The following is a 196,676-nucleotide window of genomic DNA, read 5'->3' as shown; positions in this document are numbered from 1 at the left end:
GGTGCCTGGGGTTGCTTCTCGATCCTGACCAGGGGGACAGAGCTTGGGTTCGCCGCACGGAAGTCAGCAGGCAGCATGAACTCTCCTGCCCAGATGCCAACGCCTCGCGACTTAGCCTGCGCCTCGGCAAAAACGTATTGGTCGCTGAACTGAGGAAGGGCCACCGCTAAGCCCGCTCTTACAAGCGCTTCTGCGACGTCAGTTCTTCCCGCTTTGCAGGAGGCAACAACTCGGTTGTATTTGTCGGAACCACGCTGGTGGCAGGAGAGCACTTTTCCGTCGACCAACGCAGACAGCAGAGCCTTTGCCTCTTGGCCGCAGGCCCAATTTTCTTCCCCGCGCTCGCAAGTTTGAAGAGCTTCCGGAGCATCGATACCAGCCAAGCGAACGTCGAAGCCCGTCATGGCGATGGAGTCCCCATCGATAGCTTTCCCCTGACCAGTGATAACCTGCGCGTGCGACACAGCAGGCAAGAACAGGAGCAGGGAAAGGAGCCATTTCATTTAGGGATTCTCGCTGACACTAAGTGCAAATTGGGGCGGAGATACTGCACCACCGCCCCTTAAGATTTAGAAACGGAAACCGACGCCGGGCACTCCCAATTGCAACCGCAGCGCGTCGCATTGGCGGACGGCTCAAACCATGGGGGAACATTATTGCGGCTCTGGTGGAGAGGGAAATACCATTCTGGATGGCTGGGGGCCCGAACTACGCGCGCAAAATTCGAATCCTTCGAGATGATCTTGCGAAATACGATGATACCATTTTCGAGGAGACTGACTATCCGGACTTCCCGTTCTCAAACGATGTCACGCAGAAAGGCGCCGAAGATATTCTCAATATCGACGCACCGCAGATGCGAAGTGTGCGAGCGGAAAACCTGATTGAGTTCAAGAACTCTGGCGTCAGTTTCCGCGCCGACCGGAACTCTGTTTTACGTGTCGCACAACGTCTCATTGCAACATCTGAGATTGCTGAGTTGCACCGGATTGATCCGCGTAGGGTGCGGTCCATAATGAAAAATTACAACATCCAGCGAATTGCATTTGGGTGGGAGCGGGACGAAGTTTTGAGAATGAAACTCGCGGCTTGAGCCTTATCATTTCAAGGGAAATTTGAAGATCGGCGGGCTTACACAAGCCAGCCGATTTTTTTGGGATGGTCCACGGTCACTGCTTTTTGTTTACGCAACCAAGGTCAAATTGTGCTTTTATTGAGCTTGTAAAGTTTGAGCCCGGATCGCGGATTTCTGTTCCAACTAGGGTCACGATTTACTTGTCCGAGGGGTTTTCCTAGAGAATGCGTGAAATTGGACGATCTGCAGCGCCAGGAGAATGAGTACCTCTATCCGATCTTGATGGGATAGCGGCTTTTTCAAGCCGCAGTCCCGAAAGTCTTCGCGCATTCATTCCGGTGCCCCGCCCAGGGCCTGATATAGGCCGACCAGCGTCGTGAGTTCATCGGTCCTTACCTGCACCAGCGACAGCTCGACGCCCAGCAAGGCACGCTGTGCATCGACCTGCTCGATGTAGGGTGTGTAGCCGGCACGATAGCGGTTGCGCGCATGGCGCAATGCATCGGCCACGGCCACCTGCTGGGCCTCGAGTGCAACCTCCTGCTCTTTCAGATTTGCCAGCACCGCCATGCGATCCTCTACTTCGCGAAAAGCGTTGAGGACGGCCGAGCGGTAGGCCCAGGCCGCCTGGTCCCGTTGCGCTGTCGCCCCGTCGAGCTGTGCCTGGAGCTTCCCGCCCTGGAAGATCGGAGCAAGGATGCTGCCACCCAGCGACCAGACACTTACGGGATCGGCAAGCAGGTCGGATAGCACTACACCCGCCGCCGCCCCGAGATCGATGGAAGGCATGAAATCGGCGCGGGCCACGCGCATTTGCGCATCTGCCGCCGCAACACGGTACTCCGCTGCAGCGACATCCGGACGGCGGCGCAGCAGCTCGGACGGAAGGGTCGCAGGTGCCGGTGGCTGGCGCAGATCCACCAGCGTCCCGCCCCGCTCGATGGCGCCCGGCAATTCGCCGGTCAGTACCGAGAGGGCGTTTTCCTGCCGCGCGATCTGCGCCTTCAATTGTGGAACGAGCTGCGCGGTGGCCTGATATTCAGCTTCGGCCTGTCTGAGGGGTAACTGTGACGTGTAGCCGACCTCGGCCCGGTCGCGGGCAAATTTCACCGCCTCCTGCCGTGCAACCAAAGTTTCCTCGAGCACGGAAAGGCGTTTGTCGAGCGCAAGAAGGGTGATGTAGCCACTCGCGGTTGCCGCGCTCACCGATAGGCGCGCCGCTTCCGCGCCTGCGGCGCTTGCGGCAGCACCAGCTTCGGCGGCATCGATGCGTGCGGCATTCGTGCCGAAGAGATCGAGTTCGTAGGAAGCACGGAATGCAGGCTGTGCGGCAACGCTGGTCTGCGCCTGGCCGAAAGGCGAAACCTCGCGCCGGACGCCGCCCTCTGCTCCCGCACCGACAGAAGGCAGGAGAAAGCCGCGCGAGCCCCGTTCGGTCGCGCGCGCCTCTTCGACACGGGCGGCGGCGACCTGCACGTCTGCATTGTTGGCTCGTGCCTGTTCGACAAGGCGCGAAAGCTGCGGGTCGCCGAAAGCGTTCCACCAGTCGTCTTCGATGGGAGCGGTCACTTCGAGACTGGTCCGCCATTCTGTTGGCGGGGTCACGGCGGTGCCGGGAGGCGCTTCCTGCAGCGTGGGCGCGCAGGCGGACACGGCGAGGGCACAAGTGGCCATGAGTGCGATAGGACGACGCATCACGATCAGTCCTCCGTATGGACAGTGGCGACGACCGACATGCCCGGGCCGAGCCGCTGTGCGGCTTCCTGCCCCTTGTCGAGCACGATGCGCACGGCGATGCGCTGCGGCACCTTCACGAAATTGCCCGCGCCGGTGTCAGGCTTCACCAGGCTGAATTCGCTGCTCGCCGCCGGCGCAATGCTCTGCACCCGGCCAGTGAGCTCCACGCCGCCAAGCGCGTCGATTTCGAGTGTGGCGCGCTGGCCAACGGCCATGTTCGCGGTTTGCGTTTCCTTGAAATTCGCCACCACCCATAGGTCGTCGGGGACGATGTACATGAGCTGGGTCCCGGCAGTGACCAGCTGGCCGACGCGCGCGCTGACTTCGCTCAGGCGGCCCGCACGCGGGGCGCGGATTTCGGTGCGCGACAATTCGAATTCGGCAAGGCCCTTCGAAGCCTCGGCTCCCGCGACCTGTGCCTCGAGCGCGCCCCTGCCGACGGTAACCGAGCGAACGTTCTCCGCCGCGATGGCGCGCTGCGCCTGCGCCTGTCTCACTCCAGCCTGCGCCTGCTGCAGAGCCGCGCGCGCCTGATCGCGTTCGCGCAGCGAAACCGAACCCTCGTCAACCAGCTCGGCGATGCGGTTCATGTCGGCCTGCGCTTTCTGCAGCCCTGCGCGGGCAGCCGCGACGGCGGCGTCCTGCAGCTCGAGTTGCGCCTGTGCCGAGCGCAGGCTTTGCGCGCTGTTGGCCAGCGTGGCCTGCTGGGCTGCCGTGTTGGCCGCACCCTGCTGGAGCTTTTGCTGGTAGGGCGCATCATCGATCCGGGCGAGCAATTCGCCCTTCTCCACGCGCTGGAAGTCTGCCACCGGCACTTCGACGAGGTAGCCTGCAACCTGCGGGCTCACGACCGTGGTGCGCCCGCGGACATAGGCGTTGTTGGTCGTCTCGTCGCCTCCGCCGAAGGGCGGGAGGTCCCATGCGAACAGCGCTACGAGCACGCCGAGGAGGATCGCCCCGACCGCCACCACGATCCGGCGGCGCGAGGGATTGGGCGACCAGCCTGTCTCCTGCTCGGGCGCGGGCACGTCTTCGGTCATGGTTTCGGTTTTGGAAGGGTTTGGATCGGTCATTGTCTGGTCCTTGCGAGCATGGCCTCCATGAAGGCCAGTTCCTTGGCGAGCGGGTTGCGCCCGCGGATCTTGTTGATGAGCCACGGCGCGAAAACGACGGTGAAGGTCACCGCCGACAGCGTGCCGATGAGGAAGAAAACATCGTTGAAGGCGAGCACGGCGGCCTCTCGGCCGACTTCCTGCGAGATGCTCGCGGCGGCTGCCTGCTGCTGGAGGGCGGGATCGCCCTGGAGCGGAGCGGCGCGCTGTGCGGCATTGCCGAGAGCCTGGCCCAGTTGCTGGTTGGCGAGGGTGAGCGTACTTCCGGCGTCAATGAGATGCGTTTTCAGGCGCACGGTGTGGAAGGCAGACAGCAGCGAGATCCCCGCCAGGCCGCCGATCGATTGCGAAAGCGAGAATATCGCGATGAAGCTGATGACATAGCTCTGGCCCGCCGCAAGCGCGCGCAGCATGCCCTCCATCATGATCGGCCCCATCGCGAAGACCGCCGCGAAGGCGATCGCGGCCTGCGTGAGGTAGAGGTCCTGCGGCCGTGTCATCACCCCGGTGCGCGTATCAGCGAAAGCGGCGATGCAGATGACGAGGATTGCGAAGAGTACGGGCCGGGTGAGGTCCTTGGGGTCGAGCCGCACCACCGACAGCGCCATGCCGCCGAAGGTCGCCCCGGCCAGCACCCAGAAATAACCGGTCAGTTGCTCGTTGCCGTAGCCCAGCGCGGCGAACATCCCGCTCGCGCCGAAGCCCTGTTCGGCAACGAGGATGCGCACGGTTGCCCCGATCAGCGCGAGCGCGAGGATCGAGCGGCTCGAAAGCCAGCTGAGGTCGAGCATGGGGCTCTTGCGGTTGGCCTCGATCAGGAAGCACCCGCCCAGCGCAAGGATGCTGGCGGCCAGCGCGTAACCGAGCCATGGCGTGTCCCACCACTGGATGCGGCCCTGGATGAGGAAGGCGCACAGCGCGGCGACCCCGACAACGAACAGGGCGATGCTCGGGATGTCGAGCTTCTCGAAGGTCTGCTTGCGGATACCCGGCGGCAGGCGCAGCCAGTAGACCATCCCCAGGCCCAGCAGCGAAAGCGCGAACTGGAACTGGAAGATATGGCTGATGTCGCCGTCGACCAGCAGGGCCGGCGATAGTGCGCGAGTGAGCGGGACGGCGACCTGCGTGAGGCCGAGCGAGATTACGAGTCCGCCAACACGCATGGCCGCGGGCAGCCCCTGCATGAGGTAATAGATCGCAAGCGCGGAGAGGCCGCTGGCGGTAATGCCCGCAACTGCGCGCGCGGCGAGTTCGGGATAGTAGCCGGGACCGATCATCTGCACGAAATTAGCCGCGACCAGTCCCGCCATGGCCCAGCGCACGAAGAGCTGGATGCCGAATTCCTGCCGCACGCGGAACAATAGCATGCTCATGGTGGCGTATGTCGAATAGAAGGCCACCGTCAGCCAACCCGCCTCGACCGGGGTCAGCGCGAATTCGGCCTGTAGCGCTGGGGCATTCGCGAGCAAGAAGCCGTTCTGCGCGCCACCCACCAGAGCCATGAAGATGCCGATGGCGAGATAGGCCGCGCGGCGCGCCGGAGGGTGGTCGGGATTGGCCGGAGAGCCGGGGAGGATCGGCATCTCGTGCTGCTTGAACCGATAGCCATCCACAGTGTCGATGAGGGTACCGCGTTGGGTCACGGTATCAGCGCTCCCGCGACGAGCACCTCTTCGAGCGCGGCTGCAAACTGCGCATCGTCTTCCATGCCGCCGACAAGCTTGCCGAGGCGTTCGCGCCGGGCGACGGTGCTGGCGGCGGAATAGATGAAATTCGCTACCCGGAACTCGAGGTGCGCCGGGGTCTTGTCACGCTCCTCCGCTGCGGCTTGCGCCAATTCGATGAAATGGCGGTGCAGCGGCAGCGAGAGCGTCTCGAGCAGCCATTTCGAGCGATCGCTATCGATCGTTATGTCACGCAGCAGCAGGCGCGGGACCTCTGGTCGATCGAGAAGGTAAGCGAGGAAGGCATGGGCCGAATGCTCGAGCCGTTTGTGTGCGCCGGTTGTCTCGCTATCGTCCAGAGCGCGTTCGAGCGCTTCGCGCAGGTCTGTACCGGCCTGCGAGACGATATCCTTCCACAAGCCCTGCTTCCCGCCAAAGCGATAGGAAATCAGCGCGACGTCGACCCCGGCATCGCCGGCGATCTCGCGCAGCGAGGTGGCGTCGAAACCCTGCGCGGCAAAGCGCTGCAACGCGGCGCGCGAAATTGCCGCACTGGTGTCGCTATCGTTTTCTCTGGGGCGTCCACGCCCGCGTCGTTCGGTCATGCCTCGTTCCTTGTGCAGCGCAACATAAGGTACGGACAATCAATATTCAATGGTTGTTGAATATTTGCGCAAGGGTGCTGGCTCCTCCATGCGGAGAGACCCATCTGTCTTCGATATTTTCACGCGGCGATTGGTTCCGGGCGTAGGAGAGGCGGTAGCGCGAAACCGAAACTCTGCCCGCGTGTTCCAAGTGCGAAGGGTAGACCAAAGCCGATCGAGCCCTCCCGCAAGATGAAAGGACTACGCGCATGAAAATCCTCATGGTTCTCACCAGCCACGACGAACTTGGCGACACCGGCAAGAAGACCGGTTTCTGGCTCGAGGAGTTTGCAGCGCCCTATTACGTGCTCAAGGATGCCGGCCACGACATCACGCTGGTGAGCCCGGCCGGGGGGCAGCCGCCGCTCGATCCCAAGTCCGACGAACCCGATGCGCAGACCGACGCGACCAAGAGGTTCAAGGACGACGAGGAAGCGCAGGCGCATCTCGCTTCGACACTGAAGCTGGCCGAAGTCGACGTCTCCCATTTCGATGGGGTGTTTTACCCCGGCGGTCACGGCCCCTTGTGGGATCTGGCCGAGAGCGCGGATTCCAAGGCAACTATCGAGGGTGCGCTCTCGGCGGGCAAGCCGGTGGCGCTCGTCTGCCATGCGCCCGCAGTGCTCAAGAACGTGACCTCGCCGACAGGCGATCCGATCGTGAAGGGTCGCAAGGTTACCGGCTTCACCAATGAGGAAGAAGAAGCGGTCGGCCTGACCGACGTCGTACCCTTCTTGCTCGAAGACGTGCTGAAGCAGCAGGGCGGCGACTTCTCCAAGGACGGCGTGTTCGAACCCCACGTGGTACAGGACGGGCTGCTGATTACCGGCCAGAACCCGCCGTCCAGCGAGCCGGCTGCAGAAAAACTCCTCGAAGCGCTCGCCAGCATGCAGTAGTTTCTTGCTATCAGCGGCCAATAAGATGGGGTCGTCAGGCGCACGTTCGTTCTGACAGTTCATATGTCAGAAGCGGATGGTTCGCTAACGGCCCCAAAATTGCCTTTCCAGCCGACTATTGCAGAATGACCGAAATGGGGCCGAAAACCGACCGGCAGCTTTCAGTGGGGAAACTCGAAAAGCTGCCTATCAATTGGTCGAAGGTTTTCAGATTTTACCAGTCAGCAGCTTGCTTCCATTGGCACGCGTCCGGGTTAGCAAGCTCAATCACACGGCTCTGCTAGTCCCACGAGATCACGCCATCCGCCGAACGCCAGCGCGCTGGCCGGATCATCTTTTCGTGTGCGATACGGACTGACCTGATCTCCGCCTCGATCTCTCGCCGCCAATGTGCGAGGAAATCGAACAGCACCGGGAAATCCGGTGCTGCATCGTATTCCTGCCAAGCATAGATCTGCAGGAGCGAAGGGTGATCCGGCATGAAATAGCAGATCTCAGCCGTCGTCAGCCCGTATCCTTCCAGCTGAACCAGCAAAGCGCGGTCGGTCATTGCAACGTAGGCTGGCTGTCCGGGCCAACGAGCGAGCGCAGCGCGGCGAATACATTATCTACCGAAACCGGACCTTTGAGTTCGGGGGGCTGGCGCATCGCCGGCTGGTTTTCGACGGTATGCCGATCGGAGGCCCAGGAAGCCAGGATGGCTCGCTTCACTTCGGGCTCAAGCGAGGGATGATGCGCTACATCGAATGGATGCAAATATCGTGCGAAGGGTTGCGACATAGGAAAATCCTCCTTTCTGCCTTGCCGCTGGTCACTCACTGCGGATTGCTCCGCTCGGCGTATTTTGTGAGTCGATTTCAGACCGTCAAGTCCCTGATAAGGCCTCCGGAAAGCGCCCAGTGGCGGTCGCAATCGGCGAGTGCCAAAAAATTTGATTTGGACCTCTTGAAGCCGTTTCCAGCAAAACTAGATCGCGAAATGCCTCCTGCCGATCATCCGGGGGAGGCGCTGTAAGTCATTTCGCTTTGTAATGGAGGTTATGCATGCATTTTCGACCTTTGCACGATCGCGTGCTGGTTCGCCGTATCGAGGCTGAAGAAAAGACGGCCGGCGGCATTATCATCCCTGACACCGCCAAGGAAAAGCCGATGGAAGGCGAAGTCGTCGCCGTTGGCCCGGGTGCGCGTGACGATGCCGGGAAGCTGGTGGAACTCGCCGTCAAGGCGGGCGACCGCATCCTGTTCGGCAAGTGGTCCGGCACCGAAGTGCGGATCGACGGCGAGGACCTGCTCATCATGAAAGAGAGCGACATCCTCGGCATCATCGAAACTGCCGCCGAGCTCAAAAAGGTGGCGTAAGCAACCAACCCGATCTTCGGTTCAATCGAAAGAAGAGAAAGGAGCAGGCCAGATGGCTGCGAAAGAAGTAAAGTTTGCGTCGGATGCGCGTGATCGCATGCTCCGCGGCGTGGATACGCTTGCAAATGCGGTCAAGGTAACTCTCGGCCCCAAGGGCCGCAACGTGGTGATCGAGAAGAGCTTCGGTGCCCCTCGTATCACCAAGGATGGCGTCACTGTCGCCAAGGAAATCGAACTCAAGGACAAGTTCGAAAACATGGGCGCACAGATGCTGCGCGAAGTCGCCAGCAAGCAGAACGACAAGGCAGGTGACGGCACCACCACCGCCACCGTTCTTGCCCAAGCCATTGTGCGCGAAGGTGCCAAGGCGGTTGCTGCCGGCATGAACCCGATGGACCTGAAGCGCGGTATCGACCTCGCCGTCGGCACCGTGGTCAAGGACCTCGAGAGCCATGCCAAGAAGGTGTCTGCCAACAGCGAAATCGCACAGGTCGCGACCATTTCCGCCAATGGCGACGAAACCGTCGGTCGCATCCTTGCCGAAGCCATGGACAAAGTCGGCAACGAAGGCGTGATCACGGTCGAGGAAGCCAAGAGCCTCGAAACCGAGCTCGAAACGGTCGAGGGCATGCAGTTCGATCGCGGCTATCTCTCGCCCTACTTCGTGACCAACGCCGAAAAGCTGAAGGTGGAACTCGAGGATCCCTACATCCTCATCCATGAGAAGAAGCTGTCGAACCTGCAGGCGCTGATCCCGCTGCTCGAACAGGTCGTGCAGTCGGGCAAGCCGTTGCTGATCATCGCGGAGGATGTCGAAGGCGAAGCCCTGGCAACCCTGGTGGTCAACAAGCTGCGCGGCGGCCTGAAGGTCGCGGCGGTCAAGGCACCCGGCTTCGGCGATCGCCGCAAGGCCATGCTGCAGGATATTGCCATCCTCACCGCCGGCAATGTGGTCAGCGAGGAACTCGGCACCAAGCTGGAAAATGTCACGATCGGCATGCTCGGCCGGGCCAAGAAGGTCATCATCGACAAGGACAACACCACCATTGTCGATGGTGCCGGTAACAAGGCCGACATCGACGCCCGGGTAAGTCAGATCCGCGCCCAGATCGAGACCACGACCAGCGACTACGATCGTGAGAAGCTGCAGGAACGCGTGGCCAAGCTGGCTGGCGGCGTTGCCGTCATCCGCGTCGGCGGTGCCACCGAAGTCGAGGTCAAGGAGCGCAAGGATCGTGTCGACGACGCCCTGCACGCAACCCGTGCGGCCGTCGAGGAAGGCATCCTGCCGGGTGGCGGTATAGCCTTGCTCCGCGCGCTCAAGTCGCTCGAAGGCCTTAAGGCCGCCAACGACGACCAGCAGTCGGGTATCGACATTGTGCGCCGTGCGCTGCGCGCCCCGGCTCGCCAGATTGCCGAGAACGCGGGTGAGGACGGTGCCTATATCGTCGGCAAGCTGCTCGAAGGCGACGACTATAACCACGGCTTCAACGCCGCGACCGGCGAATATGAAGACCTGGTGAAGTCGGGTGTCATCGATCCGGCGAAGGTGGTGCGCACTGCGCTGCAGGACGCTGCTTCGGTTGCCTCGCTGCTGATCACCACCGAGGCGCTGGTGGCCGAACTGCCCAAGGAAGACACGCCCGCACCGATGCCGGCGATGGACTTCTAACAGGGTGAGGAGAGCGCGGCATCAAGCTGCGCTCTCCCAACCTCCACGCACGGCTGGCGGCAGTGTTGCCTAGCGTCTCCACACGCCCTCTTGAGAGGGGCAGTCTCCGAAAATGGCGTTGTCAGAAAATCGGTCGAATGAGAGAGGAGGAGATAATGACCGACAGGTATCTGGACTATCTTTCATGCGAACATGCTCGGCTCGAGAACGAAATCCGGCTGGAAAGCAAACGACCCAAGCCTGACGAAGTTCTGATTGCCCGCCTGAAGAAGCTCAAACTGGCGCTCAAGGACCAGATGCGAAGCTGGGCTTCCGATCACGCGAGCAGCGATCGGCTGACCGCGTAAACGGACTAGAACCAAACAAATTGTCTCCTGGAAGAAAGCCAGGCGGACCTGTATCGGTGTGCCTGGTTTTTTCTTGCAAGATACTGAAAACACGAGGATAAAAAATTCTATCCTGTCTTGAAATCAACTGCGTATTTCCTAATTTCGTTAATACCGGATGCCATAACGGGTCCGGTTGGACATTAGGGCGTCAGCTCTTTCGTTCGCTGACGCTTCTCGTGCCCAGATTGCTCAACAAGGAGGATTTGGAAATGAGAACTGCATTTGATTTGACCCCCTATCGCCGCTCGACGGTCGGCTTTGATCGGCTCTTCGATGCGCTCGAAAACAGCTTCCGTGCTGAGACGCAGGACAGCTACCCACCCTTCGACATCGTCCGAACCAGCGAGGACAGCTACCGGATCACTCTGGCGGTGGCCGGCTTCCGTCCGGACGAAATAGACATCACCGCACAGCAGAACCAGCTCGTCATCTCCGGTCAGAAAGACGAGAAAGACGAAGACGGTGTGAATTTCTTGCATCGCGGTATCGCTGCGCGCGCGTTCGAGCGCCGGTTCCAGCTGGCCGACTATGTCGAAGTGCGCGATGCGGACTATGAGCACGGCATGTTGACGATTTCGCTCCAGCGGATCGTCCCGGAATCGCTCAAGCCGCGCAAGATCGCCATCGGAAGCAACAAGCATGGCAATGACGACACGCCGCAGCTGACTGAAGACAAGGCGGCCTGAGCCTCATGGCAGCTGAGAGGGCCGGTCTCACCAATGGGACCGGCCCATCTTGGTAAATTAGATTCCCGGTTCGAGTTTAAGCCTGACCATGCGCTCTTCGCCGCCGCGCATCAGCGTGAGTTCGACGATTTGTCCGACGCGAAAGTCGTCAAGTCGGGCGAGCAGATCGCCCACTCTGGACACAGGTTTGCCATTCAGAGCGGTAACGATGTCCCCAGGAGCTACGCCGCCCCTAGTGCGCTGCGCTGCAATCAGACCGGCGCGATCCGCTGAGGACCCGGGATCGACCCGCAGTACGAAAACACCTTCGATCCCCGAAGCGCGTTTGAGCCGGTCGCTGATATCGTCATCGCTTTCAAGGCCAAGGCTGGGTCGCGTATAGCGACCCTCAGAAATCAGTTGCGGCACAACCCGCATGACCGTGTCGACCGGTACGGCAAAACCGATGCCTGCCGATGCCCCCGAGGGACTGTAGATTGCGGTATTGATCCCGATCAGTCTGCCCGCTGAATCGAGCAGCGGACCGCCCGAATTGCCTGGGTTGATGGCCGCATCGGTCTGGATCAGGTTGCGAATGTCGGGGCCGTTCTCATTAGGCAGCGAGCGATCCAGTGCCGAGACGATCCCTTTAGTCAGGGTCCAGTCTAGGCCGAACGGGTTTCCAATCGCGAAGACATTCTGCCCGACTTGCAGATCATTGCTCGTTCCTATGGGGACCCGAGCGGGCGCTGTGAAACCTGCACCGCCGATCTTCAAAACAGCAAGGTCGTGCTGTGGGCTCGTACCCACCAGTGTGGCGGAAAACTGGCGACCGTCAGCAAGCTGTATTTGCGCTTCTGATGCACCCTCGATGACATGATAATTGGTAAGGATATGACCTGCCTCATCCCACACGAGTCCCGAACCCGACCCGCGCGGGACGCTATAGACATTACGTGTCCAGAAATCGGCAACTCGCTGCCGTGTCGATATGAAGACGACGGACTCTCGGGCATTGCGGAACAGGTCGATATTGGCGCGTTCATCTGCAGCTAGATCTCCACGCGGAGTGACCATCCGTGGCTCGGCCACCGGAGCCGACTGGTTGAAGAGTAACGACACTGTTGCAGCTAAGAGGAGCCCATTCATTATGATCAAAACCACTATCCATGGACGCGAATTTGGCGTTGCCTTCGTCAACGATCTTCTCATCACAGATAAATAGCGCCGGTTATACCAGGATCAATGGAACGCCGCTTCATTCTTCGATCGACAGCGGTATCTACAAATTTCAATCCATGATCGGACATTAGGGAAGCCCATAACCAACGCTAGGCTGCCAGTCCGCTTTCAGGTTCCTCTAAGAGAACTCGAACGTCCGAATTGGGGCGCGTTCCGGACGGAAACGAAACGTGACGGTCACGTTTCGCTTGCCTGACGGTCATGGTCAGCTTGTCCGAGGGTGACCGAAATGGGGGCGCAGTGCCGTCATTTGATCTTTCGCGATCGAAGATCCGCTCCTACTACCCACGCAAATCTGCGAAAAGGTCACACCAAGGTTGTGACTGGGTCACGGTAAGGTTGTCCCAACAGGAACTGTCCGGAGATGGCGCGCCCGGCAGGACTCGAACCTGCTGCCTCAAGATTAGAAGTCTCGCGCTCTATCCAGATGAGCTACGGGCGCGCGCGGTTCAGCCCATAACGTGCCTTTGCGCGTGCGCCAATCGGGGATAGGCAGCGCTCTATGGATAAGCCCGATACACTCGCCCCCAGCGCGCCCCGCCGCTTTCGCTATTTCGACATGGTCATGGCGAGCTTCGTTGCAGTGCTGCTGCTGTCGAACGTCATCGGCGCGGCGAAGCTTTCGACAGTCGCCGGTTTCACCTTTGGGGCAGGCATCCTGTTCTTCCCGATCAGCTACGTGATCGGGGACGTGCTGACCGAAGTATACGGCTATGCCAAGGCGCGCAGGGTCATCTGGGTCGGCTTCGCAGCCTTGATCTTCATGGCTTTCATGAGCTGGGCCGTCGTCGCCATGCCGCCGGCTGCAAGCTGGGACGGCCAGGAGGCCTATGAGAGCGTGTTCGGGCAGGTTCCGCGCATCGTCCTGGCATCGATCATGGCCTTCTGGGCGGGCGAATTCGTCAATTCTTACGTCCTTGCGCGAATGAAGATCTGGACCAAGGGCAAGGCGCTGTGGAGCCGGACTATCGGTTCGACCGTGTTCGGGCAGGCGGTGGACAGCGCGATTTTCTATCCCGTGGCCTTTTTTGGCGTTTGGGACACGCGCGACGTGCTGATTGTGATGGTCACGAACTGGCTGCTGAAAGTTGTCTGGGAAGCCGTGCTAACTCCCTTCACCTACCTGGTAGTTGGTAAGCTGAAGGCGGCGGAAGGCGTCGAGGTTTTTGACACGGATACGGACTTTTCGCCTTTCGCGACCACCGGCAAGGACGCCTGATACGAAAGGGGCGGCCCGATGGACCGCCCCTCCCTCTCCCCCTTTTGAAAGGGTACCTTAGAACTTCGCACCGACAGCAACGCCGTAACGGCGCGGGTCAAGAGTGAAGATATTGGTGAAGTTACCCGACGACGCGTCGGTCAGGTAGAGACCCGTGACCGAGTTGGAGTCGAAGATGTTCTGGACGAATGCCCGGACATACCAGCGCTCGTCGGCAGAGTTCAGCTGCACCTGCGCATTGGCCTGCACGAACGGGGCGATGCGATTGACCGATCCGTTGAACACATTGCCGTACTGCTCGCCCGTCATCGCGATGTCGAGGCGGGGCACCAGCGTCATGCCGCTACCGAATTCGGCTGTGTACTGAACGCCGATCGAGGCCTTGTATTCGGGTGCCTGGGGCAGCTTGTTACCCTTCAGGTTCACCTCGACACCGGGGCTCAGGACCGAAATAGCCCCGAAGCTGTCGATGAACGGTTGCAGCGGGGCAAGGTCGGGATTGACCAGTCCGATCGCACCGGCAGCGGCAGCCTCGTAGATGCTGCAAATACCGAATGCGCCCGAGGAAGCGATTCCGCCGTCCGCCGGGAATTCGCTCGTGCCCTGAAGCCCGAAATACGGGTTCAGGAAGTTGATGAAGCCATCCGCTCCCGCTCCGGTCACCGCACAGAGCGAGCCATTGCCGAGATCCTTGATGATCACGGCGTCGGGATCGCCGCCACCCGGGTCACGCGGGTTGGAGAAGAACTGGTCGCCTGAAACCTCGGCATTGAGCCAACTGAGGTTCATGTTGATCAGCCAGTTGTAACTCGGCGAAATGATCGTTTCGAGTTCGAGACCCCAGATCTTGGCGTCGATCGTATCGTTGACCGAAGTACGCGCGACGATGCGGCTGAGCTGGAGGCCCTTGTAGTCGTAGTAGAAGCCGGTGAGGTTCACCTGCGCAGCGCCATCGAGGAAGGTGTTCTTCGAACCGATTTCGAAGGCGTCGATCTGCTCGGGCCCGAAGCTCTCCTCAACCGCGAAGATCGGCGACAGCGGCGGGTTGATACCACCCGACTTGTAACCGCGCGAATAGGAGAAATAGACGTTGTTGTCCGGGCTGATTTCGTAGTCCAGCACGGCGCGGCCGGTGATCTCGTTGAAGGAAACTTCGCGGGTCTGCAGCAGCTGGTTGCCATCGGTGCCCGGATCCGCATCGAAACCGGCCACGAAGGGCGAAGTGAACGGATCTGCCGTGTTGGCAAACGGGTTCAGGAAACTCGCCAGGGTCGTGCGCGCTTCGACGGTTTTCTTATCGTCGTTGTAGCGCAGGCCACCGGTGAACTTCAGCCGGTCCGTGATGTCGAAATAGACTTCACCGAAAATCCCGAAGCTTTCGAGCGAGAAGTCAGTCGTATTGTTGTGGTACATCGACGTCGCGAGATAGGACGGCGGCAACGGTGCTGGCGCATCGGTCACCGGATCGGTATTCGCGAAAGCCGCAAAGGTGCCGAGCAGGCCGGTCGCATAGTCGAGGCCGAAGGCGTTCACGTAATAGCTGTTTTCGCTAACTTCGGACTCGGCGTAGATGCCGCCGATGAGGAAGTTGAACGGCCCGTCGAAATCGCTCGACAGGATCGCTTCCGCCGACCACGAAGTCTGGTACTGGACGGACCTGTCGAAACTGAGCGGCGCGTCCGAACAGATCGAATTGCCCTCATAGGCACCGAAGTTTTCGTCATCATTGTCGGACGTGCACAGCTGTCCATTGGGGCCGTTGGGTATCAACGCATCTGCAATGGGTGAGAAATAGGCGCTCGATCCCGGGATGAAGCCGAGGATTGCACCCGTTCCCGGATCGGTGATCGGCAAGCCGTTATCCGCGAAGAACTGCAGCGTGTTGAGACCGGTTGCATATCCGCTGCGGTCCAGAACGCCGAGGTTGTAGTCCTGGCGGCTGTCGACAGTGGTTTCCTGGTAGATACCCGTCAGCGACAGGTTCATCGCTCCGATGTCCTGGTCGAGATGTGCCTGCAACTGCAGTTCGTCGGCGAAGTAATCGGGCGTGAACGGCGTATTCACGACACGCACGTCATCGGGTTCGTCGAAATTGGCGAAGCCGTCGGGGCCATAGACGCTGCCAAGAGCAAGCGAAGCCGGCAGACCCTGGATGGTGAAAAGCTCCGCCGAGGTCAGGACTGATGCGAGGGTAGCGTTCGCATTGGTGCTGTCGAAGTCGCGCCGCGAGTTGAGGCAGCCGAGCACGCCGGTTGGGTCGCGCTGACAGGTCTGCTTCTGGATACGCAGGCGATCATCTTCCTCGTGGAAATAGAAACCCATGAGGTCGATGGTGGTGGACGCGGTCGGCTCGAAGCGGAGCGAACCGCGAATGGCGTACATGTCGCGCCCGTCGATGTTCGATCCGTCGTACAGATTCTCGGTATAGCCGTCGCGATTGAGGTAATAACCGGCAACGCGAACGCCGATGCTGTCGCCGATGGGCACATTGACCATGCCCTTGGCGCGAATGCTGTCGAAATTGCCGTACTCGAACTCGGCTGCAGCGCCGAAGCCCGACAGGTCGGGCTTGGCGGTGACGACGTTGACCACGCCCGAGGTTGCGTTGCGGCCGAACAGGGTGCCTTGCGGGCCACGCAGGACCTCGACGCGTTCGAGATCAAAATATTCCGCTTCGAACAGGCGGGTACCGAACAACGGAGAACCGTTCACATGGATTGCGGTTGCCGCATCGCAGGTGACGCCGACGCAAAGGTCGCCGATCCCGCGGATCGTGAAGCTGGCGCTGGTGAAGTTTGACTTGGTGAACGAAACGTTGGGCAAGGTGAGCTGGAGATCGCTGGCGTTCTCGATCTGCTGCGCTTCGAGTGCTTCGGCATCGAAGGCGCTGACCGCGATCGGGACTTCCTGCAGGCTCTGTGCCTGGCGCTGCGCGGTCACGATAATGACGCGCGAAGGGTCGATATTTTCCGCGATGCCGGATTCGCTGTCGTCCCCGGTGACATCCTGTGCATAGGCTGGAACGGCGAGCGCACCCGCACAGATACCGGCCAGAAGGCCTGCTCTGATCTTCATAATCCCTCTCCTCATCCCTGGCCGCTCTGGAGGCGGCCTAGGTGAGAAAAGCTATCATGAAATCCTATGCAAGCAAGGTTCAGCGCACGATTGTTGCGCTGCAACAGCATTTTGCGATGGATATGTTGCGACTGCGAAAAGTCGCAATTCACCGGGTGACGTTACGGCATTGGGGCCTCACGGCACCTCAGCGCTAAAATGTCACGCTTCGAGCAAATCCTCGCTTCTGGCGATTTGCGCGATGCCTCGCCGCCCATCCGGGCTCCGTTCGAGCTGCACAACCACGTCGATGACGCTCGCCGCATAGGCGATCGTGTCCTGCCGTGTGAGGCCGATTCCCGTCTGCATGACCATCAGCGACAATTGCTCGAGAGCGCCGCGCAGGCTGTTTGCATGGATGGTCGAGAAGCTGCCCGGATGGCCCGTGTTGATGGCCCGCAGGAAGCTGACGCTCTCCGCACCGCGCAATTCGCCCAGCACGATCCGGTCGGGCCTCAGCCGCAAGGCGGCCTGCAATAGCTCGTTGGCGGTAACCTTGGCCTCGCCCAGCTCTCCTTTGACTGCGACCAGGCCGACGCCGTTCGCGCCCGGCAGCTTGAGTTCCGGCGTATCCTCGACGAGGACGACGCGCTCCTGCTTTGGAATTTCGCCAAGCATGGCATTGAGGAAGGTAGTCTTACCCGTGCTGGTGCCACCCGAAACGAGGATTGTGCGGCGCTGGCGCACGGCTTCGCGCAGGAATGCGATCGGCTCCGCCTGCGCATCGGGAAGCAGGCCTTCTTCCCGCGGTGCAAGCGGCCCTGCATCATACGCATCGAGCGGAAGATCGAGCCGGCGATGGCGCCGTATGGCCATTGCCCAGTGCTTGCGCGCAGCAGGCGGACCGCAGAACTGGATACGCGCGCCGTCGGGCAGTGTTGCGCCAAGCAAAGGGTGCTCGCGGTTGATACCCTGGTGGCTGACCCGCGCCACCTGTTCCGCCAGTCGCTGGATCAGGCGGTCGTCGATGTCGGGACGCTCTACCTTGTGCATCCCGCCTGCAGCGGCATCTTCGACCCACACCTCGCCCGGGCGATTGACCAGGATCTCGGTTACCGTGTCGCGCTCAAGCCACTCCGCGAAAGGCTTGAGATAGGCGTCGAGGTAGACGCTGCGCTCGCCTGCGGTGTCGATTGCAGGTGCTTCGTCCGTATCGGGATCGGCAAGGATAGGATGAATATCGGCGGCCATGATCGATCAGGGCCCTCAGCTGACCTTCGAGAAGTCGAGATCGCGGGCAGTGAAGATGCGGATAGGTTCTCCCATTTTCACGCGCACCGTGGGGCCGCGCTGGCCGTCCTGCTGTGCGGCGGTGGAAGCTGCCGACTGGCTCGCCCCGCCAAGGACGATGCCGCCTGCACCTCCGGTGGCAAGCGTGCCGAGGCCGCCGACCACCGAAAGCAGCATGGCAGATCCGAAGCGCTGGAAGAAACCGGCGCCCGAGACCTTGCCTTCGAGCCCGGTCGTGCCGTCGAAACCGATCGCTGGCGAGGCGAGGTTCACCGATGCGCCGTCGGGCCGGATGAGGCGCGTCCAGATGACATAGGCGCGTTTCTGGCCGTTCTGCATTCCGGACTGGTATTGCCCGATCAGGCGGCTGGAACGCGGGACGAGCACCTTGCTGCCATCGAAGCTGCGCACGTCCTGGCTGACCACAGCGCGCACGAAACCGGGGACATTGGTGTCGATGGCGGTTTCCAGGATAGCGGGGATCAGCGTGCCTTGCGTGACGGTGGTCGAGGGATTGGTCATCGCCTTGGCTTGCGCAGGCGCACCGCCGACGCCGCCTACGCGGCTGGCAAAATCGGTCGCTGAATTGCCGCTGGCCGTTGCTCCACCGCTGGCCGCCTCTGCGGCGATTGCGGCAGCCGGTCCGGTGACTGCAGGACTGCCAGCATCGAAGACGATGGTCGGATTGCTGTAGGGATTGGGCCCGGGCATGGGCTGCGGCGCTGCGGCAAGCACGGGCGCGGGTGCAGGGTCAGCCATCGCGGCCTGCTGGTTGGCGGTTGGAGGCGCCACTACGACAGCGGGAGCCTGGGCGGGTTGCGCAGGCATTGCGGCAGGCTCGGCCACCTGTTGCCCGCCGATCCCTTGGGGTTCGGGCATCCGGGCCGCGCTCATGCTCCACAATGTGACGGCACCCAGGCCTGCCACGATCGCGATGCCTGCAACCATGCCGAGCGCATCGGACTTTCCGCCCGGTCGGGCGACGGCGGGAAAGGCATTGCGCTGGGCGAGGTCGATAACTTCCGCATCGGCTTCATCGCGCGGATCGAAATCGTTAGCGACGCCCCTGTCGCCGGGCTTCTTTTCGGGCAGGCGCATGGCAAGACGCATCACTTCGTCTCCCTTTGGGCGAGCACGGCATCGCCGCGCTGCTGGGTGGTAGAGGCACGTTCGGGACCGCTATTGACGAGGGTCGCCGTGCGTTCGCCGGTGCGCAGGATGATCGCGCGAGGCACGCCGTCGATGGCGATTGTGTTGCCATTGACGGTGTAATTCACCGGCCCCTCCTCGCCCTTGCTATTGGTGACGAGGATAGCGGGCACGTCGCGCCCGGCAGGCCATTTCAAATAGGTGGTCTGCCCGTCGTCGAAAGCGCTGTCGGGCAAGAGCGATGCTTCGCCCTCGCCGCTCCAGGCGAGATTGATGTCGGCCGGATCGAATGTCTGGGTAACAACTTCACCCTCACTCGTAGCAGCATCCGCATCGGCCAGCTGCGTGTCGGCGACTTCGTCTTCCGGCTCGACCGGGTAGTCGAAGCGCAGTATGTAGAGAGGCTTGGCCGTCGGAGATGCCACGAGGTCGAACAGGTAGGTCCGCTTGCTGGTGACGACCGTCAGATTGGTCGCGGCGCGCGGCTCCAGCGGTTTGACGAACAGGATGTTCGCACGCTTGTTCGGCGTTACCTGCCAGGTTGCCGAATTGCCGATCGCGACATTCTCGATAGTCTCGTCGTCACCGAACACGATGCTCGCCTGGACGTTGACGCGTCCGGGCACGGTGACGACGGAGTATTCGTCGTACATGACCTGCTTCAGCCGCGCATCGGCCAGCGCCGGGGTTGCGGTCAGGGCAAGGACAAGCGCGGTCAGGGCTGCGCGTTTCATGACGATTTCTCCGTTGAAGGGGCTGGACCGCGGGTCGGCGCGGGCTTGAACCTGCTGCCTATTCCCATGGTCCGGCTGGGTCCCGTCGTGGCGGACCCTGCCTGAGTATTTGCTGAAGCGGTCGCGTAGACCTTGGTGTTGCGCACGCTGCCGGCTGCGGCCGACGCGTCGTTGGCGGCAGGCGCGGTCGCTGTTGCCGAGATATCGATCCGGCGCGCCTGTTCGCTCGCCTGCGTGGCGGCCTGCGCAGCAACGAGATGCGGCTGCGCGACCGCAGCGGGAGCGGCTGCAGGTTGCTCGTCGCGTTCGGACTTGCCCGACGCAAGGCCAAACACGGTCCAGCCGGATACCATGGCTCCTGCGACATTCAGGACGAGCACCATCAGCGCGACGTGTACCGCGCCGATCATGAAGAAGGCCATGCCCGCCTGCGCCGGAACGGTGCCGGGCGTTGCGGTGATCGAAGAGAGGATCGGAACCGAAAGTTCGAGCATGATGGACCCGCCCAGCACCGCGAACAGCGGTGCTAGGGCGCACATCACCAGGCCCTTGAGCCAGCCGACGAACAGCCCGCGCGTGCCGTTGAATAGCGCCAGCACCACGAATAGCGGACCGATTGCGACAAGGATGCCAAGTGCGATCTTGGTCGTGACCAGAAGGCCGACCGTGCCGAGCATGAACAGCATCGCGCCCAGCCACATCAACCCTTGCGGCGAGAATGCGGAGAAATCGGTGTTGCTGCCGCTCGCTTCCTGAATGGCGATGAAGACCACGTCGATTTTCTGGGCGAAGGTATCGGTGGCCGATCCTTGCGTGCCGGTGAGGACGCCTGCGAGGTAATCGGGCGTTCCCACCGCCAGGTTCCAGACCACGCTCTGATAGGCAACCCAGCTGGTCGCGAAGGTGAGTACCAGGCCGAGCGTCATCATGCGCGGGACAAGCGAGCGCACGCCGATATTGGCCCTGCCCGTCAGGAGGAGGAAGCCGAAGATCGCAATGTACAGCGTCAGCAGGATCGTCAGCGTGGTGCCAAGGGCCCCACCCGGCGCAAACAGGCGGCCGAACGCCATAGCCGACGCTTCGCCTGCCATGCAGTCGACACCGCGCAAGGCGGCGGCGACACCGTTGCCGACCTGATCCGTCGCTTGCTGGCAGGCTGCGCTTGTCATTCTGCGGCAAGCCCCAGCTGAATGTCGTCATTATGGGCGCTGTCCTGAGCACCGCCCGGCCATGCGGAGCCGGTCAAAGCGGGGAACCAGTCGGCGGGCGCATCGCCCATTGCCTCGCGCAGCAGGTCGAGGCGGCGAACCGAACTTTCGCGGCCCGACAACAGCGTCAGCACTTCAGGGGCGCCCGACAGGTCGAGGCGGACTACCACGCTTGCGTCGGGCTGGCGCACGAGGAAGCAGCGGCTGTGGGCCGGCAGGCTGCGGATCAGGGCGAGTTCGTGACTGGTGAGGCCGAAGCCATCACAATAATCTTCGGCCCGCGCACGGCTGTTTGGCATGAAAACCATGGTCGCCGTCTGCTCGACCAGCGCCGTGGATATTCGGCTTTCCAGCGCATCCCGAGCAGATTGCGTGGCGAACCCGACCAGTGCATTGCGTTTGCGCAGCGTCTTGAGCCAGTCGCGGATGCGGGCAGCGAAGACCTCGTCGTCCAGCGCCTTCCAGCCCTCGTCGATCAGGATCATCGTGGGGCTTCCGTCCAGCCGCTCCTCCATCCGGTGGAAGAGATACATCATTGTCGGCGTACGCAGCGCAGGGTTTTCCAGCAGCGCCGTCATGTCGAAACCGAGTACTCGGGCGGACAGGTCCAGTCGATCTTCCGCATTGTCGAACAGCCAGGCCTTCTCGCCCTCGCCGATCCAGGCCGACAGGCGGTCTGCCAGATCGCCCGGCTGGGGTCGCTTGCTGCCGGAGAGCAGCTCCTTGAAATGTCGCAGGCGGCGAAGCGAAGCATCGTTGGCATAGGCCGCATCGACCGCGTGGGCGATCGTCGCTTCTTCTTCCGGACCGTTCGCGCCGAGCAAAACGCCCAGCCAGTCGCGCAGGAACGCCTTGTTGGTCGGAGTATCGGGCAGGCCCAGCGGATTGAACCCGGTCGGCTCTCCAGCGCGGATACTGTCGTAGCGTCCGCCGATGCCGCGCACGAACAGTTCTGCGCCGCGGTCCTTGTCGAACAAGACGGTGCGCGGTTTGAACTTCTGAGCCTGCGCGGCGAGGAAATTCATGACCACGGTCTTGCCCGACCCGCTCGGCCCGATGACCGAGAAATTGCCTAGGTCGCCGTGGTGGAAGTTGAAGAAGAACGGCGTGGCGCTGGTGGTTTCCAGCAGGGTGACCGCATCGCCCCAGTGATTGCCCTGCGCCTGGCCGAGCGCAAAGCCATGCAGCGAACCAAAGCTCGCCATATTCGCGCTGGAGATCAGGGCGCGGCGCACGAGATAGCTCTCATTGCCCGGGAATTGGCCCCAGAACGCAGGTTCGAGGTTGGTATCCTCGCGAACCGCAATCGCTCCGGTATCGGCAAGCGCTGCGCTGCAGGCGGCCGTTGCATCATCGAGACGGGCGAGATCGCGCTCTTTCACCATCACGGTGAGGTGGTGATCGCCGAAGCCGACAGCCCCGTTGCCCAGCGCATCGCGTGCCGCCATCATGTCTGCCCGTTCGGCCATCGCCTCTTCATCGGCCGATTTCAGGCGCCGGATCGAAAGGTCCATCCGTTCGCGCGCGGTCTGTCGCTCGGCCGGAGCATAGCTTTCGCACACGACCATTTCGAACGGCAGGCGCAGCAGGCCGTCGAGCAGTCCCGGGCTGGTTGCTTCCGGATAATCCTTGAGGCCCAGGATGGCTGCGAAATCAGGCGAGCCGGATCCGCGCAGTTCCATCGCGTCGAGACCGAAGCTGACGCGGCGATAGGGGAGCATGTGGCCGATATCGACGTCGTCCGCAGGCTTGCGCACCGGGCGCATCTCGCCGTTGTAGAGCGCGGAAAGCAGCTCCAGCATTTCGGAATTGGTATTGCCCTGTGCGCCGACATAATCGCCTAGCGGCACTGCGCCGTAAGCCTGCAGCGAAGCGATGAGCCCCTGTGCGGCAGCACGCAGGCTGCGCAGGTCCTTGGGATCGGCTTCCAGCCGGTCCTTGCGGCCTTTGAGGCGCTTGGATACCTTTTCGGCCCAGCCAGCCTTTCCGCGCGCAGGGCGGCGGATCAGGGTGATAAACTGGTCGTTGACGAACAGCTGGCCCGACCCGAGCCGCTCCTTCCAGCGCGTATCGATATGGCGGCTGATGGGATCGGGAAACTCCGCTTCGAGGTCGATCGAAACGCGGCGGCGGATGACGTGGTGATAAAGCACGAAGCGCGCGTCGAGTGTGGAGCGCAGCACCACCTCTCGCGTCGCGGCATGCGCGTTCAGTGCCTCGCTATCTTCGGTCTCGAACAGCAGCCCAGGGACCTGGATTGCGGTCATCACGCTGCCGTCGCGCAGCAGGACGGTATTTTCGTCCACCATGCGCGAATACGGCAGGCGGTCGCCCGCCCTTGCTTCCCGCGCACTCCACGAGGCGGGACCGATCCATTTGCGGTCACGCGGCATAGCTGTTGCACCCCCAGCGCTTGTAATTCTTCACGCGCGGGCATTTACTGACCTTGGTCATCCAGAGGTCGAAAATCCGCGGTTCGCGCAGGCAGGCGAAATAGCCCACGCCATGCATCACGAGCGCGGCGAACAGCGCCCAGAAGCTGCCCGTGATGAGAAAAATCTCGGTCGTCACCACCCCGTTGATGATGAAGTAATTGAACGTCACGCCGGCAAACATCTGCGGCCGGGTGAGCGCCTTATGGACGGGGTGGCGGACGAGCGCGGTCATGTCAGCCTGCCGCCACGCCCTGGATACCGGCAACGATCGAAGCCGCGCCGAACAGGATAAACACGCCGATGATCACGGTTGCGCCAAAGCGCCAGTTCAGGCGACCGGTCAGCATCATGAAGCCGACGGCAGCCACGGCCATGACGGCGACGGCGGTTGCGACATTGCCGAGCAAGGTGCCCTGCAGCCATGACAGCGCATTGACGATCGGGCCCGAGCCTGCAGGGTCTGCGCCCTGCGCGAAAGCGGCGCTCGACCAAAGCAACATGGCCAGTGCGGCCGAGCGGGTAACAAGCGATTTCAAGTCGGATTACTCCCGTGAATGATCTGCAAGGCGGCCCATGATCGAGGCCACGTAAAGTTGTGTTTCGCGAATGCGCGGTACGCCGCCTGCGCGCTCCACGCGTCCCGGACCGGCGTTGTAGGCAGCGAGCGCTTTTTCCAAATCGCCGTCGAAGCGATCCAGCTGCGCTCTCAGGTAACGCGCCCCGCCTTCGAGATTGGCGAAAGGATCGCGCGGATCCACGCCCAGTTCGCGGGCAGTCGCGGGCATAAGCTGTGCGAGGCCCTGGGCACCGGCAGGCGAAACGGCGTCGTGCCGCCAGCGGCTTTCCTGCCAGACCATTGCTTCGAGGAGCGATTGCGACAGGTCAAAGCGCTGCGAAAGCTCGGCGATCTTGGCGCGGTAGATTTCCGGCACGCCTGCCGAATGCGCCGCGGGGTCGGCGATGACATGGTCGGGGATGGCAAGCCCTTCGGGAACCGGCTCATTGCCATCGGCCGGGATGATAAACTCGTCGGGCGCAGCTTCGGTGGCGGCGCGGTCGCCGGCTATCCAGCGCGCTCCGTCAGCATCGATCTCCATGACATCCGCCTTCACCGGGAAAGCGGCGAATGCTCCGCCTACGCAAATCGCGTGGAGCACCCATCGTGTACGAATCATCGTCGAACACCCTCCGTGCGGCCCCTCTGAAGACCTTACATGACACGAGGGTGACAAGAAGCTGAATGCCTGGGGAAAACTCTTTCCCCAAAGAAAAAGCCCGCTCTCCGTAGAGGAAAGCGGGCGTCTCGGTGGTGTTCTGTGGGCCTAGCGGCTGGCCAGCGATGCGAAGCCTGCTGTGCGTCCTTCATCGATCATCGCGAGGCCGCGACGAGCGAGCACACGCGAGTCGACCCATGATCCATCAGCGGTCTCCAGGCGGTAACGGTCATCCAGCCGGACGGCCTGCTGGAAGCGTTCACGGGCCCCCTCGTGCTGACCGAGCCGCGCGAGGGCGACCCCGTGATTGATGAGCCGCGCCGGATCCTGCGCATCGGCGCCCGACTGCGCTTCGAGCACTTCGAGAGCACCGGCGGGATCCCCGGCCACCAGCTCTTCATAACCGATATTGTAGCTCGGCTCGGCGTTGGAAACGACTTCGATCGGGCCGTTACCCATGACCAGAAGCGTTGCTGCGACGGCGAAGGACATCTTTTCTCTCCCACTCTTTCTTGAGTGGCTTTTTGAGCGAAGATTTCAGCGACTGCAACAAAACCGTAACATTGTCACAAATCTGCAATGACCGGCGAAATCCGCAGCGATTGCACTGACCGGCGGTGAAAGCTGTTGAAAGTGCAACATAACGGTCACGAAGCGTCACAAACTGTCACACGCCGCTCCTAGCTGGCGAGTCGCGATCACGAATTCGCAATTCGAAATTCATCCGACTCATCCGGTTTTTGAGGGGACCGTACCCGTGACCAATATCCATCGCTCGCTCGTCCTGGGCTGCTCTGCCATCGCTCTGTCCGCATGCGGCGCCGACGAAATCGTTTCGCCCGGCACCGGCGGCAACATCACGATCAACAATCCGCCGGCAACGCCTGCTCCCACCCCGACCCCGACTCCGCCGCCGTCGACCGTGACGCCGGCAAACGGCTGCCCGACGATCAGCGACCCGCAGGGACTGACCGATGACGGCACGATCACGGGCCCGACCGGCGAATACCGCGTCTGCACACTGCCCTCGCGCATCAACGCCAGCATCACCCTGCCTTATATCGAAGGCCTGCTCTATCGCATGAACGGCCGTGTCGACGTCGGCACCGACGGTGGCCCCGCTCCCGACGCGAGCGACGGTCTTTCGGACACCGACGTCGAACTGACCATCGAGCCGGGCGTGATCATCTATGCCTCGGGTTCGAGCTTCCTGAACGTCAACCGCGGCAACACCATCCAGGCGAACGGCACGGCCACTCGTCCGATCATCTTCACCAGCCGCGACAACGTCATCGGCATCAATGGGGCTAACTCGTCGGGCCAGTGGGGCGGCGTCGTCCTTTCGGGCCGCGCTCCGGTCACCGATTGCATCGCTTCGGGCGCTACGCCGGGCAGCGTCAACTGCGAACGCCAGGTCGAAGGTGCAGCCGATCCGGCCATCTTCGGCGGTGCGACCCCGGGCGACAGCTCGGGCAGCATGAAGTTCGTCCAGATCCGTTATTCGGGCTTCGTCCTTTCGGGCGACAACGAACTTCAGTCGCTTACCACTGGCGGCATCGGTTCGGGCACGACGCTGGAAAACATCATGAGCTACAACAGCTCGGATGACGGCGTCGAATTCTTCGGCGGCCGCGTCAATGTGAAGCGCATTATCGTGGTTGGTGCGGAAGACGACAGCATCGACACCGACACTGGCGTGAAGGCCAACATGCAATACGTCATCGCCATCCAGCGCCCCGGCGCAGGCGACACGATCATCGAAGCCGATTCCGACAACGCCTTCAACGATTCGTCCCCGCGTCAGGACACCCGCATCTCGAATGCGACCTTCGTCCACCAGAACGCCATCGACCAGGTCATCCGCATCCGCGGCTTTGCGGATTACCGCATCGCCAACTCGGTCGTGGTTTCGGCCAACGACACGCCTTGCCTGCGCATTGATGGCCAGGAAGAGCTGACCCGCACCACCGGCCCTGACGAAGCTGGTCCGGTCGCTTTCGACTCGCTGGTCCTCGACTGCTCGGACCCGTTCCGTGACAGCTCGGGCGCGACCGACGCCGAAATCGCCGCCGTGTTCGACGCTGGCACGAACAACAACTCGGCCTTCATCAACACGCTTTCGATGCTGTTCGTGAACGGTTCGAACGAAAACGCCGTGCCGGTCTTCGATGTGACCGCATGGTCGAGCTTCTTCGAACTGCCGAGCAACATCGGCGCGGCCTTCCCGGGCAACGATACCTGGGTGAACGGCTGGACCTGCAACTCGGCGACGGTGACGTTCGATAACGCCGTGTCAGGCTGCGACAGCCTGCCGGTCTACAACTGATCGCACAAACCGGGCGGGGGCAGCGCATTCACGCGCTGTCCCCGCCCTCACTTCTTTCGAGGCCGATGCCTCAACCTGTTTCGACCTAGTCTTCAAGGGGGTCATCAAATGTCCACTGGCAAGCAGCTGGCAGGGCTGCTCCTGCTTTCAACCGCCCTCACCTTCCCGGCAGCCGCTCTGGCGCAGAGTACCGGCGCCGAAGGTCCGCCACCGACAGAAGCGGAGGTGCCGGACGAGGAGCTGACCGACGATATCGACGACGCGAACGATACCGTACCCGGCGACATTGCCGACGTCGAAGAACAGGCCCAGCCCGACATTTCGGTCCCCGGCGGTTCGATCATCGTCACCGGTCGCCGCCAGCGCGACGTGACCCGCTCTTCCAGCCAGGTCATCACCGTACTCGACACCGAGAGCATCGCCCGTACCGGCGAAGGTGATATCGCGGGTGCGCTCGGCCGCGTAACCGGCCTTTCGACCCAAGGCAACGGTCTCGTCTATGTCCGCGGCCTTGGCGATCGCTATTCGCTTGCCCTGCTAAACGGCCTCCCCCTGCCGTCCCCGCAGCCGCTCAGCCGCGTGGTGCCGCTCGACATCTTCCCGACCAGCGTTGTCGCATCGAGCCTGGTCCAGAAGACCTATTCCGCGAACTTCCCCGGCGAATTCGGCGGCGGCGTGATCAATCTGACCACCCGCGCCATCCCGACCGAAAGCTTCGTCACCGTGTCCGCTTCGATCAGCGGCGATAGCGAGACGACCTTCGGTCCGGGATACACTTACTACGGCGGCGACTACGATTGGACCGGGTTCGATAACGGTCGCCGCAAGGTTTCCAATTACGACGCGCTCCAGGGCTTCTTCGACAGCGGTGCGCGTATCGGCGACGACAATGTCGACCTCCAGGGCATCCTTGGCGAACTCAACGACCCCAATCTGATCCTGCTCCAGAAGGGCGAACTACCGGTCAATTTCTCCGGCGGCATCACGGCCGGCACGGCGTTCGATGTGTTCGAGGACGGCCAGTTCGGGGTGATCGCCACCGCATCGCTCAGCAACAAATGGCGCAACCGCTTCATCACGCGCCAGACGGCGGTCAACGAGGCGCTCGATCTCGATACCGATTTCGACCAGTTCGTGACCGACAACCGCATGCTCGCAAACGCCATGCTCGGCTTTGGGCTGGAAGTGGGACAGCACAAGTTCCGCCTCACCAATTTGTTCATCCACGATACGCTGAAGCGCGCCTCGCTCGCCCGTGGCATCGATTTCCAGGACGATGACGAAGAAATCGTCCAGGACACTTCGTGGTTCGAACGCCAGCTGTTCAATACGCAGGGTGTTGCAGAACTCGAGTTCGGCGATCTCTCGATCGACCTTCGCGGCGGCTATGCCCAGACCAAGCGCGAGGCCCCGTTCGAGTACGAATTCACCTATGTCCGCACCAATAACGAAAACGATCCGCTCGGCGGCATATTCCTCAACACGCTGGACCCGCAGCGCGGGGGTGCGATCGTCGCCTTTTCGGACCTCAAGGAAGACCTTTACTACGGCGGCGCCGATGTCAGCTACTTCTTCGCCGACTGGCTGAGTGCGACCGTGGGCTATGCCAATACCGACACCAGCCGGTTCTCGACGCGGCGGGAGTTCGATATCCGCGCCTCAAGTGCCTATCCCGAAGCATTTGGCGCATTCCGCCCAGACAATCTCCTGGGCGATGCACTCATCGCTCTCGGCTTCGATCGCGATGCGCAGGAAGCCGCAGGTATCGGTCCGTTCGAATACAACATTTTCGAAACCACCCAGACCGATCCCGCCTTCGCAGCCGATCTGGAAATCCACGCCGGCTATGCAAAGCTGGCGATCACGCCCTTCGACGTGGTCTCGCTGGATATCGGCGTTCGCTACGAAGATGCGGAGCAATCCGTGCAGGCTGTCGAAGTGTTCGCGGAACCGCTCGGCTCCACCAGCGGCACCTCGCTGTCGAACGATTACTGGCTGCCTGGCGGTACGCTGACCTGGGAAATCAGCGATGACCTGCAGTTCCGCGCCAGCGCATCGAAGACGATCGCACGGCCCCAATTCCGCGAGCTGATCTTCCAGACCTATTTCGATCCGGAAACGAACCGCCAGTTCAACGGCAACCCGCGCCTGGTCGACAGCGAACTGATCAATGCCGAAGCGCGCCTCGAATATTATTTCGGCGCAGGCAGCCGCATCAGCGCGGCAGGCTTCTACAAGGATATCGAGAACCCGATCGAGGTCTTCACCAGCTTCTCGGACAACGATATCATTTCAGGCTTCGCCAACGCCCCCAAGGCGCAGCTTTACGGTGGTGAGGTCGAGTTCCAGTGGAATTACGATCTCTACGATCTGGGCGAATGGTTCGACAGCAAGCGCTTCGTCGCGATTGCCAACTACACCTACACGCAGTCGGAAATCTCCGTTGCCGATGATGACATCGCTTCCGTCTTCCCGTTCGCAGACCAGCCGGCGACGAATTTCTTCGACGACGGCGTGCCGCTGACCGGGCAGTCGGATCATATCGTCAACCTGCAATTGGGCCTCGAAGACCTCGACCGTCTCAGCCAGTTCACCGTGCTGGTGAAATACGCCAGCGAACGTGTGACGAGCCGTGGTGCTGGCCCCCTGCCCGACATCATCGAGGAGCCCGGACTGCAGCTCGATTTCGTGGCCCGCCAAGGCGTCGAATTCCTCGGCAGCGAGCTGGAACTCAAGTTCGAAGCGCGCAACCTCACGGGCACCGATCACGAAGAGTTCCAGACCAATGGCGAGACACGCATCGACGTGAACAGCTATCAGGTCGGCCGCAGCATCAGCCTCGGCGCCTCGCTCAAATTCTAGGACTGCCAGCTCCCAACGGAAAAGGGCCGCTTCTCGATGTGAGAGGCGGGTCTTTTCTCTTATCCGGTCGCCGATCAGTGGCTGTCGTAAACGTAGCCAAGCGACCTGACTGTACGGATGGGTTCGCCCGCACCTGCTGCGCGCAGGGCGCGGCGCAAGCGACCGATCCACACGTCCACCGTTCTTTCGTCGATCGGCGGTTCCTGCTTTCCGAGCCCCTCGATCAGGTCGTCGCGCGAAAGGACGCGGTCCGCGTTCTCGGCGAAATAGCGCAGCAAGCGGAATTCGTTCGGGCGAAGCGATATGGGCTTGTCCGCCCAGCGGGCCTGAAGCGCATCCATGTCGATTTCCAGCTCGCCGAGAGTAAACGTCTTGAGCGCTGCAGTTCCCGAGCGCCCTGTTCCCAGGGCCAGTACCCGATCGAGCACCGCGGTGCGGTCAACCGGGCCAACGATGTAATCGTCCGCACCGGCGGCCAGCGCGCGCCGCTTGTCTTCCGCATCGCAGCTTTCGAGGATCATCGTGATGTGGGCCGAAGACGTGCGAGGATCGGCCCGCAAGCGGCGGCACATTTCGAGACCGGACATGTCCGTCAGGACCCAGTCGATGAATGCGCAGATCGGTCCCTCGATCAGGCGTCCGGGCCCGGCAGGCGTCAGCCGCCCGAAAACATATTGCACATCGCCATGGTCGAAATCGCCGAAGACGTCCCCGTCATCGCCGGTCATCAAGATAGTGGTTACGCTCACCCGCGAAGTCCTTAAGCCCCAATATTTCAGGAGTGATGGCGGCGGGATGTGACTGCCATATGACCGGTTTTCGCAGGCTGTAACAAAACGGCGCCCGCTTCGGTCTGGAAGCGGGCGCGGTCATGTTTCTCGAGATGGGAGAGAGGCTTAGGCTGCCTCTTCCTTCTTCTTTTTCCCGCCGTGAACCTGGATCGGGTCCTTCTTGCCTTCGACGACATCGGCATCGATCACGATCTCGGTGACGCCGTCCATGTCGGGCAGGTCGAACATCGTGTCGAGCAGGATGCCTTCCACGATCGAACGAAGGCCACGGGCACCCGTCTTGCGCTTGATCGCCTTCTCGGCAACGGTCTTCAGCGCGTCTTCCTGGAATGTCAGTTCGACATCTTCCAGCTCGAACAGCTTCTGGTACTGTTTGACCAGCGCGTTCTTCGGTTCGGTCAGGATGGTAACCAGAGCATCGACATCGAGGTCGCGCAGCGTCGCAATAACCGGCAGACGGCCGACGAATTCGGGGATGAGACCGAACTTCAGGAGATCTTCCGGCTCGCCCTTTTCCAGCAGTTCGCCAACGCGGCGCTTGTCCGGATCGGCGACATGCGCGCCGAAGCCGATCGAACGCTTCTGCAAGCGGTCGGCGATGATCTTCTCCAGGCCTGCGAAAGCACCGCCACAGATGAACAGGATGTTCGTCGTGTCGACCTGCAGGAATTCCTGCTGCGGATGCTTGCGACCGCCCTGCGGCGGAACGCTGGCAGTGGTGCCTTCCATCAGCTTGAGCAGCGCCTGCTGCACGCCCTCACCCGAAACGTCGCGGGTGATGGAGGGATTTTCCGCCTTGCGGGTGATCTTGTCGATCTCGTCGATGTAGACGATGCCGTGCTGTGCCTTTTCGACATTGTAGTCGGAAGACTGGAGCAGCTTGAGGATGATGTTCTCGACATCTTCGCCCACGTAACCGGCTTCGGTCAGCGTGGTCGCATCGGCCATCGTGAAGGGCACGTCGAAGGTGCGCGCCAGCGTCTGAGCCAGCAGCGTCTTGCCCGAACCGGTAGGACCGACGAGCAGGATGTTCGATTTTGCCAGTTCGACATCGCCGGCCTTACCGGCATGCTTCAGGCGCTTGTAGTGATTGTGCACGGCAACCGAGAGGACGCGCTTCGCACGGTCCTGGCCGATCACGTAATCGTTCAACGTGGCGAAGATTTCCGACGGGGTCGGGACGTCGCCGTCCTTCTTTCCCGAAATGCCGGCCTTGGTTTCTTCGCGGATGATGTCGTTGCACAATTCCACGCATTCATCGCAGATGAACACGGTCGGGCCCGCGATCAGCTTGCGAACTTCGTGCTGCGATTTTCCGCAAAAGCTGCAGTACAGCGTGGATTTGCTATCGGTTCCGCTCAACTTGGTCATTTCCTGCTCTGCCCCGCTGATCCGCCCACAGACTGGGATTCGCCGACTCTAGGCCGGTGCGGGATTGGGTCAATATCCTAGGTAATTCCATCCCCTTGCCACAAGCTGAAGCGGCAAGGTTGCTCAATTCCTACGACAATTTCGCAACAGTCCGGCGGCGGGACGGAAATCCCGCGCCGATTAACACTGTTTATTCAGGCGCGCCGCCCGAACCCTTGTCTTCGTCCTTGGTGGGCTCGTCGTCGCCTTCGTTTTCCGGACGCGCCTCGAAGACCTTGTCGACAATGCCGAATTTCATGGCTTCGTCGGCTTCGAGGAAGGTGTCGCGATCCATCGCCTTTTCGATGTCGGTCAGGCTCTGGCCGGTATATTTCACGTAGAGATCGTTCATCCGCTTGCGGATGCGCAGGATCTCGCGTGCCTGGATCTCGATGTCCGATGCCATGCCGCGTGCGCCGCCCGAAGGCTGGTGTACCATGACGCGGGCATTGGGCAGCGCGATACGCATGCCCGGCTCGCCCGCGGCCAGCAGGAAGCTGCCCATGGAGGCGGCCTGCCCGATGCAGACCGTCGACACGCGCGGCTTGATGTACTGCATGGTGTCATGGATCGCCATGCCGGCCGTCACCACGCCGCCCGGCGAGTTGATGTACATGCTGATCGGCTTGGAAGGGTTTTCGCTTTCGAGGAACAGCAGCTGCGCCACGATCAGCGAAGCCATCGTATCTTCGACCTGGCCGGTCACGAACACGATGCGTTCGCGCAGCAGGCGGCTGAAAATGTCGAAGGCGCGCTCGCCGCGGCTCGATTGTTCGACAACGGTCGGCACCAGCGCCCCCGTCACGGGATCGCGGGTAAACTGGCCTTGGGTGCCGTGTGCATCGTCGCCGAACAGGTTGATCATGAAATTCCTCGTATCGATTGGTTCGCGTCTATGTCGCGATAGCTGTCGCGATGTTCAAGGGTTTTAACCACGGCCCGTACCACTACCGCGCACGGCAAGCCGTTCGTCGGACGAAAACGCCGTTCGTCGGGTGTAGCGAGTCCTTTGTCGATGCCGGATTCCGCCCATCGCCTACGTTTGTAAACGAATGGCATGGAGAGGAAAACAAAACCCTTGTCGAACAGATATTTAGCGCTGTGCAGTTGCGCGGCAATCGCCATGTTGGGCTCGCCTGCCATCGCCCAGGAGGCGGATGACGATGTTGCCGCGCCGCCGAGCGAACCCGCGCCGCAAAACAGCGGGTCGCGCGTTTTCGAACCCGCCTTTTTCACACAGTTCGCCCCGCGCAACGCGCTCGACATGGTCAGCCGCATTCCCGGCTTCAGCATATCCGGCGGTAATGACAACGGGCAACGCGGCCTGGGCCAGGCGAACCAGAACGTCATCGTGAATGGAGAGCGTTTTTCCAGCAAGTCGGACAGTTTGCGCGACCAGCTGGCCCGTATCCCTGCCGATGACGTGATCCGGATCGAATTGGTGGACGGCAACACGACCGACATCCCCGGCCTTACCGGCCTGGTTGCCAATGTCATTTACGAAAGCACGGGACCGTCGGGCCAGTTTCGCTGGAACACGGGCTTTCGCGCCTACAATACCGAAGCGCAACTGTTCGGAGGCGAAGTCTCGCTGTCGGGAAGCAGCGGTCGACTGGATTACACCGTCTCCCTTTCCAACGACAACAATCGCTTCGGCGCGGACGGTCCCACGCTGGTATTCGGTCCGGATGGCTCCCTGATCGAAGAACAATATTCCAAGTTTTCTGGTGGGTTCGATAACCCGAAACTTTCGACGAATTTCACGTACCGGTTTGGCGAGGACGTTACCGCGAATCTCAACCTGAGTTACGGCGAGGATTTTCAATTCAATAACGTGCCCGAAACCGGCAAGCCGATCATCGGTCCGATGCGGTTTCGCGATGTTCGCGTCCGCGAAAATGGTCCTGAATATGAAATAGGCGGCGATATCGAATTCCCGCTCGGGCCAGGCAAGCTCAAGCTGATCGCTCTCGAACGCTTCGAGCGCGACAATTTCACCAATGATCTGATCGATAGCTTCGACGATGACACGCCGCCTGATGGTTCGCGTTATCACCAGACGAATGGTGAAGGCGAACGGATCGGTCGCTTCGAATATGGCTGGTCGATGTGGGATGCGGACTGGCAACTGTCCGGCGAAGCGGCATTCAACCGCCTCGACCGGGTCTCTGCGCTGTTCACGCTCGGCCCGGGCGGCGAATTCGAACCCATTCCCTTCCCCGGCGGCAATGGCGGTGTAAGCGAGGATCGCTACGAGGGGGCGCTAAGCTATTCGAAGAGCCTGTCCCCGACGCTTTCCCTGCAAGCGATCGCATCGGCCGAATTCTCGACCATCGAGCAGACCGGCGCAGCTGCGAACTCACGCAGCTTCAAGCGCCCCAAAGGTTCGCTTGCCCTGACATGGAAACCCGAGGACGATCTCGACATCTCGATCACCGCGGCTCGCCGCGTCAGCCAGCTGTCGTTCGGAGATTTCCTCGCCAGCGTCTCGCTCAACGACGAGAACGAGAATGGCGGGAATAACGAGCTGGTGCCATACCAGAGCTGGGATCTCGAGCTCGAGGTCAACAAGGGTCTCGGGAAATGGGGCTCGGTCATATTCGAAGCGCGCCAAGGCTGGTTCGAGGATTTCATCGACTGGTTCCCGCTCGAGGATGGCGGGGAGGCGCGCGGAAACATCGGCAGCGCCGACCGCTTGCACCTCGAATTGTCGGGGACGCTCAATCTCGACCCGCTCGGCATACCCGGTGCCCGCATCGATTTCGACGCGGTGAAACGCTGGATGAGCGTGACGGACCCCTTCACGGGTGAGGATCGCCCCTTTTCCTACGACCTGATCGATATGATCGACGTGGATTTCCGGCACGACGTACCCCGCACGGACTGGGCTTATGGGGTGAGCCTGTTCTCGAACAATCCTGCGGGCTATTCGCGCAGGTTCGAGATCGGACGCGGCTGGGAAGGACCCACCTTTGCCAACTTCTTCATCGAGAACAAGGATGTGTTCGGCCTCACCGTCCGGGCAAACTACGGCAACGCATTCGGCGCGCGAAACTACTTCTCGCGCACCGTATTCGATGGTCCGCGGCCCGATGGCGAGGTGCTCTTCAGCGAGGAAGTCGACCGCCGGATCGGCCCGATCTTCCGTTTCTCGGTCAGCGGGGACTTCTAGCCCGATTTGCAAAGATTGATGGCTGTGGCAGGAAGGCGTCATGACGCCTCGCCTCCTTAGCGCCGCTGCGCTGTTCGCATTTGCCACCCCGCTCGCAGCACAGGGGGTCGCGACGCCTCCTGCCAATGAGCAGATGGATGTGTCGGAGCGTGTTCCCGACGCGGCAGAGACGGCGCGGCTTTATGCGCAGAGGATTGCCGCGCTCGACGATGCCGGGCCGACGCTCAACGCCGTCATCGCCTATGACCCCGATCCGGGCGACGAAGCACAGGCCATCAATGCGGCCAGCCTGCTTGCGGCGCGAACCGTGCTGGTGAAAGACAATATCGAAACCCGCGAATGGCCCACGACAGCGGGCAGTCTTGCCCTGATCGACAACATGACCGGACGCGACGCACCGCTTATCGCGAACTTGCGGCGCGCAGGCGGGCTGGTGCTCGGCAAGACGAACCTTTCCGAATGGGCCAATATCCGGGACGATTCTTCGACCAGTGGGTGGAGCGCGGTCGGCGGCCTGACCCGCAACCCCCACGCCATCGACCGCAATAGCTGCGGATCATCCTCCGGAAGCGGATCGGCGGTGGCGGCCGGGCTTGCCTGGGCGGCGATCGGGACGGAGACGAACGGCTCCATCACCTGCCCGGCCAGCATAAACGGTATCGTCGGCTTCAAGCCGAGCGTCGGCCTCGTCAGCCGCACGCATGTGGTGCCGATTTCCAGCACGCAGGACACTGCTGGGCCGATGACCCGCACGGTTGCCGATGCCGCGCTCTTGCTTAGCGCTATCGCGGGCGAAGACGACGCCGATGCGGCCACTGTCGGCGTCCCGCGCAGGGCAGACTATTTCAACGGGCTGACGGACTTCTCGCTTGCCGGGAAGCGGATCGGTGTGATGCGCAAGCAGATCGGAAATCGCGCCGATGTTGCCGAAGTCTTCGAACAGGCCCTGTCCGACCTGGAAAATGCTGGTGCGGTGCTGGTCGACATCGAATTCGATGTGAACGGGCAGATGTACGAAGACAGCTTCACCGTGCTGATGTTCGAATTGCGCGAAGAGATGGGCAAATACCTCGCCAGCCTGCCGGGCGAGAACCTGCCGCGCACGCTCTCCGAAGTGATCGCCTTCAACAAGTTCAATGCGGGCGAGGAGATGCGCTGGTTCGGCCAAGGACTCTTCGAGTTGGCGGAGACGACGTCCGACCGGGAAGCCTATGAAAAAGCGCGCGAGGATGCCGTCAGGATTGCAGGGGAGGAGACGCTGGACGCGCTGCTGGCGCAGCACGACGTCGAATTCCTCGTCGCGCCCACGCGCGGTCCTTCCTGGACGAGCGATCTCGTCAACGGCGACAATTTCAACGGCAGCATCGGCTTCGGGTCACCCGCTGCGATTGCAGGATACCCTCACCTGACCGTACCCATGGGAGCGATCGAACGCCTTCCGGTCGGCATCAGCTTCTACGGCGCAAAGTGGCGGGATTTTGAAGTGTTGCAGGCTGGTGCAGCGTACGAAGCTGTCCGAAGCGCCACTATTCCTGAGCCATCCTTCCAGAGGTGGGAACCCGACAGCGGCGCCGAACAGTAATACCGCATGGAATTCGATCCGCGCATCTTCATGTTCGTCATCTTCGGGCTCGGCCTCATCCTGGCCGTATCGCTCGAGAAATGGCTGGCGCGGTTCTGGCTCTCGCTGCCCATCGTTTATGTCGCAGCGGGATATCTCCTATTCTCGCTGCCCTTGGGCTTGCCGCACATCAATCCGACCGTCGACGGCTTCGATGCCGTTGCGCTCGAATATGTGACCGAATTCATCGTCATCGCATCGCTGATGGCGGCAGGCATTGCGATCGACCGGCCTGCCAACTGGAAGAACTGGCGTCAGATCTGGCCGCTCCTGCTTATCGCCATGCCGCTGACGATCCTCGCGGTCTCGCTACTCGGCTGGTGGGCGCTGGGCCTTGCGCCTGCATCGGCATTGCTGCTCGGCGCAGCGATGGCGCCTACCGACCCCGTACTCGCCCGCAGCGTCCAGGTCGGGCCGCCGGGCGAGAACGAGCGGCACGACGTGCGCTTTTCGCTGACGGTTGAGGCAGGCCTCAATGACGGGCTGGCCTTTCCCTTCACTTACCTTGCGATTGCTGCCGTGGGCATGACGTCGCTTGGCGCGTGGACGCTCGAATGGGTCGCACTCGACCTGGTCTGGCGGATCGTGGCGGGTGTCGCAATGGGATGGATCGTTGGGCGCGCAGGTGCCTGGTACGTGTTCGAACGCGAAGCCGACGCCAAGATGGAAGACGTGGAAGAAGACGGGGACCTAGCCAAGCACCCGAAGTATTCGACCAGTGAAGGGCTGATAGTGCTCGGCACGCTCCTGCTGGGCTATGGTCTTGCCGAAATGGTAGAAGGTTACGGTTTCATCGCGGTCTTCGTGGGTGCGGTGACCGCCCGCCAGCGCGAGAATCGCAGCCGGTATCACAAGCTCAGTCACCACTTTATCGACCAGATCGAGCAGATCGTCCTCGTCGCCGTGCTTTTCAGCTTCGGAGCCATGCTGGCCAGCGGTGTGCTGGATGCGCTGACATGGCCGGCAGCCTTGGTCGGCCTGGCACTGATCTTCGTGATCCGTCCCCTTGCTGGCCTTTTGGCAGAGGCTAATTGCGACCTGCCGCTAGTAGGGAAGTTCGCCGTCGCGTTCCTGGGCGTGCGCGGCATGGGATCGATTTATTACCTCGCCTACGGGCAGAACCATGCCGATTTCGAAGGTCTAGATCTTTTGTGGGCGACGGCCAGCTTCATCATCCTCGTCTCGGTCGTCGTACACGGCGTGCTGGCCGGACCGCTGATCCGCCACGTGGAGAACAAGCGGGCCCATATTCATGCAGGGAAGGACGAAAGCATCGATTGTCTCAGCCCCGACAAGACCCCGCTTTCGGTAGAGAAGGCCAAGAAGCCTCTCTGACAGGGCGCAAACAGAAGGGGCGGCAGGATCGCTCCCGCCGCCCCTTAAATCAGCTCAAACTATCGAGCTTATTTCTTTGCAGCGGCTTTCTTGGCGGGGGCCTTCTTTTCACCCTCGTCCTTCTTTGCAGCAGCTTTCTTGGCAGGTGCCTTCTTGGCTGCAGCCTTCTTTGCAGGAGCCTTTTTAGCCGCAGGCTTTTCGTCAGCCTTCTTGTCGTCCTTCTTCGCGGCAGCCTTCTTGGCCGGAGTCTTTTTCGCCGCAGGCTTTTCGTCAGCCTTCTTGTCGTCCTTCTTCGCGGCAGCCTTCTTGGCCGGAGCCTTCTTCTTCGCCGCAGCCTTCTTCTTCGGCTTGGCCGCTTCTTCGCTCTCGTCCGCTTCGATCGCGGCTTCGAGTTCTTCGCGCGTCACTTCGCGTTCGGTGATCTCGGCCTTGTCGAAGAGGAAGTCGACGACCTTGTCTTCATAAAGCGGCGCACGAAGCTGGGCGGCAGCCATCGGTTCGGACTGAACGTACTGGATGAACCGCTCGCGATCTTCAGCGCGATACTGCTGGGCAGCCTGCTGGATGAGCATGCTCATTTCGTTCGGCGTGACCTGTACGTTGTTCTGCTGGCCGATTTCCGACAGCAGCAGGCCGAGGCGCACGCGGCGTTCGGCGATCGAGCGGTAGTCGTCCTTCTCGGCTTCGATTTCCTTCAGCATCGCTTCCGGATCTTCCGAACGGGCGGCTTCCTGCTGGAGCTGGGTCCAGATCTGTTCGAACTCGGCATCGACCATGCCCTGCGGCACGGCGAAGTCATGGCCCGAAGCAAGCTGGTCGAGCAGCGAACGCTTCATCTGGGTGCGGGTGAGGCCGGCAGTTTCCTGCTCGAGCTGGCCGCGCATCAGTTCCTTGAGCTTGTCGAGGCCGTCGAGACCGAAGTTCTTCGCGAACTCGTCGTCGATCTTGGTTTCGCCTTCGACCTTCACCTGCTGGACGGTGACGTCGAATTCGGCCTTCTTACCGGCGAGGTGCTGCGCCTGGTAATCTTCCGGGAAGGTGACTTCGATGGTCTTCTTGTCGCCGGTCTTGGTGCCGGTGAGCTGTTCTTCGAAGCCCGGGATGAACATGCCCGAACCCAGGACGAGCGGGGTGTTCTCCGCCTTGCCGCCTTCGAATTCCTCGCCGTCGACGCGGCCGACGAAATCGATGATCAGCTGGTCGCCGTCGGCGGCCTTCTTGGACTTGGCAGCGTCCTTGTAGCTCTTGTTGTTGTCGGCGAGCGTCTTGATGGCATCCATCACCTGCTCGTCGGAAACCGGAACGGTCAGGCGTTCGATTTCGAGACCGTCGGTCGACGGCGCTTCGACTTCGGGCAGGATTTCGAGTTCGACCGAAATCTCGGCGTCCTTACCTTCTTCATAGCCTTCGTTCAGTTCGACCTTGGGCTGCATGGCGGGACGCAGTTCGTTGTCGGCCATCACCTTGTCGACCGATTCGCGGATCATGTCGTTGAGCGACTGCGCATGGAGCTGTTCGCCGTGCATCTTGCGCACGAGATTCGCGGGAACCTTGCCAGGGCGGAAGCCGGGCATTTTCACCTGCGGGGCGATCTTGGCGACCTCCGCATCGACGCGGCCGTCGATTTCCTTGGCGGTCAGGGTGATCGTGTAGGCGCGCTTCAGGCCGTCGTTGGCGGTTTCTTTGATCTGCATGGGTTTGAGAACTCGTGACTTTCCAAGTGTCTAATAAGGCGCGAAGGCTGAACGTGTCCGCGACGGATTGGTGCGGGCGAAGGGACTCGAACCCCCACATCTTGCGATACTGGTACCTAAAACCAGCGCGTCTACCAATTCCGCCACGCCCGCTAACCCGAACGAAGCTGCGCGTTAGCGGCGCACGCTACGCGTATAGGCGCGTGCCTCTAGTCGTGTCGGGCGAAAAGGGCAAGCGCGGCGATGGACGCAGGAACAGCCTGTGCACCGCCTTCGTTCTCGAGGAGAAAGGAAATTCGCATGAGTGATTACGACAAACCGGCCATTCCCCCTGCAAACCCGCCCGCGATCGACCCCGACGCCGATCCCAAGACCGCTCGCGAAATGGCGGCAGAGGGGGAACGCGAAGGCGATGTGCTCCAGGATCGCGGCGCTCCCGATGAACAGGACAAGAAAGCAGAGAAGCGCATGGGCGCGGCGATGGAAGGCGGGAAGGACGGCGCGGGCGAGATCGCCATGGACGCGGCGGTCATGCCGCCCGACTGAGCTTCGAGCCGATTGAACTTGCAGCACGACCAAAGCCGGATTAGGGGCGCGCTCCATGAGCGAAGACACCAAAACCGACCTCCCGCCCGACCAGCTTTCGGTCAATCCGAAGAGCGACAAGTTCGACGTCGAAGTGCTCAAGCGCGGCGTCGGCATCCGCTTCAAGGGGCGTCAGCGCACCGATATCGAGGAATATTCGATTTCGGGTGGCTGGGTCCGTGTGCAGGCCGGAAAGACGCTGGACCGCCAGGGCAATCCCCTGACGCTCAAGCTGAATGGTCCGGTTGAGGCCTGGTACGAAGATCTCGGCGACGACGCGCCGGTTCGCAAGGCAGACTGATCAGTCCGCGTAGTCGGCAAAAGCCGACAGGAATTTCCTGGAAGGTTCTGGACGTGCCGTCGCTAAGCGCGGACGAGGTGCGATCTCGCGTGCCCTTCGCTTGTCGGCGTAGATGAAGCCTTCGATCGGCCAAGGCGTTTTACCGAGATCGGCGATGGGTGCGTACCAGACACGCACTTCGCTCCAGTCGTTGTTCGGCGAAACGTCGATGGCGAGAACGTCTTTCTCTACCCGACCCCGCTTGCCGTCGATCGGCGACCAGTTGGCGTGATCGAGCAGGACCCTTCGCGAATCGAGCACCCTACTCACCGTGGCGACATGGCCAAGCTGCATCGAGCGGTGCGGGCGGAATGTCATGACCGCGCCTTCTCGCGGCAGGTTTCCCGTCTCGTAGCGAGCCTGCGCCTGGGTCCACCAGGTCCGCGCATCGCCATAAATTTCAATACCTGAGATTTCGCGGGCGTAGGGAGCGCACTGGATATAGGCGCTCAACTCGTCGGTTTCGCTGTTCGCAAGCGCCGGTGCCTCCTGAGCGAGGCAGGCGACAAAGAGCGTTGCGGCGATCCTTTTCGTACCCATGACGTAAGGGATAGTGCGTCGTGGTTAATACCTTACTAAGCGCCTTTTCCTTGCCAATCCTGCCGCGAAACGCCACTTGCCGCGCAGAATGAACGCCATCAAACCCACCGTAATCATCATCGGCCGTCCCAATGTCGGCAAGTCGACGCTGTTCAACCGGCTGATCGGCAAGAAACTCGCGCTGGTCGACGACCAGCCCGGCGTGACGCGCGATCGCCGCATGGGCGATGCCGAAATCGCCGGCCTGCAGTTCACGGTCGTCGATACCGCCGGCTGGGAAGACGAGGACGACGCCACGCTACCCGGCCGGATGCGCAAGCAGACCGAAGTCAGCCTCGAAGGCGCAGACGCTGCGTTGTTCGTCATCGACGCGCGCGCCGGGATCACGCCGCTCGACGAGGAAATCGCCCGCTGGCTGCGCGAGCAGGAAGTGCCGGTCGTGCTGGTGGCTAACAAAGCGGAAGGCAAGGCAGCCGAAGCAGGCATATTCGAAAGCTATTCGCTCGGGCTGGGCGAGCCGCTGGGCGTTTCGGCAGAGCACGGCGAAGGTATCGCCGACCTGTTCGGCGGTCTGTGGCCGATCATCGGCGCCAAGTCCGAAGAAGCTGAAGCGGCGGTAGAGGCTGCATCCTTTGAAGACGACGATGAGGATGCCCCCGCCGGCCCTCTCAAGCTCGCCATCGTCGGCAGGCCGAATGCGGGTAAATCGACCCTCATCAACCGGCTGCTCGGAGAGGATCGGCTGCTGACGGGCCCGGAAGCTGGCATTACCCGCGATTCGATCGCGGTCGATTGGGAATGGTTCGACCCCAAGGCGAACGAGACCCGCGAGATCAGGCTCATCGATACCGCCGGTATGCGCAAGCGTGCCCGCGTGACGGACAAGATCGAGAAGATGTCCGTCGCAGATGCGAAGCGCGCCATCGACTTTGCCGAAGTCGTCGTTCTCCTGCTCGATGCGACGCAGGGGTTGGAGCACCAGGACCTCAAGATCGCCAGCCAGGCGCTGGAAGAAGGCCGCGCGCTGATGGTCGCGATCAACAAGTGGGACATCGCGGAAAACGCCAGCTCGCTGTTCAACGGCATTCGCGAGGCACTGAACGAGGGCCTGTCGCAGGTCCGCGGCGTGCCGCTCTTCGCCGTGTCGGCCAAGACCGGCAAGGGCCTCGACACAATGCTGTCGGCAGCCTTCGAAATCCGCGAGGCGTGGAGCCGCCGCGTGCCCACAGCGGCGCTGAACCGCTGGTTCGACGATGCGCTGGAAGCCAATCCGCCGCCCGCACCCGGAGGCCGCCGGATCAAGCTGCGCTACATCACGCAGGCCAGCACCCGCCCGCCCCGCTTCGTGGTGTTCGGCACGCGCCTCGACGATCTTCCCAAGAGTTACGAGCGCTACCTAGTCAATGGCATCCGCGCCAAGCTCGGCTTCGACGCCGTGCCGGTGCGCGTGGTCCTCAAGAGCCCGAAGAACCCTTACAACGCCAACAAGGGCGGCGGCGGCAATTACAGCGGAGGTCGCTGATGCTGATCGACCTGCTGGTCAGCCTGCCCGGAATCGACCTGATCGAACGGACGAGTTCGAGCCTTCGCGTTCAGAACGTGGTGCAGCTGAGCCTGGCGCCCGCCTTCCTTCTTGCAGGTATCGGGGCGGTCATGAATGTGATGACCAATCGCCTGATCTGGGTGGCGAACAAGATCGAGCGCATCCTCGCCGCAGACGAGAATGATACTGCAGGCGACCTCGTCGAGGAATTGCCCGCGCTCGAACAAAGACGTGTCTACGCCCAGCGCGCCGTTATGCTGAGTACCGCCTCGGCATTCACGATTAGCGTCGTCATCATGCTGCTCTTCATCAGCGCCTTCGTGCGCACACCGCTCGGCACGCTGGTCGCCGTGTCATGGCTGGTCACGATGGCGCTGCTGATGGCTGGCCTAGCGTCTTTTCTACTCGAAACCCGCACAGCCGCGCGGCGCAATCACGAACGCATGATGCAGCGCAAAAGGCGCGGCTGATCAGCCGGTGTTGACCTGGGTGTCGCCCGCAGGTTCGGAATTGAGCTGCACGTAATTCTGCAGCCCCATCCGTTCGATCATGTCGAACTGCGTTTCGAGGAAGTCGACGTGCTCTTCCTCGCTTTCGAGGATACGGGCGAAGATCTCACGGCTGACGAAATCTCGGACGCTCTCGCAGTGTTCGATCGCATCGCGCAGCAGCGGAATGGCTTCGTTTTCCATCGCGAGGTCGGCCTTCAGGATTTCCTCGACCGTTTCGCCGACTTTCAGCTTGTGGATAGCCTGGAAGTTCGGAAGCCCGTTCAGGAACAGGGTGCGCTCGGCGAGGATGTCGGCATGCTTCATCTCGTCGATGGATTCGTGCCGCTCGTACTCGGCCAGCTTGGACACGCCCCAATCCGCAAGGACGCGGTAGTGCAGCCAGTACTGGTTGATCGCCGTCAGCTCGTTGGTCAGTGCCTTGTTGAGAAACTCGATCGTCTTGGCATCGCCCTTCATGGCACTGTTCCCTCGTGTTGTTGAGCGAGAGGATTATGCGCAAGGAGCTGACGGGGGGCAAGCCCGCCGAGTGCAAAAAACGGCAGAAAACCTACAGTTGCAAGCGATTTTCAGTAGCGGTCAGGAACGTCCGGCCGGCTCGAATGCCATCTCGCGTTCTTCGAAGATGATCGCATCGGCCTCGTCGAGGCAGGCACCGCAATTGGGCCGCTTGCCCAGCGCTGCATAGCAAGCTTCGGCGTCACCGGACACGCGGCGCGCGGCGGCGCGAAGGTCCGTTTCCCTGATGGCATTGCAAATGCAGGTGTACACCGCCGAACTCCTTGCGATTGATTCGCAAGAGCAGATATATTGCGACTTACTCGCAATAGCAAGTCCTCAGCGGCGGATCGGAAACACCCTGCCGTATGTAAGGCAGCGCCAGGCCCATTCGAACGGACCGAAGCGAAATCGGTCGAGCCACGGTTTCGACCAAAGCAACATCACGAACCAGCTTGCCAGGACCACCAGGTAAAGCTCCGTCCTGCCGAAGCGGCCGAAAAGATCGAGGCCCCAATTTCCGAAGACGAACAGCATCACGATCGAGGTGCCGAGGTAATTCGTGAAAGCGGCCCGACCGGCGGCGGTAATCCGGTCGGAAAGCCAGCCGCCCGCTGTTGGCGCATGGATGGCCAGCAGGATCACGAGACCGAGCACCATGAACAGGCGCGGGATATGCGTCCAGCCGACGAAAGCGGCGAGCGAGCCGTAATATGTGATCCCGCCCGCCTTGGTCGCGAGTGCGATCCATAAAGTCAGCGCGCCGCCGACCAGAAGGCTCACCCATGCCCAGGCGCCGAGGGATCGCGGCCTCCAGCGTCCGTCGAAGAGGCCCTTGCGATAGAGAACCATCCCGAAGAGCATCAGCGGCAGGGTCTCGAACGCGAAGAACATTACGAAGGCAAGGTCCCCGGTGTGGGCCGAGAAATTATGTGCCACGTAATCCCCATAGGTGCCGTCCTGCCGGATCTGGGTTTCGAGCCTGCCGTCCTGCAAGTCCTCTTCGGCGCTTTGTAGCAGCTCTTCCTGCATTTGCCCGTAGACCGCGCTGTCGACCTCGGTATCCGCGACGAACTGCATCGCGATGAGGCTGCCATATAGGAGTGTCCCGACGATATAGGCGAGGATACCGAAGGCGAGCTGCTTACGCACGCTCATCCCGATGAAGATGGCGACGGCGATCAGACCGCAAAGGGCGTAAAGGAACAGGATGTCCCCACGCCAGATGAAGAAGAAGTGGATCGCACCGAACAGTCCGAGCCACAGGAGGCGCTTGATCTGGAGCCACACGGTCCCGCCCTTCGCCCAGGTCTTTTCCATGAAGAGGTAAAGGCCCGCCCCGAAGAGCAGGCTGAAAAGGCCGCGCATCTTTCCGTCGATAAGGACGAACTGCGCCACCCACATCCAGCCCTCTGCCGCCGAGTGCGGCACGGTGAACGCCGTGGGGTACATATAGGCCGTGAACGGCTGCCCCATGGCGAAGATATTGGCTGCGAGGATGCCCATCACGGCGATGCCGCGAATGAAGTCCAGGCTGGTGATCCGGCTGCCTGAAACGGCTACCGGCTGCGGCCGGTCGGGCGTGGCGATGTCTTGGTCCATGATTCCCCCCTCGCCCCCTCATAGGGCGATAGGCGCGGTCTGGAAGCCCTTCAGTGGATTGGTCCCGCCTAGCGGGTGACAAGGCACTCCTGTCCCGACCGCTTCAACGAAGCGCAGGCAGCGGAGGCTTCTTGCTTGCTAGCATAGCCACCGGCGAGGAGGATCGTCAGATTGCCGGCCTTGCGCTCTATCCGTTCGCGCCCAGCGATTTCGCCGCGCGAGGAAATCCTCGACCACAGGCGCTCGGAATTGCCCGGCACGCCGAATGCGCCAAGCTGGACCTTCCACGGGCCTTTTGTCGCGGTCTCGACCTTGGGCGGCGCGGCTCGCGGCGGCGGCGAGGTTCGGACGACAGGTACGGGAGCGGCAGGCGTTTCCGCTTTCGCGACCGTTACCGGTTTCGGCTTCTCGATGGGTGGCTGCGCGGCGACCGGCGCGGGTATCCCTAGAGCGAGATCGACCGCGGCAAGCTTACGTGCACGGGTGGCGTCGGCCTCCGCCTTGAGCGATGCGGCAAGCGGCTGTGCCTGCTGGCGTTGCTCGAGCGGAATGTGTTCATCCATCTGGGCCAGTGCGCCCGCAGCCTGCGGCATGCCCGCAGCATTCGCCAGCGTCAGCAAGGCGTAGGCTCGCGGCCAGTCCTTTGCGGCAAGGTCGCCGTTGAAGTGCGCGATACCTAGGAGGTATTGGGCCCGCGGCTCACCCCGCCCCGCGGCCACTTCTATGTAGGGCATGGCTTTATCGCGCTGACCGGTCTGGAACAGCAAGAGGCCGTATTGGTCGGCAGCGCGAATATGCCCGCTTGCCGCTGCCTGCGCATACAAGGCCTCCGCCCGACCGAGATCGGCTTCAACTCCCCGGCCAAGGCGATAGGCCTGCGCGAGATTGAACTGCGCGTCCGGATCGCCCTGCGCAGCAGGTCCGGTCCATTCTTGAACCGCAGCGGCGAAATCCCCGGCGGTCCATGCGTCGACACCGGCCTTCACGTCGGCCTGCGCCGGAGCGGCGATGACCGTGCAAAGCAGGGCGACTGCCGCTGTGCGTTCCCGTAATCTCATGGCTGCCCCTCGACCTGTCCGCTGCGTATCCCGGTTTGCGCGATCCTATACGAAAGCCAAACTTAACAAAGTCCAATCCTCGCCCGGCCCGGCCCTCGCAAATGAATGTGCTGCAAAATTAACCCTAAATTAGGGGTAGTCTGCGATTTCCTTCGATCGAGAGGGTCACAACCTTGTGGCTCGACTGGTTAGAAGCGCAATCAGGGGGACCAGCCTTGCGTGTATTGGCATTGGCATCGCAGAAGGGCGGATCGGGCAAGACCACGCTCTCCGGACATTTGGCCGTTCAGGCGCAACGAGCGGGCGCAGGCCCGGTCGTCCTGATCGACATCGACCCGCAAGGCTCGCTTGCCGACTGGTGGAACGAGCGTGAAGCGGAACTTCCCGCTTTCGCCCAGACCACCGTCGCACGGCTCGCCAACGACCTGGCAGTTCTTCGCCAGCAGGGTTTCAAGCTTGCAGTTCTCGATACGCCCCCGGCGATCACCATGGCTATCCAGTCGGTGATTTCGGTGGCCGAACTGATTGTCGTTCCGACCCGCCCCAGCCCGCACGACCTGCGCGCTGTCGGCGCCACGGTCGATCTTTGCGAACGCGCCGGAAAGCCACTGATCTTCGTGGTCAACGCGGCAACGCCGAAAGCCAAGATCACTTCGGAAGCCGCCGTCGCGCTCTCGCAGCACGGCACCGTCGCTCCGATCACGCTTCACCACCGCACGGATTTCGCCGCCTCGATGATCGATGGCCGCACCGTGATGGAAGTCGATCCCGAAAGCCGTTCGGCTGCCGAGGTCACCGCCCTGTGGAAATACATTGCCGATCGACTCGAAAAGAATTTCCGCCGCACCGTCTTCGCCGCGCCCAATACTCAGGCGGCACAGCCCGGTGTCTATCGTCCCGCCGGTGGCTTCGGCCGTCGGGTCGCCCAGTAAGAGCAAACAAGGAAAGGCGGGGCTAGCCGGATGTCTGACGCCAATTTCGCATCGCTCTCTTCCACCCTGCTCGCACGCAAGGGCGGCGCCAAGCCTGCCATGCGCCCGCAGTCGACGGCCATCGGCCCGGTCGACGGCGCTGCAGCGGCAGCAAACCTGGAAGATTTGGGCTGGAACGACATGGGTGACGAAGCGCAAAGCGCCGCACCCGAGGCCGGGCTGGTGAAAATGCCTGCCGATGTGGTCTCGATTGCGCCGAAAGCCGCCAACGAGAGCGGCGAGCCCAATCAGGTTCGCGCTTCGCTCGATCGCATTGCATCGCAGCTCGAGAAGAAGCCGGAAGAAAAACAGCCCGTCCAGCGCAAGTCTGCGCTGCGCCAGGGCAAGCGTGCAGCCTTCACGCTGCGCCTCGACCAGGAACGCCACCTCATGCTGCGTCTCGCCTGCACCGTCCGCGGGTCAAGCGCACAGCAACTGGTGACGGACGCACTCGACGGCCTTTTGGCCGAAATGCCGGAAATCGCCGCTCTTGCTGCCCAGGTGCAGCATGACGGCAAGTAAGCAAACCAAGGACGTGGGATCGCCTTTAGGGGGTAAGCACTAATGCAGACCAAGAACCAACTCTTCGTCCGTCTGGCCGTTACCACGGCCCTGGCAACCACGGGCCTCGCCGGCTGCTCCGGCAAGGTCGCGCCCACCGCTTCGCACTCGGCCGCCAAGGCCGAAGTCGCGCTGCAGAAGGGCAAGGCCGACAAGGCCGTGAAGCACGCAGAAGCTGCCGTGCTGGCATCGCCCCGCGATGCGCACAGCCGGACGCTGCTGGCCAATGCTTATCTCGAAGCAGGACGGTTCCAGTCTGCATCGCAGACCTTCTCCGATGCCGTCGCCCTCGGCGACACGGGTCCGCGCACCGTCGTGAGCCTTGCCCTTGCGCAGATCGGCGCAGGCGACCAGCTCGGTGCGATCGAAACGCTCGAGCGCTGGGAAGCCTCGCTCGACCCGGCTGATTTCGGTCTCGCAATCGCGCTTGCAGGCCAGCCTGAACGCGGTGTCCATGTGCTGAGCAACGCCATCCGCGGCGGCCAGAACACCACCAAGACTCGCCAGAACCTAGCCTATGTCTATGCCCTTTCCGGCCAGTGGCGTGCAGCGCGCCTGATGGCGATGGAAGACGTGCCGGCCAACGAGGTTGGCGATCGAATGGCCGAATGGGGAGCCCTGGCCAGCCCGCAAATGACCCGCGTTCGTGTGGCGCGCCTGATGGGCGTCGATTTCGCCGCCGACTCCGGCCAGCCTGCAATGCTCGCCCTGTCGAACAATCCCAGCGTTCCGATGCTGGCTGCCGAAACGGTCGAAGAAGAGGTCGTGGTCGAAGAACCCGCACCCAGCTTCGCCTTTGCCGGCGAACTGCCTGCCGTCGACGCGGCACCGCAGGCACAGGACTTCGGTGATGCGCAGCTTGCCGATGCCGGCCTTCAGGCCGCTCCGCGCAAGAAGTTTGTCGCCGAAGAAATGGTTCAGCCCACTCCGGTTGCTGTAGCTGCGGCTCCGAAGGCCGAAGCACAGCCTGCCGCCCCGGCATCCCGCCAGGCTGCAAAGCCTGCACCCAAGGCCGCCCCGAGCATCGCGCTCGCCAAGGGCGACTACAATATCCAGCTCGGCTCGTATTTCTCGATGTCGGATGCTCAGGACGGCTGGCGCAAGTTCCAGGAAAAGTATCCCGAGCTTGCCGATGCGAAGAAAGTCATCACCAAGGCCCGCGTGAACGGCAAGATCTACTACCGCGTCGCGGCAGCAGGCTTCGCCAAGAATTCGGCACAGAGCATGTGCTCCACCGTCAAGGGCAAAGGCGGCGGTTGCATCGCCTATGCCTCCGCAAATCCGCTCCCGGGTCACCTGGGCGATGCGGCAATAAGGGTCGCAGCGCGCTAAGACGCGCAGCCATAAGCCAAGAAATGACCCCCGCCTGAGCGATCCGGCGGGGGTTTCTTTTTGTTAGAGCTCGATCTCCACGCCGCCCTTCCACAGGCGAAGCACGCGGCCTTGCGTAGGCTGCCCGTCGAAAGGCGTATTGCCCGCGGTCGCCGCCATGCGCGCGCTCTGGACGATCCAGGGCTTGTCCGCATCGATCAACGCCATGTCCCCTTCCAGGCCGACTTCCAGCGATCCTGCCGCCACACCGAGGATCGACGCCGGATTGCCCGCCACCAAGTCGAAGACACGCGCCACATTGACAATTCCATCGGTCGCGAGGGAGAGCGCCATCGCGAGCAGGGTTTCCGCCCCGGCCATTCCGGGTTCGGCATCGGCGAAAGGCTGGCGTTTGTCTTCCGGACCGCGGGGATCGTGGCCGCTGGAAATCACGTCGATCGTCCCGTCCGCGATCGCTTCGCGGACCGCCTGGCGGTCGTCTTCGCTGCGCAAGGGAGGAGACAGGCGTGCAAACGTGCGGAAATCGACCGTCGCCAGATCGGACAGCATGAAATGTGCGGGCGTCACGCCTGCCGTGACCCGCGGGCCGCCTGCCTTCGCCCGGCGCACCAGTTCAAGTCCGGCCCGTGTCGTCACTTGCCTGAAATGAATACGCGCACCGGCCATTTCCGCGAGGGCCAAGTCGCGCGCGATGGCGATGGCTTCGGCTTCGGCCGGCGCGCTGGGCAGTCCGCGCCGCGTCGCATATTCGCCAGCCGTGGCGACTGCCGGACCCACCAGCGCCGCGTCTTCTGCATGGGCGATCACCGGCATGTCGAGCATGGCTGCATATTGGAGCAGACGGAGCATCACACCGGAATCGGCGATCCAGCCGCGTCCGGTCGCAACGCCGAGTGCCCCTGCCTCGCGCATCAGGGCGATTTCGGCAATTTCACTTCCCGCAAGGCCGCGGGTCGCAGCCGCCAGCGGGTGAACCCAAAGGTCGGGCTTCCCGCTCTTCGCGATATAGGAAACACGGCTCGGCAGATCGAGCGCCGGAGACTGGTCAGGCATCAGCGCTGCACGCGTGATACCGCCAAAGTGGAATGCAGGCTTGTCCACGGCGAATACGCCAAGGTCGACCAGCCCCGGCGCGACCAGCTTGCCACCAGCGTCGACGATCTCGTCCCCGTCCTGCGGCTGGGCATCGCCGCATGCAGCGATACGGCCTTCCGCGATGCGCAAGTTGCCATCCCGAATTCCACCGGGAGCAACCAGCTTGCCGCCGGTAATTGTCAGGGCGCGCGTCTGCTTCATGCGACCTCTCCCCATCCTTCGACCCCGCGGGCGCGGCGCGTCAGGACGTCGAGGCAGGCCATGCGAATGGCCACGCCCATCTCGACCTGCCGGGTTATGATCGAACGGTCGATCATGTCGGCAACGTCGCTGTCGATTTCGACGCCGCGGTTCATCGGCCCGGGATGCATGACCAGCGCATCTTCCCCGGCCCTGGCAAGGCGGGCGGCAGTCAGGCCGTAAAGGTAGTGGTACTCCCGCGCAGAGGGAATGAACTGTCCGCTCATGCGCTCTGTCTGGAGACGCAGCATCATGACCACGTCGGACCCGTCGAGCGCCGCGTCGAAATCGTGGAAGACCTGCGCGCCCATCGCCTCGATACCGGAAGGCATCAGCGCAGGCGGCGCGCACAGACGTACGGTTGCGCCCAGTGCCTGCAGGCACAGGAGGTTCGATCGCGCGACCCGGCTGTGCAGGATATCGCCGCAGATAGTAATGGTGAGGCCGGTGAAATCGTCGGCGGACTGCCCTCTCTCCCGCAGCGCATGGCGCAGGGCCAGCGCGTCCAGCAGGGCCTGGGTCGGGTGTTCGTGCTGGCCATCACCCGCATTGAGGACCGGGCAGTCGACCTTGTCCGCGATAAGGCCCGTCGCCCCGCTCGATCCGTGCCGGATGACGATGGCATCGGCGCGCATGGCGTTGAGGGTGATCGCGGTATCGATCAGCGTCTCGCCCTTCTTCACGCTGGACTGCGCGGCGTGCATGTTGACGACGTCGGCGCCCAGCCGCTTCCCGGCGATCTCGAAACTCAGGAGCGTCCGCGTCGAGTTCTCGAAGAAAGCATTGATGATCGTCAGTCCGGACAGGCTGTCGCTGTGCTTCTGGCGCTGCCGGTTGAGATCGACCCACTGTTCCGCCTCGTCGAGCAGGAACAGGATTTCGTGGCGCTCCAGCTGGCCGATGCCGAGCAGGTCGCGATGCGGGAAGGCCTGCGCTCCCGCCGGATAGCGGGATGCGTGGGACTGTGTTTGCGAAGCTGTCATTAAAGCCACGCCCTTAGTCGAGAGCCATCGCACCCTCAAGCACATTCGGCTGGCATGGGCGGCCAAGCTTCCCTAGATCGGGTGCCGAAGAGTATTCCGGGGTAAGTTAAAATGCGATTTGCGGGCAAGGTTTGGCGGCTTCTGGTTGGCGTGAAGGACGGCCTTGTCCTGCTGTTCATGTTGCTGTTCTTCGGCATGCTGTTCGTGATCCTCACCACCCGGCCCAGCCCCGCCCAGGTGCGCGAAGGTGCGCTGCTGCTGGAAATCGACGGGGTCGTGGTGGAAGAGCGCAGCCGGATCGACCCGCTGCAGGCCCTGCTGTCATCGCAGGCACCGGTCGGCGAATACCAGGCGCGCGATATCGTACGCGCCCTTGATGCAGCTGCCGGTGACGAGCGTATCGATGCGGTCGTGCTCGACCTCGAAAGGTTTCTCGGTGCCGGCCAGGTGCATCTTCAGGACATTGGCGAGGCCATGGACCGCGTGCGGGCGGCTAACAAACCCGTGCTGACCTATGCCACCGCCTATGCAGACGACGGCGTCTTCCTGGCCGCGCACGCAAGCGAGGTCTGGATGAACCCGCTGGGCGGCGCAGTGGTGGCCGGGCCGGGCGGGCACCGGCTCTATTACAAGGGCCTGATCGATCGCCTCAACGTCAATGCGCGCGTCTACCGCGTCGGCACATACAAGAGCGCGGTCGAACCTTACACGCAAACCGGCATGTCCGAGCCTGCGCGTGAGAACGCCCGCGCGCTTTACGGAGCGCTGTGGGAGGAATGGCAGGCGAACGTGAAAAAGGCGCGGCCGGCTGTCGACCTCGATCTGATTACGCAATCGCCCGCCGAATGGGTCGAGGCCGCCCAAGGCGATCTGGCACAGGCTTCGCTCGACGCGGGTCTGGTCGACAAGCTCGGTAATCGCGATGCCTTCAACGCGCGCGTGGTCGAACTGGTCGGTACAGACAAGTGGAGCAAGCTGCCCAACGCCTTCCCCGCAACCGAATACGACGCCTGGTTGAAGGACAATCCGCTGCCGAGTGACGGCAAGCCGATCGGCATCGTGACCATCGCCGGCGAAATCGTCGACGGCGAGGCGGGGCCCGGTACTGCGGGCGGCACGCGTATCGCCGATCTCCTCGACGCGGCGCTCGATCGCGACTTCGCCGGCCTCGTCGTACGTGTCGATTCTCCGGGCGGTTCGGTTCTCGCCAGCGAGGCTATCCGCGATGCCATCCTGCGGCACAAGGCGCGCGGCGTACCTGTCGCCGTTTCCATGGCAAACGTCGCTGCAAGTGGCGGTTATTGGGTTTCCACGCCGGCAGACCGGATTTTTGCAGAGCCCGATACCATCACCGGATCGATCGGTATCTTCGCGGTCCTGCCCACATTCGAACAGGCGGCCGCGAGCATCGGCGTGACGAGCGACGGTGTGCGCACCGGCCCGCTGTCGGGCCAGCCGGACCTCGTCGGGGGCCTCACCCCGGAAGTGGATCGCATCCTCCAGGCGTCGATCGAGGACGGCTATCGCGACTTCCTGACGCGTGTTTCGCAAGCCCGCAACATGACGCTGGACCAGGCCGACGAGGTCGGTCAGGGCCGCGTGTGGGACGGCGGCACCGCACGCCAGCTCCAGCTGGTCGATGAATATGGCGGTCTGGAAGAAGCGCTCGCCTGGGTCGCCGGACAAGCCGAATTGGCGGGCGGGGAATGGCACGCGGCCTATCTGGGCACCCCGCCCAGCACGACCGATACCCTGCTGCGGCAATGGCTGGTCGGCGAAGAGGACGCGCAAGGACGCGATGTCTTTGCATTGTTCGCGCGCAAGGAAACAGAGGCCCTGAACCGCGTGATCTCGGATGCCGGACGGCTCTTGGGCACGCGCGGAGCGCAGGCCTATTGCCTTGCCTGCCCTGCTACCGACCGCGGTCAGCGAGCGGAGGGCGACGCCAAAGGCTTCTTCGAAAGGCTGGCGGCTCTCTTCGCAAAGTAGCGCCCGGCGCCCTTGCATTGGCCCGATTCGCTGCGTAAAGGCGCGTCCCTGTCCAGCGTCCGGCACGCGCCGCGACCGCCTGCGACGGGCGCGTAGCTCAGTGGTAGAGCACACCCTTCACACGGGTGGGGTCGCAAGTTCAATCCTTGCCGCGCCCACCATTTCCCCATCCTGCGATCTTGCCGTCTCACCTCTCCCCTGAGGCGAGCAGCTTGCAATTCCGTAGCGTCATCCTACGATGCCGCCCGTGGTCGCATGAGACAGAGGCGGTAACGCCCACTTGTGCGGAGGGAATAATATGGGGGCGATTACCAGCAGGCTGGGCCGGATTCCGGCCGCCGTTTGGTTGATCCTGACACTTCTGACGATCGTGCTGTTCTATGTCGGCATCAGGACCGGCGGGTTCAACATGTCGCTGGAACGCATACCGTGGGGCATTCTTGTCCCGGCCGCTGCGGCGATCTGCCTCGGGCATTCCTTCATGCTGCTCGGCTGGAAGCGCGCGCTCACCCTGTTCCTGATGGCCGTCTTCATATCGTTCGCCTTCGAGTTCGTCGGCGAGAGCACGGGAATGATTTTCGGCCCCTATTTCTACACCCACGTCCTGGGCTGGAAACTCTTCGACCGCATACCGCTGCTGATCCCACTTGCCTGGTACATGATGTTCTACCCCAGCTACATCATCACCAACCTGATTGCAGAGGGAGGGCCGGTCTCGCGCCGCACTGCGATCGTCCCGATCATCTGGCTGAGCCTGCTCAGCGCAATGGTCATGACCGCATGGGACCTGACCATGGACCCGGTCATGAGTTACCACCCCTGCCCCGACCACAGCCTGGATTGCCTGACCAAGAAACTGCAGCCCGGAGAGGTGGGCCACCCGGCTTGGGTTTGGGTGGATCCGGGTCCGCATTTCGGCGTGCCGCTTGAGAACTTTCGCGGCTGGCTCCTCGCGAGCTTCACGGTCTTCTTCCTCTATCGACTGGTGGAGCGGCGCCTGCCGCTCGATCCGGCACCCGGTATGAATTCGCGCTTCATGATCGCCATTCCCGTCGGCCTTTATGCCGGCATGGCTCTCATCGACACGTGGCTCGGCTATCCGGAAATCGAGGACGTCCACCTGATTTCGCCATTCGTGATGGGGATTCCGGCCTTCTTTGCAGCTTTCCACCTCTTCGCGAACCGTACGGACCTGCCGCTCTACCCGCAGCAGGGCGAGGTCGTAGCCGCAACGCTCCAGGACCGTGCGGAGGTAAAGCCATGACCAAAACGCGCATCGCCATCCTCGGCGGAGGCCTGTCGGGCATCGTCACGGCCTTCTACCTCAGCGCGCCCGAGCAGCGCAGGAAGTACGACATCACGATCTACCAGCTGGGCTGGCGGCTGGGCGGCAAGTGCGCCACCGGGCGCAATCCCGATCATGGCGAGCGGGTGCAGGAGCACGGTCTCCACGTATTCATGGGTGCCTACCAGAACGCGTTCCGCATGGTGCAGGAGGCCTATGGCGAAGCGCAGAACCTGCCGTTCGAGACATGGGACAAGGCCTTCACCCAGCAGACGACGCTGACGCTGATGGATCGCCGCAATGGCGAATACGAACCCTGGCCTTTCGGCGTGCCCGTAATGCCCGGGACCCCGGGGATCACCAAGGCGCCCGATATATGGGGCCGGATCGCCGAAGTTCTCGAGTGGATCGAGAGCGAGATGCTCGGCACTCACGGGATCACCTTCTCCGACCATCCAGACCTGTCGTCCCTGCCGTGGTGGCGCCGGATGATCGTGCGGTTGTTCCTCGGCATCGAACATCTGGTCGCCGAGGCCGCAAGCGTGCTCATCCGCGATGCGCTGGGACTGGTGCAGACGCTCGTCGAGGACCCGGCAAAGCACGGCGCGCATCACCACAATCTGCTCGCCGATGCCGCCGCGGGATTGCGCAGCTGGATCCAGCGCCGCGCGCGTCCTCTCCTAGAGAAAGATGCGGACCTGCGGCACTTCTGGATCTTCGTCGATCTCGGTCTTTCCAGCCTTATCGGCTCCCTTCGAGACGGCCTCCTGTTCGATCCCGAAGCCAATCTCGAGCGCGTCAATCACTTCGACTATCGCGACTGGCTGAGGTCGCACGGCGCCGACGAGATCACTCTGGATTCGTCGCTCATCCGCAGTCTCTACGACCTGATCTTCGCATATCCCCAAGGCGACTGGACGAAGCCGGGCGAGGTCGAGGCGGGGACCATGGTGGTCTCTTTGATGAACACGGCGACCTATCAGGGTGCGATCATCTGGAAGTTCAACAGCGCCACCGGCGATGCGATCGTCCAGCCGATCTACGAGGTCCTGAAGCAGCGCGGCGTGAAGGTCGAATTCTTCCATCGCGTCGATCGGCTGGTGCCATCCGCCGACGGGAAGCAGATCGAGAGCGTCGAACTTGGCCGTCAGGTCGAACTTCTCGGCGGCGACTACGACCCGCTGCGCCAGCTCAAAAGCGGGCAATATGTCTGGCCGGACCGTCCACGCTTCGAGCAGATCAAGGATGGCGACAAGTTGAAGGCGTCCGGGGCCGATCTCGAATCCCACTGGACCGAGTGGGAAGATGCCCTGCCCCCGCTCACCCTGACGGCCGGGGACGATTACGATGCACTCGTGCTGGCCATTCCGCCAGCCGCCCACCCAGTCATCTGCCGCGACCTGATTGCGCAAAAGCAGGAATGGGCGCGCTTCAACCACACCATCCGCAGCACTGCGACCCAGAACCTGCAAACCTGGATGGACCAGGACGAGGTCGGTCTGGGCTGGACACTGCCCACCCTCGTCGGCGCGTTCGACAAGGTCAATCTGAACACCTGGTGCGACATCTCCGAAGTGCTCGGCACCGAGGAATGGCCCAAGGATTCCGGAATTTGCACGGAGCAGATCATGTGCGGGCCGCTGCCTTGCAAGGACACGCTTCCGCCCTCGTCAGACCACGATTTTCCCGTGCGCGAGCAAAGGAAGGTCGATCAGTTCGCCGAGCAATTCCTGGAGAAGCAGGGCGAGCGCTTCTGGCCAGGCGGCTTCGGCCCCGGTGCGCCAAAAGGCGGTGTCATCCGCAGCACCTATGTGCGCGCCAATATCGATCCGAGCGAACGCTACACGCTCACCGTGCGCAATTCGACGCGCCACCGCATGACCGCGAGCGGGTCGACCTATTCGAACCTCTACCTCACGGGCGACTGGATCCAGAACGGGCAGAACCTCGGCTCGTTCGAAGCGAGCACGATCTCCGGGATGCTGGCCAGCCACGCGATCTCGAAATTCCCGACGGACGTTCGCGGCGTCGATGCCGAAGCGCTGACACAGGCGGAATATCCGGCAAAACCTTCGCAAGCGCGCGGCGCCTTTGTGAAGCATTCCGGCATGGCCACCTTCCCGGGGCGCATCACGCTCGACGACACGACGATGTGGGCGTTCCTGCTCGATGCAGACTACGATCTCATGGCCGGATATTGCCGCAGGATGTTCGACGAACCCAGCGGGGGCGAAGTCCGCGTGCGCCCGATGACATCGAAAATGATGATGACCATCGTCGACATCGGAACCGGCCGTTTCGTCGACGAGCCGGAAATGGGCTGGTCGCCCGAACGTGAGCTCACCTTCTGGATTCCCGCAGTTCGGGTCGAGGAACGCGGTGGCAAGGAGGTTGCCACCCATTTCGACATGGTCATGCCATACCTTGTGCTCGACAATCCTGTGGCCATCGCCTCGGGCCGGGAGATTTTCGGCTATGCCAAGCAGAAGGGCTGGATCACCCTGCCGGACGATAAAGGGAATTCGGCGCGCGACCTCAACGTGGATCTCTTCGCTACCAAGTCTTTCGGAAAGACCTCCGAACAGGCGCGGCATCGTCTCCTGACGCTTGGCCACAAGGGCGAGAAGGAAAGCGCAGCCCTATCCGGCATCTCCGGCTTTGGTGATGCGGTAAAGTCTCTCTACCACCACGTCGGCAAGAGCGGGGACGGCTGGCATAACAGCCTGAAGCTGGACTTCGAGATATTCGGCGATGCGCTGCACCGGCGCGTGCCGCAGCTCTTCCTCAAGCAATTCCGCGATGTGCATGACGGAGATAGAGCCTGCTACCAGGCAATCACGGAAGCAATCGGGGAGGTCACCCGGTTCGATGCCTTCCCCAGATTGACCACTTTCGACATGACGCTCGAGCATCTCGACAGCTCTCCGGTCGCCAAGGATTTCGGCATAGCTCCGCAACAGCGCGTGCACGGAGTTCGACTGGAATACGACATGACAATTCTACCGGGCAAGGTGCTCTGGCAGGCATGAACAGGCCCGCCATGGCCAACGGGCACAAATCGGATTAATGGGAACGCTCACTACCGCAATTCTGCGGCAGTCGAACGGGGGAAGCGTTGCACGACCTGTTCATATCCTATGGCCGCGCGGACGAAGATATCGCCCGCCTCTTCGCCTCGACCCTGCAGGCCGAAGGTTTTGCGGTATGGTGGGATGAAACGCTGCGGTCGGGCGATACCTACGACGAGGTTATCGAGAAGGCCCTGAGACAGGCGCCCGCCGTCGTGGTTCTCTGGTCGTCGACCTCGGTCCAGTCGCGTTGGGTCCGTTCCGAAGCCACGATCGGCGACCGGCACGGCGCTTTGGTCCCCGCGATGATCTCGCCATGCGAGCGGCCGATCATGTTCGAACTGACCCAGACGGCCGACCTCACCGGTTGGAACGGCGACCGGTCCGATCCACGCTGGCAGGCATTCGTTTCCGACATCCGGGAAGTGGTCGAACGGCGCAAGTCCAAGGATGCGGCAGATACCGAGGTCATCAGGCCGCAGGCCACGGCGCATGCCCCTCCTCCGCTTCCGCCACGCGAAGGCGTTGAAGGCGAATTGCCCTCGTTGGCAGTGCTCCCGTTTAAGAACCGCTCCGGCCTCGAGGACGACGACGTCTTCGCTATCGGCCTGGTCGAGGATGTCATCGACGCCATGTCGCAGGCGGCGGAATTACGGGTCATTTCCAGCAGCGCCGTCGCGCGATACCGTAATGGCGAAATCGCCGATATCGAGGCAATGGCGCGCAGTCTGGGGGTGCGATACATCCTCGAGGGCAATGTGCGGCGCAGGATGAAATCCCTGCGTGTCACTGCCCAATTGCTCGACGCGCGAACGGGCACGATCCTCTGGACGCAAAAGTTCGAACGCCCGCTCGACGAACTCGCCGAGCTGGAAGAGGAACTGGTCCTCGAAGTCGCCGCCCATCTCAATTCGCAGGTCAACCGGCTCGAGATGGAACGCGCGCTCAAGAAACCGGAAAACCTGACCGCCTGGGAACTGGTTACACGGGCAGTCGCCAATTATCGCCAGATTACCGGAGAGACGCTCCTCCTCGCCTTGCAGGATGCGCAGAAGGCAGTCGAAATCGCGCCGTCCTATGGCTTGGCCCACGCCATGCTCGCCGACGCGAATGCGACGATTTACATGCACGCCTCGCCCGACGATCCGGATGCCATCGAGAAGATCAATGCTGAGATCGGCCGCGCCCTGTCGCTCGACCCGGACAATCCGATGGTCCTCGCTCACGTCGCCGAGGCTTACAACTACATCGGCCAGCCCGAAGACGCGCTGATCTACGCGCAGCGCGCACTCGAAAAGAGCCCGAATTTCGGTCTCGCGCATTACAACGCAGGGATCGCCCACGCGCTGCTGCATAATGCGGACGAAGCTCTGGAGCAGTTCGATCTCGAAATCTTCCAGGCACCCGGCGCGCACACCCAATTCGCCACCTATGTCTGGAAAGGGAGCGTGCATCTGCGCGACGGGAAGCTTGCCGAAGCGCGGCGGCAATACGACCGTGCCCTGCGGCTGAACCACACCAGTGCCGCCGCTTACCTCGGCCTCTTTCTCGTCGACAAGCACGAGGGCAATCACCAGCAGGCGGCCGGAAACCTCGCGAAGATGCGGGAGCATGATCCGCAGGTGACGCTCGAGCTGCTCCAATTGAGACTGCAGCGCTGGTTCGGGAAATTGGAGCATTGCAGTCAGATGTGCGACTGGGCGCAGGAACATTGGGAAGAGGCAGCAGGCTGAATGTCGGAAAAGCTCGACCTGAAACCGCGCCTGACCCTGCGGATCGGTATTACCGGCCACCGACCGCCGAGGTTGCCGCGCGAACGCAACGAGGCCGTGCGGCATGGCTGCGAGGACATCTTCGCGCGCGCGAAAAACGCTCTGGAAGACATCTACGAGCGCAATCGCGAAGTATTCTCCGACGAGGCACCCGTGGTGCGCCTGGTCTCCGCCATGGCAACCGGTGCCGACACCGTCGCGGCCGAGGCGGCGCTGGCCCAAGGCCTGCCGCTGTCCGCCTGCCTGCCGTTCCGCAAGGAAGATTATGCGCGCGATTTCGAGCCTTCCGAATGGGCACAGACGCAGGCCCTGATCGAGGCCGCGGAAAGCACAGTCGAACTCGTCGATCACCGGCCGGGCGATCCGGGGGCCTACGAGGCCGTCGGTCGCCTGGTGCTGGCCCAGTCCGACATACTTATCGCAGTTTGGGACGGCGATGCGGCCCGTGGCCGCGGCGGCACGACGGAAGTCGTCGCCCAGGCCGTGGCGAGCCATATGCCCGTCATCCACGTCTGGCCCGACGAGATCCACCCACCGCAATTGCTGTGGAGCGGTCTGCATGACGAGATACCGGACCGCCCGTCCATCGACGGGGTGGAACGCGTCGAGCTGTCGAAAGCCCTGCCCCAACTGCTCGAGGCCCTTTGCGCACCGCCCGAAGGCGAGGATGCGCAGTGTCTGCAAACCTTTTACGCCCCTGCTCCCAAGCGCAAGCAGTTCAGCATGGCCTGGCCGTTGCTGCTGCTGGCATGCGGGACGAAAAGCCTAGCCAAGACGCGCTTCAAGATGCCCACCGTCGCCGAAGCGCGCACATATTTCATGCCGATGGTCGAACCTTTCGCAGGGCTCGGTGCCCTCGGGCGCCGGCTGAACGACGAAGTTGTCGACCGCTTCGCAAGAGCAGACATGGCGGCGAGCTATTTCGCGCTGCGGTTCAGAAGCAGTTTCGTGACCAATTTCACGCTGGCCGCCCTCGCCGTCCTGCTCGCCCTGTCGGGCCTGTTCTGGCCCGCGGGCAAGTCTTTCCTGATCGCCGCCGAACTGCTGGTCATTGCCCTCATCATCCTGAACACGCGAAGTGCGCGCAGGTCGGATTTCCATACGATGTGGATCGACAGGCGCCATCTGGCAGAGCGCCTCAGGTTGCTGGCAATGTCCTCGACGCTAGGCAGGCTGGAACTGCGCGACGTGGAAGATGGGACCACGCACCCGGGCTGGGTCACCTGGTACGCCCGTGCCACGGCCCGAGAACTGGATATGCCACCCGGGCAGTTGGACCGCGATTACCTGGCGCGAGTGCGGGAGACGGCCATCCGCTTGATCCGCGACCAGATCGCCTATCATGATGGCAATGCCCATTTGATGGAGCATACCAACCACAGATTGCACCAGGCAGGCGACTGGCTGTTCGTCGGCACGATCATGTTCTGCGCCCTTTACCTGTCGACCCCGATCTTCTCGGACAAGATGGGCTATATCTCCGGTGTCAGCTTGGCAGCGGTCACGACTTTCGCGACCGCCTTCTTCCCGGCTCTCGCCGCAGCCCTCTACGGCATCCGCATGCAGGGCGATTTCGCCGCGACGGCAGAACGATCGACCGCCCTCGCCCGCCGCCTGCGCAAACTCGAAGCGTCATTCCAGCGCGACGATCTTGGCTACACGCGTCTCGTCGACAGGATCAGAAGGCTTAGCGACATCATGCTGTCGGATGTCCACCAGTGGCAGCAGCAGTATGAGACGCGGCCCATTACCTTGCCGGGCTGACACCAACGAAAAACGCCGCCCCGATCGGGACGGCGTTTCCGCGTATCGATTTCAAGCCGTTCAGGCTGCCTTAGCAGGCTTGGTAGTCTGCGGTTCGGCATCGCCGGTCCCGGTGTTCTTTTCCGACAGCTTCTTGGCGAGGTAACCACCTGCGCCCAGAGCGATCATTGCCGGCAGGCTCAACCTGCGCAGCGCTGCCGCTGCGATCACACCGAGCGCCGCGCCGCCTGCACCGCCGATTCCGGTAGAAGTGTTCTTTGCGAGCCTGTCGCCCATGTAGGCGCCGATTACCTTGCCAATCATATTCGCGTCTCCTTTGCCCTTACAACGTATAGGAGCCACACGCGTTCCGGGAGATTACGCCTCTATTCCCTTTGCAAGCAAGGTGTTGGCAGCCTTGGCAACATCTTCGGGAGTGGGATCGCCGCTCCTGTTCCAGATGGCGTAACGCAGGCCGAGGAAGACGTTCATGCCCATCAGGGCCCAGGCCTCGACCTCGCCCAGATCCGGCCGCATGACGCCCGCCTGCGCACCGTCCCTGAGACGCTGGGCGATACGCTCTCCGATCGTCTCATAATGGGCGCGGTAACTGTCCGGATCGACGAATTCCGCCTCGTCGATGATGCGGTAGATTTCCTTATGCTCGCTGGCGAAGCGCAGGAACCCGCCGAGCGCTGCGCGTTCGATTGCAAGCGGGTCGGTCTCGTCCGCAATGGCATCGCGAGCGGCCGATTTCACCGCATCGCTCATATCGAGCACGAGTGCGCGGAAGATCGCATCCTTGCTGTCGAAGTAGGTGTAGAACGATCCGAGTGCGACGCCCGCCCGGCGCGTGATCGAGCTGATCGAGGCCTCGTGAAAGCCCCGTTCGCCGAATTCGATAGCCGCCGCATCCAGCAGCTTGCGTTGGGTTTTCCGCCCCCTCTCCGTGCGCGGAACCTTGGGGTTCTCGATCGTGTCGCTGGCCATCCAGACTTCCTCCCGCCGACACCGCTACCCCCTTGAATGCGGACAGCGCAAGATAAAACTTGAAAGGTGGTTCAGTTTTCAATATCCCGACGCCTGAGAGATTTTGAGGGAGGTTTCATTATGCATTTTCACCCCGTGCGCCTGACGGCTGCATTGATGACCGGCGTCGCTTGCGCGGCCTTGGCCACACCCGCTTCGGCCCAGTCGGAAACCGACGCCGTGGCCGAGATCGACGAAAGCGAAGACGTTATCGTTGTCACCGCCCGTCGCCGCGAAGAACGCCTGATCGACGTGCCGGTCGCCGTGTCGGCCTTTTCCGGCGAAGCGCTTGAAGAGCGCGGCGCACTGGACATCACCGACATCGCGCAGGCGGTACCCAACGTGACGCTGGAAGCCAGCCGTGCGACCAACTCCACCCTGTCCGCATTCATTCGCGGCATCGGCCAGCAGGACCCCGTCTCCGGCTTCGAACAGGGCGTCGGCATCTATCTCGACGATGTCTATCTGAACCGTCCGCAGACTGCAGTGCTCGATATCTACGACGTCGAGCGGATCGAGGTCCTGCGCGGACCGCAGGGAACGCTTTATGGACGCAACACCATCGGCGGCGCGGTCAAATACGTAACCAAGCGCCTGCCGCTTGAACCCTCGTTCAAGGCGCGCGCCACTTATGGCACGTATGACCAGGCCGAAGGTGTCGTGACCGCGTCCGTTCCGATGGGCGACATGGTCCGTGTCGGCGGTTCGCTCGCACGGCTTTCGCGCGGCGGGTTCGGCGATAACCTCACTACGGGGCTCGAGAACTACAACAAGGACATCTGGGCAGGACGGCTCAGCCTGGAAGTCGGCGGCTATGACGAACCCGGCTTCATCCGCCTGCAGGGCGACTACACCAAGGACAAGTCCGATCCGCGCGGTGGTACGCGCCTCATTCCCGGCCTCGCTTCGGGCGCGCCAATCCTCGATAACGTGTTCGACACGCGCGGCGCCCTCAACGAACCCGAACAGGAAGTCGAAAGCTACGGCATCTCGCTGCACGCGGAAATGGAACTATCCGATGCGCTGACGCTGCGGTCCATCTCCGCATGGCGCAAGGACGACAGCTTGACGCCCATTGACTTCGATGCGCTTCCGGCGGTCGACCTGGATGTGCCCGGGGGTTATTTCAACGAACAAATTAGCCAGGAATTTCAGCTGGTGTGGGACGACGGCGACGCTTTGTCGGGTCTCCTCGGCTTCTATTACCTGGATGCCAAGGCCGACACGCTGTTCGACGTGCGTATCTTCACGACACTGCCGGGCCTTGACCTGACTGCATTCACCAGTGCGGCAGTAGATACCGAAACTTATGCAGTGTTTGGTGATTTCACCTTCGACCTGACCGAACAGCTAAGTCTGTCGGTAGGCGGACGCTACACATGGGATGAGCGCAGCGCGGAAATCTTACGTCAGCAATATTTGTTCGGGGGTTCGCCGGTGTACGGCGGTTCCGGCGTTCCTGCCGGTGCTCCGCAAACCGATTTCGACGGTAGCAGAGAGTTCAAGAAGTTCACTCCGCGCGCTTCGATCAGCTTCATGCCGACACCCGATCACAACATTTATGCCAGCTATTCTAAAGGCTTCAAGGGCGGCGGATTCGATCCACGCGGGGTCGGGGCAAATGCACCTGCAGCCGATCCAGGCAATCCGACCGACGCGGAGGTGGCAGATTTTCTCAGCTTCGCCCCCGAAGAAGTCGACAGTTACGAAGTGGGCTACAAGGGCAACCTAGGACTGCTGAACATTGCAGCGGCAGCCTTCTATGCCGACTATACCGATGTCCAGATCCCTGGTTCTGTCGCCTGTGAAGTTCAGGGGACGCCCACCTTCTGCGGTGTCGTGTCGAACGCAGGTAAAGCCACTTTCAAGGGCCTCGAGCTGGAAGCCAATACACGCTTCGGCGGCGGCTTCGGCCTTTCGGGCTCGCTCGGCTATATCGACGCGGAATACGACGAATATATCACCGATATCGGCGGCACTCCCACCGATGTCGCCGACTTCCGCGTCGTCCAGAACACGCCCGAGTTCACCGGCAGCCTGACCGCGAGCTACGATGCGGATCTCGGCAGCGGCGATCTCTACCTCGGCGCAACGGTCTCCTACCGCAGCAAGGTGAGCCAGTTCGAAATCCCGAACCCCTATCTCGACCAGGACGGCTACGCCCTCGTCGATGCGAGCGTGAAATGGACCGCGCCGGGCGGCAACTGGAGTATCGGACTCTACGGCAAGAACCTGCTCGACAAGGAATACAAGACGAGTGGCTACACCTTCGTGCTGACCGATCCCGTGACCGGCGAAATCCAGAACGGGACCAACGGTTTCCCGATCCCGACGCTCGGCCCCGACGGAACGCTGACGGCCTTCTACGGCAATCCGCGGCAGGTCTTCGCAACGCTCACGTTCGAATACTGAGCCTAAGCAAACAGCTCTCCAAGGAAGGCGGCGACCGGGACACCTGATCGCCGCCTTTCTTTATCCAGCAGCGATGGCCGATCCGGTCGTCGCCCGGGGATTATCGACGGCAATCCCGTAGGTGCGGACATAGTCGCCCAGCCGCTCGTAAACCTCGCCGGGTTCGAGGCCGAACTCGGCGAGCGAATATTGGTGCGGCGTTTTCTTTTGCGCAGCAGAACGGGCGAGGAAGGCTTCCATGCCCGGCACCGCGGGCGTCATGTCGAGGTCGAGGAAATCATAGACCCGCTCCATCGTGCCGCGCCAGTCGCGGTCCATGGCATCGAACTGGACGTCGATCATGCGCTCTCGCGGTATCGAATCTCTGGCATCGCGCATGCGGGAAATCATCAACTCCGTCTTGCGCAGCCACTCCCGCCCGATTTCATTGGCCGAAACATCGCCCGAGTAGATAATCGTCTGGTTCCACGCGAGCGACGCCGCGCTGCCGACGATCGATTGCGGGTCGCGGTGCGTGAAAATCAGTCTCGCGTCCGGGAAGACTTCCAGCAAGGCCGGCAGGTCCAGCATGTGCTGCGGCGTCTTGAGGATCCACGGCCGGAGCGAGCTTTCCTGCTGCGACCATCCGATGAGGCGCAGCAGGTTCGCCATGTGCCGGTAGGCAGGGACCGCCGATTCCGCTTCGCTCCACTTCGCAAAAGTCGGGATGCGCCACTGCGCTTCGAACTTCATGCCGTACATGCTTGCGGCGATCAGGCCGAGCTCCTCTTCCGGCTCGAACGGCCCGGTGGGATGGATCGACAGCGTGCGCGGATTGGCAAGCCGGGCGACCTTCATGATCCGCGCGGCAAGCTTGGGGCGGAAATCCTCCGCATTGCCTGCCATGACTTCCCCGAAACCCGGTCGCGGGACGGGACTGATCGTCTCGAAACTGCGCAAGTGCGCAAACCTCTGGTCGCTTGCCAGCAGGCGGTGCATGCGCGTGGTACCCGATCGCATCGGGCCGACGATAACGACCGGGTTCCTGATCGGCCGCGCCAGTATTTCCGGGTGCCGGTCGAACCATTGCTGCGCATAGAGCCGATCGCGCAGCAGGTGGTGAATCGTCTTCATGGCAGAGAAATCGCCGGCCGCATTCAGCCTCGCTTCGGCTTTCGTCGAATCGAGCAGCACCTCCAGCGCGCCTTCGAACCAGCGATCGCCGAAATCGTCCGATCCATAGGCGTCGCTTACCTGTTCGATCAGGAAATCGGCTTCCAGCCGCGCGGGATCGACGAGGCCGACCTTGCGCCCTGCCCTGATGGCCGCGTCGGCTACATCGATGAAAAATGTGCGGCGGGGCGGCGTAAGCGGCTGGTTTTGCAAGTGTCTCGGCCTCTCTTTCGGTTCAGGCGCATCGGGAGCGGCCATAGATGCATCAATGAACGAGATCGGGATGGGTGCCCGCCCTTTTCCCTACTGGCCAAGGCGGCGCGCAGGCGGCATAGCGCGCACCATGCACGACATCGCCTTTATCAGAGCCAATCCGTCCGACTTCGATGCCGCCATGACGAGGCGCGGCGGGGAAGCCGTATCCGACCGCATCCTCGCGCTCGACGCCCGCAAGCGCGAGGCGCAGACCCGCGTCCAGGAGGCCCAGAGCCGCCGTAACGAGGCATCCAAGGCGATCGGACAGGCAATGGGCCAGGGCGACAAGGACAAGGCCGAGGCGTTGAAGGCCGAAGTGGCCGAGATCAAGGCCTCCATGCCCGAATGGGAGGAGGCCGAACGCGAAACCGGCGCCGAGCTCGACGACCTCTTGGCACGCCTTCCCAACCTGCCCGCCGACGATGTGCCGGAAGGGCAGAGCGAGGACGACAACGTCGAAGTCTCGCGCTGGGGCGACAAGCGCGACTTCGCTTTCGAGCCCAAGGAACACGCCGATATCGGCCCGGCGCTCGGCATGGATTTCGAAACCGGCGCGAAGCTGTCGGGTGCGCGTTTCACCTTCCTGCGCGGAGACATGGCCCGCCTCCACCGCGCGCTCGCCCAGTTCATGCTCGACAAGCAGACCCGCGAAAACGGCTATACCGAATGCAATCCGCCGGTGCTGGTGAACGACGATGCCATGTACGGCACCGACAAGCTGCCCAAGTTTGCGGAGGATAGTTTCCAGACCACCGACGGCCGCTGGCTCATCCCGACCTCCGAAGTGCCCCTGACCGCCTCGGTCGCGGACCAGATCATTCCCGAACCGGTCGAACCCATCCGCCTTACCGCACACACGCTGTGTTTCCGCAGCGAAGCGGGCTCTGCCGGCAAGGATACACGCGGGTTCATCCGCCAGCACCAGTTCGAAAAGGTCGAGATGGTCAGCATCTGCCGCCCCGAAGACAGCGAGGCAGAGCACGAGCGCATGACCCACTGCGCAGAGGGCATCCTGAAGGCGCTGGAGCTTCCCTATCGCAAGATGCTGCTGTGTGTCGGCGACATGGGCTTCGGTGCGCGCAAGACTTTCGATCTCGAAGTCTGGCTGCCCGGACAGGGTGCCTATCGCGAGATTTCTTCCTGCTCGAACACGGGCGAATTCCAGGCGCGCCGCATGAATGCGCGCTACAAGCCCGAAGGCGAGAAGAAGACGCGCTTCCTCCATACCCTCAACGGTTCGGGCCTCGCAGTCGGTCGCACGCTGGTTGCGGTGATGGAGAATTACCAGAACGAGGACGGCAGCGTGACCGTACCCGAAGCCCTCGCCCCCTACATGGGCGGCGTCACGAAGCTGGAGCCTGCGGCATGAGGATCCTCCTTACCAATGACGACGGCATCCGCGCACCGGGCCTTGAAGTGCTGGAAGGTATCGCGCGCAAGTTTTCCGACGACATCTGGATCTGTGCACCCGACGAGGAGCAGTCGGGCATGGGCCATGCGCTCACGCTGACGCGGCCCGTGCGCCTGCGCAAGCACGACGACCGTCGCTTTTCCGTCACCGGCACACCGACCGATTCCGTCACGATGGGCCTGCGCAAGGTCATGGACGGACCGCCCGACCTTATCCTGTCCGGCGTCAATCGCGGGGCGAACCTCGGCGATGACATCACCTATTCGGGCACGGTATCGGCGGCCATCGAAGGCGCCTTGGCCGGCATCCGCTCCATCGCGCTCAGCCAGGTCTACGCGAAGGAAGGTCTCGGCAACGGCGTCCAGTTCGGCGCGGCGGTTGAATGGGGTGAACGTGTCCTTGCCCCCTTGCTCGACACGCCCCTGCCCAAGCGCACGCTGGTCAATATCAACTTCCCGCCCCGCCCGGGCAGCGAAGTGCGCGGCATCCGCGCGACGCGGCAGGGATTTCACGACTATTCGCGCGGCACCGTGGTCGAAGGTCGCGATCCGCGTGGCTTCGAATATTTCTGGTTCGGGCTCGACCCGATCGAGCATACGCTGGACCACGGGACCGACCTTGAAGCGATCGAGGAAGGCTTCGTTTCGGTCACGCCGCTGCACCTCGACCTCACCCACCACGCCTCGCTCGGCGCGCTGGGCGAACGGTACGAGGACTAACCGGTCTTGACCGTCCCGCCCCGCTCGCCCACCTACTTGTCTGAATGAGCAGGCAAAAGCAGATCGACCGGATCATGCCGGACAAGAGCCCGCGGGCTTACCGCGGCCCTCGCTTCAAACCGCTGCGCCGCGCGGTGAAGATCCCCGTATGGGGCGACCTCGGCATCAGGCTGGGGCTGGCGCTTTTCCTGATCGCGATCGTGGTCATGGTCCACTGGTGGGACCGCGAAGGGCTGGTCGACAATCTCGACGGGGAAGTCAGCTTCCTTGACGTGATCTACTTCACGATGATCTCGATCACGACCACGGGCTTCGGCGATATCGCCCCGATTTCGGACCGGGCGCGCCTGGTGGAGGCCGTCATCGTGACCCCGATCCGTTTCGCAGTATTCTTCATTTTCGTGGGCACAGCCTACAATTTCATCATCAAGCGCAGCTGGGAGAAATGGCGCATGGCCCGCATCCAGGAACAGCTTTCGGACCATATCGTGGTCCTGGGCTATGGCATCTCCGGTTCCGAATCGGTCGCGGAACTGATCGAGCGCGGCACCGACCCATCCTGCATCGTCGTTATCGACCCGAGCGAGGAAAGGCTGGCCGACGCGGAAGCGCTTGGTTGCAACGTGATGGCTGCCGATGCCACGCGCGACACGACGCTCAAGGCAGTACGCATATCGGAAGCGCAGAACGTCCTCGTTTCCGCAGGCCGCGACGATACCTCGATCCTGATCGTGCTGACCGTTCGCGCACTTGCGCCGAATGTCCCGATCAGCGTCGTCGTGCGCGCGGACGACAACGAATCACTCGCACGTCAGGCAGGCGCCAACAACGTCATCAACCCGGTCCGCTTCACCGGCCTTTTGCTGGCAGGCTCGGCCAAGGGCGAACACATCGCGGAATATCTCGCCGACCTCGCCTCCGTTTCGGGCCGCGTCCAGCTGGTCGAACGCGAAGTGACCGAAGAGGAATGCGGCTGTGCGATCGGCGACCTGACGACCGGCGGGCGCGGCCTTCGCGTCTATCGCAACGGACGCGCGATCGGCTTCTGGGAAGACGAGTGCCAGAACCTTCAGAAGGGCGACATCATCGTCGAGATCATTGCAACGCCCAATGGCGAGAAAAAGGGCGACGGCCACGTCGCCGATGATCGCAAGCGCGCCGAAGCTTGATCAATCGAGCAGCAAGAAGACCCCGCCGATCGCAAGATAGGCGGCAAGCCAGTACGACCAGTCGAACAGGGCTTGGAGCAGCTCGCTCTCTCGGCGCACTGCGGTGATGACCAGCGCCGGTCCAATGAAGGTCAGCGCAAGACCGCCGGTCATCATGAAATAGAGCCAGGGTTTTGCCTGCAAGGTCGCAACGCCGACTCGCGCCAGCATATGCCCGATCATCGCTGCACTGACCGCAAGAAGGATGGCTGCGAGCAGGTGCAGTTCGAACTTTTCTCCCGGCAGCGCCTTCCGGCCATAGAACAAGACGCCCAGCAGTGCCGCCACGGCCCAGCCACCTCCGACGGCAATCCAATTAACAGGTCCCATTCGTCCCTCCTAGCGCGCATCGCAGGCTTGGTGTAGAGGGCCGCCCAATCATGACCAGCACAACCTCCTCGATCCCCGACCAGAAAAAGGTCGGCATGGTTTCCCTCGGATGCCCCAAGGCCCTCGTAGACAGCGAGCGCATCCTCACGCGCCTGCGTGCGGACGGCTATGCGATGAGCCCCGATTACGCCGGCGCCGACGTGGTGCTGGTGAACACCTGCGGCTTCCTAGACAGCGCCAAGGAAGAGAGCCTGCAGGCCATTGGCGAAGCAATTTCCGAGAATGGCCGCGTGATCGTGACCGGATGCATGGGCGAAGAGGCCGATGTCATCCGCGCTGCACATCCCAGCGTCCTGGCCGTTACCGGCGCGCACCAGTACGAGCAGGTCGTCGAGGCCGTGCACGAACACGCACCGCCGAGCCAGGGGCCGTTCGTCGACCTGATCCCGCAGCCAGACGTGAAGCTCACGCCGCGCCATTACAGCTATCTGAAGATTTCCGAGGGCTGCAACCACTCCTGCGCCTTCTGCATCATCCCGGATCTGCGCGGAAAGCTGGCCAGCCGCCGGATCGATGCCGTGCTGCGCGAAGCCGAAAAGCTGGTTGCAGCGGGCACGAAGGAACTGCTGGTCATAAGCCAGGACACCTCTGCCTATGGCGTCGACACACGCCATGAAGAGCGCCAGTGGAAGGGCAATCCCGTCCGTGCGCACATGACCGACCTGGCGCGCGAACTCGGCAAACTCGATATCGGCGGCGGAATGCCTCCGTGGGTCCGCTTGCACTACGTCTACCCCTATCCGCATGTCGATGCAGTCATCCCGCTCATGGCCGAGGGGCTTCTGACACCCTATCTCGACATCCCCTTCCAGCACGCGAGCCCGAAGGTTTTGCGCGCCATGAAGCGGCCGGCGAACGAGGCTAAGGTGCTCGACCGCCTCAAGAACTGGCGTTCTATCTGCCCCGACATCGCGGTCCGCTCGAGTTTCGTGGTCGGCTTCCCCGGCGAGACCGAAGAAGACTTCCAATACCTGCTCGACTGGCTGGAAGAAGCACAACTCGACCGCGTCGGGGCGTTTCGTTTCGAGCCGGTGGAAGGTGCGCAGGCGAATGCGCTCCCCGATCCCGTGCCCGAGGAAGTCAAGGAAGAGCGTTATGCGCGGATCATGGAAGTGACCGCCCGCATCAGCGCGGAGAAGCTCCAGGCCAAGGTCGGACGCACGCTTCCGGTCATCATCGACGAAGTGGGCTTGCCCGATGAAGACGGCGATGTCGGAGCGACCGGTCGCAGCCAGGCCGACGCGCCGGAGATCGATGGCGCGGTCTATCTGCGCAATGTCCCGCAGGACCTTGCGCCCGGCGCAATCGTATCCGCGAAAATCGAGGACGCGGACGAGCACGACCTTTTCGGCGTCATTGCGTAAATTCTTCGCCGCGCCCGGACCCCGGATTTTAAGATATTAGCCGACCGACATTTGCCATCGTAAACCACCGGTATTGCGTAACTTTTGCAAACCGTACGGAGAGTGCAACGCCCGCCAGGCGGTCCAGCCGTTAACGCTAGCCTCTTAAGCGGCCTTAACCATCGAGACGGGCCGTTTCCCTGCGTCACCCGCAGAAATCCGCTGCGACGTTGAAACATTTTTAAGATTAATCCCCTCATAGGGGCAGGCGATGGACGAGAAAACCACCCTCGCCCCGGCGCCGGAACCGCGTGATCGCAAGCCTTCGGGCGAGCGATCCGAAGGTAAACTGAAGCGCCTGCAACACCTGCTCTGGTCGGGCGCGGTGGCGTTCGTCATGCTTGCAACGATGATGCTGGGGCCGCTTGATCAGTTCCTTTGGATGATCCAGTCGAGGGCCGCCAACCAACAGCCTTCGGGAGATATCGTTTTCGTCGGTTCCGCAGTCGATGTGGAAGGACCATCGAGGGCAGCGGAACGAAGGCAACTGGCTGACGGCCTGGATCGATTGCGCGAAGCAGGAGCTTCGAAGGTCTACCTCGATTTTATCCTCCACAAGGGCGATGACACGCTTGCCGACGCGCGTCTCGCAGAGGCGATTAAGGCTTACGGAAACGATCTGATATTGGTCGACCAGGTCAAGCCGTCACTGGGTGGAGACGAAGAGGTTCTCCGGTCCGACGCACTGTTCGACAGCGGTGGCGGAAGGGTCAGCACTGATCGTTGGACGAACTGGCTTGGCTATACGTGGAAGATGGACGCCACCCACGAGATTTACGAAGAGACACCGCTATTCGCAGCATCTCTGGCCGGTCAGGAGAAATTCTCGCGCGACGAAGTTCTGATCGACTACGGCTTCGACCCCGATCTCATCCCTGCCTATCGGCTGGCGCAATTGATTGGCGGCGACATTGCGAGCTCGAGCCTCAAAGGAAAGGCGATTGTTGTCGGTCCGGCAAGCTCCGACAGTGGGGCCGACCTCTCGATCCCCGGCAAGTACAACCCGCCGCCCAGCTATCCGGCGATCTACGCAGCCGAAACGTTCAAGTCGGGCCGTGACGGTTTCGTCGGGGCATTCCCGCTGACCCTTGCATTCGCTGCGGCGCTCGCCGCGGCGATACTTCTTTCCCGTCGAAAGAAAGTCCGCCGGTTCGCCTACGCAGCCATCGCACTGGCTCTACCTGGCGCATTGTTCGGGGGCGCATATTTGGGCTTCCGCACCGAGTTGGCCTACGCCGGAATGCTTCTGTTCGTTTATGCTGCCCAGCGGTCCAGAGCGCGTTGGCGCCTGCGCGTGGCGAACATCGATAATGACACTGGCCTCGAGAAACTGCGTGTCATTGAACGTGCCGTTTCGCAAAACTTTCTCCGCAGCGGCCATATCGTCGTTGCCCGCCTGCAGGGCCTCGAGCAAGTGCTCAAAACACTGGGTTCGGCTGAGCGGTCGAGCTACATCTTGCGCCTCGTCGATCGTCTTCGGGCTGCCGACCAGGAACTCGCCATCTATATCGACGGGCACTTCCTCGCTTGGCATTCGACCGAGCGCGATACCAGCCGCCTGATCGAACATCTGGAAGGCCTGCGTGCAATCTTCGCCGCGCCGATCAAGGTCGGCTCGGAAAGTGTCGACGTCGGCATCACCTTCGGCGTCGCATCGATCGGTGAGGCAGGTCGCAATTCGGTCGCCGCGGCCGCAGCAGCAGCGGAAGAGACTTCCGAGGCGCATGAACCAATCAAGATCGCTCAGATCGCCTCGCACCATGACGAATTGTGGGACATTTCGCTCCGCGCGCGCATCGACGCGGCCATGGAAGCCGGTGAGATCTACTGCGTCTACCAGCCGAAGATCGACATGATCTCAGGCTCTCTTACCGGCGTCGAAGCGCTGGTGCGCTGGCATGATCCGGAACGGGGATTCATTTCTCCGATCAAGTTTATCGCCCAGTGCGAAAAGGCCGGGCGCATGGAACACCTCACGCGGTACGTTCTGCAAACCGCATGCAACGCCGGTCGCCTTATGCACTTCCGCGGTTCTGGCGTTTCCATGTCCGTGAACATCTCGGCGACCCTGCTCAACGATATGCGGATCGTCGGCATCGTGCGTAACACGCTCCAGGCCACGGGCTTCGATCCGCAGTCCCTGATCCTGGAAATCACCGAGACCGCACGTATCGGGGACCTTGCCAAGGCAGCAACTATTCTCGACGAATTGAAATCTCTCGGACTGAAGATTTCGATGGATGATTTTGGTGTAGGCGCAGCCAACTTCGAAACGTTTTACGGACTTCCGTTCGATGAATTGAAAATCGACCGCCTTTTTGTCGATTCTATTTCACGTAGCGAAAAGGCCAAGGCCATTGCTTCCAGTATTATCGCGATGGGCAGGGCTGCGCGAATCACTGTCGTTGCAGAAGGGGCCGAGGACGACAAAACCCTTCAAATCCTTAACGAAATTGGCTGTCGCTACGTCCAGGGCTATGCATTGGCCCGGCCGCTGTCACTGACTAACCTATTGGAATTCAAGGATTCCTACGAGAGGTCGCAGACCGGAACGTAGTTAACGCTTTACAAACAGACATAGTTAATGGATTACTTCCTGTTGAAACCACAACAGGAGGCAAACCATGTGGGATTTTTGGGGCTGGCTTATGGGCGGCCGTAGGAAGTAACGGGTAACCGTCACAAGCCAGTAAAGAATTTGAGAGGGCCCCTCACGGGGCCCTTTCTTTTTTTGGGCATCCGTTCACGTGTCAGGCCTGAAACATTGTCGGCGCCGCTGCGTTGCCATCTCATGCCCATCAGGATCGAAAGCAGCTTCGCCTTTTCCCTGGAATGCGAGACCGATGTCTTGCTGCAGTTCGAAGCCGCGGCGATACCGGAGCAGCGGATCATCTCTCACGGCACCAAGCTGAGCCCGGCTATCCACGAGGCCCGTGTCGCAGCTCAAGACGACATCGGTGAGCGCATCTGGGTACGTGCGAACGGCTTGTTCGAGGTAGAGTACCAAGCCGATGTGGAGATCATGCGGCAAGTATCCCAGGTGGAGGGCCGCACTGCCCTCCCCCCGCACCAGCTTCCAGGTGAAGCGGTCGAATACCTCTTCGACAGCCGCTATTGCCCGAGCGACCGGTTCCAGACCTTCGTCGAAGACGAGTTCGGCGACACCACCGGAGGTGCCCGGATCGCTGCAATCCGCGACTGGATCGCGTCGAATTTCACCTATTCGCCCGGAGCGTCAGGCCCCCACACCACTGCGCTCGACAGCTTCGTCGAGAGGCGCGGGATCTGCCGCGACTATGCCCATACGATGATCGTGATGGCGCGGGCGAGTACCATCCCGGCGCGTTACGTCGCTTGCTATGCGCCCGGTGTCGATCCGCAGGATTTCCATGCCGTTGCCGAAGTGTTTCTGGAAGATCCCGAACTTGACGGTGGAGGCAGCTGGCAGCTGGTGGACCCAACCGGGATGGCCGATCCGGCGGAAACGGTGAAGATCGGTATCGGGCGCGATGCGGCAGACGTCAGCTTTCTGACCACCTTCGGCATGAGCGACTTCAAGCGCAGTTCGGTCAGCGTGACGCACGTCGCCCAAGAATAGGAATGCACCTGTCTGGCGCCCAATCGCGCGCCCTGATAGACGACTGAATGACAAAGGGGAGAACAGCCGCCAATGGACGGTACATGCCAGAGCTAGCCTTCACCGCCGATCGCCTGCTCCTGTTCGGAGCCACCGGCGACCTGTCGCAGCGGATGCTACTACCTTCGCTTTGCGCGCTCAATTCCGACGGCTTGCTCGACCAGGACCTGTGCATCGTCTGCACCGCCCGGTCGGAGATGAGCACCCATGAATTCCGCAACTTCGCGCGGGAAGCGCTGGAAAAATTCCTCCCCAAGCACCGCCGCGGCGGCATGGCCGATTTCCTCAACCGGCTGAGGTACGTACCGGTCGATGCGACTACGCCCGAAGGCTATGACAAGCTTGCAGAGGAAGTGGGCGAATATGATGGGCTGGCGATCTTCCTGTCGACCGCACCCAGCCTGTTCGAACCGACCATCAGTGGGCTCGAACGTGTCGGACTGACCCGCGGCAATGCGCGCATCGCACTGGAAAAGCCGCTCGGCACCGATTTCGACAGCAGCTGCGAGATCAACGATGCGGTGGCCAAGGCCTTTCCCGAACACCGCATTTTCCGCATCGACCATTATCTCGGCAAGGAGACCGTGCAGAACCTTCTGGCGCTGCGCTTTGCCAACATCCTGTTCGAGCCAGTATGGAATTCCAATTACATCGAGCATGTCCAGATCACGGTGGCGGAGACGGTGGGCCTGGAATCGCGCGTCGCCTATTATGACGATAGCGGCGCCCTGCGCGACATGGTCCAGAACCATATGCTGCAGCTGCTTGCGCTGGTCGCGATGGAGCCGCCGACGAGCTTCGATTCCACTGCCGTGCGCGATGAAAAGGTCAAGGTCCTGCGGGCGCTTCGCGAAGTGTCCCAGTCCGAAGTGGTCACCGGCCAGTATCGCGCCGGGGCCGTCGACGGGAAGAGCGTGCCCGGTTACGACGAGGAACTGGGCAAGGAAAGCGACACGGAAACCTTCGTTGCGGTCAAAGCGCATGTCGACAACTGGCGCTGGCGCGGCGTTCCCTTCTACCTGAGGCACGGCAAGCGCCTGCCCGAACGCGTAACCGAAATCGTTATCCAGTTCCGCTGTATCCCTCACTCCATATTCGAGGGACGCGGCGCGGTGACGCAGCCGAACCGGCTGGTCATCGAGATCCAGCCGAAGGAAAACATCCAGCTGTCGATGATGGCGAAGGTCCCGGGCCTAGGCCGCGAAGGTTTGCGCCTGCGCCCTGTACCGCTGGACATCGCAATGCCGGATGCCTTTTCCGACACCGTGCGCCGCATCGCTTACGAACGCCTGCTGCTCGACCTGATCGAAGGCGACCAGACGCTGTTCGTGCGCCGCGACGAGGTGGAGGCCCAATGGGAGTGGATCGACCAGATCCGCGCGCTGTGGGCAGAGAACGATATGAAACCCAAGACCTATTCAGCAGGTTCATGGGGGCCCAGCGCGGCCATCGCGCTTGCCGAACGCGACGGGGTAACCTGGCACGATGACTAAACCGCTCAACGATACGATCGCCCGGGTGACCGAGCGCGTGATCGCCAATTCGCGCGACAGCCGCTCCGCCTATCTGGACCTGATGGACCGCGAAGGTGACCGCCAGGTCGATCGCCATTCACTGTCTTGCTCCAACCTCGCCCACGCCTTTGCGGGCGCAGAGGACGACCAGAATGCGATCAAGGCGGCGCAAGGCCCGAACCTCGGCATCGTCACCGCCTACAACGACATGTTGTCGGCCCACCAGCCCTACCACCGCTACCCGGAACGCATGAAAATCTGGGCGCGCGAGGTCGGCGCGACAGTGCAGGTCGCAGGCGGCACCCCCGCAATGTGCGACGGCGTGACGCAAGGCCAGGACGGCATGGAGTTGTCGCTCTTCAGCCGCGACACGATTGCGCTCAGCACCATCGTCGCGCTCAGCCACGCCATGTATGACGGCGTCGCGCTACTCGGTATCTGCGACAAGATCGTCCCCGGCCTCCTCATGGGCGCCCTGCGCTTCGGCCACCTGCCGACGATCTTCGTCCCGTCGGGTCCCATGGGCACCGGCATTTCCAACAAGGAAAAGCAGCGCACCCGCCAGCTCTACGCGGAAGGAAAGGTCGGGCGAGACGAGCTTCTGGCGAGCGAGATGGGCAGCTACCATTCGCCCGGCACCTGCACATTCTACGGCACCGCCAATTCCAATCAGATGATGATGGAGATGATGGGCCTGCACGTTCCGGGCGCGGCCTTCGTCCCGCCGGGCGCGAAGCTGCGCCAGGAACTGACGCGTTCCGCCACGCACCGACTGGCCGCGATCCGCAAGGAAGGGGACGACTTCCGTCCGCTGTCCCGCGTCGTCGACGAAAAGGCGATCATCAATGCTGCCATCGGCCTGCTGGCGACAGGCGGCTCAACCAACCATGCGATCCACATCCCCGCGATGGCGCGGGCGGCAGGCATCCGCTTCGACTGGAGCGATCTTGCCGAACTGTCGCGCGCAGTACCGCTGGTCGCGCGCGTCTATCCCAACGGTTCGGGCGATGTGAACCATTTCCACGACGCGGGCGGCATGGGCTATGTGATCGGCACGCTGCTCGACGAAGGGCTCGCCCACGCAGATATCCTGACCGTATGGGACGGCGGTTTCGAGGCCTATTCGCGCGAACCGGGCATGGATGGCGATGCGCTGACATGGCGCGATCCGGGCCCGAGCGGCGACACGGAAATGCTGCGCCCCGCATCCGATCCTTTCCAGTCCGACGGCGGCATGCGCCTCGTCGAAGGCAATCTCGGCCGCGCCTGTTTCAAGTCCTCCGCCGTGGAACGCGAACGCTGGACCATCGAGGCACCCTGCCGCGTCTTCGAAGACCAGCATTCGGTCAACGAGGCTTTCAAGAAAGGCGAACTCGACAAGGACGTGGTGGTCGTGGTCCGCTTTCAGGGGCCACGCGCAAACGGCATGCCCGAATTGCACAAGCTCACCCCCGCCCTCGGCGTCCTGCAGGATCGCGGATACCGCGTGGCCCTCGTCACCGATGGCCGGATGAGCGGCGCCAGCGGGAAGGTGCCCGCGGCGATCCATTGCACGCCCGAGGCACTGGGCGGCGGACCGCTGGCCAAGCTGCGTGACGGCGACGTGGTGAAGGTCTGCGCCGAAACCGGCACGCTCTCGACCACTGCCGATCTCGACAGCCGGGAGGCCGCGCAAGAACCCGCGCCCGACATGGGCATGGGCCGCGAATTCTACGCCATGTTCCGCGTCAATGCCGATGGTGCGGAACAGGGCGCTTCATCGATGCTCGCAATGGCAGGATTGTAAGGTATGGAACTCGTCAGCGTAGATATCGGCGGCACGCATGCCCGTTTCGCCATCGCCACCATCAATGACGATGGTTCGATCACGCTGAGCGAGCCCGAAACGCTCCACACCGAAGACCACGCCAGTTTTCAGACCGCATGGCAGGATTATCGCGAACGCATGGGCGGCAGCCTGCCTCCACACGTTTCCATGGCGATCGCCGGACCGGTGGGCGGCGATGTGATCCGCTTCACCAACAATCCGTGGATCATCCGTCCCGGCCTCGTGAAGGAGAAGCTGGGCGTCGAAAACTACTGCATCGTCAATGACTTCGAGGCCGTGGCCCATGCCGTGGCGCGTGTCGGCGAAGACCAGTTCATCCACCTGACCGGCCCAGACAAGCCGCTTGCGCCAACGGGGCGCCTGAGCGTGCTCGGTCCGGGCACGGGACTTGGCGTTGCGCATCTCTATCGCGAGCCCGACGGGACTTATCGCGTGTCGGCGACGGAAGGCGGCCATATCGATTTCGCCCCGCTCGACCAGATCGACGATGCCATCCTCGCCCGCCTGCGCAAGCGCCACACGCGCGTCTCAGTCGAACGCGTGGTCGCTGGCCCCGCCATTTCCGATATCTACCAGACGCTTGCAGCGATGGAGGGACGTCCGGTCGCCGAGGAAGACGACATCGCCATCTGGACCCGGGGCCAGGACGGCAGCGACAGTCTCGCTGCCGCAGCAGTCGACCGTTTCTGCATGTCGCTCGGCAGCGTCGCCGGAGACATCGCCTTGGCCCAGGGCGGCTTTGGCGGCGTCGTGATCGCCGGCGGCCTTGGCTACCGCATCCGCGAAACCCTGCTGAAGTCGGGCTTCGCCGAGCGCTTCAAGGCCAAGGGCCGCTTCCAGGAACTGATGGCCTCGATCCCGGTCAAACTGATTACCCATCCGCAGCCCGGCCTGTTCGGGGCGGCCGCCGCTTTCGCGAGAGAACACGCATGAACATTGCCGACATCATGAAAACTGCGCCGGTCATTCCGGTGATCGTCGTCGACGAGGTGGAGCATGCCGTCCCACTCGCCCGTGCGCTGGTCGCAGGCGGACTGCGCGTGCTCGAAGTGACCTTGCGCACACCTGCCGCGCTCGATGCGATTGCCGCGATGAAACAGGTCGATGGAGCGATCGTGGGTGCAGGCACGGTGACGAACCAACAGGACCTCGCCAATGCCATCCAGGCGGGCAGCGAATTCATCGTCTCGCCCGGCCTGACCGAACCGCTGGGCAAGGCAGCCATTCGCGAAGGCATTCCCTTCCTGCCCGGCATCGCCAATGCCGGCGACATCATGCGCGGGCTGGACCTCGGCCTCACGCATTTCAAGTTCTTCCCGGCCATGGCGGCAGGCGGCCTGCCTGCGCTCAAGGCTCTGGCAGCCCCGTTCGGCCAATGCCGCTTCTGCCCGACCGGCGGTATCTCGGAAGCCAATGCAAGCGAATGGCTGGCTTTCGACCCGGTGCTCTGCGTCGGGGGAAGCTGGGTCGCGCCGCGCGGCCCGGTGGACGAGGCAGCAGTCGAGGACATGGCGCGCAAGGCCTGCGAACTGGGACGGTAAGCGCCGCCTCCACGACCGTTCCGCAACGGGACTGCGCTCGCTCCATTCATGGAAAAGCGCAGGCTAATCGCCTATATACAAGCCCATGAACGCGATTCTGAGATGGATTGGTGGAACGACGCTGGTGGTGGCCCTCGGCCTCGCCGCGCTGGCGTTCGGCGTGACCAGCAGCGCGCAGCCCGAAGTCGAGGAAGCGCGCGAGTCAGCAACGCCCGTAAAGCTCCAGCCAGAAGCGGCAATCCTCGCCAAGCTCGAGGCGGACGCCAAGCGTCCCTTCACCATCCGCCGGGTCCTGCCGATCGAAGGCCCGATCAAATACGGTGAATGGCACTGGGACGACGAGGGCGTGCCGGAAGGCCCGCTGCTCATCACGGTGGACCTTCAGGCGCGCACCATCTCCATCTTCCGCGACGGGTATGAAATCGGTGCCGCTGCCGTCATGCTCGGCACGGACGAACATCCCACGCCGACAGGCACCTTCCCGATCCTCACCAAGGAACGGCACAACGTTTCCGAGAAATACGGCAATGCGCCCATGCCCTGGACGCTGCGCCTGACGTGGGACGGGATCGCCATCCACGGCGGCTCCGAGGTGGAGAACGGCTATGCCAGCCACGGCTGTGTCGCCATTCCCGATCCGCTCGCCGCGCGTCTGTTCGACATCGCGAAGAAGGGCGACAAGGTCATCATCACCGATGGCAAGCGCATCGGCGTGGGCGACCCCATCATCTAATCGCTGCGCCGGGGCGGCTCCTTGCTGCAGTAATAGCTATCGTCGCGGCGTTCGACGAGAATGCCCGCAATATTCGCGCGTTCACGGCCGGTTTTCAGGAACTCGATAACCTCGCCCAGGGTGATCGTTGCACCCAGCGTCGTCATTGCCCTGCGCACAATGCGTGCATTGGTGTCCAGCAAGTTCGTATAGGGGACGCGGACTTCATCGTCGCTCACTTCCGCAGAGCCTTCCCAGCTCATGTCCGCCAGTGACTGGAGCGTACGCTCCGCCTCCTCCAGATGCGCTGCCGAGCGTGCCAGTGCGGCGGCGTCCAGCCAGTCCGCTTCCGCCAGCGCCTTGCGCATCCTGACCCTGTCATAGCGCTCGTCGTGATTGCTCGGATCGTCGACAAAATCGAAATCGCTCGCTTCGACGATGGTGCGAAGTTCATCCCGGCGAAATTCCAGCAGCGGCCGCAGGATATCGGCATCGCACCCCTCGATCCGCGTACGTGAGCGGATACCTGCAAGCCCGCCCAGCCCGCTGCCGCGATTGATCCGCATGAGAAGCGTTTCCGCCTGGTCGTCGGCATGATGCGCGGTCGCAATGGCCTCGATACCGCGTTCGCGCGCCCACTCGCCCAGCGCGGCGTAACGCGCAATCCGCGCCTGTACCTGCGTGTTGCCTTCGGCGACTGTCACCTTGAGGATATCGCAGTCGACGCCCAGTTTCCGGCACGCATCGGCCACCAGGGCACATTCCTGCGCCGCCTCGGGCCGCAGGCCATGGTCGACCGTGGCGACTGCCAGTCTTTCGGTATCCAGAGCCTCGGCTGCAAGCAGCAGCATCGCCATGCTGTCGGCCCCGCCAGACACGGCGAGGCCAAGTACCTCATGATCGAGGCGCAACCGATTGAGGTCGCCGAGGAATCGATCGATCAATTCACCGGCGATCGCCACGTCAGCTGCAGGTCACTCGGCCGAGATTGCGTTCGTACTGGCTCTGCAAGCGTCCTGCGGCCAGCGCAGGATAGGTCTCGCCGAATTCGGCCAATGCGATGCAGGCGCGCTTCGTATCGTCGAGGGCAATCATCGCCTCGGCGAGATAGAGCAGGCTGTCACCTGCACGCGGCGCGTTCTTGTCGGCCTGGTAGTTCCGCAGGAACCAGGGAGCCGCATCGTTCGGTTTGCCATCGTCCAGATATGCGCGGCCCAGCAGGTTGCGGCCATAGGTCGCGCGCCAGTGGCTGGGATAGCGTTCCACGAACAGGGTCAGCTGCTGCTGCGCTTCGGGGAAGAAGCCCGCGTCCCACAGGCGGAAACCGTAGGAATATTCGTCATCTGCCGCATCGTCAGTCTGCGGCTTGGCGATCGCCTGGACTGCCGCAACACGCTCTGCGCTGGGCTGTGCAGCGGGTGTCGGAGTGGGCGTCGGCGTGGGTGTCGACGTTGCCGCAGGCCGCGTAGTCGACGCCGTGCTGGAAGGCGTGGTGGCCGCAGGCGCAGGGGAAGGGGCCGGAGCATTGGCCGCCTCAAGCGCTTCGATCCGCTCTTCGAGCAGGCGCATGGCATTGCCGCCGACCTCGTACTGGGCGGTCAGGCGCTGAAGCTGGCTTTCGAGCGCATCGAGGCGGGCGAGGATATCGGTAACGGCAGTCGTCGAAGTCGTCGTGCTCACGCTCGGGCGAGCGGCGGGCTGTCCGGAAATCTCGGGCTCGAAATAGCGTCCGTCCCCGCCCGGGAAGACCTTGCGCTGCAAGGCCCGGACTTCGGCTTCCAGCTTGCGAATGCGCGTCTGGGAATCGTCCTGTGCCGCAGCCGGCATGGAAGTCGCCACCAGTGCAACGGCAATAGCGCCAAGTCCGAAACCACGTGCAATGCGGGTCGATGTCACGCCCGTTCTCCTCAATTCGAAATCACTATGAATCTAGCCCTACCCCCGCGAAACTGTCGAGGGGATGAAGCGGGTTTTCCGCCGCGATCAGGTTGCAGGCGTTGCCGCTCCGGCAGGCGGTTCGGGAGCGGCATCGGCAGCTTCTTCGGGCGCCGGGCGGGCCAGCAAGGCCTCGGCTGTGACCGGAACGTCGCGCACCACCTCGTCCTCTTCGGACAGTTTGGGCACCGAACGTCCGCCGATCGTGATCGCCAGCGCATAGGGGCGGCCGGTCCATATCTGCGGACCCTCCGCATCGGCGGGAACGGTATAGGTGTCGCCGGCATTCATCTGCGCTTCGTAGAGGCGTTCACCGCTGGCGTCGTAGAACTTGACCCATGTCTCGTCCATTTCGCTGGTGAAGACGACCGGACCACCGGTCGGCTGCGCCACCGGAGCAGGCTCGCTCGCCTGCGGATTGTCGGCAGCGGCAAACTGTTCTTCGGGATCCTGCAGCGGCGCGGGCCCCAGGCCGGGCGCAAAATAGCTGCGGTAAAAAGCGTAGATTCCGCCCATGAGGAGAATTGCCGCAAACACGGCGAACCACGCAAGCCCGCGTCCCGGCACACGTGCCGGATCGCCCGGCTCGAATTTCGCAGGAGTGGCATCAACATTGCCGCGGTGCTCGGCAAGCTCGGCACGCACCTGGTCGAGCACTTCGCGTTCGTCGAGGTCCAGCGTGCGCGCATAGGTGCGGCTGAACCCGATGGCATAGGTGCGCGATGGCAGGGACGCAAAGTCGCCCGCCTCGATCGATTCAAGGTGGCGTTGAGGAATGCGGGTCTCCGCCGCGACCTGCTCAAGCTCGAGGCCTTTTGCCTCGCGCGCAGCGCGCAGTCTGTCACCCACGCGGTCCATGCGCGCGCTCTCCTCTTCGACGATGCCGTCTTCTTCCATGCGATTCCCGAATGATTAGTGCCCGGCGGGTGTTCCCGCTCCCGTTGACGCCAGAATGGGATCGGAGGCCTTCCTGTCAAGCATTGATCGGGCCGCGATCACGCCTTGGGGACGAGCCGCGCGCGCTGCGCGACGAAATCAGTCGAGGTCGATGTCGTTGTCCGCCGCCCACTGGGTAAGCTCGGCCCGCATATCCGCCGGAGGGTTGAGCAACCAGCGCTGCATCTGTGCCGACAGGTCGGGCAGATAGACCTTGCGCACCAGTTCCTTGATCGGGCCGACCGCTGCGGGCGTGATCGAGAAACGCGTAAAGCCCAGCCCCATCAGGGCCAATGCCTCCAACCGCCTGCCGCCCATTTCCCCGCACACCGCCAAGCGGACCTTGGAGCCGACCATGTTCTTCGCGATCCGGTCCATGAAGCGCAGGATCGCAGGGCTGAGCCAGTCATAGCGTTCGGCCAGCTTGGGGTTGGCCCGGTCCGCTGCGAACAGGAACTGGGTGAGGTCGTTTGTGCCGACAGAAATGAACGAAACCTTCGGCAGGAGCAGGTCGAGCACCTCGGCCAGCGAAGGCACCTCGAGCATGCAGCCATATTCGATGCTTTCCGGCATGTGGCGGCGTCGCTGGCGAAGGAAATCGGCTTGCTCTTCGAAGATCGCCTTGGCCGCATCGAATTCCCACGGTTCGCTGACCATCGGGAACATGACCGAAAGCTGCCGTCCCGCAGCCGCTTCCAGCAAGGCGCGGGCCTGCGCCTTCAGCAACCCTTCGCGTTCCAGCGACAGGCGCAGGGCTCGCCAGCCCATGGCCGGGTTCTCGTCCCGCTCGGCAGTGTTGTTGTCGAGATAGGGCACTGCCTTGTCGCCGCCGATATCGACGGTGCGGAAGATGACCTTCTTGCCGTCCGCCGCATCGAGGACGTCGCGATAGAGCCGCATCTGCCGCTCGCGCTGGGGAAGCGTCGAAGAGACGAGGAACTGGAACTCTGTCCGGAATAGGCCGATGCCGTCGGCCCCGGTCAATTGCAGCGCGCTCACATCGTCGCGCAAGCCTGCATTGATCATCACCGTGACGCGGGTGCCGTCGCGGGTGAAAGGTTCGACATCGCGCAATTCGGCATACGTCGCCTGCTTTTCGCGGTTGCGCGCAAATCGCGCTTCGAACGCATCGAGCATGGTTTGCGAAGGGCGAAGGGTGACCGTGCCCTTGTCCGCATCGACCAGGATCTCGTCGCCTTCGCTCACGCGCGACCGGAAGCCGGGTACGCGCCCCAGCACCGGGATACCCATCGCCCGCGCGACGATCACGACATGGGCGGTAAGCGAGCCTTCCTCCAGCACCACGCCCTTCAGCCGGCGCCGATCGTATTCGAGCAGTTCGGCAGGGCCGAGATTGCGGGCGATCAGGATGGTATCGCGCCTCAGGCCTTGCGAAGCAGCGGTCCCGAGCTGGCCGGACACGATGCGCAGCAAGCGGTTCGACAGGTCTTCCAGATCGTGCATCCGGTCCGCCAGCAGCGGATCGTCGATTTCGCGCATGCGCATCCGGGTGCGCTGCTGGACGCGTTCGATCGCGGCTTCCGCGGTCAGTCCACTGTCGATCGCTTCGTTGATCCGGCGGCTCCACCCTTCGTCATAGGCGAACATCTTGTAGGTCTCGAGAACCTCCACATGCTCGCCGCCCTTGCCGAATTCCGGCTCCTTGCCCATCGCATCGATCTGGTCGCGCATCTTGTCGAAGGCGCGGTAGACCCGCTGGCGTTCGGCCTCGACGTCTTCCGCCATGACCTGGTCGATCTCGATGCGGGGCTGGTGGAAGACCGCGACGCCGGCCGCGAGGCCTTTCACCAGGGTAAGGCCGTCGAAAATCTCCATTTCGGTCGACGGTTCGCCAAAGTCCAGGTCGGCCTCGTCATCGACCAGTTCCTTGTGGGCGATAAGCTCAGACAGGACCATGGCGGTGGTCTGCAGGGCCTCGATCTCGACGTCCTCGTACTTGCGCGGATCCATGTGCTGGACGCACAGCACGCCGACCGCGCGCTCGCGGTAGACGATGGGCACGCCGGCGAAGGAATGGAACTTTTCCTCCCCCGTTTCAGGGCGATAGAGGAAGTCCGGGTGCGCCTTGGCCTCCGCAAGGTTCAGCGTTTCGATGTTCTGGGCGATCGTGCCCGTCAGCCCTTCGCCGATGCCCATGCGGGTGACGTGGACCGCTTCGGGGTTAAGGCCGCGAGTGGCGTAGAGTTCGAGTGCCCCTTCGCGCAGGAGGTAGATCGAGCACACTTCGCTCGACAGCGCATCGGCGATGATTTCGACCACGCGATCGAGTTTGTGCTGGGCGTGCGTGCGCCCGGCCATAACTTCGTGAAGGCGCGTTAGAATCTGGCGAGCGGATGCAACTGCTGACATGGCTCGCAGCTATAGCAAAATTGGTGGGTTGCGAAAGCGGGACGCTGGCACAAGGCCATGCCCCGCCTTCGATGCGGGCCTCTTAATTGGCGGCCAGTTCTTCCTTGATCAGAAGCTTCTGCTTCTTGATCTTCTGGATCATCGCAATGTCGGGCGCCGGGCGGGTCTGTTCATCGTGCAGGCGAGCTTCGAGCCCGGCGTGCTTGGCCTTCAGTGCGTCGACATGGGATGAGTGCATCGGGTTGTCTCCTTCGTGAGCTTGCGACCCATTAGAAGCGACTCGTGCCATTGCGGAACGAGCCGCAGACCGATTATCAAATCATACTATTGTGAATTTACAAAGCCCCGCCTTAGGGTCATGCGACAGGCCGAGATTTTGGGAAGACGACCGTGAACGAACAAGAGCTGCGCAAACGCCTGGAAATGCTGCGTAGCGAGCATCGCGACCTCGATGTCGCGATCGCCGCGCTGACCGAAGCGGGCGACCAGGGCGGCTTTACCGACCAGCTCCAGATCGCGCGCCTGAAGAAGCGCAAGCTGATCCTGAAAGACCGGATATCGGTGATCGAGGACAATCTCATTCCCGATATCATCGCCTGAACGCGCGCGTCTCTTAGCGGGACAAGCCCGCCACCGCGTTGGCAAACGGGCGCGTATTGCTCTATCGGCCCGGACACATGATCGCATCCACAGCCATAACCCAGCAGATCGTCGAAGAACTCTACGCCGAAGCGCTGCTTCTGGCGGACGAGGCGCGGACCGCCTTCGACCTGAGCGATGCGCAGGACCCGGTCCTGGAAGCCAATGAAGTCCGGATCGCGATGTCGATCGAAGGCCTGCGCACGACGACGCGGGTAATGAATTCCCTGGCCTGGCTGCTCAACCAGCGCGCCTATTTTTCCGGTGAATTGAGCCGCGAGCAGTTGAAGAAGCACGGCACGCTCGGCGAAGAGCGCCCCTCCGACCCGCGCAACATGGCGCGGCTTCCGCTCAAGGTGCGTTCCCTGATCCGCGACACCGAGCGCCTGCATGGCCGTGTGGCCCGGCTCGACCGTGAACAACGTTCGCGCGACGCGGCGAATGACGATCCGGTCGGCAGTCTCCGGGGCCGTATTGCCGACGCGTTCGGCGCCGCCTGATCAGGCAGCCGACAGCGCCTTGGCGTAGCGCGCTAGACGGGCTTCGCGCACGTCCGCATCCATCGACGGCGTGAAGGTATCGGCCTTGCCGCGCATCTGCGCCGCGGCCGCGTCGAGCGAGGGATATAGCCCCGCCCCGACGGCCGCACAGACCGCTGCACCAAGCGCAGTTGTCTCCACGAATTCCGGCCGCTCGACCTCGATATCGAGAATGTCGGCGAGATCCTGCGCCATCCAGTCGTTGGCGCTCATCCCGCCGTCGATCCTGAGGCTCGCCCAGGGCGCCCCATCGGCGGCGAATGCCTGCGCAAGGTCATGTGTCTGGTGCGCCATGGCCTCCAGCGCAGCGCGCGCGATCTGCGCCTTGCCGCTGGCGAAACTGAGACCCGAGATGACGCCGCGCGCTTCGGGCATCCAGTGCGGCGCGCCAAGTCCGGCAAGCGCAGGCACGATCACCACTTCGCCGCTGTCCTCGATGGACCGTGCCAGTTCTTCCGTCTGCGCGGCGCTCTCGATGAGGCCCAGCTCGTCGCGCAAGTACTTGATAAGACTGCCGGCAACGAAACAGGCACCCTCGATCGCATAGGTCCGCTGCCCGTCCGACTGGTGCAGGACCGTGCCGAGAAGCCGGTGGTCCGAGCGGGGAATGTCGCTGCCCTTGTTGGTGAGGACGAAGGCCCCCGTCCCGTAGGTCGCCTTGGTTTCGCCGAACGAGAGGCAGCTCTGCCCGATGGTTGCCGACTGCTGGTCTCCCACGAGACCGGTGATGGGGACAGCCTGCCCCAGCCACTCTTCCGTCGCGACGGCAAGTTCGCCATGCGTATCGACAACCCGCGGCAGGCTTTCGCGCGGAACGCCGAACAGCTTGCACAAATCCTCGTCGAATTGCTCGCCATCGAGTGCGAGAAGCAGCGTCCGGCTGGCGTTGCTGGCATCGGAAATATGCGTCCCGCCCGACAGCTTGAAGACCAGCCAGCTCTCCACCGTGCCGAAGGCGAGCGTGCCGTTGTCGTGCGCGGCTTTCACCGCCTCGTCATTGTCGAGCATCCAGCGCATCTTCGTGCCAGAAAAATACGGATCGAGCAGCAGGCCGGTGCGCTGCTGGACCGACGGTTCGTGCCCTTCATCCTTGAGCTTAGCGCAGAAACCGGAGGTCCGGCGATCCTGCCACACGATTGCGCGCGCCAGGGGTTCGCCAGTGTTCCGGTCCCAGGCGACGACCGTCTCGCGCTGGTTGGTAATACCGATGGCGGCGATACGACCCGCATCATCGCCCACCGCTTCGCGCATGCAGCCAAGCGTCTTTTCCCAGATTTCCGCCGCATCGTGTTCCACCCAGCCGGGGCGCGGATAGTGCTGCGTCAGTTCGGCCTGGCATACCGCCTCCAGCCCGCCCTGCCTGTCGAAGACCATCGCCCTGGTGGACGTCGTTCCCGCGTCGAGAACAAGAATACGCTCGGCCATGATTTCTCCCTCTTCACCGGCAGGTGGTGACATGAACCGCCACCTCCCCCATATGCAACCCCATGGCAGGCCCTCCTCCCAAACCATGGCCCACGGGCGAAGCGCAGCAGCTCGAACCGCTGGTGCGGCGCGTGCTGGCCCCCAACCCCTCGCCCTATACCTATACGGGCACGCAGTCCTACGTCGTGGGCATCGGCGGCGGCTGTGCGGTGGTCGACCCGGGTCCGGACGATCCCGAACACCTCCTTGCGCTCGATGCGGCGATCGGTGACGAGCACGTCTGCGCGATCATGTGCACCCACACGCACCGCGACCATTCGCCTGCCGCCCGCCCCCTTGCCGCGCGCACAGGTGCGCCCATCGTCGGATGCGCCCCGCTCGTGCTCGACGACAGCGGTCCGCGCGCCGACGCATCGTTCGACCGGACTTACGAACCCGACCGCGTGCTGGCCGATGGAGAGGCGATGACCGGCCCCGGCTGGACCTTGCGCGCAGTGGCGACGCCCGGCCACGTGTCGAACCACCTGTGCTTCGCGCTGGAGGAAAGCGGCGCGCTGTTCACCGGCGATCACGTGATGGGCTGGTCCACCAGCGTCGTCGTGCCGCCCGACGGGGACATGGCCGATTACATGGCCAGCTTAGAAAAGCTCTACGCCCGCGAGGACAGGGTCTATTATCCTGCGCATGGCGAGGCGATCGAAAAGCCGCGCCAGATGGTTCGCGGGATGATCGGCCACCGCCGCCAGCGCGAGAACCAGATCCTGCGCCATTTGCAGGAAGGCCCGCTGGAAGCGAAAGACTTCGTGCCCAGGATGTACAAGGGCCTCGATGCACGCCTGCATGGGGCGGCGAAGATGTCGGTTACCGCCCACCTCATCGATCTGGAACGCCGTGGACTTGTCCAGCGTTCTGGAGAGGTATGGCAAACAAAACCAAGCACGCAGACACCCTAGAAACCGGCACCGTGGCGACGCCGCGCAAGGAGCAATCGCTCGCGCGGGTGCAGGCGGTTCCGTGGCTCATCGTCATCCTCCTCATTGCCGCCTGCGCATGGCTCGGCTGGCGCGCGTTCTTCCACCAGGAAGAAGGCGATCCGGTCGCCAGCGCCATGCTCGCGTTCGAAAAGCAGAATTCGCTGACCGTGTTCTCGTCGCGCTTCGAAGTCGTGGCGGAGAGCGTCGACAAGCGCGGTGTCCTGGGCGTCGACCTCCTCGAAAGCAGGCAGGCGGCAGTCATTCCGGCGACGGTCGAATATCGCCTCGACCTTTCGCGCATGGATCGCGATCGCTTCGAATGGGATGAGGCCAGCGACACGCTCGACGTGATCCTGCCCGCGCTCAAGATTTCGCGCCCCAATCTCGACGAAGGATCGCAGACCACCTTCACCGAGGGCACTTACGTCAGCCGCGACGCGAGCAGCGATCTCGCCCGCAACAATTCGCGCCAGGCCGAACGCAAGGCGGCGGAGTTTGCCAAGAACCCCCAGGTCATCGCCATGGCCCGCAGCGCTGCCAAAGAGGCGGTGCGTCAGAACCTCGCCATCCCGCTACAAGTCGCGGGCTATGAGGACATAACAGTCAATGTGCGTTTCGATGGGGAAACGCCGCAGGACTAATTGACGGGTCTTCGCTCCCCCGATAGCTTTTGAGGCCATAACGAAAAACAAGACTGGTCGCGTGAACTTGGGGGAGGGAACGACGATGGCATCCACTGCCGCTCAACCGAATACGACTGCGGACCGGGGCAATACCCGCTTTTTCACCATCATGGCTGTCGTCATGTCGACGATTATCGTCGCAGGCTTTTCGCTCAACCTCGCGATGGGCCGGTCCAGCTTCAACGTGCCCTGGGCCTATCACGTCCATGGCATCATCTTCATGTCTTGGATCGGGCTCTACCTCGCCCAGCATTTCACCGCCTCTTCGGGCAATTGGGCGCTGCACCGCAAGCTGGGCAAACTCGCCTACTTCCTCGTCCCGCTCATGGTCGCGGCCGGATCCCTGATCATGGTCGTCGTTGCGCAGCGGACCGGCGGCCCGTTCTTCTTCGACGTGAACGAATTCCTCATCAGCAATTTCGCGCTGGTCTGGTGCTTCGGCTTCCTCGCCTTCTGGGCCTTGCGACGCCAGCGCTACACCGGCTGGCACCGGCGGTTGATGCTGTGTTCCATGGCCATCCTGCTGGGGCCGGGCGTCGGACGCCTGCTCCCCCTGCCCTTGATGATTCCCAATGCGTGGACCATCACCACCATCGTCACGATGATCTTTCCCGTGATCGGCATGATCGCCGACAAGCGCAAACTCGGGCATGTCCACCCGGCCTATTGGTGGGGCCTCGGCATTTACGCCGGCGTCTTCGTGGTTTCGATGCTGATCGCCTATTCGCCTGTAGGATATGCGATTACGGATTGGGTCGTCGCCGGAACGCCCGGGGCCGAACGCCCGATGGAAGCGTTCCTCCCGCCCGGCTTCACAATGTAGCGGTTCGCGGAACCCCCTCGCCTCGCCAGCCATTCTGTCTATAAGCGCATCAAACGCATCAGACGGGACAGATTATGACTGCCGAAACCAGCCTGCCGACCGGGGAAGACCTGCTCAGCGAAATCGATCGCCTCCGCAAGGAGAAGAACGCGATCATCCTGGCGCATTATTACCAGACCGCGGATATCCAGGACATCGCCGATTTCGTGGGCGACAGCCTGGAATTGTCGCGCAAGGCAGCGGAAACCGATGCCGACGTCATCGTGTTCTGCGGCGTGAAGTTCATGGCCGACACGGCCAAGATCCTCAGCCCAGAAAAGATCGTTGTCCTCCCCGACATGGACGCCGGGTGCAGCCTCGAAGACAGCTGCCCGCCCGAAAAGTTCAAGGCTTTCCGCGAAGCCCATCCGGACCACATCGCGCTTACCTACATCAACTGCTCGACCGAGGTGAAGGCCCTGTCGGACGTGATCGTCACCAGCTCCAGCGCGGAAACGATCATCAGCCAGATCCCCGAAGACCAGAAGATCATCTTCGGCCCCGACCGTCACCTTGGCGGCTACATGAGCCGCAAGTTCAACCGCGAAATGCTGCTGTGGCCGGGTGTCTGCATCGTGCACGAGGCTTTCAGCGAGACCGAACTGCTCAAATTGAAGGCCCAGCAGCCCGATGCGCCTGTCGCTGCGCACCCCGAATGCCCGCCGACGATAATCGACCATGCCGATTACGTCGGCTCGACCAGCGGCATCCTGCAATTCGCCAAGACATTCGAAGGCGACACGCTGATCGTCGCGACCGAACCGCACATCATCCACCAGATGGAAAAAGCCCTGCCCGAGAAGAATTTCATCGGCGCCCCGGGTGCGGACGGCAACTGCAGCTGCAATATCTGCCCCTACATGGCGCTAAACACCATGGAGAAGATGTACGCCTGCCTGCGCGATCTCGAACCGCGCATCGAAATCGAGGAAGGGCTGCGCCTCAAGGCCAAGCAAAGCCTCGACAAGATGCTCGAAATGGCCAGCGGGACCATCGGCAAGGGCGATCTGAGCAAAGTCTGAGGCACCGAGAGCGGTCATGCGCGTTTAGCCCTGCATGACCGCTGAAATCCGCTTTTTCTGGGCGCGCCTGAACGCCAACTACTGGTTCTACCCGGCGCTGTTCTCGATCCTGGCCGCGCTTCTGGCCTTTGCGATGGTGTGGCTGGATCGCTCCGGTTTCGCCGAATTCCTCAATGACGTGAACTGGCTCGTCCCCGCCCGGCCCAAGGGCGCGGCGGACATGCTGACGGTCATGGCCGGCAGCATGATCGGTGTCGCCTCGACGGTATTCTCGATCACGATCGCGGCGGTCGCCTATGCCAGCGGCAATTACGGGCCGCGGCTGCTGACGAACTTCATGGAAGATCGCGGCAACCAGCTGAGCCTTGCGACCTTTATCGGCAGCTTCGTCTATTCCCTCCTGGTCCTTCGCGCCGTTCGCGCCGAAGACGAGACGCCCGCCACGATCAGCGATGCGACGACCACCGCGCTGCCCGGTTTCACTCCGCAACTTTCGCTGCTCGTCGCCTACGTCCTGCTCGGCCTGTGCGTTGCGGTGCTGGTTTTCTTCCTCAACCACATCCCGTCCAGCATTCGTATCAACAAGGTGCTCGAAGGGATCGGCAGCCGCCTGCTCGATGCCATCCGCGAGACATATCCGGTCGAGGATGAGTTCGCCGATGCGCGCGAACCCGAAGGAGGCGATCCGATTACCGCCTGGGACACCGGCTATCTTCAGCTCATCGATTTCGAGGATCTCGAAAAAATCGCGCGGGAGTGCGGCTGCACTTTCTCGCTGGTCGTGCGGACGGGCGACTTCGTCCACCGCGAAATGGAACTCATGTGCATCAAGGGATGCAAACCGGAAAAGATCGAAGAGCGCGTTCGCGAGTGTTTCACGCTCGGCGCCACACGTACGCCTGAACAGGACCCCCAATTCCTGATCGACGAACTGGTGGAAATCGGCCTGCGCGCGCTCTCGCCCGGGATCAACGATCCTTTTACCGCGATTACGGCGCTACACTGGCTTGGCGCGGCGACGGCAGAAGTCGGACGCCGGGACCTGCGCAAGGACGTGTGCGGCGAAGACGCCGAGGACTGCCCCGTGATCCCTGCCCCCGACGGATTCGATCACTACGTAAAGCGCGGGTTCGGCGCGATCCGCAGTGCCGTGGCGACCTCGCCGATTGCAGCCGAGGTCATGCTGGACACGCTCGCCAATGCGGCCACTCCGCTCAAGCACGAAGAGCGCCAGGCCAGCCTCAAGGCCGAGGCGGACAAGCTGGCGGAACAGGTGAAGCTGAGCCTTGCCGGCCCGGACCTGGAGCGTTTCCAACAGCACCACAGCGAATTCAACCGCACCTTCTGGTGACGCTCAGCGCGTCCGGGGGACCTTGACCTTGCCTGCCGCACTGCGGGCGATGACCAGCGCGGTCCCGACCAGCGCCATGCCTGCGATGTCCAGCAGGGTGAGCATTTCTCCGAAGACCGCCCAGCCGATCGTCGCGCCAATGGCCGGCTGCAGCAGCAGCGCCATGCCGATGATCAGCGGCGGGAAATGGCGCAGCGAGAAGACGAGAAGGCCCTGCCCGATGACCTGGCTCGACAATGCCAGCAGGATAACCGGCTGCCAGCCTGCCGCGCCCGGCCAGATCGGCTCTCCGCTCGCCACTGCGATGGAGAGCAGGATCGGCGATGCGGCCAGCGAGACCAGCAAGAGCACGCTCCATTGCCCGAGCGCCGTTCTCGCGCGCTGTGCAGGCAAGAGGTAGAAGGCATAGAACAGGCCCGCAGCAAGGCAGAATAGGTCGCCGACGAAGCTCTCCTGCGAAATTTCTAGGCTGCGCCCCAAGAGGATCGCCGCGCCCAGCAAAGCCATGGCCACCCCCGAAAACTCGCGCCCGGATGGCGCACGGCGCAGGGCAATCAGCCCCCAGATCATCAGGATCACGCTGCCGGAATTCCCGAACAGAACCGCATTGCCGAGCCGCGTGCGCTCGATCCCGACGTGCCAGCTGGCAAGGTCGAGGGCGAAGAACACACCGGCCGCCACGGCAAGCAGCGCCAGCCGCTTGTCGAGCGGTTCGGGTGACCTTGTGCGCCAGGCGAGCAGCGCAAGAAGGGGGATCGGCAGCAGCAATCTCCAGAAGGCCGACGAGACGGGCCCCGTGTCCGCCAGCCTCACCAGCCAAGGACCGAGGGCAAGCGCGAAGTTGCCGGCAAGAAGAGCGACGAAGTGCCACGCGCCGGGCTGAAAGCCATTCTTGTCGGCCGGGGCGCTTGTTTCGCTCATCCCGGCCCCCTAGCTCTCCTGTCACAAGGAAGTCAGCAAAAAAGGACTTGTCCCACATGCATGCAAAGCTGTTCGAACCGCTCGCTCTCGGCGCGATCGAAACGAAGAACCGCGTCTACATGGCCCCGCTCACCCGCGGCCGTTCGACGCAGCCCGGCTCGATCCCGAATGAGATGATGGCGACCTATTACCGCCAGCGCGCAGGGGCAGGCCTGATCATTTCGGAAGCCACCGGCATCAGCGTGGAAGGCCTGGGGTGGCCCGCCGCTCCCGGCATCTGGAGCGATGAACAGGTCGAAGGCTGGAAGCCCGTGACACAGGCCGTGCACGAGGAAGGCGGAAAGATCGTCCTCCAACTGTGGCATATGGGCCGCCTCGTCCATCCCGATTTCCTCGGCGGCGAACCGCCGGTCTCGGCCAGCGCCACCTGCGCTCCCGGCCATGCCCACACGTTCGAGGGCCGCAAGGATTACCAGCCTGCCCGCGCGCTCGGCACGGACGAGATCGCCCGAGTTGTAGAAGATTATCGCCACGCCGCCGAGAATGCGAAAAAGGCCGGGTTCGACGGCGTCCAGCTGCACGGAGCGAACGGCTATCTGGTCGACCAATTCCTGCGCGACAGCACCAACCAGCGCGATGACGAGTACGGCGGCAGCCCGCAGAACCGCACGCGTTTCCTGCGCGAAGTGCTGACTGCCCTCATCGACGTATGGGGCGCCGACCGCGTCGGCGTGCGCTTGTCGCCCAACGGCGAGACGCAAGGGTGTGACGACAGCAATCCGCCCGCAACTTTCGGTGCCGCCGCGAAGGTGGTCGAAGAACTCGGCCTCGCCTTTCTCGAACTGCGCGAGCCGGGACCGGAAGGCACTTTCGGAAGCACCGACGTGCCCAAGCAAAGCCCGCTGATCCGCCAGATCTATTCGGGACCCCTGGTGCTCAACAGCGATTACTCCCCCGAAGATGCGGTGACCGACATCGAAGCGGGTCGTTGCGATGCCGTCAGCTGGGGGCGCGACTTCATCTCCAACCCCGACCTGCCGGAGCGTTTCCGCCTGGGCGCAGACCTGCAACCCAATGTAAACGTTCCGCAAAGCTGGTACCTTCCGGGACCTGAGGGATACATTGATTACCCCATGCTAACCAAACAGGAGCACACTGCGGCCAAGTGATTCGCACCGTCCCGGCGCGTGTCGCACGCTAAGGAGGGTTGCATATGCGCTCGTGGATCCAGGTCCCGGCGGACAAGGAGAAGGCCTTGGGCCAGGTTGCAGGCAGCGGCGCAGACGTCGTCGTCGTGGACCTGGCCCGCGCCGGAAATGCCGACGCGAAGCAGCACAGCCGCCTCGCAGCGCGCGACTGGCTCGTCTCGCACCGCGAGCAACTGGTTGCCGCCCGCCGCTTCGAACGCTGGGCGCGCGTAGGTCCCGTCTCGAGCCCGCAGTGGCGCGACGACCTCGATGCAGCGCTGGAGGGTGCACCTGATGGGATCGTCCTGGCCGGGTGTTCCGGCAGCGAGGATATCCAGCAATTCGCTGCCATGCTCTACGAAGGCGAAGCCAAGGCCGGACTGCGCAGCAATTCGATCCGCATCGTGCCCGAACTCGGCGGGACGCCGCTCGCAGCCCTCAACCTCGCTGCATTCGCGAACGAGCTCCATGCCCGCATCGTGGGTTACGGCTGGGACGCCGCGGCTCTCGCACGCTCCATCGGAGCGCGCAGGATGCGCGGGCCCGGCGGGTTGTGGATCGATCCGCTCGCCCATGTGCGCGCACAAGTCCTGCTTGCCGCTCATGCACGAGGCCTTCAGGCGATCGAGGCCGGTTTCCGCGACCATCGCGATGCAGAAGGTGCAGAGCGCGCTATCAAGGCAGCCCGCGCGGACGGGTTCACGGGAATGGTTGCGATGCACCCTTCACAGGTCGACGCGATCAACAGGAATTTCGCACCTTCGGCCGATGAAACCGCAGAAGCGCGCGAACTTATCGGGCTTTTCTCCCTAAATCCCGGAGCGGAGGTCATGCCGTTTCGCGGGCGCTATGTCGGGCAGGCCGAACTCGCCCGGGCCAAGGCCCTGCTCGGAGAAGCTTAAGCCTCGTCGTCCGCCTCGGCGGCGGGTGCCTCCCCTGCAGGCTCTGCCGGTTCTGCAGCGGGCGCTTCCTGATCGCTTTGCTCTTCGGGCTGAGCCGGTGCGGACCCGGAAGAAGGCGTCGCACTCTCGTTGGATGATTGTTGCTGCAATGCCGGAGGCTGCGAAGTGCGCGTGGCAAGCGGAAGCATGTCGTCGCTGATGGTGCCGCCCAGAACTTCGCCTTCCGCGGTCTGGCCCTCGTCTGAAGTTGCAACCTCGCTCGCCTCGTCCTGGCAGGCCGCAAGCAGCACCGCGCCAGCAACAATGATCCCGATCCGCTTCATGGCAACGCACATTCCTTTCCCGACAGCGCGGCGAGGAAGTCGCCGGCCCGCTGCCTGAGCGCTTCATCGAACGCCTCTGGCGTTGTGGCATGGCCCAGCCGTGCCATGCTTGTCACGCCGAATTCGTCGATCCCGCACGGCACGATGCCCGTGAAATGCGAAAGGTCGGGATCGAGGTTGACCGAAAAGCCGTGCATCGTGACCCACCGCCTGACCCGCACGCCGATGGCGCCGATCTTGGCTTCACGACCGTCCACATCGCGGGTCCAGATGCCGATACGCCCTTCGGAGCGCCAGCATTCGACACCCAGATCGCCCAGCGTCGCGATCACCCAGCCTTCCACCGAATGGACGAAGCAGCGCACGTCGCGTCCGCGTTCCTTCAGGTCGAGCATGATGTAGCCGATCCGCTGGCCGGGTCCGTGGTAGGTATAGCGGCCGCCGCGCCCCGCCTCGACCACTTCGAACCTCGGGTCGAGCAATTCCGCACCGTCGGCACTGGTACCGGCGGTGTAGACCGGCGGGTGCTCGAGCATCCACACCAGCTCGGGCGCTTCGCCCTCGGCAATCGCCCGGTTGCGGGCCTCCATCTGCTCGAGCGCTTCGCGATAGGGAACCCGCGCCTTTTCGGCACGCCATTCGACGCTATCGGTGAGCAAATCGTCCATCGTGATTGCGTGGCAATGCCCGCTGCGCTTATCAAGTGGGAAAGAGAGGGTAACGCGATGAAATTCGACTTCGACAAGGGCTGGAGCGAGGCGCTTGCCATGATCCGCAGCAATTTCGGGCTGCTGGCGACGATCGCGGGTGTCCTGATCTTCCTGCCGTCCGCATTCGCCGCGATCCTGTTCCCCGATGCGAGCCTGCAGATCGCCGGCGGCAATTCGGCGCAGCCCGACATGGACCAGCTGCAAGCGGCCATGCAGACACTGATCGCCGAATACTGGTGGCTGTTCCTTGTCGTCTTCCTGCTGACCAGCATTGCCCAATTGGCGATGTTCGCCTTCATGCGCCGCCGCGCGTCGCCAACGGTCGGGGAAGCACTCGGCACGGCTGCGGGCCTGCTGCCAAGTTTCGTCGGTGCCTATATCCTGCAGATCCTGGCGCTTATGGGTCCCTACGTACTGCTCGTGGCATTGCCGGCATTTGCAGGCCTTGCACCGATCGCCGTGGTCGGAGCGCTGGTGATGATCCCGCTGGTCATCTACCTGATGATCAAGTTCTCGCTGACAACGGCGGTGATCGGCCTCGAGGGAGAGCGCAATCCCGTTGCTGCCCTGCGCCGGTCATGGAAGCTGACGAAGGGCAATTCGTTTCGCCTGCTGGGCTTCTACCTGCTGCTGGCGGTTGCAGCCTTCATCCTGTTCCTGATCGCAGGCTGGGTCGTCGGCCTGGTCTTCTCGTTCGGTGGGCCGGAAACGGTCAGCTTCGGCACGGCTCTCTTCGCGGGCGTCGTCGATGCGCTATCGTCGGTATTCATGGTCAGCATCTTTGCCGCCATCCATGCCCAGCTATCGCGTCTCTCGGTAGCGGACGACAGCCTCGAAGCCTAGTTCTTCGGTTCTTTCCAGCCCCAGAACAGCTGGCAGGGAAGCACGTTGAGCGCCTCGAACCCGCGCTCGATCCGCTCGAAATGGGGCGCCATGTAGTCGCGCGCCTTGGCGGAGAACTGGTAGACCAGAAATGCTCCGCCGGGACGGATGACGCGGTAGGTCGCCTCTGCAATCGCGGGGCCTACGCCCGCAGGCAGGGTCGAAAACGGCAGGCCAGACAGAACGTAGTCGGCGTGATCGTGCCCGTGCGCCTTGACGATCTCTTCGACATCGGAGGCCGATCCGTGGACCGCGGTGAAGCGGCTGTCCACGAAGTGCTTGCGCAGATAGTCGATATAGAGCGGGTTGGTGTCGATCACGATCAGCGACCCGTCGCGCGGCAACCGGTCGAGCACGGCCTGACAGAACGTCCCCACGCCCGGACCGTATTCGACGAAGAGCTTGCACTCGTCCCATTTTACCGGGGCAAGCATCTTATCGATGGTGAAACGCGAGGACGGGATGATCGAGCCGACCATCTTCGGATGCTCCACGAACCCCCTGAAGAAGACGCCCCACTGGCCGAAAAACCGGGAAGCTTTCTGTTTGAACGAACGCCTTTCGAGCGCTCCGACACTGTTTGGTCCGGTCAAGTCCGGCCCCTCCTCACATCGAAAAGACAAGCACTTGCTGTGGCAGGCGCGCTTGGCCATTGCAAGGGAGAGCGGCTCGGCGTAGCCCGCATGGCTTATGGCTGATGCCGATCTTTCCGACGCCGTGACGTCACCTGCCGCCAAGGCGCAAAAGCCGATCTCGCGCGAGCGGATGGCACTGCTGTTTGCCGTTATGCTGACGACGGCGGCGGGCAACACTGCAATGCAGTCGGTCATGCCCTCGATCGGCACGGCGCTCGAGATCGACGACGTGTGGATCAGCCTTGCCTACAGCTGGTCGGCCCTCCTGTGGGTCGTGTGCGCGCCGTTCTGGGCGGATCGATCGGACCGCCGGGGCCGCAAGGCCATGATGGCGCTGGGCATGATCGGGTTCATCGTGTCGATGGCGCTATGCGGGCTGGCCCTGTGGTTCGGCCTGATCGGCCTGTTGAGCGGGACGGCAGCGCTCATGGCCTTTGCCGCCGCGCGCAGCCTCTACGGCGGGTTCGGCAGCGCGGCCCCTCCGGCCGTGCAGGCCTATGTCGCCAGCCGCACGCCGCGCGCAGAGCGGACACAGGCGCTGTCGCTGATTGCCTCCAGCTTCGGGCTGGGCACGGTCATCGGCCCTGCCCTGGCCCCGCTGATGGTCCTGCCCTTCGTGGGGCTGACCGGGCCTTTCATCATCTTCGCGCTGATCGGGGTGATCACGCTCATGGCGCTGCGGCTGAGGCTTCCGAATGACGAGCCCCAGTTCCCGGCGAGGGGCAGCGCCTATGACGCGCCCTATGCAGGCGCTTCGCATTCGGCGGATCTCGAGGAGGATGAGGACGAAGAAGAGGTCGAGCCGCACAAATTGCGCTGGTTCGAACCGCGCCTGCGCCCGTGGGTGACCGTGGGCCTCCTTGGCGGACACGCACAAGCGATGGTGCTCGGCATTGCGGGCTTCCTCGTGCTCGACCGGCTCGGCCTCAGGGACACGCCGGCGGAAGGCACGGGGCCGGTCGGCCTTGTCCTGATGGCCGGCGCCATCGCCACCCTGCTCGCACAATGGGGCCTAATCCCGCGCCTCAACCTCGGCCCGCGCGGGGCAACGCTGTCGGGCATTGCGGTCGCAGGCTTCGGCGTGGCCATGCTGGGCGTTGCCGACGACATCCACTCGATCGCGCTCAGCTTTGCCATCGCCTCGCTCGGCTTCGGGCTGTTCAGGCCGGGATCGACCTCGGGCACATCACTCGCCGTAACCCGCGCAGAGCAGGGCCAGGCGGGCGGCGTGACCGCCTCGGTAGCCGGTGCCAGCTACATTTATGCGCCCGCGCTCGGCGTATGGCTCTATGGCCATTCCGATTGGCTCGGCTTCGGCCTGATCGTCGCGCTGTGCGCGATCGTCTTTATCTACGGCTGGTTCAGCCTGCAGCGCGACAGCAAGCTGACACGCGAGCGCATCTAGAGAATTTCGAGGACCTTGTCCTGCGGGCGGCAAAGGCGAACGCCCTTGTCCGTTTCCACCAGCGGTCGTTCGATCAGGATCGGCTCTGCCGCCATCGCTTCCAGCACTGCTTCGTCAGAAGCGTCCGGCAGGCCGCGCTCTTCCGCATCGGTGCCGCGCTTGCGCAGGCCTTCGGCGGGAGAGATGCCTGCATCCTTGTAAAGCTGTGCAAGCTTGTCGGCGCTGGGCGGCGTCTTGAGATATTCGATCACCTCCACATCGACCCCGGACAGGTTCTCCAGGATCGCCAGCGTCTTGCGCGAGGTTCCGCATTTCGGGTTGTGCCAGATGGTCGCTTTCATGGGGATCTCCTGATGTGTTGGCGCTGCATCTAATCGTCTGTTGCGATCAGTGAAAGGCACGCTTGCGATTTTTTCATCGCCAATTCCGCGATTAGCGGTTGCTAATGCGAATAGGTCGCAATAGCAGTGCCTCCAGAAATTGAGAATCACTCGCAAGAACAGAAAGCTTTGCATGAAACCGACCACCCTGGCCCTGCTTGCCGCGACCACAGCACTCGCCACCCCGGCATTTGCAGCGGAAGAGGCGCAGCCCGAACGCGATTACCTGCCCACCGACATCGTCGTCACGGGCGATCGTGATGACGGCTATGACAATGCCGACGGATCCACGGCAACCAAGACGCCCACGCCGCTGATCGACGTGCCGCAGGCGGTTTCCTTCATCACCGAAGACCAGCTGGAAGACCAGTCGATCCGCCAGCTGAACGATGCGCTGCGCTATGTCCCGGGCATCAGCATGGAAACCGGCGAAGGCCACCGCGACGAAGTGTTCATCCGCGGCCAGGAAACCACTGCGGACTTCTACATCGACGGGCTGCGCGACGACGCACAGTATTACCGCTCGCTCTACAATATCGACCGCGTCGAGGTGCTGAAGGGCGCCAATGCGCTGATCTTCGGTCGCGGCGCAGGCGGCGGTGCGATCAACCGCGTGGCCAAGCGCGCAGAACTGGGCGATGCCTTCACCAGCGGCGAAGCTTCCGTCGATACCTTCGGTGCGTTCGCCCTGCTTGCCGACGTGAACCAGGCCGTGTCCAACGACGTCGCGCTGCGCATCAACGCGACCTACGAGGAATTCGACAACGATCGCGACTTCTACAACGGTCGCTTCATCGGCGTATCGCCGACAGTCACCGCAGCCCTCGGCGCGGACACGACGCTGATCGCCAGCTACACCTACGACAATGACGAGCGCGTCACCGACCGCGGCGTACCCTCGCTCGACAATCGTCCGTTGACCGGTTTCGACAGCACCTTCTTCGGCGATGCCGGGTTCAACCGCTCTGAAGTCGACGTGCATATCGGCCGCGTCCGCCTCGAACACGATTTCAACAGCGGCCTTACTGCCAATGCCACCGTCCAGTTCGCCGATTACGACAAGGTCTATTCCAACATCGTTCCCTCGGGCACCGATGGCGAGACCGTGACGCTTGGCGGCTATCTGGATGCGCAGCAGCGCACCAACTGGATCGGCCAGGCGAACCTCGTCTGGGAAGCGGACTTCGGCGACAACCTGTCCTCCACCCTGCTCTTCGGCATGGAGGCGGGCCGCCAGGATTCGGCCAACCAGCGCCAGACGGTTTCCTTCACCCGCGCGGTGGATGCGAGCGATCCCGACGCGCTGCAGCCGAACGAGACGCCGCTGACCGATGTCCTGTTCATTCCGCCGTTCCAGCTCAACCCCGTGTCCCGCTCGCGCGACAGCAATCTCGAAACGCTTTCCTTCTACATCCAGGAACAGCTCGAAATCGGCCAGTATCTCGAACTGGTGGCAGGCGTTCGCTGGGACCGCTTCGACCTCGAAACCGTGAACGTGCTGAATGGACAACCCGGCGACCGTGTCGACGAGAAGTTCAGCCCGCGCCTCGGCCTGATCGTGAAGCCGACGCCGGACCTGTCGCTCTATGCGTCCTATTCGGAAAGTTTCCTGCCGCAGGCCGGCGACCAGTTCTTCATCCTGTCGCAGGGTGATGCCCAGTTCGAGCCGGAGAAGTTCACCAATTACGAACTCGGCGCAAAGTGGGCGCCGCTCGACAAGGTCCTCCTGAGCGCAGCGATCTTCCGTCTCGAGCGGACCAACATCCAGGCTCCCTCGCCCACCGATCCGACGCTGACCGTCCTTGCTGGCGAGAGCCGCATCGAAGGCTTCGAATTCAGCGCGGTCGGCGAGATTGCCGATTTCTGGAAAGCCAATCTCGGTTACACCTATCTCGACGGCGAATTGCAGAACGACAATGCTTTCGGCGATGCCGGCCAGCGCCTGCAGCAATTGCCCAAGCACTCGATCAGTGCATGGAACCGCTTCGACGTGACCGAGCAGCTGGGCTTCGGCTTCGGCGTAATCCACCAGTCGGACCAGTTCGCAAGCTTCTCCAATACGGTGGTCCTGCCCAGCTACTGGCGCGTCGATGCCGCTGCGTATTACACCGTTAGCGACAGGCTGAGCGTGCAGCTCAACATCGAGAACCTGCTCGACGAGGATTATTATCCGAGCGCGCACGGCAACAACAACATCCAGCCGGCCGATCCCTTCAGCGCACGCATCGGCGTCCGCTTCGAGATCTAGGGCACTGGCTGCAGAGAGAGCGACTTTCCTACACGCGCACTATCGCGCAGAGTGAAAGTCGCTCTTTCTCGTGGTCGATCAAGCGTTTGCGGAACGAGGTGTCACCCTGTCCCGGGGCAGGGAAACGCAGGCTTTTCCGTTCTATTTCAATATTTTGAGATCACCGCGCAAAGGCGACACGGTGTCGCCTTTGTCACCTGTTTTCAGGCTCTGCTCGCCCGTTTTCTTCCGGGGGTGCGGCAAGCGCAGGCACTTCGCGCGCAGCGTCCTCGCTGCTGATGCCCGGCGCAGGTGCCGCGCTGATCCGTTCCTGCCTCCGCGCAACGCGCCCCGCTCGCTGGATGGCACTCACCAGTCGGGGATAGACGCCGCAGCGGCATAGGTTTGGCACCGCCGCCTTGATGTCGGCTTCCGACGCGCCGGGATTGCGGTTGATGAGGGCAGCCGCCGCCATGACGATGCCCGGCGTGCAGAACCCGCACTGGATTGCCTGCTCCGCCACCAGTGCCTGCTGCACGGGGTGCGAGCGGTCGCCGCTCAGCCCCTCGATGGTGGTGACGAAGCGTCCCTCCGCTTCGCCGATGGTCACCAGGCACGATCGCAGCGGTTCGCCGTCGATATGGACCATGCACGATCCGCAATCACCCGTGCCGCATCCGTATTTGGTGCCGGTGAGGTTGGCGGCGTCACGCAAGGCCCACAAGAGGGGCGTATCGTCGTCCATCAGGAATTCGACCGGACGGTCGTTCACAGTCATGCGTGACATGGGTGGCGGGACCTATCGGGCGTATTGTTCGAGATAGCCGCAACGATTGCAGCGCCAGCTCTCAATAGCGAGCAGGCTCTTCTTGTCGACCTTCAGCCCCCACCATCTCTTGTCCGGGGCGCCCTTGTGCCAGCCGGGCACGTGGTTTTCGCCATGGCCGCGATCGACCGTGACCCCCTCTTCCATCCGCCCGTCGCACTTCGGGCAGGTCTTTCCTGCCGCCATCAGCTCTGCCAGCTGTCGTCGATCTTGGACACGCGCCGCTTCCATGCCTCGAAATCGAGGACGCCTGCACCGCCCTGGCTGGCCATGACGGCAAGGTCGCGCTGGTGCACGTCGACGACCTCTTGCGAGATCACGTTGGCCTCGCCCTGCGAAAGGGTCGCGACCTGAATTTCACAGGCACGCTGGAGCGCCCACATCTTCACGAACATCCCGGGAATGGTCTTGTCCATCACCACCGGGCCATGGTTGCGCAGCATCAGGATCGAGTGGTTGCCGAGGTTCTCGACCAGGCGGTCACCCTCTTCGGCGCGCACGGTCACGCCCTCGAAGTCGTGATACCCGATCTGGCCCTGGAAATTGCAGGCGTAGAAATTGGTCGGAACCAGCCCGTCCTTGTGGCTGCACACCGCCATCGTCGCCGTGGTGTGGACATGGCAGATCGCCGTAGCTTTCTCGCCGAGGTGCTTGTGGAAGTGGGCGTGCTGGGTGAAGCCCGCCTTGTTCACCATGTATTGCGACTGGCCGACATTGTTGCCCTCGACATCGATCTTGACGAGGTTCGAGGCGGTCACTTCATCGTAGAGCAGGCCGAAGGGATTGATGAGGAACGTGTCATTCTCACCCGGCACGGCAACGGAGATGTGGTTGTAGATGCTCTCGCCCCAGCCGAGGTGGTCGAAGATGCGATAGCAGGCCGCCAGATCCTGCCGGACTTTCCATTCCGCTTCGCTGTATTCGAACTTGGGCTTCATCTGCGTGGCCATGGCGTGCTCTCCTTGGGTCTCTTATTGCAACCTCTATCGCATGGAGGGCACCTCGGGAGCAAGCTATGCTGCGCAATTGAGCGCTTCCCTTGCGCGTCCGGCCCCGCTAGCGCTGCCCGGTAATGAGCGAGACGGCCAAACTGACGCGCGGAAGTATTGTGGGCCATCTCGTCGGGCAGACGGCGCCGATGATCATCGGGGTGGCGGCGATCATGTCGGTCGGCCTCATCGATGCCTATTTCATCGGCCAGCTGGGATCGCAGGAACTCGCCGCGGTCAGCTTTATCTTCCCGATCACCATCGCGCTCTCCAGCCTCGGCGTCGGGGTGATGGTCGGGATCAATTCCGTGATCGCCCGCGCGCTGGGCGAAGGCGATGTCGAGCGGGCGGAACGGCGCGCCAATTTCGGCGCGATCTTCGCACTCGTCGTGGGCGTGGTGATGGGGTTGGCGCTGTTTCTGCTGCTGGACCCGCTTTTCCGGCTGATGCAGGCGAGCGATGCGCTGTTGCCGCTAATCCGTGCTTACATGCAGCCCTATTCGCTGGGGCTGCCGGTTTTGCTGCTCCAGATGGGCCTCAATGGAGTGCTGCGCGGACAGGGTGAAGCGCGCAAGACGAGCTACGTTTCGATTACCTACTCGGTCGCCAACTGGATCCTCGACCCGATCCTGATCACCGGGGCCTTCGGATTTGCCGGTTTCGGCATAGCAGGGGCCGCCTACGCCTCTATCGCCGGGTTCGCGATCGCGATCCTCGTCGCGCTCTACCTGATCAAAAGCGCGCAACTGCATATCAATCCGGCTTCGATCCGGCGCTGCAATGTCGGGGAGAGCAGCCGCGCGATCATCAGCGTTGCCGGACCCGCTGCCTTTTCCAATGCCATCAACCCGATCGGCCTTTCGGTCCTTACGGCCCTGCTCGCCAGCCAGGGCGAGGCCGCGGTTGCAGGCTTCGGTGCCGCAGGCAGGCTGCAGAGCTTTGCCACCGTACCCCTGCTCGCCCTTTCGGGATCCATCGGCGCGATCGTCGGGCAGAACTGGGGTGCGCGGCACCCGGACCGCTCCCGCGCCGCGATGCTCTATTCCGCAGGTTTCTGCGTAGTATACGGACTGGCGACGGCGATCCTGCTCTACTTCACGGGCGGCTGGTTCGCGCAATTCTTTACCGACGATCCTGCCGTGGTCGCCGAATTTGAAAGCTATCTGGAAATCGCGGTCTGGGGATATGCCGGCTTCGGCCTGCTGATCGTCGCCAACGGCGCGCTCAACGCCGTGGACCGCGCCGGGCTTGCCCTGACGCAGAGCGCAGCACGCGTCTTCCTCGTCATGCTGCCTTTCGGCTGGCTGCTGCGTTCCGCGCTTGGCGCCGAAGCCATCTACGGCGCGGAACTGGTCGCCAACATCGCTGGAGGCATCCTCGCATCCCTGATCGTCTGGCGTGTCCTGAGGAGCGGCCCCGAGACTTGAGGGCAATCCCAACCAAACGTTAACCATCATCGTCCATAGCGTCTGCGGAATATCAGGGGATCCGTTGACGTCATGGATGAGTTGCTGGCCGAATTCATCGCAGAAACACGCGAAATGCTCGAGCAGAGCGGGACGGAACTCGTCGCGTGGGAAGCCGATCCGTCCGACAGGGCGCGCATCGATACGATCTTCCGTTTCGTGCATACCGTCAAGGGTAATTGCGGCTTTTTCGATTTTCCCCTGCTGGAAAAACTGAGCCATGCAGCCGAGGATGCCCTTGCCGAATGCAGGGCCGGCCGCCGTGAAGCCGACCCGGCGCTGGTCACCGCCGTGCTCGCCATCATCGACCGGATCGGCAACCTTGCGGACCTGATCGAGGCTGGCGAAGAGCTGGTCGAGGACCAGAACGATGCGGCGCTGATTGCGGCTCTCGAAGCGGACGCCGCTATCGAGGTGCAGAGCGATGTCACCCCCGTTGCGCCGGCTGCGGATGAAGAGGACGGCGCGGCCCCAGTCGCTGCCAAGCGCAATGCGGTACAGCGTTCGATCCGCCTGCCGGTAGATTTGCTGGACGAAGTCATGAAGGGCGTTTCCGACATGGTGCTGGCGCGCAACGACCTTGCCCGCCGCCTGCGCGAAGCCGGTGAACAGCCGACGATCGATGGCCCTTTCGAGCGCCTCTCCGCCATCCTTGCCGATGTGCGCACGTCGATCACCCGGATGCGCATGCAGCGCCTCGAACACCTGTTTACCTCCCTCCCCCGCCTCGTCCGCGACCTGTCCAGCGAGCTCGGCAAGCAGGTCATGGTCGATTTCGAGGGCGGCGAGGTCGAGCTCGACCGCGAGATGATCGAGATGATCCGCGATCCGCTAACCCACATCATCCGTAACGCCATCGACCACGGCGTGGAAACACCGGCGGAGCGACTGAAGAAGGGCAAGCGCGAAATCGGCCTGCTTCGTTTCGCAGCGCGCCAATCGGGCAACCAGATCAGCCTGATCATTACCGATGATGGCGGCGGGATCGACACCGGGCGCCTGAGCCAGAAAGCTGTGGCGGCAGGGATATATTCCCAGGCCGAGATCGACAGCATGTCCCAGGCACAGAAGCACCAGCTCATCTTCGAGCCGGGCCTTTCCACTGCCGATGAGGTCAGCGCCGTATCGGGACGCGGCGTCGGCATGGATGTCGTCCGCGCGAACCTGGAGCGCGTGGGTGGGTCCATCACGGTTTCAAGCAAGCCTGGCGAAGGCACGAGCTTTCACCTCCACCTGCCCCTGACGCTTTCGATCATCGCGACGCTGACCGTTTCCAGCGGCGGTCAGAATTACGCGATCCCGCGCAATTACATCGAAGAGATCGTTTTCGGCAGCGCCAACAGCGTTGAGTTCGCACAGGCCGGTGCCCGCCGGCTGATTACATTCCGCGGCCGCCGCGTGCCCTGCCTTTCGCTCGCCGATGTACTCGGCACCGAAGACAACGAGCGATGCGAGTGGGAGACCAAGACCCTCGTGCTCGTTCGCCTCGCTAGCGACGACGTCTTCGCTCTCGCCGTAGACCGCGTACACGACCACGAGGACGTGGTGGTAAAGCCGATCGCTCCAGCGATCATGCAGACCAAGCTCTATGCCGGCACGACGCTTCTCGACGACGGCACCCCCATGATGCTGATCGACTTGCCCAGCATTGCGCAAATGCGCGGACTGGTCGGCGAAATGCGCTCCAAGCCTGCCTTGGTGGAAGAAACCTCCGACAAGCAGGTAAAGACGGCGGTTCCACTCATGCTGTTTGCCGGACTCGATGGCCGCCGCCGCGCGGTCAGGCTCGAGCTTGTGCGACGCATCGATACCGTATCGAGCGAGGCCTTCGACATCGACGGCACCCGCGCGCAAGCGGTCATTAACGGACGGATTCTGCCGCTCGCCGGTCTTGAGCATGGATCGCTGCCCGAAGGGCGCTGCCGCCTGCTTCGCCTGAGCGATGGCGAAAGCGAGGTCGTCTATGCGGTCTCCGAAGTGCTCGATGCAGCAGAGATGACCGGAGACCTGGTCGTCTCGGGCGACGATCCGACGATCGAGGGCGTCACCTTGATCGAGGGCAAGCCAGTGCCGCTCATCGATGGTCACACGCTGTTTTTCCATTACGCGACACCCAGGCCCATCGCCCATCCGCTCACCTGCCGGATTCCACGGGACAACGACTGGGCTCGCACCATTCTCGAACCCCTTGTCGAGGCGGCGGGATACCGCATTGCCGCCGAGGGCGATGATGAAGCGGATCTCGCCATCCACATGGCCGGGGATGTCGTCGACGCAGGGCAGGCACGGGAAACCATCCGCCTGCGCCCCGATCCCGAAGATGCAGGCGACGGGTCGATCTATCGCTACGACCGCGAAGGCCTGCTGGCAGAACTCAAGCGTGTGCGCACCGGGAGGGCAGCATGAACGACCTGTTATTGATGTGCACCATCGCGGGGCGCAACGCGGCGATCCCGGCATTGCGGGTGCAGACTGTGCTGGAAATAGACTCCATTACCCCGATCCCCGGCACGCCCGATTTCATTTGCGGGCTGACCCCCTTGCGCAGCCAGGCACTGACAGTGGTCGACTGCGCGCTGGCGCTGGGTTTCGACGAGCCATGCTCCTCTCCCGACCGCCGTGCCGCCGTGGTCGAGATCGATGGGCATCTCTACGCGCTGCTGGTCGATTCCGCGCAAGACGTATCCCAAGCCGAAAGCGATCTGGTCGCAATTCCGGGTGGGCTCGGCGACGGCTGGCAGCGTGCCGGCCTCGGCATGGTGGAGACCGAGAACGGTCCGGTCGTGCTGGTCGATATCGAAAAGATCATAGCGGGACCACCCGCGCTCGCTGCTTAAGCGATTGGTTACCGACTGTGTTTTTGATGCAGCTCGAAACTCAAGGGACGTAAACATGAAAAGCTGCCTCATCGTCGACGATTCACGGGTGATCCGGAAGGTTTCGCGCCATATTCTGGAGTCGCTGGAATTCTCCGTGGAAGAAGCCGAGAACGGCAAGGAAGGCCTCGACAAGTGTGCCGAAAGCATGCCCGATGTCATCCTGCTCGACTGGAACATGCCCGTGATGACCGGCATCGAATTCATCACCCAGCTGCGTCAGCGCGAGGGTGGCGACAAGCCGAAAGTCGTCTTCTGCACCACGGAAAATGATGTCGCTCACATCCGCGAAGCGATCAGCGCCGGCGCCGACGAATACGTCATGAAGCCGTTCGATCACGAAACACTGCAGATCAAGCTCCAGCTTGTCGGCATGGCCTGATCGGGAGCAGCACCAATGGTCGCCGCTTTGCGCCAGAGTACCGTCGAAAAACCTGCCGTCGAGGTCGATGACAAGCGCGTGAAAATCATGCTCGTCGACGATTCGCTGACCGTGCGAACCGTATTCTCGCGCATGCTTGCCAAGGAAGCGGACTTCAACGTCGTCGCTACCGCGAGCACTGCCGAGCGGGGGCTGGACGAACTCCGCTCCCAGGCGGTCGACGTGGTCATGCTCGACCTGGAGATGCCGGGCATGGGCGGCCTCGAAGCTCTGCCCAAGATGCTCGAGATTTCGCCCTCCACCAAGGTGCTGGTCATCTCCTCTCTCACGGCCGAGGGTGCCGAGCACACGGTCGAAGCACTTCGCATGGGCGCTGCGGACACCATGCTGAAACCGCGCCCGGGCGGCTTCGACGACGACTACCGCGACCAGTTGATGGACAAGATCCGGGCCCTCAAGGGCTTGTCCCCGGATGCTGTTAAACGCGCACGCCAGAAGCCGGTATCCCGGCGCGCAGGCAAGCAGCCGCAGGTCATCGCCATCGGCGCTTCGACCGGAGGGATCCACGCCCTCAACCTGTTCCTGCGCAAGCTTCCCAAGGATTTCGCACTGCCGGTGCTGATTACGCAGCATCTGCCGAGCAGCTTTATCCCGGTGTTCGCCCGTCAAATGGAGGTCGCTTCCGGACGCGAAGCGATCCTTGCCGACGAAGGTGTGCAGATCGAACGGAATAAGCTGATCATCGCGCCCGGCCACGGCCACATGGTCGTGCGTCGCAAGGGCACACGGTATGAGACTGGTCTTGCCTATCATCCGGTCAAGAGCGGCTGCACCCCATCGGTCGATCCGATGTTCGAAAGCCTTGCCGAAGCATACGACGGCGAAGTGACGGGTGTGCTGCTGTCCGGCATGGGCCGCGACGGAACCGAAGGGGCGGAGATCATCGTGAAAGCTGGCGGCTCGATCTACGCGCAGGATGCGCAGAGCTGTGCCGTCTGGGGCATGCCGCGCGCCGTCACGGAAATGGGCCTCGCTACTGCCTGCCTCCCGCCCGAGGAACTCGCGCAATCGATCCTCGACAAGGCAGGAGCGCAAGCATGGCGATAGACGATGCCTCCCATCGCATCATCGCCGACCTTCTTGCCTCCCGGACCGGGCAGCAACTGACCGAGAACCGCCGCTGGCGCGTATCCACTGCCCTTTCCGGCCTGTTCCGCGAAATCGGAATCGAGAATGTCGACCAGCTCGCCTGCATGCTCGAGCGACCGGGAGAATACCGGCTCGCGACGCGGGTCGTCGAAGCGCTTTTGAACAACGAAACCTACTTCTTCCGCGATCACGTCTACTTCAACACCCTGGCGAACACGGTACTGCCTGAACTGGCGGAAAAGCGTGCTTCCAGCCGCAAGCTGACGATCTGGTCGGCAGGCTGTTCGACCGGCCAGGAAGTCCTGAGCCTCGCCATGCTGTTCGCCGAGCAGGCAGGCCGGTGGCAGGACTGGACGATCGAGATCGTCGGCACGGACATCTCGGGCAAGGCCATCGAGCAGGCGCAAAGCGGCTTGTACTCGCAGTTCGAGATCCAGCGCGGCATTTCCGTAGCCCAGATGCTCAACTTCTTCAGCGAAGCGCAGGGCGGCTGGAAGGTCTGCGACAAGATCAAGGCGATGACCCGCTTCGAGCGCCAGAACATTCTCGATTTCCCGCCCAAACCGGGGAAATTCGACTTGGTGCTGTGCCGCAACGTCTTGCTGTACTTCGCTCCGGAAACGCGCAGGTCGGCCTTCGACAAGCTGGCCAGCGGGCTGACCTCGGACGGGTTCCTGATGTTGGGCGCAGGCGAGACCGTGGTCGGCCAGACGGATCGGTTCGAACCTTCGGGCCATGGCTCTGCACTTTACACCCCGAAAATGGGGCAGGCGACGACGCGCAAGTCCATCGAAAGCATCTTGCGTCCTGCCGCTGCCACCGGCTGAAAACCCGGCTCGGCCACCTGTTTTCCTCGCAGGGTAAACACCCGTTTTACCGTTCCTTAGGCATTGCGCTCTAAGTCTCGTGGACTTGATTTGAAGATAACGCTTATTCAGGGGGCGAACCGCGTGGTAAAGCTGAGTGACAAGACCAGTCACCGCACGCAATTCTTGCTGTTCGCACCGATGGTGGTGCTCGCCGGGATCGTGTGTGCAACCGCCGTCGGCGCGACGATGGCGATGTACAACTCGCTCGAGTACCTCCCCCTGGTCTTCCTCGCCGGTACCGCTGCCTATACGGTCGCGACCGCGGTCTTCGGGCTCATGGGCGCGCGCCACATGAAGAACCTTGAGACCCTCAGCAACACCGACAGCCTGACGCTCCTGCCCAATCGACGCGCACTGCACCTCGGCATCCAGCGCGAGATCCGTAACGAGCAGGAAGTCGCCTTGGCGATGATCGATCTCGACGGATTCAAGCTGCTCAACGATCACTACGGCCATTTCGTCGGCGATGCCGCGATCAAGGAAGTGGGACGCATCCTCGAAGAGGTTTGCGACGGCAATGCACAGGTTCATCGTCTCGGCGGCGACGAATATGCGATCATGATGTCGGGCAATCTCGCCGGCACGCTGCTCGAAGGCATCTGCCGCCGTATCATCGAACGCCTCGCTAAGCCGGTTGCCGTGGAAGACCGGCGCCTGACGCTTGGCGCCAGCATTGGCCTTGTACGCCGCATCCCGCGCGACAGCCTTACGTCCAGCGAACTGCTGCGCCGCGCCGACGTTGCCATGTACGCCTCCAAGCGTGGCGGCAAAATGCGCTGCACCTGGTTCTCCGAAGCATTCGACCAGAGCCGCGAACAGCTCAAGGAACTGGACGACGAGCTGCGTTTCGCCCTCGCCAACGAAGAATTCCGGCTCAACTACCAGCCGCTGGTGGACAGCCAGACGCGCAAGGTCGTCGCGGTAGAATGCCTGATGCGCTGGGAGCGTCCGGACGGCAAACGTGTCGGTCCGAACATCTTCATTCCAGTTGCCGAAGAATCGGGCCTCATCAATCCGATCGGCCTGTGGGTTCTTCGCAAGGCGTGTCAGGATGCCCTGGCCTGGGAGGACATAACTCTGTCGGTCAACATTTCGGCTGCGCAGCTGCGCAACCCCGAATTCCCGATCCAGCTCGGCCATATCCTTGAGGAAACCGGCTTCGATCCGGAGCGCCTGGAGCTCGAGATTACCGAGACTTGCCTTGTGCTCGACCCGATCGTGGCAGAACGCAGCCTGGCCGTCATCCGCGGCTTCGGCGTGCGCGTGGCGCTCGACGATTTCGGCACCGGCTATGCCTCGATCGGTTTCCTGCGCCAGTTCCGGTTCGAAAAGCTCAAGCTGGATCGCAGCCTTGTTGTCCAGGCAGGCGAAGACGATGCCAGCCGGGCCATGATGCTGTCGAGCATCACGGTCGCCCGCGCCATGCAGATGGGCGTCACTGCCGAAGGCGTGGAGACCGAAGAACAGGCCGACATGGTGCGCGCTGCAGGTTGCGACCAGATCCAGGGCTGGCTCTATTTCAAGGCCATGCCTGCCGAAGAAATCGAGCAGCACCTCGATCGGCCGATTGCGATCGCACCCGCTCCCGCGATCGAAGGCGGCAAGGCCAACGCAGCCTGACCAGGCTTAACGCGCGGTTTTGAAGAAAGACCGGCGCGACCAAATCCGCGTTTACCATATCTAAAGCCTGTCTGGTTACCACGAGATGTTCCGCAGAGGGGTAACCATGAACGCCATCAGCAATTTCGACAAAGATCTGTCCGACGAGATCGCGAGTGTCAGCCTTTCGAACGAGGCGCCGGAAGTGGAAGAGTACCGCTACTGGCTGGCGCGGTGGTTCAATTCGCAAAACCTCGCGAACAAGATGAAACTCGCCGTGCTTGCACCCATGATCGGCACTTTCCTGATCTCGGTGTTCGCCTACATCGGCTTTAGCAGCGATGACGCACAGCCCTTCATGAGCGGGTTGATCATCCTCGCCGCGGTTATCTGCCTCGTGCTGGGATATCTGGCGACCCGTCGCATGATCTTGGATACGATCCGTCCTCTGAAGGCGGTCTCCATCGGAATGAATGCCCTCGCCAAGGGCGATCGCAATATCTCCATTACCGGCACTATACGCCAGGACGAAATCGGCGATCTTGCCAGGTCCCTCGAAGTATTCCTCAAGTCGGGTCACAAGCTCGACGAGCTGTTCGCAGGCCGCAAGGAGGCCGCCGAACGCCGCAAGCGCGACATCGCGAAGTTGGCGGGATCGTTCGAACACGAAATCGGCGAAGTCGTCTCGGGCGTCGCGGCTGCTTCCAGCCAGCTTCACCGTACAGCCGAAGAAATGGCGGCCACGGCCGAACTGGCTGCGGTCAAGGCGTCGGAAGTCAGCGGCGCAATGGAGCAGGCGTCGAGCGGCGTCACGGCTGCCGCTGCTGCATCGGACGAATTTGCCATGTCGATCGGCGAAATCAGCCGCCAGGCGGCGCATTCTGCCGAATTGGCACGCAAGGCTGCCGATGATGCAGGCGATGCTGACCAGACGATCTCCGCCCTCGCCTCTTCGGCCGAACAGGTCGGCCAGATCGTGGAACTGATCCAGTCCATCGCGAAACGCACCAACCTGCTCGCGCTCAATGCGTCGATCGAGGCCGCGCGTGGCGGTGAAGCTGGCCGCGGGTTCGCCGTGGTTGCAAGCGAGGTCAAGGAACTGGCCACGCAGACCAGCCGCGCGACCGAGGAAGTCGCCGAGCAAATCCGCACCATGCAGAATTCCACCGGAGCAAGCGTGAATGCGCTGCGTTCGATCGGCGACCAGATCAAGCAGCTGGAGACGACTGCAATCTCCATCGCGAGTGCAGTCGACCAGCAATCGGTGGCCGGTCAGGACCTCGCCCGCAGCATCGACCTCGCCGCTCGCGGTACGGACGATGTGGCGACCCACATCGGTACGATGCGCGACACCAATCTGGCGACCGGGGCCTCGGCAAGCCAGGTACTCGCCTCGGCCAACGATCTCGAAGGTCAGGCCTCGACCCTGCGCAGCCGCGTCGACAGTTTCCTCGTCAACGTCCGCGCAGGCTGAAGACAGGTCGCGGGGCTACCCCGCGATCCTTCTCACTCCCACCAATATGGCATGCGCTTGGCGCTGCCAGTTTCAACCTCGTTCATGGTGCGCGCGTCGTAGAGACGGCCGCCCAGCATGACCTGGTCGATATTGTCCGAATTGCGGATATCTGCGGCGGGATCGTCGGTCAGGACCACCAGATCGGCGAGCTTGCCGACTTCGAGGCTGCCGACATCGCGCTCCATTCCCAGGGACCGGGCCGGTTCGATCGTCCCGGCACGCAGTGCCTCCACAGGGCTCATGCCGCCGCGTGCGAAGCTCCACAATTCCCAGTGCGCGGCAATGCCGGGCTGCTGGCCGTGAGCACCGATGCTGACCTTAACCCCGCGCTGAGCCAGCTTTCGGGCTTCGCGCGCCGAATTGTCATCCACGAAAGCCCATTCCGGAGCCTTCGTCCGACGTGCGGTGCTGGCAAGCAACAGCTTGGGCGGCGTGTGGACCAGAAGGGGGTTGTCGTAGACATCGGTTGCCTGGCGCCAATAGGGATCCCCGGCGAGACCGCCGTAAGTGACCGTGAGTGTCGGCGTGTAATTCGTGTCTGACTGCGCGAACATCTGCAGCACGTCCTCGTACATCACGTCGAGTGGAATATTATGCTCCAGCGTGGAGTTGCCGTCTGCGATCAGGTTCATGTCCATGCCGAACAGCGAACCGCCTTCAGCCACCACCAGCATGTTCTCCGCGCGCGCAGCGGCGGCAACCTGCTGGCGCTGTTCGCGGCGGGGCTGATTGTAGTTCTTCACCGACATACCGCCCTGTGCCTTGATCCGGCGGACATGGGCGAGCGCATCCTCATAGCTGTCGACGCGCGCATAAACGCTGGGCGCCTTGGCTCCGTAGATGATCTCGCCGGTCGAAAAGATGCGCGGGGCAAGCAGCGTTCCGGCCTGCTGACGTTCTGCCGCAGCGAAGATCATGCTGGCCGACGACGAGGGATCGTGGATCGTGGTCGTCCCCAGGGCCAGGTTCTGGACCAGCGACCAGTTCTGCTGCGGGATAAGGTCGCCCGTCCCCTGCGGCCCGTGCGCATGGGCATCGACAAGCCCCGGAATGATGGTCTTGCCGCTGGCGTCGATACGCCGGGCACCGTTCGGCACGCTGACCTGCGATGCAGGACCAATCGCGGCAATACGGTCGCCGTCGATGAGGATAGTCGCGTTCTCAATGGTTCCGGCACCATCGCCGGCCATGGTGTGCACGCGCGCTCCGGTGATGGCCACTAGGCCGCTCGACTTGTCGGCCGCGATCGTGCGCGCCATCGACGTACCGGTGTCCGGCGGCGAGAACTTGGGTGCGTCTTCGGCTTGCGGCGCGCCCGGTGTCAGCGCCGATGTGCTGGCCCTGTATAGCGTCGGCCCCATCGACCAGTGCAGGGTCGAGCCGTTCTCGGTCCAGCCGATATAATCCGCCCCGCCCGTGCTCACCTTGGTGACGGGAAGAGAACTGGCCTTCTCGCCCACTGTCACAGCCTGCCCGCCGGGAAGTAGCGGCATGGCAAAGACCTCGTAGTTCTGCCTGAAAGCCACGTAATCGCCGCGCGGGCTAACCCGGAAATCATTGGCCAGCTCGCCCTGCGCGTGGACGCGCCGGGCTTCGCCATCGAGATCGCTGGAGATCAGCTGCAATTTGCCGTCCGCGCTGGCGAGCATGAAGAGACGGTCGTCGTCGTCACCGAACTGCGGCGTCGAACCATTGCGGGTAACTAGTCGCGCATCACCCCCACCGGCAGCGACCACATAGACCCCTTCGTTTTCGGAGAAGTCGGGCGAGGTAAGATACCCGCCGCCGCGTTTCTCGAAGGCGATCGTGCGTCCGTCCGGCGAGAATTGCGGCACCGCGTAGTGTCCGCGCTGGCGGGTCACGGTGCGCTCGCCGCGACCACGGGAATCCACGGTGACGATCTGGCCAAGTCCTTCATCGCTCCAGCGCACGAAGGCGATGCGCGAACCGTCGCGCGACCACGTCGGCCACAGTTCCAGCGTATCCTCATTGCCGGACGTCAGGCGCTGCGGGGCGGCGTTGCCACCCACCGGCTTGGTGTAAAGCTTGCCAAGGCTCTCGAAGACGATGGTCCGCCCGTCGGGCGAGACGGTGGCGAAACGCGGGATCTTGGCGGTGAAGCTATCGGGTGCCACCTCGATGACGGGGTGCGGCGCAGCGGCCACGGCGCGCGTATCGTCGATGCGGAAGGGAATATCGCTCGCCCCCGAACCGTCGGCAGCGACGCGCCAGAGCTTGCCGCCCGCCCAGGTCACGATGGACGCGCTGTCGGGCGTCCAGTCCATCATCGGATAGACGCCGTAGACCGCCCAGGTCTCCTGCATGTCGAGATCGAGCTTGCCGTACACCATCCGCTCGCGGCCGCTGGCGATGTCCTTCACCCACAGCTGGGACTGGTCCTTGTCGCGGCGGACGAAAGCGATGCTCTTGCCATCGGGTGAAGGTGTCGGACGCACCGAACCGCCGAACCCGCCGACCGCAGTCGTCACTTCGCCCGTGTCGATGTCGTACCGTTCGACATTGAAGATGCCCTGCGTGCTGTCCTGCGCGTATTCGAAGATTGGTCCGCCAGTGACATTGCGGGTGTAGTAGATCGCATTGCCGTCAGGCGCGTAGATCGGTTCGCCCAGCTCTTTCTGCAGGGCCTCGCTGGCGCGCTTCACCAGCTGGACGCCGCCGCCGCCCGAGACGTAGTAGAGCCAGATTTCACCGGTGCCCAAGCTGCGCTGCGTGGTGAAATGTTTCTTCGCCACGATGTAGCGCCCGTCGGGTGACCAGCTTGGCTGGTTGATCAGGCGGAAGTCCTCTTTCGTGACCTGACGTTTGTCCGAACCGTCGCGGTTCATGATCCAGATGTTGTCGCCGCCCCCGCGGTCGGAGGTGAAGGCAATCCGGGAGCCGTCAGGAGAGAAGCGAGGCTGTACTTCCCATGCGAGGCCTTCTGCGATGCGGGTCGGAGTGCCGCCTGTAGTCGGCATTGTGTAGATATCGCCAAGCAGCGCAAATGCGAGCGTCCGGCCATCGGGCGAGACGTCGACATCGATCCACGTACCCTCGTCAGTGCGAATGGGTACTTCCTTCAGCACCGTCCCTGCAGGCGCCATAACGTCCCACTTTTCGGAACCGGTATCCTGACCCGCAATCGGCACGGTAGCCGGCGCTGCATCCACAACCTCGCAGCTACCGTCCGGCGGCAAAGCGTCCTGCGAGGCATCGACCTCTTGCTCCTCGACCGGATTGGGGCTCGGCTCGGAATCCTGCGCGTGGGCGGCAGTCGCGCAAAGGACAAGCGCGAGGGTGGAGGCAATACTCGATTTCATAACGGTCTCTCTCCCGGGAACAGGGGAGCGACTTAGACCGTGGGCGATGCGCTTTGCAAACGGACGTTCGACGAACGACCTGAATTCACGAAACGCTCGCTCGTTCGACGAGCTTGACCGGCACGCGCCTGACGCCTTGCTCTCCCTCGCCTGCCAGCGCGGTTTCGACGAGCAGTCTGCCCGCCTCGGCAAAATCCGGCTCGACAGTGGTCAATGGCGGATTGCTGAACTCCCCCGACCCGAGACCATCGAAGCCGACCACACCGACATCGGCAGGCACGTTGAGATCGCGCAAGGCCAGTTCCTCCAGCGCACCAAGTGCCATGGCATCACACGCGAAAAACAGGCCGTCGAAATCCGTACCGCTCTCGGTCAGGCGGATAATCGCATTGCGTCCTTGGGAAACGCGATCCGACCCGACCGAAACGAATGCCGGTCGCGCTTCGAGGCCCGCCGCTTTCATTCCGGCCTGATAACCCTCGAACCGTTCGCGGAACTGCTTTTGCGAAGAATTGGGGTCGCCGACGAAGACGATGTCCTTCGCACCGCCCTTGACCAGCCGTTCTACGGCGAGGCATCCGCCGGCCATATTGTCCGAACGGACCCAAACCGCATCATCGAAGGGAGAGCCCCAGAACGCGATGGAAGAACTTTCGTCCGCCACGCTGCGGAAATAGTCCCATGCCGGTCCGTTTGTGGCCGTACCGATCACGACCACGCCATCGGCCTGGCGCCGGGCGACATAGTGACCGAAGAACTCGTCTTCCTGCGCCTGGAACGATACCAGCGCCTCGTACCCGCGCTCGGCAGCCGCAGCGCAGGTGCTTCCAAGAAGGCTATAGTAGAACGGATTGATCGCCGCGGGACCCTGACCCTCGCGACCGATCACGACGATGGCGATGCTGCCGGTTTCGCCTTTGCGCAGGCCGGCAGCACGCATGTTGACGTGATAGCCCAATTCCGCGGCCGCCTGTTCGACCCTGCGGCGCGTCGCTTCGGTAATCGTTTCCGAACCCGACAGGGCCCGGCTGACCGTCGACTGGCTTACACCGGCTTTCTCCGCGACATCGATCGACGTCACACGGTGCGGCTTGTTTGTCGTCATACCTCTCGTTCGCTCCCTCGGCGCCCCTCTATAGCTAGTGGAAAGACGCGTCGAGTAAAGCCGCCCTGCCCTTGCACCATTTCCTGCCTCGTGGGATGAACAGGTCCGTATCCGGAAGGAGCCGAATGGAAAAAAGGCGCGAGGATCGACATTTTGTACGCGTTGCCGGTGCCTATCGGGAGCGTCAGGGGGGCTCTCGCGATGTCTGGATCAAGGATGTCTCAGAGACCGGCTGCCGGTTCTTCGACAAGTTTTCAGTGCTCAAGGTGGGCACGGAGGTATCGCTCAAACTTGGCAACATCGGCCCCCTGCACGCCCATATCCGGTGGCGCGAGGGCAGTCTCGTGGGCGCCGAGTTCGACCAGCCGCTTCATGAGGCCGTGCTCGGCCATATCGTCGCCTTCATGTCCCAGGACGAGGGCTGAGCGACACCTTCCCCCTGCGGTTTTGCAGCGCGACCTAGCCGCGCGCAGAGGCTGCACCATGACTGGCGATCTATCGTGAAGGCCCGGCAACGCATCTTGCGAGGGGCCGCCGCGAACTTCGGCTCGCTTGCCACACGGATCGCAGCACAATTCCTCACCCTGCCGATCCTTTTTGCAAGCTGGGAGGCAGAGCGCGTTGGCGCCTGGCTGCTGCTGTTTGCCCTGCCCGCCTATTTCGGTTTCGTCTCGGCAGGCTTTTCCGGTGCGGGCGGCACGGCGGCAGTGGCAGCGCATGAGAAAGGGGACGTGGCGCAGGCCAGGGCCCACTTCCGGTCATCCTGGATCATCGCTACGGCGGCCACCCTTGTTTTGGCAGCGCTCTTCCCCCTTGCGGTGGCGCATGCGGGGGACGCCGTCGCTGCTTTACAGTCAGTGCCGCCGGACACGCTGAAGCAGACACTGTTCGCTCTTGCGATCTATATCGTGGCCACCAGCCAGGTCGCGGCGCTCGAAATACCCTTTCGCGCGGTCGGTCGCTATGCCGACCACATCGCATTCAATTCCGCCAGTATCCTGGCCGAGATCGTGGTCATCGCGGTATCGGTCAGCCTGTCCGACGACATCGCAACCCTTGCGACGGCACTGGCAGCAACGCGTATTGCCGCCGCAATCTGGATCGCGGCACAGGCGCGCAGGACGGCGCCCGCAATGTTCCATGGTCCATCGAGCAGGCTCGGGAGTTCGACGAGGTCGCTGATGCTCCCTTCACTTGCCCTGATGCTGCTGCCCCTCGTGCACGGCCTCAACCTGCAGGGCTATGTGATGGTGATCGGCATATCGTCCGGCGCGATCCTCCTGGCCGGTTTCGTCGCCACCCGCACACTGACCCGGCTGCTCGATCTGTTCACCAGCTTCAGCTTTTCCATGCAGTTTTACGAAAGCACGCACCTCGATCCGGAAGACCTGGAAACGAGGAGACGCCTGCTGGCGGTCGTGACCATTCTGGCGGCGTGCATTGCGGTTGCTTTCTCTGCCGCCCTGCTCGTCTTCGGCGATCTGGCGCAGCGCATCTTCACCCGCGCGCAGGCGCCATTCGACCCGGAGGTTGCCTCGGTCCTCCTCCTTGCCGCCGGGCTGCGCGCACTGGCCGCTGCTCCCTTTGCAATGATAGCAGCAGCCAATCGTCACAGCACGACGGTCACGTGGTATTTCATCGCCTCGCTGGCAGGCCTGATCCTGGCTGCGAGCCTCGCCGACCGGGGCTTTGCCCTGCCATTGGTCCTGGCGCCGATCGTATTTGCCGAACTGTTCCAGCTCCTCCCTGCCTTCAGGGGTGCCTTGCGGATGTCCAACCTTGGCGCGGGCGAATTTGTCGCAAGTCTGTTCTCGCGCGATAGGATTGGCGATGTTGCCTGGGCCTTGAGGGAATTGCGGAGAAGTCGCTGAGCACCTTGCCGGGCAGCGCGCTCGGGGCCTACCCTGTCTCCTGCCGTGTACGACCTGCTGCTCCTCGCATCGTTTCTGACGTTCCTGGTGACGAGCGTCGTCTACCTGCGCCATCCATCGGCTTGCATCATGCATCCGGCGACCTTTTATCTGACCTTTCACGGCCTCGTCTTCGTGTTCAGGCCGATCGTCGCCCGCATCTACGACTTCAGCTTCGTGTACCGGGTGTACGATTTCCAGCCTTCGATGAGCGACAAGATCACCGTGATTCTGGCGACGAACCTCGCGATGATCGTATTCGTGGCCACCTCGCTCTATGTCGCCCCGAGATTGCCAGTCGCCCTGGAGCAGGATCGCTTCGAAAGCGCCCGCGCTGCAATGAAGCGCCCTATCCTGATGGTCTGCGCCATTTTTGCGCCGCTCGCCATCTGGTCGCAGCTGGGCAACTGGCAGCGCCAGGCCGACAATTACGGCTCGATGGTGCGCGACCTGTCCACCGGCGCGGCGATCAACACCGATGCGGTCGGCTGGTTCACCGATGCGGCGCTCATCCTTGCGCCGATAACCGTGCTCCTCGTCTGGCTCGCCCGGTATCGCTGGTGGAGCTGGGCATTTTTCGCAACCTTCGTGATCCTTCAGGGCGGTGGGGGCACGCGCGGACCGATCATCTACACGGCAATTGCAATCGGGATCCTGGCATTGCTGGAGTATCGCAGGCGCTGGGTCGATTGGCGCGCGGCAGCGCTCGCATTGCTGGCAATCCTGGCTTTCAACCAGATCGTTCTCGACCGGGGCGCATCCTTGCGCGGCCTTGCCGGGCAGGCCGGAGAGGCGGATTACGCGAACAATTTCGAGCTCAGCCCCTTCGAAGGCATGGATTTCGCAAATCTCGAGTATTTCGAGTACATTGTTTACGCGGTCCCGCAGCGTACCGGCACTTACGACTATTTCGCCAGCAACCTGCAGATTTTTACGGAACCCGTTCCGCGCGTCATCTGGAAGGACAAGCCGGTCGGGTCCCCCGTCCAGTTCTTCAGCCTGTGGGATTACGGCACTCCGATCGGAATGACCGGATCGCTGCCTGGCCAGGGCTGGATGGCGCTCGGCTATCCGGGTGTGGCGATCCAGGCGCTGGTATTCGCCCTGCTCTACTCCGCCGCATTCCTGCTGCTTCTTGGCGACAAGGCTACGCCCGCCCGGCAGATATTGTACGCCCTGATTGCCGCGACGGCGATCCACGTTTTCCGCGACGGGACGTTGGTCACGCTGGCCCGCCAGATGCCGTTCTACATCGGTCCCTTCGTGCTGGTCCTCGCCCTGAAGAGGGCCTTCACAACGCCAGTGCTGGACCGGACTGCGGACAGCCAGGCACCCGTGGCCGAATTTCTCGCGCAATCGCCCCGGGAAAGGCGGAGGATGCTCGCCGCACAATCCCGCCATGGCGAACAGACGCCGAAGCCGTAGCGCACGACAATCAAGTTGCTTTAAGCAACCGAGACTGGCGCTTCCTTTGATGATGGGTTAGCTTGTCTGTCATGGGAGACAGACCAATGAGCGACCGCGCCACTGATTTCGATGTTTTGATCGTAGGTGCCGGTATTTCCGGCATCGGCATGGCAGCGCACATGACGGCAAAATCGCCGAATCGCAGCTATGCGATTCTCGAACGGCGCGAAAATCTCGGCGGCACCTGGGACCTGTTCCGCTATCCCGGCATCCGCTCCGACAGCGATATGCACACGCTGGGCTTCGATTTCGAGCCGTGGAAGCACGAAAAGTCGATCGCCGACGGTCCGGCCATTCTCGACTATCTCGAGAAGATCGCCGACGAGCGCGGCATCCGCAAACACATCCGCTTCGGGCACAAGGTCATCGCGGCCGACTGGCGCGGTGCGGACGCGCGCTGGCACGTTACCGTCGAAGGCGAGGACGGGGAGCGCAAGCACCTGACAGCGAACTGGCTGTATCTCGGTTCCGGCTATTACGATTACGACGAGCCTTATGACCCGGGTTTCGACTTCGGCGAGTTCGAAGGCCAAGTGATCCACCCGCAATTCTGGCCCGAAGATCTCGACTATACCGGCAAGCAGGTCGTCGTGATCGGATCCGGGGCGACCGCCGTTACGATCGTGCCGTCGATGGCCGACAAGGCGGCCAAGGTCACCATGCTCCAGCGCACGCCGACGTGGATGTTCTCGCGACCTGCGAAAGACGCGCTCGCGAATTTCCTGCGCAAGGTCCTGCCCGAAGAGACCGCCTACCGCATCACGCGCTGGAAAAACATCAAGATGCAGGATTTCAGCTTCAAAATGGCGCGCAACAAGCCGCAGAAGGTGAAGGACGGCCTCCACAAACGCATTCGCAAATCCATGGGCAAGGATTACGACCTGACACCGTTCACCCCGCCCTACGATCCCTGGGACCAGCGCCTGTGCCTCGTCCCCGACGACGATCTTTTCGAAGCGCTGAAGAGCGGCAAGGCTGACGTGGTCACAGGTCACATCAAGGCCTTCGAAAAAGGAGGCGTGCGGTTGCAGGACGATACCTTCCTGCCCGCCGATATCGTCGTTACCGCGACCGGTCTCAAGCTGGCCGTGGCGGGCAAGATCGACCTGTCGCTCGAAGGCGAGAAGGTCGATCTGGCTGACCATTTCTACTACAAGGGCTGCATGTTCTCGAACGTGCCGAACCTTGCGGTAGTGTTCGGATATCTCAATGCCAGCTGGACCCTGCGTGCGGATATCAACTCTGACTACATCTGCCGCGTCCTGAACGAGATGGATGCGGTCGGCGTCGACGTGGCCGTGCCGGTACTCCCGGAGAACCACGATCTGGAGGAGGACGATATCTTCGACTTCTCCTCGGGCTACATCCAGCGCGGCAAGGCCATCATGCCGAAGAACGCGGTCGGCTATCCCTGGCGCCTCAACCAGGAATATGTGCAGGATCGTAAGCGGATGCGCGAAGAGCCGATCGACGACGGGATCCTCGCTTTCAGGCGCAAGGGTGCGAATTCCAAATCGCCCGATGAAACTCTCGAAGCTGCGGAGTAGCTTTCCGCAGCAAGCGACACTACGTCTGTCCGCATGACCAAACGCATTTACACCGCCGGGCTCGTCGTAATCGGGGACGAGATCCTTTCCGGACGTACGCACGACAAGAACATCGCCCAGGTGGCAAGCTGGCTGCAGGTCCAGAATATCAGGCTCGCCGAGGTGCGCGTGGTCCCCGATGTGATCGACACCATCGTCGGGGCGGTGAATGCCCTGCGCGAAAGCTATGATTACCTGTTCACGACCGGCGGCATCGGCCCGACACATGACGACATCACTGTCGATGCAGTTGCAAAGGCGCTGGGTGTCGATGTCGTCATCCACCCCGAAGCGCGCGCGATCCTCGAACGCTATTACGAAGACAAGGGCGGGCTGAACGAGGGCCGCCTGCGCATGGCGCGCGTGCCCGAGGGCGGGGAGCTGATCCCGAACAGGATGTCCGGTGCCCCCGGCATCAAGATCGGCAATCTGCACCTCATGGCGGGTGTCCCGCATATCACCGCAGGCATGCTCGACGCGCTAACCGGAACGCTCGAAGGCGGGGAGCCTTTGCTCAGCGAGACGGTCGGCGGCTTCATTCCCGAAAGCGAGATTTCCACCCAGCTGCGCGACGTGGAGAAGGCGCATTCCGAATGCCAGATCGGCAGCTATCCCTTTTTCCGCGAGGGCAAGGTCGGGTCCAATTTCGTCATCCGGTCAACCGATCGCGCCGCACTCGATGCCTGCATGGCCGAATTGTGCGAGCGCCTGACCGAAGAAGGCTTCGAATTTACCCCCGGCGGAATCTGATCTCCGCTTGCCTTGGGCCACGCTCGCGCTAGCCTGATTGCAGACAAGGGGGTTTGATGGACTGGTTTCTTATCCTGGTCCTCTTCGGGGTCGCATTCTACCAGCGCACGCATCTGCGCGCCCTTCAGCAGCGCCTTGAAGGGCTCGAGGGATCGCTCGATCACGTGCACGCGCTCTTTAGAGAAGGCGCTACGGCTACGGCTCCCGAGCGGGAGGAGGCGCCAGCTACAGCAGAACCTGTTGCGGATGAGGTCCGCGACGCGCCTGAACCCGCTGCTGCGCGCTCCCTTTCCGTACCCAAATCGGTCAAGCTCGTTGGCGCTCCGGAGGATATTCCGGCGCGGGCACATGACGACGCGTCGGGTCAGCCCGATGAGACGCCCGATCCCACCGGTCCCGAAAAACCGGGCTTGTTCGAGCGGTTCTCCTTCGATTTCGAGGAGATTTTCGGACGCAACCTCTTCGTTTGGATGGGCGGCGTCACACTTGCCGTCGCGGGCGTATTGCTGGTCCGGTATTCGATCGAGGCCGGCCTGCTGACCTCCAGCGTTCGGGTCGCCCTGTCCTTCCTGTTCGGCATCGCCCTCCTCGGCGGGGCCGAGGCGGCATACCGCAATGCCGATAAAGTGGGCGACGAGCGCGTTTGCCAGGCCCTCGCAGGCGCCGGCCTCGCCACCCTTTACGCCGGCTTCTATCTTGCCGGCACGCAGTACGGGCTGATCGGACAGACCTTCGCCTTCCTTGGCCTTGCGGCCGTCACGGCCCTTGCGATCGCCCTGTCCTACCGGTTCGGCCTGCCAAGCGCAGTCCTCGGCCTTGTGGGCGGTTTTGCCGCACCTGCGCTGGTGGGCAGCGAAGAGGCGAACCTCCCGCTCCTCGCCCTATATCTCGCCCTGGTTACAGGCGGCCTCACCCAGACCGGCAATCGCCAGCGTCGCCCGTGGCTCGGCATGGCGGCCCTCATCGGCGGCCTCGGATGGGGCGGATTGCTGCTCACCGGCACGGGCTTCTCCGCGACCGATATCGTCGCGCTCGGCCTGTTCTTCGTGCTGCTCGGCGCGGTCCTTCCCTCGTTCCTCGCCAGCGAGAAATTCGAACAACCCCTCCGGCTGGCCGCAGCGGCCATCGCCAGCCTCCAGCTGGCCGTGCTCGTCGACGAGGGCGGCTATTCGCCCCTGGCATGGGGCCTTTACCTCCTGCTCGGCGCCTCGCTCGCGTTCTTCGGTTGGCAAAAGCCGCCGATGCGCCCTGCGAATGCCGTGGCCGCAGCCATCGGCATCTTGTTGCTCGCCTTCTGGAGCGATCCTGCAACCGGCTCTTTCATCGCAGTCCTCATTGCGCTTGCAGCCATGTTTGCGGGCGTTCCGCTGTTCCATGTGCTGAAGGACAAGGACCAGTTGGTCGACCGCGTCATGGTCGCCGCGGTTTCTGCAGGCCTTGGTCTCACTGGGGCGCTGACGCTGGATGGTTCTTCGAGCCCGCTGGCGGGCATCTCTTGTCTTGCGCTCGCCGCCCTCCCCGTCGCCGGCGCGAAGGCCCTCTGGAGCCGCGCCGACAATGTTTCCGTCACGCTCAATCTTGCGTCCGCCGGTTTGCTGGCGGGACTTGCCGCCAACAGCCTGCTCCCCGATTGGACCTTGCCTATCGCGCTTGGCGCCATCGGCGCCGCGATCGTCTGGACATTGCGCAACCGGTTGGCCCAACATCCCGCTTTCCTGGCTACCGCGTCTGCATTCGCCTTCGCTTCTACCTTGAGCCTGCCGGGCACCGCTGCCGGGATGGCCGAGATGGACGCGCTGACAGGAAGCGCGCAGTCTCCCTATTGGCTCGGCCTGCTTCGGTGGCTCGGGGCTGCCTTGCCGCTGCTGGCGCTCGGGTATTTCGCCAAGGACAAGCTGCCACGCAGCGTTGCGGAATTTCTCGCCGCCCTGGTCGTGTTCGGCGCAGCGCTGCAGGTCCTTCCGCCTATCGCCGCCGTCTGGCTGGCCACAGCCATGGCCATCCTCCTGCGCTGGAAACAGCAGCAGCGCGAATGGGCAGTGCTGGGGCTTGTCCTCGCGACGATTGCGTGGGCCGCCGAACCGCTGACCATCTGGCTCGAAGGTGCAGGCGGCGCATTGTTTGGCGATCCCTTCATGCTGACCGATTTGCCGACCATCCGGCAAACCCTCGGCTTTATCCTCCCCTTCGCCATTGCCCTCGCCATGGCGCGGATTACCGAGGGCCGCATTCTCGAGCAGCCGGTCCCGCTGTTCTGGGCGGCACTGGTCCCTGCGTTCATCACGGCGCATGTCCTGTTCAAGCAGGTCTTTGCGATCGACACGCTGCCCGCATTCGAACGTATGGGTCTGGCAGAGCGTATCCTGTTCGAAACGCTGTTGCTCGGCGCGGCATGGCTCGCGGCTAAAGGCATTGCCAGCCTGCGTGCCAGCCCGCTTGTCGCGAGCCTGCTTGCCGTCACCGCGCTGGCTCACTTCGCGCTCTTTACGGGCTTCTGGCACAATCCGCTGTTCGCCATGCAGGCCGTTGGCCCGGTGCCAATCGCCAATCTCGCCCTCGCCATGACAGTGGTCGCCGCAGCGATCCTGCTGTCGCTGCGCCTGTGGGTGCCGCGTTTCCGCAGTGCCATCGACGCAGCGATCATGTTGGTCGTGAGCATCGGCGCGATCGCCCTGCTGCGGCAGGTGTTTGCGGGCAGCTACCTGGTCGAGACCGCGATGACGCAGACCGAGGATCTCCTGCGCTCGCTCCTCGGCATCCTGCTCGGCATCGCATTCCTCATGATCGGCAGCCGCCGCGGCGAACGGAGTTGGAGGATCGGGTCGCTAGTCCTGATGACCGGCACCGTCATCAAGGTCTTCGGCTTCGACGCCGCAGGTCTCGAAGGCCTGCTGCAGGTGGCGAGCTTCCTGGCACTGGGTGCCAGCCTGATCGGGATCGGCTGGTTCTACAAACGCCAATTGCGCGCCGCTCCGCAGGACTGAAGCCCCCCCCAAAGAGAAAGGGCCGGAGGTTTCCCCCCCGGCCCGTTTCTATTTCTGCGCTACCGCTTCGCTGCATGAGCGCGGCGATACGCTACCGCTGAGCGGGTAGGAAAGAGCCTTACGCTCCCTCCACCTCGCCGAGGTCGACCTTCAGGCCCGGGCCCATCGAGGAGGTCAGCGTGACCTTCCTTACGTACTTACCCTTGGCACCCGTCGGCTTCGCCTTGACGATCGCATCGGTCAGCGCCTTGAAGTTTTCCTTCAGCGCGTCGTCCTTGAACGACAGCTTGCCGATGCCCGAGTGGATGATGCCCTGCTTCTCGACGCGGAATTCGACCTGGCCGCCCTTGGCGTCCTTTACGGCCTGTTCCACGTTCGGGGTCACGGTGCCCAGCTTCGGGTTCGGCATCAGGCCCTTGGGACCCAGCACCTTACCGAGACGGCCGACGACACCCATCATGTCCGGCGTGGCGATCACGCGGTCATAGTCGAGGTTGCCGTTCTGCATGTCTTCCATGAGGTCTTCCGCACCGACCTTGTCGGCGCCGGCGGCAGTTGCCTTCTCGGCATTGTCACCGCGAGCGAAGACGGCGACCTTGACGTCCTTGCCGGTGCCGCTCGGGAGCGAAACCATGCCGCGGACCATCTGGTCGGCGTGACGCGGGTCGACACCCAGGTTCATCGCGACTTCGACGGTTTCGTCGAACTTCGCCTTGTGCTCGCGCAGCGTGGCGAGAGCTTCGTCGACGGTGTACAGCTTTTCGCTGTCGAGCTTGGCACGAACCTGCTGGTTCTTAGTCTGCTTTGCCATGGTCTTAGCCCTCCACCACTTCGAGGCCCATCGAACGCGCGGAGCCTTCGATGATCTTCATTGCCTGGTCGATGTCGTTCGCATTGAGGTCAGCCATCTTGGCTTCTGCGATTTCCTTCACCGCGCTCTGCTTGATGGTTCCGGCGGAAACCTTGCCCGGCTCCTTCGAACCCGACTTAAGCTTCGCGGCCTTCTTCAGGTAGAAGGAAGCCGGCGGCGTCTTGGTGGTGAAGCTGAACGAACGGTCGGCATAGACGGTGATGACCGTCGGGATCGGAGCGTTCTTTTCGAGGTCCTGTGTGGCGGCGTTGAACGCCTTGCAGAATTCCATGATGTTCACGCCGCGCTGACCCAGTGCCGGGCCGATCGGGGGTGACGGGTTTGCAGTGCCCGCGGGCACCTGCAGCTTGATATAGCCTTCGATCTTCTTGGCCATTACGGCCTCCTTTCACACTGTCGGCCGCACTCTTGCGAAGGCAGCCTCATGTTAAGCGGTCGAGCGGTCCGCGAAGCAGACCTCCCGCGTGGGTATCCTAGCCATGGGCTTGGGAAGGCGCGCACATAGCGATTCTGCGCCCGATTGCAAGCCTGAAGCGCCGTGTTGGACGCCATTTGGACTTGCCCGCGCACTGCCCTACAGAGTGGAACATGTGGAACAGGGTCCTGGAGCATAAATCTGCTGAGGCGATGAAAGGGACTTCCGATAGCGTCTGCAGCGGAATTTAGAAGTTCAGGCATGGGGTAAATTTACCCGCCGGGGGCAATTGTAGGAAACCGTCATCTACAGATACGGTAAATTCTTCCCTTTCCCGAACAAGAGGTTCTGTTAAGGACTCGAATATAGAATACACCGGGACTTTTACTGAGGGGTGGTGGAAATGTTTCGTATTGCGATCGAAGTGAGGGATCTCATCTCGAGCAATGTGTCGAGCGCGCTGGACAAGGCGTCCGATCCGGCCAAGCTATTGCTGCGCCTGCAGCGCGAAATCGAGGAAGCGCTGGTCGGCCTGACCGGCGATATGAGCAAGGCCCGCCGTTACAAGACCCGGCTGGACGCCCGCCTCGAAGATACCCGCGCCCAGATCGACGAATGGCAGGACAAGGCGAAGTCGGCGATGAACAAGGGCCGCGAGGACCTTGCCCGGCAAGCGCTGATCGCCCGCGAGGATACCCGGCTTTCCGTCAGCAAGATCGAGGAAGAGATCGCCGCCATCGAGGCAGGCCTTATCGAGATGCAGGAACTCGAACTGCAACTCGAAGCCAAGCGTGACGACGTGCGCACGCGCCTGGCCGACCAGCTGGCGGCAGACCGCCTTGCGCCCGTCGCCAGCCGGACCGCTGCCGCCGAAAGCTCCGTGGATCGTCGGCTCGGCCATATCGAGGCGCTGGAAAAGCGCACCGGTTATGCTCTCGACGGATCGCACGCTGCCGCCCGCAAGGCCGCCGTCGACCGCGAACTGGAAGATATGCGCCGCGAAAACGCGCTCGAAGACGAGCTGGCCGCGCTGCGGGCCGGTTCCGGCACCTCCGTTTGACAATCCCGGCACGGCTCGAACCGGCGCTAGGCTGGGGATTTACCCCCGCCCCGACTTGATGCGGCGCGCCCGGTGCGGGATGCATCCGGGACACCAGCAGGGGATGGGTAGGAATGACCGGCACCGCGACCAATGAGACCAGCCTGACCGGGGTCGAGAATTCGCCCGTTTCGCAAGCTGCGGCTGTGCCCGGCACGCTCGGCTGGGGCCGCTTCATCCTCCAGTTCGTGACCGTGACCATCGTGTTTTTCGCCGCGTCCGTGCCGGCGGTACTCATGCTGGGCATGACATCCGAAGGACTGATCGGATCGGTCGCGGGCAGCATGGCCGCCGCACTCCTGCTGTGCTGGTTCTGGCTGGGCCGCGATGGCCACCTGGCTGCTGCGTGGAACCTGCGCGCGCCCAAGAGCTGGGGCAATACCTTCGCCCTCGCCTCGCTCGCGACCGTGCTGATAATCGCGTGGTTCCAATTAGGCTCATGGCTGGTCAGCCAGCTGGGCATCGATACGCCCAATGTCGTGGCGGTGATGGATTTCGTGACCGAAAGCCCGACGAGCTTCGTCATGTGGATCGTCTTCGTTGCCTGGTTCGCGGCCGGCTTCGGGGAAGAATTGCTCTATCGCGGCTTCCTGATGGACCGGCTGCAGCGTCTGCGCGGCATCGGCGACAAGATATGGCTGGTGATCCTGATCCAGGCGGTGCTGTTCAGCTTCCCCCACCTTTACCAAGGACTGGGCGGCGTCCTCATCACCGGCGTCGTCGGCGCAGGCCTCGGCTATTTGCGCGTAAAGTGCGGCGGCAATCTGTGGGCCTGCATCCTTGCCCACGCCGCGGTCGACACGATCATGATGAGCCTCGCCTACGCCAACAGCCTGGGCATGCTCGGCACCAGTTGAGGGCGCAAACGCAGATACGAGAAGGGGCGCCCCTCTCTTTCGAGAAGCGCCCCTTTTTCGAATCGCGATGTCTTGCGGTTACTTGACCAGCTCGACCTGTTCGAATTCGAGTTCCACCGGCGTGGCGCGGCCGAAGATCGAAACCGAAACCTTGACCTTCTGCTTGTCGAAATCGAGTTCTTCGACAAGGCCGTTGAAGCTGGCGAAGGGGCCGTCGAGCACCTTGACCTGGTCGCCGATCTCGTAATCGACATTGACCTGCTTCTTGGGAGCGGACTTGGCTTCTTCGACGCCGCCGAAATAGCGCGCGGCTTCCTTTTCGGAGATCGCCTGCGGCTTGTTGTTGTTGCCGAGGAAGCCGGTGACCTTCGGCGTGTTCTTCACGAGGTGGTACACGTCGTCGGTCATGTTCAGCTTGGCCAGCACGTAGCCGGGCATGAACTTGCGCTCGACCTGGACCTTCTTGCCGCGCTTCACCTCGGTGATGGTTTCGGTCGGAACCTCGACCTCTTCGACGCCTTCGGAAAGGCCCAGACGCTCTGCTTCGGCGATGATCGAATCGCGAACCTTGTTCTCGAAGCCGGAGTAGGCGTGGATGATGTACCAGCGTGCCATGATCTAATCTTTTATCCTGTCGGAGGGTCTTGTCGGGCCGTTATGCCTGTCAGGCGAGGGTCATGAGCCAGCGCACGACTGCACTGAACACCGAATCCACGCCGAGGAAGAAGAGCGAGAGGATCACCATCATGATGAAAACGAAGATCGAGATGCGGATCGTCTCTTCGCGCGTCGGCCAAACGACCTTGCGGCCTTCGGTCTGCACCTGCCGGATGAATTCGGCGGGGGAAGTCTTGTTTCCTTTGTCGGCCATGGCCTGTCACTCTCGCACTTGAACTGCTCGTGCCTTCCGGGATGGGGGTTTCGCCGCCCCGGTTCAAGTCCGGGAGGGGCTGTATCCATCATCGATGTCGGAAGACGACAAGCCATGTAGGCTCCACCCGCGCAAAACGCAAGCGGGGGAGAGGCGCGCTTTTGCGTCTTTCCAAGGCGGCCAAGCATCTCTAGCGTGCGCGACTTGATTTCAAGGGACGCGAGAGGGGTTTCCTAACCATGGCAACAAGCCAGGCACCAAGTCTTGGCGATCGGCTGGTAGAGCCGGTCACCAATGTATCCGATTTCATCTGGGTAGGTACGTGGAACGGGGTGGAAGTACTACCCTTCCCGCCAATGACCATCATCCTGCTGGGCATCGGCCTATGGATCATGATCGGTCTGCGCTTCTACCCGATCATCAAGCTCGGCAGCGCCTTCAAGGGCCTGTTCGCAGGCCGCAAGAGCCAGGGCGAAGGCGAAATCTCTCCCTTCGCCGCGCTTTCGACCGCGCTTTCCGGGCAGGTCGGCACGGGTAACCTTGCGGGCGTGGCGACTGCCATCGCGCTGGGCGGACCCGGGGCGATCTTCTGGATGTGGATCACCGCCCTGTTCGGCATGGCACTGGCCTTCGCCGAAGGTTCGCTGGCGATCCGCTATCGCGAACGCACCAGCGACGGCGTGCTGCGCGGCGGTCCGATGACCTACATCATGATGGGCCTGGGCAAGAAATGGACCTGGCTCGCCGTGGTGTTCTGCCTCGGCACGCTGTTCTCGGCGCTGGTGACCGGCAACTCCATCCAGGCGAACGCCGTGGCCGACGGCCTCAACGAGCTTTTCGGCATCGAGGAATGGCTCGGCGGCCTGATCGTCGCGATCCTGGTGTTCATCGTCATCATCGGCGGCATCAAGTCGATCGGCAATGTGGCCGAAAAGGTCGTACCGTTCATGGCGGCGGCCTACATCGTCATGGCCGTGATCGCGCTGATCCTGAACTTCGGCGACCTGGGTGAAACCTTCTCGCTGATCTTCAACGGGGCGTTCAACCCGCAGGCGGCCAGCGGCGGCTTCGTCGGTGCGGCGATCATCATCGCCATCCGCGCCGGTGTCGCACGCGGCCTGTTCTCCAACGAGGCGGGCCAGGGTTCGACCGCCATCGCCCACGCCGTGGCACAGACGAACGATCCCGAAACGCAGGGCCGCATGGCCATGCTCGGCACGTTTATCGACACGATCGTGATCTGCACCATGACCGCACTGGTCATCCTGACCGTGCGCGGCGACTTTACCGCGGGCGGCGAGGCCGTGCTGCACGCGTGGCAGTCCGACCGGGTCGGGTTCGAGATGACGAGCGGCGCCTTTGCCGCCGCCTTCCCGTTCACATTGGCAGGCGTCCCCATCGGCACGCTGGTGGCCTCGATCGCGCTGATCCTGTTCGTCTTCACCACGCTGCTGACGTGGTCCTATTACGGCGAACGGGCGATCACCTTCCTCTACGACCGGATGAAGGGTTCGACCCGCTCGGGCGAGAAGAAGCTGCACATGGCGTGGCGCGTATTGTGGTGCGTGGTGATCTTCCTCGGCGCGGCACAGCCTTCCGAGCTGGTCTGGCGCCTCGGCGACATTTCCAATGCCGCAATGGCGCTGCCCAACCTGCTTGCCCTCGCCCTGCTGAGCGGCGTGGTGTTCAAGCTGGCCCGGGGCGAGAAGGATGCGGGCCCCACGCACACGGCCGACACTCCCGAGGAACCGGAAGAGTACTGACCTCTTCCGGCCTTGCGCAGGCACAAAAATCAGGGGCCGGGGGTCTTTCGACCTCCGGCCCCTTCCCTTTTACGGGTGTCCTTGAGACTGAACCGCTTAGCGAGCCCCGAACAGGCGGGCGAAGAAACCCGGCTGCTCCATCGGGAGGATCTTGCCGTGGTGCTTATAGCGCAGGGACGCGTCGCTATAGGCCTTGGGCTTAACCCACCCATCGGGGCGGCTACTATGGAAGGACAAGCTCGACATGGGTTACCTCCATGAAATACTTTCCCACCGTCCTGCCGCGTAAAACCCCTGAGTCGCCAATCCGGTTCCCGACATTCTGCCGCGCAGGCAAGCGCGTGTCCCGTTGCGGGACTCCGCGCCCCGCCTACTTTCCGCCGCTTGCGATCCAGTCGTCGATCTTCGCCTCGAGCACTTCGAGCGGAACATCGCCCGTCGCAAGCACCTGGTCATGGAAACGGCGCACGTCGAAATCGTCGCCCAATGCCGCTTCGGCCTTGGCGCGCAGCTGCTTGATCTTCAATTCGCCGGTCTTGTACGCCAGCGCCTGGGCGGGCATCACGATGTAGCGGGCCGTTTCGCTTTCCGCGAAGTCGCGCGCCTGGCCGTTTTCGACCATGTATTCGATCGCCCGCTCGCGGCTCCAGCCCTTGGCGTGCATCCCGGTATCGACGACGAGCCGCACCGCGCGCAGCAACTCGCCGCCCTGCAGCGCTTCAAGACGGTCCAGCGGATCGTCGTAAAGGCCGAGCTCGTACCCCAGGCTCTCGGCGTAGAGGCCCCAGCCCTCGCTGAATGCGGTGAACCCGCCATAGCGCATGAAGTCGGGCAGTTCCTCATTCTCGAAGGCGAGCATCGTCTGGAAGTGGTGGCCCGGATTGCCTTCGTGCATGTAGAGATTGATCGACGTACCGAGCTTGCGCTCCGCCACGTTGTAGCCGCTGAAATAGAAGGTCCCCGGACGCGTCCCGTCGGGCTTGCCTGCCATGTAGGATGCGGCAAGATTGAAGGCCTCGCGATATTCCTCGTAAGGCTCTATGCGCAGCGGCGTCCTGGGCTGGTTCAGGAACAGGCGATCCATCAGGGGATCGACTTCCCTGGCGACTTCATACCACGCCTCCTGCAATTCGGCCTTGGTGGTATAGGTCGGCGCCATGCGATCCCCTGCTTCGGCTTTCGCCGCGGCAATGGCTGCGTTGATGCGCGCAACTTCGGAAAGGCCGGTCTGGTGGATTTCCTCGGCCGTCAGCGGCAGCGTCGTCATTTCGTGAATGCGGTAGCTGTAATAGGCATCGCCGCCCGGATTGGCGGTTGCCGCAATCGTCTCGCGCGCGACGGGCAGATATTCGTCCGCGAGGAAATCGCGCATGCGCTTCATTGCGGGGAAGAGAGTTCCCTGAACCGTCTCGCGATAGGCCGTGGTGAGGCCCCGCTTTTCCTCGTCTGCGAAGGTGCTCGGGAATGCCGCCAGAGGCGCGTAATAGGGGTTCCTGTCGTCCGGCGCATTCAGCTGCGTATCGAACTGCTTGATCATGATCTCGACCGTCAGGCTCGGCACGGTAATACCGCGCGAAGCGCCTGTCCGCATGCGCGCGATCATCTGGTCGATGATCTTGGCGGCGTCGCGGTGGCGCGAGAGGTTGTTCTCGTAATCCTCGACCGTATCGAACGGCATCAGGGCGCCGGGGGCGGAGAAGCGCGGGTAGAACACGTGCAGCCCGCGAAAGTGATCGAGGGGCGTTGCAAGGACGGTCGGCAACACATCCGGCGCGGTTTCCGCGATCCGCCGTTCCATCGTGTATTCGAACGTATCGTAGACGATCCGGTCGGTCTGGCTCAGCGCGGAGCGGTCGATGAGGCGCAGGGCGGCGAGATCTGCCTCGGCGGCCGCGCGCTCCTTGGCGTAATAGGCTGGCGAAAAGTCGCCCAGCCGGTCGGCATCGGAGAAATCGCTACGGAAGAAAGCCGCGACCGGGTTGCGATCGAGATAGGCGGCCTCGCTGCGGACCAGCAGTTCGTCCAGCGCCGCGGCCGCGACGGCTTGCGATGCGCTGTCACCCACCGCCTGCGCGGCACTTTCGATGCCGTTCGTTGCGGCGGTGCAGGCGCCAAGGCCCGATACCATTACCAGGGCCAGCGCAGTGCGCGTTGCAGTCATTTTCATAGTGCCTCTCCTGTTTTCGTTCTTACTTGCCGCCATCCGCGATCCAGCGGTCGATCTTTGCTTCCAGCACCGGCAGCGGCAGACCGCCGCTATCGAGCACCTGGGCATGGAATGTGCGTATATCGAAAGCGTCGCCCAGCGCGCTTTCTGCCTTGCCCCGCAATTCCTGGATTTTCAGCGCACCGACCTTGTAGGCAAGCGCCTGGCTGGGAATGGCGATATAGCGTTCCACCTCGGCCACCACTTCCGTGCGCGTCATGCCGGAATTTTCCAGCATGAAGTCGATGGCCTGTTCCCGGCTCCAGCCCTTGGCGTGAAGGCCCGTGTCCACCACCAGCCGCATGGCGCGAAGCTGTTCGTCCTGAAGCGTGCCGTACCGGTTCCACGGATCCTCGAAGAAGCCCATCTCGTAACCGAGCGTCTCGGCATAGAGCGCCCAGCCTTCGATATAGGCCGTCGTCCCGCCGAAGCGCATGAACGCCGGCAGTGCCTCGTTTTCCTGCGCCAGGCTGATCTGGAAGTGATGCCCTGGCGCGCCTTCGTGCAGATACAGCGTCATATTGCCGGTCGTCAGGCGGCTGGGCAGGTCATAGGCGTTGAAATAAAACGTTCCCGGGCGCGATCCGTCCGCTGCACCGCTCTGGTAGGATCCACCGGCCTCGAACTTCTCGCGATATTCCTCGTAGGGCTTGATCTCGAGCGGGGTCTTGGGCGTGAGCGAGAAATACTCCGGGATTTTCGCATCCACCTGCGCGCCGATATCGTAATAGGTCTGCGTCAGCGCTTCGCGGCTTTCCGGCTGGAACTTGGGATCGGTGCGCACATAGTCGAAGAATTCATTGAGCGTGCCCGTAAAGCCGACCTCGGCCTTCACTTTTTCCAGCTCGGTCTTGATACGGGCGACTTCCGACAGGCCGAGATCGTGCAGGTAATCCGGCTCCAGCGGCAGAGTGGTCGTTTCCTCGACGAGCTGGCGGTAGAGGGCTTCGCCGCCCTTCATCTGCGACAGGCCCACGCTTTCACGAGCGACAGCGTAATATTCGTCGCGCAGGAAATCGCGCAGGCGCTCGTGTGCAGCGTAAACCTGTCCGATGCTGGTGCGATATTCGGCTTCCAGCCGATTCCTGTCGGCTTGCGAGAATTCTTCCGGGAAGTTCGTCACCGGCATCCAGAATGGCGATTCCTCGATGTCGAGGGCCAGTTGCGTGTCGAGCTGGCTGATCACATTACCGATCGTCAGCTGCGTCTCCAGCACGCCGCTGTCCATCCCTTCGCGGAAACGGGCAATCATCCGGTCGGTCAGTTCGGCATAGTCGGCGTGCCGCTTCAGATTGTTTTCGTAATCCTCGAGGGTCGCGAAAGGCGCGGCGCTCTGCCCGCTCGCGAAGCTGGGATAGAAGGTGTGGAAGCCGGTGAAGTGGTTGACCGGCCGGACCTGTGTCACTGCCAGGATTTGGGGAGTCAGCCCGGCCAGCGCCTCGCGCTGGTTGTAGGCGAAGACATCGTAAGCGATGCGGTCGGTTTCGGACAGTTTGTTACGGTCGATTTCGGCCAGTTTCGCAAGGTTGAGCTGCGCATCCGCGCGCGAGGCATCGTTATAGGCGTCGGTGTAGTAATCCCCGATCCTGTCCGCATAGCGCGTATCGCCGCGGAACAGCGCCGACAGGGGATTGAGGGCCAGGTCCCGCTCGTCCGCGTCTTCGAACAGGGCGAACAGCCGGTCGTGCTCGCTGACCTCGTCGCTTGCGGAGACAGCGGGTCCCTCCGCAACGGGCGGGACACTCGCGCAAGCGGAAAGCGTGAGTGCGGATGCGCCGATCAGCGCGGTGCGAAGCAAATTCATTGCGTAAAGTCCCTGTCTCGATTCTGGCAGCGGCCTATGCTTGCCGGACCGCCACGACAAGCGGCAAACGGACCGGCGACCGAAGATGGTCGATCAGGGACGAGCGCCGAGGGCGGCCCCTCAATCGATGACGCGGCCGCGAACCATGACCCAGCCCGTGTCCTCAAGCACGCTGACATCGTCGAGCGGGTTTCCGTCAACCGCAACCATGTCGGCGGAAAAACCCGGCGCGATACGGCCGATTTCATTTTCCATGCCGAGCACCTTTGCTGCGCCCGTGGTGGCGCTGGCGAGCACCTGCGCATCGCTCATCCCGCCCTTGCGCATCAGCGCGAGTTCGCCCGCATTGTCGCCATGCGGGAACACGCCCGCGTCGGTACCGAACGCCATGGTCACGCCCCATTTGCGCGCACGTTCGACGATTGTCTCGGCATAGGCGCTGACAGCGCGGATCTTGTCTTCGACTACCGGCGTGTAGAAGCCCTTGCCAAGGTTCTCCTTGATGCCCTGGAAAGCCATGAGGGTCGGCACGAGGATGGTGCCGTTCTCGCGCATCACCTTGGCCGCCTGTTCATCGATATAGGTGCCGTGCTCGATCGTCTGGACCCCGGCGCGTGCCGCCAATTCGATACCGCGCGCACCATGCGCGTGTGCGGCGGTCTTGAGGCCAAGCGAATGGGCCGTATCGACGATGGTCTTCATCTCGTCGAAGGTGAAATGCGCTTCGAGCCCGCGGCCTTGCTGGCTCAGCACACCGCCGGTCGCAGTGATCTTGATAAGGTCGGCACCGTATTTCGATGCCAGTCGCACCTTCTCCGCGCATTCGGTCGCGCCGGTGCAGGCGAAGGATGTGCCCAGCGCATCGTTCACCTCGCGGCGGAAGCCGTTGATGTCGCCATGACCGCCGACGATCGCGATGGTGCGCGCGGACGTGACGATGCGCGGCCCGGGAAGCATTCCCTCAGCCGTCGCGCGGCGCAGCGATTGCATCACCTGGTCGCTCCGCGCGCCAAGATCGCGAACGGTCGTGAAACCGGCCTTGGCGGTAACGCGCGCATTCTTGGCCGCCACCAGCGAATACCATTCGGGCGGCTGGACCGCCGCGCGCCAGAACTCGCCGCTCGGATCGCCGGACAGGTGCGTGTGCAGGTCGATCAGGCCCGGCACCAGCGTCTTGCCTTCCAGATGGACCATCTCGGCGCCTTCGGGCACGGCCTGCCAGCCATCCACGATGCTGACGATCCGGCCGTCGGTCACGGTCACGGTCGAACGCCCCAGCGGAGCGCTGTCGGCATCGGTCACCACTCCGTCGGCATGGATGACGGTGGTCTGGGCAGCGAGCGGCGTTGCAGCCGCCAGCACGCTTGCGGCAAGGCCCGTGATCAGATTGCGCATGAATTCCTCTCCTCTTGCTGGCCCGTGATGCCTGCACGACCCGCCGCCGACAAGCCCCGGTTTGCCCTTCGCCGCGCTATCGCTATGTAGCCGGGCAGAAGATTCTTGCAGGAGAGAACATCTTGATTACCCTTCGTCGCCTTGCAGTTGCCACCGGCCTGCTTGCCACAGCTTCCATTTCCGCACAGGCGCAGGCGCGCCCGATGACGCCCGAAGACGTCGCCGCGCTCGAAAGCGTCGGCACGGTCGCCGTTTCGCCCGATGGCAGCCGCATCGCCTACACCACCGCCAGCCTTCCCGACGTGACCGAAGGCGAGGAAAACGGTTCCACCACGCAGCAGTTGAACGTCGCCTATGGCCCTGCCAATGCGCGCGAATTCCTGCCCGAAGACATGAGCGTGTCGGGCATCGCCTTTTCGCCCGACGGCCGCATGATCAGCTTCGTCTGGGCAGACGAGGACGAGGACCGCGCGGTCTGGGGCATCCCGGTAGACGGCGGCGCGCACCGCAAGCTCGCCGCGGTAAAGGACGCCAGCGTGCGGTCCTATGCCTGGGCACCGGACGGCTCGGCGATCTGGATGCTGGCTTCGGCAGAAGACGACAAGGACCGCGAAAAGCAGTCCAAGGCCGGCTTCAACGCGATCGTTTATGAAGAAGAGGCACGCCTCAACCGCCTGTTCGCAGCCAAGGTCGGCGGCGAAGTCGATGCCGAGCCGACCGAACTGACCATCCCGGGCTATGTCAGCGGCTTCCACGTCGCGCCGAACGGCACGACCGGCGTCGTCGAAAGCGCACCCACGCCGCAGATCGACGACGAATACACCTCGAAGCGCGCGCACATCATCGACCTTACCAGCGGCAAGGTGCTCAACGTGGTCGAAACGCCGGGCAAGCTCGGCGATATCGAGATTTCGCCCGACGGCACGCAGCTGTCCATGATCGCGGGTGTCGACATGAATGACCCCGCCGACACGACGCTGCACCTCGTCGACGTGACAACGGGTAACTACCGCGCGCTCAACGCCGGTGCTGCAGAAGCAGCCGTCGATGCCGAATGGCTTGCCGACGGCCGCCTTGCCGCAGTCATCCATAAAGGCGTGCAGTCTTCGCTGCGCGTCTACAACGCCGATGGCACCGTCGCCGAGGAACATGATGGCGGCGCGCTGGTCCTCAGCAGCGTCGAAGCCGGCGGCAATGTCATCGCCGTCGAGGCGAGCAGCCCGAAGCACCCGACCGAACTGTTCGTGTGGAACAACGGCGCATTCCAGCGCTGGACGCAGCACAACAGCTGGCTGTCCGAAATCGATTTCGGCGAACAGCGGGCATTCACCTTCACCGCGCGTGACGGCCAGCAGGTCGAAGGCGTCCTGATCGAGCCGGTCGGCGGCGCCCCTCGCGGCGGCGCTCCGCTGATCCTGAACGTCCACGGCGGCCCCGAAGCGCATGACAGCAATGGCTGGCAGACCGCCTACTCCAAGCCGGGCCAGGTCGCCGCAGGCCAGGGCTATGCGGTCTTCCTGCCCAACTATCGCGGATCGACCGGCTACGGCACGGCCTTCTCCAAGCAGCACCAGGGCCGCTATACCGATCCCGAGTTCACCGATCTCGTCGATGCGAAGCGCGCGCTTGTCGAAGCGGGCGTGGCCGATGCCGACCGCGTCGGCGTGACCGGCGGTTCCTATGGCGGTTATGCGACCGCATGGACCTCGACCTATTTCAGCGACGAGTTCGTGGCGGGCGTGATGTTCGTCGGCATTTCGAACCAGATCTCGAAGTTCGGCACGACCGACATTCCGTATGAGATGTACAATGTGCACAGCCGCGCCTGGCCGTGGGACGACTGGCAGAAGATGCTCGAAGTCTCGCCGATCTATCACGTCGACAAGGCCAATACGCCGCTACTGATCATGCATGGCGCGGAAGACACGCGCGTCGCGCCCAGCCAGAGCTACGAGCTCTACCGCTCGATGAAGGTGCGCAAGCCAGACGTGCCGGTACGCCTGGTGCTCTATCCGGGTGAAGGCCACGGCAACCGCAAGGCAGCCGCACGCTACGACTACAACCTGCGCATGATGCGCTGGTTCGACACCTACCTGAAGACGGGCGACCGCGACGCGGCCATGCCCGACAGCCGTCCCGAGCTTGCCGACGGCACTGTCGGCACCGCCTCGAAGGGCGACTGACCGAAAAAAGGCGAAAGCCTTAACCCGATCGTGCTAATGGCCTGCCAACTTCAAGTTGCGGAGTTGGCAGGCCATGATCGGATTAGTGACCATCGTCATCGGATTGGCCATGATCGCGGCCGGTCTCGGCATGTTTCCCGACCTTGAGGAAATCCCGACTTTCCTCGGCGTGATCTTCGTCCTCTTCGGGGCGATCCTGGTCTGGGCCGGCATCTATAACATCTGGCTGGGTATCCAGCGCAGGCGCGCCTATGCGGGCGGACGAGAGCGCAAGGGCACCGCGCGGCTGTTTCACACGCCGACCGGAGACGATGGCAGCGTCTATGTGTTGTTCGCCACCAGCTATGGCGAATGGCTGGTGAGTGTCAGCACTTCCGGCATCGAGCACCTGCTGGACGACCTCGGCGGCGAAGGCGTGCCGGCCAAGGCCTATATGGGCACAAACGACAAGCTCTACGGTCTCGACATCGCGGGTGTGCGCACGAAAGCGATCTCCGCAGGCGATCCCTTCGAAGGCAAGTTCCGCGAGCGGATAGAGCGGGCGCAGGCGCTGGCCGAAAAGCACAACCGCCTTGCTGCAGAGCGTAGATCCTAGAAGGTGTAGCCCACGCCCAGAGCCACGAAATACTGGTCGTTATCGCCGCGAATGCTCGTAAACGGCGTGTCGGCAGCGTCATTGACCAGCTTCGACCAGCCGCCGATCCCAATGATGGAAAGCGCGCCATCGGTGACATCGCCGCTCAGGTCATGGGCGAGGAAAAGGTTTATCCCGTAGCTTTGCATCCCGCCTTCTGCCTGGAAACCGGGAAGCAGATCCGCATCGGGCAACGCCGCATTCACGTCGGGCACCGAATAATAGTAATCCGCGAAGTCGTCGTCGATGAAGCTGGTGCTGAGCGTCAGCGAGGCGGCCGTCGCGCGGCTGAGCGGCGTGAAATAGGTGATCGAGGGGCTGATCGTCATGCCCTCATGCGCGCCGGCGACGTCCCAGGTCGCGTCGACATTGACGCTCAGGCTGTCGAACGGGTTGAGCACCTTGGGAAATGACACGCCGAAACTTCCGCCGATTTCGACCGCACGGTCGAGTTCGCCGTAGGCTGCGACGATATCGTCGTTGATATCCTCTGCATCGACGCGGTCGCTGCGCAGTCGGAACATGGGTCCGGCGGAGAAATTGACCGTCGCATCGTCGGCATCGGGGATGAGGTCGAGCGCAAGGCCCGCCGGGCGCGGATTGATGTCGATGCCCCAGACAGAACCCTGCACGATCGGCAGGATATTTATGTTGTAATCGTCGCTGCCGGAATAGCTCGCATTGTAGCCGACACCCACGCCAACGCTCAGGAAATCGCCGTCGAAAACGGTGGATGGCGGCCCGCCGGGCGCACCTTCGACCTCGGCATAGTCCTGCGCTGCCAAAGGAGCTGCGGCACACAGGCCCAGACCGGCTGCGCCAAGGATTGCGACGTATTTCATTGGAATTTCCCTCGAATTGCCCTTGTCCGCCAAACGACCGTGTCCCGCAGGCGTTCCACGAACACTGCCGTGTCGGGCAAAACCGATTGCCGCGCACGGCCACGGGACGTAAGCGGTGGTCCCCATGGGGCGCGAATACGATATTGCCATTGTCGGCGGCGGACTGGCCGGGGGCCTCACCGCGCTCTCCATCCATCGTGCGCATCCCGCCATGCGTATCGCACTCGTGGAAGCGGGCGAGAGTTTCGGCGGCAATCATCGCTGGAGCTGGTTCGAACACGATCTCGGCCCCGAGGCGACGGACCTGCTTTCCGGCTTCACGGCGACAAGCTGGACCGGTGGCAACGAAGTGCGGTTTCCGGCCCACACGCGCCAGCTGGCCGCCAATTACCGCTCCCTCGACAGCCGCGATTTCGATGCGCACCTGCGCCGCCAATTGCCGCAGGATGCGATCTTCACCGGGACGCGCGCGACCGGCCTCGCCGCGGACCGGGTGGAGGTCGGCGGCAGGCCCGATATCGAGGCCCGTGCCGTAATCGATTGCCGCGATGCCGTGCCGAGCGAGCATCTTGCCGGTGGCTGGCAGGTCTTCCTCGGCCAGCACCTTCGTACCCGGGAACCGCACGGGATCGAGCGTCCCGTCATCATGGATGCGACGGTCGACCAGCCCGGCGCCTACCGTTTCATCTACCTGCTCCCGCTCGGCGAGGACGAGATTTTCGTCGAGGACACCTATTACGCCGACAGTCCGGTTCTCGACCGGGAAATGCTGGCGCGGCGGATCGAAGAATATGCCACGTCCAAGGACTGGAGCGCTGAGGTGATCCACGAGGAAACCGGCGTCCTGCCCGTCATCACCGGCGGCGATTTTGCCGCTTATCGCGCTTCACTCCAGCAGCCCGGCGTGGCGCTGGCAGGCGCTCGCGGCGGGTTCGTCCATCCGCTCACCAGCTACACCATGCCGGTCGCCGCTGCGAACGCGCTGGCAATTGCCGGGGCGGCCCATTTGCCTGGCCCAGAACTCGCCGATTTCGTCGAGAAACGCGCGCATGACCACTGGCGCGCCACCCGTTTCTATCGCCTGCTTGGAAAAATGCTGTTCGATGCGGCCATTCCGGAGGAACGATACCGTGTGTTCGAGCGCTTCTATCGACTGCCGGAGCCTTTGATCGAGCGGTTCTATGCCGCACGCTCGACCCGCTTCGACAAGCTGCGCATCCTCTCGGGCAAACCGCCCGTTCCAATTTCCCGCGCGGTAACGGCCTTGCTTGGCAAGGGCGCGCCGCTCGTCCATGAGAACCATCGATGAACGCCGAGACGACACCTCCCGCCCCTTCCGACGCTACCGAGATACCGCACACGGGCCGCACCGCCTGCGTGATCGGTTCGGGTTTCGGCGGTCTTGCGCTCGCGATCCGCCTCCAGTCGGCAGGCATCGCAACCACGGTAATCGAGGCGCGCGACAAACCGGGTGGCCGCGCATACTACTGGGAAAAGGACGGCTTCACCTTCGACGCCGGCCCCACCGTCATCACCGATCCCGACTGCCTGCGCGAATTGTGGGCCTTGAGCGGTCACGACATGGCCGACGACATCGAGATCATGCCGGTCATGCCCTTCTACCGGCTCAACTGGCCCGACGGGACGAACTTCGACTATTCCAACGACGAAGAGCAATTGTTCGGCGAAATCGCGCAGCTCAATCCTGCGGACGTCGCCGGGTACCAACGCTTCCTCGAATATTCGGCAGGCGTCTACGAGGAAGGCTACGTCAAGCTGGGCCACAAGCCCTTCCTCGACTTCAAGTCGATGCTCAAGGCCGCGCCCGCGCTGGCCAAGAAGCAGGCGTGGCGCAGCGTCTATTCCATGGTGTCGAGCTATGTCGAAAACGAGAAACTGCGCGAGGCGCTGAGCTTCCACACCCTTCTCGTCGGCGGCAACCCGATGAAGACCAGCAGCATCTACGCCCTCATTCACAAGCTGGAAAAGGACGGCGGTGTCTGGTGGGCCAAGGGCGGCACCAACCGGCTGATTGCTGCCATGGTGAAACATTTCGAGCGGATCGGCGGCACCGTGCGCCTCCATGATCCCGTCGTCCAGGTGCACACGCTGGGCAACCGGGCCAGCGAGGTAGAAACCCATTCGGGCTGGAAGGAGCGCTTCGACGCGGTCGCCAGCAATGCCGACATCATGCACAGCTACAAGGACCTGCTGGGCGAAACGAAACGCGGCAAGAGCTACGCCAAGTCGCTGTCGCGAAAGAGCTTTTCGCCGGGCCTCTTCGTCGTCCATTTCGGCATCGAGGGCACCTGGCCGGGCATCCCGCATCACATGATCCTGTTCGGACCGCGCTATAAGGGTCTGCTGGAAGACATTTACGATCACGGCGTCCTGCCGCAGGATTTCTCGATCTACCTCCATCACCCCAGCGTGACCGATCCCGGCATGGCGCCCGAAGGCATGAGCACCTTTTACGCGCTCGTCCCCGTCGCCCACATGGGCAAGCTTTCGGTCGACTGGGAAGAGATGGGCCCGATCCTTGAAAAGCGCATCCTCGACGAGGTCGAGCGCCGCCTGATCCCGGACCTCCATGGCCGGATCAAGACCAAGTTCCACTACGCGCCGCGCGATTTCGCGATGGACCTAAACGCCCATATGGGCAGCGCCTTCAGCCTCGAACCTGTGCTGACGCAGAGCGCATGGTTCCGCGGGCACAATCGCGACGACGTGATCGATAATTTCTACCTCGTGGGCGCAGGCACGCACCCGGGCGCCGGCATCCCCGGCGTGGTCGGCAGCGCCAAGGCGACCGCGGGGCTCATGGTTGAGGATTTGCTCGAAAAATGAAGAGACTAGCGGTTTATTGCGGTTCCGCTTCGCCTGAAGATCCGCGCTACATCCAGCTTGCCTATGATGTCGGCGCCGGCTTGGCCGAACGCGGGATCGGCGTCGTCTATGGCGGCGGCAGGCTCGGCCTTATGGGCGCGACTGCGCGCGGCGCGCTCGAAGCGGGCGGCGAAGTGATCGGGATCATCCCCGACGCGCTGGCGAATTCCGAAGTCGCCAACCACGATTGCACCGAACTCCACACTGTTGGCGGGATGCATGAACGAAAGCAGCGCTTCACCGATCTCAGCGACGGGTTCATCACCATTCCCGGCGGCGTCGGCACCATGGACGAGCTGTGGGAAGCGATGAGCTGGGCGCAACTGGGCTATCATTCCAACCCGGTCGGCCTGCTCAACGCATTCGGCTTTTACGATGAACTCATCGCCTTCAACCGCAAGATGGCGGATGTCGGCTTCGTGCGGCCTACGCACCAGGGCATCCTCGTGCACGACACCTCGTTAAGCGGCCTGCTTCAGCAGATGGAAAGCTATTCGCCGCATACCCCGATCTTCAAGATGAAGGCGGAAGACCTCTGAGCGCGCAGCGCCCCCTTACCACGAGCAATTTGCGCGTCACTCCTGCGCGTGCAGGTGGCGGGCGCGAGCGTGCCGCTCTGGTCGCCAAGTCGTATGAGGCGATCGCGGAAGGTTCGCACAGCTTTGCCGCCGCGTCGAAACTGTTCGACCGCACGACGCGCGAGCGCTCATGGCTTCTCTACGCCTGGTGCCGCCGGTGCGACGACATCGCCGACAACCAGGACAAGGGCGGTCCGCTGGGCGACCAGGGCGATTTGAAAAGCGCAGAAGACCGCGTCCAGGCGATCCGCGTGCTGACCAAGCGCGCGCTCGACGAACAGCCCACGGCAGACTTCGCCTTCGATGCCTTCGGCCTGGTGGCCGACGAGTGCGGGCTCGACTGGGACATGGCGAACGACATGATCGGCGGCTTCGCGCTCGACGCGACCCGCTGGCAGCCGCGTACCGAGGCCGACATGATGCGATATTGCTATCACGTGGCCGGATCGGTCGGCATCATGATGGCGGTCATCATGGGCGTGCCCAAGGATGACGGGGAAACGCTCGACCGCGCCTGCGACCTCGGCCTTGCCTTCCAGATCGCCAATATCGCGCGCGACATTACCGAGGATGCTGAGGCCGGACGCTGCTACCTGCCCGCGACGTGGCTGGCCGAACTGGATTGGGAAGCGGGCGAACATGCCCTTCCCGAAAACCGCTTCAAGCTCGCCAGCCTGATGCCACGCCTCATCGCGCTGATGGAAAAGCACGAAGCGGCATCGAAGCTCGGCGCGAAGAAGCTGCGCTTCCGCCAGCGCTGGGCCGTGCTTGCGGCGGCCAACATCTACGGCGCGATCGGGCGCAAGGTGCTCAGCCGCGGCCAGCTGGCCTGGGACAAGCGCGTACGTGTCGGCGGGCTGGAGAAAAGCTGGCACGTGACGACCGCTTTTTTCGAAGCGCTGTGGAACCGGCCGAGCGGGCCACAGGAACCGATCATCTGGTCGCGGCACGATTTCAGGCCCGTCGCCGGTTGGTAGCTTGAAGCCAGGCGCTTGATGGATCTGGCCGCTACGGCTAGCGCGCATTCGTATGATTTCGAAACTCCTCATCGCCAATCGCGGCGAAATCGCCTGCCGCATCATCCGCACCGCGCGTGAAATGGGCATCGCCACCGTGGCGGTCTATTCCGACGCCGATGCAAAAGCGCTGCACGTGCGGCAAGCGGACGAGGCGGTGCATATCGGCCCTTCGCCCGCCGCCGAAAGCTATCTCGTCGGCGAAAAGATCATCGCTGCGGCAAAGCAGACCGGTGCCGAGGCAATCCATCCCGGTTACGGCTTCCTGTCGGAGAACGCAGGCTTTGCGCAGGCAGTCATCGACGCAGGACTGATCTGGGTCGGCCCCAAGCCCTCCAGCATCGACGCCATGGGCCTCAAGGATGCCGCCAAGAAGCTGATGCGCGAGGCAGGCGTGCCGGTCACGCCGGGCTATGAGGGCGAGGACCAGTCGGTAGAGCGTCTGAAGCAAGAGGCCGACGCCATCGGCTATCCCGTACTGATCAAGGCCGTCGCGGGCGGCGGCGGCAAGGGCATGCGCAAGGTCGACAGGGCCGAGGATTTCGAAGCGAGCCTCGAAAGCTGCCGGCGCGAGGCCAAGGCCAGCTTCTCCAACGACGAAGTGCTGCTGGAAAAGTGGATCACCTCGCCGCGCCATATCGAGGTGCAGGTCTTCGGCGACAGCCACGGCAATGTCGTCCACCTGTTCGAACGCGACTGCTCGCTCCAGCGTCGCCACCAGAAGGTAATCGAGGAAGCCCCCGCCCCCGGCATGGACGAGGCGACGCGTGAAGACATCTGCGCCGCCGCCGTGCGCGCTGCCAAGGCGGTCGATTACGAAGGCGCAGGCACGATCGAATTCATCGCCGATGCGAGCGAAGGCCTGCGCGCCGACCGCATCTTTTTCATGGAGATGAACACGCGCCTGCAGGTCGAACACCCGGTGACCGAAGAGATCACCGGTGTGGACCTGGTGGAGTGGCAGCTGCGCGTGGCAAGCGGCGAACCCATCCCGATGAAGCAGGACGATCTCTTCATCGACGGTCACTCGATCGAGGCGCGCCTCTATGCCGAAGACCCGGCAGGTGGCTTCCTGCCCTCGACCGGAAGGCTCGACCATTTCGATCTCGGTGCAGAAGGGCGGATCGAAACGGGCGTCGAAGAAGGTGATATGATCTCGCCGTACTACGATCCTATGGTCGCCAAGCTCGTCGTTTGGGGTGAGACGCGCGCCGAGGCCATCGACCAGCTCGCCGACATCGCCGAAAGCGTCGAAATCTGGCCGGTGAAAACCAATGCGGCATTCATAGCGAATTGCCTGCGCGACGAGGATTTCGAAGACGCGAACCTCGACACAGGCTTCATCGAAGCAAAGCTCGACACGCTGGTGTCGGCAGACGAGGCGGGTGACGATATCTGGCAGACCGCTGCCGACTTCATCGCGCTTGCCCAAACGGAAGAACATGAGGACCTGCCGATCGGCCTGCGCCTCAATGCGCCGGGCAAGCTCAATGCAACGCTCACGCACAAGGGCGAGACGCGTACGGTCAGCGCGGCTGCCTCGCATGTCGACAGCCTGGCAACAGGATTCGTCGACCCCGAGCGTGCAGTCGTCTTCGCCGACGGGCAGAGTTTCGTCTTCGAACGCCAGTCCCGCGGCTCGGGCGCCGCTGCGGCTGGCGACGGTGCCATTCTCGCCCCCATGCCGGGCAAGGTCATCGCGGTCGATGTGGCCGAGGGCGATGCGGTCACCGCTGGCCAGCGGCTGATGGTGCTCGAGGCGATGAAGATGGAACACGCGCTGACAGCGCCCTTCGACGGGACCGTGACCGAGCTTTCCGCCGCGACAGGCGGGCAGGTTCAGGTCGAGGCCGTGCTGGCGGTTGTCGAGCCGAAAGAAGAATAAGGCTTCCCTTTCGCTCCGACCCTTGCAAGCGTGTCCGATGAGGAGAGAGGGCACGCATGAGCTGGCAGGACGAACTCGACGAATTGCGCCGACGCGAGGCGCTCGCCGAACAAATGGGCGGCGAGGAGAAGGTTTCGCGCCAGCACGCGCGCGGCAAGATGGACGCCCGCGCACGGCTCGCTGCACTGGTCGATGACGGCAGTTTCCGCGAAATCGGCAAGATCGCGGGCAAGGCGAGCTATGACGAGAACGGCGACCTTGCCGGTATCCTCCCTGCCCCCTTCCTGTTCGGAAAAGCGCTGATCGAAGGCCGCCCTGTCGTGGCCACGGCAGACGATTTCACCATTCGCGGCGGTGCGGCCGATGCGGGCATTTCCCGCAAGATGGTGCAGGCCGAAAAGATGGCGCACGAGCTCAAGCTGCCCATCATCCGCATGATCGACGGCACGGGCGGCGGCGGCAGCGTCAAGACGCTCGAACAGATCGGCGCGACCTATATCCCCGCCGTGCCCGGCTGGTCGGACGTGGTGAAGAACCTCGATACCGTGCCTGTCGTCGCGCTCGCGCTCGGCCCCACCGCAGGGCTTGGCGCGGCGCGTGCGGTGGCGAGCCATTATTCGGTCATGGTGAAGGGCCTCAGCCAGATCTTCGCCGCCGGCCCCGCCGTGGTCGATGGCCTCGGCGATAGTTACAAGGGATCGACCGATCACAACCAGGCGAAAGAAGACCTCGGCGGCAGCGGCATCCATACCCGCAATGGCGTGATCGACGACGAGGTGGCAAGCGAGGCCGAGGCCTTCGCCCGCGCGCGCCATTTCCTCTCCTTCATGCCCGAACACGTCGGCCAGTTTGCGCGCCGATCCAATTGCACAGATCCGGTCCACCGCCGCGAGGAAGCGCTGCTTTCCCTGGTACCGCGCGAGGACAAACAAGTTTATTCCATGCGCCGCTGCATGGAGATGGTTTTCGACCAGGGCACCGTATTCGAAATCGGCCGCATGTGGGGCCGCGCCTGCATCACCGCCCTCGCCCGGCTCGACGGATGGCCGGTCGCGGTCCTTGCCAGCGATCCCTCCTATCTCGGCGGATCGTGGGAGGCGAAAACCTCCGAAAAGGTGGAACGCTTCGTGAAGCTGGCCGACCAGTTTCGCCTGCCGATCGTCCATCTCGTCGACAACCCCGGTTTCATGATCGGGCGCGAGGCGGAAATGGCGGGCACGATCCGTTACGGCGTGCAGGCAATGAACGCGATCTACAAGGCCAGCGTCCCGCTCGCCTCGGTCGTGCTGCGCCGCGCCTATGGCATTGCGGGCAGCGCGATGAGCAATGCGGAGACGTTTCAGTACCGCTTCTGCTGGCCGAGTGGCGACTGGGGCAGCCTGCCGATCGCGGGCGGGCTGGAAGTGGCCTACAAGTCGGAACTCGAGGCGGCGGAGGACCCGGAAGCGGAACTCGCCGCCATTCGCGAACGGCTCGACAAGGTCACATCGCCCTTCCGCAGCGCCGAACGCTTCAATGTCGAGGATATCATCGACCCGCGCGATACGCGGCCCCTGCTGTGTGAATTCGCCGATCTCGCCTGGCGACGCCTGCACGCCGAAGCCTAGGCGTCTTCGGGCATCTTTTCTCCGAACAGCTCCCCGCGCTCGGAGAACAACACGAAAGCAAGGCTCAGCACCGCCGTGACGAGCAGCGCTGCTGCAAGCGGGCGGGCCGTGCCGTCATAGGCATAGCCGACGAAGGCCCCCAGCAAGGCGCCGCTGGTCATGCGAAGGAAGCCCTGCGCCGAAGACGCAGCGCCGGCGATGTGGCGGAAGGGCTGCAAGGCGATGCTGCCGAAATTTGCGCCGATGAAGCCCAGCAGGCTCATGTTCGCCGCCATCAGCGGGACGAAGGTCCACAGCGTTTCGTCGGGCTGGTTGGCGAAATAGAGCTGCGCCGCCGCCACCGCGATAAAGGCGAACAGCGCCGCATGGCTGACCTTGCGCGCGCCGAAACGTTCGACGATGCGACTGTTCGACCAATTGGCCAGCGCCATGCAGCCTGCGCAGATTGCAAAGATCAGCGGGAAGCGGTCGCCCGCCCCGAAAGCCTCGCCGATCAACTGCTGCGAGGAATTGATGAAGCCGAACAACCCGCCGAAGACCAGCGCACTGCCGAGCGTGTAGCCGATGGTTTCGCGCAAGGTGACCGCGCTCTTCATGTTGCGCGCGATGGGCCCGATGCGGATTTCCTGCCGGTCTTCCTCGTGAAGCGTCTCCGGCAGGCGGAAATAGACCCAGGCGCTCATCACCACACCGGCCAGCGCCATGCTGGCAAAAATCCAGCGCCAGTCGCCCATCAGGACGAGCACGCCCTGCCCGATGCTGGGCGCGACAGCAGGTACCAGCAGGAAGATCACGAAGATCAGGCTCATCATGCGCGCCATCTTGTCGCCGCCAACCCGGTCGCGAATGATCGCAGGCGGCAGGGCGATGATGCCCGCTGCGAAGAAGCCCTGTGCCGCGCGCAACACCACCAGCATGTCGAATGTGCTGGCCAGCGCGCAGGCGATCGAAAGCGAGATATAGAGGAACAGGGCCACGAACAGCACGGGCCTGCGCCCGTAGCGATCGGCGAAGGCACCCGGCACCAGCGTGCCGATCCCTGCTGCGAGCAAATAGGCACCTACCACGAACTGCCGGTTGTTGCCCTGCGCGCCGAGATCGGTCGCCAGGGCGTCGAGCGCGGGGAGGATGGCATCGATACCGAAAGCGTTGAGCGCCATCAGCAGCGCCATCATCCAGATCAGCTCGCGCTCGCCAATGGGTCCGCGCTTGGCGGCCTCGGCAGTGGGGCGTTCGCCCGTCGCAAGTTGATCGTTTCGCATTTGCACAAAATGGCGGGTGCCGCACAAGGTTCCGCTTTGCAACCCGTATCGCTATCTGGAGTGACATGAGCGAAGCGCAGGACAGGGATGATGACGAGGAGGCCGATGGCCTGCGCAAGATCATCCACGTCGACATGGATGCCTTCTTCGCCAGCGTAGAACAGCGCGACAATCCGGACCTGCGCGGCAAGCCCGTGGCAGTCGGCGGGGCGAGTGGGCGCGGCGTCGTGGCCGCGGCCAGCTACGAAGCGCGCAAGTTCGGCGTGCGCAGCGCCATGCCCTCGGTCACGGCCAAGCGGCTGTGCCCCGATCTCATCTTCTGCAAGAGCCGCTTCGACGTCTACCGCGAGGTCTCGCAGCAGATCAGGGCGATTTTCCGCCACCACACCGAACTGGTCGAACCGCTCAGCCTCGACGAAGCCTATCTCGATGTGACCGAGGACCGGCTGGGCATTGGCAGCGCGACCCGCATCGCCGAACTGATCCGGCAGGAAATCCGCGCCAAGACAAAGCTGACCGCCAGCGCCGGGGTCAGTTACAACAAGTTCCTCGCCAAGCTCGCCAGCGACCAGAACAAGCCCGACGGACTGTGCGTCATTCGCCCGGGCCAGGGCGCGGATTTCGTCCAGTCCCTGCCCGTCAGGCGGTTCCACGGCGTCGGTCCAAAGGCGGAGGAGAAGATGACCCGTCTCGGCATCGCAACAGGTGCGGACCTCGCAGCCAAGGACCTCGAGTGGCTGCGCGCCCATTTCGGCAGCTTCGCCGATTATCTCTACCGCGCCGCGCGCGGCATCGACCTGCGCCCGGTGCGCGCCAGCCGCACCCGCAAGTCGGTCGGCGGCGAACGCACCTTCAGCCGCGACATATCCTCGGGATCGGAACTGCGCGAGACGCTGGAAAACATCATCGACATCGTCTGGGAAAGGATCGAGCGCGCCGAGGCAAGCGGGCGCACGGTCACCCTCAAGCTGAAATACACCGACTTCCAGATCTTCAGCCGGGCCAAGTCAGTGCCCCGCCCGATCACCGACAAGGAGGAATTCGCGAGCGTGTCCCGGATCCTGCTCGAAGAGGTTCTTCCGCTCCCCATGCCGATCAGGCTGATGGGGCTAACCCTTTCGAAGCTCGAAAAGGACGAAGAGGAAGAACCGCGGCGGCCCGACGCGCAGCTGAGCCTGCTCTAGGCGGCGTTGGCGCGCCACAAGGCCAGCCGCTCGCGCGTGCGCGGGCTCAGCGGCTCGGGCAGCGAGTGGGTGGGAAAGAACCGCGCTTCCACGATTTCGCGGCCATCGGGTCTGGGCAGGTCGTCGATCACCGCAGCAAAGATATGCGCCGTATGCGCGGCGCCCGACAATTCCTCTTCGATGGTGCCGATTGGCCTGATCGCGGTCGCTTCGCAGCCGACCTCCTCGCGCATCTCGCGCCGCGCCGCCTGTTCCGCCGTTTCACCGCGATCGATGCCGCCGCCGATAAAGAACCAGCCTTCGGGGCCGTAGCTGTGGCGCACGAGTAGCAATTGCCCGTCGAGGTCACGCACGATTACGCTCACCCCGTCACGGGTCGTACCGGTGGATTTGCGCAGGCGCGCGCGCAAGCGGTAAGCGATGCGAAGGGCGAGCCGGTGCAGCGGCGCCGGGATCAGGTGAAGCATGTGACGGGCTGGCTCGCACCTTTGAGCAGCCGTGCGACAGGCAGGTCGCTCTGGCCGGACACGGCATCGTCGAAAACCGTGCGCTTGTCCGAACCACGGATCACGAAGGCGATCTGGGCGGAATCGAGCAATGACGGCAGCGTGAGGCTTATCCGGTCGAACGGCGCTTCCGGCGGCAGGGGATCAGGCGTCAGGCGGATGATCCGCCGCTCTTCATCGATTTGCGGATCGGTGTTGGGAAACAGCGAAGCGATGTGACCGTCCGCACCCATGCCGAGCCAGGCGAGGTCGAAATGCGGCACCGCCTCCATGATCGTCAGCGTCACCACTTCCGCACCGGCCGGTTCGAAGAGCGCCCTGAGTTTGCCCGTGTTCGACGCTTCGTGATCTTCGGGAACGATGCGATCGTCATTCGGCCACACGACCAGCCGCGAGAAATCGAGGTCGTGTTCGAGCAGCTTCTCTATAATCGGGAACGGCGTCGAACCGCCGGGGACGGTGATCGTGACCGGACCTTCCCCTGCATCCATTGCCTCGGAAAGTCGTGCGGCGAGCCAGTCGGCGATTGCTTCGTCGCTAGCCCGTTCGATGATCGTTACGTCTGCCATGGCTCACACATACAACAAACCCGCCCGCACCCAAGGTGCGAACGGGCTGTGAATTGGTATTTTTCTGCGAAGCTTACTTGCTGGTCTGGTTGAGGAACCAGATGCGCTCTTCGCACTGGTCGATCCAGTCGTCGACGATGCCGCTGGTCGCGTTATCGCCAACGGTTTCGGCTTCTTCCTTCACCTTGCCGAGGCGATCATGCAGCTTGCGGTTGTCGTCGCGCAGCTCCTTCACCATCGCGTCTGCGGTGATCGTGACGTCGTCCTGGTCGGCGATCTTGGTCTCGCTGGCGACCGAGCCGATCGAGGTCAGCGTGTATTCGTCGTTCTTGCGCACGCGCTCACCCAGGTCGTCGACAGTGGCGATCAGCTGGGCGGCCTGCTCGTCGAACAGGACGTGGAGGTCGCGAAAGCGCGGGCCCGCGACATGCCAATGGAAGTTCTTGGTCTTCATATAGAGCGCCAGCGTGTCGGCCAGTGCGCCGTTGAGCGCGGTAACGAGACCGGCTTTCGAATTGTTGCCGAGTTCGGCCATGGAAAATCCCCTTCTTGGATTATGAACTGTACACTCGACCAACGGGAGGACGGACAAAGGGTTTCATGGTCTTTGGCTGTTGCAGAGATCGGAATAAACGATCCTTATCACGCAAGACGAACGGAAAATCCGATTATTATCGCGCCGATGAAGATGATGGCCGCCAAACCCAGTCGAACCGCGCGATGGGGCAGCAAGCGCAGCCTTTCGCCAAGCACATAGCCGGTCGCAATCGCCGCCGCTCCACCCAAAGCGCCGCCGAGCGCTGCCATCTGCGGGAAGGCGAGCGCCGCACCAATCGCGAAGACCACAAAGCGCGCGGCATCGGTGAGCTGGCGTAATGCCAGAGCGACCCCGATGGCGAAGAGCGAACGGGTCGGTTCCGCAGGCGGCTTGCCGCGATTGGGCCACGCGAGTTCGACCGCCGCGAGCAACAGCGCCAGCGCGACGAACATCTGCGCTGTATTGACCGACAGCAAGGCGGCGAACCTGCCGCCGGCCCAGCCGGCCAGTGCCCCAGTTGCCGCCGCCACAGCCACTACCGTCGCAATAAGGCCGGGCGACGGGCCCAGCCGGGCGCGCAGATCCGCGATCAGCAGCTGGTCGCGCGCGCCGATCGAAAGCGCGAAAGCCGCGACAAGGGCGAACAGCAGCGCGCTCATTTAAAGCGGCGTCACACCTTCCACGGACCGGTAATCGCGATCGTGCGCGTCGGCGCATAGGCATTGACGAAGAACCATTTCCCGTCGGGCGAGAAGCACCCGCCTGCCAGTTCGGTCTGCATGCGCAGGCGGCCGAAGGCATAGGGCTCGCCAGCGGGCGTGATGCCGATGAGCCGGTTGTCGACGATCGGCGTGTACTGGTCCTCGCACACGATCAGGTGACCGTTCGGGCCGACCGTGAGGTTATCGCCGTAATTGAACTGCGCCGCATTTTCGCTTTCGAAGAAAAGCTCGAAGCGGTCGGGACCGGCACCGCGTCCGGGCACCAGCTTGAACACCTGGCCATATTTTGCCGCCCCACCGCTGGTCGAGCACACGTAAAGCTCGTCCGGGCCCATGTGGATACCTTCGCCGCGTGCGATGATCGATGCCCCCTGCGCCGCCGCGCGTTCACGCAAATCGTCTTCGGGAGCCTCAACATCGTCCAGTGCGATCCAGCGCACCGGATAGCTTTTCCCGACCGGCATCAGGGGCGCATCGTGGTTGCGGGTGTCGGGCATGGCGTCGATCACCATCGCCTCCAGCCTGCCGCCTTCGGCCAGTTTGCCGCAGACCTTGGGGATGAAGCGGTAGAGCACGGAATCGTCGCGGTCTTCGGTCAGGTAGACGATGCCGGTTTCCGGGTCGACGCAGGCGGCCTCGTGGTTGAACCTGCCCATTGCTTTCAGCGGCACGGGGTCGACCTGCCCTTCGGCATCGGCCGGGATTTCGAAAACCCAGCCATGGTCGCGTCCCAGCTTCTCCGGCCCGATATCGTCCGCTTTGGTGACATGTTCCTCGCAGGTCAGCCAGCTGCCCCACGGGGTCACCCCGCCTGAGCAATTGCGGATGGTCCCGGCCAGCGAGCGATATTCGCGCTTCTTTTCCAGCGTTGCCGCATCGAGCACCAGCGTGGTCGTACCACCCGGCAGCACCGCACCCCCCGCTATCCGGTCGTACCCGTCGGCGATCGCCCCGCCGGGCTCGTCGGCTTGCTTGAGTTCATGATTGCGCACCAGCGCGATCTCTCCGCCGGGCAGCGGCAGGCAGCCCATCCCGTCGGCCTTGTTCGGCACCGTCCCACCATCGCTCATCGCATCGCCAAGGCTGGACAGCAGGCGGTAGGAGAAACCTTCGGGCAGGTCGAGCAAGCCATTCGGATCATGGACCAGCGGGCCGTATCCCGCATCCGTCAAATCCGCCCCGCGCGTCATGCACCCGCTCAGCGTCAGGGCACCGAAGGCGGTTGCGGTCGTGGACAGGAACTGGCGGCGCTGCATCTGGGTGGTCATTCTTCTCTCCATTGGCCCGGAGGCCTCGCCATGCGATAGCAGCGTGAAAACCAAATGACAGCAGGGAGGTAGGCATGGAACTGAAAGCGGGAATGGCAGCAGTCGTCACGGGCGGCGCGTCGGGTCTCGGCAAGGCGAGCGCGAGCGCGCTGGCCGAGGCCGGGCTCAAGGTGACGATCTTCGACGTGAACGAGGAAGCGGGCGAAGCGCACGCGAGCGAAATCGGCGGGCATTTCACGCGGGTCGACATCACCGATGAACAATCGGTGGTCGACGGGTTCGCGTCCGCCCGTGCGGCCCACGGACAGGAGCGTGTCACGGTCCATTGCGCCATGACCAGCCGTCGGGGCAAGACGCTGGGCTGGGACAAGGAAAGTGGCGGCTACAAGCGCCTTTCCACCGAGGACTATGCATTCGGCGCGGAGGGCATTCTCGTCTCATCCTACCGCATCGCCAGCCATTCCGCTCTCGGCATGGCCAATAGCGAGCCGCTCAACGAAGACGGAGAGCGCGGCGCCATCACCCTGACCGCAAGTGTCGCCGCACAGGACGGGCAGATCGGCCAGGTGATTTACGGCAGCTGCAAGGCGGGCGTGAACGGGCTGGTGCTGCCGATGGCCCGCGACCTGATGGACCTCGGAATTCGCGTAAACTCGGTCATGCCGGGCATTTTCGCGACCCCGCTGATGCTGGGGATGAAGGATCGCAACCCGCAGATGTGGGACCAGCTCAACGCCAGCGTCCCCTTCCCCAAACGGCTCGGCCATCCGGAGGAATTCGCCTCTCTGGTCGTCGAGATCGCCCGCAACAGCTACATCAACGGCCACCAGTTCCGCTTGGACGGCGCGATCCGCATGCCGCCGAAATAAATTCGCTGGAGCGGGTGAAGGGAATCGAACCCTCGTCGTCAGCTTGGGAAGCTGCTGCTCTACCATTGAGCTACACCCGCCTGGTGGAGCGGCGCTTGCCATGGGCTGCGGCTTGCGGTCAATCGATTCGGTGAGCGGCGGAAAACCCGGGGCGGCGGCTTCACCTTCGCGGCCAAGACTATAGAAGGGCCGGATGACGACGAGGCGCGAATGGGTGAACTGGGCGATCGGGCGGATCGAGGCCGATTTCAATCGGTCCGCGGACACGCATCTCATCCCCCTGCCCGTCCCCGCACTTCCCGACATCGCCATCTATCTCAAGGACGAATCCAGCCACCCTACCGGCAGCCTGAAGCACCGGCTCGCACGCTCGCTGTTCCTGTACGGCCTGTGCAATGGCTGGATCTGCGAGGGCACGGCCATCGTCGAGGCATCGAGCGGGTCGACCGCTGTGTCCGAAGCCTATTTCGCGCGAATGCTGGGCCTCCCCTTCATCGCCGTCGTGCCCAAGACGACGGCGCAGGCGAAAATCGATGCCATCGCCTTCTACGGCGGCAAATGCCACTTCGTCGATAATCCCGGCGAGATGTATGACGCGGCGCAGGCGCTCGCCGATGATCTGAAGGGCCATTACATCGACCAGTTCACCTTCGCCGAGCGGGCGACGGACTGGCGCAGCAACAACAACATCGCGGAATCGATCTTCGCCCAGATGCAGCGCGAGCCGCATCCGGTGCCGCGCTGGATCGTATGCGGAGCGGGGACCGGCGGGACGTCCGCCACCATTGGCCGCTTCGCCCGCTACAATCGCCACGACACCAAGGTCTGCGTCGCCGATCCCGAAGGCTCGGTCTTCCACCGCCATTGGGCCGACCGGTCGGTCGAACGCGTCGACCACCCCTCGGGCTGCATCGAAGGGATCGGGCGCCAGCGGGTGGAGCCCAGCTTCCTGCCGGACGTGGTCGATGCCATGGAAGCCGTGCCCGACGCCTGCTCCATCGCCGCCGCGCACGAGGTGAGCGAACGGCTCGGGCGGCCCTGCGGCGGATCGACCGGCACCAATGTCTGGGCCTGCGCCAAGATTGCCGCCGACATGGCGGAGCGCGGCCTCAAGGGTTCGATCGTCTCGATCCTGTGCGATGACGGCGCGCGCTATGCAGACACGATTTTCGACGATGATTGGCTGGCGGACAAAGGCTTCGACATCCTCCCCCAGCGCAAGAAGATCGCCCATTTCTTCGAAACCGGCACTTTCGCTGCCGGCTGATACAGCCCCTTCCGGGAGAGATTTCACGTGATTACCGACGACCGCATCATCCTTGGCCTCCTGGGCCTGGTGCTCGCCTTCGTATTCGTAACGCGCGATCGGCCCGGATGGCAGAAGTTCTATACCTTCGTGCCGATCATCCTCGTCTGTTACCTCGTGCCCTCGCTGATGGTCACATTCGGGCTCATTGATGTGAGCGAGAGCAACCTCTGGACTGTAGCGAAGGACTTTTTCCTGCCCGCTGCGCTGTTCCTGATGACGCTCAGCATCGATCTGAAGGGTATCCTTGGCCTTGGCAGCAAGGCGATCATCATGTTCCTGACCGCGACTCTGGGCATCGTGATCGGCGGCCCCCTCGCGCTCTATATCGTCGCGCAATTCGATCCGTCGATCATCGGCACCGGACAGGACGCGGCATGGCGCGGCCTTGCCACTCTCGCGGGCAGCTGGATCGGCGGCGGGGCCAACCAGACCGCGATGCTGGAAGTCTATGGCTATAATATCGAGAAATACTCCGCGCTCATCGCGGTCGACATCATCGTCGCGAATATCTGGATGATCTTCCTGCTCTACGGTGCAGGCGCAAGCGAGAAGGTCGACGGTTGGCTTGGCGCGGACAGCAGCGCCATAGACCGGCTGCGCGACAAGATGGCCGATTACACCAGCTCGGTAGAGCGCGTGGCGACAGCAAACGATTACGTCCTGCTGTTCGGAGCAACCCTGGCTGTGGTCGGCCTGTGCCACCTTGCAGGCACCATGCTGGGCGGGTTCTTCGCCGAATGGCAGGGCGAGGAGGCAACGCTGGCGAGCAGTTTCTTCTGGGTCGTCGTGGTGGCGACCACGCTCGGCCTTGCCGCCAGCTTCACCCGCGCGCGCAATTTGGAAGGCGTCGGCGCGAGCAAGTTCGGCACGCTCTTCATCTTCCTGCTGGTGGCGATCATCGGCACCAAGATGGACGTCACGCAGTTGGGCGATGCGCCCGGCTTTATGGCCGTGGGCCTGATCTGGATGCTCTTCCACGTCATCCTGCTGCTAGTCGTGGCAAAGCTGATCAGGGCGCCGTTCTTCTTCGTTGCGGTAGGCAGCAAGGCGAATGTGGGCGGTGCCGCTTCGGCGCCCGTCGTGGCGGCCGCGTTCCATCCGGCACTGGCCCCGGTCGGTGTGCTGCTTGCAGTGCTCGGCTATGCGCTTGGCACCTATGGCGCGATCCTGTGCGCACAGATGATGGCGGCGGTCGGATAGTCCCGAAAGGCAAAGGTTTCATCTGAAACCGGTTGATTTCGGAGCATCCGCTTGCCACAGCCGTTGGCAAGAAAAGAGAGGATTCCCCCATGCGTCAGGTTGACCATTTCATCGCCGGTGGAGCCACCGGTTCCGCCACCCGCAAGCACCAGATCTGGAACCCGTCCACGGGCGAAGTCCAGGCCGAAGTGGCCCTGGGCGATGCAGCCCTGCTGCAGAAGGCCGTGGACGAAGCCAAGAAGGTCCAGCCCGAATGGGCGGCGACCAATCCGCAGCGCCGCGCGCGCGTGATGTTCGAGTTCAAGCGTCTTGTCGAAGCGAACAAGCAGGAATTGGCCGAGCTGCTTTCCAGCGAACACGGCAAGGTCGTCGAGGATGCACATGGCGACGTGCAGCGCGGCCTCGAAGTCATCGAGTTCGCTTGCGGCATCCCGCAGGCACTAAAGGGCGAATACACGCAGGGCGCAGGCCCCGGCATCGATGTCTATTCGATGCGCCAGCCGCTCGGCATCGGTGCGGGCATCACCCCGTTCAACTTCCCAGCCATGATCCCGATGTGGATGTTCGGCATGGCGATCGCTGCCGGCAACGCCTTCATCCTGAAGCCCTCCGAGCGCGATCCGAGCGTGCCGGTGCGCCTCGCCGAACTGTTCGTGGAAGCTGGCGCGCCCGAGGGCCTGTTGCAGGTCGTCCACGGCGATAAGGAAATGGTCGACGCGATCCTCGACCACCCCGACATTCCGGCAATCAGCTTCGTCGGCTCCTCCGATATCGCGCAGTATATCTATTCGCGCGGCACGGCGAATGCGAAGCGCGTGCAGGCGTTCGGCGGCGCGAAGAACCACGGCATCGTCATGCCTGATGCCGATCTCGACCAGGTGGTGAACGATCTCGCCGGGGCCGCCTTCGGCTCGGCAGGCGAACGCTGCATGGCTCTGCCCGTAGTCGTCCCCGTGGGCGAAGACACAGCGGATCGCCTACGCGAAAAGCTGATCCCCGCTATCAACGCCCTGCGCGTCGGCGTCTCCAACGATCCCGAGGCGCATTACGGCCCAGTCGTCACGCCGGAGCACAAAGCACGCGTCGAAGGGTGGATCGACACGGCCGAAAAGGAAGGCGCCGAAGTCGTCATCGACGGCCGCGGCTTCAGCCTGCAGGGTCACGAGGACGGCTTCTTCGTCGGCCCGACGCTGCTCGACCGCGTCACGCCCGACATGGAAAGCTACAAGGAAGAGATCTTCGGCCCCGTCCTCCAGATCGTGCGCGCCAGGGATTTCGAGGACGCGGTACGCCTGCCGAGCGAGCACCAGTACGGCAACGGCGTCGCCATCTTCACCCGCAACGGCCACGCCGCGCGCGAATTCGCCAGCCGCGTGAACGTCGGCATGGTCGGCATCAACGTGCCTATCCCGGTGCCGGTCAGCTACCACAGCTTCGGCGGCTGGAAGCGCTCGGGCTTCGGCGACATCGACCAGTACGGCATGGAAGGCCTGAAATTCTGGACCAAGGCGAAGAAGGTCACCCAGCGCTGGCCCGACGGCGGCGGTGACGGCTCCAACGCCTTCGTTATCCCGACGATGGGATAAGGAAAGCGGGCGATGCGTTGGGGAGGAATGACAATGATTTCACCCCGACGCCTCGCCCTCCTTCTTTGCCCTCTGTCGCTCGCAGCTTGCGGGAGCGCAGACGACGAGCCTTCGCAGCCCATCACTAGTCCTTCCGAGGCAGTGGAAACGCAATCGGCCCCTTCACCACAGGCCGCCGAAGCCGAACCTCAACCAACGAGCTTCGCCAAGACAATGCCGCAGGAAATGCACGGCATCTGGCACAAGGACATCCTCGGGCGCGCGCCCGATGCGGAAGAATGCGATCCGCGCCTGCGCGGAACAGTCGACTGGGATCGCCTCATCACGGTGCGCGACACCGGCTACGTCTATTTCGAAATGAGTGGCCGGATCATGGAAGTGCATAATCGCACCGACACCATGATCGATGCCACTTTCGACACCACCTATGCCGACACCCCGACGAGCGAGCGGCGAGATTTCGCGCTGCAGAGTGACGGGACGCTCGCTATCAATCTCGATGACGGCGACGGGACGATGCAGGTCGTCCAGTACCGTCGTTGCCCGGAGTAAACCTATGCGTATCACCTCCAGCATTGCCGCCCTCGCCTCTCTCGTTCTCGTCTCAGCCTGCACAGAGCCGGTCGAAGACGGGCCGGAGCCGGAAGAGACCATGATGCCGGTCGAGCCCGATGGCGGCATCGGTGACGGGGCCACTCCGTTGCCTGAACTTCTCGGCACGGCCATACCGGAGGCTCTGCATGGGCGCTGGGGACTCGTTCCGGCCGACTGCACCTCGACCCGGGGCGATGCCAAGGGCCTCATCACCATCGACGCAGAGCGGATCGAATTCTACGAATCGCGCGCCGTCGTGGACGAGATCGAGGAGCAGGACACCGGCATGATCCGCGCCCGCTTCGCCTTTACCGGCGAAGGCCAGGAATGGACCCGCGATATCGAGTGGCGCCTGTCGGAAGGCGGCGCGACGCTCACGCGCTCAGAATCTGGCGAAGATGCGCTCGAGGAACCTCTCAGCTATACGAAGTGCGAAACCGAAGGAGAGTGACGATGAAAGCTGTTCTTGCGATTTGTGCCGCCCTGCCGCTGGCAGCCTGCGCCACCGCCTATGAGGGGGCTGATGCTCCCGCCGCAAGCGCCGGCACCTGCGATGCTGCACCCGTGCAGTATCATGTCGGGCACGAGGCGACTTCGGACATGGGCGCGGCAATCCTTGCAGAAAGCGGCGCGCGGACCCTGCGCTGGGGCCCGCCGGAATCCGCCTGGACGATGGATTACCGCGAAGACCGGGTGAACGTGCGCTATGATCGCGACATGAAGATCACCGCGGTCACCTGCGGATGAGCCAGCGGCAGCGGGCATCCTCGGGTTCGCCGTTCGAGGAGCAATTCGGCTTCTGCCGCGCGGTAAGGGACGGCGATCGCATCGTGGTCGCAGGCACCGGTCCGATCGAGGATGACGGGTCGAGCACCCAAGGCGATGCCGCCGCACAGGCCGCGCGCTGCTTTACACTGATCGTCCGGGCAATCGAGCAACTCGGCGGCTCGGCTGCGGATGTCGTGCGCACCCGCATGTTCCTCACCGATTTCGACGATCAGGCCGCCGTCGGCGAAGTCCACGCGCGCTTTTTCGGCGATGCCAAACCGGCCGCAACGATGGTCGGCTGCGCATGGCTTTGCCGCAAGGAATGGAAAGTCGAAATCGAGGCGGAAGCAATCGTTAGAGGCTGAGGCCGCCCACCCCTTCCCTTGCCCCCGCGAGAGGTTTAGAGCGCCCCCATGACAGGACAATTCCAGCTTACCGAAGAGCAGCTCGCGATCCAGGAAATGGCGCAGCGCTTCACCGCCGACAACATCACGCCCTTCGCCGGCGAATGGGACGAAAAGAGCCACTTCCCGCGCGATGTGATCAAGAGCACTGCCGAACTCGGCTTCGGCGCGATCTACGTCTCCGAAGAGAGCGGCGGCATCGGCCTCGGACGCCTCGAAGCCGCGCTGATCATGGAAGCCATGGCCTATGGCTGCCCGACCACCAGCGCCTTCATCTCGATCCACAATATGGCGAGCTGGATGATCGACCAGTTCGGGTCGCAGGACGTGAAGGACCGCTACCTTCCCGACCTCGTCAGCATGGAAAAGATCGCCAGCTACTGCCTGACCGAACCGGGCAGTGGCTCCGACGCGGCGGGCCTGAAGACGAGCGCCGTGCTGGATGGCGACCATTACGTTTTGAACGGCACCAAGCAGTTCATCTCGGGCGGCGGCGTCAACGACGTCTACGTCACCATGGTGCGCACCTCCGACCATAAGACCAAGGGCATTACCTGCCTGGTGATCGACAAGGACACGCCCGGCGTATCCTTCGGCAAGCCGGAAAAGAAGCTCGGCTGGAATGCCTCGCCCACCGCGCAGGTCATCTTCGAAGATGCGCGCATACCCGTGGCCAACCGCGTGGGCGACGAAGGCGAAGGCTTCCGTTTCGCGATGATGGGCCTCGACGGCGGACGCCTCAACATCGGGGCCTGCTCGCTCGGCGGTGCGCAGCGCTGCCTCGACGAGGCCGTGGCCTACACCAAGGACCGCAAGCAGTTCGAGACGCCGATTGCCGACTTCCAGAACACGCAGTTCATGCTGGCCGACATGGCGACCGACCTCGAGGCCTCGCGCGCGCTGCTCTATCTCGCGGCCGCCAAGGTGACCGACAACGCGCCCGATAAGTCGCGCTTTTCCGCCATGGCCAAGCGCCTTGCGACCGACAATGGCAGCAAGATCGTCAACGACGCGCTGCAGCTGTTCGGCGGCTATGGCTATTTGAAGGAATACCCGATCGAGCGGTTCTGGCGCGACCTGCGCGTCCACTCGATCCTCGAAGGCACGAACCAGATCATGCGCATGATCGTGGGCCGTGACCTCCTGCGCCAGTGAGCACCGACATGACTGACGACATTCTTATCCATACCCATGGCCGCGTCGGCCATATCAGCCTCAACCGCCCGAAGGCGCTGCACGCGCTGACGCTCGACATGTGCCACGCGATGAGCGCGGCGCTTACCGAGTGGGCGAATGACGACGCCATCGAAGCGGTCATCCTCGATCATTCCGAGGGGCGCGGTTTCTGCGCGGGCGGCGATATCAACCTGCTGCGCCATTCCGCCCTCAATGACGAGGGTAAGAGCGGCCGCAAGTTCTTCCACGACGAGTACCAGCTCAACCACCAGATGATGACCTATGGAAAGCCCATCGTGGCCTTCATGGACGGCATCACCATGGGCGGCGGCGTGGGCATTGCCCTGCCCTGCACCTACCGCGTCGCGACCGAGAACACCCGCTTCGCCATGCCCGAAACCGGCATCGGCCTGTTTCCGGACGTGGGCGGCGGCTGGCACCTCTCGCGTCTTGGCGGGCGGCTGGGCGAATTCCTTGCGCTGACCGGCGCACGGCTCGACGGGGCGGAATGCCTCTGGGCCGGTATCGCCACCCATTACGTGCCGAGCGAGATGATCCCCGAGGTCAAGGCGCGCATCATCGACAAGCCCGACCGAATTCGCGGTATCCTCTCCGAACCGGTCGGCACCCCGCCCAAGGCACGGATCGAGGGCAATGCCGACAAGATCGCGAAGCACTTCGCCTCCGATCGCTATGAAGACATTCTCGCCAGCCTCGAAAAGGCGGCCGATGATGGTGACGAATGGGCGGCCAAGGAACGCGACACGCTGGGCACCAAGAGCCCGCAGACTTGCAAGGTCGCGCTGCGCCAGCTGGCGACCAGCCGCGAGCTCGACAGTTTCGCCGACAACATGGCGATGGAATACCGCATCGCCAGCCGCGTGCTGACCCGCCCCGACTTTGCCGAGGGCGTGCGCGCGGTCATCGTGGACAAGACCAATGACCCCAAATGGGATCCGGCAACGCCCGAGGGCGTGAGCGAGGAACTGCTCGAAAGCATCTTCGCCCCGCTTCCCGCAGACGAAGAATGGAAACCCCTATGAGTTACGAGACCATCACCGTCGAACAGCGTGATGCGGTCACGCTGATCACGCTCAACCGCCCCAAGGCGCTGAATGCGCTGAACAGTAAGGTGCTGGAAGAGTTAACCGATGCGTTTGCCGCCTACCAGGCCGACAGCAGCCAGCTGTGCGCCGTGCTCACCGGTTCGGGCGACAAGGCCTTTGCCGCAGGTGCCGACATCAAGGAAATGAGCGAGAAGGCGGCTGCCGACTTCTATCTCGAAGATTTCTTCTCGCCCTGGACCAGCGAGATCGTGAAGAAGACCCGCAAGCCGTGGATTGCCGCGGTGAACGGCTTTGCGCTTGGCGGCGGGTGCGAGCTGGCCATGATGGCCGACTTCATCATCGCCAGCGAGAACGCGAAGTTCGGCCAGCCCGAAATCAAGCTGGGCGTTGCCCCCGGCATGGGCGGATCGCAGCGCCTGACCAAGGCCATCGGCAAGTCGAAGGCGATGGAAATGTGCCTGACGGGCCGCATGATGGGCGCCGAGGAAGCCGAACGCAGCAATCTTGTCGCGCGCGTGGTGCCGCATGACGAATTGCTCGACGATGCGATGAACACCGCCGCGCAGATCGCTTCGATGCCGCCCATGGCTGCCATCGCGAACAAGGAAATGGTCAACGCCGCTTTTGAAACCAGCCTCGACCAGGGCCTGATCATCGAGCGCCGTATCTTCCAGATCCTCACCGCGAGCGAGGACAAGAAGGAAGGCATGGCCGCCTTCGTCGAAAAGCGCGAAGGCAAGTGGAAGGGGCGTTAAGCCAACGCCCTTTCCTACAAGACTGCGCTGGCGATAGGTGCGCTTTCAACGAAAGTTCGTCGCCCCAGAAAAGCGGGCGCACAGTGTAAACTTCGGATTCCGGTGAATAACTTTTAAAAATCAGATGCATGGAATCTAATCGCAAGGGCGACACACTGTCGCCTTTGTCACCCAATCGAAGCCCGGCGAAGACCGGGTAGACGGAGAGAGATCATGAAAATCGCCTTCATCGGCCTCGGCAATATGGGCGGCGGGATGGCCGCGAACCTCGTGAAGGCGGGGCATGAGGTGAACGCCTTCGACCTATCGGAAGAGGCGCTGGCGACGGCCAGGGACAATGGCTGCGCGACCTTCACCGACGCAACCGAAGCCGTGCAGGGTGTCGACGGTGTCGTGACCATGCTCCCCAATGGCGGGATCGTGAAATCGGTCTACGAAGGCAGCGTGATCGGAAAGGCACCCGAAGGCGCAGTCCTGCTCGATTGCTCGACTATCGACGTCGCCACCGCCAAGGAGGTGATCGCCAAGGCCGAAGCTGCCGGATACGACATGGTCGACGCCCCTGTTTCGGGCGGGATCGCGGCGGCCAACGGCGGCACGCTCACCTTCATGGTCGGCGGGACCGACAAGGCATTCGGGCGCGCCGAAGAGGTGCTTCAGGCGATGGGCAAGGCCGTGATCCACGCAGGCGATGCAGGCGCGGGACAGACGGCCAAGATCTGCAACAACATGCTGCTCGCCATCTCGATGATCGGCACCGCCGAAGCGATGAAGATGGCCGAAAAGCTCGGTCTCGACCCGCAGAAGTTCTACGAGATCAGCTCGCAGTCCTCCGGCTATTGCTGGTCGCTCAACGCATATACGCCGATGCCCGGCGTGGGCGTCGAAAGCCCGGCGGACAATGATTACAAGGGCGGCTTCGCCACGGCGCTGATGCTGAAGGACCTGCGCCTGGCGATGGATGCGGCGAAGGATGTGGATGCGACCACCGTGCTCGGCGCGAAAGCGGCGGAGATCTACGAGGAACTCGCCAAGGAACACGGCGGCCTCGATTTCTCCTCGGTGATCAAGACGCTCTGAGGTCTTCCAGCACCTCCGCGAGCCATTCGCGCGGGGCTTTGCGGCGACCGATGTCGGCGACGAATTGCTGGCCACGCGCGACGCTTTTCAGCCTGCGTCCGCGAAGCCAGCGGTCCGCGCGGTCGTGATAGGTCAGCCCGCCGCGCTTTAGCCAGGAGGGCCGGTTCCACAGCGATGGCGGCCCTTCCTCGACCGTGAGCCGCAATGCGGGTGAGGCGCGGTTGGCTGTGCCACCCGGGCCGACATAGAGGCAGTCGTTGCTGCCGTGCATGGCGAGCACGTGCGGATGGTGATGAGCGCGGAATTCATCGCGCTCCTCTTCGCTGCAGCTGGCGAGGTGAACCATGCGCTCCACCTCCATCCAGCCGAAGATGCGGTGATGGGGCTCGCCGCTCGCCTCTTCGCGGAACAGGCCGAAAAACAGGAAGATATCGCCCACGCCGACACCCTGATTGGCGAGATGCGTCTGCGCCGCGCCGACCTGTCCGAAGATGCAGTTGCCGTCGCCCGTGAACATCGGATCGTGGTGGCACAGGTCCGCCTCGCCGAGCTTGCCCCGGCTGGCTGCCTGCGCGTGTTCGCCCAGCCCGAGCGCGCCATAGCTCGTGTTCGAAGCCACGCCGGCGGGAATCGGCAGGCTCACGGGCACACCGTCCACAATCGGCGAGGCACCGCCGCCTGCCGCGCTGTCGAAGCCCTTGCGGCTGAAGACGATCTTCATGACCGCCGCTCGGCGATCAACGCCCGCCCTGCTCGCTCATCGTCGGCTGGCCTGAAGGCGCCACCGGCTCCTCATACGCCAGCACGGGCTTGCGTGCGGCGAGCGTTTCATCGAGGCGGCGGCGCGGCGCGTAGTGCGGCGCGGTCTTGAGCGTCGCATCCCCGGCCTTCGCCCGTTCCGCCACGCTGCGCAGCGCGGCGATGAACTGGTCGAGCGCAGCCTTGCTCTCGGTCTCGGTCGGCTCGATCAGCATCGCGCCATGCACCACCAGCGGGAAGTACATGGTCATCGGGTGATAGCCTTCGTCGATCAGCCCCTTGGCGAGATCGAGCGTCGAGATGTCCTCGGCAAAACCGGCGTCGGAGAACAGCGCCTCGTGCATGCACGGCCCACTCGGCCCGAAGGGCGCATCGAGCACGTCGTCGAGACTGCGCAGCACGTAATTGGCATTCAGCACGGCGTCCTCGGCCACCTGCTTCAGCCCGTCCGCACCGTGGCTGAGCATATAGGTCAGCGCACGGCTGAACATGCCCATCTGGCCATGGAACGCGGTCATGCGGCCGAAGGATTGCGTGTGTCCGTACTGGTCCGCGTTTTCTTCTTCCACGAGGTGCACCTCGCCATCCTTGCCGCGAACCACGTAGGGAAGCGGGCCATACGGCGCGAGCGCTTCCGACAGCACGACCGGGCCGGAACCGGGTCCACCGCCGCCATGCGGGGTCGAGAATGTCTTGTGCAGGTTGATATGCATCGCATCGACGCCAAGGTCGCCAGGGCGGACCTTGCCGACAATGGCGTTGAAGTTCGCGCCGTCGCAATAGACGAAGCCACCCGCTGCGTGCACCGCGTCCGAGATCGCCTTCATGTCGCGCTCGAACAGGCCGCAGGTATTGGGATTGGTGATCATCACCGCGGCCACATCCGGACCAAGGCGCGCCTTGAGCGCTTCGAGATCAACGCGGCCTTCGGGCGTGGCGGGAATATCCTCGACCTCGTAGCCGGCAAAGGCAGCGGTCGCCGGGTTCGTGCCGTGCGCGCTTTCGGGGACCAGCACGACCTTGCGGGCATCGCCGCGTGCTTCGAGGGCGGCGCGGATGCAGAGGATCCCGCACAATTCACCATGCGCGCCCGCCTTCGGGCTCATCGCAACGCCGTGCATGCCGGTGAGTGCGATAAGCCAGTGAGCCAGCTCGTTGATGACTTCCAGCGCACCGCGCACGGTCTGGACCGGCTGCAGCGGATGGACATCGGCGAAGCCGGGCATCCGCGCGACCTTCTCGTTGAGGCGCGGGTTATGCTTCATCGTGCAACTGCCCAGCGGAAAGAAGCCGAGATCGATGCCGTAATTCTGGCGCGACAGTCGCGTGTAGTGGCGCACCGCCTCAGGCTCGGACAGGCCCGGCAGGCCGATCGCCTCTGCGCGGTCCATGCCTCCGAGACGCGTTGTCGCGCCCGAAGGTTCAGGCAGGTCCACGCCGGTCGTCTCGACATGACCGATCTCGAACAGCAGCGGCTCCTCAAGCATCAGCGCGCGGTTGCCGGTGACGGTGTCGGGTCCGCTCATCGCGTTGTGATCTTCTACCGGGGTGCCGGGCTTCCAGCCGGACTGGTTCGGCGCGCTCATGACAGCACCTCCTCGAGTGCGGAGGCAAGGGTCTCGATGTCCTCCTCGGTGGTGGTTTCGGTGACCGCGACCAGCAGGCCATCGGCAAGCTCGGCATTGTTCGGGAATAGCCGGCCGAGCGATACGCCGGCGAGGATATCCCGCTCTGCCAGAGTGCGCACGACTGCGCGCGCATCGGTGCCGAGCCGGATCGTGAATTCGTTGAAGAAACTGTCGTTGAGGACGCTCACGCCCGGCACCTTTGCGAGCCGGTCGGCGGCGTGACAGGCGAGGCAGTGGTTCTCCATCGCCAAGCGGCGCAGGCCCTTCTCGCCCAGCAGCGTCATGTGCACGCTGAATGCCAGAGCACAGAGACCTGAATTGGTGCAGATATTCGACGTCGCTTTCTCACGGCGGATATGCTGTTCGCGCGTCGACAGCGTCAGGACGAAACCGCGCTTGCCTTCCGCGTCGACGGTCTCACCGCACAGGCGACCCGGCATCTGGCGCACGTGCTTCGGGCTGGTGACGGCGAAGAGGCCGAGATACGGGCCGCCGAACTGGAGGCCGACGCCGAGCGACTGCCCTTCACCCACCACGATGTCCGCGCCCATTTCGCCGGGCGACCTGATTGCGCCCAGAGCCACCGGCTCCGTGTTGACGACGATCAGCAGCGCGCCCTTCTCGTGCGCCGCATCGGCGATCGGCTGCAGGTCGGTCACGCGGCCGAGGATGTCGGGGTACTGGACGACCACGCAGCTGGTGTCGTCGTCGATCCGTGCGATCAGCCCGTCATTGTCGGGCTGTGCCTGCAAGGCGGGACTCGCATGAGCGATCTCGTCTTCGGTGAACTTCGCCATGGTCTTCACGACCTCGGCGTAATGGGGATGCAAGGCGCCCGAGAGCACGACCTTGCGCTTCTTGCCGCGCGCGATCCGGCTGGCCATGGCAACCGCTTCCCAGCAGGCAGTCGAGCCGTCGTACATCGAGGCATTGGCCACATGACAGCCATAGAGCCGCGCGACCTGCGTCTGGAACTCGAACAGCATCTGCAGCGTGCCCTGCGCGATTTCCGGCTGGTAGGGCGTGTAGGCGGTAAGGAATTCGCCGCGCTGGATGATATGATCGACGCTGGCCGGGACGTGGTGCTTGTACGCCCCTGCCCCGAGGAAAAACGCTGCATCGGAAGCCGCAAGGTTCTTCTTCGACAGCCGCCGCATGTGCTTTTCGACCGCCATTTCGCTGGCGTGCATGGGCAGGCCCTCGATCGGGCCGGTCAGCCGCGCCTCTTCGGGCACGTCGGAAAACAGCGCGTCCACATCGGGCGCACCGATCGTCTCAAGCATCGCCGAACGATCGGCTTCGGTAAGCGGCAGATAACGCATTGAATAACCCCTGGCGCCCGGTCGGGCGTTTAGATCAAAGCTCGTCGCAGAAGCTCTTGTAGGCCTTGTCGTCCATCAGCCCTTCGAGCTGGGACTTGTCGGAAACGGTCATGCGGAAGAACCACCCGTCTTCCTCGGGCGAGGTGTTGACCAGCGCCGGATCGTCTTCGAGCGCGGAATTGGCTTCCGTCACTTCACCGCTGATGGGCGCGTAGACGTCGCTCGCGGCCTTGACGCTTTCGACCACGGCAGCGTCCTTGCCCTTTTCCAGCATGGTGCCGCTTTCGGGCAGTTCGACGAACACGATGTCGCCAAGCTGACCCTGCGCGTAATCGGTGATGCCGACCGTGGCGGTGTCTCCTTCCAGGTCGATCCATTCGTGTTCTTCGGTGAAATAACGGGCCATCTGTCTCACTTCCCTCTGTGATAGCGGTGGGGGACGAAGGGCATGGTCGTGACCTTCGCGGGCAGTCTCTTGTTACGAACCTCGACCTCGACCTCGGTTCCCGGTTCGATGTGGCTTTTTTCAAGGTATCCCATCGCAATCGGGTGTCCGAGCGAAGGCGAAAAGCCGCCGCTGGTGATGCGGCCGATTTCGGTATCGCCGTCGAAAACCTTGGCCCCTTCGCGGGCGGGCAGGCGCCCTTCGAAGGTCAGGCCGACGCGCTTGCGTGCGGCGCCGGAGTTGAAAACGTCCATCACTTTTTCATAGCCCATCCAGCCGCCTTCCTCGCGGCGACGCTTGGTCAGCGCAAAGCCGAGATCGGCCGAGACGGGATCGGTTTCGGTCGTGATGTCATGGCCATAGAGCGGCAGGCCGGCTTCGAGGCGCAGGCTGTCGCGCGCGCCCAGGCCGCAGGGGCGAACCTCGATTTCGGCACACAAGCGATCGCACAGGCTCTCGGCGAATTCGGCGGGAACCGAGATTTCGAAGCCGTCTTCGCCGGTATAGCCCGCGCGTGTGATGCGCAGCGGCCATTCGCCGAAGTCGTGGACCACGCTTTCCATGAAGATCATGTCTTCGATCGTGTTGCGCATGACGCGGTTGAGCGCGGTGGCAGCGTTGGGACCTTGCAGGGCGACCAGCGCGTGCTCGTCCATGTGGGTCAGCGTGATTTCGTCGGGCAGGTGCTCGCGAAGGTGGGCGATATCGTCCCACTTCATCGCGCCGTTGACGACCAGGTAGTAGGCCGGATCGCCCCAATGCCCTTCGGTGCCAGCTTCTTCGTCGGCCTCGATCCACGGCGTGGCATTGGTGACCATGAGGTCATCTAGAATGCCGCCGTCCTCGTCGATAAGCAACGAATAGCGCACCTTGCCGGGCTTCAGCGTGGTGATCGCGCCGGGCAGCAGTTTTTCGAGCTCCGCCGCGACGTTGTCGCCGGTCAGCATCAGCTGGCCCATATGGCTGACATCGAACAGGCCCGCCTGGCTGCGCGTCCATTCATGCTCGGCAACGATCCCGCCGCCCGATTCCGCCGAGTACTGGATCGGCATTTCATAGCCCGCGAACGGCACCATGCGGGCGCCCTTGCGGCGATGCCAGGCATCCAGCGGCAGCTGTTCGATTTCCTGCGGTGTGTCGGTATTATCGCTCAAGACGCATCCCTTGGTGGCAAGCATGGAAGCGCCGCGAACGGCGCTGAAACAACCCATGCCCCCTCTGTCGGGAAACCTGAGAGACTGGCGCGCAAATGAGCACGCGTACCCCTTCGGTGGTCTGCCGCGGCTGCGACAAACGCTTTCCAGAGTGTCGATGGCAGCGCACGGTCCCTTGGCCTGAGAGTTTCCGGGGCGGTTGCTCCTTCGGCGCCGGGCGGGTGTCCCCCGCACAGGCTCTCCCATGCGCGCCTGCCGCAGAATCGCTCCTGCAGCCGACGGTTCAGCCCTGCGCGATCACGGCGCTGCGGTCAATCCAGATTGGGCCTCAACCAGCGCTCCGCCGTCGCAATATCCACACCGCGGCGCGCGGCGTAATCTTCCAGCTGGTCGCGGCCGATCCGGGCGACGCCGAAATACTGGCTTTCGGGATGGCCGAAGTAGAACCCGCTGACCGCCGCCGTGGGATACATGGCAAAGCTCTCGGTCAGCGTCAGCCCGACATGCCTTTCCGCATCGAGCAGGTCGAAGAGGATGGGCTTGAGGCTGTGGTCGGGGCACGCAGGATAACCCGGTGCTGGGCGAATACCGCGGTATTCTTCCTTGATCAGCGCCGTATTGGTCAGCTGCTCCTGCGGCGCATAGCCCCACAGGTCGGTTCGCGTGAACTGGTGCAGACGCTCGGCAAAGGCTTCCGCGAAACGGTCGGCCAGTGCCTTGAGGAGGATGTCGGAATAATCGTCCTTGTCTTCGAGGAAGCGCTTGGAATGCGGCTCGATCCCGTGGATGCCGACGGCGAAGCCGCCGATCCAGTCCCCTGCCGGGTCGATAAAGTCGGCAAGGCACATGTTCGCCCGGTCGCGCGACTTCTTCACCTGCTGGCGCAGGAATGGCAGGACCACGTGCTCTTCGCGATCGACGCGGTGGATGGTGACATCGTCCCCGTCGCGCGCGCAGGGCCAGAATCCGGCCACGCCCTTCGCGGTCAGCCACTTTTCCTCGACGATGCGGTCAAGCATGGCGTTGGCGTCGTCGAACAGCTGCTGCGCGGTCTCGCCGACCACCTCGTCTGTCAGGATTGCCGGATAGGTGCCGTGCAATTCCCAGGCGCGGAAGAAGGGCGTCCAGTCGATGTATTCGCGCAGGTCCGCCAAGTCCCAATCGTCGAAGGCGTGGATTCCCGGCCTGAGCGGCGGGGCCGCCTTGTCGGACAGGAAAGCGTCGTAGAAATTCGCGCGTGCTTCCTCGATCGGTAGCAGGACACTCTGACCCTTCCCTGCCCGCGCGTCGCGCACCTTCCCGTACTCGGCTGCGGTGGTCTCGACGAACTCGTCCCGCTGGGTGTCGGACAGCAGGCGGCTGGCAACGCCCACCGCACGGCTCGCATCGAGCACATGGATCACCGGCCCGTCGTAAGCCGGATCGATGCGCAAAGCCGTGTGGACCTTGCTGGTGGTCGCCCCGCCGATCAGCAGCGGCATGGTCATACCCTCGCGCTGCATTTCTTCCGCCACGGTGACCATCTCGTCCAGTGACGGGGTGATGAGGCCGGAGAGCCCGATCATGTCGGCCTTCTCGTCCCGGGCGGTCTGAAGGATCGTGGACCACGGCACCATGACGCCGAGATCGATGACCTCGTAGCCGTTACATTGCAGCACCACGCCGACGATATTCTTGCCGATATCGTGGACGTCGCCCTTCACGGTGGCCATCACGATCTTGCCTTTGGACTGGTCGGCAAGGCCGGACGCTTCCTTTTCGGCTTCGATAAAGGGAATGAGGTGGGCGACCGCCTTCTTCATGACGCGTGCGGATTTCACCACTTGGGGCAGGAACATCTTTCCGCTGCCGAACAGGTCTCCGACCACATTCATGCCGTCCATCAGCGGGCCTTCGATCACCTCGATCGGGCGGTCGAACTGCAGGCGCGCCTCTTCTGTATCGCTGACGACATGCGCATCGATACCCTTCACTAGCGCGTGTTCGAGCCGGCGCGCCACGTCCCAACCCCGCCATTCCTCTGCGGCTTTCTCGTCGGCCGCAGACTTGCCCTTGTAGCTTTCGGCAAGGTCGATCAGCCGCTCTGTCGCGTTTTCGCTGCGCATTAGGATGACGTCCTCGCACGCTTCGCGCAGTTCGGGGTCGATCTGGTCATAGACGTCGAGCTGGCCCGCATTGACAATTGCCATGTCGAGCCCGGCGGGGATCGCGTGATAGAGGAAGACCGAGTGCATCGCGCGGCGCACGGTTTCGTTGCCGCGGAAGCTGAATGACAGGTTCGATAGCCCGCCACTGGTCTTGACATGCGGACAACGCTGCTTGATCTCGCGCACCGCCTCGATGAAATCGAGCCCGTAGCGGTTATGCTCCTCGATCCCGGTCGCCACGGCAAAGATGTTCGGATCGAAGATGATGTCTTCGGCGGGAAAACCGATCCCAGTCAGCAGGTCGTATGCCCGCGCACAGATTTCGACCTTGCGCTCTTTCGTGTCGGCCTGGCCGGTCTCGTCGAAGGCCATCACGACCACGGCCGCGCCGTAATCCATGCAAATGCGTGCGTGTTCGAGGAAAGCCTCTTCGCCTTCCTTCATGCTGATCGAATTGACGATCGGCTTGCCCGAAACGCATTTGAGTCCCGCCTCGATCACTTCGAATTTCGAACTGTCGATCATTACCGGGACGCGAGCGATATCCGGCTCGGCGGCGATCAGCTTGAGGAAGGTCGTCATCGCCTTTTCGGCGTCCAGCAGGCCTTCGTCCATGTTGACGTCGATTATCTGCGCGCCGTTCTCGACCTGCTGGCGCGCGACTTCGACGGCGGTGTCGTAATCGTCCGCCATGATCAGTTTCTTGAACCGGGCCGAGCCGGTCACATTGGTTCGTTCGCCGATATTGACGAAACGGGCAGTGGTAAGGTCACTCATCAGGCGGCAATCGTGAAAGGTTCAAGTCCTGCGAGGCGCATTTCAGCCTCGCTGTCCGGGACACTGCGCGGCGTCAGCCCTTCAACGGCGCGGGCCATCGCGGCGATATGATCAGGCGTCGATCCGCAGCATCCGCCCAGCGCATTGATACGGCCGTTTTCCGCCCACACGCGGGTCAGCGCGGCCGTCGTCTCAGGCACCTCGTCATATTCACCGAGATCGTTCGGCAGGCCCGCATTGGGATAGGCCATGAGGTAGGTGTCGGCGATGTCTGACAGGATCTGGACGTGGGGCCGCAATTGCTCCGCGCCGAAGCTGCAATTGAGGCCGATTGTCAAAGGCTTGGCGTGACGCACCGTGTGCCAGAATGCCTCCACCGTGTGGCCGGACAGGTTGCGCCCGGAAAGGTCGGTCAGGGTGAGCGAGATCATCACCGGGATGTCCTGCCTGAGCTCGCGCTCCAACTGCTTCACGGCCATGATCGCGGCCTTGCAATTGAGCGTATCGAAAACCGTCTCCACCAGGATGAAATCGGCCCCGCCCTCGATCAGCGCTGCGCATTGTTCGCGGTAGACGTCGACGATCTCGTCGAAGCTCACTTCACGGTAACCGGGGTCTTCGACATCCGGCGAAAGGGATAGGGTCTTGTTGGTCGGCCCCACCGCCCCTGCGACAAAACGCTGGACCCCATCCTCGCGTGCGTCGATTGCCTCACGGATGATGCGAGCGGCTGAAACGTTGATCTCGCGCACAAGCCCCTCGGCGCCATAATCCGCCTGGCTGATCCGGTTGGCGTTGAAGGTGTTGGTTGCGAGGATATGTGCGCCCGCGTCGATATAACTGTCGCAAATTTTGCGGATCACCTGCGGCTGGGTGAGGTTGACCAGGTCGTTATTGCCTTTCTGGTCCTGCGTCAGGTCTGTGCCCGCCGCATAGTCCTCGGGGGCGAGATTGGCGCGCTGGATCTCGGTGCCATAGGGCCCGTCCTTGATCAGGATGCGCTGCGCTGCAGCGGCGATGAATTCGTCTCTCTTGGACATTGTCAGGCCTTAGGTCGCAGGCCGAGCATATGGCAAATCGCATAGCTCAGCTCGGCGCGGTTGAGAGTGTAGAAATGGAACTGGCGAACGCCGCCGGCATACAGGCGGCGACACATTTCGGCGGCGATGGTGGCCGAAACCAGCTGGCGGGCATCGGGCTTCTCATCGAGCCCTGCAAACAGCCCTTCCATCCATTCGGGGATGCCGGTGCCGCACAGGCCGCTCATGCGCTGGACGGCGCCGAAGCTCAGGACCGGCATGATCCCGGGCACGATCTCGCCCTCGATCCCGGCAGCGACGGCCTTGTCTCGGAAATCGAAGAAACATTCCGGCTCGAAGAAGAACTGGGTGATCGCGCGGGTCGCGCCGGCATCGAACTTGCGCTTCAGATTGTCGAGATCGGCCTGCCGATCGGGAGAATCCGGGTGCACTTCGGGGTAGGCTGCGACCGAGATTTCAAAATCGGCAATCCGCTTCAGGCCGGCAATCAATTCGACCGCATTGGCATAACCACCGGGGTGCGGCGTGTAGGCGGTTCCGCCTTCCGGCGGATCCCCGCGTAGCGCGACGATATGCCGCACACCTTCGTCCCAGTATTCGCGGGCCACGGCGTCGACTTCCTCGCGCGTCGCGTTGACGCACGTCAGGTGGGCCGCAGCGGGCATCGAGGTTTCGTTCACGATCCGGCGGACTGCCGCATGGGTTCGTTCCCGGGTGGAACCGCCCGCCCCGTATGTCACGGAAACAAAGCGCGGCGACAGGGGCGCCAGGGTTTCGACGCTTTCCCAGAGCGTCTGCGCCATCTTGTCGCTCTTGGGCGGGAAGAATTCGAAACTGACGTCGATATCGCCCGGAAGGCCCGAAAACAGCGGGGTTTCCAGGGCTCTCTGCGCTTCACGCATCTGGTCGAGTGTCGGACTCACATTACTTTCCTTGCTTGGGCCGCATCGCGGCGCGCGACCCATATTTTAACTGCCAGCTCGCCATCCTCGAGCGATATCGGGTCGGCCGGATCGTATCCTGCCTCGAACAGCAATCCCGCCATGTGCTCGTCGGCAAAACCCAGGCGTGCGTGGGCATGGCGCTCGCGCAGGTCTTCACGGTGGTGTGCAGCGAAGTCCACGATGGCGATCCGGCCGCCTTCCCGCGTAACTCGTGCCGCTTCCGCCAGAACCGGGCGTGGGTCGGTTGCGAAATGCAGCACCTGGTGAAACAGGACCGTATCGAAACTGTCTTGCGGGAACGGGAGAGAAGCGAAGTCCCCCTGCATCAGCTCCACACGATCGGTAGGCAGGTGCTGGAGCTTGGCACGGGCCACGCGCAACATGGCAAGGCTCTTGTCCAGCGCGACGATGTGGTCCGCTTTTTCGGCGAACAGCTCCGCCATCCGGCCTGTTCCCGTGCCGATATCGAGCAGGCGTCCAAGCCCTCCTTCGCCCAGGGCGGATCGCAGGGCGCTTTCCACTTCGTCGTCCGAGGAATGGAGGCGGCGCAGTTCGTCCCAATCGTGGGCATGATCTGCGAAATACTGCTCGGCCTGATGCTCTCTTGCAGAACGGATTTCGGAAAGTTTGCGTCGATCGCCCTCGCACAGGGCCCCGAGTTCCTCGTCCACCTCTTCCGCCTGGCAGAGAAGGTCCAGGACATCGCCGCACATCGGAGTATCGCTGCGTGCGCGAAGGAATATCCAGCTACCTTCCCGGCGCCGTTCGGCCAGTCCGGCATCGCACAGGATGCCGATGTGGCGCGACACCCGTGGCTGGCTCTGTCCGAGTACTTGTGCGATTTCGCCCACCGCGAGTTCCATCGACCCCAGGAGGCGCAGGATACGCATCCGGGTCGGATCGGAAAGGGCACGGAAGATCGCTTCGGTCCGCATTTCCCGAACATATAAAGATATTTTTATATCTGTAAATCGTCTCGCCGGAAATTGATGAAGCGAGTGTTTCGCGCGGTCGAACCGCGTCGGGTGATAACCGTTAATTTACCACTGATTGGCACAGTCCACCCCTGAATTTCCAGCGCCTCGCCGATGCCGGCGATCGCATTTTCGGGAGGATCGATGTCCAAGCGTTTTCAGCCCTGGCTACGGCCGGTGCACCAGCTCCACGCGGGCTGGATGGAAGGCGCTGGCTCGTGATTCACGCGTTTCCGGATCCTGATGGCGAGCGGGTTGTCGCCGACCTTCTCGCCTACATGACGATTGAAGAGAAAGCCGGTCAGCTCGCCGTCGTGTCTGCTCCAGACCCTCAGGACCGTGCAGAGGTCGAACGGTTCACGCAGGCCCTGCGCAGTGGCCGCGTGACGGCGGTTGAGGGGATTTCCTCGAAGATCCAGGCGGAAGCTTTCCAGCAGATCGCGATAGAGGAATCCCGGCTTGGCATCCCCCTCCTCTTCCCGATGGAGACCGGCACGGGGATCGAAACGATCTTCCCGACCCCGCTGACGGCAGCTGCAAGCTGGGACATGGAAGCGATCGCTGCTGCCGAAGCCGTCATCGCGGAGGAAGCCCAAGCCCTGGGCTGCAACTGGGCCTTGTCACCCGATGCCGGATATCTGCCGCTTTCGAGCCAGCCCGATACGTCCCGCGATGACCAGGTCGATCTCGTCGCCGCTATCGCCGCCGCGCGCGTCCGGGGATTGCAGGCCAACGGGGAGGCCGGACGCGAAGGCGTGCTCGCTTGCCTGGACCTCGCCTCGATAGTCGGGCGGGCTGCTTCCGGGGTCGCCGAGGAGAAGAATATCGCGGAAGCCATGCGCGTCGCTGCGAGCGTTGTGAGGCAGGGCTATCTCGGGTCGATTTCCGTCGGCGGAGGTAACGTCCAAAGGCGTCGTGCCGCCCGAAAGGCGTTTTCCTTCTTGCAAGAGGCTGGCGCATTCGACGGCATTATTCTTTCCGAATGGAAATCCCTGGCTGCCGCCGCGCGTGACAGCGAACCGATCGAAAGCGGCGATTCCATGCCGGTCGATGCACTCGTTGCGGCGATCGAGAAGGGAAAGCTACCGCTCGCACGTCTCGACGACGCTGTATCGAGGGTTTTGCGCGCGAAATATGCGCTGGGACTATTTACCCTACCGCTGGGGAAAGAGGCCATACGCAGCAGGGGCAGCTTGCCGACGCCGATCCAGAATCGGGAAACGGCGCTCAATCTCGCGACGCGTTCGATCGTCCTGCTGCGCAACGAGCCGGCCTTGCTGCCGCTGGGCTTCGATTCCGGTGATCTCCTCGTAATCGGTGCTGCCGCGACAGACCGCAGCGCTCCCCTTGCCGGGCGCAAGGGACTTGCCGCCAGCCTGATCGACGGGCTCGAACAGCTTGGTATCCCGCACAAATTCGCGCCGGGTCTCGCCCTTCGTCACGATGCGGGGAACATCGGCCGGATGATCGAAGCGGACAGCATGGCGATCGGTATGGCTTGCGAAGCAGCAAAGCGGGCACGCACGGTCATCGTCGTGCTCGGCGGCCGGGAAGGCAATGCTCTCGCCGAAGCCGAACGACAGCTTCTTTCCTCACTGCGTACGGTAACGGATCGCATCGTCCTTGTGACCCTCGGCGCAGCGGCACTCGATCCCATCATAGGAAACGAACCGCTTGCCTGCGTCCTCCACGCCGGACAACTCGGCACGATGAGCGGCCATGCAATCGCGGAGGTGCTCACCGGAGAAGCGTCCCCGTCCGGCAAGCTTCCTGTCGCCATCAAAGAGGGCAACGGAAACCGCGGCCTGCCCTTCGGGCATGGCTTGCACTATGCAGATTTCGCGTTGACCGATTTCACCCTCGATCTGGCCGCCGACCGATTGGTGGCAAGCGTCCAGGTTCGGAACTTGGCGGATGTCGGCGGGATCGAGACAGTCCAGCTTTACCTGCGCCGCTATCGCGGAAACCACCTACCCAGCCGCCTGAACCTGCGCGGGTTCGAGCGGGTCAAGCTGGCCCCTGGCGAGCGCAGGACGGTCACGTTCGAAATTGGTCGAGACCAGATCGGCCAACATCGTGAGGACGGGCGTTATTCCACCGAGGGCGGTCGCTACGACGTGCGCATCGGCCTATCGTCCAAGCGCGTGCTCGGCGGTGAAATCGAACTGCCGGACGCCATCGCCAAAGCTATGAACAACCCTTTCGCCGGATCGGGATACGCGCCCCAGATCGGTCAGCGGAGAGCGTGAGCCGAGATGCCGCCGGTCGCGACACCTCGGCTCGATACCTGATCAAACCGCAGCGTCGCGCTTTACCGTGATGACCTGCGGGTTGGTGAATTCCTTCAAACCATCGAGACCGTATTCGGCACCGATGCCCGATTGCTTGTGTCCGCCGAATGGCGTGAAGGGCGACAGCTGCATGAATTCATTGACCCAGACAGTGCCGGTTTCGAGCTGCTCCGCAATCTCGACGCCCTTTTCCGTGTCCTTCGTCCAGACCGCGCCAGCGAGACCGTATTCGGAATTGTTCGCGCGCTCGATCGCTTCTTCGACGGTCGAGAACTTCATCAGCGGCATGACCGGCCCGAACTGCTCTTCCGCTACGATGCGCGCATCTTCCGGCGGATTGTCGAGGATGGTGATCGGCACGTAATATCCGGTGCCCGAGGGATCGGTATCTCCGCCAGTCAGGAACTGGTAGCCATTGTCCTTGGCGTCCTGGATCAGCTCGCAAACGCGCTCGAACTGCTTCTTGTTCTGGATCGGCCCGACCCCGGTGCCCTGCTGCGAACCGTCGCCGACGACGACGCCCTTGGCATATTCGGCAATCGCCTTGCTGAGATCGTCATAGATGTCTTCATGGATGTAGATGCGCTTGGCCGCGATGCAGACCTGGCCGGCGTTGGAGAAGCTCGACCAGAACAGCTGTTCGGCCACCTTCTCGACATCGGCATCGGGCAGGACGATGGAGGCGTCGTTGCCGCCAAGTTCCAGCGTGATGCGCTTCAAGTCGCGTGATGCGCCTTCCATGATCTTCTTGCCGGTGGCGGTGGAGCCGGTGAAGGTGATCTTGTCGATGCCCGGATGCTCGGTAATCATCGGTCCCAGTTCGTCGGGGCCGGTGATGATATTGACCGTACCGGCGGGCACGACGTCCTTGAGCAGTTCCGCAATGCGCAGCGTCGTAAGCGGGGTGAACGGCGACGGCTTGAGCACGATCGTGCACCCTGCCACCAAGGCAGGCACGATCTTCTGGATCGCCATCATGATCGGGAAGTTCCACGGCACGATACCGCCGACCACGCCAACCGGCACACGCCGCGTGCGCGACAGGCGCGTGTCGTCGTCCTGGTTGATCACATCATCGAGGGTCAGGGTCGACTGCGCTGCGGCAAGTCCTGCCGCGCCGTAGATTTCCTGCTGCGCCTGCGCATGGGGCTTGCCCTGCTCGCTGGTGAGGAGGCGGTACAGTTCTTCTGCATTGTCCTTGATCGCGGCCGCGATGCCCTGGACCACCTTCTGACGTTCTTCCGCGCTCGTTTTCTTCCATGTCTTGAAGGCCCGGCGGGCTGCATCGACGGCCCGGTCGAGTTCGTCCTTCGTGCACGACGGCACGACCCCGATGACCTGTTCGTTGGCGGGATTGACGACTTCGATGGTGTCGGAGGTGGTGACCATCTCTCCGTCGATCAGATTGGCATAGGCTTTGGTCATCGTCTCTCTCCTCAAACGCAAGAATCGGTTGCTTATCGAGACCCTATAGGTCGAACGCCCGCCCGACAATCCGACTCAATCGAAGGATATCTGCGCGGTCAGATAGTCGAAGGTGAATCGGGTGCTCCCGCAAGTGCGGTGCCTTATCCCCGTCGGTAAAGCTTCGTGGGGCAAACCCGCATCCCTTGCTGCCCTTTCGACCAATCGTTCGAACATGCTCCCTTGCGGCCATGTGCAGCATAGCCGGAGGTTGCCATGGCGATAGCTGCAAACCTCGCCCGATCCCGCCACGAATTCCGGTTCCGCCTCGCCTTCATAGTGGTCGAGCCACCCCTTCGCAGTCCATCCGTCTCCGGCGATCTGCAACCTGTCCGACAGGCTTTCGCTCCTGACGATCTTACCGCCGATCAGATCAGCGAATTCCTGATCGACCAAGCCACTCGGAATTGCGAAATCCGTATCGCGGGTGCCTGTCCTCGGGCCGACGACGATCTCGCCATCGAATCTCTTCAAGGCGTCGGCGAGCCCCCTTGTCATCACCGGCAGGCAGGGGACCACGACCAGCGAATACCCGTCCAGTTCGGTTTCGGGAGGGAGGATATCGACGTTGACGCCCAACCGCCGGAGCGAGGAGTAGGCGGAGAATGCAGCCCACAGGGCAGAGCGCCCTTCCCCCTGCGGCTGGATCTGGGTGATCCATTCACTGTCGTACGAGAAAATGAGCGCGGCATGCTTGGGTGCTTCGCCGACCGCGCCGAGGTCTGCGATATCTCGTCCAGCCGACGCTGCCTCGGCATAAGCGGGTGCAGGCTCCCCGTCCGGCCTCAGCAGGCCTGCGTGCATCTGTTCCTGCGCCTTTGGAAACTGCCGCCAGCGAAAATAGCTGACCATTTCCGCCCCATGGGCGAAGGCTTCCAAGGTCCAGAGCCGGACCATGCCGGGCAGAGGTGCGGGATTGTAGCGCGCCCAATTCACCGGCCCCGGCTGCTGTTCGAGCACGTTCCAGCGCCCGTCCTTCGCGCACCCGCGATAAAGGTCGTGGTGGAATGCCGCGATGTCGGGATGACCCTGACGTGCGAAGTCACGCTCTTCCTCCTCGGTGAAGCGGAACATCTCGAGGAAGCCGAGCGGGTAGCTGTCCCAGCCCAGAACATCGAGGTCCTGCGCAAGGTCGTGATGGTCGTAACCGGTGTAGAAACCCATCGCGTTGTGCATGATGTCGCGGCCGGGCGATACTTCGCGCAGGATCTCGACCTGCGCCCTGTTGAACCGGATAACCTGGTCCGAAGAAAACCGGCGGAAAGCCAGCCAGTGCGCCGGATTGGCTTCCGTCACTGTCCGATTGGGTAGCTCGATTTCGTCGAAGGAACGGTATTCCATCGACCAGAACACATTCCCCCACGCCTCATTGAGCGCCGCGACAGAGCCATAACGTTCGGCAAGCCAGCGGCGGAAGGCATCGCGTGCGGCAGGCGAGAAGCTCTGCACCGTGTCATGGCAGCCGTACTCGTTATCGGTCTGCCAGCCGACCACGCCCGGATGTTGTCCGTATCGCTGCGCCACGACGCGCGTGATCCGGCGCGCTTCTTCGCCATAACCTTCGTGGCTGAAACAATAGTGCCGCCTCGAGCCGAACCCGCGCGGCTGTCCCTCGCGGTCTACCGCCAGCATGTCCGGCATGCTGTCGACGAGCCACTTCGGCGGCGTTGCGGTCGGCGTCCCCATGATGATTCCCAGCCCCGCCGAGTGCAGCGTCTCGACCGCGCGGTCGAGCCAGTCCCAATCGTATTGTCCGGGCTCGGGCTCGATGCGGCTCCACGCGAATTCGCCGATCCGGACGCGGGCGAGCCCGATCTCGCGCATCTGGCGCGCATCCTCGGCCCAGCGTTCCTCGGGCCAGTGTTCGGGATAATAGCAAACGCCGAGGTGCATCACTGTCTCTCCATGTGCTTGCGTCTATCGCCGAATATGCGATGGATGCCAGCCTATTCGGGAGGGAATGGTGTTCGGCGATACAGCGGATTTCGCGAATGCGGGGCAGCTCGCGGTTTTTGTCGGGCTGACGGCTCTCGTCGCGCTGCTGACCTGGTGGAAGGTCAGAAGCGCAAAGCACGACGGATCTCAAAAGGACGTCTTCCTCGCCGGCAAGGGCCTGAGCTGGGTCTTCGTGGCCGGCGCGATTACGCTCACCAACCTGTCGACCGACCAGCTGGTCGGGATGAACGGCAACCAGATGTTGCTGCTGGCATGGTGGGAGATCGCGGGCTTCGTCGGCCTGATGACACTCGCCTTCGTCTTCGTGCCACTTTACTATCGGTATAACTGCACCACGGTCACGGAATTGCTCGAAAGGCGGTATGACGGACGCTCGATCCGCACGCTGATTTCGGCGATCTTCATATTCGGTAACTTGCTGATCTATCTACCCGCGGCGCTTTATTCGGGAGGATTGTTCCTGCAATCGCTGTTCGGGGCGGATGTGCCATTGCTGGCCTTCTCTCTCGGCCTGGCACTGATTGGCGCGGCCTATACGATTTTCGGCGGGTTGAGGGCTGTGGCCGTGATGGACACATTCTCCGGCATCGGAATCCTGTTCCTCGCCTTGGTCATCGTATTCCTCGCGCTGGCGGCGGTCGATTTCGACATCGTTACCGGCGTGCCGCCGGAAAGGTTGAGCATGATCGGCAGCGCCGACAGCCCGATCCCGTTCCACACGCTCTTCACCGGCATGGCATTCATCCAGATCTTCTACTGGTCGACCAACCAGAACATCACGCAAAAGGCGATGGCCGCGCCCACCGTTAAGGAAGCGCAGAAGGGCGTCTTCGCAGCTGCAGCCGTGCGTATCCTCGTGGTCCCGCCGATCGTAGTGATCCCGGGCGTCGTCGCTTTCAAGCTGTTCGGTGACGTGGGCGATGCCGCTTACGGCCGCCTTGTCGCCGAGGTTCTGCCGAGCTGGCTCTCCGGCGCTTTCGCGGCCATGGTCGCTGCCGCGGTGATCACGACTTTCAGCGCGGTGCTCAATTCCACCGTCGCGCTCTACTCGGTCGATTTCCACGAGCGTTTCGTCGGCGAAGTGAAGAACCACTGGAAGCTGGGCGCGGCAATGAGCGTGGTGGCGACCATCCTCGCCATCATCATGGTGCCGCTGTTCCAGAACGCCGAGAGCATCATCAACCTGCTCCAGCAGCTCAACGGCTTGTCCTCCATGCCGATCCTGTCGGCCTTCATCGTCGGGCTGCTGTTCCGCAACGTTGCAGCCCGCTCGGCTATCGCAGGCGTGGTCTGGGGCATTTCGCTGTATGGCCTGTTCACGTTCAATGCCGGTTTCTCCGAGGCGGTCGGCATCCACTACATCGACTTCATGGTGGTCACCCTGTTCACGTCGGTTCTGGCCGCGCTCGGTTTCAACAGGTTCGTTCTGGGACGGCGCGCGGAATGGCTTGGCCTTTCCCTGTTCCGCGGCAAGGGCGAAGTTTCCGCGCAGGCATGAGCGAGGCAGACCTTCTGGAACTCCACGGGGACGAGTGGAGCCTCGTCATCGAACGCCTGCCCGAGGGTGGATTTGCCTGGCGTCACCTCGGGGAAAGGCTGGAGCCGGGTAATCTGCCGGCAGCAAGAGATCTGCTTGGTGCAACGACCTTCTCGATCGACGAGCCGCAACCGGTACCCGTGTTCCCGCTCCACGGTTCCGGCTGGTTCGGCCCCTCGATCCTCTCATTGCTCGCGAAAGACACGCGTGCGCTCGATCTGGAATTCACCAGTTTCGAGGCCACGTCATCCGGCGATCGCATCGAACTCCGCTTTAGCGACGACCGGGAAAAGCTGTCCTGCTCGCTTCGGTTCTCGAAATTGGCATCCGGCCTAACGGTCGAAACCGCAATCCGCAACGAGGGGCGCGAAGAGGTCGTCGTCTCCAGCCTCGCCAGTGCCTTGCTTCCCGTCTTCGCGAATGCCGACCGGATCATTTCCTGGCGCGGCCGTCATGCCGCCGAGTTTGAGGAATGTGTCGAGAATATGCCGACGCATGGCTGGCATCGCACAACCCGCGAGGGGCTGACGGGACACGGCGGGCCACCCGCTTGCCAGATCTTGGCCGGTGAATGCGGGTGGCACTCGGGGTTAGCGCTCTCTGCTCAGCTTGCGTGGTCAGGCGACAGCCGCCTGGCAATCGAAAAGCATGACGAGGGAATGTGGTTGCTGACCGCCGAAGCAAGCATTCCCAACGGGGAGGTCCGGCTGGAGCCTGGAGAAAGCTACCATTCCCCGATGATGCTGGTCGCCATTTCCGGAGCGGGGCGCAATGGCGTCGCAGCGCAGCAACATTCGATGGTTCGCGCGATGGCCGAATATCCGGCAGGTGAGATGCGACCGCGTCCGGTCCATCTCAACAGCTGGGAAGCGTGCTATTTCGCGCATGACGAGGCGCGCATGAAAGCGCTCGCGAGCGCTGCTGCCGCAATCGGGGTCGAGCGGTTCGTTCTGGACGATGGCTGGTTCAAGGGCCGCGACAACGACCGGGCCGGCCTAGGCGACTGGAAACCGGATCCAAGAAAATACCCGGCGGGATTGGCACCGATAGTCGAGCACGTCCGGAGCCTGGGCATGGAGTTCGGCCTCTGGGTAGAGCCGGAAATGGTCAATCCGGACAGCGATCTCTACCGGGCTCACCCGGACTGGGCACTCGCCAACCGCGACACTCCCGGACCGACCGCACGCTCTCAGCTGGTCCTCGACATGCGGCAATCCGCCGTTCGCGACTATCTCTTCGAAGAACTCGACAGCCTGCTTTGCTCGGCGCCGATCTCTTACCTGAAGTGGGACCACAACCGTGCGCACGCCCCTTCGGGCGGATCGGCACAGGTTCGCGGCACCTACGCGCTGCTTGCACGCATTCGCGAGGCGCATCCAGATGTCGAAATCGAGAGCTGCGCGGCCGGCGGGGGACGGATCGATGCGGGCATTGCCCGCTATGTCCACCGCTTCTGGACGAGCGACAATATCGACGCGATCGCCCGCATCCCGATGCAGCGCGGTTTCCTGGCGTTCTTCCCGCCGGAAATGATGGGCGCCCATGTCGGGGCTTCGCCAAGCCACGCGACCGGCCGATCACAATCGCTCGGCTTTCGGGCGGCAGTTGCCTGCCAGGGTCACTTCGGCATCGAACTCGATCCGACTGAACTCGATCCGTCTGAACGCGATGACCTGGATCAATGGGTAAAGTTCTACAAACGCTGGCGCGGTCTTGCGCATGGCGGGGAAACCCTGCTTGGCGAGGGGCCCAATGGGCTGACGTGGCAGGCGCAAGGTAACGGACGTGAATACATTGTCTGGATCATGCGCACAGAAGTATCCCACCAACGGCGCGATGCGCAGCTCCCGCTTCCCTTCGCGGCAGGGCAGGACTGGCACGTGCGTCTGCTGGACCTGGTCGGAGGCGACCACGTCCTCGCGGCGCGCAGCGGCAAGGCAATTGACGCAATGAGAGAAACACCGCTCACCTTCGGCGGGTACTGGCTGGCGCATGCGGGTCTTCCGCTTCCCGCCTTGAACGCAGAAGGTGCGGCCATATTCCACCTCGAGGCAGCATGAGCGAAACCGCGCCCCATCGCCGCAAGAACTTGCTGACCGGGGAATACGTGCTCGTTTCCCCCCAACGCATGGCAAGACCCTGGCAGGGAGAGCGAAAGAAAGCGCAGGACGAAAAGCGGACCAGGCATGATCCGACCTGCTATCTGTGTCCGGGCAACGAAAGAAGCGGCGGGATCACCAACCCCGACTACGAAGGCACCTTCGTCTTTCAAAACGACTTTCCCGCTCTTCTGGAGGAAAGCGAAAAGCGCGCGGATGCCGACCTTTTCATCGAAGAACCGGCGCGCGGCGAAGCCCGGGTCATCTGCTATTCCCCCGACCATTCGGCGACCCTCGCCCGCATGTCCGCCACTAACAGGCGGTCGGTCGTCGACACATGGTGTTCGCTCTCGGCCGAGGTCGGGTCCCGATGGGCCTATGTCCAGATCTTCGAGAACAAGGGCGCGATGATGGGCGCGTCATCGCCCCACCCCCATGGACAGCTCTGGGCCAGCGATTTCGTGCCGACGGAAGTCCGGCGCGAAGATGACCGGCAACGCGAATATTTCGAGAGATCCGGGACGAGCCTGCTGGCCGAAGTGGCGAAAAGAGAGGCCGAAGCGCAGCAACGCATCGTTACCCAGAATGAACGCTGGCTCGTGATCGTGCCGCATTGGGCCGCCTGGCCATTCGAGACCCTGCTTATTGTGCGGGCCGATGACCGCCGGCTTGAGGATCTAGACGAAGAGGGTCGTGAGGCGCTTGTCGACATTCTCGGCGAATTGCTTCCCGCCTACGACCGGCTGTTCGATACCGATTTTCCCTATTCGATGGGGTGGCATGGAGCCCCGCATCAACTGGGGGACGATACCGGGCACTGGCGTCTCCATGCTCATTTCTACCCGCCGCTCTTGCGGTCGCCGGACATTCGCAAGCACATGGTAGGCTTCGAACTGTTGGGCGAAGCCCAGCGCGACCTTACCCCCGAAGCGGCGGCAGAGCGGATCAGGGCGGAACTTCGATGAGCGCAAAGCTGATCAAGCATACGGCAGATGACTTCGCAGCGGCGTTTGGCCGTTCCGCACAAGGCGTAGCCTTCGTGCCGGGGCGCGTGAATCTCATCGGAGAACACGTAGATTACAACTATGGCCTGGTCCTGCCGATGCCCGTCCGCGAAGGGACCGCGGTGGCATGGTCGCCTGCCGACCATGGCGAGATTGCCGTTCGCGCTGCCAATCTGGATGCGAGCGACCGGTTTGCTGCCTTTGAGCCCTCCCGCCTGACAGAAACCGATTGGCGATCTTATGCGCGGGGGATGGTCGCTCATCTCGATCTCCCGCCTGGCACGGGCCTGGACCTATTGGTCCGCGGCGACCTGCCCCGTGGGTCGGGTCTTTCGTCGTCCGCGTCATTTTGTGTCGCGCTTGGGCGTGCGGTTAGCGCTGCTTTGGGTCTCGACCTTGACGCGCGCGCGCTTGCGAAAGCTGCCCAAAGTACCGAACACGACTGGGCAGGCGTTGCCTGCGGCATCATGGACCAGATGGCAGTAGCGGCAGGGGAAGCGGGCAAAGCGCTGCTCCTCGACTGCCGCACCCTCGACTACGAGCAGTTTGAGCTGCCGTCAGATTGGGCCGTCGCGATTGTCGACAGCGGAGTAACGCGCGGGCTTGTCGACGGGGAATACAACCTGCGGCGCCAACAGTGCGAAGCCGCTGCGCGCAAGATCGGAGTTGCGAGCCTCCGCGATGCAGACAGGGTCATGTTGGAGAGCGCGGGATTGAATGAGCTGGAGTTCAAGCGAGCTCTCCATGTCGTGGAAGAGATCGACCGCGTCGAAAAAGCTACGCAAGCCATCATGGCAGCGGACCTCTCGGCGATGGCGTCGATCCTGCGAGAGGGGCACGCCTCCCTGCGTGATCTGTTCGAAGTGAGCATTCCGGCAGTCGACCAACTCGCCGAACGCATCGACAATGTGCTTCAGGGGCGTGGCGCAGCCAGGATGACCGGCGCGGGCTTTGGTGGCTCGGTGGTCGTCATCGCGGAACGCGCGGCGCTGCCGGACTTGGAACGAGATCTTGATCGTCCGGTCAGGCCGGTATTCTAAGAGATTCCGCGCACCGCGATCGACATCGAGACCGTCCATTCCTCTCCGGGGGCAAGCGTGCGCATCCCGCCCTCGTCCGGCATCCGGTTGATTGCATCGGTCGCGTGGCTCACCGGCTCTACACAGAAATAGTCTTCACCCTGCGGCACGTAGATGACGGTGCAATCGAGGTCGTCGCCGGGCGAAATGCGCGCGATCAGTTGCCGCTCGGGCCAAATGATATCCAGGTGTCCTTCACGGCCCGCATACACGGTATCGACGATCCGTGTGTCGACCGGCTGCCCGCCCCACCAGTCTCGCGATTGGCTATGGCGCTTCAATCCGAGAGGAAGGCAGGCTTCGTCGACCTGCCATTCGCCATGATGAAGCCCGCGGTAGACGGTTTGCGAAGTGCGCGGGAAATAGGGGTGGAAGCCCAGGCCTGCCGGCATGGGAGCGTCCGCCAGGTTTCTGAGCGACAAGGAAGCGTGCAGGCCGGATGCATCGAGGGCATATCCTGCACGCGCTCTGAACTGCCACGGCCAAGGGCCTTCCCGATATTCCAGACCTATGATCGCATGCCGGTCGGATTTCTCGACCACATCCCAATGCGAGGTCCAGCCAAAGCCATGCAAGACCGGCTCTTGCGGAGCTGTCGGATGGTTCGGGCTAAGTTGTACTGTCCGCCCCCCGAACTCGAAGCGCGAACCCGCTATGCGGTTACTGAAGGGCACGAGCGGGAAGCACGAGCTATCGAGGACCCCGTCGCCCACGGCGGACCGCATGATATCGTAACCACGCCACCGAAATGCCGAGAAACTGCCTCCGATTTCGGGATTGATGGCGAGCGCGTAATCGTCCGCTTCGATAACTATCGAGGACATGGCGTAGGACTATCCGGCGAGTGGCCCGAGCGCGCTCTTGAGATCACCAAGCCACGGCTCGAATGGTTTCCAGGCGTCTTGGCCGCTGCGGTTGATGGGTCGGCGCACCTGCTCGCTGCTTGCGGTACGGACGGCCCTGTCGGTCTTGTGGAAGGTGAGGCAGGCCTCTTCGAATGGCAGGCCGAGATACTCCAGCATCCGTCGAACCTGGCCTTCCAGATCATCCAGCACATCCTCGTGCTGCACTTTCAGGACCTTGCCCGGCAGGACCTTGTCCCAATGGTCCATCAGTTCGACGTAGTCGGTGTAGTAGCGGCCAATCTCAGCAAGACCGTAGGTGAACTCCTGACCTTCCGCGAACAGCTGCTTGAAGCCGGAAAAACAGCAATCCATGGGCGCCCTTCGCGCATCGAAAATCTTTGCATTCGGCAGCATCAGGTGGATGAGCCCGATGTGGCGGAAGTTATTCGGCATCTTGTCGATAAAGAAGGGCGCGCCCTGTCGATGAACCCGCGTATCCTCGATGAATGCTTCGCCGAAATCGCTCAATTGTTCGGCACTGAGGTCATGCAGGATGGCCGGATAAAGCGACTGGCCGGCTTTGCGTCCTCTCAAGCGATGGGCGAGCGACAGGACATTCGGCAACTCCAGCGTGCCATCGATCTGGGAATGGCTCGCCAGAATTTGCTCGAGCAAGGTCGATCCTGCGCGTGGCAGGCCGAGGATGAAGATCGGATCGGGTGCGGGAAAACCGGCCCCCTCGTGCTTGGCGAACAGTTCGGCAGTGCAGAATTCGCGCTGCTTGGCGAGTTCTTCGCTCATCGCCGCGGCGCTGTAGCGGGTCTGGGCGCGCTTGAGGTCGTTGCCTTGCTCGTAAAAGGCAAAGGAGCCTTCGTACTCCTTACGGTCCTCGAGTGCCTTTCCGAGCGAGAAGCACAGATGCACACGATCCATGAAAGATAGGTCAGCTTGTTGCACGAGCGACCGCATCGTTTTGATCTCTTCATCGGTGAAACGATATGTCTTCAAATTGGCGAGCGCGTACCATGCGTCCCCGTGGTCGGGCTTCACGGCGATTGCCTTGCGGTAGCTTGCCACCGCCTCATCTTGGGCGCCGGTTGTCTTGAGCGCATGCCCGCGACTGGTCAGTGTCGCGACATCGTGGGGCAGTTTCGACAAGACTTCTTCGAAGAGTTCGAAGGCGCGGTCATAGTCGCCGGTCTGCATGCTCTCGATGGCGAGGTGTGACTGGAAAAGCGGGTTTTCCGGATCGCGCTTGTAAAGCGCCTCGGCTTCTTCGCGAGCCCGGTCGAACTTCTGGCGACGGCGAAGCGCATCGATGTGATCCAGGCGAAGCTGTACGCTGTCGGGATCGAACGCCACTGCGCTTTCCAGCAGGAATTCCGCATCATCCAGCACCCCCAGCTTGATCCCGATCATGGCGAGCAAGCGCATCCCTTCGACATCGCGCGGGTTGCGCTTCAAGTAATGGCGGCAGATTTCCTCGGCACGAAGTAGTCGGCCTTCGTGGAGGTGATGGCTAACGGCGACCAATTCCCTGGGCAGGTCCGAAATCCTTTGCGCCTGCATTAGGGCGGACTGGGCTTCCTGGGTATTCCCTTCTGCGGCCAGCAAATCGGCGAGCGCACGCCAACTGGCTTCAAGCGCAGGGTTGTAGCGCGTCGCCTTGCGATAGGCTGACACCGCCTGGCCTGAATTACCGCTCTTGCGGGCCAGATGCCCCGCCTCCTGCCACGCCCGTCCGTATTCGGGCATCTCCTCATGCAACCGCGCGAGATAATCGGCAGCATCGCCCGGACGGCCGAGGTAGCGCGATGCAACTGCTGCCATATAGAGCGCGTCGCCGTCATCGGGCCTGGCCGCCAGGGACGCCTCCGCAAGGTCAAGTCCCCGGGTGAAATCTCCTGCCTGCATAGCCTTCTGGGCTTGGGCCAGATTATCATCGCGAGAGCTCATGCCGGTCCCCTAACAAAGTAAGACGGCGGAGGCGAACCCAAGCTCACCCCCGCCGTCAATTCCGTCAGATCCTGTCGGGATCAGTAGTCGAAGGACACTCGCAGTCCGATCGTCCGCGGACGGTTGGTCGAGATACGCGGACGGTCGTTGACGTAATTGCCCGAAATCTGGGCGCGCTCGTCATTGAGATTGTCTGCGAAAACCTCGAAATTCCAGCCGCTCTGGGTGCGTACACCCGCCGCAAGGTCGACAATGGTGTAGCTGTCGAGTACCAGCTTGTTGATCTCGATCACATCGGTGAACTTGTTCGCCGAATGTGAGATCTGGGGCTGTACATAGGCTTCGAGGTTGTCGTTCAGATCCCACTCGTAGCGAACGCGCATATTGCCCTGGAAGGACGGCGCGAAGGCGAGATCCGATCCCACGACCACGTCATTCGTCGGGATCAGGACTTCCGTGATCTCCGTATCGAGGATCGAGAAGGCACCGGCGACGGTCAGGCCCGGGACGCTGTAAGGCGCCAGGGTGAAATCGGCTTCGACACCCCGGATCTCCGCATTGGCGGCATTGGCCGAGAAGAACAGGTTGGTGATCGAAGGATCGAAGATCGTCGTTTGGAGGTTGCTGATGTCGACGTAGAACGCACTGCCGTTGAAGCGCAGCGCACCGTCCATCAGGTCCATCTTCCAGCCAAGCTCGTAGTTGGCGACTTCATCGGTCTGAAGCTCGAAGGGCACGGTAAAGCCCGCGCCATTCGTTGCACCGCCGGGCCGGTTGAGCAGGCCGGGGCGGAAACCTTCGGAGTAGGTCGCATAGAAGAGCAGGTCCTCCGTCGGCGTGACGTTGACGGTGCCCTTGTAGATGACCCCTTCAGCTTTCGCCTCGTCCGGTGCGCGGACCGCATTGAAGACTTGCTGGGCCTGCGAGGCTGTCAGGCCGGCTGCCTGAATGTCTGCCAGGCTGTCGCTCAGCGTGAAGGTCTGTCGCAGGTCGGGGTTGCACGAGCCGATGAACGTGAAGCTACCATCGCCATCGTACAGGTCCGAGATGTTCGTACCGAATGCGTTCTGGTCTTCGGCGCTGAAGCTGTTGCAGAAGGACGCGTTCGCGCTGCCTTCGAAATCCACCCGCACATTGTAGTAGCGAATGCCGCCAGTGACCGAGACGAGGTCCGGGACGATATCGACCGTCGTTTCACCGAAGATGCCGAACTGCTTGTCCGTGCGACGGATGTCGTTACGGAAAATCGTGTCGGCGGGGAACGGGCCGGGATCGGTGTTGAAACCGGGGAACGGGAAGTTCGCCTTGAACTCTCCGAACGGTGCCGCAGCGACGTTGCCGGGGTAGGCGAAGTCGTTCCGCTCTTCCAGTTCGAGATCCGAGAAGAACACGCCGCCTGTAGTGCGCACAGGCACGTCCGGATCGGTGCTGAAGCGGAACTCGTTGGTGAAGACCTTGGTGTTGCTGACCGAGCTCACGTAGAGGTTCGGCGGCTGGCAGACACCGCTCGGATCATTGTCGCCCGGATAGGTCACCGCGCCATCGCAGATATAGTAGGGCAGGTACTGACCGACGAAGAGGTAGTCGGTGTAGTCTACGCGCTGGTCTGTCGAGCGGTCCGTATAGGCACCGGTGTAGACGAGATCGAGCGTCGCGAGACGGCCTTCGATAGTCCAGCTGGTATTCGAGAAATCGTCTTCGAGGCGATCTTCTTCGAAACGCTGGATTTCGAGATCGTCGAGACCGTCAAGTTCGGGGTCGGCGAAAAACACGCCGTCGCTCTCGAGGCTCTGGCGCGAGTGCGCGACAGTCAGCTTCCAATCGGGTGTCACTTCCCAAAGCGCGGTGGCGCGGAAACCGGAGTAAGTGGTGTCGTTGAAGTTTTCCTCGATCAGCGCCGCGTTATCGGCCTTGAGGAAAGTGACATCGTCGAGATTGGCGTCGGCCTGGAAGCCTTCGCGCAGATCGCTGACCGGAACGCCGTTGGACCGCACAGTGCCCGCCTCGCGGAAACGAGCGCTCTCGCTAAGGTCGCGGATGCCAATCACATTATCGATGTAGCCGCCCTGGTCGTCATAGAACGCCACGCCGCGGACCGCGATCGTATCAGTCAGCGGGACATTCAGCATCACTTCGCCCTTGTGGCTCATCTCGCCACCCTTGGTGAAGGAGATGCCACCCGCCGCACGTGCAGAGAAACCGGCGAGGTCGGGCTTGGCCGTGATCAGGCGAACAACGCCTGCCTGCGAGCTTGCACCGAACAGCGAACCCTGCGGACCGGAAAGCACTTCGATGCGCTCGAGGTCGGCGGCATAGACATCGAGGTTACGACCAGGCTGGGCCAGTGGCTGTTCGTCGAGGTAGAGCGCCACGTTGGGAGCAAGACCGGCAACACCGGCGGTGGTCAGGTTCGGCGTAGTCGACGCGAGACCGCGGATATAGATCGTGCTCTGGCCCGGGCCGCTGCCGCCTGCCGTGACGGTCGGAAGCTGCTCCAGATAGTCTTCGAACGTGTCGATGTTCAGTTCATCGAGCGCTTCCGCGCCGATGGCCGAAACGGAGACCGGCACGTCCTGCAGGTCTTCACTGCGCTTCTGGGCCGTAACGATGATGACATCGACGCCGCCCGTACGTGCCTGGGCGGCCGGCTGCGCGTCCTGCGCTGCCGCCGGCGTGGCCATGGCAATCGCCATCGCACCGGCAGATACGCCGCTAGCAAGTTTCTTCATGTCGGAATTGCCCCTTAGTTTCAATGCGAACCGGAGTACGATCAATTGAACATTCTGATCGCGCTGAAATTCTCGCGCGATCGAAAAATCAACCTCGCAACGGATTGCGGTTAGCAACCGAAAATTGGAGCGACCACCGGCAACGGGGAGTCTTTCCGCATTGAATAGGCGGGTGTTGCAATTAACACACACCCGCAAGAATGCGCCAAATACTCAATAAATCGATCTCAAGTAGAGATTCATACGACAAATAGACTTGCGTTCTAAACTTGTGCGATATTGCCGTTCGTCAAGAACGGATAAATATACTCATTTTTCGACTGGAGGACTGTCCGAAATCAACCGCCGACTACTTCGATTTATTCGGCTGGCGGAAGGGCGGCGCAGCCCTCGCTTGTTGTCGGCACCCCGTGACGTTTGCGGATGAGGTCGAAGAGGATCGCCTTGAGAATGGCGATGGCCATCAAGGCCACGACGAATGAAAACGGTAGCGCACCGATAATCATGGTTATCCGGATGGCATCGATTCCGCCAAGGATCAGCATGCTGCCAACGACGAAAGCCAGCGCCGCGCCCCAGAAGATAATATGGTGACGTCGCTCGCCCTCGGTTTCGCCAGCGCCGTTGATCGTATTGACGATGAGGATCGCGCTATCGGCGGAAGTCACCAGATAAGTCATCAGGAGGATGACCACGAGGCCCGAGACGATGGCAGCGACAACCGGGTCAAGGAGCACTGCCAGCGTTGCGTACAGCTGGTCG

General features: G+C 62.8%; 172 protein-coding genes, 4 tRNA genes and 2 riboswitches (1 of these 178 cut by a window edge). Of the genes, 92 read left to right on the top strand and 84 right to left on the bottom strand.

The features are described from left to right. A partial coding sequence (locus BM173_RS05650) for a thermonuclease family protein (protein ID WP_090478238.1) occupies positions 1–503 on the bottom strand: 503 nt, incomplete at its 3' end. 188 nt (positions 504–691) lie between these two features. Between BM173_RS05650 and BM173_RS05645 the strand changes: the two genes are divergently transcribed. Beyond that, a complete protein-coding gene (locus BM173_RS05645) occupies positions 692–1,093 on the top strand; it encodes a hypothetical protein (RefSeq protein WP_090478233.1) in 402 nt (133 codons plus the stop codon). 312 nt (positions 1,094–1,405) lie between these two features. Here BM173_RS05645 and BM173_RS05640 read toward each other — a convergent pair whose 3' ends face one another. Genes BM173_RS05640 through BM173_RS05625 form a run of 4 tightly spaced genes read right to left on the bottom strand, consistent with a single transcriptional unit; the run spans position 1,406 to position 6,193 of the window. Further along, positions 1,406–2,770: an efflux transporter outer membrane subunit gene (locus BM173_RS05640; protein WP_090478577.1), complete on the bottom strand. Its 1,365-nt coding sequence runs from the start codon at positions 2,768–2,770 to the stop codon at positions 1,406–1,408. A gap of 5 nt (positions 2,771–2,775) precedes the next feature. Next, positions 2,776–3,885: an HlyD family secretion protein gene (locus tag BM173_RS05635; RefSeq protein ID WP_090478231.1), complete on the bottom strand. Its 1,110-nt coding sequence runs from the start codon at positions 3,883–3,885 to the stop codon at positions 2,776–2,778. Beyond that, a complete protein-coding gene (locus tag BM173_RS05630) occupies positions 3,882–5,567 on the bottom strand; it encodes an MFS transporter (protein WP_245755774.1) in 1,686 nt (561 codons plus the stop codon). The genes BM173_RS05635 and BM173_RS05630 overlap by 4 nt, the downstream gene beginning before the upstream one ends. Further along, complete coding sequence (locus tag BM173_RS05625; protein WP_143089574.1) at positions 5,564–6,193, bottom strand: TetR family transcriptional regulator; 630 nt, start codon at positions 6,191–6,193, stop codon at positions 5,564–5,566. Before BM173_RS05625 ends, BM173_RS05630 begins: the two co-directional genes overlap by 4 nt. Positions 6,194–6,441: 248 nt before the next feature. Here BM173_RS05625 and BM173_RS05620 point away from each other — a divergent pair, with 248 nt between their 5' ends. After that, positions 6,442–7,128: a type 1 glutamine amidotransferase domain-containing protein gene (locus BM173_RS05620; protein WP_090478221.1), complete on the top strand. Its 687-nt coding sequence runs from the start codon at positions 6,442–6,444 to the stop codon at positions 7,126–7,128. Between the two features lie 280 nt (positions 7,129–7,408). On the opposite strand, the gene BM173_RS05615 is transcribed toward BM173_RS05620, so the two are convergent. Both BM173_RS05615 and BM173_RS05610 read right to left on the bottom strand, forming a co-directional pair. Continuing rightward, positions 7,409–7,678: an usg protein gene (locus BM173_RS05615; RefSeq protein WP_090478219.1), complete on the bottom strand. Its 270-nt coding sequence runs from the start codon at positions 7,676–7,678 to the stop codon at positions 7,409–7,411. Then, positions 7,675–7,908 carry a hypothetical protein gene (locus tag BM173_RS05610; RefSeq protein WP_090478216.1) on the bottom strand — a complete coding sequence of 78 codons (234 nt, stop codon included), beginning with the start codon at positions 7,906–7,908 and terminating at the stop codon, positions 7,675–7,677. Before BM173_RS05610 ends, BM173_RS05615 begins: the two co-directional genes overlap by 4 nt. 263 nt (positions 7,909–8,171) lie before the next feature. Here BM173_RS05610 and groES point away from each other — a divergent pair, with 263 nt between their 5' ends. The 4 genes from groES (at position 8,172) to BM173_RS05590 (ending at position 11,233) form a co-directional block, all read left to right on the top strand. After that, positions 8,172–8,486 carry a co-chaperone GroES gene (gene groES, locus BM173_RS05605; RefSeq protein ID WP_090478214.1) on the top strand — a complete coding sequence of 105 codons (315 nt, stop codon included), beginning with the start codon at positions 8,172–8,174 and terminating at the stop codon, positions 8,484–8,486. 52 nt (positions 8,487–8,538) lie between these two features. After that, positions 8,539–10,158, top strand: a complete 1,620-nt coding sequence (groL, locus tag BM173_RS05600; protein WP_090478210.1) for a chaperonin GroEL — start codon at positions 8,539–8,541, stop codon at positions 10,156–10,158. A gap of 155 nt (positions 10,159–10,313) precedes the next feature. Continuing rightward, positions 10,314–10,505, top strand: coding sequence for a DUF465 domain-containing protein (locus BM173_RS05595; RefSeq protein ID WP_090478207.1), 192 nt, complete (start codon positions 10,314–10,316; stop codon positions 10,503–10,505). Positions 10,506–10,756: 251 nt separating this feature from the next. Then, complete coding sequence (locus BM173_RS05590) at positions 10,757–11,233, top strand: Hsp20 family protein (protein WP_177201807.1); 477 nt, start codon at positions 10,757–10,759, stop codon at positions 11,231–11,233. A gap of 57 nt (positions 11,234–11,290) precedes the next feature. Here BM173_RS05590 and BM173_RS05585 read toward each other — a convergent pair whose 3' ends face one another. Continuing rightward, complete coding sequence (locus tag BM173_RS05585; protein WP_245755773.1) at positions 11,291–12,376, bottom strand: S1C family serine protease; 1,086 nt, start codon at positions 12,374–12,376, stop codon at positions 11,291–11,293. A gap of 443 nt (positions 12,377–12,819) precedes the next feature. Beyond that, positions 12,820–12,896 (bottom strand) — tRNA-Arg (locus BM173_RS05580). 60 nt (positions 12,897–12,956) lie between these two features. On the opposite strand from BM173_RS05580, the gene BM173_RS05575 reads away from it, so the two are divergent. Next, positions 12,957–13,673: a queuosine precursor transporter gene (locus tag BM173_RS05575; protein WP_090478200.1), complete on the top strand. Its 717-nt coding sequence runs from the start codon at positions 12,957–12,959 to the stop codon at positions 13,671–13,673. Positions 13,674–13,730: 57 nt separating this feature from the next. On the opposite strand, the gene BM173_RS05570 is transcribed toward BM173_RS05575, so the two are convergent. The 10 genes from BM173_RS05570 to BM173_RS05525 all read right to left on the bottom strand — a co-directional run bounded on the left by BM173_RS05570 (position 13,731) and on the right by BM173_RS05525 (position 25,249). Further along, on the bottom strand, positions 13,731–16,748 hold the full coding sequence (locus tag BM173_RS05570; protein WP_090478197.1) for a TonB-dependent receptor: 3,018 nt from the start codon (positions 16,746–16,748) through the stop codon (positions 13,731–13,733). Positions 16,749–16,949: 201 nt separating this feature from the next. Then, positions 16,950–17,978: a P-type DNA transfer ATPase VirB11 gene (gene virB11, locus BM173_RS05565; protein WP_090478194.1), complete on the bottom strand. Its 1,029-nt coding sequence runs from the start codon at positions 17,976–17,978 to the stop codon at positions 16,950–16,952. Between the two features lie 15 nt (positions 17,979–17,993). After that, positions 17,994–19,127, bottom strand: coding sequence for a TrbI/VirB10 family protein (locus tag BM173_RS05560; protein ID WP_090478192.1), 1,134 nt, complete (start codon positions 19,125–19,127; stop codon positions 17,994–17,996). Then, positions 19,127–19,900, bottom strand: a complete 774-nt coding sequence (locus BM173_RS05555) for a TrbG/VirB9 family P-type conjugative transfer protein (RefSeq protein WP_090478189.1) — start codon at positions 19,898–19,900, stop codon at positions 19,127–19,129. The genes BM173_RS05560 and BM173_RS05555 overlap by 1 nt, the downstream gene beginning before the upstream one ends. Further along, on the bottom strand, positions 19,897–21,069 hold the full coding sequence (locus tag BM173_RS05550) for a TrbL/VirB6 family protein (protein ID WP_090478186.1): 1,173 nt from the start codon (positions 21,067–21,069) through the stop codon (positions 19,897–19,899). The genes BM173_RS05555 and BM173_RS05550 overlap by 4 nt, the downstream gene beginning before the upstream one ends. Further along, positions 21,066–23,501 (bottom strand): VirB4 family type IV secretion/conjugal transfer ATPase, encoded by a 2,436-nt coding sequence (locus BM173_RS05545; RefSeq protein ID WP_090478183.1) that lies wholly within the window; start codon positions 23,499–23,501, stop codon positions 21,066–21,068. Before BM173_RS05545 ends, BM173_RS05550 begins: the two co-directional genes overlap by 4 nt. After that, positions 23,491–23,775, bottom strand: a complete 285-nt coding sequence (locus tag BM173_RS05540; RefSeq protein WP_090478181.1) for a VirB3 family type IV secretion system protein — start codon at positions 23,773–23,775, stop codon at positions 23,491–23,493. The genes BM173_RS05545 and BM173_RS05540 overlap by 11 nt, the downstream gene beginning before the upstream one ends. Before the next feature lies 1 nt (position 23,776). Further along, on the bottom strand, positions 23,777–24,079 hold the full coding sequence (locus tag BM173_RS05535; RefSeq protein WP_090478178.1) for a TrbC/VirB2 family type IV secretion system protein: 303 nt from the start codon (positions 24,077–24,079) through the stop codon (positions 23,777–23,779). A 6-nt stretch (positions 24,080–24,085) separates the two neighbouring features. Next, a complete protein-coding gene (locus tag BM173_RS05530; RefSeq protein WP_245755772.1) occupies positions 24,086–24,718 on the bottom strand; it encodes a lytic transglycosylase domain-containing protein in 633 nt (210 codons plus the stop codon). Between the two features lie 147 nt (positions 24,719–24,865). Beyond that, positions 24,866–25,249 carry a hypothetical protein gene (locus tag BM173_RS05525; RefSeq protein ID WP_090478176.1) on the bottom strand — a complete coding sequence of 128 codons (384 nt, stop codon included), beginning with the start codon at positions 25,247–25,249 and terminating at the stop codon, positions 24,866–24,868. A 265-nt stretch (positions 25,250–25,514) separates the two neighbouring features. On the opposite strand from BM173_RS05525, the gene BM173_RS05520 reads away from it, so the two are divergent. Continuing rightward, entirely contained in the window at positions 25,515–27,083 is a 1,569-nt protein-coding gene (locus BM173_RS05520) for a hypothetical protein (RefSeq protein WP_090478173.1), read from the top strand. 108 nt (positions 27,084–27,191) lie between these two features. Beyond that, the gene (locus BM173_RS05515) at positions 27,192–29,945 is read left to right on the top strand and encodes a TonB-dependent receptor domain-containing protein (RefSeq protein WP_090478169.1); all 2,754 of its coding nucleotides are present in this window, start codon (positions 27,192–27,194) and stop codon (positions 29,943–29,945) included. A gap of 74 nt (positions 29,946–30,019) precedes the next feature. Here BM173_RS05515 and BM173_RS05510 read toward each other — a convergent pair whose 3' ends face one another. From BM173_RS05510 to BM173_RS14760, 4 genes are all read right to left on the bottom strand, one after another. After that, positions 30,020–30,694, bottom strand: a complete 675-nt coding sequence (locus BM173_RS05510) for a response regulator transcription factor (protein WP_245755771.1) — start codon at positions 30,692–30,694, stop codon at positions 30,020–30,022. A gap of 147 nt (positions 30,695–30,841) precedes the next feature. Beyond that, the gene (gene clpX / locus BM173_RS05505) at positions 30,842–32,107 is read right to left on the bottom strand and encodes an ATP-dependent Clp protease ATP-binding subunit ClpX (protein ID WP_090478163.1); all 1,266 of its coding nucleotides are present in this window, start codon (positions 32,105–32,107) and stop codon (positions 30,842–30,844) included. A gap of 190 nt (positions 32,108–32,297) precedes the next feature. After that, on the bottom strand, positions 32,298–33,011 hold the full coding sequence (locus tag BM173_RS05500) for an ATP-dependent Clp protease proteolytic subunit (protein WP_090478160.1): 714 nt from the start codon (positions 33,009–33,011) through the stop codon (positions 32,298–32,300). Further along, positions 33,008–33,439, bottom strand: coding sequence for a hypothetical protein (locus BM173_RS14760; protein WP_245755770.1), 432 nt, complete (start codon positions 33,437–33,439; stop codon positions 33,008–33,010). Before BM173_RS14760 ends, BM173_RS05500 begins: the two co-directional genes overlap by 4 nt. Here BM173_RS14760 and BM173_RS05495 point away from each other — a divergent pair. The 3 genes from BM173_RS05495 to BM173_RS05485 are packed head-to-tail and all read left to right on the top strand — an operon-like array spanning position 33,411 to position 38,274. Continuing rightward, positions 33,411–35,318: a TonB-dependent receptor gene (locus tag BM173_RS05495; protein ID WP_245755769.1), complete on the top strand. Its 1,908-nt coding sequence runs from the start codon at positions 33,411–33,413 to the stop codon at positions 35,316–35,318. The two genes, BM173_RS14760 and BM173_RS05495, sit on opposite strands and share 29 nt — an antisense overlap. A 40-nt stretch (positions 35,319–35,358) precedes the next feature. Then, positions 35,359–36,900 (top strand): amidase, encoded by a 1,542-nt coding sequence (locus tag BM173_RS05490; RefSeq protein ID WP_090478154.1) that lies wholly within the window; start codon positions 35,359–35,361, stop codon positions 36,898–36,900. A gap of 6 nt (positions 36,901–36,906) precedes the next feature. After that, positions 36,907–38,274, top strand: coding sequence for a cation:proton antiporter (locus tag BM173_RS05485; RefSeq protein ID WP_090478152.1), 1,368 nt, complete (start codon positions 36,907–36,909; stop codon positions 38,272–38,274). Positions 38,275–38,342: 68 nt separating this feature from the next. Here BM173_RS05485 and tig read toward each other — a convergent pair whose 3' ends face one another. Next, positions 38,343–39,968 (bottom strand): trigger factor, encoded by a 1,626-nt coding sequence (gene tig, locus BM173_RS05480; RefSeq protein WP_090478149.1) that lies wholly within the window; start codon positions 39,966–39,968, stop codon positions 38,343–38,345. 68 nt (positions 39,969–40,036) lie between these two features. Further along, positions 40,037–40,121 (bottom strand) — tRNA-Leu (locus BM173_RS05475). Positions 40,122–40,268: 147 nt separating this feature from the next. On the opposite strand from BM173_RS05475, the gene BM173_RS05470 reads away from it, so the two are divergent. After that, positions 40,269–40,514, top strand: coding sequence for a hypothetical protein (locus tag BM173_RS05470; RefSeq protein WP_090478148.1), 246 nt, complete (start codon positions 40,269–40,271; stop codon positions 40,512–40,514). Positions 40,515–40,569: 55 nt separating this feature from the next. After that, positions 40,570–40,854, top strand: a complete 285-nt coding sequence (locus tag BM173_RS05465) for a DUF3297 family protein (protein WP_090478145.1) — start codon at positions 40,570–40,572, stop codon at positions 40,852–40,854. Here BM173_RS05465 and BM173_RS05460 read toward each other — a convergent pair whose 3' ends face one another. Further along, positions 40,855–41,433 carry a CHAP domain-containing protein gene (locus BM173_RS05460; RefSeq protein ID WP_090478143.1) on the bottom strand — a complete coding sequence of 193 codons (579 nt, stop codon included), beginning with the start codon at positions 41,431–41,433 and terminating at the stop codon, positions 40,855–40,857. 88 nt (positions 41,434–41,521) lie between these two features. Here BM173_RS05460 and der point away from each other — a divergent pair, with 88 nt between their 5' ends. Next, positions 41,522–42,955, top strand: a complete 1,434-nt coding sequence (der, locus tag BM173_RS05455) for a ribosome biogenesis GTPase Der (RefSeq protein ID WP_090478140.1) — start codon at positions 41,522–41,524, stop codon at positions 42,953–42,955. Beyond that, complete coding sequence (locus BM173_RS05450) at positions 42,955–43,446, top strand: DUF2721 domain-containing protein (protein ID WP_245755768.1); 492 nt, start codon at positions 42,955–42,957, stop codon at positions 43,444–43,446. The genes der and BM173_RS05450 overlap by 1 nt, the downstream gene beginning before the upstream one ends. Here the strand turns inward: BM173_RS05450 and bfr are convergent, their stop codons facing one another. The 4 genes from bfr to BM173_RS05430 all read right to left on the bottom strand — a co-directional run bounded on the left by bfr (position 43,447) and on the right by BM173_RS05430 (position 46,643). Then, positions 43,447–43,944 carry a bacterioferritin gene (gene bfr / locus BM173_RS05445; protein ID WP_090478138.1) on the bottom strand — a complete coding sequence of 166 codons (498 nt, stop codon included), beginning with the start codon at positions 43,942–43,944 and terminating at the stop codon, positions 43,447–43,449. 120 nt (positions 43,945–44,064) lie between these two features. Beyond that, a complete protein-coding gene (locus tag BM173_RS05440) occupies positions 44,065–44,256 on the bottom strand; it encodes a (2Fe-2S)-binding protein (protein WP_090478135.1) in 192 nt (63 codons plus the stop codon). 66 nt (positions 44,257–44,322) lie between these two features. Further along, positions 44,323–45,585, bottom strand: coding sequence for a DUF418 domain-containing protein (locus BM173_RS05435; protein ID WP_245755767.1), 1,263 nt, complete (start codon positions 45,583–45,585; stop codon positions 44,323–44,325). Between the two features lie 68 nt (positions 45,586–45,653). Beyond that, positions 45,654–46,643 (bottom strand): SPOR domain-containing protein, encoded by a 990-nt coding sequence (locus BM173_RS05430; protein ID WP_090478133.1) that lies wholly within the window; start codon positions 46,641–46,643, stop codon positions 45,654–45,656. Between the two features lie 215 nt (positions 46,644–46,858). Between BM173_RS05430 and BM173_RS05425 the strand changes: the two genes are divergently transcribed. From BM173_RS05425 to BM173_RS05415, 3 genes are read left to right on the top strand one after another with little or no spacing between them, the layout of a single operon-like run. Next, positions 46,859–47,575, top strand: coding sequence for a ParA family protein (locus BM173_RS05425; protein ID WP_090478130.1), 717 nt, complete (start codon positions 46,859–46,861; stop codon positions 47,573–47,575). Positions 47,576–47,605: 30 nt separating this feature from the next. After that, positions 47,606–48,136 carry a hypothetical protein gene (locus BM173_RS05420; protein WP_090478127.1) on the top strand — a complete coding sequence of 177 codons (531 nt, stop codon included), beginning with the start codon at positions 47,606–47,608 and terminating at the stop codon, positions 48,134–48,136. A 42-nt stretch (positions 48,137–48,178) separates the two neighbouring features. After that, complete coding sequence (locus BM173_RS05415; protein WP_090478125.1) at positions 48,179–49,507, top strand: SPOR domain-containing protein; 1,329 nt, start codon at positions 48,179–48,181, stop codon at positions 49,505–49,507. A 63-nt stretch (positions 49,508–49,570) separates the two neighbouring features. On the opposite strand, the gene BM173_RS05410 is transcribed toward BM173_RS05415, so the two are convergent. Then, complete coding sequence (locus BM173_RS05410; protein ID WP_090478122.1) at positions 49,571–50,803, bottom strand: dihydroorotase; 1,233 nt, start codon at positions 50,801–50,803, stop codon at positions 49,571–49,573. Further along, the gene (locus BM173_RS05405; RefSeq protein WP_090478119.1) at positions 50,800–51,825 is read right to left on the bottom strand and encodes an aspartate carbamoyltransferase catalytic subunit; all 1,026 of its coding nucleotides are present in this window, start codon (positions 51,823–51,825) and stop codon (positions 50,800–50,802) included. The genes BM173_RS05410 and BM173_RS05405 overlap by 4 nt, the downstream gene beginning before the upstream one ends. Positions 51,826–51,936: 111 nt before the next feature. On the opposite strand from BM173_RS05405, the gene sppA reads away from it, so the two are divergent. From sppA to BM173_RS05375, 6 genes are all read left to right on the top strand, one after another. Beyond that, a complete protein-coding gene (sppA, locus tag BM173_RS05400; protein WP_090478116.1) occupies positions 51,937–53,814 on the top strand; it encodes a signal peptide peptidase SppA in 1,878 nt (625 codons plus the stop codon). Between the two features lie 86 nt (positions 53,815–53,900). After that, positions 53,901–53,975, top strand: a tRNA-Val gene (locus BM173_RS05395). Between the two features lie 137 nt (positions 53,976–54,112). Then, positions 54,113–55,078 carry a carotenoid biosynthesis protein gene (locus BM173_RS05390; RefSeq protein WP_090478114.1) on the top strand — a complete coding sequence of 322 codons (966 nt, stop codon included), beginning with the start codon at positions 54,113–54,115 and terminating at the stop codon, positions 55,076–55,078. After that, positions 55,075–58,128 carry an NAD(P)-binding protein gene (locus BM173_RS05385; protein ID WP_090478111.1) on the top strand — a complete coding sequence of 1,018 codons (3,054 nt, stop codon included), beginning with the start codon at positions 55,075–55,077 and terminating at the stop codon, positions 58,126–58,128. The genes BM173_RS05390 and BM173_RS05385 overlap by 4 nt, the downstream gene beginning before the upstream one ends. Before the next feature lie 86 nt (positions 58,129–58,214). Then, positions 58,215–59,900, top strand: coding sequence for a TIR domain-containing protein (locus tag BM173_RS05380; protein ID WP_090478108.1), 1,686 nt, complete (start codon positions 58,215–58,217; stop codon positions 59,898–59,900). After that, positions 59,901–61,703: a magnesium transporter CorA family protein gene (locus BM173_RS05375; RefSeq protein ID WP_090478106.1), complete on the top strand. Its 1,803-nt coding sequence runs from the start codon at positions 59,901–59,903 to the stop codon at positions 61,701–61,703. A gap of 60 nt (positions 61,704–61,763) precedes the next feature. Here the strand turns inward: BM173_RS05375 and BM173_RS05370 are convergent, their stop codons facing one another. Then, on the bottom strand, positions 61,764–62,006 hold the full coding sequence (locus BM173_RS05370) for a hypothetical protein (protein WP_090478103.1): 243 nt from the start codon (positions 62,004–62,006) through the stop codon (positions 61,764–61,766). Between the two features lie 54 nt (positions 62,007–62,060). Then, positions 62,061–62,672, bottom strand: a complete 612-nt coding sequence (locus BM173_RS05365; protein WP_090478100.1) for a TetR/AcrR family transcriptional regulator — start codon at positions 62,670–62,672, stop codon at positions 62,061–62,063. Between the two features lie 120 nt (positions 62,673–62,792). Between BM173_RS05365 and BM173_RS05360 the strand changes: the two genes are divergently transcribed. Further along, complete coding sequence (locus tag BM173_RS05360; RefSeq protein WP_245755766.1) at positions 62,793–65,123, top strand: TonB-dependent receptor; 2,331 nt, start codon at positions 62,793–62,795, stop codon at positions 65,121–65,123. Between the two features lie 60 nt (positions 65,124–65,183). Here the strand turns inward: BM173_RS05360 and BM173_RS05355 are convergent, their stop codons facing one another. Continuing rightward, positions 65,184–66,488: a sulfotransferase family protein gene (locus tag BM173_RS05355; protein ID WP_245755765.1), complete on the bottom strand. Its 1,305-nt coding sequence runs from the start codon at positions 66,486–66,488 to the stop codon at positions 65,184–65,186. Between the two features lie 130 nt (positions 66,489–66,618). On the opposite strand from BM173_RS05355, the gene serS reads away from it, so the two are divergent. The 3 genes from serS to BM173_RS05340 all read left to right on the top strand — a co-directional run bounded on the left by serS (position 66,619) and on the right by BM173_RS05340 (position 69,829). Further along, positions 66,619–67,899 (top strand): serine--tRNA ligase, encoded by a 1,281-nt coding sequence (gene serS / locus BM173_RS05350; protein ID WP_090478562.1) that lies wholly within the window; start codon positions 66,619–66,621, stop codon positions 67,897–67,899. Further along, positions 67,896–68,660, top strand: coding sequence for a 5'/3'-nucleotidase SurE (gene surE / locus BM173_RS05345; RefSeq protein ID WP_090478093.1), 765 nt, complete (start codon positions 67,896–67,898; stop codon positions 68,658–68,660). The genes serS and surE overlap by 4 nt, the downstream gene beginning before the upstream one ends. Positions 68,661–68,734: 74 nt before the next feature. Then, positions 68,735–69,829, top strand: a complete 1,095-nt coding sequence (locus BM173_RS05340; RefSeq protein ID WP_090478559.1) for a potassium channel family protein — start codon at positions 68,735–68,737, stop codon at positions 69,827–69,829. Here the strand turns inward: BM173_RS05340 and BM173_RS05335 are convergent, their stop codons facing one another. Next, positions 69,830–70,198 (bottom strand): DUF1761 domain-containing protein, encoded by a 369-nt coding sequence (locus tag BM173_RS05335; RefSeq protein ID WP_143089572.1) that lies wholly within the window; start codon positions 70,196–70,198, stop codon positions 69,830–69,832. It abuts the gene before it with no gap. Positions 70,199–70,248: 50 nt separating this feature from the next. Here BM173_RS05335 and rimO point away from each other — a divergent pair, with 50 nt between their 5' ends. From rimO to BM173_RS05295, 8 genes are all read left to right on the top strand, one after another. Next, complete coding sequence (gene rimO, locus BM173_RS05330) at positions 70,249–71,622, top strand: 30S ribosomal protein S12 methylthiotransferase RimO (RefSeq protein ID WP_090478087.1); 1,374 nt, start codon at positions 70,249–70,251, stop codon at positions 71,620–71,622. 250 nt (positions 71,623–71,872) lie between these two features. Beyond that, complete coding sequence (locus tag BM173_RS05325) at positions 71,873–74,218, top strand: EAL domain-containing protein (protein WP_090478086.1); 2,346 nt, start codon at positions 71,873–71,875, stop codon at positions 74,216–74,218. A gap of 234 nt (positions 74,219–74,452) precedes the next feature. Then, positions 74,453–75,259, top strand: a complete 807-nt coding sequence (locus tag BM173_RS05320) for a transglutaminase-like domain-containing protein (protein WP_090478083.1) — start codon at positions 74,453–74,455, stop codon at positions 75,257–75,259. An 83-nt stretch (positions 75,260–75,342) separates the two neighbouring features. Next, entirely contained in the window at positions 75,343–76,791 is a 1,449-nt protein-coding gene (gene zwf, locus BM173_RS05315; protein ID WP_090478080.1) for a glucose-6-phosphate dehydrogenase, read from the top strand. After that, positions 76,784–78,598 (top strand): phosphogluconate dehydratase, encoded by a 1,815-nt coding sequence (gene edd / locus BM173_RS05310; protein WP_090478077.1) that lies wholly within the window; start codon positions 76,784–76,786, stop codon positions 78,596–78,598. The genes zwf and edd overlap by 8 nt, the downstream gene beginning before the upstream one ends. Before the next feature lie 3 nt (positions 78,599–78,601). Beyond that, positions 78,602–79,573, top strand: a complete 972-nt coding sequence (glk, locus tag BM173_RS05305; RefSeq protein ID WP_090478075.1) for a glucokinase — start codon at positions 78,602–78,604, stop codon at positions 79,571–79,573. After that, positions 79,570–80,181 carry a bifunctional 4-hydroxy-2-oxoglutarate aldolase/2-dehydro-3-deoxy-phosphogluconate aldolase gene (gene eda / locus BM173_RS05300; protein WP_090478072.1) on the top strand — a complete coding sequence of 204 codons (612 nt, stop codon included), beginning with the start codon at positions 79,570–79,572 and terminating at the stop codon, positions 80,179–80,181. Before glk ends, eda begins: the two co-directional genes overlap by 4 nt. A gap of 85 nt (positions 80,182–80,266) precedes the next feature. Beyond that, on the top strand, positions 80,267–80,914 hold the full coding sequence (locus tag BM173_RS05295; protein ID WP_090478069.1) for a L,D-transpeptidase family protein: 648 nt from the start codon (positions 80,267–80,269) through the stop codon (positions 80,912–80,914). On the opposite strand, the gene tilS is transcribed toward BM173_RS05295, so the two are convergent. The 5 genes from tilS to BM173_RS05270 all read right to left on the bottom strand — a co-directional run bounded on the left by tilS (position 80,911) and on the right by BM173_RS05270 (position 86,372). Beyond that, positions 80,911–81,855: a tRNA lysidine(34) synthetase TilS gene (gene tilS / locus BM173_RS05290; RefSeq protein WP_245755764.1), complete on the bottom strand. Its 945-nt coding sequence runs from the start codon at positions 81,853–81,855 to the stop codon at positions 80,911–80,913. The genes BM173_RS05295 and tilS overlap by 4 nt on opposite strands. A 1-nt stretch (position 81,856) precedes the next feature. Next, a complete protein-coding gene (locus BM173_RS05285; RefSeq protein WP_245755787.1) occupies positions 81,857–82,720 on the bottom strand; it encodes a tetratricopeptide repeat protein in 864 nt (287 codons plus the stop codon). A gap of 156 nt (positions 82,721–82,876) precedes the next feature. Continuing rightward, positions 82,877–83,725 carry a helix-turn-helix domain-containing protein gene (locus BM173_RS05280; protein ID WP_090478064.1) on the bottom strand — a complete coding sequence of 283 codons (849 nt, stop codon included), beginning with the start codon at positions 83,723–83,725 and terminating at the stop codon, positions 82,877–82,879. Between the two features lie 138 nt (positions 83,726–83,863). Continuing rightward, the gene (gene ptsP, locus BM173_RS05275) at positions 83,864–86,134 is read right to left on the bottom strand and encodes a phosphoenolpyruvate--protein phosphotransferase (protein WP_090478061.1); all 2,271 of its coding nucleotides are present in this window, start codon (positions 86,132–86,134) and stop codon (positions 83,864–83,866) included. An 82-nt stretch (positions 86,135–86,216) separates the two neighbouring features. Continuing rightward, positions 86,217–86,372, bottom strand: coding sequence for a DUF465 domain-containing protein (locus BM173_RS05270; protein ID WP_090478058.1), 156 nt, complete (start codon positions 86,370–86,372; stop codon positions 86,217–86,219). Between the two features lie 152 nt (positions 86,373–86,524). On the opposite strand from BM173_RS05270, the gene BM173_RS05265 reads away from it, so the two are divergent. After that, positions 86,525–86,734, top strand: coding sequence for a YdcH family protein (locus BM173_RS05265; protein WP_090478056.1), 210 nt, complete (start codon positions 86,525–86,527; stop codon positions 86,732–86,734). Between the two features lie 56 nt (positions 86,735–86,790). Continuing rightward, complete coding sequence (locus tag BM173_RS05260; RefSeq protein ID WP_245755763.1) at positions 86,791–87,273, top strand: DUF1465 family protein; 483 nt, start codon at positions 86,791–86,793, stop codon at positions 87,271–87,273. Here the strand turns inward: BM173_RS05260 and BM173_RS05255 are convergent, their stop codons facing one another. After that, positions 87,274–88,737 (bottom strand): glycerol kinase, encoded by a 1,464-nt coding sequence (locus BM173_RS05255; RefSeq protein WP_090478050.1) that lies wholly within the window; start codon positions 88,735–88,737, stop codon positions 87,274–87,276. 62 nt (positions 88,738–88,799) lie between these two features. Here BM173_RS05255 and BM173_RS05250 point away from each other — a divergent pair, with 62 nt between their 5' ends. The 5 genes from BM173_RS05250 to BM173_RS05230 all read left to right on the top strand — a co-directional run bounded on the left by BM173_RS05250 (position 88,800) and on the right by BM173_RS05230 (position 93,629). Beyond that, on the top strand, positions 88,800–89,690 hold the full coding sequence (locus tag BM173_RS05250) for an MBL fold metallo-hydrolase (RefSeq protein ID WP_090478048.1): 891 nt from the start codon (positions 88,800–88,802) through the stop codon (positions 89,688–89,690). After that, on the top strand, positions 89,657–90,352 hold the full coding sequence (locus tag BM173_RS05245; RefSeq protein ID WP_090478045.1) for a DUF4230 domain-containing protein: 696 nt from the start codon (positions 89,657–89,659) through the stop codon (positions 90,350–90,352). Before BM173_RS05250 ends, BM173_RS05245 begins: the two co-directional genes overlap by 34 nt. Before the next feature lie 85 nt (positions 90,353–90,437). Further along, the gene (locus BM173_RS05240; protein WP_090478552.1) at positions 90,438–91,217 is read left to right on the top strand and encodes a hypothetical protein; all 780 of its coding nucleotides are present in this window, start codon (positions 90,438–90,440) and stop codon (positions 91,215–91,217) included. Positions 91,218–91,291: 74 nt separating this feature from the next. Further along, the gene (gene nadA / locus BM173_RS05235; protein WP_090478042.1) at positions 91,292–92,278 is read left to right on the top strand and encodes a quinolinate synthase NadA; all 987 of its coding nucleotides are present in this window, start codon (positions 91,292–91,294) and stop codon (positions 92,276–92,278) included. Positions 92,279–92,312: 34 nt separating this feature from the next. Beyond that, the gene (locus tag BM173_RS05230) at positions 92,313–93,629 is read left to right on the top strand and encodes a DUF2254 domain-containing protein (protein WP_090478040.1); all 1,317 of its coding nucleotides are present in this window, start codon (positions 92,313–92,315) and stop codon (positions 93,627–93,629) included. Positions 93,630–93,632: 3 nt separating this feature from the next. On the opposite strand, the gene BM173_RS05225 is transcribed toward BM173_RS05230, so the two are convergent. Then, a complete protein-coding gene (locus BM173_RS05225) occupies positions 93,633–94,550 on the bottom strand; it encodes a DMT family transporter (protein WP_090478037.1) in 918 nt (305 codons plus the stop codon). A gap of 56 nt (positions 94,551–94,606) precedes the next feature. Between BM173_RS05225 and BM173_RS05220 the strand changes: the two genes are divergently transcribed. Together BM173_RS05220 and BM173_RS05215 are read left to right on the top strand one after the other, a co-directional pair. After that, positions 94,607–95,719: an alkene reductase gene (locus BM173_RS05220; RefSeq protein WP_090478031.1), complete on the top strand. Its 1,113-nt coding sequence runs from the start codon at positions 94,607–94,609 to the stop codon at positions 95,717–95,719. 44 nt (positions 95,720–95,763) lie between these two features. Further along, the gene (locus tag BM173_RS05215) at positions 95,764–96,639 is read left to right on the top strand and encodes an HpcH/HpaI aldolase/citrate lyase family protein (protein WP_090478028.1); all 876 of its coding nucleotides are present in this window, start codon (positions 95,764–95,766) and stop codon (positions 96,637–96,639) included. Here the strand turns inward: BM173_RS05215 and BM173_RS14570 are convergent. Both BM173_RS14570 and lipB read right to left on the bottom strand, forming a co-directional pair. Then, positions 96,636–96,962 (bottom strand): hypothetical protein, encoded by a 327-nt coding sequence (locus BM173_RS14570; protein WP_090478025.1) that lies wholly within the window; start codon positions 96,960–96,962, stop codon positions 96,636–96,638. The two genes, BM173_RS05215 and BM173_RS14570, sit on opposite strands and share 4 nt — an antisense overlap. Beyond that, positions 96,959–97,630, bottom strand: a complete 672-nt coding sequence (gene lipB / locus BM173_RS05205) for a lipoyl(octanoyl) transferase LipB (protein WP_090478022.1) — start codon at positions 97,628–97,630, stop codon at positions 96,959–96,961. Before lipB ends, BM173_RS14570 begins: the two co-directional genes overlap by 4 nt. A 57-nt stretch (positions 97,631–97,687) precedes the next feature. On the opposite strand from lipB, the gene BM173_RS05200 reads away from it, so the two are divergent. Next, positions 97,688–98,515 (top strand): glycerophosphoryl diester phosphodiesterase membrane domain-containing protein, encoded by an 828-nt coding sequence (locus BM173_RS05200; protein ID WP_177201806.1) that lies wholly within the window; start codon positions 97,688–97,690, stop codon positions 98,513–98,515. Here BM173_RS05200 and BM173_RS05195 read toward each other — a convergent pair. After that, a complete protein-coding gene (locus BM173_RS05195; protein ID WP_090478016.1) occupies positions 98,512–99,147 on the bottom strand; it encodes a class I SAM-dependent methyltransferase in 636 nt (211 codons plus the stop codon). The two genes, BM173_RS05200 and BM173_RS05195, sit on opposite strands and share 4 nt — an antisense overlap. A gap of 97 nt (positions 99,148–99,244) precedes the next feature. Between BM173_RS05195 and BM173_RS05190 the strand changes: the two genes are divergently transcribed. Continuing rightward, entirely contained in the window at positions 99,245–100,594 is a 1,350-nt protein-coding gene (locus BM173_RS05190) for an MFS transporter (protein ID WP_090478013.1), read from the top strand. On the opposite strand, the gene arsC is transcribed toward BM173_RS05190, so the two are convergent. Then, entirely contained in the window at positions 100,591–100,935 is a 345-nt protein-coding gene (gene arsC, locus BM173_RS05185; protein WP_090478008.1) for an arsenate reductase (glutaredoxin), read from the bottom strand. The genes BM173_RS05190 and arsC overlap by 4 nt on opposite strands. Positions 100,936–101,107: 172 nt before the next feature. On the opposite strand from arsC, the gene BM173_RS05180 reads away from it, so the two are divergent. Continuing rightward, a complete protein-coding gene (locus BM173_RS05180; protein WP_090478005.1) occupies positions 101,108–103,222 on the top strand; it encodes a TonB-dependent receptor in 2,115 nt (704 codons plus the stop codon). 193 nt (positions 103,223–103,415) lie between these two features. Here the strand turns inward: BM173_RS05180 and BM173_RS05175 are convergent, their stop codons facing one another. The 3 genes from BM173_RS05175 to BM173_RS05165 are packed head-to-tail and all read right to left on the bottom strand — an operon-like array spanning position 103,416 to position 104,977. Next, positions 103,416–103,988 carry a (2Fe-2S)-binding protein gene (locus BM173_RS05175; RefSeq protein WP_090478002.1) on the bottom strand — a complete coding sequence of 191 codons (573 nt, stop codon included), beginning with the start codon at positions 103,986–103,988 and terminating at the stop codon, positions 103,416–103,418. Positions 103,989–104,000: 12 nt separating this feature from the next. Further along, positions 104,001–104,213, bottom strand: coding sequence for a hypothetical protein (locus BM173_RS05170; RefSeq protein ID WP_090477999.1), 213 nt, complete (start codon positions 104,211–104,213; stop codon positions 104,001–104,003). Continuing rightward, entirely contained in the window at positions 104,213–104,977 is a 765-nt protein-coding gene (locus BM173_RS05165; protein ID WP_090477996.1) for a class II aldolase/adducin family protein, read from the bottom strand. The genes BM173_RS05170 and BM173_RS05165 overlap by 1 nt, the downstream gene beginning before the upstream one ends. A 122-nt stretch (positions 104,978–105,099) precedes the next feature. Between BM173_RS05165 and BM173_RS05160 the strand changes: the two genes are divergently transcribed. The 8 genes from BM173_RS05160 (at position 105,100) to BM173_RS05125 (ending at position 114,831) form a co-directional block, all read left to right on the top strand. Continuing rightward, on the top strand, positions 105,100–106,443 hold the full coding sequence (locus BM173_RS05160) for an MATE family efflux transporter (RefSeq protein WP_090477993.1): 1,344 nt from the start codon (positions 105,100–105,102) through the stop codon (positions 106,441–106,443). Between the two features lie 72 nt (positions 106,444–106,515). After that, positions 106,516–108,888 carry a chemotaxis protein CheA gene (locus tag BM173_RS05155; RefSeq protein ID WP_090477990.1) on the top strand — a complete coding sequence of 791 codons (2,373 nt, stop codon included), beginning with the start codon at positions 106,516–106,518 and terminating at the stop codon, positions 108,886–108,888. Continuing rightward, a complete protein-coding gene (locus tag BM173_RS05150; protein WP_090477987.1) occupies positions 108,885–109,319 on the top strand; it encodes a chemotaxis protein CheW in 435 nt (144 codons plus the stop codon). The genes BM173_RS05155 and BM173_RS05150 overlap by 4 nt, the downstream gene beginning before the upstream one ends. 55 nt (positions 109,320–109,374) lie before the next feature. After that, on the top strand, positions 109,375–109,740 hold the full coding sequence (locus BM173_RS05145) for a response regulator (protein ID WP_090477983.1): 366 nt from the start codon (positions 109,375–109,377) through the stop codon (positions 109,738–109,740). A 15-nt stretch (positions 109,741–109,755) separates the two neighbouring features. Further along, positions 109,756–110,847, top strand: coding sequence for a chemotaxis-specific protein-glutamate methyltransferase CheB (gene cheB, locus BM173_RS05140; protein WP_245755762.1), 1,092 nt, complete (start codon positions 109,756–109,758; stop codon positions 110,845–110,847). Continuing rightward, on the top strand, positions 110,838–111,716 hold the full coding sequence (locus tag BM173_RS05135) for a CheR family methyltransferase (protein ID WP_090477980.1): 879 nt from the start codon (positions 110,838–110,840) through the stop codon (positions 111,714–111,716). The genes cheB and BM173_RS05135 overlap by 10 nt, the downstream gene beginning before the upstream one ends. Before the next feature lie 123 nt (positions 111,717–111,839). Further along, complete coding sequence (locus tag BM173_RS05130; RefSeq protein WP_245755761.1) at positions 111,840–113,378, top strand: putative bifunctional diguanylate cyclase/phosphodiesterase; 1,539 nt, start codon at positions 111,840–111,842, stop codon at positions 113,376–113,378. A gap of 106 nt (positions 113,379–113,484) precedes the next feature. Continuing rightward, entirely contained in the window at positions 113,485–114,831 is a 1,347-nt protein-coding gene (locus tag BM173_RS05125; protein ID WP_090477977.1) for a methyl-accepting chemotaxis protein, read from the top strand. Between the two features lie 32 nt (positions 114,832–114,863). Here the strand turns inward: BM173_RS05125 and BM173_RS05120 are convergent, their stop codons facing one another. Continuing rightward, a complete protein-coding gene (locus tag BM173_RS05120) occupies positions 114,864–118,193 on the bottom strand; it encodes an amidohydrolase family protein (RefSeq protein WP_090477974.1) in 3,330 nt (1,109 codons plus the stop codon). Positions 118,194–118,278: 85 nt separating this feature from the next. Continuing rightward, positions 118,279–119,298 carry a LacI family DNA-binding transcriptional regulator gene (locus BM173_RS05115; protein ID WP_090477971.1) on the bottom strand — a complete coding sequence of 340 codons (1,020 nt, stop codon included), beginning with the start codon at positions 119,296–119,298 and terminating at the stop codon, positions 118,279–118,281. Between the two features lie 125 nt (positions 119,299–119,423). On the opposite strand from BM173_RS05115, the gene BM173_RS05110 reads away from it, so the two are divergent. The 6 genes from BM173_RS05110 to BM173_RS05085 all read left to right on the top strand — a co-directional run bounded on the left by BM173_RS05110 (position 119,424) and on the right by BM173_RS05085 (position 127,995). Next, a complete protein-coding gene (locus BM173_RS05110) occupies positions 119,424–119,723 on the top strand; it encodes a PilZ domain-containing protein (protein ID WP_177201805.1) in 300 nt (99 codons plus the stop codon). Positions 119,724–119,798: 75 nt separating this feature from the next. Next, the gene (locus BM173_RS05105) at positions 119,799–121,169 is read left to right on the top strand and encodes a hypothetical protein (protein WP_090477967.1); all 1,371 of its coding nucleotides are present in this window, start codon (positions 119,799–119,801) and stop codon (positions 121,167–121,169) included. 45 nt (positions 121,170–121,214) lie between these two features. Further along, positions 121,215–122,633 (top strand): oligosaccharide repeat unit polymerase, encoded by a 1,419-nt coding sequence (locus BM173_RS05100; RefSeq protein WP_090477964.1) that lies wholly within the window; start codon positions 121,215–121,217, stop codon positions 122,631–122,633. Positions 122,634–122,719: 86 nt separating this feature from the next. Further along, positions 122,720–124,222, top strand: coding sequence for a flavin-containing monooxygenase (locus BM173_RS05095; protein WP_245755760.1), 1,503 nt, complete (start codon positions 122,720–122,722; stop codon positions 124,220–124,222). 33 nt (positions 124,223–124,255) lie between these two features. Then, positions 124,256–125,011, top strand: coding sequence for a competence/damage-inducible protein A (locus tag BM173_RS05090; RefSeq protein WP_090477960.1), 756 nt, complete (start codon positions 124,256–124,258; stop codon positions 125,009–125,011). Between the two features lie 56 nt (positions 125,012–125,067). Continuing rightward, positions 125,068–127,995: a DUF2339 domain-containing protein gene (locus tag BM173_RS05085; protein WP_090477957.1), complete on the top strand. Its 2,928-nt coding sequence runs from the start codon at positions 125,068–125,070 to the stop codon at positions 127,993–127,995. 118 nt (positions 127,996–128,113) lie between these two features. Here BM173_RS05085 and rplA read toward each other — a convergent pair whose 3' ends face one another. Both rplA and rplK read right to left on the bottom strand, forming a co-directional pair. Next, positions 128,114–128,806, bottom strand: coding sequence for a 50S ribosomal protein L1 (rplA, locus tag BM173_RS05080; RefSeq protein WP_090477954.1), 693 nt, complete (start codon positions 128,804–128,806; stop codon positions 128,114–128,116). A gap of 4 nt (positions 128,807–128,810) precedes the next feature. After that, positions 128,811–129,242 carry a 50S ribosomal protein L11 gene (rplK, locus tag BM173_RS05075; RefSeq protein WP_090477950.1) on the bottom strand — a complete coding sequence of 144 codons (432 nt, stop codon included), beginning with the start codon at positions 129,240–129,242 and terminating at the stop codon, positions 128,811–128,813. 442 nt (positions 129,243–129,684) lie between these two features. Here rplK and BM173_RS05070 point away from each other — a divergent pair, with 442 nt between their 5' ends. Further along, positions 129,685–130,341 carry a PspA/IM30 family protein gene (locus BM173_RS05070; RefSeq protein WP_090477947.1) on the top strand — a complete coding sequence of 219 codons (657 nt, stop codon included), beginning with the start codon at positions 129,685–129,687 and terminating at the stop codon, positions 130,339–130,341. A gap of 113 nt (positions 130,342–130,454) precedes the next feature. Next, positions 130,455–131,237, top strand: coding sequence for a CPBP family intramembrane glutamic endopeptidase (locus BM173_RS05065; RefSeq protein WP_090477944.1), 783 nt, complete (start codon positions 130,455–130,457; stop codon positions 131,235–131,237). A gap of 78 nt (positions 131,238–131,315) precedes the next feature. Here BM173_RS05065 and nusG read toward each other — a convergent pair whose 3' ends face one another. Together nusG and secE are read right to left on the bottom strand one after the other, a co-directional pair. Next, entirely contained in the window at positions 131,316–131,852 is a 537-nt protein-coding gene (gene nusG / locus BM173_RS05060; protein ID WP_090477942.1) for a transcription termination/antitermination protein NusG, read from the bottom strand. Between the two features lie 49 nt (positions 131,853–131,901). Next, the gene (gene secE, locus BM173_RS05055; protein WP_090477939.1) at positions 131,902–132,108 is read right to left on the bottom strand and encodes a preprotein translocase subunit SecE; all 207 of its coding nucleotides are present in this window, start codon (positions 132,106–132,108) and stop codon (positions 131,902–131,904) included. Between the two features lie 239 nt (positions 132,109–132,347). Between secE and BM173_RS05050 the strand changes: the two genes are divergently transcribed. Beyond that, positions 132,348–133,871, top strand: coding sequence for an alanine/glycine:cation symporter family protein (locus tag BM173_RS05050; RefSeq protein WP_090477938.1), 1,524 nt, complete (start codon positions 132,348–132,350; stop codon positions 133,869–133,871). Between the two features lie 96 nt (positions 133,872–133,967). Here BM173_RS05050 and BM173_RS14565 read toward each other — a convergent pair whose 3' ends face one another. The 4 genes from BM173_RS14565 to BM173_RS05035 all read right to left on the bottom strand — a co-directional run bounded on the left by BM173_RS14565 (position 133,968) and on the right by BM173_RS05035 (position 139,276). Then, positions 133,968–134,117 carry a hypothetical protein gene (locus BM173_RS14565; RefSeq protein ID WP_177201804.1) on the bottom strand — a complete coding sequence of 50 codons (150 nt, stop codon included), beginning with the start codon at positions 134,115–134,117 and terminating at the stop codon, positions 133,968–133,970. Between the two features lie 124 nt (positions 134,118–134,241). Continuing rightward, positions 134,242–136,038 carry a DUF885 domain-containing protein gene (locus BM173_RS05045; protein ID WP_177201803.1) on the bottom strand — a complete coding sequence of 599 codons (1,797 nt, stop codon included), beginning with the start codon at positions 136,036–136,038 and terminating at the stop codon, positions 134,242–134,244. 22 nt (positions 136,039–136,060) lie between these two features. After that, positions 136,061–137,881 carry a DUF885 domain-containing protein gene (locus tag BM173_RS05040; RefSeq protein ID WP_090477937.1) on the bottom strand — a complete coding sequence of 607 codons (1,821 nt, stop codon included), beginning with the start codon at positions 137,879–137,881 and terminating at the stop codon, positions 136,061–136,063. A gap of 120 nt (positions 137,882–138,001) precedes the next feature. Beyond that, positions 138,002–139,276, bottom strand: coding sequence for a metal-dependent hydrolase family protein (locus BM173_RS05035; protein WP_090477934.1), 1,275 nt, complete (start codon positions 139,274–139,276; stop codon positions 138,002–138,004). 122 nt (positions 139,277–139,398) lie between these two features. On the opposite strand from BM173_RS05035, the gene BM173_RS05030 reads away from it, so the two are divergent. Both BM173_RS05030 and BM173_RS05025 read left to right on the top strand, forming a co-directional pair. Further along, the gene (locus BM173_RS05030) at positions 139,399–141,459 is read left to right on the top strand and encodes a S9 family peptidase (protein ID WP_245755759.1); all 2,061 of its coding nucleotides are present in this window, start codon (positions 139,399–139,401) and stop codon (positions 141,457–141,459) included. A gap of 73 nt (positions 141,460–141,532) precedes the next feature. After that, the gene (locus BM173_RS05025; RefSeq protein ID WP_090477931.1) at positions 141,533–142,054 is read left to right on the top strand and encodes a hypothetical protein; all 522 of its coding nucleotides are present in this window, start codon (positions 141,533–141,535) and stop codon (positions 142,052–142,054) included. Here the strand turns inward: BM173_RS05025 and BM173_RS05020 are convergent. After that, the gene (locus BM173_RS05020; protein ID WP_090477928.1) at positions 142,051–142,935 is read right to left on the bottom strand and encodes a MipA/OmpV family protein; all 885 of its coding nucleotides are present in this window, start codon (positions 142,933–142,935) and stop codon (positions 142,051–142,053) included. The two genes, BM173_RS05025 and BM173_RS05020, sit on opposite strands and share 4 nt — an antisense overlap. 124 nt (positions 142,936–143,059) lie before the next feature. Between BM173_RS05020 and crtY the strand changes: the two genes are divergently transcribed. The 6 genes from crtY to BM173_RS04990 are packed head-to-tail and all read left to right on the top strand — an operon-like array spanning position 143,060 to position 150,907. Further along, positions 143,060–144,244 carry a lycopene beta-cyclase CrtY gene (crtY, locus tag BM173_RS05015; protein ID WP_090477926.1) on the top strand — a complete coding sequence of 395 codons (1,185 nt, stop codon included), beginning with the start codon at positions 143,060–143,062 and terminating at the stop codon, positions 144,242–144,244. Further along, positions 144,241–145,782 carry a phytoene desaturase gene (locus tag BM173_RS05010; protein WP_090477922.1) on the top strand — a complete coding sequence of 514 codons (1,542 nt, stop codon included), beginning with the start codon at positions 144,241–144,243 and terminating at the stop codon, positions 145,780–145,782. The genes crtY and BM173_RS05010 overlap by 4 nt, the downstream gene beginning before the upstream one ends. Beyond that, positions 145,779–146,360: an LOG family protein gene (locus BM173_RS05005; protein WP_090477919.1), complete on the top strand. Its 582-nt coding sequence runs from the start codon at positions 145,779–145,781 to the stop codon at positions 146,358–146,360. The genes BM173_RS05010 and BM173_RS05005 overlap by 4 nt, the downstream gene beginning before the upstream one ends. Before the next feature lie 29 nt (positions 146,361–146,389). Next, positions 146,390–147,376: a phytoene/squalene synthase family protein gene (locus BM173_RS05000; protein WP_245755758.1), complete on the top strand. Its 987-nt coding sequence runs from the start codon at positions 146,390–146,392 to the stop codon at positions 147,374–147,376. Positions 147,377–147,428: 52 nt separating this feature from the next. Beyond that, positions 147,429–149,300, top strand: a complete 1,872-nt coding sequence (locus BM173_RS04995) for an acetyl/propionyl/methylcrotonyl-CoA carboxylase subunit alpha (protein WP_090477912.1) — start codon at positions 147,429–147,431, stop codon at positions 149,298–149,300. A 56-nt stretch (positions 149,301–149,356) separates the two neighbouring features. Then, positions 149,357–150,907, top strand: coding sequence for an acyl-CoA carboxylase subunit beta (locus tag BM173_RS04990; protein ID WP_090477909.1), 1,551 nt, complete (start codon positions 149,357–149,359; stop codon positions 150,905–150,907). On the opposite strand, the gene BM173_RS04985 is transcribed toward BM173_RS04990, so the two are convergent. Continuing rightward, the gene (locus tag BM173_RS04985; RefSeq protein WP_090477905.1) at positions 150,904–152,169 is read right to left on the bottom strand and encodes a multidrug effflux MFS transporter; all 1,266 of its coding nucleotides are present in this window, start codon (positions 152,167–152,169) and stop codon (positions 150,904–150,906) included. The genes BM173_RS04990 and BM173_RS04985 overlap by 4 nt on opposite strands. A 65-nt stretch (positions 152,170–152,234) precedes the next feature. On the opposite strand from BM173_RS04985, the gene dinB reads away from it, so the two are divergent. Then, the gene (gene dinB, locus BM173_RS04980) at positions 152,235–153,353 is read left to right on the top strand and encodes a DNA polymerase IV (protein ID WP_090477903.1); all 1,119 of its coding nucleotides are present in this window, start codon (positions 152,235–152,237) and stop codon (positions 153,351–153,353) included. Here the strand turns inward: dinB and BM173_RS04975 are convergent. From BM173_RS04975 to BM173_RS04955, 5 genes are all read right to left on the bottom strand, one after another. After that, a complete protein-coding gene (locus BM173_RS04975; RefSeq protein ID WP_090477900.1) occupies positions 153,350–153,820 on the bottom strand; it encodes an NUDIX domain-containing protein in 471 nt (156 codons plus the stop codon). The genes dinB and BM173_RS04975 overlap by 4 nt on opposite strands. After that, positions 153,808–154,428, bottom strand: a complete 621-nt coding sequence (locus BM173_RS04970; protein WP_090477896.1) for a 6-phosphogluconolactonase — start codon at positions 154,426–154,428, stop codon at positions 153,808–153,810. The genes BM173_RS04975 and BM173_RS04970 overlap by 13 nt, the downstream gene beginning before the upstream one ends. A gap of 73 nt (positions 154,429–154,501) precedes the next feature. Next, positions 154,502–154,963 carry a Dps family protein gene (locus BM173_RS04965; protein ID WP_090477893.1) on the bottom strand — a complete coding sequence of 154 codons (462 nt, stop codon included), beginning with the start codon at positions 154,961–154,963 and terminating at the stop codon, positions 154,502–154,504. Between the two features lie 107 nt (positions 154,964–155,070). Continuing rightward, positions 155,071–155,625, bottom strand: coding sequence for a hypothetical protein (locus BM173_RS04960; protein WP_090477891.1), 555 nt, complete (start codon positions 155,623–155,625; stop codon positions 155,071–155,073). A gap of 11 nt (positions 155,626–155,636) precedes the next feature. Continuing rightward, positions 155,637–156,956 (bottom strand): alkaline phosphatase PhoX, encoded by a 1,320-nt coding sequence (locus BM173_RS04955; RefSeq protein ID WP_245755757.1) that lies wholly within the window; start codon positions 156,954–156,956, stop codon positions 155,637–155,639. Between the two features lie 74 nt (positions 156,957–157,030). Here BM173_RS04955 and BM173_RS04950 point away from each other — a divergent pair, with 74 nt between their 5' ends. Continuing rightward, positions 157,031–157,825 (top strand): SDR family oxidoreductase, encoded by a 795-nt coding sequence (locus BM173_RS04950; RefSeq protein ID WP_090477887.1) that lies wholly within the window; start codon positions 157,031–157,033, stop codon positions 157,823–157,825. A gap of 6 nt (positions 157,826–157,831) precedes the next feature. Here BM173_RS04950 and BM173_RS04945 read toward each other — a convergent pair. Further along, a tRNA-Gly gene (locus BM173_RS04945) sits at positions 157,832–157,905 on the bottom strand. A 113-nt stretch (positions 157,906–158,018) separates the two neighbouring features. Between BM173_RS04945 and BM173_RS04940 the strand changes: the two genes are divergently transcribed. The 11 genes from BM173_RS04940 to mmsB all read left to right on the top strand — a co-directional run bounded on the left by BM173_RS04940 (position 158,019) and on the right by mmsB (position 167,764). After that, the gene (locus BM173_RS04940) at positions 158,019–159,092 is read left to right on the top strand and encodes a PLP-dependent cysteine synthase family protein (protein ID WP_090477884.1); all 1,074 of its coding nucleotides are present in this window, start codon (positions 158,019–158,021) and stop codon (positions 159,090–159,092) included. A 27-nt stretch (positions 159,093–159,119) separates the two neighbouring features. Further along, a complete protein-coding gene (locus BM173_RS04935) occupies positions 159,120–160,334 on the top strand; it encodes a DUF819 family protein (protein ID WP_090477881.1) in 1,215 nt (404 codons plus the stop codon). 89 nt (positions 160,335–160,423) lie between these two features. Next, a complete protein-coding gene (locus tag BM173_RS04930) occupies positions 160,424–161,920 on the top strand; it encodes a CoA-acylating methylmalonate-semialdehyde dehydrogenase (RefSeq protein ID WP_090477879.1) in 1,497 nt (498 codons plus the stop codon). Positions 161,921–161,953: 33 nt separating this feature from the next. Continuing rightward, on the top strand, positions 161,954–162,472 hold the full coding sequence (locus BM173_RS04925; protein WP_143089570.1) for a hypothetical protein: 519 nt from the start codon (positions 161,954–161,956) through the stop codon (positions 162,470–162,472). 4 nt (positions 162,473–162,476) lie between these two features. Further along, entirely contained in the window at positions 162,477–162,965 is a 489-nt protein-coding gene (locus tag BM173_RS04920) for a hypothetical protein (protein WP_218152626.1), read from the top strand. A gap of 2 nt (positions 162,966–162,967) precedes the next feature. Beyond that, entirely contained in the window at positions 162,968–163,261 is a 294-nt protein-coding gene (locus tag BM173_RS04915) for an I78 family peptidase inhibitor (RefSeq protein ID WP_090477874.1), read from the top strand. After that, positions 163,258–163,647, top strand: coding sequence for a RidA family protein (locus BM173_RS04910; protein ID WP_090477872.1), 390 nt, complete (start codon positions 163,258–163,260; stop codon positions 163,645–163,647). Before BM173_RS04915 ends, BM173_RS04910 begins: the two co-directional genes overlap by 4 nt. A 48-nt stretch (positions 163,648–163,695) precedes the next feature. After that, positions 163,696–164,841 carry an acyl-CoA dehydrogenase family protein gene (locus tag BM173_RS04905; protein WP_090477869.1) on the top strand — a complete coding sequence of 382 codons (1,146 nt, stop codon included), beginning with the start codon at positions 163,696–163,698 and terminating at the stop codon, positions 164,839–164,841. Between the two features lie 8 nt (positions 164,842–164,849). Beyond that, positions 164,850–165,905: an enoyl-CoA hydratase/isomerase family protein gene (locus tag BM173_RS04900; RefSeq protein ID WP_090478532.1), complete on the top strand. Its 1,056-nt coding sequence runs from the start codon at positions 164,850–164,852 to the stop codon at positions 165,903–165,905. Continuing rightward, positions 165,902–166,684: an enoyl-CoA hydratase-related protein gene (locus BM173_RS04895; RefSeq protein ID WP_090477865.1), complete on the top strand. Its 783-nt coding sequence runs from the start codon at positions 165,902–165,904 to the stop codon at positions 166,682–166,684. The genes BM173_RS04900 and BM173_RS04895 overlap by 4 nt, the downstream gene beginning before the upstream one ends. Positions 166,685–166,897: 213 nt before the next feature. Beyond that, complete coding sequence (gene mmsB, locus BM173_RS04890; protein WP_090477862.1) at positions 166,898–167,764, top strand: 3-hydroxyisobutyrate dehydrogenase; 867 nt, start codon at positions 166,898–166,900, stop codon at positions 167,762–167,764. Here mmsB and BM173_RS04885 read toward each other — a convergent pair. The 10 genes from BM173_RS04885 to BM173_RS14560 all read right to left on the bottom strand — a co-directional run bounded on the left by BM173_RS04885 (position 167,751) and on the right by BM173_RS14560 (position 179,106). Then, positions 167,751–168,485 carry an Nmad3 family putative nucleotide modification protein gene (locus BM173_RS04885; protein ID WP_090477859.1) on the bottom strand — a complete coding sequence of 245 codons (735 nt, stop codon included), beginning with the start codon at positions 168,483–168,485 and terminating at the stop codon, positions 167,751–167,753. The two genes, mmsB and BM173_RS04885, sit on opposite strands and share 14 nt — an antisense overlap. 16 nt (positions 168,486–168,501) lie before the next feature. Next, positions 168,502–170,109, bottom strand: a complete 1,608-nt coding sequence (gcvPB, locus tag BM173_RS04880; RefSeq protein ID WP_090477857.1) for an aminomethyl-transferring glycine dehydrogenase subunit GcvPB — start codon at positions 170,107–170,109, stop codon at positions 168,502–168,504. Continuing rightward, positions 170,106–171,473, bottom strand: coding sequence for an aminomethyl-transferring glycine dehydrogenase subunit GcvPA (gcvPA, locus tag BM173_RS04875; RefSeq protein ID WP_090477854.1), 1,368 nt, complete (start codon positions 171,471–171,473; stop codon positions 170,106–170,108). Before gcvPA ends, gcvPB begins: the two co-directional genes overlap by 4 nt. Before the next feature lie 34 nt (positions 171,474–171,507). Then, positions 171,508–171,879 (bottom strand): glycine cleavage system protein GcvH, encoded by a 372-nt coding sequence (gene gcvH / locus BM173_RS04870; RefSeq protein ID WP_090477853.1) that lies wholly within the window; start codon positions 171,877–171,879, stop codon positions 171,508–171,510. 5 nt (positions 171,880–171,884) lie between these two features. Next, positions 171,885–173,072 carry a glycine cleavage system aminomethyltransferase GcvT gene (gene gcvT / locus BM173_RS04865; protein WP_245755756.1) on the bottom strand — a complete coding sequence of 396 codons (1,188 nt, stop codon included), beginning with the start codon at positions 173,070–173,072 and terminating at the stop codon, positions 171,885–171,887. Positions 173,073–173,126: 54 nt separating this feature from the next. Continuing rightward, positions 173,127–173,230, bottom strand: a riboswitch (glycine riboswitch). Continuing rightward, positions 173,231–173,327: riboswitch (glycine riboswitch) on the bottom strand. A 56-nt stretch (positions 173,328–173,383) separates the two neighbouring features. Further along, a complete protein-coding gene (gene metH, locus BM173_RS04860) occupies positions 173,384–175,996 on the bottom strand; it encodes a methionine synthase (RefSeq protein ID WP_090477851.1) in 2,613 nt (870 codons plus the stop codon). Then, positions 175,996–177,036: a homocysteine S-methyltransferase family protein gene (locus BM173_RS04855; RefSeq protein WP_090477848.1), complete on the bottom strand. Its 1,041-nt coding sequence runs from the start codon at positions 177,034–177,036 to the stop codon at positions 175,996–175,998. Before BM173_RS04855 ends, metH begins: the two co-directional genes overlap by 1 nt. 2 nt (positions 177,037–177,038) lie before the next feature. Next, positions 177,039–177,938 (bottom strand): methylenetetrahydrofolate reductase [NAD(P)H], encoded by a 900-nt coding sequence (gene metF, locus BM173_RS04850; protein ID WP_177201815.1) that lies wholly within the window; start codon positions 177,936–177,938, stop codon positions 177,039–177,041. Positions 177,939–177,955: 17 nt separating this feature from the next. Then, positions 177,956–178,915, bottom strand: a complete 960-nt coding sequence (locus BM173_RS04845; RefSeq protein WP_090477846.1) for an ArsR/SmtB family transcription factor — start codon at positions 178,913–178,915, stop codon at positions 177,956–177,958. Between the two features lie 23 nt (positions 178,916–178,938). Beyond that, entirely contained in the window at positions 178,939–179,106 is a 168-nt protein-coding gene (locus BM173_RS14560) for a hypothetical protein (RefSeq protein ID WP_177201802.1), read from the bottom strand. Positions 179,107–179,172: 66 nt separating this feature from the next. Between BM173_RS14560 and BM173_RS04840 the strand changes: the two genes are divergently transcribed. Next, entirely contained in the window at positions 179,173–181,203 is a 2,031-nt protein-coding gene (locus BM173_RS04840) for a glycoside hydrolase family 3 C-terminal domain-containing protein (RefSeq protein ID WP_090477843.1), read from the top strand. A 42-nt stretch (positions 181,204–181,245) separates the two neighbouring features. On the opposite strand, the gene BM173_RS04835 is transcribed toward BM173_RS04840, so the two are convergent. Further along, positions 181,246–182,670 carry an aldehyde dehydrogenase family protein gene (locus tag BM173_RS04835; protein ID WP_090477840.1) on the bottom strand — a complete coding sequence of 475 codons (1,425 nt, stop codon included), beginning with the start codon at positions 182,668–182,670 and terminating at the stop codon, positions 181,246–181,248. A 75-nt stretch (positions 182,671–182,745) separates the two neighbouring features. Next, entirely contained in the window at positions 182,746–184,602 is a 1,857-nt protein-coding gene (locus BM173_RS04830) for a beta-galactosidase (RefSeq protein ID WP_090477837.1), read from the bottom strand. Positions 184,603–184,672: 70 nt separating this feature from the next. Here BM173_RS04830 and BM173_RS04825 point away from each other — a divergent pair, with 70 nt between their 5' ends. From BM173_RS04825 to galK, 4 genes are read left to right on the top strand one after another with little or no spacing between them, the layout of a single operon-like run. Further along, a complete protein-coding gene (locus BM173_RS04825) occupies positions 184,673–186,163 on the top strand; it encodes an SLC5 family protein (protein WP_245755754.1) in 1,491 nt (496 codons plus the stop codon). Continuing rightward, entirely contained in the window at positions 186,160–188,262 is a 2,103-nt protein-coding gene (locus tag BM173_RS04820; RefSeq protein ID WP_090477832.1) for an alpha-galactosidase, read from the top strand. Before BM173_RS04825 ends, BM173_RS04820 begins: the two co-directional genes overlap by 4 nt. After that, positions 188,259–189,266 (top strand): UDP-glucose--hexose-1-phosphate uridylyltransferase, encoded by a 1,008-nt coding sequence (locus BM173_RS04815; RefSeq protein ID WP_090477829.1) that lies wholly within the window; start codon positions 188,259–188,261, stop codon positions 189,264–189,266. The genes BM173_RS04820 and BM173_RS04815 overlap by 4 nt, the downstream gene beginning before the upstream one ends. Next, entirely contained in the window at positions 189,263–190,345 is a 1,083-nt protein-coding gene (gene galK, locus BM173_RS04810) for a galactokinase (RefSeq protein ID WP_090477826.1), read from the top strand. Before BM173_RS04815 ends, galK begins: the two co-directional genes overlap by 4 nt. Here the strand turns inward: galK and BM173_RS04805 are convergent. The 4 genes from BM173_RS04805 to BM173_RS04790 all read right to left on the bottom strand — a co-directional run. Further along, complete coding sequence (locus BM173_RS04805) at positions 190,342–191,208, bottom strand: aldose 1-epimerase (protein ID WP_090477823.1); 867 nt, start codon at positions 191,206–191,208, stop codon at positions 190,342–190,344. The two genes, galK and BM173_RS04805, sit on opposite strands and share 4 nt — an antisense overlap. A gap of 9 nt (positions 191,209–191,217) precedes the next feature. Further along, positions 191,218–193,185 (bottom strand): tetratricopeptide repeat-containing sulfotransferase family protein, encoded by a 1,968-nt coding sequence (locus BM173_RS04800; RefSeq protein WP_090477820.1) that lies wholly within the window; start codon positions 193,183–193,185, stop codon positions 191,218–191,220. Between the two features lie 80 nt (positions 193,186–193,265). Next, positions 193,266–195,914, bottom strand: coding sequence for a TonB-dependent receptor (locus BM173_RS04795; protein ID WP_090477817.1), 2,649 nt, complete (start codon positions 195,912–195,914; stop codon positions 193,266–193,268). A gap of 359 nt (positions 195,915–196,273) precedes the next feature. Continuing rightward, positions 196,274–196,676 carry the 3' portion of a BCCT family transporter gene (locus BM173_RS04790; protein WP_090478523.1) on the bottom strand. It continues 1,283 nt past the right edge of the window, so only the last 403 of its 1,686 coding nucleotides appear in the window; its start codon lies off the right edge, out of view; its stop codon occupies positions 196,274–196,276.

The organism is Qipengyuania nanhaisediminis (assembly GCF_900115585.1).
In the GTDB taxonomy this organism is placed as follows: Bacteria; Pseudomonadota; Alphaproteobacteria; order Sphingomonadales; family Sphingomonadaceae; genus Qipengyuania; species Qipengyuania nanhaisediminis.
This window is presented reverse-complemented; position numbering and strand designations above follow the sequence as displayed.

What these genes read in the sequence shown, in the direction of transcription:
- BM173_RS05595 (WP_090478207.1), top strand. Translation starts at nt 10,314, where the DNA reads ATGACCGACAGGTATCTGGACTATCTTTCATGCGAACATGCTCGGCTC.
- dinB (WP_090477903.1), top strand. Translation starts at nt 152,235, where the DNA reads ATGAGCGAAGCGCAGGACAGGGATGATGACGAGGAGGCCGATGGCCTG.
- BM173_RS04820 (WP_090477832.1), top strand. Translation starts at nt 186,160, where the DNA reads ATGAGCGAGGCAGACCTTCTGGAACTCCACGGGGACGAGTGGAGCCTC.
- BM173_RS05065 (WP_090477944.1), top strand. Translation starts at nt 130,455, where the DNA reads ATGACCGGCACCGCGACCAATGAGACCAGCCTGACCGGGGTCGAGAAT.
- BM173_RS04965 (WP_090477893.1), bottom strand. Translation starts at nt 154,963, where the DNA reads ATGGCCGAACTCGGCAACAATTCGAAAGCCGGTCTCGTTACCGCGCTC.
- BM173_RS04835 (WP_090477840.1), bottom strand. Translation starts at nt 182,670, where the DNA reads ATGACCAAAGCCTATGCCAATCTGATCGACGGAGAGATGGTCACCACC.
- BM173_RS05340 (WP_090478559.1), top strand. Translation starts at nt 68,735, where the DNA reads ATGCCGGACAAGAGCCCGCGGGCTTACCGCGGCCCTCGCTTCAAACCG.
- BM173_RS05615 (WP_090478219.1), bottom strand. Translation starts at nt 7,678, where the DNA reads ATGACCGACCGCGCTTTGCTGGTTCAGCTGGAAGGATACGGGCTGACG.
- BM173_RS04800 (WP_090477820.1), bottom strand. Translation starts at nt 193,185, where the DNA reads ATGAGCTCTCGCGATGATAATCTGGCCCAAGCCCAGAAGGCTATGCAG.
- BM173_RS05645 (WP_090478233.1), top strand. Translation starts at nt 692, where the DNA reads ATGGCTGGGGGCCCGAACTACGCGCGCAAAATTCGAATCCTTCGAGAT.
- BM173_RS05135 (WP_090477980.1), top strand. Translation starts at nt 110,838, where the DNA reads ATGGCGATAGACGATGCCTCCCATCGCATCATCGCCGACCTTCTTGCC.
- BM173_RS14570 (WP_090478025.1), bottom strand. Translation starts at nt 96,962, where the DNA reads ATGAAGCGGATCGGGATCATTGTTGCTGGCGCGGTGCTGCTTGCGGCC.
- ptsP (WP_090478061.1), bottom strand. Translation starts at nt 86,134, where the DNA reads ATGTCAGCAGTTGCATCCGCTCGCCAGATTCTAACGCGCCTTCACGAA.
- BM173_RS05620 (WP_090478221.1), top strand. Translation starts at nt 6,442, where the DNA reads ATGAAAATCCTCATGGTTCTCACCAGCCACGACGAACTTGGCGACACC.
- BM173_RS05320 (WP_090478083.1), top strand. Translation starts at nt 74,453, where the DNA reads ATGCCCATCAGGATCGAAAGCAGCTTCGCCTTTTCCCTGGAATGCGAG.
- BM173_RS05120 (WP_090477974.1), bottom strand. Translation starts at nt 118,193, where the DNA reads ATGAAATCGAGTATTGCCTCCACCCTCGCGCTTGTCCTTTGCGCGACT.
- metF (WP_177201815.1), bottom strand. Translation starts at nt 177,938, where the DNA reads ATGCGTGAAGCGCAGAGAGCCCTGGAAACCCCGCTGTTTTCGGGCCTT.
- der (WP_090478140.1), top strand. Translation starts at nt 41,522, where the DNA reads ATGAACGCCATCAAACCCACCGTAATCATCATCGGCCGTCCCAATGTC.
- BM173_RS05365 (WP_090478100.1), bottom strand. Translation starts at nt 62,672, where the DNA reads ATGGCCAGCGACACGATCGAGAACCCCAAGGTTCCGCGCACGGAGAGG.
- BM173_RS05540 (WP_090478181.1), bottom strand. Translation starts at nt 23,775, where the DNA reads ATGACCGCGCTCGTCCGCCACCCCGTCCATAAGGCGCTCACCCGGCCG.
- BM173_RS05635 (WP_090478231.1), bottom strand. Translation starts at nt 3,885, where the DNA reads ATGACCGATCCAAACCCTTCCAAAACCGAAACCATGACCGAAGACGTG.
- BM173_RS05045 (WP_177201803.1), bottom strand. Translation starts at nt 136,038, where the DNA reads ATGAAAATGACTGCAACGCGCACTGCGCTGGCCCTGGTAATGGTATCG.
- BM173_RS04900 (WP_090478532.1), top strand. Translation starts at nt 164,850, where the DNA reads ATGACTGACGACATTCTTATCCATACCCATGGCCGCGTCGGCCATATC.
- BM173_RS05090 (WP_090477960.1), top strand. Translation starts at nt 124,256, where the DNA reads ATGACCAAACGCATTTACACCGCCGGGCTCGTCGTAATCGGGGACGAG.
- gcvH (WP_090477853.1), bottom strand. Translation starts at nt 171,879, where the DNA reads ATGGCCCGTTATTTCACCGAAGAACACGAATGGATCGACCTGGAAGGA.
- BM173_RS05420 (WP_090478127.1), top strand. Translation starts at nt 47,606, where the DNA reads ATGTCTGACGCCAATTTCGCATCGCTCTCTTCCACCCTGCTCGCACGC.
- BM173_RS04895 (WP_090477865.1), top strand. Translation starts at nt 165,902, where the DNA reads ATGAGTTACGAGACCATCACCGTCGAACAGCGTGATGCGGTCACGCTG.
- BM173_RS05115 (WP_090477971.1), bottom strand. Translation starts at nt 119,298, where the DNA reads ATGACGACAAACAAGCCGCACCGTGTGACGTCGATCGATGTCGCGGAG.
- BM173_RS05145 (WP_090477983.1), top strand. Translation starts at nt 109,375, where the DNA reads ATGAAAAGCTGCCTCATCGTCGACGATTCACGGGTGATCCGGAAGGTT.
- BM173_RS05180 (WP_090478005.1), top strand. Translation starts at nt 101,108, where the DNA reads ATGAAACCGACCACCCTGGCCCTGCTTGCCGCGACCACAGCACTCGCC.
- BM173_RS04985 (WP_090477905.1), bottom strand. Translation starts at nt 152,169, where the DNA reads ATGCGAAACGATCAACTTGCGACGGGCGAACGCCCCACTGCCGAGGCC.
- BM173_RS05450 (WP_245755768.1), top strand. Translation starts at nt 42,955, where the DNA reads ATGCTGATCGACCTGCTGGTCAGCCTGCCCGGAATCGACCTGATCGAA.
- virB11 (WP_090478194.1), bottom strand. Translation starts at nt 17,978, where the DNA reads ATGGCCGCCGATATTCATCCTATCCTTGCCGATCCCGATACGGACGAA.
- BM173_RS05570 (WP_090478197.1), bottom strand. Translation starts at nt 16,748, where the DNA reads ATGAAGATCAGAGCAGGCCTTCTGGCCGGTATCTGTGCGGGTGCGCTC.
- BM173_RS05020 (WP_090477928.1), bottom strand. Translation starts at nt 142,935, where the DNA reads ATGAAATACGTCGCAATCCTTGGCGCAGCCGGTCTGGGCCTGTGTGCC.
- BM173_RS05495 (WP_245755769.1), top strand. Translation starts at nt 33,411, where the DNA reads ATGGTCAGCCGCATTCCCGGCTTCAGCATATCCGGCGGTAATGACAAC.
- BM173_RS14565 (WP_177201804.1), bottom strand. Translation starts at nt 134,117, where the DNA reads ATGTCGAGCTTGTCCTTCCATAGTAGCCGCCCCGATGGGTGGGTTAAG.
- BM173_RS04950 (WP_090477887.1), top strand. Translation starts at nt 157,031, where the DNA reads ATGGAACTGAAAGCGGGAATGGCAGCAGTCGTCACGGGCGGCGCGTCG.
- BM173_RS05490 (WP_090478154.1), top strand. Translation starts at nt 35,359, where the DNA reads ATGACGCCTCGCCTCCTTAGCGCCGCTGCGCTGTTCGCATTTGCCACC.
- BM173_RS05215 (WP_090478028.1), top strand. Translation starts at nt 95,764, where the DNA reads ATGCGCTCGTGGATCCAGGTCCCGGCGGACAAGGAGAAGGCCTTGGGC.
- BM173_RS05010 (WP_090477922.1), top strand. Translation starts at nt 144,241, where the DNA reads ATGAACGCCGAGACGACACCTCCCGCCCCTTCCGACGCTACCGAGATA.
- surE (WP_090478093.1), top strand. Translation starts at nt 67,896, where the DNA reads ATGAGGATCCTCCTTACCAATGACGACGGCATCCGCGCACCGGGCCTT.
- BM173_RS04955 (WP_245755757.1), bottom strand. Translation starts at nt 156,956, where the DNA reads ATGACCACCCAGATGCAGCGCCGCCAGTTCCTGTCCACGACCGCAACC.
- BM173_RS05465 (WP_090478145.1), top strand. Translation starts at nt 40,570, where the DNA reads ATGAGCGAAGACACCAAAACCGACCTCCCGCCCGACCAGCTTTCGGTC.
- BM173_RS05110 (WP_177201805.1), top strand. Translation starts at nt 119,424, where the DNA reads ATGGAAAAAAGGCGCGAGGATCGACATTTTGTACGCGTTGCCGGTGCC.
- BM173_RS05375 (WP_090478106.1), top strand. Translation starts at nt 59,901, where the DNA reads ATGTCGGAAAAGCTCGACCTGAAACCGCGCCTGACCCTGCGGATCGGT.
- BM173_RS05155 (WP_090477990.1), top strand. Translation starts at nt 106,516, where the DNA reads ATGGATGAGTTGCTGGCCGAATTCATCGCAGAAACACGCGAAATGCTC.
- mmsB (WP_090477862.1), top strand. Translation starts at nt 166,898, where the DNA reads ATGAAAATCGCCTTCATCGGCCTCGGCAATATGGGCGGCGGGATGGCC.
- groL (WP_090478210.1), top strand. Translation starts at nt 8,539, where the DNA reads ATGGCTGCGAAAGAAGTAAAGTTTGCGTCGGATGCGCGTGATCGCATG.
- BM173_RS05250 (WP_090478048.1), top strand. Translation starts at nt 88,800, where the DNA reads ATGGCAGGCCCTCCTCCCAAACCATGGCCCACGGGCGAAGCGCAGCAG.
- BM173_RS05485 (WP_090478152.1), top strand. Translation starts at nt 36,907, where the DNA reads ATGGAATTCGATCCGCGCATCTTCATGTTCGTCATCTTCGGGCTCGGC.
- BM173_RS05230 (WP_090478040.1), top strand. Translation starts at nt 92,313, where the DNA reads ATGACCGCTGAAATCCGCTTTTTCTGGGCGCGCCTGAACGCCAACTAC.
- BM173_RS05280 (WP_090478064.1), bottom strand. Translation starts at nt 83,725, where the DNA reads ATGGAAGAAGACGGCATCGTCGAAGAGGAGAGCGCGCGCATGGACCGC.
- rplA (WP_090477954.1), bottom strand. Translation starts at nt 128,806, where the DNA reads ATGGCAAAGCAGACTAAGAACCAGCAGGTTCGTGCCAAGCTCGACAGC.
- clpX (WP_090478163.1), bottom strand. Translation starts at nt 32,107, where the DNA reads ATGACCAAGTTGAGCGGAACCGATAGCAAATCCACGCTGTACTGCAGC.
- BM173_RS05170 (WP_090477999.1), bottom strand. Translation starts at nt 104,213, where the DNA reads ATGGCGGCAGGAAAGACCTGCCCGAAGTGCGACGGGCGGATGGAAGAG.
- BM173_RS05530 (WP_245755772.1), bottom strand. Translation starts at nt 24,718, where the DNA reads ATGATTCGTACACGATGGGTGCTCCACGCGATTTGCGTAGGCGGAGCA.
- glk (WP_090478075.1), top strand. Translation starts at nt 78,602, where the DNA reads ATGGAACTCGTCAGCGTAGATATCGGCGGCACGCATGCCCGTTTCGCC.
- lipB (WP_090478022.1), bottom strand. Translation starts at nt 97,630, where the DNA reads ATGGACGATTTGCTCACCGATAGCGTCGAATGGCGTGCCGAAAAGGCG.
- BM173_RS05550 (WP_090478186.1), bottom strand. Translation starts at nt 21,069, where the DNA reads ATGACAAGCGCAGCCTGCCAGCAAGCGACGGATCAGGTCGGCAACGGT.
- arsC (WP_090478008.1), bottom strand. Translation starts at nt 100,935, where the DNA reads ATGAAAGCGACCATCTGGCACAACCCGAAATGCGGAACCTCGCGCAAG.
- BM173_RS05360 (WP_245755766.1), top strand. Translation starts at nt 62,793, where the DNA reads ATGCATTTTCACCCCGTGCGCCTGACGGCTGCATTGATGACCGGCGTC.
- sppA (WP_090478116.1), top strand. Translation starts at nt 51,937, where the DNA reads ATGCGATTTGCGGGCAAGGTTTGGCGGCTTCTGGTTGGCGTGAAGGAC.
- BM173_RS04915 (WP_090477874.1), top strand. Translation starts at nt 162,968, where the DNA reads ATGAAAGCTGTTCTTGCGATTTGTGCCGCCCTGCCGCTGGCAGCCTGC.
- eda (WP_090478072.1), top strand. Translation starts at nt 79,570, where the DNA reads ATGAACATTGCCGACATCATGAAAACTGCGCCGGTCATTCCGGTGATC.
- BM173_RS04910 (WP_090477872.1), top strand. Translation starts at nt 163,258, where the DNA reads ATGAGCCAGCGGCAGCGGGCATCCTCGGGTTCGCCGTTCGAGGAGCAA.
- BM173_RS05390 (WP_090478114.1), top strand. Translation starts at nt 54,113, where the DNA reads ATGGGGGCGATTACCAGCAGGCTGGGCCGGATTCCGGCCGCCGTTTGG.
- BM173_RS05240 (WP_090478552.1), top strand. Translation starts at nt 90,438, where the DNA reads ATGGCATCCACTGCCGCTCAACCGAATACGACTGCGGACCGGGGCAAT.
- BM173_RS04830 (WP_090477837.1), bottom strand. Translation starts at nt 184,602, where the DNA reads ATGCACCTCGGCGTTTGCTATTATCCCGAACACTGGCCCGAGGAACGC.
- BM173_RS04960 (WP_090477891.1), bottom strand. Translation starts at nt 155,625, where the DNA reads ATGAGCGCGCTGCTGTTCGCCCTTGTCGCGGCTTTCGCGCTTTCGATC.
- BM173_RS05040 (WP_090477937.1), bottom strand. Translation starts at nt 137,881, where the DNA reads ATGAATTTGCTTCGCACCGCGCTGATCGGCGCATCCGCACTCACGCTT.
- serS (WP_090478562.1), top strand. Translation starts at nt 66,619, where the DNA reads ATGCACGACATCGCCTTTATCAGAGCCAATCCGTCCGACTTCGATGCC.
- BM173_RS05050 (WP_090477938.1), top strand. Translation starts at nt 132,348, where the DNA reads ATGGCAACAAGCCAGGCACCAAGTCTTGGCGATCGGCTGGTAGAGCCG.
- BM173_RS05525 (WP_090478176.1), bottom strand. Translation starts at nt 25,249, where the DNA reads ATGTCCTTCGCCGTCGCAGCAACGCTTCTGGTCATGGGTAACGGCCCG.
- BM173_RS05625 (WP_143089574.1), bottom strand. Translation starts at nt 6,193, where the DNA reads ATGACCGAACGACGCGGGCGTGGACGCCCCAGAGAAAACGATAGCGAC.
- BM173_RS05225 (WP_090478037.1), bottom strand. Translation starts at nt 94,550, where the DNA reads ATGAGCGAAACAAGCGCCCCGGCCGACAAGAATGGCTTTCAGCCCGGC.
- BM173_RS05385 (WP_090478111.1), top strand. Translation starts at nt 55,075, where the DNA reads ATGACCAAAACGCGCATCGCCATCCTCGGCGGAGGCCTGTCGGGCATC.
- edd (WP_090478077.1), top strand. Translation starts at nt 76,784, where the DNA reads ATGACTAAACCGCTCAACGATACGATCGCCCGGGTGACCGAGCGCGTG.
- BM173_RS05335 (WP_143089572.1), bottom strand. Translation starts at nt 70,198, where the DNA reads ATGGGACCTGTTAATTGGATTGCCGTCGGAGGTGGCTGGGCCGTGGCG.
- BM173_RS05165 (WP_090477996.1), bottom strand. Translation starts at nt 104,977, where the DNA reads ATGGCCACGCAGATGAAGCCCAAGTTCGAATACAGCGAAGCGGAATGG.
- cheB (WP_245755762.1), top strand. Translation starts at nt 109,756, where the DNA reads ATGGTCGCCGCTTTGCGCCAGAGTACCGTCGAAAAACCTGCCGTCGAG.
- BM173_RS05575 (WP_090478200.1), top strand. Translation starts at nt 12,957, where the DNA reads ATGGATAAGCCCGATACACTCGCCCCCAGCGCGCCCCGCCGCTTTCGC.
- BM173_RS05405 (WP_090478119.1), bottom strand. Translation starts at nt 51,825, where the DNA reads ATGACAGCTTCGCAAACACAGTCCCACGCATCCCGCTATCCGGCGGGA.
- BM173_RS05200 (WP_177201806.1), top strand. Translation starts at nt 97,688, where the DNA reads ATGAAATTCGACTTCGACAAGGGCTGGAGCGAGGCGCTTGCCATGATC.
- BM173_RS05005 (WP_090477919.1), top strand. Translation starts at nt 145,779, where the DNA reads ATGAAGAGACTAGCGGTTTATTGCGGTTCCGCTTCGCCTGAAGATCCG.
- bfr (WP_090478138.1), bottom strand. Translation starts at nt 43,944, where the DNA reads ATGAAGGGCGATGCCAAGACGATCGAGTTTCTCAACAAGGCACTGACC.
- BM173_RS05295 (WP_090478069.1), top strand. Translation starts at nt 80,267, where the DNA reads ATGAACGCGATTCTGAGATGGATTGGTGGAACGACGCTGGTGGTGGCC.
- BM173_RS05150 (WP_090477987.1), top strand. Translation starts at nt 108,885, where the DNA reads ATGAACGACCTGTTATTGATGTGCACCATCGCGGGGCGCAACGCGGCG.
- rimO (WP_090478087.1), top strand. Translation starts at nt 70,249, where the DNA reads ATGACCAGCACAACCTCCTCGATCCCCGACCAGAAAAAGGTCGGCATG.
- BM173_RS04815 (WP_090477829.1), top strand. Translation starts at nt 188,259, where the DNA reads ATGAGCGAAACCGCGCCCCATCGCCGCAAGAACTTGCTGACCGGGGAA.
- BM173_RS04930 (WP_090477879.1), top strand. Translation starts at nt 160,424, where the DNA reads ATGCGTCAGGTTGACCATTTCATCGCCGGTGGAGCCACCGGTTCCGCC.
- BM173_RS05025 (WP_090477931.1), top strand. Translation starts at nt 141,533, where the DNA reads ATGATCGGATTAGTGACCATCGTCATCGGATTGGCCATGATCGCGGCC.
- BM173_RS04990 (WP_090477909.1), top strand. Translation starts at nt 149,357, where the DNA reads ATGAGCTGGCAGGACGAACTCGACGAATTGCGCCGACGCGAGGCGCTC.
- BM173_RS05555 (WP_090478189.1), bottom strand. Translation starts at nt 19,900, where the DNA reads ATGAAACGCGCAGCCCTGACCGCGCTTGTCCTTGCCCTGACCGCAACC.
- crtY (WP_090477926.1), top strand. Translation starts at nt 143,060, where the DNA reads ATGGGGCGCGAATACGATATTGCCATTGTCGGCGGCGGACTGGCCGGG.
- BM173_RS04940 (WP_090477884.1), top strand. Translation starts at nt 158,019, where the DNA reads ATGACGACGAGGCGCGAATGGGTGAACTGGGCGATCGGGCGGATCGAG.
- BM173_RS05085 (WP_090477957.1), top strand. Translation starts at nt 125,068, where the DNA reads ATGGACTGGTTTCTTATCCTGGTCCTCTTCGGGGTCGCATTCTACCAG.
- BM173_RS05190 (WP_090478013.1), top strand. Translation starts at nt 99,245, where the DNA reads ATGGCTGATGCCGATCTTTCCGACGCCGTGACGTCACCTGCCGCCAAG.
- BM173_RS04975 (WP_090477900.1), bottom strand. Translation starts at nt 153,820, where the DNA reads ATGCTTCACCTGATCCCGGCGCCGCTGCACCGGCTCGCCCTTCGCATC.
- BM173_RS05095 (WP_245755760.1), top strand. Translation starts at nt 122,720, where the DNA reads ATGAGCGACCGCGCCACTGATTTCGATGTTTTGATCGTAGGTGCCGGT.
- rplK (WP_090477950.1), bottom strand. Translation starts at nt 129,242, where the DNA reads ATGGCCAAGAAGATCGAAGGCTATATCAAGCTGCAGGTGCCCGCGGGC.
- BM173_RS05430 (WP_090478133.1), bottom strand. Translation starts at nt 46,643, where the DNA reads ATGAGATTACGGGAACGCACAGCGGCAGTCGCCCTGCTTTGCACGGTC.
- BM173_RS05545 (WP_090478183.1), bottom strand. Translation starts at nt 23,501, where the DNA reads ATGCCGCGTGACCGCAAATGGATCGGTCCCGCCTCGTGGAGTGCGCGG.
- groES (WP_090478214.1), top strand. Translation starts at nt 8,172, where the DNA reads ATGCATTTTCGACCTTTGCACGATCGCGTGCTGGTTCGCCGTATCGAG.
- BM173_RS04905 (WP_090477869.1), top strand. Translation starts at nt 163,696, where the DNA reads ATGACAGGACAATTCCAGCTTACCGAAGAGCAGCTCGCGATCCAGGAA.
- BM173_RS05500 (WP_090478160.1), bottom strand. Translation starts at nt 33,011, where the DNA reads ATGATCAACCTGTTCGGCGACGATGCACACGGCACCCAAGGCCAGTTT.
- BM173_RS05245 (WP_090478045.1), top strand. Translation starts at nt 89,657, where the DNA reads ATGGCAAACAAAACCAAGCACGCAGACACCCTAGAAACCGGCACCGTG.
- BM173_RS05035 (WP_090477934.1), bottom strand. Translation starts at nt 139,276, where the DNA reads ATGCGCAATCTGATCACGGGCCTTGCCGCAAGCGTGCTGGCGGCTGCA.
- BM173_RS05325 (WP_090478086.1), top strand. Translation starts at nt 71,873, where the DNA reads ATGGACGAGAAAACCACCCTCGCCCCGGCGCCGGAACCGCGTGATCGC.
- tig (WP_090478149.1), bottom strand. Translation starts at nt 39,968, where the DNA reads ATGCAGATCAAAGAAACCGCCAACGACGGCCTGAAGCGCGCCTACACG.
- BM173_RS05460 (WP_090478143.1), bottom strand. Translation starts at nt 41,433, where the DNA reads ATGGGTACGAAAAGGATCGCCGCAACGCTCTTTGTCGCCTGCCTCGCT.
- BM173_RS14760 (WP_245755770.1), bottom strand. Translation starts at nt 33,439, where the DNA reads ATGCTGAAGCCGGGAATGCGGCTGACCATGTCGAGCGCGTTGCGCGGG.
- BM173_RS05640 (WP_090478577.1), bottom strand. Translation starts at nt 2,770, where the DNA reads ATGCGTCGTCCTATCGCACTCATGGCCACTTGTGCCCTCGCCGTGTCC.
- BM173_RS04795 (WP_090477817.1), bottom strand. Translation starts at nt 195,914, where the DNA reads ATGAAGAAACTTGCTAGCGGCGTATCTGCCGGTGCGATGGCGATTGCC.
- BM173_RS04995 (WP_090477912.1), top strand. Translation starts at nt 147,429, where the DNA reads ATGATTTCGAAACTCCTCATCGCCAATCGCGGCGAAATCGCCTGCCGC.
- secE (WP_090477939.1), bottom strand. Translation starts at nt 132,108, where the DNA reads ATGGCCGACAAAGGAAACAAGACTTCCCCCGCCGAATTCATCCGGCAG.
- zwf (WP_090478080.1), top strand. Translation starts at nt 75,343, where the DNA reads ATGCCAGAGCTAGCCTTCACCGCCGATCGCCTGCTCCTGTTCGGAGCC.
- BM173_RS04885 (WP_090477859.1), bottom strand. Translation starts at nt 168,485, where the DNA reads ATGAAGATCGTCTTCAGCCGCAAGGGCTTCGACAGCGCGGCAGGCGGC.
- BM173_RS05125 (WP_090477977.1), top strand. Translation starts at nt 113,485, where the DNA reads ATGAACGCCATCAGCAATTTCGACAAAGATCTGTCCGACGAGATCGCG.
- galK (WP_090477826.1), top strand. Translation starts at nt 189,263, where the DNA reads ATGAGCGCAAAGCTGATCAAGCATACGGCAGATGACTTCGCAGCGGCG.
- BM173_RS05470 (WP_090478148.1), top strand. Translation starts at nt 40,269, where the DNA reads ATGAGTGATTACGACAAACCGGCCATTCCCCCTGCAAACCCGCCCGCG.
- BM173_RS05590 (WP_177201807.1), top strand. Translation starts at nt 10,757, where the DNA reads ATGAGAACTGCATTTGATTTGACCCCCTATCGCCGCTCGACGGTCGGC.
- BM173_RS05175 (WP_090478002.1), bottom strand. Translation starts at nt 103,988, where the DNA reads ATGTCACGCATGACTGTGAACGACCGTCCGGTCGAATTCCTGATGGAC.
- BM173_RS05070 (WP_090477947.1), top strand. Translation starts at nt 129,685, where the DNA reads ATGTTTCGTATTGCGATCGAAGTGAGGGATCTCATCTCGAGCAATGTG.
- BM173_RS05370 (WP_090478103.1), bottom strand. Translation starts at nt 62,006, where the DNA reads ATGATTGGCAAGGTAATCGGCGCCTACATGGGCGACAGGCTCGCAAAG.
- nadA (WP_090478042.1), top strand. Translation starts at nt 91,292, where the DNA reads ATGACTGCCGAAACCAGCCTGCCGACCGGGGAAGACCTGCTCAGCGAA.
- BM173_RS05515 (WP_090478169.1), top strand. Translation starts at nt 27,192, where the DNA reads ATGTCCACTGGCAAGCAGCTGGCAGGGCTGCTCCTGCTTTCAACCGCC.
- BM173_RS05255 (WP_090478050.1), bottom strand. Translation starts at nt 88,737, where the DNA reads ATGGCCGAGCGTATTCTTGTTCTCGACGCGGGAACGACGTCCACCAGG.
- BM173_RS04925 (WP_143089570.1), top strand. Translation starts at nt 161,954, where the DNA reads ATGATTTCACCCCGACGCCTCGCCCTCCTTCTTTGCCCTCTGTCGCTC.
- BM173_RS05560 (WP_090478192.1), bottom strand. Translation starts at nt 19,127, where the DNA reads ATGCGTCTTGCCATGCGCCTGCCCGAAAAGAAGCCCGGCGACAGGGGC.
- BM173_RS04855 (WP_090477848.1), bottom strand. Translation starts at nt 177,036, where the DNA reads ATGTCCAAGAGAGACGAATTCATCGCCGCTGCAGCGCAGCGCATCCTG.
- BM173_RS04970 (WP_090477896.1), bottom strand. Translation starts at nt 154,428, where the DNA reads ATGGCAGACGTAACGATCATCGAACGGGCTAGCGACGAAGCAATCGCC.
- BM173_RS05160 (WP_090477993.1), top strand. Translation starts at nt 105,100, where the DNA reads ATGAGCGAGACGGCCAAACTGACGCGCGGAAGTATTGTGGGCCATCTC.
- BM173_RS05285 (WP_245755787.1), bottom strand. Translation starts at nt 82,720, where the DNA reads ATGCCGGCTGCGGCACAGGACGATTCCCAGACGCGCATTCGCAAGCTG.
- gcvPA (WP_090477854.1), bottom strand. Translation starts at nt 171,473, where the DNA reads ATGCGTTATCTGCCGCTTACCGAAGCCGATCGTTCGGCGATGCTTGAG.
- BM173_RS05270 (WP_090478058.1), bottom strand. Translation starts at nt 86,372, where the DNA reads ATGCACTCATCCCATGTCGACGCACTGAAGGCCAAGCACGCCGGGCTC.
- BM173_RS04845 (WP_090477846.1), bottom strand. Translation starts at nt 178,915, where the DNA reads ATGCGGACCGAAGCGATCTTCCGTGCCCTTTCCGATCCGACCCGGATG.
- BM173_RS05415 (WP_090478125.1), top strand. Translation starts at nt 48,179, where the DNA reads ATGCAGACCAAGAACCAACTCTTCGTCCGTCTGGCCGTTACCACGGCC.
- BM173_RS05220 (WP_090478031.1), top strand. Translation starts at nt 94,607, where the DNA reads ATGCATGCAAAGCTGTTCGAACCGCTCGCTCTCGGCGCGATCGAAACG.
- BM173_RS04805 (WP_090477823.1), bottom strand. Translation starts at nt 191,208, where the DNA reads ATGTCCTCGATAGTTATCGAAGCGGACGATTACGCGCTCGCCATCAAT.
- nusG (WP_090477942.1), bottom strand. Translation starts at nt 131,852, where the DNA reads ATGGCACGCTGGTACATCATCCACGCCTACTCCGGCTTCGAGAACAAG.
- metH (WP_090477851.1), bottom strand. Translation starts at nt 175,996, where the DNA reads ATGAGTGACCTTACCACTGCCCGTTTCGTCAATATCGGCGAACGAACC.
- gcvPB (WP_090477857.1), bottom strand. Translation starts at nt 170,109, where the DNA reads ATGAGCGCGCCGAACCAGTCCGGCTGGAAGCCCGGCACCCCGGTAGAA.
- BM173_RS05610 (WP_090478216.1), bottom strand. Translation starts at nt 7,908, where the DNA reads ATGTCGCAACCCTTCGCACGATATTTGCATCCATTCGATGTAGCGCAT.
- BM173_RS05435 (WP_245755767.1), bottom strand. Translation starts at nt 45,585, where the DNA reads ATGGACCAAGACATCGCCACGCCCGACCGGCCGCAGCCGGTAGCCGTT.
- BM173_RS05410 (WP_090478122.1), bottom strand. Translation starts at nt 50,803, where the DNA reads ATGAAGCAGACGCGCGCCCTGACAATTACCGGCGGCAAGCTGGTTGCT.
- BM173_RS04920 (WP_218152626.1), top strand. Translation starts at nt 162,477, where the DNA reads ATGCGTATCACCTCCAGCATTGCCGCCCTCGCCTCTCTCGTTCTCGTC.